Annotated in this window: 201 protein-coding genes, 2 tRNA genes, 2 rRNA genes, 3 pseudogenes and 1 riboswitch (2 of these 209 running past the window's edge); of the genes and pseudogenes, 110 read left to right on the top strand and 98 right to left on the bottom strand. The window is 71.3% G+C overall.

The window, feature by feature from the left end:
• From GR130_RS36755 to GR130_RS36745, 3 genes are all read left to right on the top strand, one after another.
• Positions 1–993 (top strand): 23S ribosomal RNA (locus GR130_RS36755); it begins 2,130 nt to the left of the window's first position.
• 77 nt (positions 994–1,070) lie between these two features.
• Positions 1,071–1,187, top strand: a 5S ribosomal RNA gene (rrf, locus tag GR130_RS36750).
• Positions 1,188–1,359: 172 nt separating this feature from the next.
• Positions 1,360–1,887 carry a GNAT family N-acetyltransferase gene (locus GR130_RS36745; protein ID WP_159508699.1) on the top strand — a complete coding sequence of 176 codons (528 nt, stop codon included), beginning with the start codon at positions 1,360–1,362 and terminating at the stop codon, positions 1,885–1,887.
• A 28-nt stretch (positions 1,888–1,915) separates the two neighbouring features.
• On the opposite strand, the gene GR130_RS36740 is transcribed toward GR130_RS36745, so the two are convergent.
• Positions 1,916–2,584, bottom strand: coding sequence for a 4'-phosphopantetheinyl transferase family protein (locus GR130_RS36740; protein WP_159508698.1), 669 nt, complete (start codon positions 2,582–2,584; stop codon positions 1,916–1,918).
• Positions 2,585–2,740: 156 nt separating this feature from the next.
• Between GR130_RS36740 and GR130_RS36735 the strand changes: the two genes are divergently transcribed.
• From GR130_RS36735 to GR130_RS36670, 14 genes are all read left to right on the top strand, one after another.
• A complete protein-coding gene (locus GR130_RS36735) occupies positions 2,741–3,766 on the top strand; it encodes a saccharopine dehydrogenase (protein ID WP_159510463.1) in 1,026 nt (341 codons plus the stop codon).
• Entirely contained in the window at positions 3,763–4,431 is a 669-nt protein-coding gene (locus GR130_RS36730; RefSeq protein WP_159508697.1) for a TetR/AcrR family transcriptional regulator, read from the top strand. Before GR130_RS36735 ends, GR130_RS36730 begins: the two co-directional genes overlap by 4 nt.
• A 146-nt stretch (positions 4,432–4,577) precedes the next feature.
• The gene (locus GR130_RS36725) at positions 4,578–5,765 is read left to right on the top strand and encodes a cytochrome P450 family protein (RefSeq protein ID WP_159508696.1); all 1,188 of its coding nucleotides are present in this window, start codon (positions 4,578–4,580) and stop codon (positions 5,763–5,765) included.
• A gap of 88 nt (positions 5,766–5,853) precedes the next feature.
• Positions 5,854–6,045 (top strand): ferredoxin, encoded by a 192-nt coding sequence (locus GR130_RS36720; RefSeq protein WP_159508695.1) that lies wholly within the window; start codon positions 5,854–5,856, stop codon positions 6,043–6,045.
• A gap of 3 nt (positions 6,046–6,048) precedes the next feature.
• A complete protein-coding gene (locus GR130_RS36715; RefSeq protein WP_159508694.1) occupies positions 6,049–7,278 on the top strand; it encodes an NAD(P)/FAD-dependent oxidoreductase in 1,230 nt (409 codons plus the stop codon).
• A 719-nt stretch (positions 7,279–7,997) separates the two neighbouring features.
• On the top strand, positions 7,998–8,576 hold the full coding sequence (locus GR130_RS36710) for an acyl carrier protein (protein ID WP_159508693.1): 579 nt from the start codon (positions 7,998–8,000) through the stop codon (positions 8,574–8,576).
• A gap of 53 nt (positions 8,577–8,629) precedes the next feature.
• Complete coding sequence (locus tag GR130_RS36705) at positions 8,630–9,937, top strand: beta-ketoacyl-[acyl-carrier-protein] synthase family protein (protein ID WP_159508692.1); 1,308 nt, start codon at positions 8,630–8,632, stop codon at positions 9,935–9,937.
• A gap of 8 nt (positions 9,938–9,945) precedes the next feature.
• Entirely contained in the window at positions 9,946–11,118 is a 1,173-nt protein-coding gene (locus GR130_RS36700; RefSeq protein ID WP_159508691.1) for a beta-ketoacyl synthase N-terminal-like domain-containing protein, read from the top strand.
• The gene (locus tag GR130_RS36695) at positions 11,115–12,389 is read left to right on the top strand and encodes a beta-ketoacyl-[acyl-carrier-protein] synthase family protein (RefSeq protein ID WP_159508690.1); all 1,275 of its coding nucleotides are present in this window, start codon (positions 11,115–11,117) and stop codon (positions 12,387–12,389) included. Before GR130_RS36700 ends, GR130_RS36695 begins: the two co-directional genes overlap by 4 nt.
• Complete coding sequence (locus GR130_RS36690) at positions 12,379–13,752, top strand: beta-ketoacyl synthase N-terminal-like domain-containing protein (RefSeq protein ID WP_159508689.1); 1,374 nt, start codon at positions 12,379–12,381, stop codon at positions 13,750–13,752. Before GR130_RS36695 ends, GR130_RS36690 begins: the two co-directional genes overlap by 11 nt.
• Positions 13,753–13,766: 14 nt before the next feature.
• Positions 13,767–16,679 carry an aminotransferase class III-fold pyridoxal phosphate-dependent enzyme gene (locus tag GR130_RS36685; protein WP_236573824.1) on the top strand — a complete coding sequence of 971 codons (2,913 nt, stop codon included), beginning with the start codon at positions 13,767–13,769 and terminating at the stop codon, positions 16,677–16,679.
• Between the two features lie 125 nt (positions 16,680–16,804).
• Positions 16,805–17,551 (top strand): 3-oxoacyl-ACP reductase family protein, encoded by a 747-nt coding sequence (locus GR130_RS36680; RefSeq protein WP_159508688.1) that lies wholly within the window; start codon positions 16,805–16,807, stop codon positions 17,549–17,551.
• A 10-nt stretch (positions 17,552–17,561) separates the two neighbouring features.
• Entirely contained in the window at positions 17,562–18,389 is an 828-nt protein-coding gene (locus GR130_RS36675) for an SDR family NAD(P)-dependent oxidoreductase (protein WP_159508687.1), read from the top strand.
• Entirely contained in the window at positions 18,379–19,206 is an 828-nt protein-coding gene (locus tag GR130_RS36670) for a thioesterase II family protein (RefSeq protein WP_159508686.1), read from the top strand. The genes GR130_RS36675 and GR130_RS36670 overlap by 11 nt, the downstream gene beginning before the upstream one ends.
• Positions 19,207–19,213: 7 nt before the next feature.
• Here the strand turns inward: GR130_RS36670 and GR130_RS36665 are convergent, their stop codons facing one another.
• The 7 genes from GR130_RS36665 to GR130_RS41475 all read right to left on the bottom strand — a co-directional run bounded on the left by GR130_RS36665 (position 19,214) and on the right by GR130_RS41475 (position 27,404).
• On the bottom strand, positions 19,214–20,881 hold the full coding sequence (locus GR130_RS36665; protein WP_443043738.1) for a TraM recognition domain-containing protein: 1,668 nt from the start codon (positions 20,879–20,881) through the stop codon (positions 19,214–19,216).
• Complete coding sequence (locus GR130_RS36660; RefSeq protein ID WP_159510460.1) at positions 20,878–22,347, bottom strand: ATP-binding protein; 1,470 nt, start codon at positions 22,345–22,347, stop codon at positions 20,878–20,880. The genes GR130_RS36665 and GR130_RS36660 overlap by 4 nt, the downstream gene beginning before the upstream one ends.
• A gap of 39 nt (positions 22,348–22,386) precedes the next feature.
• Positions 22,387–23,949, bottom strand: coding sequence for an SCO6880 family protein (locus tag GR130_RS36655; RefSeq protein ID WP_159508685.1), 1,563 nt, complete (start codon positions 23,947–23,949; stop codon positions 22,387–22,389).
• A complete protein-coding gene (locus tag GR130_RS36650) occupies positions 23,946–25,253 on the bottom strand; it encodes a hypothetical protein (RefSeq protein ID WP_159508684.1) in 1,308 nt (435 codons plus the stop codon). Before GR130_RS36650 ends, GR130_RS36655 begins: the two co-directional genes overlap by 4 nt.
• Entirely contained in the window at positions 25,243–26,094 is an 852-nt protein-coding gene (locus GR130_RS36645) for a hypothetical protein (RefSeq protein WP_159508683.1), read from the bottom strand. Before GR130_RS36645 ends, GR130_RS36650 begins: the two co-directional genes overlap by 11 nt.
• Positions 26,095–26,741: 647 nt before the next feature.
• Positions 26,742–27,050 (bottom strand): hypothetical protein, encoded by a 309-nt coding sequence (locus GR130_RS36640; RefSeq protein ID WP_043265539.1) that lies wholly within the window; start codon positions 27,048–27,050, stop codon positions 26,742–26,744.
• A 231-nt stretch (positions 27,051–27,281) separates the two neighbouring features.
• Positions 27,282–27,404 carry a hypothetical protein gene (locus GR130_RS41475; RefSeq protein WP_268249826.1) on the bottom strand — a complete coding sequence of 41 codons (123 nt, stop codon included), beginning with the start codon at positions 27,402–27,404 and terminating at the stop codon, positions 27,282–27,284.
• A 216-nt stretch (positions 27,405–27,620) separates the two neighbouring features.
• On the opposite strand from GR130_RS41475, the gene GR130_RS36635 reads away from it, so the two are divergent.
• Together GR130_RS36635 and GR130_RS36630 are read left to right on the top strand one after the other, a co-directional pair.
• The gene (locus GR130_RS36635) at positions 27,621–28,610 is read left to right on the top strand and encodes a C40 family peptidase (RefSeq protein ID WP_328707583.1); all 990 of its coding nucleotides are present in this window, start codon (positions 27,621–27,623) and stop codon (positions 28,608–28,610) included.
• 227 nt (positions 28,611–28,837) lie between these two features.
• Positions 28,838–29,566: a phosphatase PAP2 family protein gene (locus tag GR130_RS36630; protein WP_159508681.1), complete on the top strand. Its 729-nt coding sequence runs from the start codon at positions 28,838–28,840 to the stop codon at positions 29,564–29,566.
• A 108-nt stretch (positions 29,567–29,674) separates the two neighbouring features.
• Here the strand turns inward: GR130_RS36630 and GR130_RS36625 are convergent, their stop codons facing one another.
• Both GR130_RS36625 and GR130_RS36620 read right to left on the bottom strand, forming a co-directional pair.
• Positions 29,675–31,252 (bottom strand): FAD-binding oxidoreductase, encoded by a 1,578-nt coding sequence (locus tag GR130_RS36625; RefSeq protein ID WP_159508680.1) that lies wholly within the window; start codon positions 31,250–31,252, stop codon positions 29,675–29,677.
• Between the two features lie 242 nt (positions 31,253–31,494).
• Positions 31,495–31,680 carry a hypothetical protein gene (locus tag GR130_RS36620; protein WP_159508679.1) on the bottom strand — a complete coding sequence of 62 codons (186 nt, stop codon included), beginning with the start codon at positions 31,678–31,680 and terminating at the stop codon, positions 31,495–31,497.
• A gap of 171 nt (positions 31,681–31,851) precedes the next feature.
• Between GR130_RS36620 and GR130_RS36615 the strand changes: the two genes are divergently transcribed.
• Complete coding sequence (locus GR130_RS36615) at positions 31,852–32,712, top strand: hypothetical protein (protein ID WP_159508678.1); 861 nt, start codon at positions 31,852–31,854, stop codon at positions 32,710–32,712.
• A 161-nt stretch (positions 32,713–32,873) separates the two neighbouring features.
• The gene (locus GR130_RS36610; protein ID WP_201305102.1) at positions 32,874–33,059 is read left to right on the top strand and encodes a hypothetical protein; all 186 of its coding nucleotides are present in this window, start codon (positions 32,874–32,876) and stop codon (positions 33,057–33,059) included.
• Between the two features lie 44 nt (positions 33,060–33,103).
• Here the strand turns inward: GR130_RS36610 and GR130_RS36605 are convergent, their stop codons facing one another.
• Complete coding sequence (locus GR130_RS36605; RefSeq protein WP_159508677.1) at positions 33,104–33,544, bottom strand: metal-sensitive transcriptional regulator; 441 nt, start codon at positions 33,542–33,544, stop codon at positions 33,104–33,106.
• Between the two features lie 194 nt (positions 33,545–33,738).
• On the opposite strand from GR130_RS36605, the gene GR130_RS36600 reads away from it, so the two are divergent.
• Both GR130_RS36600 and GR130_RS36595 read left to right on the top strand, forming a co-directional pair.
• Positions 33,739–34,359: a DUF47 domain-containing protein gene (locus tag GR130_RS36600; protein WP_159508676.1), complete on the top strand. Its 621-nt coding sequence runs from the start codon at positions 33,739–33,741 to the stop codon at positions 34,357–34,359.
• Positions 34,360–34,368: 9 nt separating this feature from the next.
• The gene (locus tag GR130_RS36595; protein WP_159508675.1) at positions 34,369–35,367 is read left to right on the top strand and encodes an inorganic phosphate transporter; all 999 of its coding nucleotides are present in this window, start codon (positions 34,369–34,371) and stop codon (positions 35,365–35,367) included.
• A 184-nt stretch (positions 35,368–35,551) separates the two neighbouring features.
• On the opposite strand, the gene pstB is transcribed toward GR130_RS36595, so the two are convergent.
• From pstB to pstS, 4 genes are all read right to left on the bottom strand, one after another.
• Positions 35,552–36,328, bottom strand: a complete 777-nt coding sequence (gene pstB / locus GR130_RS36590; protein ID WP_159508674.1) for a phosphate ABC transporter ATP-binding protein PstB — start codon at positions 36,326–36,328, stop codon at positions 35,552–35,554.
• A gap of 38 nt (positions 36,329–36,366) precedes the next feature.
• Positions 36,367–37,440: a phosphate ABC transporter permease PstA gene (gene pstA, locus GR130_RS36585; protein ID WP_159508673.1), complete on the bottom strand. Its 1,074-nt coding sequence runs from the start codon at positions 37,438–37,440 to the stop codon at positions 36,367–36,369.
• A complete protein-coding gene (gene pstC, locus GR130_RS36580; protein ID WP_159508672.1) occupies positions 37,437–38,426 on the bottom strand; it encodes a phosphate ABC transporter permease subunit PstC in 990 nt (329 codons plus the stop codon). Before pstC ends, pstA begins: the two co-directional genes overlap by 4 nt.
• 170 nt (positions 38,427–38,596) lie before the next feature.
• Positions 38,597–39,724: a phosphate ABC transporter substrate-binding protein PstS gene (gene pstS, locus GR130_RS36575; protein ID WP_159508671.1), complete on the bottom strand. Its 1,128-nt coding sequence runs from the start codon at positions 39,722–39,724 to the stop codon at positions 38,597–38,599.
• A 343-nt stretch (positions 39,725–40,067) separates the two neighbouring features.
• Between pstS and GR130_RS36570 the strand changes: the two genes are divergently transcribed.
• Together GR130_RS36570 and GR130_RS36565 are read left to right on the top strand one after the other, a co-directional pair.
• A complete protein-coding gene (locus tag GR130_RS36570) occupies positions 40,068–41,207 on the top strand; it encodes an NlpC/P60 family protein (RefSeq protein ID WP_443043735.1) in 1,140 nt (379 codons plus the stop codon).
• Between the two features lie 377 nt (positions 41,208–41,584).
• Positions 41,585–43,183, top strand: coding sequence for a PP2C family protein-serine/threonine phosphatase (locus GR130_RS36565; RefSeq protein ID WP_159508669.1), 1,599 nt, complete (start codon positions 41,585–41,587; stop codon positions 43,181–43,183).
• 108 nt (positions 43,184–43,291) lie between these two features.
• Here GR130_RS36565 and GR130_RS36560 read toward each other — a convergent pair whose 3' ends face one another.
• The 6 genes from GR130_RS36560 to GR130_RS36535 all read right to left on the bottom strand — a co-directional run bounded on the left by GR130_RS36560 (position 43,292) and on the right by GR130_RS36535 (position 47,778).
• On the bottom strand, positions 43,292–43,639 hold the full coding sequence (locus tag GR130_RS36560) for a DUF2516 family protein (protein WP_201305101.1): 348 nt from the start codon (positions 43,637–43,639) through the stop codon (positions 43,292–43,294).
• 247 nt (positions 43,640–43,886) lie between these two features.
• Positions 43,887–44,528 (bottom strand): hypothetical protein, encoded by a 642-nt coding sequence (locus GR130_RS36555; RefSeq protein ID WP_159508668.1) that lies wholly within the window; start codon positions 44,526–44,528, stop codon positions 43,887–43,889.
• Positions 44,529–44,561: 33 nt separating this feature from the next.
• Entirely contained in the window at positions 44,562–45,017 is a 456-nt protein-coding gene (locus tag GR130_RS36550; protein WP_159508667.1) for a helix-turn-helix domain-containing protein, read from the bottom strand.
• Between the two features lie 314 nt (positions 45,018–45,331).
• Positions 45,332–46,069: a MerR family transcriptional regulator gene (locus GR130_RS36545; protein WP_159508666.1), complete on the bottom strand. Its 738-nt coding sequence runs from the start codon at positions 46,067–46,069 to the stop codon at positions 45,332–45,334.
• A gap of 44 nt (positions 46,070–46,113) precedes the next feature.
• Positions 46,114–47,025: an alpha/beta fold hydrolase gene (locus tag GR130_RS36540; RefSeq protein ID WP_159508665.1), complete on the bottom strand. Its 912-nt coding sequence runs from the start codon at positions 47,023–47,025 to the stop codon at positions 46,114–46,116.
• Between the two features lie 156 nt (positions 47,026–47,181).
• Entirely contained in the window at positions 47,182–47,778 is a 597-nt protein-coding gene (locus GR130_RS36535; RefSeq protein WP_159508664.1) for a dihydrofolate reductase family protein, read from the bottom strand.
• 197 nt (positions 47,779–47,975) lie between these two features.
• Here GR130_RS36535 and GR130_RS36530 point away from each other — a divergent pair, with 197 nt between their 5' ends.
• On the top strand, positions 47,976–48,341 hold the full coding sequence (locus GR130_RS36530) for a hypothetical protein (RefSeq protein WP_159508663.1): 366 nt from the start codon (positions 47,976–47,978) through the stop codon (positions 48,339–48,341).
• Here the strand turns inward: GR130_RS36530 and GR130_RS41720 are convergent.
• Both GR130_RS41720 and GR130_RS36525 read right to left on the bottom strand, forming a co-directional pair.
• Positions 48,315–48,584: pseudogene (locus tag GR130_RS41720) on the bottom strand (maleylpyruvate isomerase N-terminal domain-containing protein); the annotation flags it as partial. The gene GR130_RS36530 and the pseudogene GR130_RS41720 sit on opposite strands and share 27 nt — an antisense overlap.
• Before the next feature lie 32 nt (positions 48,585–48,616).
• Positions 48,617–49,555, bottom strand: a complete 939-nt coding sequence (locus tag GR130_RS36525; protein WP_159508662.1) for a putative protein N(5)-glutamine methyltransferase — start codon at positions 49,553–49,555, stop codon at positions 48,617–48,619.
• A 616-nt stretch (positions 49,556–50,171) separates the two neighbouring features.
• Here GR130_RS36525 and GR130_RS36520 point away from each other — a divergent pair.
• From GR130_RS36520 to GR130_RS36510, 3 genes are all read left to right on the top strand, one after another.
• Positions 50,172–50,591: a hypothetical protein gene (locus GR130_RS36520; RefSeq protein ID WP_159508661.1), complete on the top strand. Its 420-nt coding sequence runs from the start codon at positions 50,172–50,174 to the stop codon at positions 50,589–50,591.
• Positions 50,588–50,974 carry a winged helix-turn-helix domain-containing protein gene (locus GR130_RS36515; RefSeq protein ID WP_443043734.1) on the top strand — a complete coding sequence of 129 codons (387 nt, stop codon included), beginning with the start codon at positions 50,588–50,590 and terminating at the stop codon, positions 50,972–50,974. The genes GR130_RS36520 and GR130_RS36515 overlap by 4 nt, the downstream gene beginning before the upstream one ends.
• 167 nt (positions 50,975–51,141) lie before the next feature.
• The gene (locus tag GR130_RS36510; protein WP_159508660.1) at positions 51,142–52,128 is read left to right on the top strand and encodes an aldo/keto reductase; all 987 of its coding nucleotides are present in this window, start codon (positions 51,142–51,144) and stop codon (positions 52,126–52,128) included.
• Positions 52,129–52,286: 158 nt separating this feature from the next.
• Here the strand turns inward: GR130_RS36510 and GR130_RS36505 are convergent, their stop codons facing one another.
• Both GR130_RS36505 and GR130_RS36500 read right to left on the bottom strand, forming a co-directional pair.
• Complete coding sequence (locus GR130_RS36505; RefSeq protein WP_159508659.1) at positions 52,287–52,661, bottom strand: VOC family protein; 375 nt, start codon at positions 52,659–52,661, stop codon at positions 52,287–52,289.
• The gene (locus tag GR130_RS36500) at positions 52,661–53,242 is read right to left on the bottom strand and encodes a TetR/AcrR family transcriptional regulator (RefSeq protein WP_159510456.1); all 582 of its coding nucleotides are present in this window, start codon (positions 53,240–53,242) and stop codon (positions 52,661–52,663) included. Before GR130_RS36500 ends, GR130_RS36505 begins: the two co-directional genes overlap by 1 nt.
• 378 nt (positions 53,243–53,620) lie before the next feature.
• Here GR130_RS36500 and GR130_RS36495 point away from each other — a divergent pair, with 378 nt between their 5' ends.
• Positions 53,621–54,037 carry a VOC family protein gene (locus tag GR130_RS36495; RefSeq protein WP_159508658.1) on the top strand — a complete coding sequence of 139 codons (417 nt, stop codon included), beginning with the start codon at positions 53,621–53,623 and terminating at the stop codon, positions 54,035–54,037.
• 50 nt (positions 54,038–54,087) lie between these two features.
• On the opposite strand, the gene GR130_RS36490 is transcribed toward GR130_RS36495, so the two are convergent.
• The gene (locus tag GR130_RS36490; RefSeq protein ID WP_159508657.1) at positions 54,088–54,501 is read right to left on the bottom strand and encodes a VOC family protein; all 414 of its coding nucleotides are present in this window, start codon (positions 54,499–54,501) and stop codon (positions 54,088–54,090) included.
• A 122-nt stretch (positions 54,502–54,623) separates the two neighbouring features.
• Here GR130_RS36490 and GR130_RS36485 point away from each other — a divergent pair, with 122 nt between their 5' ends.
• Positions 54,624–55,199 carry a TetR/AcrR family transcriptional regulator gene (locus tag GR130_RS36485; protein ID WP_159508656.1) on the top strand — a complete coding sequence of 192 codons (576 nt, stop codon included), beginning with the start codon at positions 54,624–54,626 and terminating at the stop codon, positions 55,197–55,199.
• Positions 55,200–55,636: 437 nt separating this feature from the next.
• Positions 55,637–55,936: a hypothetical protein gene (locus GR130_RS36480; protein ID WP_159508655.1), complete on the top strand. Its 300-nt coding sequence runs from the start codon at positions 55,637–55,639 to the stop codon at positions 55,934–55,936.
• Between the two features lie 281 nt (positions 55,937–56,217).
• On the opposite strand, the gene GR130_RS36475 is transcribed toward GR130_RS36480, so the two are convergent.
• From GR130_RS36475 to GR130_RS36460, 4 genes are all read right to left on the bottom strand, one after another.
• Entirely contained in the window at positions 56,218–56,784 is a 567-nt protein-coding gene (locus GR130_RS36475; RefSeq protein WP_159508654.1) for an NADPH-dependent FMN reductase, read from the bottom strand.
• Positions 56,785–56,905: 121 nt separating this feature from the next.
• Positions 56,906–57,337: an ankyrin repeat domain-containing protein gene (locus tag GR130_RS36470; RefSeq protein WP_159508653.1), complete on the bottom strand. Its 432-nt coding sequence runs from the start codon at positions 57,335–57,337 to the stop codon at positions 56,906–56,908.
• 249 nt (positions 57,338–57,586) lie between these two features.
• Positions 57,587–58,609 carry an asparaginase gene (locus tag GR130_RS36465; RefSeq protein WP_159508652.1) on the bottom strand — a complete coding sequence of 341 codons (1,023 nt, stop codon included), beginning with the start codon at positions 58,607–58,609 and terminating at the stop codon, positions 57,587–57,589.
• 49 nt (positions 58,610–58,658) lie between these two features.
• Entirely contained in the window at positions 58,659–59,423 is a 765-nt protein-coding gene (locus tag GR130_RS36460; RefSeq protein WP_236573823.1) for an RsiG family protein, read from the bottom strand.
• Positions 59,424–59,597: 174 nt separating this feature from the next.
• On the opposite strand from GR130_RS36460, the gene dtd reads away from it, so the two are divergent.
• Positions 59,598–60,023, top strand: a complete 426-nt coding sequence (gene dtd, locus GR130_RS36455; RefSeq protein ID WP_159508651.1) for a D-aminoacyl-tRNA deacylase — start codon at positions 59,598–59,600, stop codon at positions 60,021–60,023.
• A 130-nt stretch (positions 60,024–60,153) separates the two neighbouring features.
• On the opposite strand, the gene ygfZ is transcribed toward dtd, so the two are convergent.
• From ygfZ to GR130_RS36425, 6 genes are all read right to left on the bottom strand, one after another.
• A complete protein-coding gene (gene ygfZ, locus GR130_RS36450; protein ID WP_159508650.1) occupies positions 60,154–61,134 on the bottom strand; it encodes a CAF17-like 4Fe-4S cluster assembly/insertion protein YgfZ in 981 nt (326 codons plus the stop codon).
• Positions 61,135–61,165: 31 nt separating this feature from the next.
• A complete protein-coding gene (locus tag GR130_RS36445; RefSeq protein ID WP_159508649.1) occupies positions 61,166–61,612 on the bottom strand; it encodes a Fur family transcriptional regulator in 447 nt (148 codons plus the stop codon).
• 21 nt (positions 61,613–61,633) lie between these two features.
• Positions 61,634–62,653 carry an ABC transporter substrate-binding protein gene (locus GR130_RS36440; protein WP_159508648.1) on the bottom strand — a complete coding sequence of 340 codons (1,020 nt, stop codon included), beginning with the start codon at positions 62,651–62,653 and terminating at the stop codon, positions 61,634–61,636.
• Positions 62,654–62,661: 8 nt separating this feature from the next.
• Positions 62,662–63,480: an ABC transporter ATP-binding protein gene (locus GR130_RS36435; protein ID WP_159508647.1), complete on the bottom strand. Its 819-nt coding sequence runs from the start codon at positions 63,478–63,480 to the stop codon at positions 62,662–62,664.
• Positions 63,480–64,523: a FecCD family ABC transporter permease gene (locus GR130_RS36430; protein ID WP_159508646.1), complete on the bottom strand. Its 1,044-nt coding sequence runs from the start codon at positions 64,521–64,523 to the stop codon at positions 63,480–63,482. Before GR130_RS36430 ends, GR130_RS36435 begins: the two co-directional genes overlap by 1 nt.
• Before the next feature lie 232 nt (positions 64,524–64,755).
• Positions 64,756–65,343, bottom strand: a complete 588-nt coding sequence (locus GR130_RS36425; RefSeq protein WP_159508645.1) for an FABP family protein — start codon at positions 65,341–65,343, stop codon at positions 64,756–64,758.
• 308 nt (positions 65,344–65,651) lie between these two features.
• Here GR130_RS36425 and GR130_RS36420 point away from each other — a divergent pair, with 308 nt between their 5' ends.
• Positions 65,652–66,017 (top strand): DsrE family protein, encoded by a 366-nt coding sequence (locus GR130_RS36420; protein ID WP_159508644.1) that lies wholly within the window; start codon positions 65,652–65,654, stop codon positions 66,015–66,017.
• A gap of 57 nt (positions 66,018–66,074) precedes the next feature.
• Here GR130_RS36420 and GR130_RS36415 read toward each other — a convergent pair whose 3' ends face one another.
• The 7 genes from GR130_RS36415 to GR130_RS36390 all read right to left on the bottom strand — a co-directional run bounded on the left by GR130_RS36415 (position 66,075) and on the right by GR130_RS36390 (position 70,725).
• Positions 66,075–66,374: a DUF3099 domain-containing protein gene (locus tag GR130_RS36415; protein ID WP_159508643.1), complete on the bottom strand. Its 300-nt coding sequence runs from the start codon at positions 66,372–66,374 to the stop codon at positions 66,075–66,077.
• A 194-nt stretch (positions 66,375–66,568) separates the two neighbouring features.
• Positions 66,569–66,871 carry a DUF1416 domain-containing protein gene (locus tag GR130_RS36410; RefSeq protein WP_159508642.1) on the bottom strand — a complete coding sequence of 101 codons (303 nt, stop codon included), beginning with the start codon at positions 66,869–66,871 and terminating at the stop codon, positions 66,569–66,571.
• Between the two features lie 41 nt (positions 66,872–66,912).
• On the bottom strand, positions 66,913–67,758 hold the full coding sequence (locus tag GR130_RS36405; RefSeq protein WP_159508641.1) for a sulfurtransferase: 846 nt from the start codon (positions 67,756–67,758) through the stop codon (positions 66,913–66,915).
• 166 nt (positions 67,759–67,924) lie between these two features.
• Positions 67,925–68,032, bottom strand: coding sequence for an Ms5788A family Cys-rich leader peptide (locus tag GR130_RS42145; RefSeq protein WP_363152786.1), 108 nt, complete (start codon positions 68,030–68,032; stop codon positions 67,925–67,927).
• A gap of 217 nt (positions 68,033–68,249) precedes the next feature.
• Positions 68,250–68,951, bottom strand: coding sequence for an LmeA family phospholipid-binding protein (locus GR130_RS36400; RefSeq protein WP_159508640.1), 702 nt, complete (start codon positions 68,949–68,951; stop codon positions 68,250–68,252).
• A gap of 252 nt (positions 68,952–69,203) precedes the next feature.
• On the bottom strand, positions 69,204–70,469 hold the full coding sequence (locus GR130_RS36395; RefSeq protein ID WP_159508639.1) for a hypothetical protein: 1,266 nt from the start codon (positions 70,467–70,469) through the stop codon (positions 69,204–69,206).
• Between the two features lie 10 nt (positions 70,470–70,479).
• A complete protein-coding gene (locus tag GR130_RS36390) occupies positions 70,480–70,725 on the bottom strand; it encodes a MoaD/ThiS family protein (protein ID WP_159510454.1) in 246 nt (81 codons plus the stop codon).
• A gap of 186 nt (positions 70,726–70,911) precedes the next feature.
• Here GR130_RS36390 and GR130_RS36385 point away from each other — a divergent pair, with 186 nt between their 5' ends.
• Together GR130_RS36385 and GR130_RS36380 are read left to right on the top strand one after the other, a co-directional pair.
• Positions 70,912–72,645, top strand: a complete 1,734-nt coding sequence (locus GR130_RS36385; protein ID WP_159508638.1) for an ABC transporter ATP-binding protein — start codon at positions 70,912–70,914, stop codon at positions 72,643–72,645.
• Positions 72,642–74,672: an ABC transporter ATP-binding protein gene (locus tag GR130_RS36380; RefSeq protein ID WP_443043732.1), complete on the top strand. Its 2,031-nt coding sequence runs from the start codon at positions 72,642–72,644 to the stop codon at positions 74,670–74,672. Before GR130_RS36385 ends, GR130_RS36380 begins: the two co-directional genes overlap by 4 nt.
• Before the next feature lie 110 nt (positions 74,673–74,782).
• On the opposite strand, the gene GR130_RS41470 is transcribed toward GR130_RS36380, so the two are convergent.
• Complete coding sequence (locus tag GR130_RS41470; protein WP_268977950.1) at positions 74,783–74,905, bottom strand: hypothetical protein; 123 nt, start codon at positions 74,903–74,905, stop codon at positions 74,783–74,785.
• A 130-nt stretch (positions 74,906–75,035) separates the two neighbouring features.
• The gene (locus tag GR130_RS42140; protein ID WP_443043730.1) at positions 75,036–75,176 is read right to left on the bottom strand and encodes a hypothetical protein; all 141 of its coding nucleotides are present in this window, start codon (positions 75,174–75,176) and stop codon (positions 75,036–75,038) included.
• 526 nt (positions 75,177–75,702) lie between these two features.
• Between GR130_RS42140 and GR130_RS36370 the strand changes: the two genes are divergently transcribed.
• From GR130_RS36370 to GR130_RS36350, 5 genes are all read left to right on the top strand, one after another.
• Positions 75,703–76,536, top strand: a complete 834-nt coding sequence (locus GR130_RS36370; RefSeq protein ID WP_159508637.1) for a response regulator transcription factor — start codon at positions 75,703–75,705, stop codon at positions 76,534–76,536.
• Positions 76,537–76,560: 24 nt separating this feature from the next.
• Complete coding sequence (locus GR130_RS36365) at positions 76,561–77,586, top strand: LacI family DNA-binding transcriptional regulator (RefSeq protein ID WP_159508636.1); 1,026 nt, start codon at positions 76,561–76,563, stop codon at positions 77,584–77,586.
• A gap of 131 nt (positions 77,587–77,717) precedes the next feature.
• Positions 77,718–78,845 (top strand): S1C family serine protease, encoded by a 1,128-nt coding sequence (locus tag GR130_RS36360; protein ID WP_159508635.1) that lies wholly within the window; start codon positions 77,718–77,720, stop codon positions 78,843–78,845.
• Between the two features lie 119 nt (positions 78,846–78,964).
• A complete protein-coding gene (locus GR130_RS36355) occupies positions 78,965–79,705 on the top strand; it encodes a response regulator transcription factor (protein WP_159508634.1) in 741 nt (246 codons plus the stop codon).
• Positions 79,702–81,201 carry a HAMP domain-containing sensor histidine kinase gene (locus GR130_RS36350; RefSeq protein ID WP_159508633.1) on the top strand — a complete coding sequence of 500 codons (1,500 nt, stop codon included), beginning with the start codon at positions 79,702–79,704 and terminating at the stop codon, positions 81,199–81,201. Before GR130_RS36355 ends, GR130_RS36350 begins: the two co-directional genes overlap by 4 nt.
• Before the next feature lie 69 nt (positions 81,202–81,270).
• Here GR130_RS36350 and GR130_RS36345 read toward each other — a convergent pair whose 3' ends face one another.
• On the bottom strand, positions 81,271–82,650 hold the full coding sequence (locus tag GR130_RS36345; RefSeq protein ID WP_159508632.1) for an LmeA family phospholipid-binding protein: 1,380 nt from the start codon (positions 82,648–82,650) through the stop codon (positions 81,271–81,273).
• A gap of 209 nt (positions 82,651–82,859) precedes the next feature.
• Between GR130_RS36345 and GR130_RS36340 the strand changes: the two genes are divergently transcribed.
• The 6 genes from GR130_RS36340 (at position 82,860) to mshD (ending at position 87,188) form a co-directional block, all read left to right on the top strand.
• A complete protein-coding gene (locus GR130_RS36340) occupies positions 82,860–83,717 on the top strand; it encodes an NAD(P)H-binding protein (RefSeq protein ID WP_159508631.1) in 858 nt (285 codons plus the stop codon).
• Between the two features lie 421 nt (positions 83,718–84,138).
• Entirely contained in the window at positions 84,139–84,468 is a 330-nt protein-coding gene (locus tag GR130_RS36335; protein ID WP_159508630.1) for a type VII secretion target, read from the top strand.
• Between the two features lies 1 nt (position 84,469).
• On the top strand, positions 84,470–85,654 hold the full coding sequence (locus tag GR130_RS36330; protein WP_159508629.1) for a WXG100 family type VII secretion target: 1,185 nt from the start codon (positions 84,470–84,472) through the stop codon (positions 85,652–85,654).
• Between the two features lie 31 nt (positions 85,655–85,685).
• Complete coding sequence (locus tag GR130_RS36325) at positions 85,686–85,871, top strand: hypothetical protein (RefSeq protein ID WP_159508628.1); 186 nt, start codon at positions 85,686–85,688, stop codon at positions 85,869–85,871.
• Positions 85,871–86,128 (top strand): hypothetical protein, encoded by a 258-nt coding sequence (locus tag GR130_RS36320; RefSeq protein ID WP_159508627.1) that lies wholly within the window; start codon positions 85,871–85,873, stop codon positions 86,126–86,128. The genes GR130_RS36325 and GR130_RS36320 overlap by 1 nt, the downstream gene beginning before the upstream one ends.
• A 142-nt stretch (positions 86,129–86,270) precedes the next feature.
• Positions 86,271–87,188: a mycothiol synthase gene (gene mshD, locus GR130_RS36315; protein ID WP_159510452.1), complete on the top strand. Its 918-nt coding sequence runs from the start codon at positions 86,271–86,273 to the stop codon at positions 87,186–87,188.
• A gap of 25 nt (positions 87,189–87,213) precedes the next feature.
• Here mshD and GR130_RS36310 read toward each other — a convergent pair whose 3' ends face one another.
• The gene (locus GR130_RS36310) at positions 87,214–88,470 is read right to left on the bottom strand and encodes an RNA-guided endonuclease InsQ/TnpB family protein (protein WP_159508626.1); all 1,257 of its coding nucleotides are present in this window, start codon (positions 88,468–88,470) and stop codon (positions 87,214–87,216) included.
• 26 nt (positions 88,471–88,496) lie between these two features.
• On the opposite strand from GR130_RS36310, the pseudogene tnpA reads away from it, so the two are divergent.
• Positions 88,497–88,907 (top strand): annotated as a pseudogene (gene tnpA / locus GR130_RS36305) (IS200/IS605 family transposase); the annotation flags it as partial.
• Positions 88,908–89,200: 293 nt separating this feature from the next.
• Here tnpA and GR130_RS36300 read toward each other — a convergent pair.
• The gene (locus tag GR130_RS36300; RefSeq protein ID WP_159508625.1) at positions 89,201–89,818 is read right to left on the bottom strand and encodes a GNAT family N-acetyltransferase; all 618 of its coding nucleotides are present in this window, start codon (positions 89,816–89,818) and stop codon (positions 89,201–89,203) included.
• A 271-nt stretch (positions 89,819–90,089) separates the two neighbouring features.
• Here GR130_RS36300 and GR130_RS36295 point away from each other — a divergent pair, with 271 nt between their 5' ends.
• The 3 genes from GR130_RS36295 (at position 90,090) to GR130_RS36285 (ending at position 94,155) form a co-directional block, all read left to right on the top strand.
• A complete protein-coding gene (locus GR130_RS36295; RefSeq protein ID WP_159508624.1) occupies positions 90,090–92,372 on the top strand; it encodes an RNA degradosome polyphosphate kinase in 2,283 nt (760 codons plus the stop codon).
• The gene (locus tag GR130_RS36290) at positions 92,335–93,648 is read left to right on the top strand and encodes a CHAD domain-containing protein (protein WP_443043728.1); all 1,314 of its coding nucleotides are present in this window, start codon (positions 92,335–92,337) and stop codon (positions 93,646–93,648) included. Before GR130_RS36295 ends, GR130_RS36290 begins: the two co-directional genes overlap by 38 nt.
• Positions 93,649–93,726: 78 nt before the next feature.
• Positions 93,727–94,155, top strand: coding sequence for an NUDIX hydrolase (locus tag GR130_RS36285; RefSeq protein ID WP_159508623.1), 429 nt, complete (start codon positions 93,727–93,729; stop codon positions 94,153–94,155).
• A 65-nt stretch (positions 94,156–94,220) separates the two neighbouring features.
• Here GR130_RS36285 and GR130_RS36280 read toward each other — a convergent pair whose 3' ends face one another.
• Complete coding sequence (locus GR130_RS36280; RefSeq protein ID WP_159508622.1) at positions 94,221–95,228, bottom strand: aldo/keto reductase; 1,008 nt, start codon at positions 95,226–95,228, stop codon at positions 94,221–94,223.
• 166 nt (positions 95,229–95,394) lie between these two features.
• Here GR130_RS36280 and GR130_RS36275 point away from each other — a divergent pair, with 166 nt between their 5' ends.
• Entirely contained in the window at positions 95,395–96,279 is an 885-nt protein-coding gene (locus GR130_RS36275; protein ID WP_159508621.1) for a helix-turn-helix transcriptional regulator, read from the top strand.
• Positions 96,280–96,288: 9 nt separating this feature from the next.
• Here GR130_RS36275 and GR130_RS36270 read toward each other — a convergent pair whose 3' ends face one another.
• Positions 96,289–97,128, bottom strand: a complete 840-nt coding sequence (locus GR130_RS36270; RefSeq protein WP_159508620.1) for a class I SAM-dependent methyltransferase — start codon at positions 97,126–97,128, stop codon at positions 96,289–96,291.
• 154 nt (positions 97,129–97,282) lie between these two features.
• On the opposite strand from GR130_RS36270, the gene mshA reads away from it, so the two are divergent.
• On the top strand, positions 97,283–98,665 hold the full coding sequence (gene mshA, locus GR130_RS36265; protein WP_159508619.1) for a D-inositol-3-phosphate glycosyltransferase: 1,383 nt from the start codon (positions 97,283–97,285) through the stop codon (positions 98,663–98,665).
• Entirely contained in the window at positions 98,658–99,191 is a 534-nt protein-coding gene (locus GR130_RS36260; protein ID WP_236573821.1) for a YbjN domain-containing protein, read from the top strand. Before mshA ends, GR130_RS36260 begins: the two co-directional genes overlap by 8 nt.
• Positions 99,192–99,247: 56 nt before the next feature.
• Here the strand turns inward: GR130_RS36260 and GR130_RS36255 are convergent, their stop codons facing one another.
• Both GR130_RS36255 and GR130_RS36250 read right to left on the bottom strand, forming a co-directional pair.
• Entirely contained in the window at positions 99,248–100,573 is a 1,326-nt protein-coding gene (locus GR130_RS36255; protein ID WP_159508618.1) for an alpha/beta hydrolase family protein, read from the bottom strand.
• Between the two features lie 191 nt (positions 100,574–100,764).
• Positions 100,765–102,138, bottom strand: coding sequence for an MDR family MFS transporter (locus tag GR130_RS36250; RefSeq protein ID WP_159508617.1), 1,374 nt, complete (start codon positions 102,136–102,138; stop codon positions 100,765–100,767).
• Between the two features lie 216 nt (positions 102,139–102,354).
• Between GR130_RS36250 and GR130_RS36245 the strand changes: the two genes are divergently transcribed.
• Positions 102,355–103,116 carry a phosphoglyceromutase gene (locus GR130_RS36245; protein ID WP_159508616.1) on the top strand — a complete coding sequence of 254 codons (762 nt, stop codon included), beginning with the start codon at positions 102,355–102,357 and terminating at the stop codon, positions 103,114–103,116.
• A gap of 461 nt (positions 103,117–103,577) precedes the next feature.
• On the opposite strand, the gene phoU is transcribed toward GR130_RS36245, so the two are convergent.
• Complete coding sequence (gene phoU / locus GR130_RS36235; RefSeq protein ID WP_159508614.1) at positions 103,578–104,255, bottom strand: phosphate signaling complex protein PhoU; 678 nt, start codon at positions 104,253–104,255, stop codon at positions 103,578–103,580.
• A 349-nt stretch (positions 104,256–104,604) separates the two neighbouring features.
• Between phoU and GR130_RS36230 the strand changes: the two genes are divergently transcribed.
• Together GR130_RS36230 and GR130_RS36225 are read left to right on the top strand one after the other, a co-directional pair.
• Positions 104,605–105,927: a sensor histidine kinase gene (locus GR130_RS36230; RefSeq protein WP_159508613.1), complete on the top strand. Its 1,323-nt coding sequence runs from the start codon at positions 104,605–104,607 to the stop codon at positions 105,925–105,927.
• A complete protein-coding gene (locus GR130_RS36225) occupies positions 105,924–106,604 on the top strand; it encodes a response regulator transcription factor (RefSeq protein WP_016572018.1) in 681 nt (226 codons plus the stop codon). Before GR130_RS36230 ends, GR130_RS36225 begins: the two co-directional genes overlap by 4 nt.
• Positions 106,605–106,835: 231 nt before the next feature.
• Here GR130_RS36225 and GR130_RS36220 read toward each other — a convergent pair whose 3' ends face one another.
• Positions 106,836–107,429: a DUF461 domain-containing protein gene (locus GR130_RS36220; protein ID WP_159508612.1), complete on the bottom strand. Its 594-nt coding sequence runs from the start codon at positions 107,427–107,429 to the stop codon at positions 106,836–106,838.
• A gap of 724 nt (positions 107,430–108,153) precedes the next feature.
• On the opposite strand from GR130_RS36220, the gene GR130_RS36210 reads away from it, so the two are divergent.
• The 7 genes from GR130_RS36210 to GR130_RS36180 all read left to right on the top strand — a co-directional run bounded on the left by GR130_RS36210 (position 108,154) and on the right by GR130_RS36180 (position 115,091).
• Entirely contained in the window at positions 108,154–108,636 is a 483-nt protein-coding gene (locus tag GR130_RS36210) for a CarD family transcriptional regulator (protein WP_003953493.1), read from the top strand.
• Positions 108,637–108,927: 291 nt separating this feature from the next.
• On the top strand, positions 108,928–109,689 hold the full coding sequence (gene ispD / locus GR130_RS36205; protein WP_159508611.1) for a 2-C-methyl-D-erythritol 4-phosphate cytidylyltransferase: 762 nt from the start codon (positions 108,928–108,930) through the stop codon (positions 109,687–109,689).
• Positions 109,676–110,188 (top strand): 2-C-methyl-D-erythritol 2,4-cyclodiphosphate synthase, encoded by a 513-nt coding sequence (ispF, locus tag GR130_RS36200; protein WP_443043727.1) that lies wholly within the window; start codon positions 109,676–109,678, stop codon positions 110,186–110,188. Before ispD ends, ispF begins: the two co-directional genes overlap by 14 nt.
• A 128-nt stretch (positions 110,189–110,316) precedes the next feature.
• Positions 110,317–110,721, top strand: a complete 405-nt coding sequence (locus GR130_RS36195) for a PPOX class F420-dependent oxidoreductase (RefSeq protein ID WP_159508610.1) — start codon at positions 110,317–110,319, stop codon at positions 110,719–110,721.
• A 141-nt stretch (positions 110,722–110,862) separates the two neighbouring features.
• Positions 110,863–112,257, top strand: coding sequence for a cysteine--tRNA ligase (cysS, locus tag GR130_RS36190; protein ID WP_159508609.1), 1,395 nt, complete (start codon positions 110,863–110,865; stop codon positions 112,255–112,257).
• 152 nt (positions 112,258–112,409) lie between these two features.
• Positions 112,410–113,363, top strand: coding sequence for a 23S rRNA (guanosine(2251)-2'-O)-methyltransferase RlmB (rlmB, locus tag GR130_RS36185; RefSeq protein WP_159508608.1), 954 nt, complete (start codon positions 112,410–112,412; stop codon positions 113,361–113,363).
• Positions 113,364–113,513: 150 nt separating this feature from the next.
• Complete coding sequence (locus GR130_RS36180; RefSeq protein WP_201305099.1) at positions 113,514–115,091, top strand: DoxX family protein; 1,578 nt, start codon at positions 113,514–113,516, stop codon at positions 115,089–115,091.
• A gap of 213 nt (positions 115,092–115,304) precedes the next feature.
• Here the strand turns inward: GR130_RS36180 and GR130_RS36175 are convergent, their stop codons facing one another.
• The 3 genes from GR130_RS36175 to GR130_RS36165 form a co-directional block, all read right to left on the bottom strand.
• A complete protein-coding gene (locus GR130_RS36175; RefSeq protein WP_159508607.1) occupies positions 115,305–116,033 on the bottom strand; it encodes a nucleotidyltransferase family protein in 729 nt (242 codons plus the stop codon).
• 30 nt (positions 116,034–116,063) lie between these two features.
• Positions 116,064–116,480, bottom strand: coding sequence for a hypothetical protein (locus GR130_RS36170; protein WP_159508606.1), 417 nt, complete (start codon positions 116,478–116,480; stop codon positions 116,064–116,066).
• 477 nt (positions 116,481–116,957) lie between these two features.
• Complete coding sequence (locus GR130_RS36165; RefSeq protein WP_159508605.1) at positions 116,958–118,094, bottom strand: ABC transporter ATP-binding protein; 1,137 nt, start codon at positions 118,092–118,094, stop codon at positions 116,958–116,960.
• 213 nt (positions 118,095–118,307) lie between these two features.
• Between GR130_RS36165 and GR130_RS36160 the strand changes: the two genes are divergently transcribed.
• A tRNA-Thr gene (locus GR130_RS36160) sits at positions 118,308–118,381 on the top strand.
• Between the two features lie 211 nt (positions 118,382–118,592).
• Here the strand turns inward: GR130_RS36160 and GR130_RS36155 are convergent.
• A pseudogene (locus tag GR130_RS36155) lies at positions 118,593–119,694 on the bottom strand (site-specific integrase); the annotation flags it as partial.
• 169 nt (positions 119,695–119,863) lie between these two features.
• Here GR130_RS36155 and GR130_RS36150 point away from each other — a divergent pair.
• The 3 genes from GR130_RS36150 to GR130_RS36140 are packed head-to-tail and all read left to right on the top strand — an operon-like array spanning position 119,864 to position 124,636.
• On the top strand, positions 119,864–121,948 hold the full coding sequence (locus GR130_RS36150) for an HD domain-containing protein (RefSeq protein ID WP_443043726.1): 2,085 nt from the start codon (positions 119,864–119,866) through the stop codon (positions 121,946–121,948).
• A gap of 55 nt (positions 121,949–122,003) precedes the next feature.
• On the top strand, positions 122,004–122,822 hold the full coding sequence (locus GR130_RS36145; protein WP_159504155.1) for an IS5 family transposase: 819 nt from the start codon (positions 122,004–122,006) through the stop codon (positions 122,820–122,822).
• Positions 122,823–122,848: 26 nt separating this feature from the next.
• Positions 122,849–124,636, top strand: coding sequence for a wHTH domain-containing protein (locus GR130_RS36140; RefSeq protein WP_159508603.1), 1,788 nt, complete (start codon positions 122,849–122,851; stop codon positions 124,634–124,636).
• 475 nt (positions 124,637–125,111) lie between these two features.
• Here GR130_RS36140 and GR130_RS36135 read toward each other — a convergent pair whose 3' ends face one another.
• Complete coding sequence (locus tag GR130_RS36135; RefSeq protein WP_159508602.1) at positions 125,112–125,633, bottom strand: tyrosine-type recombinase/integrase; 522 nt, start codon at positions 125,631–125,633, stop codon at positions 125,112–125,114.
• A gap of 1,347 nt (positions 125,634–126,980) precedes the next feature.
• Positions 126,981–128,309, bottom strand: coding sequence for a M20 metallopeptidase family protein (locus tag GR130_RS36130; RefSeq protein ID WP_159508601.1), 1,329 nt, complete (start codon positions 128,307–128,309; stop codon positions 126,981–126,983).
• 678 nt (positions 128,310–128,987) lie between these two features.
• On the opposite strand from GR130_RS36130, the gene GR130_RS40100 reads away from it, so the two are divergent.
• From GR130_RS40100 to GR130_RS36115, 3 genes are all read left to right on the top strand, one after another.
• Positions 128,988–130,574 carry a pentapeptide repeat-containing protein gene (locus GR130_RS40100; RefSeq protein ID WP_236573820.1) on the top strand — a complete coding sequence of 529 codons (1,587 nt, stop codon included), beginning with the start codon at positions 128,988–128,990 and terminating at the stop codon, positions 130,572–130,574.
• Between the two features lie 370 nt (positions 130,575–130,944).
• Positions 130,945–131,130, top strand: coding sequence for a hypothetical protein (locus GR130_RS36120; RefSeq protein ID WP_159508600.1), 186 nt, complete (start codon positions 130,945–130,947; stop codon positions 131,128–131,130).
• A gap of 758 nt (positions 131,131–131,888) precedes the next feature.
• Positions 131,889–132,347: a DUF7144 family membrane protein gene (locus tag GR130_RS36115; RefSeq protein ID WP_236573819.1), complete on the top strand. Its 459-nt coding sequence runs from the start codon at positions 131,889–131,891 to the stop codon at positions 132,345–132,347.
• Between the two features lie 1,018 nt (positions 132,348–133,365).
• Here GR130_RS36115 and GR130_RS36110 read toward each other — a convergent pair.
• Positions 133,366–133,776: an MmyB family transcriptional regulator gene (locus GR130_RS36110; RefSeq protein WP_236573818.1), complete on the bottom strand. Its 411-nt coding sequence runs from the start codon at positions 133,774–133,776 to the stop codon at positions 133,366–133,368.
• Between the two features lie 51 nt (positions 133,777–133,827).
• On the opposite strand from GR130_RS36110, the gene GR130_RS36105 reads away from it, so the two are divergent.
• Positions 133,828–134,124 carry a putative quinol monooxygenase gene (locus tag GR130_RS36105; protein ID WP_159508599.1) on the top strand — a complete coding sequence of 99 codons (297 nt, stop codon included), beginning with the start codon at positions 133,828–133,830 and terminating at the stop codon, positions 134,122–134,124.
• Between the two features lie 147 nt (positions 134,125–134,271).
• Here GR130_RS36105 and rox read toward each other — a convergent pair whose 3' ends face one another.
• Entirely contained in the window at positions 134,272–135,744 is a 1,473-nt protein-coding gene (gene rox / locus GR130_RS36100; RefSeq protein ID WP_159510446.1) for a rifampin monooxygenase, read from the bottom strand.
• Between the two features lie 220 nt (positions 135,745–135,964).
• Positions 135,965–136,438 (bottom strand): hypothetical protein, encoded by a 474-nt coding sequence (locus tag GR130_RS36095; RefSeq protein ID WP_159508598.1) that lies wholly within the window; start codon positions 136,436–136,438, stop codon positions 135,965–135,967.
• Between the two features lie 386 nt (positions 136,439–136,824).
• Here GR130_RS36095 and GR130_RS36090 point away from each other — a divergent pair, with 386 nt between their 5' ends.
• Entirely contained in the window at positions 136,825–137,928 is a 1,104-nt protein-coding gene (locus GR130_RS36090) for an aminopeptidase P family protein (protein ID WP_159510445.1), read from the top strand.
• Positions 137,929–137,997: 69 nt separating this feature from the next.
• Here GR130_RS36090 and GR130_RS36085 read toward each other — a convergent pair whose 3' ends face one another.
• The gene (locus GR130_RS36085; RefSeq protein ID WP_159508597.1) at positions 137,998–139,275 is read right to left on the bottom strand and encodes an NAD(P)-binding protein; all 1,278 of its coding nucleotides are present in this window, start codon (positions 139,273–139,275) and stop codon (positions 137,998–138,000) included.
• 412 nt (positions 139,276–139,687) lie between these two features.
• On the opposite strand from GR130_RS36085, the gene GR130_RS36080 reads away from it, so the two are divergent.
• Positions 139,688–140,332 (top strand): pentapeptide repeat-containing protein, encoded by a 645-nt coding sequence (locus GR130_RS36080; RefSeq protein WP_159510444.1) that lies wholly within the window; start codon positions 139,688–139,690, stop codon positions 140,330–140,332.
• A gap of 183 nt (positions 140,333–140,515) precedes the next feature.
• Here the strand turns inward: GR130_RS36080 and GR130_RS36075 are convergent, their stop codons facing one another.
• The gene (locus tag GR130_RS36075; RefSeq protein WP_159508596.1) at positions 140,516–141,013 is read right to left on the bottom strand and encodes a hypothetical protein; all 498 of its coding nucleotides are present in this window, start codon (positions 141,011–141,013) and stop codon (positions 140,516–140,518) included.
• Positions 141,010–141,381, bottom strand: a complete 372-nt coding sequence (locus GR130_RS36070) for a hypothetical protein (RefSeq protein ID WP_159508595.1) — start codon at positions 141,379–141,381, stop codon at positions 141,010–141,012. The genes GR130_RS36075 and GR130_RS36070 overlap by 4 nt, the downstream gene beginning before the upstream one ends.
• Here GR130_RS36070 and GR130_RS36065 point away from each other — a divergent pair.
• Positions 141,374–142,717: an SGNH/GDSL hydrolase family protein gene (locus GR130_RS36065; RefSeq protein ID WP_159508594.1), complete on the top strand. Its 1,344-nt coding sequence runs from the start codon at positions 141,374–141,376 to the stop codon at positions 142,715–142,717. The genes GR130_RS36070 and GR130_RS36065 overlap by 8 nt on opposite strands.
• A gap of 170 nt (positions 142,718–142,887) precedes the next feature.
• On the opposite strand, the gene map is transcribed toward GR130_RS36065, so the two are convergent.
• Positions 142,888–143,655: a type I methionyl aminopeptidase gene (map, locus tag GR130_RS36060; protein ID WP_159508593.1), complete on the bottom strand. Its 768-nt coding sequence runs from the start codon at positions 143,653–143,655 to the stop codon at positions 142,888–142,890.
• Between the two features lie 117 nt (positions 143,656–143,772).
• Between map and GR130_RS36055 the strand changes: the two genes are divergently transcribed.
• Positions 143,773–144,060, top strand: coding sequence for a helix-turn-helix domain-containing protein (locus GR130_RS36055; protein WP_159508592.1), 288 nt, complete (start codon positions 143,773–143,775; stop codon positions 144,058–144,060).
• A gap of 407 nt (positions 144,061–144,467) precedes the next feature.
• Here GR130_RS36055 and GR130_RS36050 read toward each other — a convergent pair whose 3' ends face one another.
• Complete coding sequence (locus tag GR130_RS36050) at positions 144,468–145,043, bottom strand: TerD family protein (RefSeq protein ID WP_159508591.1); 576 nt, start codon at positions 145,041–145,043, stop codon at positions 144,468–144,470.
• 274 nt (positions 145,044–145,317) lie between these two features.
• On the opposite strand from GR130_RS36050, the gene arfB reads away from it, so the two are divergent.
• Positions 145,318–145,746, top strand: coding sequence for an alternative ribosome rescue aminoacyl-tRNA hydrolase ArfB (gene arfB / locus GR130_RS36045; protein ID WP_159508590.1), 429 nt, complete (start codon positions 145,318–145,320; stop codon positions 145,744–145,746).
• Between the two features lie 131 nt (positions 145,747–145,877).
• Here the strand turns inward: arfB and GR130_RS36040 are convergent, their stop codons facing one another.
• Positions 145,878–146,501: a flavin reductase family protein gene (locus GR130_RS36040; RefSeq protein ID WP_201305097.1), complete on the bottom strand. Its 624-nt coding sequence runs from the start codon at positions 146,499–146,501 to the stop codon at positions 145,878–145,880.
• Positions 146,502–146,904: 403 nt separating this feature from the next.
• Here GR130_RS36040 and cdgB point away from each other — a divergent pair, with 403 nt between their 5' ends.
• From cdgB to GR130_RS36025, 3 genes are all read left to right on the top strand, one after another.
• The gene (gene cdgB / locus GR130_RS36035) at positions 146,905–148,587 is read left to right on the top strand and encodes a diguanylate cyclase CdgB (RefSeq protein ID WP_159508589.1); all 1,683 of its coding nucleotides are present in this window, start codon (positions 146,905–146,907) and stop codon (positions 148,585–148,587) included.
• A 258-nt stretch (positions 148,588–148,845) separates the two neighbouring features.
• Positions 148,846–149,757 carry a CBM35 domain-containing protein gene (locus GR130_RS36030; RefSeq protein WP_159508588.1) on the top strand — a complete coding sequence of 304 codons (912 nt, stop codon included), beginning with the start codon at positions 148,846–148,848 and terminating at the stop codon, positions 149,755–149,757.
• 125 nt (positions 149,758–149,882) lie between these two features.
• Complete coding sequence (locus GR130_RS36025) at positions 149,883–150,218, top strand: peptidase inhibitor family I36 protein (protein WP_159508587.1); 336 nt, start codon at positions 149,883–149,885, stop codon at positions 150,216–150,218.
• 52 nt (positions 150,219–150,270) lie between these two features.
• Here the strand turns inward: GR130_RS36025 and GR130_RS36020 are convergent, their stop codons facing one another.
• The 3 genes from GR130_RS36020 to GR130_RS36010 all read right to left on the bottom strand — a co-directional run bounded on the left by GR130_RS36020 (position 150,271) and on the right by GR130_RS36010 (position 153,544).
• On the bottom strand, positions 150,271–151,200 hold the full coding sequence (locus tag GR130_RS36020) for a 1-phosphofructokinase family hexose kinase (protein ID WP_159508586.1): 930 nt from the start codon (positions 151,198–151,200) through the stop codon (positions 150,271–150,273).
• Positions 151,201–151,382: 182 nt separating this feature from the next.
• Positions 151,383–152,612, bottom strand: a complete 1,230-nt coding sequence (gene nagA, locus GR130_RS36015; protein ID WP_159508585.1) for an N-acetylglucosamine-6-phosphate deacetylase — start codon at positions 152,610–152,612, stop codon at positions 151,383–151,385.
• A complete protein-coding gene (locus GR130_RS36010) occupies positions 152,612–153,544 on the bottom strand; it encodes an ROK family protein (protein ID WP_159508584.1) in 933 nt (310 codons plus the stop codon). The genes nagA and GR130_RS36010 overlap by 1 nt, the downstream gene beginning before the upstream one ends.
• Before the next feature lie 298 nt (positions 153,545–153,842).
• Here GR130_RS36010 and GR130_RS36005 point away from each other — a divergent pair, with 298 nt between their 5' ends.
• The 3 genes from GR130_RS36005 to otsB all read left to right on the top strand — a co-directional run bounded on the left by GR130_RS36005 (position 153,843) and on the right by otsB (position 156,574).
• Positions 153,843–155,111 (top strand): extracellular solute-binding protein, encoded by a 1,269-nt coding sequence (locus GR130_RS36005; RefSeq protein WP_159508583.1) that lies wholly within the window; start codon positions 153,843–153,845, stop codon positions 155,109–155,111.
• A 160-nt stretch (positions 155,112–155,271) separates the two neighbouring features.
• Positions 155,272–155,562, top strand: coding sequence for a DUF3263 domain-containing protein (locus GR130_RS41465; RefSeq protein ID WP_159510442.1), 291 nt, complete (start codon positions 155,272–155,274; stop codon positions 155,560–155,562).
• Between the two features lie 94 nt (positions 155,563–155,656).
• Entirely contained in the window at positions 155,657–156,574 is a 918-nt protein-coding gene (gene otsB / locus GR130_RS35995; RefSeq protein ID WP_159508582.1) for a trehalose-phosphatase, read from the top strand.
• Positions 156,575–156,662: 88 nt separating this feature from the next.
• Here the strand turns inward: otsB and GR130_RS35990 are convergent, their stop codons facing one another.
• The 4 genes from GR130_RS35990 to GR130_RS35975 form a co-directional block, all read right to left on the bottom strand.
• A complete protein-coding gene (locus GR130_RS35990) occupies positions 156,663–157,337 on the bottom strand; it encodes a hypothetical protein (RefSeq protein ID WP_159508581.1) in 675 nt (224 codons plus the stop codon).
• Positions 157,338–157,423: 86 nt separating this feature from the next.
• Positions 157,424–158,548, bottom strand: coding sequence for a cytochrome c oxidase assembly protein (locus GR130_RS35985; protein ID WP_201305096.1), 1,125 nt, complete (start codon positions 158,546–158,548; stop codon positions 157,424–157,426).
• Positions 158,549–158,666: 118 nt separating this feature from the next.
• Positions 158,667–160,160, bottom strand: coding sequence for an alpha,alpha-trehalose-phosphate synthase (UDP-forming) (locus GR130_RS35980; RefSeq protein ID WP_159508580.1), 1,494 nt, complete (start codon positions 160,158–160,160; stop codon positions 158,667–158,669).
• 49 nt (positions 160,161–160,209) lie between these two features.
• Positions 160,210–161,184, bottom strand: a complete 975-nt coding sequence (locus GR130_RS35975; RefSeq protein ID WP_159508579.1) for a glucosyl-3-phosphoglycerate synthase — start codon at positions 161,182–161,184, stop codon at positions 160,210–160,212.
• 173 nt (positions 161,185–161,357) lie between these two features.
• A riboswitch (SAM riboswitch) is annotated at positions 161,358–161,510 on the top strand.
• Positions 161,511–161,527: 17 nt separating this feature from the next.
• On the opposite strand from GR130_RS35975, the gene thrC reads away from it, so the two are divergent.
• The 4 genes from thrC (at position 161,528) to groL (ending at position 165,834) form a co-directional block, all read left to right on the top strand.
• Positions 161,528–162,805, top strand: coding sequence for a threonine synthase (gene thrC / locus GR130_RS35970; RefSeq protein WP_201305095.1), 1,278 nt, complete (start codon positions 161,528–161,530; stop codon positions 162,803–162,805).
• Positions 162,806–162,878: 73 nt separating this feature from the next.
• Positions 162,879–163,157: a MoaD/ThiS family protein gene (locus GR130_RS35965; RefSeq protein ID WP_159508577.1), complete on the top strand. Its 279-nt coding sequence runs from the start codon at positions 162,879–162,881 to the stop codon at positions 163,155–163,157.
• 441 nt (positions 163,158–163,598) lie between these two features.
• Complete coding sequence (locus GR130_RS35960) at positions 163,599–163,802, top strand: cold-shock protein (RefSeq protein WP_010035953.1); 204 nt, start codon at positions 163,599–163,601, stop codon at positions 163,800–163,802.
• A 409-nt stretch (positions 163,803–164,211) separates the two neighbouring features.
• The gene (gene groL / locus GR130_RS35955; protein ID WP_159508576.1) at positions 164,212–165,834 is read left to right on the top strand and encodes a chaperonin GroEL; all 1,623 of its coding nucleotides are present in this window, start codon (positions 164,212–164,214) and stop codon (positions 165,832–165,834) included.
• A gap of 565 nt (positions 165,835–166,399) precedes the next feature.
• Here the strand turns inward: groL and GR130_RS35950 are convergent.
• Positions 166,400–167,515: a PP2C family protein-serine/threonine phosphatase gene (locus GR130_RS35950; protein WP_159510440.1), complete on the bottom strand. Its 1,116-nt coding sequence runs from the start codon at positions 167,513–167,515 to the stop codon at positions 166,400–166,402.
• 560 nt (positions 167,516–168,075) lie between these two features.
• Between GR130_RS35950 and GR130_RS35945 the strand changes: the two genes are divergently transcribed.
• A complete protein-coding gene (locus GR130_RS35945; RefSeq protein ID WP_236573817.1) occupies positions 168,076–168,816 on the top strand; it encodes a DUF998 domain-containing protein in 741 nt (246 codons plus the stop codon).
• Positions 168,817–168,917: 101 nt separating this feature from the next.
• Here GR130_RS35945 and GR130_RS35940 read toward each other — a convergent pair whose 3' ends face one another.
• Entirely contained in the window at positions 168,918–170,009 is a 1,092-nt protein-coding gene (locus GR130_RS35940; protein ID WP_201305094.1) for a hypothetical protein, read from the bottom strand.
• Between the two features lie 302 nt (positions 170,010–170,311).
• Between GR130_RS35940 and GR130_RS41165 the strand changes: the two genes are divergently transcribed.
• Together GR130_RS41165 and GR130_RS41460 are read left to right on the top strand one after the other, a co-directional pair.
• Positions 170,312–170,764, top strand: a complete 453-nt coding sequence (locus tag GR130_RS41165) for a hypothetical protein (protein ID WP_236573816.1) — start codon at positions 170,312–170,314, stop codon at positions 170,762–170,764.
• 20 nt (positions 170,765–170,784) lie between these two features.
• Positions 170,785–170,919 (top strand): hypothetical protein, encoded by a 135-nt coding sequence (locus tag GR130_RS41460; protein WP_268249828.1) that lies wholly within the window; start codon positions 170,785–170,787, stop codon positions 170,917–170,919.
• A 120-nt stretch (positions 170,920–171,039) separates the two neighbouring features.
• Here the strand turns inward: GR130_RS41460 and GR130_RS35930 are convergent, their stop codons facing one another.
• Together GR130_RS35930 and GR130_RS35925 are read right to left on the bottom strand one after the other, a co-directional pair.
• On the bottom strand, positions 171,040–171,264 hold the full coding sequence (locus GR130_RS35930; RefSeq protein WP_159508575.1) for a DUF397 domain-containing protein: 225 nt from the start codon (positions 171,262–171,264) through the stop codon (positions 171,040–171,042).
• Positions 171,248–172,087 (bottom strand): helix-turn-helix domain-containing protein, encoded by an 840-nt coding sequence (locus GR130_RS35925; RefSeq protein WP_159508574.1) that lies wholly within the window; start codon positions 172,085–172,087, stop codon positions 171,248–171,250. Before GR130_RS35925 ends, GR130_RS35930 begins: the two co-directional genes overlap by 17 nt.
• Positions 172,088–172,199: 112 nt before the next feature.
• Here GR130_RS35925 and GR130_RS35920 point away from each other — a divergent pair, with 112 nt between their 5' ends.
• Both GR130_RS35920 and GR130_RS35915 read left to right on the top strand, forming a co-directional pair.
• The gene (locus GR130_RS35920; protein ID WP_159508573.1) at positions 172,200–172,478 is read left to right on the top strand and encodes a hypothetical protein; all 279 of its coding nucleotides are present in this window, start codon (positions 172,200–172,202) and stop codon (positions 172,476–172,478) included.
• Positions 172,479–172,501: 23 nt separating this feature from the next.
• Positions 172,502–172,687 (top strand): hypothetical protein, encoded by a 186-nt coding sequence (locus tag GR130_RS35915; RefSeq protein WP_201305249.1) that lies wholly within the window; start codon positions 172,502–172,504, stop codon positions 172,685–172,687.
• Positions 172,688–172,742: 55 nt separating this feature from the next.
• Here GR130_RS35915 and GR130_RS35910 read toward each other — a convergent pair whose 3' ends face one another.
• From GR130_RS35910 to GR130_RS35900, 3 genes are all read right to left on the bottom strand, one after another.
• Positions 172,743–174,365 carry a PTS transporter subunit EIIC gene (locus tag GR130_RS35910; RefSeq protein ID WP_159508572.1) on the bottom strand — a complete coding sequence of 541 codons (1,623 nt, stop codon included), beginning with the start codon at positions 174,363–174,365 and terminating at the stop codon, positions 172,743–172,745.
• Positions 174,366–174,416: 51 nt separating this feature from the next.
• Complete coding sequence (gene murQ / locus GR130_RS35905) at positions 174,417–175,370, bottom strand: N-acetylmuramic acid 6-phosphate etherase (protein ID WP_159508571.1); 954 nt, start codon at positions 175,368–175,370, stop codon at positions 174,417–174,419.
• A 65-nt stretch (positions 175,371–175,435) separates the two neighbouring features.
• Positions 175,436–176,440: a MurR/RpiR family transcriptional regulator gene (locus GR130_RS35900; RefSeq protein ID WP_236573815.1), complete on the bottom strand. Its 1,005-nt coding sequence runs from the start codon at positions 176,438–176,440 to the stop codon at positions 175,436–175,438.
• 129 nt (positions 176,441–176,569) lie between these two features.
• Here GR130_RS35900 and GR130_RS35895 point away from each other — a divergent pair, with 129 nt between their 5' ends.
• Together GR130_RS35895 and GR130_RS35890 are read left to right on the top strand one after the other, a co-directional pair.
• Positions 176,570–176,932, top strand: a complete 363-nt coding sequence (locus GR130_RS35895; RefSeq protein WP_159508570.1) for a hypothetical protein — start codon at positions 176,570–176,572, stop codon at positions 176,930–176,932.
• A gap of 1 nt (position 176,933) precedes the next feature.
• Positions 176,934–177,203 (top strand): DUF4031 domain-containing protein, encoded by a 270-nt coding sequence (locus GR130_RS35890; RefSeq protein ID WP_159508569.1) that lies wholly within the window; start codon positions 176,934–176,936, stop codon positions 177,201–177,203.
• A gap of 79 nt (positions 177,204–177,282) precedes the next feature.
• Here GR130_RS35890 and GR130_RS35885 read toward each other — a convergent pair whose 3' ends face one another.
• The 5 genes from GR130_RS35885 to GR130_RS35865 all read right to left on the bottom strand — a co-directional run bounded on the left by GR130_RS35885 (position 177,283) and on the right by GR130_RS35865 (position 181,411).
• Complete coding sequence (locus GR130_RS35885; RefSeq protein WP_159508568.1) at positions 177,283–178,566, bottom strand: Cmx/CmrA family chloramphenicol efflux MFS transporter; 1,284 nt, start codon at positions 178,564–178,566, stop codon at positions 177,283–177,285.
• Between the two features lie 97 nt (positions 178,567–178,663).
• Positions 178,664–179,305: an HD domain-containing protein gene (locus GR130_RS35880; protein ID WP_236573814.1), complete on the bottom strand. Its 642-nt coding sequence runs from the start codon at positions 179,303–179,305 to the stop codon at positions 178,664–178,666.
• Positions 179,306–179,325: 20 nt separating this feature from the next.
• Entirely contained in the window at positions 179,326–180,189 is an 864-nt protein-coding gene (locus tag GR130_RS35875; RefSeq protein WP_159508566.1) for a transporter substrate-binding domain-containing protein, read from the bottom strand.
• 50 nt (positions 180,190–180,239) lie between these two features.
• Positions 180,240–180,977: a hypothetical protein gene (locus GR130_RS35870; RefSeq protein WP_159508565.1), complete on the bottom strand. Its 738-nt coding sequence runs from the start codon at positions 180,975–180,977 to the stop codon at positions 180,240–180,242.
• Positions 180,974–181,411, bottom strand: a complete 438-nt coding sequence (locus GR130_RS35865; protein ID WP_159508564.1) for a hypothetical protein — start codon at positions 181,409–181,411, stop codon at positions 180,974–180,976. Before GR130_RS35865 ends, GR130_RS35870 begins: the two co-directional genes overlap by 4 nt.
• A 396-nt stretch (positions 181,412–181,807) precedes the next feature.
• Here GR130_RS35865 and GR130_RS35860 point away from each other — a divergent pair, with 396 nt between their 5' ends.
• A complete protein-coding gene (locus tag GR130_RS35860; protein WP_159508563.1) occupies positions 181,808–182,530 on the top strand; it encodes a copper homeostasis protein CutC in 723 nt (240 codons plus the stop codon).
• A gap of 264 nt (positions 182,531–182,794) precedes the next feature.
• Here the strand turns inward: GR130_RS35860 and GR130_RS35855 are convergent, their stop codons facing one another.
• A complete protein-coding gene (locus GR130_RS35855) occupies positions 182,795–185,005 on the bottom strand; it encodes a HelD family protein (RefSeq protein WP_236573813.1) in 2,211 nt (736 codons plus the stop codon).
• A 305-nt stretch (positions 185,006–185,310) separates the two neighbouring features.
• Here GR130_RS35855 and GR130_RS35850 point away from each other — a divergent pair, with 305 nt between their 5' ends.
• Positions 185,311–185,562: a hypothetical protein gene (locus GR130_RS35850; RefSeq protein ID WP_159508562.1), complete on the top strand. Its 252-nt coding sequence runs from the start codon at positions 185,311–185,313 to the stop codon at positions 185,560–185,562.
• A 375-nt stretch (positions 185,563–185,937) separates the two neighbouring features.
• The gene (locus GR130_RS35845; RefSeq protein ID WP_201305093.1) at positions 185,938–187,269 is read left to right on the top strand and encodes a glycosyltransferase 87 family protein; all 1,332 of its coding nucleotides are present in this window, start codon (positions 185,938–185,940) and stop codon (positions 187,267–187,269) included.
• A gap of 284 nt (positions 187,270–187,553) precedes the next feature.
• On the opposite strand, the gene GR130_RS35840 is transcribed toward GR130_RS35845, so the two are convergent.
• The gene (locus GR130_RS35840) at positions 187,554–189,251 is read right to left on the bottom strand and encodes a DNA repair helicase XPB (protein WP_159508561.1); all 1,698 of its coding nucleotides are present in this window, start codon (positions 189,249–189,251) and stop codon (positions 187,554–187,556) included.
• Between GR130_RS35840 and GR130_RS35835 the strand changes: the two genes are divergently transcribed.
• From GR130_RS35835 to GR130_RS35815, 5 genes are all read left to right on the top strand, one after another.
• A complete protein-coding gene (locus GR130_RS35835; RefSeq protein ID WP_159508560.1) occupies positions 189,223–190,917 on the top strand; it encodes a recombinase family protein in 1,695 nt (564 codons plus the stop codon). The genes GR130_RS35840 and GR130_RS35835 overlap by 29 nt on opposite strands.
• A gap of 264 nt (positions 190,918–191,181) precedes the next feature.
• Positions 191,182–191,433 (top strand): hypothetical protein, encoded by a 252-nt coding sequence (locus tag GR130_RS35830; RefSeq protein ID WP_159508559.1) that lies wholly within the window; start codon positions 191,182–191,184, stop codon positions 191,431–191,433.
• Entirely contained in the window at positions 191,426–191,869 is a 444-nt protein-coding gene (locus GR130_RS35825; RefSeq protein WP_159508558.1) for a hypothetical protein, read from the top strand. Before GR130_RS35830 ends, GR130_RS35825 begins: the two co-directional genes overlap by 8 nt.
• Before the next feature lie 25 nt (positions 191,870–191,894).
• Entirely contained in the window at positions 191,895–192,737 is an 843-nt protein-coding gene (locus GR130_RS35820) for a phage major capsid protein (protein WP_159508557.1), read from the top strand.
• A gap of 700 nt (positions 192,738–193,437) precedes the next feature.
• Positions 193,438–193,510, top strand: a tRNA-Asn gene (locus GR130_RS35815).
• An 8-nt stretch (positions 193,511–193,518) separates the two neighbouring features.
• Here GR130_RS35815 and GR130_RS35810 read toward each other — a convergent pair.
• Positions 193,519–194,088 carry a hypothetical protein gene (locus GR130_RS35810; protein WP_159508556.1) on the bottom strand — a complete coding sequence of 190 codons (570 nt, stop codon included), beginning with the start codon at positions 194,086–194,088 and terminating at the stop codon, positions 193,519–193,521.
• A gap of 1,259 nt (positions 194,089–195,347) precedes the next feature.
• On the opposite strand from GR130_RS35810, the gene GR130_RS42135 reads away from it, so the two are divergent.
• The 5 genes from GR130_RS42135 (at position 195,348) to GR130_RS35790 (ending at position 198,142) form a co-directional block, all read left to right on the top strand.
• On the top strand, positions 195,348–195,665 hold the full coding sequence (locus GR130_RS42135) for a phage terminase small subunit (RefSeq protein WP_443043724.1): 318 nt from the start codon (positions 195,348–195,350) through the stop codon (positions 195,663–195,665).
• 64 nt (positions 195,666–195,729) lie between these two features.
• Positions 195,730–195,909 (top strand): hypothetical protein, encoded by a 180-nt coding sequence (locus tag GR130_RS35805; protein ID WP_443043788.1) that lies wholly within the window; start codon positions 195,730–195,732, stop codon positions 195,907–195,909.
• On the top strand, positions 195,893–196,417 hold the full coding sequence (locus tag GR130_RS35800; RefSeq protein ID WP_159508554.1) for a DUF6879 family protein: 525 nt from the start codon (positions 195,893–195,895) through the stop codon (positions 196,415–196,417). Before GR130_RS35805 ends, GR130_RS35800 begins: the two co-directional genes overlap by 17 nt.
• Positions 196,414–197,247: a helix-turn-helix domain-containing protein gene (locus tag GR130_RS35795; RefSeq protein ID WP_159508553.1), complete on the top strand. Its 834-nt coding sequence runs from the start codon at positions 196,414–196,416 to the stop codon at positions 197,245–197,247. Before GR130_RS35800 ends, GR130_RS35795 begins: the two co-directional genes overlap by 4 nt.
• A gap of 706 nt (positions 197,248–197,953) precedes the next feature.
• Complete coding sequence (locus GR130_RS35790; protein ID WP_159508552.1) at positions 197,954–198,142, top strand: hypothetical protein; 189 nt, start codon at positions 197,954–197,956, stop codon at positions 198,140–198,142.
• 634 nt (positions 198,143–198,776) lie between these two features.
• On the opposite strand, the gene GR130_RS35785 is transcribed toward GR130_RS35790, so the two are convergent.
• Complete coding sequence (locus GR130_RS35785; protein ID WP_159508551.1) at positions 198,777–201,296, bottom strand: helicase C-terminal domain-containing protein; 2,520 nt, start codon at positions 201,294–201,296, stop codon at positions 198,777–198,779.
• A 384-nt stretch (positions 201,297–201,680) separates the two neighbouring features.
• Here GR130_RS35785 and GR130_RS35780 point away from each other — a divergent pair, with 384 nt between their 5' ends.
• Positions 201,681–202,847: a hypothetical protein gene (locus GR130_RS35780; protein ID WP_159508550.1), complete on the top strand. Its 1,167-nt coding sequence runs from the start codon at positions 201,681–201,683 to the stop codon at positions 202,845–202,847.
• A gap of 153 nt (positions 202,848–203,000) precedes the next feature.
• On the opposite strand, the gene GR130_RS35775 is transcribed toward GR130_RS35780, so the two are convergent.
• The 4 genes from GR130_RS35775 to GR130_RS35760 form a co-directional block, all read right to left on the bottom strand.
• The gene (locus tag GR130_RS35775) at positions 203,001–204,068 is read right to left on the bottom strand and encodes an ABC transporter substrate-binding protein (RefSeq protein ID WP_159508549.1); all 1,068 of its coding nucleotides are present in this window, start codon (positions 204,066–204,068) and stop codon (positions 203,001–203,003) included.
• Between the two features lie 166 nt (positions 204,069–204,234).
• Positions 204,235–205,011, bottom strand: a complete 777-nt coding sequence (locus tag GR130_RS35770) for an ABC transporter ATP-binding protein (protein ID WP_159510435.1) — start codon at positions 205,009–205,011, stop codon at positions 204,235–204,237.
• 131 nt (positions 205,012–205,142) lie between these two features.
• Entirely contained in the window at positions 205,143–206,240 is a 1,098-nt protein-coding gene (locus GR130_RS35765; RefSeq protein WP_159508548.1) for a FecCD family ABC transporter permease, read from the bottom strand.
• On the bottom strand, positions 206,237–207,253 hold the full coding sequence (locus GR130_RS35760) for a FecCD family ABC transporter permease (protein ID WP_159508547.1): 1,017 nt from the start codon (positions 207,251–207,253) through the stop codon (positions 206,237–206,239). The genes GR130_RS35765 and GR130_RS35760 overlap by 4 nt, the downstream gene beginning before the upstream one ends.
• 145 nt (positions 207,254–207,398) lie before the next feature.
• Between GR130_RS35760 and GR130_RS35755 the strand changes: the two genes are divergently transcribed.
• On the top strand, positions 207,399–208,052 hold the full coding sequence (locus tag GR130_RS35755) for an HAD family hydrolase (RefSeq protein WP_159508546.1): 654 nt from the start codon (positions 207,399–207,401) through the stop codon (positions 208,050–208,052).
• Here the strand turns inward: GR130_RS35755 and GR130_RS35750 are convergent.
• Positions 208,001–208,267 (bottom strand): hypothetical protein, encoded by a 267-nt coding sequence (locus GR130_RS35750; protein ID WP_159508545.1) that lies wholly within the window; start codon positions 208,265–208,267, stop codon positions 208,001–208,003. The two genes, GR130_RS35755 and GR130_RS35750, sit on opposite strands and share 52 nt — an antisense overlap.
• A 206-nt stretch (positions 208,268–208,473) precedes the next feature.
• Here GR130_RS35750 and GR130_RS41715 point away from each other — a divergent pair, with 206 nt between their 5' ends.
• Positions 208,474–208,857, top strand: coding sequence for a cold-shock protein (locus tag GR130_RS41715; RefSeq protein WP_159508544.1), 384 nt, complete (start codon positions 208,474–208,476; stop codon positions 208,855–208,857).
• A gap of 23 nt (positions 208,858–208,880) precedes the next feature.
• On the opposite strand, the gene GR130_RS35740 is transcribed toward GR130_RS41715, so the two are convergent.
• Positions 208,881–208,896, bottom strand: partial view of a 1,4-dihydroxy-6-naphthoate synthase gene (locus tag GR130_RS35740; protein ID WP_159508543.1) — the 3' portion only. 836 nt of this gene lie beyond the right edge of the window; the window shows 16 of its 852 coding nt (coding positions 837–852); its start codon lies beyond the right edge, outside the window; it ends in the stop codon at positions 208,881–208,883.

Below are 208,896 nucleotides of genomic sequence, written 5' to 3'. Positions count from 1 at the left end.
GTGGTAACTATAACCATCCTAAGGTAGCGAAATTCCTTGTCGGGTAAGTTCCGACCTGCACGAATGGCGTAACGACTTCTCGACTGTCTCAACCATAGGCCCGGTGAAATTGCATTACGAGTAAAGATGCTCGTTTCGCGCAGCAGGACGGAAAGACCCCGGGACCTTTACTATAGCTTGATATTGGTGTTCGGTTCGGCTTGTGTAGGATAGGTGGGAGACTTTGAAGCGCCAACGCCAGTTGGTGTGGAGTCGTTGTTGAAATACCACTCTGGTCGTGCTGGATGTCTAACCTGGGTCCGTGATCCGGATCAGGGACAGTGTCTGGTGGGTAGTTTAACTGGGGCGGTTGCCTCCTAAAGGGTAACGGAGGCGCCCAAAGGTTCCCTCAGCCTGGTTGGCAATCAGGTGTTGAGTGTAAGTGCACAAGGGAGCTTGACTGTGAGACTGACGGGTCGAGCAGGTACGAAAGTAGGGACTAGTGATCCGGCGGTGGCTTGTGGAAGCGCCGTCGCTCAACGGATAAAAGGTACCCCGGGGATAACAGGCTGATCTTCCCCAAGAGTCCATATCGACGGGATGGTTTGGCACCTCGATGTCGGCTCGTCGCATCCTGGGGCTGGAGTCGGTCCCAAGGGTTGGGCTGTTCGCCCATTAAAGCGGTACGCGAGCTGGGTTTAGAACGTCGTGAGACAGTTCGGTCCCTATCCGCTGTGCGCGTAGGAGTCTTGAGAAGGGCTGTCCCTAGTACGAGAGGACCGGGACGGACGAACCTCTGGTGTGCCAGTTGTCCTGCCAAGGGCATGGCTGGTTGGCTACGTTCGGAAAGGATAACCGCTGAAAGCATCTAAGCGGGAAGCCTGCTTCGAGATGAGGGCTCCCTCCCACTTGATGGGGTAAGGCTCCCAGTAGACGACTGGGTTGATAGGCCAGATATGGAAGCATCGTAAGGTGTGGAGTTGACTGGTACTAATAGGCCGAGGGCTTGTCCTCAGTTGCTCGCGTCCACTGTGTAGGTTCTGAAGTAACGAACTCGCCTTGTCGGCTGGAGTTTGTTTTCTTCATAGTGTTTCGGTGGTTATTGCGTTAGGGAAACGCCCGGTTACATTTCGAACCCGGAAGCTAAGCCTTTCAGCGCCGATGGTACTGCAGGGGGGACCCTGTGGGAGAGTAGGACGCCGCCGAACAATCTTTGTGGGGAGGCCCCGCACCGTATGGTGCGGGGCCTTTCTGCGTTTGTGGGCAAGTCCAGTTGGTGGGAAAGCCCTGTGTGGCGAGCCCCGTTGGGAACTTCGGTTTCCGGCGGGGCTTTTCTGCGTTGTGCCGCCGGCCGGGTGCGGGCGCTGGGAGGGTGTGGTGATGGATTACCTGATCAGGGCGGTGCGGGCGGACGAGTGGCGGCGGCTCAAGGAGTTGCGGCTGGCGGCGTTGGCGGATCCGGTGGCGGACGTTGCGTTCAACCAGACCTTGGAGAAGGCGTCGGCGCTGCCGGATGAGGAGTGGCGGGAGCGGGCGCGGCGGAGTGCGGAGGGGCGGGAGATCGTCACGTTCGTCGGGGAGGACGGGGGCGGCCGCTGGGGTGGGATGGTGACGGCGTTCGTCGAGGGGGGCGGGGCCGGGCCGGCGGTGGACATCGTGGGGGTGTACGTGCGGCCGGAGTGTCGGGGGACGGGGCTGGCGCGGGGGTTGTTCGAGGCCGCGATGGAGTGGGCGTGGGGGTTGTCGGAGCCGGTTGTGGAGTGCGTACGGCTGTGGGTGCATGAGGAGAACGGGCGGGCCGCGGGGGTGTACCGGGGGCTGGGGTTCGTGGCGAGCGGGCGGACGATGGCGGATCCGAAGAACGCGGCGGCGCGGGAGGTGGAGATGGTGGTGCGGAGGGCGGCGTAGGAGCGCGAGTAAGGCGTGAGGGGGTGTGTCAGGTGGGGCGGGGGAGGGTGGTGGCGGTGAGGGCGATGCCGTGGGAGGTGTGCCAGCGGCCGGTGAGGAGGGGGGCGGGGACGTCGGCGGGCCAGGGCAGGAGGAGTCGGGCGGTGAAGGTGTGGGTGTCGGGGGCGAAGGTGATTTCGGCGTCGTGGAACTGGAGGGGGCGGGGGGCGAGGCGGGAGCAGGTTTTGTAGACGGACTCCTTGGCGCTGAAGAGGAGGCGGTCCCAGTGGATGTCCGGGTGGGCGCCGTGGAGTTGGCGGAGGTGGGTGCGTTCGGCGGGGGTGGTGATGCCCTCGCGGACGGTGGGCGGTAGGGGGGCGTGCGGCTCGGCGTCGATGCCGAGGTGGGGGATGTCGGTGGTGTGGGCCACGGCGGCGGCGCGGTAGCCGTCGCAGTGGGTGATGCTGCCGGTGATGCCGGGGGGCCAGGCGGGGGCGCCGGTGGGGTCCGGGGGCAGGGGTGTGGGCGGGAGGCCCAGGCGGGTCAGGGCGCGGTGGGCGCACTGGCGGGCGGTGGTGAATTCGCGGCGGCGTTTGTCGCCGGCGTGGGCGATCTGCTGTTCCTCGACGGGGAAGAGGGGTGGGGACGTGGCCGGGAGCGGGTCGCCGAGGGCGTCCTCGCCGATGGCGGTCGGGGGGAGGACGTTCTCGATGAGCATCGGGCCCAACTCCTTTGGTGTGGCTCCCGGTCGGCGGGGTGGTGGGCTTGCGACTTTATGTGACGTGGCCGACAGAGTCGGGCGTTGAGATTCTAGGTCGCGTGACCTAGTGTCTGCGGTGTGGACGATGACATCCAGCTTGATGTGACAGGTCCGGTGCTCGTGGTCGGCGGATACGGGACCGTGGGCGGCGATCTGGCCCGGCTCGCCGCTCCCTCTTGGCCGTTGCTGCTCACGGGGCGTACGCCCGAGAAGGGGCGGGCGCTGGCCGATGAGGTCGGGGCGGAGGTGCGGCGCTGGGATCTCGGTGATCCGGAGCCGTTCTCGGCGCGGGTGCGGGCCGTGATCAGTACGGTGAACGACCCGGAGGACCGGGTGCTGCGGGCGGCGATCCGCGGGGGTGTGCCGTATGTGGACATCACCCGGTGGACGGCGCGGTTGCAGCGGGCCACGGCGGTGGCGGCGGTGCACCCGCCGAAGGCGCCGGTGCTGCTGTCGTCGAGCTGGATGGGCGGGGTGACCGCGCTGGTCACCGCGGCGCTGGCGGCCGAGCTGGGTGGGGCGTCGGCGGTGGAGATCGCCATCCGGTACGACCTCAAGGACCGGGCGGGGACCGACTCGGTGGAGTTCATGGACCGGCTGGGGCTGGACTACGAGGTGACCGAGGGCGGCCGACGGCGGATGATCATGCCGTTGACCGGGGCCGGTTACGTGGCGATCGGTGAGCACCGGACGAAGGTGGCGCGGATCGACACACCGGAGCAGTTCACGCTGCCGCTGGCGCTGGGGGTCGACACGGCGGTCACCCGGATCGGGTTCAGCGCCAACTCGTCGACGTCGTCGCTGCTCGCGCTGAAGAAGACCGGGTTCTTCCGGTGGGGGCGGGGCGACAGGTTCGAGAAGACCCGGCGATCGATGCTGTACTCGCCGGGCGAGGGCGGCAGTGCGCTGCTGCGGATCGATGTCCGGGGGCGGGGCGGCGAGCGCCGTACCGCCGTGCTGAAGGACACCGCGGGGCAGGCTCATCTGACCGCGCTGGGCGGGCTGTTGGGGCTGCGCCGGGTGCTGGGCGAGGACGGTGCCGCGGCGCCGGACGGGGTGGTTTTCCCCGAGATGACGCCGGTGCCGCAGGATGTCGTCTCCGCGCTGGAGAAGGCGGGGGTCGAGGTCGCGGTGTCATGAGCGAGGAGAACGAGGAGAACGAGGAGAGCGAGAAGCGCGCCGGCGGGAAGCCGCAGTTGACGCGGCAGGGGAGTATCCGGCGGACGAGTCTGCTGGACGCCGCGGAGACCGTGCTGGTCGCCAAGGGGAACGCGGATGCGTCGCTGCGGGCCATCGCCGGTGAGGCGGGGGTGCGGGTCGGGCATCTGCAGCATTACTTCCCGACCCGGGCGGACTTGATAAAGGCCGTACTGGAGCGGGCGCTGGACCGGTCGCTGGAGCGGCTGGCGGAGACGACCGGGCTGCGGCTGACGCGGGATGATCCGTCGGTCATCGAGATCCCGGAGGGCCGGGCGAACCCCGCCGACGTGGTGGCGGTGGTGCTGGCCGAGCAGGAGGATCCGCAGCTGGTCCGGCTGTATGTCGAGGTGTGGGCGCTGGCGGCGCGGGATGACGAGATCGCCGCGGTGGTCCGGGAGTTCTACCGGAAGTACGTGGCCCATGTGGAGGCCTATGTGCAGCAGGGGCGGCCGGACTGGTCGGCCGAGCTGTGCCGGGCGCGCGCCGAGACGTTTGTGGCGTTGGTCGAGGGGGCGGCCCTGATGAGGTCGGGGATCGCCGGGAGCCGGTCGGGCGCGATGGACGAACAACTCGCGCAGCAGGCTGTGCAGTTGCTCCGCGACTGAGGTGCCGGGGCGGCGGCGGTGTGGCCGCCGTCCGGTGGTGTCGGGGGCGGGGGTTTTCCGGGGCGGGCCGGCCCGGGCCGTCTGTGGGCGGCGGGTCGGCGCTCCGTCAGGTGAGGAACATCCAGGGGGATAGGGGGAGTTTCGTCATGTCCGAGGTGATCGATCTTGCCGAGCTCGCGGCGTCGGCCGGTCTGGAGCAGGAGCTGGCGCGGCTGGCCGGGAGCCACGGCATCATCCGTACGCGTCAGCTGAACCAGCAGGAGACCTGGACGGTGCTGGGCGCGGCGCTGACCCGGGAGCTGCTGAGCGATCCGCGGCTGTCCAACGATGTGCACACGCACGCGCCGCACGGGGCACTGGTTCCGGGGCTCCAGGTGATGCTCCTGGAGCAGGACGACCCGGGGCACGCCCGGTACCGGCGGCTGGTGACCGCGGCGTTCGCGTCGAAGGCGGTGCGTCGGCTGGAGCCGCGTATCGAGGAGATCACCCGGCAGCTGCTGGACAAACTGGGGGACGGCGGGACCGCGGACTTCATCGACGCGTTCACCTATCCGATGCCGCTGGAGGTGATCTGCGATCTGCTGGGGGTGCCGGGCGAGGACCGGGATCCGTTCCGGAAGTGGGCGATGGACATCTCCGCGGCGCCGTCGCTGGAGGTGATGCAGGCGTCGGCGGCCGAGCTGTTCGGGTACTGCATCGGGCTGATCGGGGCGAAGCGGGAGCGGCCGACCGAGGATCTGCTCGGCGAGCTGATCGCGGCGCGGTTCGAGGACGGGAGTGCGCTGACGGACGAGGAGCTGTCGTCGTTCGCCGCGGTGCTGCTGATCGCGGGCCATGACACGGTGACGAACCTGCTGGCCAACGCCCTGTACGAGCTGCTGACGCATCCGGAGCAACTGGCCGCGCTGCGGCGGGATCCGTCGCTGGTCGCCAGTGCGGTGGAGGAGGCGCTGCGGTTCCGGGGGTCGGCGATGACGACGGTCAACCGGGTGGCGCTGGAGGACATCGAGGCCGGCGGGGTCACCATCCGCAGGGGCGAGCTGGTGCGGTTCCTGCTGAACGCGGCGAACCGGGACGCGGCGGTGCGGGAGGACGGGCACGTCTTCGACATCGGGCGGGCGACCGCGCGGCATGTCGCGTTCGGGATGGGGCCGCACTTCTGCCTGGGGCAGCGGCTGGCCCGCCAGGAGGCGACGATCGCGCTGACGGAGATCCTGGCGCGGTTCCCGACGCTGGAGCTGGCGGTTCCGGAGGGGGAGGTGCGGTGGCTGGCCTCGGACGCGATCCGCGGGCTGGAGGAGCTGCCGCTGCGGTATGCGCGGGGGTCGGTGTAGGGCCTGCCCGTCAGGCAGGAGCTGGTGCCGGTCCGCGGTGACCGGTGCGTACGGGATGTCATGCGTAAGGGAGTTGGGGGAGGTCGGTATGCGGATCACGGTGGACCACGACCTGTGTGACGGGCTGGGGCAGTGTGCTCTGGTCGCGCCCGAGGTCTTCTCGCTGGACGACGACGAGCGGCTGGTGGTGGCGCCGGATCCGGCGCCGGAGCTGGCCGGGAGGGTGGCTGCCGCGGCGCGGGCCTGCCCGGTGCGCGCGATCGCGGTCGAGGGGGCCTGAGCCTTGCACGAGGTCGTCGTGGTGGGCGCGGGCCTGGCGGGTGTCCGGGCCGGTGGCTCGCTGCGGGCGCGGGGGTTCTCCGGGGCGCTGACCGTGGTGTCGGACGAGCGGGAACTGCCGTATGACCGGCCGCCGTTGACGAAGCAGCTGATCACCGGGGCCGTTGCGGAGGCCGATATCCGGCTGGCGGGCGCCGAGGACTTCGGCGCCCGCTGGGTGCGGGGTGCCGCGGCGGTCGGGTTGGACCGGGAGCGGCGGCGGGTGCGGCTCGCGGACGGGTCGGAGCTTTCGTACGACGGGCTGGTGCTGGCGACCGGTGCGCGGGCGCGGGCCTGGCCCGGGGAGGTGCCGGCGGCCGGGGTGCTGACGGTGCGCGGGCTGGACGACGTGCGCGGGCTGCGGGCGGCGGTGGACGGCGGGGCCCGTGAGGTGGTTGTCGTCGGGGCGGGGTTCGTCGGTGTGGAGCTGGCGTCGTCGCTGACCGAGCTGGGGCTCGGGGTGCGGGTGACGCTGGTGGAGCCGTTCGCGCGGCCGTTGCGGGCGCTGGGCGGAGCGGTGTCCGGTCTGGTGGCGGGGGCGGCGCGGCGGGCGGGCGTCGAGCTGCGGCTCGGGGTCGGGGTGCGGGGCTTCCGGTCGGTGGGGGAGCGGGTCGGCGGGGTCGAGCTGGCCGACGGGCAGGTGCTGCCGGCGGAGCTGGTGGTGGTGGCGATCGGGATGGCGCCGGCGACCGGGTGGCTGGTGGGTGCCGGGCTGGCGCTGCCGTCCGGGCGGGTCCACTGCGACGAGCGGCTGTTCGCGCGGACGGCGGGGGTGGCCGGGGTGACGGATCCGCGGATCGTGGTGGCCGGGGATGTCGCGTGGTGCGACGCGGTGCGTGCGGCGGACGGGCCGGTGCCGCTGGAGCACTGGAGCAACGCGGCTGCGCAGGGGGAGTTGGCGGCCGGGAATCTGCTGGCGGGGCCGGCGGCCGCGGAGCCGTATGTGCATGTGCCGTCGTTCTGGACGTCGGCGTTCGGGCTGCGGATCAGGTCGGTGGGGCTGCCGGGGACCGGGGACCGGGTGGTCGTCGAGGAGGGGGATCCGGACTCGGGGAAGCTGGTGGAGGCGCACTACCGGGAGGGCCGGCTGGTCGGTGCGGTGAGTGTGAATCTGGGGCGGCGGCTGGCGGCGTATGCGGGGCGGCTCCAGGAGGAGCGGGCCGGCGAGCCGGTGCCGGGCGGGTCGGTCGCGTGAGGCGGTGTGTGCCGGGGCGGCCGAAAAGGGCGTGCCCGTCGTGAGATTACTCGGGGTAACAAGCGAAATCCTGCCGGAGGGGAATCAGACTCTCCGGAATGTGAATGCCGCGTTAAGTTTTGCGATACCACAGAACATTTATTGCGGGCCCCTCTAGTACCCGACTCGGTCGCGTGACCTATCGCACAAATGAGTGACGGTCCTGGGTGGCGGTGGTAACGTTTTTATCGCGCCTCCAGTTGAGGCGGGACGGGCTTCGTGAGTGCGTCACGACGGTGTGACTGCCGACCGGAAATGGCCTGTTCTTGAGCATGCAGGTGTCGGGGGATCCTTTTTGCTACGGGGGATGGCATGTGTAGCGCCTTTTAAGGTGTCTGAAGTGGGGACTTCCTGGTGTCCGGAAGTGTGCCCCTGTCTACTGCCCCAGGGCTGACCTCGCCGTTGTGACGGTGTCATGTCATCTCGCCCGAGGGCTTCCCATCAACTCATCGCCGACCGCCGGTCGCTGCGGCAGTCGTGACGTGAATTCCTGAACGGCTTTCCTGGCGTCTGCGAAAGCGGGCGCTCGTAACCTCGAATTCACTGTGCCGTCAGGCTTTCCGGGCGTTGGCGAGCGGCTACCCAACGCACGTTGCCGGGTAATTTCTGCTGCCGTTTTCCGGGTTTCGAATGGCCGGTAAACGGTGGTGCTCGGAGTACTAGGAAACGAGGAGACAACCATGCAGAACCCCTACGAGGCGGCGCAGATCCACGAGATTGTCCGAGAAGGGCTGGCCCAGGTACTGGGCACCGGCGCCGACGAGATCACGCCGGACGCCACCCTTGTCGCGGACCTGGGTGCGGAATCCCTCGACCTGGTCGAATTCCGCTTCGAGATGGAGACCAAGCTCGGCGTGGCACTGCCCAAGTCGAACGTCCTGGACCTGCTCGCGACCGCGCTCGGCGGCTCCGAGCAGCTCTACGACGAGCGCGGCGGAATCTCCGAGCTGGCCGCCGAGGTGCTGCGCCGCAGCGCGTTCGGCTACTCCGAGGAGCAGGTGCACGCCGGGATGCGGCCGTACGAGGTCGCCGCGGCGGCCACCAGCGCCCACTGGGCCTCCTTCACCCACGCGATCTTCGACCACCTGCCCGCGACCTGCACCGAGTGCGGCGCCGACAAGGCCGAACTCGCGGTGTCCGGCAAGGCCGTCTGCGCCGGCTGCGGCGCGGCGCTGGAGGCGGCCACCGGTGACGAGGTGATGGCCGACGGCGTCCGCGCGGCGCTGGAGGCGATCGGGCACGCCCAGCCGGTCGGCTGACGGCGCGGCGGCCTGTGCGGAAGGCGTCGCTACGTCGTGCGAAAGGAAGGCAATTGAACCCCCTCATACCCAACGGGGCCGAACACGAGGTCGTGGTGACCGGGATCGGCCTGGTCGCCGGGCAACTGACCGACCCCGAGGCGCTGTTCGACCACATCGCGCAAGGGCGCACTCTCATCACCGAGCACCCCCGCCACAAGGAGTGGGGCGTCCCCTGCGCCGTCTCGGCGCACATCGACCCGCAGGTCCGGCAGGCCCTGGAGGACGCGGCGCCGGAGGAGGCCGGGCCCCTGGGGCCGGCCGGCGTCCTCGCCTGGCACGCCGCCGCCCAGGCGTGGGAGCGCAGCGGACTGCCGCGGCGGCTGGACAGCGAGCGCGGCGGCGTCTTCCTGGCCTGCAACCGCATGGTCATGGAGCCGGCCGAACTCACCGGCCTGGCCGCCCATGTGGACTACGGGGCCGGGGCGTTCGACCTGGACGGCTACCTCGACGCGGACGCCGGGCCCGACCCGCGGCGCCATGCGCGGATCCAGCCGGACACCGCCACCGGCAGCCTCGCCGACTACTTCGGCGCGGCCGGCGTCCTGGAGACCCATGCGGACGCCTGTGCCGCGGGCGGGATGGCGATCGGCAGCGCGTACCGCTACATCCGCAGCGGCGCGCTCGACGTGGCGCTGGCCGGGGGCGCCGAGAGCCTGACCACGCTGACCTCCGTCGCCGCCTTCTACGGGGTGGGCGCGCTCGCCCCGTCGGCCGGCAAGGAGCCGGCGGAGATCAGCCGCCCGTTCGACAAGGACCGCTCGGGCTTCGTCATCGGGGACGGCGCGGCCTTCCTCGTCCTGGAGTCGCGGGCGCACGCCGAGGCGCGCGGGGCCCGCATCCTGGCCAGGGTCGCCGGGTACGCCGGGGTGACCGAGGCGGTGAAGATGACGTCCAGTTCGCGGGACGGTTCGGACTACGCCGACTGCATCCGGGCGGCGCTGGCGGACGCCGGGCTCGCCCCGGACGACATCGACCACATCAACGCGCACGCCACCTCGACCCAGGCCAACGACACCTGTGAGGCGGCGGCCCTGCACACCGTCTTCGGGGAGCGGGCCGCCGGCGTCCCGATCACCGGCAACAAGTCCGCCATGGGGCACTCGCTGGCCAACAGCGGTGCGGCGGAGGCGGTGCTCTCGGTGCTCAGCCTGCAGCGGCAGACCGTGCTGCCGACCCTCAACTTCGCCGAACCGGACGAGGTCACCGCCGGCCTGGACGTGGTCACCGAGCGGCGTGCCGCGCGGGTGACCGCGGTGCTGTCGAACTCCTTCGGCTTCGGCGGCCAGAACTGTTCCCTGATCCTGGCCCAGGCGGGGTGAGCGCGACCATGACGACGCGTGACACGGTGCGGCTGACCGCACCGGGCTTATACACCGCGGCCGGTACGGACCCGGGCGCCCTGTGGGAGGCCCTGGTCGCCGGCAAGGACACCGGCCGGCCGTCCGAGTTCCTGGCAGGGCCCTGGCCGGAGACGGACACCGCCTTCCTGGTGGACGACCCGGACGCCGCCACGCTGGGCGTGCACCGCCGGGTGCTGCGCACCTCGGAGAAGCAGGCGCGGATGGCGCTGTACGGGGCGCGGCTCGCACTGGCCGGGCCGGGCGCGCGGGGTCCGGTGGGCGGGCCCGGCTGGGGGCTGTACCTCGGACTGCCCACGGTGGACGAGGAGTTGCTGCGGTTCGGCGCGCTGGACCGGCTGCACCGGGCCGCCGACTCGCCCCAGGAGGTGGCCGCCCTCTTCGCGCGGGAGGTCCCGCCGTTCAGCGGGCTCTCGCACCTCAACAGCACGGCCGCGGCGCACATCTCGGCGGTCTTCGGGCTGACCGGCGCGATGGCGGCGTACTCGCCGTTCTCGGACGCCGGCCTCGAAGCACTGATCGACGGGGCGCTGTCGGTCGCCGAGGGGGAGAACGCGGCGGCGGTGGTCGGCGCGGTCAGCCCCAAGGTGCATCCGCTGCTCTTCGCGCAGTACGAGGAACTGGACTGGAACGGGGCGGTCCCCGGCGAGGGGGCGGCCTTCCTGCTCGCCGAGCGGGCCGGGGACGGCACCGGGGACGGTGTACCGGCGGCCCGACTGGCCGGCTACGGGCGGGCGTTCGGCGCCACCGAGGGCGACCGTGCGGAGGCGATCGCGGAGGCCGTGCACGCGGCACTGGAGACGGCCCGTACGGACGCCGCGGGGATCGGCTGGGTGCTGCCGGACGCCGTGTGGTCGGCGGCCGGGGCGCGGGCGCAGCGCGCCGCGCTCGACCGGGTCTTCGGGGCGCTCGCGCACCGGCCCGCGGAGTTCACCAGCGAGCGGGCCACCGGTGTGCTCGGCCCCGCCCATCCGCTGGCCCATGTGCTGCTGGCGCTGCACGGGCTGGCCGGCGGCCGGCGGCTGGCGGACGGCGGTGACGGGGTGCGCGAGGAGGCGCTGCCGGAGCCCCGGGCGCTGGTGCTGGCCTGCGGTGCGCGCGGCCAGGTGTGCGCCGTCGTACTGGAAGGAGTCGGGAAATGAGCCGCCGCGTCGTGGTGACCGGGCTGGGCGCCGTCTGCGGACTGGGGCTCGACTGGCAGACCATGTGGGAGGGCCTGACCGCGGGCCGTTCGGCGATCCGCCGGTGGCGGCTGCCCGGCGTCGAGGACTTCCCGGTGCGCTATGCGGCACCGGTCGACGACGCGGCGTTCGCCGGGCGGTACGGCGCCGACGAGGGGCCGGCCCCCATGGAGCGGCGGGCCCGCTTCGGGCTGGCCGCCGCCGGGCAGGCGCTGGCGGACGCCGGGATCGAGGAGCCGGGGGCGCTGGGCCGGGTCGGTACGGCCGTCGGCTCGGGCGTACCGGAACGGGACCCGTACGAGCTGCTGCACGCGGTCGGCGAGGACGGGCGGCCCAGCTGGCAGACGCTCTTCGCGCGGCGCTCGCAACTGGACCGGGCCAGCGGCCTGTTCTGCACCAACGACGCGCTGGCCGCCGGGATCGCCGCCCGGCACCGGCTGCGCGGGCCCGCGCTGAACTTCTCCACCGCCTGTGCCGGGGCCACCCACGCCATCGGCCACGGCTTCCGGATGATCCGGCGCGGCGAGGTGGACGCGATGCTGGTGGGCGGTGCCGACTCGGTGCTGAACCTGCCCACCATGACCGGGCTGCACCTGCTCGGTGCGCCCTCCACCTCCGAGCTGTTCGGGGACCGGCTGTGCCGGGCCTTCGACCGGGACCGCAGCGGGCTGGTCGCCGCGGAGGGCGCGGCCATGCTGGTGCTGGAGAGCGAGGAGAGCGCCCGGCGGCGCGGTGCGGCCGTCTACGCCGAGGTGGCCGGGTTCGGCAGCTCGCTGGACGCGTACCAGGTCACCGCGCCGCATCCCGAGGGGCACGGCGCGGCACTCGCCATGAGCCGGGCGCTGGCGGACGGGGAGGTGGCGCCGGGCGAGGTGGACTCGGTCAACGCGCACGGCACCTCCACTCCGCTCAACGACCCGATCGAGACCCGGGCGATCAAGGACGTCTTCGCGGCGGACGAGCACTACCGGAAGCTGGCGGTCACCGCCAACAAGACCATGCTCGGCCATCTGATCGCCGCCGCCGGAGCGCCCGAACTGATTGCCACCGTGCTGTCCGTACGCGACGGCATCGTGCCCCCGACGCTGAATCTGGAGAACCCGGATCCGGCCTGCGACCTGGACTACGTGCCGGAGAAGGCGCGGCACCAGGAGGTGTCGGTGGCAGTGAGCAATTCCTTCGGCTTCGGCGGACTCAACGCCAGTCTGGTGGTGCGTGGTTATGAGCACTGACATCGATTCGAGCACGGGCGTCACTTCTGGCGCCGACAGCGCCGACGGCGGCTCCGCGCAGCGGTCGTACGGCTCCGACGCCGTCGTCGTCACCGGCATCGGCGCGGTGCTGCCCACCGGGCGCGGCGCCGAGGCCCTGTGGACGGCCTGGCGCGAGGCGCGGCCCGCGCTGGCGCCCTACCGGGACCCGTACGTACGGACCCGGAAGATCACCCACTTCGGGCACGTCCCGGACGAGCTCCAGCGGGCGAGCCGGGACAGCGTGCCCCACAAACTGCGCAAGTTCGGCGCCTCGTTCACCTTCAACGCGGTGCTCGCCGCCCAGGACGCCATGGCCCAGGCGGGGGAGGGCTGGCAGGCGATCCCCGAGGAGCGGCGCGGGCTGTACGTGGCCCAGGACGACTCGACGGAGCTGAGCGTGGCGGCCTTCCACAAGGCCCTCGACCAGGCCCGGACGGACACCTCGGGGCAGGTGGGCGCGGACCTTACGCGGGTGGTGGCGGAGGCGTTCGGCAACGCGGCGACCTTCAACCCGTTCACCGTCATCCGGGCGCTGAACAACAACACCCTGGCGCTGATCAGCATCGCCCAGCGGTTCCGCGGCGACTGCGCGGCGTTCGTGCAGGACGCGGGCGCGGCGCTGAGTGCCCTGCAGCGGGCCGCGTTCAGCCTGCGCCGGGGCGACTGCGACACCGCCATGGTGGTCGGCGCGGGCAGCTACAACGAGCCGCTGAAGCTGGCCGCGCAGTACCGCGCCGGGCATCTGAGCGCGGGCGGCCGCGGCGGTGACTCGCTGCGCAGCTTCGACGCCGGGCGGGACGGCACGGTCCTCGGCGAGGGCGCGGTGGCGCTCGTACTGGAGCGGGCCGGGGACGCCGTGGCGCGCGGCGCCGTCCCGCTGGTGGAGGTGCTGGGCGCGACGCTGCGGCCCGCCGCGGACGGCGGGGTCGGCCCGGCCGGGCCGGCGGAGAGCGCCCGCGGGCTGATCGCCGCGCACGGGCTGGCGCCGGAGTCGCTGGGCGCCGTGCTGGCCGACGGCAAGGGCACCGTCCACCACGACGCCGCCGAGGCCGAGCTGCTGCGGGCGCTGCTGAAGGACAGCGGCGTCCCGGTCAGCTCCGTACGGCCGATCCTGGGCACGCTGGGGGCCGCCGGACCGCTGGCCGAACTGGCCCTGGCGCCCAGCCTGTTCGCGGCCGGTGAGCTGCCGCCCGTCGCGCATCTGGAGTCGCCGCCGGACGACGGCACCGACTTCGTCACCGGTACCGCCAGGAAGCGGCGGATCGACTCCGTGCTCAGTCTGCACAGCACCTTCAACGGGTTCGCGGGAGCTCTGCTCGCCCGACGGCCGCATCTCTCCTGAGGGGACCACCAGTCATGTCAGCGATGTCAGCCACAACGGCAATGTCGGCGTTCACCGAATTCGTGCAGCCACAGATGGGGCGGGTGCTCACCGCCCTGGGGCTGGACGTCGAGTACGAGCGGGCCGAGGGCAACACCCTCCACCACCGCGACGACCGGGGCGAGCTGGTGCCCGTCCTGGACCTGATGGGCGGCTACGGCTCGCTGATCTTCGGGCACAACCACCCCGAGATCGTGGCGCACGCCAAGGAGCTGCTGGACCACAACCGCGCGGTGCACGCGCAGTTCTCGCTGCGCGGCGAGGCCGGCCGGCTCGGCGCCGCGCTCAGCGACGCGGTGCGCCGCGAGACCTCCGTCAAGGAGCCGTACCTGGCCACCTTCGGGAACAGCGGCGCGGAGGCGGTCGAGGCGGCCGTCAAACATGCCGAGCTGGTGCGGGTGCGCCAGGCGGCGGCGCTGGCGGACGAGACCGCCGCACACGCCGAGGCCGCCCGGGAGGCGGTCCGCCGCGGCGCGGCCGCGGTGGACCCGGAAGCCTTCCAACTGCCCGCCGTCCAGGGCCAGGCGGCGCCGGCCGACGGGATCGAGGGGCTGCTGGCGGCGGTCGGCGCGCACAACGCCGCGGCGCTGGCCACCCGGCCGCTGTTCCTGGCCCTGGAGCGGTCCTTCCACGGCAAGCTCGTCGGCAGCGTCCAGCTGACCTACAACTCCGGCTTCCGCGCGCCGTTCCAGAACCTCGGGACGCGGGTCCGCTTCGTCCCGATGGACCGGCTGGAGCTGCTGGACCGGATCGCCGAGGACGAGCGGGTGGTGCTGCTCGACACCGAGGTCGCCGACGGCCGGGTGCGGGTCGTGGAGCGGGACCTCCCGGTCATCACCGCCTTCCTCGTCGAGCCGGTGCAGGGCGAGGGCGGCATCCACGCGCTGACCACCGAAGCGGGCCGGGCCATCCGGCTGTTCTGCAACAAGGTCGGCACCGCGCTGATCATCGACGAGGTGCAGAGCGGTATGGGCCGCTGCGGCGCCTTCCTGGCCAGCTCGCTGATCGGGCTGCGCGGCGACTACTACACGCTGTCCAAGTCGCTGGGCGGCGGCCTCGCCAAGATCTCCGCGATGCTGGTCCGCCGATCGCTCTACCAGGGCGAGTTCGACCTGATCCACAGCTCGACGTTCGCCATGGACGACTTCTCCTCGTCCGTCGCGCGCAAGGTCGTCGAGATGCTGGAGGCCGACGGCGGCGCGGCGTACCGGCAGGTCACCGAGCGCGGCGAGCGGCTGGTGGAGATGCTGGCCGACCTCAGGTCGGCGTACCCGGACGTCATCGAGGACATCCGCGGCAAGGGCCTGTTCCTCGGCGTCCAGCTGCGCGACCAGGGCCAGGCCCGCTCCATGGTGCTGCGCGGCGGCGCGTACACCGGTTCGCTGGGCTATCTGCTCTCCGGCTACCTGCTGCGCCAGGAGCGCATCCGGATCGCGCCGACCGGCAGCGCCGGCAACGTCCTGCGCATCCAGCCGTCCGCGTACATCACGGACGAGGAGATCGAGCGGCTGCGCGGCGCGCTGGACCGGCTCTGCCGCATCCTGCGCTACGAGGACACCCTCCACCTGGTCCACCCGGCCAGCGACCGGACGATCCCCAAGCCGCGTGCGGAGATCCGGGACTTCCGGGGCGCCGTCGAGGGCTACGAGCAGGGCGCGGCGCGGCCGGTGAGCGGGCCGGTCCGCAAGGTGGCGTTCGTCAACCACCTGATCACCCCGGCCCATCTGCGGCAGGTGGACCCGGCGCTGGCCGACCTGAGCGACGCCGGGCTGCGCTCCTTCGTGCTGGGCATGGACCCGGTGAAGAAGGCGGCGCCGTACCCGGGCGTGCGGATCACCTCGCCGTTGGGCAGCGCGGTGGAGTTCGCGCTCTACCCGCTGATGGTCGGCTCCGAGCAGATGGGCCGCTATCTCGCCTCCGGGGACGTCACCGGGATCCGGGCGGACATCGAGGAGCGGGTGCAGGCGGCCCGGGACGACGGCTGCGAGGTCGCCGGGCTCGGTATGTACACCTCGATCGTCACGAACAACTGCACCTCGCTGAAGGTGCCGGGCATCGCGCTGACCTCCGGGAACGCGCTGACCGTCGCGATGGGCGTACAGGCCATGGAGCGCGGGGCCCGCGACCGCGGCTGCACCGTCGCCGACTCGACGCTGGCGGTGGTCGGCGCGGCCGGCAACATCGCCTCCGTCTACAGCCAGCTGTTCGCCGAGAAGCTGACCCGGATCCTGCTGGTCGGCAGCCGCCGGGACGGTTCGGCGCGGCGGCTGCGGAACACCGTGCACGGCATCTACCAGGAGTGCTGGGCCCGCATCGCGGCCGGCGGCGAACTGACCGGCATCCCGGCCAGGCTGGCCGAGGAGCCGCTGATCACCAAGTGGCTGGCCGAGGACCCGTCCGCGGACGACGCCGACCGCGGCCGGGCCATCGCCGCGTACCTGGACGAACGGTACGGCCGGGACCCGTTCCTGACCGTCACCCAGGACGGCGACGCGCTCCGCGAGGCGCAGCTGGTGCTGTGCGCCTCCAACAGCCCCGAACCGTTCCTGACCGGCGAGCACTTCGCCCGGGACGCGGTGGTCTGCGACATCGCGGTGCCCAACAACGCGGTGCCGGACCTGGCCGAGCGGCGGCCCGACCTGGCGTACATGCTCGGCGGCATCGTCGCCACGCCCCACGGCGAGAGCCTGCACCCCTCGGCACGCGCCTTCCTGGAGGCCGGCCAGCTCTTCGCCTGCATGGCGGAGACCGCGCTGATGGGCCTGGCCGGACTCGACCGGCACTACTCCTACGGGAACATCAGCCGCCGCCAGGTCACCGAGATCGCCGCGCTGGCCGACGCGCACGGGCTGCGGCTGGCCGACTACAAGAGCGCGCACTCGGTGTGAGCCCCGGGCGCCGCGCGCATCCCGTCGCCCGCACCACCGCGCGCGGCGCCCGGTCCCCATGTCCCTGACACCAGCAAGTCCCATATCCCTTGAAACCGGCACGAGTTGGAGAGGATCCCAGCCCCATGGAATTCGCAGGACAGGTGGCCCTGGTGACCGGCGGCAGCCGGGGCATCGGCCGCGCCATCGCCGTCCGGCTCGCGGAGGAAGGGTGCGACATCGCGCTCACCTACCGCAGCGCGACGGCGGAAGCGGAACAGGTCGCCGAGCAGATCGCCAAGCTGGGCCGCAGGGTCGAGCTGTTCCAGGGCGACATCTCCGACCCCGAGGTGCCGCAGAAGACCGTGTCCGGCGTCCGCGCCTCCTTCGGCCGGATCGACGTGCTGGTCAACAACGCCGGCATCACCCGCGACGAACTGCTGGTCAACCAGAGCCTCAAGGACATCCAGGACGTCCTCGGCACCAACCTCGTCGCCCCGATGCTCACCGTGCAGGCCGTGGCCCCCGCCATGCTGCGCCAGCGGTACGGGCGGATCGTCAACATCTCGTCGTCCGCGGCCTCCAAGCCCGGCCGCGGGCAGTCCAACTACGCGGCGGCCAAGGGCGGTCTGGAGGCGTTCACCAAGGCGATGGCGGTGGAACTCGCCTCCCGCGGGATCCTCGTCAACGCCGTCGCCCCGGGCGTCATCAACACCGACATGACGGACACCATCCGCAGCCACGGCGAGGACGAGATCATGAGCCGGCTGCTGCTGAAGACCTACGCCGAACCCGAGACGATCGCCGACGCCGTGGCGTACCTCGCCAGCCCCCGCAACACGTACACGACGGGCGAGGTACTGCACATCGACGGCGGCCTGAAGATGGCGTGAGAGGCCGGCCATGAACGACATCGACACCTCCGTACCGTCCGGCGCGCCCGGCGGGCGTCCGTCACCCGGCGAACTGGCCGGCCGGACCGCGGTCGTCACCGGCGCCGCCCAGGGCATCGGCCGCGAAGTGGCCCTCCTGCTGGCCGAGTCGGGCGCCGCGCACCTCATCCTGCTCGACCGGGACGCAGGCCGACTGGAGACCGTGGTCAAGGACGTCGGCGACCTGGGCGCACGTGTCACCGCGCTCCCTCTGGACCTGCGCGAACGGGACCGGGTACGCACCGAACTGCGGGCCGCGCTCCGTTCCGCCGGCAAGCTGGACATCCTGGTGAACAACGCCGGGGTCGCCGACGAGAACGCCCCCGACGACGAGTCCACCTGGCTGCGGGTCCTGGACGTCAACCTGCACGGCACCTTCGCGGTCACCGCCGCCTGCCTGGAACACCTGGTCGACAAGGGCCGGATCGTCAACGTGTCCTCGATCCTCGGCAAGGCCGGCAAGATGCGGAACACCGCGTACTGCGCCTCCAAGCACGGACTGATCGGCTACACCAAGGGCCTGGCGCTGGACCTCGCCTCCCGGGGGATCACGGTCAACGCCGTACTGCCGGGCTGGATCGACACCCCGATGCTGCGCCGGGAACTCGCCGCGTCCGCGGACGAGATCGGCGCCGACCCGGCACGGATGCTGCGCCAGGCCCGCAAGTCCATCCCGCTGCGGCGGCTGGTGGAGGCACGGGAGGCCGCTGACCTCATCGGGTTCCTGGTGTCCGACCGGGCCGCCGCCATCACGGCGCAGAGCCTGACCGTCGACGGGGGCTACACCCGTGGCATGTAGCGCCCGAACGGCCACCGCCATCCGGCCCCGCCGGGCCGTGGCGCCCGCCCCGGACCCGTGGCTGCGCCGGCTGCGTCCCGGGCCCGCGCACCGCACGGCGGCACTCGCCCGCGTGGTCTGCTTCCCGCACGCGGGCGGCGGCGCCGGCGCCTTCCGGCCGCTGGCCACCGCCGTCGCCGCCCGCACCGCGGACGGCAGCCCGTACGAGACGCTGGCCGTCCAGTACCCGGGACGCAACGACCGGATCCGCGAGGCCCGGATCGAGGACCTGGCGGAGCTGGCGGCCCGCGCGTACCGGGCGCTGGCGCCGCTCGCCGGCCGCCCGCTGACCCTGCTGGGGCACAGCATGGGCGCCCTGGTGGCGTACGAGGTGGCGCGCCTCCTGGAGCGCGCCGGAGCGGGCCCGGACCGGCTGATCGTCTCCAGCGCCTGGGCCCCGAGCCGGGTACCCGGCGGCACCGTCCACCTGCGGGACGACGACGGCCTCGTCGACGAGATCCGGCGGACCCAGGGCACCGACCCCCGGCTGCTGGACAACCGGGACGTCCTCGCCATGGCCCTGCCCGTCGTACGCAGCGACTACAAGGCCGTGGAGACCTACCGCCACCGCCCGGGGCCGCCCCTGACCACGCCGGTCACCGCGCTGATCGGCGACAGCGACCCGCTGGTCGCCGTCGACGAGGCGGCTGCCTGGCACGCGCACACCAGCGGCGGCTTCCGGTTGCGGGTCTTCCCCGGCGGCGACCACTTCGCCATCACCCGGCACTGGGCGGACCTGGCCGACCACATCACCGGGGTTGGCGGAGAAGCGCTGTGACGGCCCCTCAGGCCGGCAGGGGGTCCTGCGGCCAGCGGGCGCGGGCCTGTTCCCGTGAGCGCATGGTGGCCAGGGTCAGCAGACCGTGCGAGCGGCCCGTCGCGAGCAGCCCGGGAAGGGCGGGCAGCGGGGCGAGCGCCGCGATGTCGTCCAGGACGAGGGTGAGTGGTGGGTCGAGCCGACCGTCAGATGACCGTTCGGCCATGCGGCGGCCGTGCTCGACCACGTGCGAGAGGAGTGCGGTGATCAGCGGCATCGCACCCGGGTCGGTGCGCGGATCCTCGATGGACTCGCCCACCAGGTAGAGCGTTCCCCCCTCGTCGATGAATGAATCAAGAACGAGCGCATCCGATCGCAGCGGATTGCTGGAGTCGCGGATATGAATCGAGGAGAGCGCGGTCAGCGCCCGGCCGACCAACTCCTTCGCCATTTCCCGGCGTTCGGCATGCGCGGTGAGCGCCGACTCCAGCTCGCCCGCCTGGCCGGCGGACGCCTTGGGGTGGGTGCGCAGGATCTTCACCGGCTCCTGCGCGGCCCCGGCGGCGTGCGCCCAGCGGTGCAGCTGGCGGAACGGGCGGCCGTCCAGCGCGGCGGCGTGCAGCCAGCACCGCAGCAGCGTCTGCGCGGCGTCCGCGACCGCCGAGTCCAGGGTGCTCGCCGGGCGTACGGGGGCCAGCAGCGCGGTGGCGCGGGCGGTGGCGGTGGCGATGTCCTCGCACCCGGAGGTGGGCGACCAGCGCAGCCGGGCCGGGGTGTCCAGGCGGTGCGTGGGGTCGTAGGCCAGCACCGGGCCCAGCTTGGCGCGGGCGTCCTTGGTCCCGGACCACAGGGCGGGGTCGGTGGTGGCGACGATCAGCGGCCCGGGGGCAGCGGTGGCGGCGGCCAGCGCCGCGGCCCGGGCGACCGCGCGGTCGCTGCCGAACTGCACACGGGGCAGGGCGGGTTCCGCGGCGGGGGCGGGCTCCGGGGCATCGGCGGTGGTGGCGGTCGCGCGCTGCTCGGGGGCGGCGGCGGGGACCGGTTCCGCCACCGCCGGGGGCACCGGAACCGCCGGGGACACCGGCTCCGCGGGCGGGGCCTCCCGGGCGGCGGCGGGCGTCGCGGCCGGTGCCGCTGCCGGTGGCGCCTCACGTACGGCCTCCCGCGCCGCCGGCTCCGCGGTGCCCGGTGCCCCGCCCCGCTCCCGGCACCGCTTCGCCCGCCGCGCCGCCCGTACGGCCCGGTAGCGGGCGATGGTGCCCAGTGTGAAGATCGACAGCACCAGCAGCACCATCAGCTCACCGATGAAGATGCCCCAGAACAGGCCGTATCCCGGGAGTTGGTCCTTCGGGGTGCCGGGCCAGGCCGCCGTGATGTCGTGCGGCGCCGAGACCAGATGCTGCAGCGCGATCGGCGTACCGGGATACGACACGCCGTCCGGCCAGGCACCGTGCGCGAACAGCCCGGCGAGTCCGGTCGCCGTCCACACCACCAGGGTCAGCCCCAGCAGGAAGGCCAGCAGCCCGACCAGCAGGGAGTCGGGGATGCCCCGTCCCCTGGGCCGGTCGCCGCCGGGGCCGTCGCGGTAGCCGCCGCCGTAGCCTCTGCCGTCGTAGTCCCGGCCGTCGTAGCCCCGGCCCCGGCCGCCGTCGTACCGCGGGCGGCCGTATCCGTCCTCGTCGTATCCGGGCGTCACGCCACCGTCTCGCTCGACTCGTCCCTCAACTGCCGTTCCATCGCGATGGCTTCGGCGCGCGCCTCGGCCTCCGCGTCCGCCGCCAGCGAGATCGCCCGCGCCTCGTCCGTCGGCAGGGCGGAGGACTCGGTCATCGCCCGGTCGGTGTAGACCAGCGGGCGCTCGGCCTCGGTGATGAGGTGCTTGACGACCTGGACATTGCCGTTGACGTCCCAGACGGCGATACCGGGGGTCAGCGTCGGGATGATCTCCACGGCCCAGCGGGGCAGGCCGAGCACCCGCCCCGTGGCCCGCGCCTCGTCCGCCTTCTGGGCGTAGATGGTGCGGGTGGACGCCATCTTCAGGATCGCCGCGGCCTCCTTCGCCGCCGCCCCGTCGACCACGTCGCTGAGGTGGTGGACCACCGCCACGAACGACAGCCCCAGCCGCCGGCCGAACTTCAGCAGCCGCTGGAAGAGCTGCGCCACGAAGGGGGAGTTGATGATGTGCCAGGCTTCCTCGACCAGGAAGATGCGCTTCTTGCGGTCCGGGCGGATCCAGGTGTGCTCCAGCCAGACGCCGACGATCGCCATCAGGATCGGCATCGCGATGGAGTTGCGGTCGATGTGGGACAGGTCGAAGACGATGAGCGGCGCGTCCAGGTCGATGCCCGCCGTCGTCGGGCCGTCGAACATCCCGCGCAGGTCGCCGTCGACCAGCCGGTCCAGCACCAGCGCCACGTCCAGGCCCCAGGCGCGGACGTCGTCTATGTCGACGTTCATCGCCTCCGCGGAGGCCGGCTCGGGGTGCCTCAGCTGCTCGACGATGTCCGTGAGCACCGGCTGCCGCCGCGGCCGGGCTCGCGCGGCCTCGTCGTCGTCCCCGCCCTCCGTGTCCTCGTGCTCGCTGAGCACCGCGGCATGCGCGACCTTCAGCGCGAAGCCGGAGCGCTCGTCCAGGCCGTGCCCCATCGCGACCTCGATGATCGTCCGGAGCAGGGCCAGCTGGCCGGTGGTGGTGATGGACGGGTCGAGCGGGTTCAGCCGGATCCCGCCGTTCAGGGCGGCCGTCGGGTCCAGCCGGATGGGCGTTATCCCCAGCTCCTGGGCGATCAGGTTCCACTCGCCGACGCCGTCCTCGCCCTGGGCGTCCAGCACGACCACCTGCCGGTCGCGGAACCGCAACTGCCGCAGGACATAGGTCTTCTCCAGCGCGGACTTGCCGTTGCCGGACTCGCCGAGCACCAGCCAGTGCGGGGCCGGCAGCTGCTGCCCGTACAGCTGGAAGGGGTCGTAGATATAGCCCTTGCCGCTGTAGACCTCGCGGCCGATGATCACGCCGGAGTCGCCGAGGCCGGGGGCGGCGGTGGGCAGATAGACCGCCTGCGCCTGGCCGGTGGAGGTGCGTACGGGCAGCCGTGTCGTCTCCACCTTCCCGAACAGGAAGCTGGTGAAAGCCTCGGTGAGGGCACCGAGCGGATCGAACATGGCCATGACGTACGCGCCTCCCAGGGCTTCAGCGGCGTTTCAGCGGCGGATACCGGTCGCGAACGGAAGGGTGTTCACAAAGGCCCGGTGGTGCTCACGGTCGCACCACTCCAGCTTGAGGTAGGACTTGCCGGCCGAGGCCCGGATGGTCCGCTTGTCGCGGCCCAGCGCCTCGGGCGAACGGGACGAGACGGTGATGTAGCCGACGAGGTTGACCCCGGCCGCGCCGGACGCCAGGTCCTCGCCGCGCTGGTCGACCCGCCCGTGGTGCGCGACGTCCCGCGGGTCCACCACCCGGTTCATCTTCGCCGCACGGCTGGCCTCCGCGTCGTCGTTGGTCTTCTCCGTCAGCATCCGCTCGATGGCGACCTCGGTGGGCTCCAGGTCCATGCAGACCGCGACCGTACGGATCACGTCCGGGGTGTGCACCAGCAGCGGGGCCAGGAAGTTGACGCCCACCGGGGTCAGCGGCCACTCCTTGACCCAGGCGGTGGCGTGGCACCACGGCGCCCGCGTCGACGACTCCCGGGTCTTCGCCTGGAGGTAGGTCGGCTCCATCGCGTCCAGCTCGGCCGGCCAGGCGTTGCGCCGGCTCATCGCCTGGATGTGGTCGATCGGGTGGTCCGGGTCGTACATCGAGTGCACCAGCGACGCCAGCCGGGCCTGCCCCAGCGGCTGGCGCACCCGGATGTCCGCCTCCGCCAGCCGGGCGCAGATATCGGTCAACTCACGGGCCATCACCACCGCGAGACCCGCGTCCCGGTCCAGCTTCGGGCGCAGCAGCCCGCCGCGGGTCGCCCGCGCGGCCCGCGCCATGGCGTGCGCCTCGGCCGCCAGCTCGCGCGTGTAGTGCATACAGGCCACCAGATAGGCCCGGTGCTGCTCGGAGGACGTGGAGACCATCGACTGCAACTGGTCGTACGACTCCTGCAACCAGTGCGGGGACTGGGCATCCCCGCGCTGGGCGACGTCCTTGGCATGCGCGTCCGGGTCGGCGGGCAGCGTCCGCGCCAGCATCTGCAACCGGGTCACGAACCCGTCCCCGTTGGCCACATGCTTGAGCAGCGTCCCGAACCGGTCGACCAGGGCCTCCTGGTCCTCGCTGTCCCGCAGCCCGACGCCCGGCCCCTCGATCTCGATGGCGGCCGTCACCGTCCGCCGGTCGGCATGCAGCAGCACCGCGATCTCGTCCGGCCCGAACGGCGCCGCCAGCCAGTTGATCCGCCCGATACCGGGCGGTGGCCCGATCTCCACTTCCCGTCCGTCCAGCCGCACGCCCGCCTCCGCAGCACCGGAGCGGTAAACCGCCCCATTACGCACCGTACGCCGAAAACTCCGGCGAATCTCAAACCACTTGTAGAACGTCCGCCCCTTGTACGGCACATACACCGCGGCGAGCCCCACCATCGGAAAGCCCGTCAGCGACGCGATCCGCAACGGCAGCGCGGGCACCAGCAACCCGCACATCATGCCCAGGAACGCCCCCGCGATGATCAGCGCGATCTCGCCGGTCTCGCGGTTCTTGCCCACGATGGCATTGGGCCGGGCGCGCCCGATCAGATAGGTGCGCCGCGGCGCGATCGGATGGGACGGCGTGCTCAACGCCCTTCACCTCCTGCTGTCTTGCCGGTGCGGGCGCCGCTCGGACCGGGGTTCGTACGGGGCACCGGAACGGGTGTGGACGAGCCGCCGCCGGTACGCGAACCGTGCGCGGACACCCCGCCGGCCACCGCATCGGCCGGCCGGGACTGCCCGCCCTGCGGCTGGCCGCCGCCGTCCCCGCCGGAGCGGCGGGAACTGTGCGTCTTGATCCCCTGCGACACCAGCGCCGCCGGCGAGGAGATCATCGCAGCCGCCTGACTGCCGTCCGTGGCCCGGCCCTTGTTCGTCCGCGCCGACACCATCTCGTCCCCGAACCCGGGCACGAAACGGTAGATCACCGCACTGGCGAAGATCGCCAGCACAATGATCGCCAGCCCGGACACCACGGCCGAGAACGCGTTCGGACCCTTGTCACCCGACAGCGCCCCGGCGACTCCGAGCACGATCACGATCACCGGTTTGACCAGGATCACCGCGATCATGATGCCCGCCCAGCGCCGGACATGCCCCCACATGTTCTTGTCGACCAGCCCGGCGTACACCACGGTCCCCAGCAACGCCCCCACGTACAGCAGCGCGGCCCGGATCACCAGCTCCAGCCAGAGCACCCCCGCGGCCAGCACGGACACCAGCGCGACCACGATCAGCATGATCGGCCCGCCGCCGATGTCCGTCCCCTTGGTCAGCGCCTGCGAGAACGCGCCGAAGAACGTATTGGTCTGGGCCCCCGTCGCCTTCGCGATGATGTCGGTGACCCCGTCGGTCGCCGAGACCACCGTGTAGAGAATCAACGGCGTGAACGCGGACGCCAGCACCGTCAGCCAGAGAAACCCGACGGCTTCACTGATCGCCTCCGTGAGCCGCACCCCGCGCACCGCCCGCTTGGCCACGGCGAGCAGCCAGAGCACGAGCGTGAGCACGGTGGACGCGGCGAAGACGACCGCGTACTGCCGCAGGAACGCGGCATTCGTGAAATCCACCTGAGAAGTGGCATTCACCGCCTCCGACAGCTTGTTGACAATCCACGCGGCGGCTTTCGCACACCCCCTGGCCAACGAGTCGAGGGGATCGAGGGGGTTGTTGTCGAGCGGATTGTTCGGCGGCAACTTCGGCGCCCCGGAACCGGCTTTGTCGCCGGATTGGCAGTAGTCCTTGGCGGGGCCGACGATCAGGTCGCAATTGTCCTTGGGGGACGGGCTGGGCGTCGGTGCGGCCAAAGCCCGGGTGGCGAGCATGAAGAGTGTGGTTTGTACGGACACCGCAATGCCGGTGATGGTGAGGGCGCGCCTCGGGTTACCGCGCATAAGTGAACCCTCCGTACTGCTGAACTGCCTTGGCGATCTGGTCTGCACCGGACGTCTTGACGTCCCCGTTGACCGGGGCGGGACCGTCCTGCTGGGAGAAACCGTCGACCTTCCAGTCCCCGTTCGCCCACTGAAGTTGGAGGCGCATGGTGAACCAACTGCTGGTCACCGGATTGGTCGACTGGGCACCGGCCGTGCCGAACAGGCCCGTGCACCACACTTCGAGGTTCGCGGTGTCGCCCGAGAGCTTCACGAGCTTGGTGCCGACGGGGACCGTGCGCGAGACGTAGGTCATCCCCTGGGCGGCGTTGCCGTTCGCATCCAGGCCGAGCTTCTTGAGGAAGTCGACGGAGTAGGCGGCGTTGAGCTTGGTCTGCATCTCGTCGACTTTGGCGGGGACGAACACCTGCTGGACGATCGCCTGACGTTCCTTCGGCTTGAGGATGTTGGCGGAGACCAGCGCCACCGCATAATTGGCCGCCGCCGACTCCGCCCCCTGCTGGGTCTTGGCGAAGCCCGAGGCGATGCCGCCGTTCTTGCCGGTGACCGGCTTCGTGCCGGTGGGGGCCGTCGGTTGGGCGGCGGCCGGGCCCTTGGCGGAGTCGCCGGAGCCGGCGGCGGTCTCGCTGTTGCCGCTGCCGCCGCGGTTGGCGAAGGCGATGGCCGCGATCAGCAGTACGACCACGCCGACGATCGTGACGAGGTTGCGGCTGGAGAGGCCGGACCGGGAGCGACGGGCCGCGCTGTAGGGGTCGCCCTCGCCGTCGGGGAGTCTGGTTCGTGTCTGGCCCGTGCCGGGGCCACGGTCGTCGCCGTAGCCGCCGTCTTCGCCGATGCTCATCGCGTCTGTGCCCCCTCTGCCGCCGTCGCCGTCGCCGCTGCCGCCGTCGCCGTCCGTGCTGTTGTTGTGCCGCCTTCATATGACCGTAGCCGCGTGGGCGGCGGCTCGGGCGAAGTGGTACGAGTACATCTCACGGTGACGGTTCCTCAGATGCTGGGCGGCAGCGGCGAATGGGGGACTCTGGGCTGTTTGTGCCCATCGTCCCCCCGGTGTCCGCCACGGCCTGCTGGTGTCCGCACTTGACTCCGGTCGCGGTTCCGGACCCGCCTGCGGACCTGTTTCCGGACTGGCCCCCCGGATGCACCTGTCCCCGCGGCGCGGGCAGCCCAATCGGCCCGCTGGTGGCGGGGGTGGCACAACCGTGGCACGGGGCCCGTCGGACCGGGGTGAGTGGGCGTCAGCATGGGGCCTCGGGCGGTGAGGGGGGACCTGTGGGGGTACGAGTGGGCACGGGGCGGCGGAGAGATGGCGGGCGGGGGCGCAGGGGTGGCGGCGCCGGGACGGGCGCGTGCCTGGATGCGCGGTGTGGTGACCGGTGGCGAGGGGCAGGGCGCAGGGGTGGGGGCCCGGCCCCGTCTGAGGGGCGCCGGAGACGTCCGGCGGCCGAGGTGTCCGGCCGCCGTGCTGTGGGGGGGCTGGGTGGAGGGCTAGACCGCCATGCCGTAGACGATGGTGAACAGCGTGCCCAGGGACCCGATGATGAAGACGCCGGTGAGGCCGGCCACGATGAGGCCCTTGCCCTGTTCGGCGCTGAAGGTGTCACGGAGCGCGGTGGCGCCGATGCGCTGCTTGGCGGCGCCCCAGATGGCGATGCCGAGGCAGAGCAGGATCGCGACCGCCATGATCACTTCGACCATGACGCGCGCCTCGTTGCCCAGGCTGCCGAACGGCCCCCAGTCCGGGGCGATTCCGCCGATGATGGTGGTGATGTCGCCTTTTGAGGCCGCCATGAACATGTGTGAACTCACCGCCCTATTATGGGTAGTTGTGTGCCCGCGCCGCACGGCGCGGACCGGGGTCTCTATCTTCGCTGACAAAGTCGCCATCAGACGGCGACTCGACGGCTTTCTTTGACGGATCCCGTGGGAGTGGGGTGTGCGGGGAGGCGTGTACCGCCCGTGGGGCCGCATTGTCTCACCGTGTGTATCACGGTGGATAACGCTGGGCAATGATCGCCGGGTGTCGGCCTACTTGGGGGCGTGCGACATCGCGAAGATCATGAGGAGCGCCACCAGGTGGATGGCGAAGAGGAAATAGCCCACCCGGAACCAGAGGTGCCGGCTCTGCTGCTTCGGATTGTTGGGGTCCACTGCTCCCGCCCTGTCTTGCGTCGTCCGTGCAGTGTCGCTCATCCGGTGGCGGTGGTGTGCGGGATGTGTGGAATCGCACCTTCTGGGCAGCGCCCCTCGGGCCGCCCCCTGCGCCGTCGGGTGCGCCGCGGTGCGGCGGCATCTCGCGCGGAGCGCGTCGAAACCGCTGTGAACCGGGCCTGAATGGGGGAGGGTTGGGGGGTGCGGAAATTCTGGATGGCGAGCGGGATCGGGGTGGGGCTGCTGCTCTGCCTGGTCGGGCTGCTCGTGATCGGTACGTACGGTGCGGCGGCGGGGCTGGCGGGGGCGACCGGCCGGGCGGTCGGGCTGGCGAAGGGGGCGGTACCGGCCGCGTACCAGCCGATGGTTCAGAAGTGGGGCAATCTCTGCCCGGCGATCAACCCGGCGCTGCTGGCCGCGCAGCTCTATCAGGAGAGCGGCTGGAATCCGCGGGCGCAGAGCCCGGCGGGTGCGCAGGGGCTCGCCCAGTTCATCCCGGAGACCTGGGCGGCGCACGCCGTCGACGGGGACGGCGACGGCAAGAAGGACATATGGGACCCCGCCGACGCGATCGCGTCGGCGGCCTCGTACGACTGCGAGCTGGCGCGCTATGTGAAGGACGCGCCGGGCGACGCGACGGAGAACATGCTCGCGGCGTACAACGCGGGCGCGTACCGCGTCATCCAGTACAACGGCGTGCCGCCGTACGGCGAGACGCAGGGCTACGTGAAGTCGATCACGACGCTGGCCAAGAGCTTCGAGGCGCCGATCGGGCCGGTGGCGTCCTCCCACCAGGCCGCGGCGGCCATCTACTTCGCGCAGGAGCAGCTGGGCAAGCGCTATCTGTGGGGCGGCGACGGGACGGCGGACCAGGGTGGGCGGTTCGACTGCTCCGGGCTGACGAAGGCTGCGTACCACTCGGTGGGCATCGAGCTGCCGCGGGTGGCGAACGACCAGTGGAACGCCGGGCCGCACCCGAACCGGAACGAACTGCTCCCGGGGGACCTGGTGTTCTTCGCGAACGACCTGAACGATCCGCGGTCCATCCACCACGTCGGGATCTACGTGGGCGGCGGGTACATGATCAACGCGCCGTACACCGGGGCGGTGATCCGCTTCGACAAGATCGACACGCCGGACTACATCGGCGCCACCCGCGTCACGTCCGATGGCGCAAAAGCGCTCCCCGCCGGAAACGCTGCGTGAACATAAGGCCCTGAACTGCGAGGACGAATCAAGCTTCGATAACGTCCTGGTGATCATCCGGTGGAGAGTGGAACGCCGGGGGTGGGCGACGCGTTTTCCTGGCGTGGGGACACAGCGCCACAGCAGGGCTCGTAGGCCGCACACGCTCGACGACCACACGACGGGGCAACGGGGGTTGGCAGCACACCACGGCGCTCGCGCGCGCGAAAGATAAGGGGCCACGTCAGATGGCTGGACTCGCACTGGAGGGGCCGAACCCTGACGTCGACGTGCTCGACGGCATCAACGGCCTCGCGAAGGCTGCCCCGCACTGGGTCAACCGCGCGATGGAGTTTCTCGGCGAGTACGGCATCGTCGCCGCCCTCGGAGTGCTGTGTCTGATCGCCTGGTGGGCCGCCCGGCGCAGGCCGGACGGGCCGGCCGCCATCGCCGGGCTGCTGTGGGCGCCGCTCGCCGCCGGACTGGCGCTGCTGGCCAACATCCCGATCCGGGGCTTCGTCGGGCGCCCGCGGCCGTTCAAGGAGCATGCCGGACTCGACGTGCTGATCCCCGGCAAGACCGACTTCTCGTTCGTCAGCGACCATGCGACGCTCACGATGGCGGTCGGTGTCGGCCTGTTCGTCGCGCACCGCAAGTACGGCCTGATCGGTATCGGGTTGGCGCTGCTGGAGGGCTTCAGCCGGGTCTACCTGGGCGTCCACTACCCGACCGACGTCATCGGCGGCTTCGCCCTCGGCACGGCCGTCGCGCTGCTGCTGGCGCCGCTCGCGCAGGCGCTGCTGGTGCCGCTGGCGAGCGCGGCCGGCCGGTCGCGGCTGGCCTGGCTGGTGCGGGCCCCGGGCGTACCGGCGGCGGAGGCGGCACCGGCCGGCCGCGGCGGTGAGAGCGGCCCGGTGGTGGCCACGGAGCCGGCGGTGCGGCGGCACGACGAGCGGGACAAGGACCTGGCGGCCTGACGGCCGTTCAGTTCGGCGGACGGCGCGGCGAAGACCTGGCGGGCGCGGATGGCCCGGCCCCTCCTGGAGGAGCCGGGGCATCCGTGTGCGCGGGACCCCGCGGGATCCTCAGAGCGCCTGGGCGAAGGTGCTGAACAGCCGCTGCGGGTCGTAGGTCTGCTTGACCTGGGCGAGGCGGGTGGCGGCGTTGCCGTAGTAGGCGGCCTTCCAGTCGGACAGGCCGGGGTCGGTGTAGTTCTGGTACGCGGCGCCGGAGGAGTGGCGCTGCATCGCGCCATGGAAGGCATCCAGCCAGGCGGTCCGCGCGCCGGGGGTGCCGTCGGCCGGCCAGGACGTCAAGTACTGGGCCAGGAACCGCGATCCGCGGTGGACGAAGGCGGTCTCCGAGGCGCCCACGCGGTTGACCGCCCCGCCCAGCGCGGTCAGCGCGACATTGCCGGTGACGCCCTTGCGCCCGCCGCTCTCTATCTGGGCCAGCAGGGTGTGGATGCCGTCCGCGGACAGCGAGCGGTCGAAGAAGTGCGAGCGGGCGGCGTAGGTCTCCCGGCCCAGCCGGCCGTCCCCGGTGTGGCCGGGCAGCGAACCCGGCATGTGGCACTGCGCGTTCGACTTGGAGGAGCAGCCCGCGTACGCCTCCATCGCGTCGAGGTAGCCGATCGGGGTGAGGTGCACGCTGGTGGCCGGGCCGGGGCCGCCGGGCTGGTCGGCGAGCTTGTCGACGGCGTTCTGGAGGTCGTCGTGGCTGCCGAGGGAGAAGGCCGCGACGGAGACGGCCGGGGTGCCGCCGGGGCGGGCGTCGAAGTGGGCGGTGGACCATATCTCGTCGGCCTGCGCCGGGCCCCACTTCTGCCAGGAGCCCAGCACCGCCGCGGCCTTGGCCCACGGCCAGGTCATGTACCCCATCACCGCGCGGGGCGCCGGGTGCGTACGGAAGCGGAGTTCGGTGACCACGCCGAAGTTGCCGTTGCCGGCGCCGCGCAGTGCCCAGAAGAGGTCGGAGTGGTGGTCCTTGTCGCAGTCGACGGTCTTCCCGTCGGCCGTCACGACGGTGGCGCCGACCAGGCTGTCGCAGGTCAGGCCGTACGCCCGGGAGACCACGCCGTGGCCGCCGCCGAGGGTGAGGCCGGATATGCCGACGGTGGGGCAGGAGCCGCCGGGGACCGTCACCCCGTGCGCGGCCAGGCCCTCGTAGACGTCGATGAGCTTGGCGCCGGCGCCGATCCGGGTGACGCCGCCGGAGGGCGCGCCGACCTTGGCGAGCGAGGAGACGTCGATGATGAGCTTGCCGTTGCCGCTGGAGTAGCCCGCGTAGGAGTGGCCGCCGCTGCGTATGGCTATCGGGGCGTTGTAGCGGCGGGCGAAGGAGAGGCATTCGGCGATGTCGCCGGGGTGCTTCACATAGGCGATGGCGGACGGCTTGAGGCCGTCGTAGCGGGTGTTGTAGAGGCGCCGGGCGGTGGCGTACGCCGCGTCCGAGCCGCGTATCAGCCGGCCGTCGAGGCTTTTGCCCAGCGCGCTCCAGGATGCCTGGGTGGCGGGGGTCTTGGCGGAGGCCGCGGTGTTCATGGTGCCTGCGGTGGTGCCGGAGGCGGCGTCGGCCCCGCCGGACGGGCCGTCGCAGCCGGTGGCCAGGGCGAGGGAGGTGGCCGTCAGGCCGCCGGCCGTGAGGAGTGTGCGCCGCTTCACTGGGATGAATCCCCCTTGATTGTCGTACGGTCCGGCCCCTGCCGGCCGGCGGGCCGGCCGTGGTCGTGGGGCGTGTGCCGGGACACCGCACCCGGCGGGGCCGCGTTTCCCCTGTGGCCGCAATCCGCCGGGGCACCCCGCCGTCCGGTGTCGTGAGTGAAATCCGTTACCGCGCGGTGCTCTTGTGTCCCCCACTCCTCAGATGCGGCGCGGGGGGTAACGGGTTCCCGGAACGGACGGGCTCATTCCACGGGGCGGCCGGCGGCCGGCTCCGGGCCGCCCCCGGCCTCGGCGAGATGGCGCTCGGCATCCGTACGCGCCTGGGAGCGGGCGCGGCGGGCCATGCCGGTCCAGCCGCAGTCGCAGCGGGCCAGGCAGAAGGATCCGCGTTCGACGGTGACGAGGCGGTGCGGGGGGCGGTCGGGCACCCCGCCACGCTACGCGCCCCAGGTGCCGTTGCGTGACGAGCCCCCGGAACAGTCGTTGAAAGGATCGGTCGACGCACCGTCAGTCGAGCGGGCGGCGGAACGTCCGACCGTCCCGAGCGGACCGGCCGGCCCAGGCGGTCCCGGACACAGCGGCCGAGGGGGCTCGTACGCATGGTGGTGCAGGACAGGCGCGGCGGCGGTGCGGTGGCCACGGCCGTGGTGTGCGGGACGGGACTGATGGCGGGACTGCTGGCGACGGGCTGCTCACCGAGCGGCGCCGCCGCGGACGACCAGGCGGCGCCGCCCCGGGCGGCAGCCGCCGAGGTGGTGCGGCACAGCCCCGACACCCTCGCCAGGGCCGGCTCCGCCAAGGTCCGGACGGAGATGGAGACGGTCAGCGGCGGGACCCGGGTGGCCATCCGGGGCGCCGGGAGCTATGACTTCGCGGCCGGTAGCGGGCAGCTGCGGGTGGTGCTGCCGGATCTGAAGGGCAAGCCGAGCGGCGGCCATCAGCCGATCACGGAAATCCTGGCGCCCGGTGCGCTGTTCATGAAGAACCGCGGTGCGGGGGTGCCGGCCGACAAGTGGGTGCGGGTGGACACCGCCTCGCTGGCCGACGGGAACCTGGTCACCGGCGGGGCGACCGATCCGCTGGCCGCCGCCGAACTGCTGCGCGGGGCGCGGAAGGTGACCTACCAGGGCCCGGAGCGGCTCGGCGGGGTCGAGGTGCGGCACTACCGCGGGACGACCGACCTGACCGCGGCGGCGGGCGCGGCGTCGGCGCGGACCAGGCCGGCGCTGGTCGCGGCGGAAAAAGGGTTCACCACGGGTGTGGTGCCGTTCGACGCGTATCTGGACGAGGCCGGGCGGCTGCGCAGGGTGCGGGAGCGGTTCCGGTTCGCCAACGGCTCGCCGCAGGGGGCGTTGGTGACCGCCACGACCGAGTTGTACGGATTCGGTGCGAAGTCGGCGGTGCGGCTGCCGGACCGGCGGGACATCTACTCCGGGAAGATCGCGGAGGCGAAGCCCTAGGGGCGGCCGCCGCTTTCGGGGCCGTGGGTATGCCCGTGGCAGGCGCCGGAGGTCTCTGCCTGGTGGCGGAAATGGTCCTTCCGTGCCATGTGCGGGGCGTGCGGCCGTCCCTACGCTGGCGGGTAACCACCACAGGCGTGGGAAGGCGCTCGAAAGAGGAGGTGTTGGACGTGCCCGCCCATCGCCATCCGACGGTTCAGGACCATGTGGCCCTCGCCGAGATCGACCTCACCGGTGAGTTGATGATCGCGGCGGCCGCGGCGAACGAGGACCGGCTCAGTGCGGACCGGATCGACGAGGTGCTGCACGTGGACGGGGTCGACCGCGAGGCGGCCGAGACCTCCTGACCCGGCCTGACTCGATCCGACGTGACCGGACCGGTCGCCGGACGTCAGGTGCGCAGCATCCGCTCGATGGCCCTGGTCGCCTCCCGGACCTTGGCGTCGATGGCCTCGGGGCCCTTCACGGCGCCCGGAGCGGAGCTCTCGATGACCGCGGCGGCGACGCAGTGCCGGAGGTGCTCCTCCAGCAGCTGGAGGCCGAAGGACTGCAGGCCCTTCGTGCTCGCCGAGACCTGGGTGAGGATGTCGATGCAGTAGACGTCCTCTTCGAGCATGCGCTGGAGCCCGCGGATCTGGCCCTCGATACGGCGCAGTCGCTTGATGTGCGCGTCCTTTTGCTTGGCGTAGCCGTGCGGGGCGTGCGGGGAGGTCTGTGCAGCGTCGTCGGTCACAGCGCCGGGGCCGTCGAGGGGGGCGGATTCGGGGTCGGGGCCGTGGCAGGCCGCGGCGGCTGCGGTGCTGCCGTTGGTGTCGGCGTCCGTCGTCGTCATGGCCATCTCCCGTGGTATTGAGGCGATCCGTATACCCCTGGTGGGTATATCGTAGCGAAGTTTGCGGGCACCCGAGGTACCCCGTGCAGAGCATGCTGCCCGATGGGCGACACTGAAGGAATGCCGGTTAGCTGTGGCTGGATGATGCGCCTAGCATCAACTCGACCGAATCCGATGCACCCCGAGGATTTCACGTGCGCTTTCGTCTGACCCCCAGGGAGACGAGCTTCTACGACATGTTCGCCGCATCCGCGGACAACATCGTCACGGGCTCCAAGCTCCTGATGGAACTGCTCGGGGCGGACGCCTCCGCACGGGCAGAGATCTCCGAGCGGATGCGGGCGGCTGAGCACGCGGGAGACGACGCGACGCACGCGATCTTCCACCAGCTGAACTCCTCGTTCATCACGCCGTTCGACCGCGAGGACATCTACAACCTCGCCTCGTCCCTCGACGACATCATGGACTTCATGGAAGAGGCGGTCGACCTGGTCGTCCTCTACAAGGTCGAGGAACTGCCGAAGGGCATCGAGCAGCAGATCGAGGTGCTGGCGCGGGCGGCCGAGCTGACCGCCGAGGCGATGCCGAACCTGCGCACGATGTCGAACCTCACCGAGTACTGGATCGAGGTCAACCGCCTGGAGAACCAGGCCGACCAGATCCACCGCAAGCTGCTGGCCCACCTCTTCAACGGCAAGTACGACGCCATCGAGGTGCTCAAGCTCAAGCAGATCGTGGACATCCTGGAGGAGGCGGCGGACGCGTTCGAGCACGTCGCCAACACGGTCGAGACCATCGCGGTCAAGGAGTCCTGAGCCCCGGCCATGGACACCTTCGCGCTCGTCGTGACCATTGCGGTCGCGCTCGGTTTCACCTACACCAACGGCTTCCACGACTCCGCGAACGCCATCGCGACCTCGGTGTCGACGAGGGCGCTGACCCCGCGGGCCGCGCTGGCGATGGCGGCCGTGATGAACCTCGCCGGTGCCTTCCTGGGCAGCGGCGTCGCCAAGACGGTCAGCGAAGGGCTGATCGAGTCCCCCCACGGCAGCAAGGGGATGGGCATCCTCTTCGCCGCGCTGCTCGGCGCGGTCGTCTGGAACCTCGTCACCTGGTACTTCGGGCTGCCGTCGTCGTCCTCGCACGCGCTGTTCGGCGGCATGGTCGGTGCGGCGCTCGCCGGCGGCACGACGGTGATCTGGTCCGGGGTGATCTCGAAGGTCGTCCTGCCGATGTTCATCTCGCCGGTGATAGGGCTGATCCTCGGCTACCTCGTGATGGTGCTGATCCTGTGGCTGTTCCGTAAGGCCAATCCGCACAAGGCCAAGCGCGGTTTCCGCATAGCGCAGACCGTCTCGGCGGCGGGCATGGCCCTCGGCCACGGCCTCCAGGACGCGCAGAAGACCATGGGCGTCGTGGTGATGGCCCTGGTCATCGCCGACATCGAGAAGCCGAACGACGCCATTCCGCTGTGGGTCAAGCTGGCCTGCGCGATCACCATGTCGCTCGGTACGTACGCGGGCGGCTGGCGGATCATGCGGACGCTGGGCCGGCGGATCATCGAGCTGGACCCGCCGCAGGGCTTCGCCGCGGAGACCACGTCCGCCTCGGTGATGTACGTCGCGTCGTTCATGTTCCACGCGCCGATCTCCACCACGCACGTCATCACCGCCTCGATCATGGGCGTCGGCTCGACCAAGGGCCCGCGCGCGGTGCGCTGGGGCGTGGCCAAGAACATCGTGATGGGCTGGTTCATCACCATGCCGGCGGCGGCGCTGGTCGCCGGGCTGGCGTACTGGCTGATCCGGCTGGCCTTCGGCTGACGCGACGTCACCGCAGGCCGCCGGCCGCGGCGAGCAGACGGCCGCGGCAAGAAGGGCAAGAGGAAAGGGCCCGCCCCCCGGGAAGGAGGGGCGGGCCCTTCGTCATGCGGTGGCACCGCCATGCAGCACCGCAGGACGCGGAGGGGGCCGGGCGGGACCTGGCGGCCGGGCCCGGCGGTGCGCCCTAGCCGAAGCGGCCGGAGATGTAGTCCTCCGTGGCCTGGACCGAGGGGTTGGAGAAGATCCGCTCGGTCTCGTCGATCTCGATCAGCTTGCCGGGCTTGCCGACGGCCGCCAGGTTGAAGAACGCGGTGCGGTCCGAGACCCGCGCGGCCTGCTGCATGTTGTGCGTCACGATGACGATCGTGAAGCGCTCCTTCAGCTCGCCGATCAGGTCCTCGATGGCGAGGGTGGAGATCGGGTCGAGCGCCGAGCAGGGCTCGTCCATCAGCAGCACCTGCGGCTCGACCGCGATGGCGCGGGCGATGCACAGCCGCTGCTGCTGGCCGCCGGAGAGGCCGGAGCCGGGCTTGTGGAGACGGTCCTTGACCTCGTTCCACAGGTTGGCGCCGATGAGGGACTTCTCGACGATGTCCTTGAGCCGGCTCTTCTTGTACGAGCCGTTCAGCCGCAGCCCGGCCGCGACGTTGTCGAAGATCGACATCGTCGGGAACGGGTTGGGGCGCTGGAAGACCATGCCGACGGTGCGGCGGACCGCGACCGGGTCGACGCCGGAGCCGTAGAGGTTCTCGTCGTCCAGCATCACCTTGCCCTCGACCCGGCCGCCGGGGGTGACCTCGTGCATCCGGTTCAGGGTGCGCAGGAAGGTCGACTTGCCGCAGCCGGAGGGGCCGATGAAGGCGGTCACCGAGCGCGGCTCGATGGTCATGGAGATGTCGTCGATGGCCTTGTGGGTGCCGTAGTACGCGTTCAGGCCGCTGACGTCGATTCGCTTGGCCATGTAGATCACTGCTTCTTTCTCAGGCGGGGCGCCGCGGGTCAGTGCTTCGGGGCTTTCCAGCGGGCGATGCCGCGGGCCACCAGGTTGAGGATCATGACGAAGGCGATGAGCACGAGCGCCGCGGACCAGGCGCGGTCGTACGAGGCGTCGGAGCCCTGCTGCCACTGCTGGAACACGTAGAGCGGCAGCGACTGCTGGGCGCCTTCGAAGGGGTTGTTGTTGATCGTCTTCGCGCCCCACACCAGGAGCAGCACCGGGGCGGTCTCACCGGTGATCCGGGCGATGGCGAGCATGACACCGGTGGTGATGCCGCCGATCGAGGTGGGGAGGACGACCTTCAGGATCGTGCGCCACTTGGGGACGCCGAGGGCGAGGGACGCTTCGCGCAGCTCGTTCGGGACGAGCTTGAGCATCTCCTCGGTGGAGCGGACCACGACCGGCATCATCAGGATCGCCAGGGCCATCGAGCCGGCGAAGCCGGACGGGCCGAAGCCGAGGATCAGGATCCACACGGAGAGGATGAAGAGTCCCGCCACGATGGAGGGGATGCCGGTCATCACGTCCACGAAGAAGGTGACGACCCGGGCGAGTCTGCCGCGGCCGTACTCGACCAGGTAGATCGCCGTCAGCAGACCGATCGGCGCGGCGATCAGGGTCGCCAGCCCGACCTGCTCCAGGGTGCCGATGATCGCGTGGTAGATACCGCCGCCGGGCATCGCGTCCGGGAGGGTGCCCATCGAGTGGGACAGGAAGTAGCCGTTGAGGACCTTGCTGCCGCGGGCGACCGTCTCCCACAGGAGGGAGGCGAGCGGCACGACGGCGAGCAGGAAGGCGATCCAGACCATGCTGGTGGCCAGCCGGTCCTTTGCCTGGCGGGCGCCCTCGACGGCGGCGGTCAGCACGTACGTCCCGAGGATGAAGACCAGTGCGGCGATCAGGCCCCACTGGACGGTGCTGTCCAGGCCGGCGCCCAGTCCGATGCCGCAGCCGGCGCCGACCGCGACCAGCGCGAGGACCGGCGGGGTCCAGCGGGGGAGCCGGGCCTGCTTGAGGGAGAGGGTGCTGCGGGGTTCGGCGACCCGGCGGCGACGGTGGCTGGTGGTGACAGTCATGCTGCGGCCCCCGAGTACTCCTTGCGGCGGGCGATGATCAGGCGTGCCGCGCCGTTGACGAGCAGCGTGATCACGAAGAGAACGAGGCCGGAGGCGATCAGCGCGTTCTGCCCGAAGGTGTCGGCCTCGCTGAACTTGCTGGCGATGTTCTGGGCGAAGGTGCCGCCGCCCGGGTCCAGCAGGCTGGCGTTGATCAGGAAGCTCGGGGAGAGGACCGTGGCGACGGCCATCGTCTCGCCCAGCGCCCGGCCCAGGCCCAGCATCGAGGCGCTGATGACGCCGGAGCGGCCGAAGGGGAGCACCGACATCCGGATGACTTCCCAGCGGGTGGCGCCGAGGGCCAGCGCGGCCTCCTCGTGCATCTTGGGGACCTGGAGGAAGACCTCGCGGCTGACGCTGGTCACGATCGGCAGGATCATGATCGCGAGCAGGATGCCGACGGTGAACAGCGAGCGGGCGGCCCCGTTGCTGTAGCTGAAGATCCCGGTCCAGCCGAGGTAGTCGTTCAGCCAGCTGTAGAGGCCGCCGAGGTGCGGTACGAGGAAGAGCGCGCCCCACAGGCCGTAGACGATGCTGGGGACGGCCGCGAGCAGGTCGATGACGTAGCCGAGCGGCGAGGCCAGCTTGCGCGGCGCGTAGTGCGAGATGAAGAGGGCGATGCCGACCGCGACCGGGACCGCGATGAGCATCGCGACGACCGAGCTGACCACGGTGCCGAAGGCGAGCACCGCGATGCCGAACTTGGGCTCCAGGCCGGCGGCGTTCCAGTCGAGGGTGGTGAAGAAGTTGCTCTTGTCGCCGGATATGGCGAGCACGGAGCGGTAGGTGAGGAAGGCCCCGATGGCGGCCATGATCACCAGGAGGGCGATCCCGGAGCCGCGGGAGAGCCCGAGGAAGATCCGGTCACCGGGGCGGACCGCCTTGCCGGAGACCGAACTGGTCGCCGGTGGAGGCGTGTTGGTTATTGGGGGCGCTGAGTAGTCCATGGTTTCTCCGGTCTGCGGAGCCCGCGGGGGCTCCTGGCGCGGCGGTGCACCGGACGGGCGGCGGCCCCGTGGCCGTACGGACCGGAGGGCTCCGGTCCGTACGGGGGTGAGGGGCCCTGGAGCGGGCCCCTCACCCCCTACGGCGGGAACTGGGGCCGCCGCCCGGAATGTCAGGAGAGCGAGGCGACGGTCTTGCGGACCTTGTCGATCGTCTCGTTGGGGATGGGGGCGTAGCCGAGCGCCTTGAGGGCGTTCTGGCCGTCCTGGCTGGAGACGTAGGTCAGGAAGGACTTGGTCGCGGCGAGGGTGTCGGCCTTGTTGCCCTTGTCGCAGGCGATCTCGTACGTCACGAGGGTGAGCGGGTAGGCGCCCTCGGCCTTGGTGGCGTAGTTGAGCTTCAGCGCCAGGTCGTTGCCCTGCCCGGCCGGCTTGGCCTCGGCGATCGCCTTGGAGGCGTTGTCGACGGTGGCCTCGACCGGGGCCTTGGCGCCGGTGTTGATCTTGACCGTCGGGATCTTGCCGGACGTCGCGTAGGACAGCTCGAAGTAGGAGATCGCGCCGCTGGTCTGCTTGACCTGCGAGGAGACGCCGGCCGAGCCGGACGCCGCCTGGCCGCCGGTGCCCTCCCACTTCTTGCCCGGCTCGTGCTTCCAGGCGTCGGGGGCGGCGCCCTTGAGGTACTTGGTGAAGTTGTCGGTGGTGCCCGAGTCGTCGGAGCGGTGGAACGCCTGGATCTTGAGGTCCGGGAGCTTGGCGCCCGGGTTCAGCTTCTTGATCGCGGGGTCGTTCCAGTTGGTGATCTGCGAGTCGAAGATCTTCGCCAGGGTCGGCGCGTCCAGGACGAGGCTGTCGACGCCGGGGACGTTGTAGCCGACCGCGATCGGGCCGCCGACCATCGGCAGGTCGATGGCCTGGCCGCCCTTGCAGACGGCCTTCGACTTGGCGATCTCGTCCGGCTTGAGGGCCGAGTCGGAGCCGGCGAAGGCGGTCTGGCCCTGGAGGAAGGTGGTGACACCGGCACCCGAGCCCGTGCCCTGGTAGTTGATCTCGGTGCCCGAGCAGGCGCCCGAGTAGCTCTGCACCCAGACGTCCATGGCGTTCTTCTGCGCCGTCGAGCCGGACGCGAGGAGCTTGCCCTTGCCGTCGCACTTGATGTTGGCCGCCTTGGCGGAGCTGCCGCTGCCGCCGCTGGAGCCGCTGGTGTTGTCGGAGCCGCACGCGGTCAGGGCCAGGGCACCGGAGACGGCGAGAGCGCCAACGGCGAGGGCGCGAACCCGGTTCTTGCGCTGAAGCTTCACTGTCGAGAGTTCCTTCCTGGTGCGCGCCGTTTCCTCGGCGTGCGGGTGGTGACGGGATAGGGCGGCATCACGTTGCCTTCCGGCGTGACGCGCACTCGGTACGGCCGAAATTAGGTAGATCAGGTGAAGCGGCCGATGGAGCAGAGTGAACGCACGGTGAACCTCGGCCGTCAGCTGGGTGCGAGGCGAGAAGCACTCCGTATCCCGTACAAAACGGCTCGTCGCTCTGTTGAAGTACCGGTCGGTATGGCAGCATCCGCGCCGAAGGAGCGCGCACGAATCGGTGCGGAACGACCGGAGGTGACTGGTGGGGAGCCAGGGGGCACGACAGGGCGTTCGGGGCGTGGGTGAGGATCGGGGCGTACGGGGTGTACGGGGCGTAACGGCGACGCAGGCCGCGCGGGCGGTCAGAGGCGGCCGGCTGGCGGTCTGCACCACGGTCGTCCTCTGTGCGACGGGGCTGCTCGGCGGCACGGCGACCGCGGCGCAGCGCAGTCCGGACCCGACCGGCGAGGCCCGGCACCTGGAGGACGTCCGCAAGGAGATCGAGGGCCTCTACCGCAAGGCGGAGCAGGCCACCGACGCCTATGACGCCGCGGAGGAACAGGTACGGCTCCAGGAAAAGGAGATCGTCGACCTCGCCCGCACCATCGACGGCGCGCAGCGCAAACTCGCCGCCCTCAAACGCCAGGCCGGCGCGCTGGCCAGTGCCCAGTACCGCGGCGGCGGGATCCCCACCGAGGCGAAGCTGATCCTCAGCGCCGACCCGGAAGCCTTTCTCGACAATGCCGACCTGGCCCGCAAGGGGCAGCAGGCGGCCAAGGGCGTGATCAACCAACTCACGCATCTGAAAAGCGACTTGGAGGGCTATGCGCGGTCCGCCAGCGACCGGTGGGAGCAGCTGGAGGCCAACCGCAAGAAGAAGGACGCGGCCCGCAAGGAGATCAATAGCAAGATCGACGCGGCGAAAGCGCTGGAATCCCGGCTGGCCGCCAAGGAAAAGGACCGGCTGCGGAAACTGGAGGACGACCAGGCGCTGCTGGCCCAGCAGAAATGGCTCGACTCCGGCGTACTGAAAGAGATCACCAACAAAGCATCCGATCAGGGCAAGAAGGCGATTTCGTACGCGACCACGCAGATCGGCAAGGATTACGTCTGGGGGGCGGTGGGTCCGGACACGTTCGACTGCTCCGGGCTGACCCTGCGGTCCTGGCAGGCCGCCGGCCGGACGATTCCGCGGACCTCGCAGGAGCAGTGGCGGCAGCTCCCGAGGGTGGCGCTCAGGGAAATGCGGCCCGGCGACTTGATCATTTATTTTTCCGACGCCAGCCATGTCGGCATGTATCTCGGCGACGGCGCGATCGTGCACGCGCCGCGGCCCGGGCGGCAGGTGACGATCACCGGTGCCGGCTCGATGCCGATCCTCGGTGTCGTACGCCCCGACGGGGATTCCGGCGGCGGTGTCAATAGCGGGGTGGAGTGATCCCGGACATTTTCGGCCGGCCAGTATTTGCCGAATGGCGGTGCGAAGGGCCGGATTGTTTAATTTCGGAGGAGTGGCCGAGGGGTGCGAACAGGTGCCCATCCGTAGTGGACTCGTAGCTGAATGCGGTCGTCCGGGGTGATGTTCGTCATTCCGATTTCCACCCGCCCCAGGTGAAATCGCTTATGAGCCGCGGCATATGACGTTGGCGGATTGCCTTGGCCCATTCCATGCCGGGCCGTACTGGCGCTATGGTCGCCATTCGACGCCCGGCAGAACCCCACTCATTCGACCAACGAGCGCGGCCGAGCCGGACGTGGTGATGTGCCGGTCGGCGCACCACCGCACCCCTCGGGGGGAGGGAAGGAAGCAGACCCATGCCCGTACCCGCACCGCACCGGCGGTCGGTCGTGCTGCCGCACCAGGCGGCACCGGTGGACGACGGCTGCGCGGAGAACGCCCGCGCGGCGGCCGTCGGCGTACCGGCGCACGGGGGCTGCCTCGGGACTGCGCGCACGCCGGAGGCGGTCGGTACGCCCCTGGCGGCGTCTCCTGCGGCCACCGGCTCCGCCCCGCTGCCCAAGGGCCTCCCGGAGTCCCGGCTTCCGCACCAGGCCACCGAGCGTCGACTTTCGGCCGAAGAGGCTGCTGCCCACCTGGCCGACGACCATGCCGCCGACCCCGCGACCGGTGTGGTGACCCCCGCCACGTCCGACGGGTCCTCGGCCAAGGGCGCCGCCGGCGGGGAGTCCACCCGCGAGGAATCGGCCACCCCGGACTCCCGTCCCCAGGTGTCCACACCCCAGGGCCTGACCCTGCTCCTCATAGGCGAGGACCCGAACAACCACGTCCCGGAGATGTGGGACTGGGCCGGCCGCAAGGTCCGGCTGCGCACCGCCCGCAACCTCACCGAGGCCGAGCGGCTGCTCACCGACGACGTGCACTGCATCCTGCTCGACCTCACCCCGGCCGACGGCGAGGAGCGGGCCGCCGACGCCGCCCGGGGCGACGAGCTGGGCGCGCTCCACGACGTGCTGCGGATGGCTCCCGCACACGCCGTCCTCGTCCTCACCTGCGAGACGGACGCCGAGCGGGCCGCGGACGCGGTGCGCGTCGGCGCCCAGGACTACCTCTTCCGCGACGAGCTGGACGGCGCGGTGCTCAGCCGCGCGGTGCGCTACGCCGTGGAACGCAAACGCGCCGATCTGGCCCAGCGCCAGCTCACCGAGTCCCGGATGCTCGCCCAGGAGAACGCCCGCCTGGAGCGCGGCCTGCTGCCGACACCCCTGCTGGACGGCTCCGACCTGCGGTTCGCCGCCTGCTACCGCCCCGGGCGCAGCCGCGCCCTTTTGGGCGGCGACTTCTACGACACGGTCCGCACTCCGGACGGCACCGTCCACGCCATGATCGGCGACGTCTGCGGCCACGGCCCCGACGAGGCCGCGCTCGGCGTGGAACTCCGCATCGCCTGGCGGGCGTTGACCTTCGCCGGGCTGTACGGCGACGAGCTGCTGGCCACCCTCCAGAAGGTGCTGGAGAACGAGCGTGCCGACGACGAGATCTTCGCGACGCTGTGCACCGTCGACATCTCCGAGGACGGCCGTCGGGCCGGCCTGTGCCTGGCGGGCCACCCCGCGCCCCTGCTGGCCCGCGCCGGGGAGCAGCCGCAGCTGCTGCCGTACGAGTTCGGCGGCCCGGCGCTGGGGCTGCTGCCCGACGCCCGCTGGCCGCGCCGCCAGGTCGAACTGGGCAGCGCCTGGAGCCTGATGATGTACACCGACGGTCTCATCGAGGGCCGCATCGGCGAGGGCAACCAGCGCCTCGGCCAGGAGGGCATGGCCGAACTCGTCACCCGCCAGCTGGCCGCCGGCCTCCAGGGCGAGGAACTGCTGGACGCCTCGGTCCGCGAGGTGCGCGATCTGAACGGCGGGGAACTCACCGACGACGTGGCCGTGCTGCTGCTCGACCGCCGTTAGGCACGGGCCGGCGGGGCGCCGGACGCACTACCGCGGCACCGACGAAACCGGGCAGGTCCCTCGGGGGGACCTGCCCGGTCTGTCGTCAGTCGCCGCGCTCGGGTGTGCTCACCGGCGGCCGTTGTACGGCCCGTAGGGACCGTCCGAGCTGGAGCCGCCGCCGCGCCGCGGTCCGCGCCCGCCGCCGGTGACCTCGCGCAGCGCGGGGCGGACGTCCACGGTGTAGACGATCACCGCGATCACGCCGATGATCGGCAGGAACGACATCAGCGGCAGCAGGAACAGCAGCGCCGTGGCGAGCCCCAGGAAGATCAGCCACATGCCCTTGTTCTGCTTGCTCGCCGCGCGATAGGCGTCCTCGCGGCGCACCGCCGCGTCGACGAGCATCACCGCGGCGAACACGCCGAGGGCGAGCTGCACCCAGCTCAGAATGCTCTGGAACCCGTAAATCAGCACGCCATCCACCGCCCGTTGGCCGTTCGCCAGCAATCTCGGTCTGTCACTCGGTCTCTAGTGGCCGCTAGAACTTCCGCCGGACCTTCTGCCCGAACCTCTGCGCCCACCGTACCCGCACAACGGGCCGGACACGTGGGGAGTGCCCGGCCCGTTCGGATCCGCGGGAATCCGCTGCGATCCGGGGTGCCGCCGATCGGTCAGCCGCGCACGGCAGGCCGGCTGCCGCCGTGCCGTCCTGTGCTCCGGCTCACTTCGAGGTCGGCGGGGTGTTCTTCCGCGCCGGGCCCGACGCCGGCTTGCGCGGCGCGGCGGGCTTCTTGGCCTCGGCGGGCCGGGGCTGCGTCGACGCGGTGGCCTTGGCCTCGGTACGGGCCCCGTTGGCGGGCACGGTCTTCGGGCGGCCGGCGGCGTCCGAGCTGTTCTTCGCGTCGCTCTTGCCCGCCTGCTCCGGCTCGATCGCCACCGCCAGCTCCTCGACCTGCTCGGCGGCTCCGCCGCGCCAGGTCTGCACGGCGCCCCGGCCGCGCTCGGCCAGCTCGTCGTACGTCTCGCGGGCCTGCACCGCGACCTCGGCGGCCCGGCCGACGCCGCGCAGCGCCAGCTCCTGGGCCTGGTCGCGGAACTTCTTCAGGTCGCCGTCCAGCGAGCCCAGCAGCTCGACGAGCTTGTCCTGGGCCTCCTTGGCCTGCTTGGCGACCAGCGCCTGGACGTCCTTGGGGTCGGTGCTGCGGACGGACTCGAAGCGCTTGGGCGCCTCGGCCCGGATCCGCTCGACCAACTGCGGCACCTCGCCCAGCTTCTCGGCGGCGAGATCGGCGGTGCCGGCCAGCGCGTACAGCGGGGTCGCGTCGGTCAGGGCCTTGCGGAGGTCATCGGTGTTGATGGCCATGACGTGGTTCCTCCTGGAAACGAATGCGGTTGCTCAGGTGGCGTGCGGGCCGCCGTCGGCCTCTGCCTCATGGGGGTGCGTCGCGCCGGGGCCTTCTTCTTCTCCGCCGCTCGCGCCGCTGTCGTCCGCGCCGTCGCCGGCGATCCCGTTCTCCTTGCGGAAGGACTCGTAGATCTGGAGCAGCACCTGCTTCTGCCGCTCGTTCAGCGACGGGTCGGTGAGTATCGCGGTCTGCACCTCGACCCCGTCCAGACCGCGCCGCTCGTCGAGGATCCCGGCCTGGACGTACAGCGTCTCCGCGGATATCCGCAGCGCCTTGGCCAGCTGCTGCAGGATCTCCGCACTCGGCTTGCGCAGGCCGCGCTCGATCTGGCTGAGGTACGGGTTGGACACCCCCGCGGCATCGGCCAGCTGCCGCAGGCTCAGCTGCGCGGTGCGCCGCTGCTCCCGCAGGAACTCGCCGAGATTGCCGACATTGAGTGATGCCATGTCTCGATGGTGCACGCTGGTGCTAACTTTTGCAAGCAAGCGCTAGCTGGAGTGTGTGTTGTTGCGTGGTGTTCCAGCCGTGTGTTCCCGCCGCATGTGGTCGAGCGCGCGAGTAGTCGGTCGCTGGGAGACCGCCCGCCGCCGCGACGCCTGACGGCTGGAGCACTCGCCTGCGCGCAGCCATCGGGCGGGCCGCACCGGGCCGTTCGTCGGGCCGGCCGGCCGCGACGCTCGGAGTGGCCGGCCGGCGTGCTCGGTCCGGTGCCGGGGCAGCGGCTACCGCGGCACTCCGGCACGTGGCCGGGGTGCCGGCTTCAGCTGTCGTGCCCGGCGGTTCGGCGCCGCTCGGCGCGGTGTGCGAGCGCATCGACGATGCGTTGCCATGCCGGTGACGCATCGGAGATCCGGGAGGAGACCAGCTTCCGGTACCCCGCCCGGCTGCCGTCCCGTTCGTGTGCGATCTCCCAGGTGTCCAGCTCGTCGATGAGCCGGTCCAGGCGTGGATCGTGCGGATCCCAGTCGACTGATCGGTCACAGGCGAGATACAGGCGCGTCGTCTCGGGGTCGTCGAAGCCGGCGTTCTTCTCCCGTATCCGCTGCGGCACGGCGTGCGGCTCCAGCGCCTGCATCAGGATCCACGCGTCGCGCTCGACCCGTACCCTCAGTTCGCCGATCCCGAGACCGCGCATCCGGTCCAGGAGCGCGACCACCTCGGGGGGCAGCACAAGCCTTTCGCCGCCGGCCAGTTCGGCGATCCGGCGGCGGTATGCGGTGAGCTGGTCGATCTTGCGCTGCAATGCGGCGTCGAGGTCGGTGACGGCCGCGGCGAATTCGGCCGGCTGCGCATGCAGCATCGCGTCGATACGGGCCAGCGGCACCCCCGCATCGGCGAGGGTCCTGATCCGGATGAGATCCACCGCCGCCTGCGCGCCGTAGCGGCGGTAGCCGGAGGCATCGCGCTCGGGCTCGGGCAACAGCCCGACGTGGTGGTAGTGGCGAACGGTGCGCACGGTCACGCCGGCGGTTGCCGCGAGCTGGCTGATCGTGAGCACCGTCCCCCTCGGGTCTTCGTCAAACGTGGTCGCGCCGAGTCTAGTTAGGGGCGAACTCGGTCGAGGGCGTCGCGAATCGCCTGGACCACGGCATCGGGCCGGTCGAAGCAGAGCCGGTGGTGGACGGTGTCGGAGAGGATGCGTTGTTCCCCGTCCGAGACCGCGCTCACCAGGGCCGCGTCCATCCTCGTGTGGCCGTCATGCATCTCTCGCAGCGTCCGCTCCGACGTCAGCGCCTGCTGGGCGGGGTCGCTGCCGACCACGGTGAGAGCGACCAACGGGACGTCGGGAAGGTCCGGCCCGGCCCGCAGTTCGGTGGCGAGTTCGGCCAACTTGGTGCGCTCGGCGATGCCGGACCGGGTCCATTCGTCACTCGCCTTGGCATCGATCAGCGCCTGCCGTATGTGCTCCGGGTAGTCCGCGAGCAACTCGGCGCCCATCTCGCGCAGGGCCGGGCGCATCCGTTCCAACTGCTCCCGATCAGGTGCCATCTGCTCGACCGCGGCCAGACCCGCCGCGGGCGGCATGAAGTCGTCCCAGTCGCGGTGCAGGGCATCCAACCAGACCAGCCCGGCCACGTCCTGCGGGTACAGCTGCGCGAACCGGTGCGCGTAGAAGCCGCCGAGGGAGTGCGGCACCAGAACGTAGGGGGCGGCGATGTCCTGGGCGCGCAGCACCTCGCGCAGTTCCGTGGCGACCGCGGTGGCGGTGCGCGGCAGCGGGAGGGGATCGCTGTAGCCCGTGCCGCCGCGGTCGTACACCACGGCGGTGGTGAACCGCGAAACCTGTTGCTGGACACCGAAGTAGTCCAGGCCGACCGCGCTGGCGCCCGGCAGGAACACCACGGCCGGTCCGCCGCCGCCCGACCGATGCACGAAGACGCGACGGCCGTCGATCTCCTGGAACCCTCCGATCGGCGGCGCGAGCCGCGTCGGGGAAGTGCTGTTGTTCGTCATGCGACCAGGCTCCAACCCTGACGCAGGGGCAGGGTCAACCCCTTCCGCCGCCGCACCCGAAACGTGCGCGGTACGCGCCCGCAGCCGCCGCGACGTACGCGGACGCCGAGCCGTTTCGCCGCCGGGGGCGGGCCCGTAGGGCCCGCCGCGCCTGCCCTAACCCTTCGCGGTCGGCCGGTATGTGCACACGTGGACGCCGGTGCCGCTGGTGACCGTGGAGACCAGCTCCAGCGGGCGCTGCACACCGTCGTCGGGGAAGATCGTCTTTCCGCCGCCCAGCAGCACCGGCATGATCACGAGCCGGAGTTCGTCGACCAGGCCCTCGCGCAGCAGGGTGCGGACGAGGGTGGGGCTCCCCATGACCAGCAGGTCGCCGCCCTCGGTGCCGCGCAGCTCCCGGATACGGGCGACGGCCTCGTCACCGGGGATGCGGGTGGTGTGATCCCACGTCAACTCGTTGTCGCCGAGCGTGTGGGACACCACGTACTTCGGGATGGCGTTCATCCGGTCGGCGAACGGGTCGCCGGCCCGCTCGGGCCACGCCGCAGCCATCGTCTGCCACGTACGGCGCCCGAACAGCAGCGCCTCGGCCTTGGTCAGCGCGTCGGCGAAGGCGCCGCCCACGACCTCCGGGTCGAAGAACGGGTGCGACCAGCCGCCGTGGGCGAAGTCGCCGTCGGTGTCCTCCTCGGGGCCGCCCGGCGCCTGTACGACGCCGTCCAGGCTGATGAACTCGCTGATCACGATGCGCATGGGACTCGCTCCTGGGGTCTTCGTTCTTCAAGGGTGACGGCAGGGAGACTGCCGTGTCGCGCCGAAATCATCGCGCCCACGGAAACCCACGGGCGTGATGTGGCACACCCGCGCCCGACAGTGTTGGCACACCCGCGCCCACCGGTGTCCTGACACCGCCGCGCGTGCGCCACCGCCCCCGGCCTACCGTGGGGCGGGTGAGAAAGGACCACCAGCTCCGGCGGCTGACCGTCGGCGAGGAGTGCTGGCTGTGGTCGGTGCGCCACCGGCACGACGGGCAGACGCCCTGCCGCGAGGTCCTCTCGCTGCGCCGCGACGGCACCCGGGCGGTGCTCCGCATCGTCTTCCGGGCCGGCCCGGGGCGCCGGGTGCCCGACGGGCTGCTGCACTCCGGAGCGGTGATGGACGATCGGCGCCGGGTGCTCAACCTGCACGAGCCGGGCGTCGTACGCCGTTTCCTCGACGAGGCGCGATCGCGCGGCCGGCTGCCGTCGGCCCCCGGCGTGACGGAACTCGACGGCTGGCCGCTGTTCGACGCGATCGCCGGGGACAGCAGCAACTGACCGGTGGGCGAAGGGGGTTGCACGAGCCGGCCGCCGCCCCTCACTGCCGGACGTCGCCCTGGTCCGTACGATCCGGTCCGCCCGGCGGTGGGCGCCGCCGATGTGCCGTATCAGCTCGCGGAGTGTCCGGCCAGGGCAGCCGGGGACGGGCGCCGCGAAGTCCGCGCCGTCGGCATGGGACGTCAACAGCGCGGTCTGTGCGGTGGTTTCGACCCAGTGGCGGTCAAAGCTCAGCGAACCCATGCCCCCACCGTAAATCGCGCCACTGACAGCGCTCAGCCTCCTGTCGCCGCCTCCCGGCCGTCCGCCCCTCTGCCATCCGCCCCTCTGCCATCCGCCCCTCTGTTGTCCGCCCCTCTGCCGTCCGGCCGGGTGCCGATGACGACCGTGGCGTAGAGCTCGTCGCAGGTGGCCACCCGAGGGGCCAGACCGTTGCGGGCGAAGGTCTCCACGGCCCGCGGCGCCTGGAGTTCGCTCGTCTCGACCAGCAGATGGCCGCCGGGCGCCAGCCACCGCGGCGCCTCGGCGGTCACCCGCCGCAGCACATCGAGCCCGTCCGCGCCGCCGTCGAGCGCCACCAGAGGTTCGTACTCGCGCGCCTCCGGGGGCAGCAGCCCGACCTCTTCGGTGGGGACGTACGGCACATTGGCCACCAGGACGTCGATACGGCCCCGGAGGCGGGCGGGGAGCGGAGCGAAGAGATCGCCCTCGTAGACCTGGCCGCCGGCCGCGGCTACGTTGCGGCGGGCGCAGCGTACCGCCGCCGGCTCGATGTCGGCGGCGTACAGCTCGACCCCGTCCACGGCCGCGGCCAGCGCGGTACCCACCGCGCCGGAGCCGCAGCACAGGTCGACGGCCACCGTGCCGCGCCCGGTCCGCCCGGTCCGCCCGGCGGCCCGGCGGCCCAGGTCCACGGCCTGGCCGAGAAGGAACTCGGTGCGCCGCCGCGGTACGAAGACCCCGGGGTCCACGGAGATCCGCAGCCCCGCGAACTCGGCCCAGCCGAGGACGTGTTCCAGGGGGCGCCCGGCCGTCCGCCGCACCACCATGGCGGCGAGGTCGGCCGGCGTGGCCGCGGCGGAGATCAGCAGTTCGGCCTCGTCCTCGGCGAAGACACAGCCGGCGCTGCGGAGCGCGGTGACGACGGCGGAGCGGGAGAGCCCGGCCGAGAGGGGCGACGGAGAAACAGGGTGTGATGACGAGAGTGACGACATGGGGAACCTTTCGGGACGCCGATGGGCGCTTCCCGGGTCATGTCTGTCGGTCGGTCACCTGAATCGGGTGGACGCACGGACATGAGACGGGAGCACCTGCCTGGTCTGGCGGGGAATCGGTCTCACCTCCTCGGTTAGTGCGCTGACGACCTGCGCACACCGGTGCGTGGATGCGCCGGTGGCCGGGGCAACAGTACCTGACCTGGGCCGTGTCCCCGTGAACTCCCTTCCCTGCCGCCGCGAAACGGTCGCCGGCGCCGTGGTCCGCGGTTTCCGGCGTGGCTGCAGTTCAGCCACTCCCGCCTTGTTGTCGCCCGTGTCCATCGGGGCGGGCCTGCCATGCCACCGTCCTTCCGGCGCGCCGGTCTTCCCCCACTCTCCACCTCCACGAGCGGATGGCTGGAAAGTACTTGTGATATTGGAAAGTACTTGTCAGCATGATGAGTGCCGGAGGCGGGAGACCGCGACGCAGCAGGCGGGGGAACGTGACGACGGCGTAGGCGAGATGGCATCCGCGAGGCGCAGCGGATGAACATGACGACGAGGAAGACGACGACGTCGAGGAAAGCAACGACGTCGACGAAACGGTCGGACGAAGCAGTCAGGGGGAAGTGGCATGGGGGAGTACGCCTCAAGCGACGCGGCAGCCGCGCTGGCCCGCGCACAGGCGCTGGGTTCAACGGTCCGCGAGGGCGGCAAGTGGTATGTGCGCTACCAGGTGATCTACGGTCTCGCCGCCGGTCTGATGGTGCTGTCCATCGGTCTGTTGAAGCATCCATACGGTGTCGCAGTCGGCGGCGGGATCTGGTGCGCCGCCATCGCCGGGCTTTCGGTCTACGCGGTGCGGCAACCCGTCGCCCGGCTGGGGCTCGGGCGGCGGCAAACGGTGATGATCGTCCTATGGGGGCTGCTCCACAACGCGGTGCTGACGCCCGGCATGATCTGGTTCCGGGGAGTCGCGGCCTGGTGGATGGTGGGAGCGGCGGTGGTTGCCCTCCCCGGCCTGATAGGCGGATATCTGGAGGCCCGGCGGTGACGGATCCGCACAGTGCGACCACCCCGCCGCCTCAGGCCGCGGCGGCCCCGCGCGCGGGAAGTGCGGGAGGTGCGGGAGGTGCGGGCAGCCATCCGCGCCATGGGCTCGACGAGGTCATCCACGCCCCGGTGCGCTTCTCCATCGTGGCGACCCTGGCGGCCGCCGACAAAGCCGAGTTCGCCTTCGTCCGCGACACGGTCGAGGTGAGTGATTCGGTCCTGTCGCGGCAGGTGGCCGTTCTGGAGAAGGCCGGCTATGTGGCGGTCACCAAGGGATATGTGGGCAAGCGCCCGCGCACCTGGCTCTCCCTCACGGGGGACGGCCGGACCGTGTTCGCGGCACACTGCCAGGCGCTGCGGGCGATAGCCGGCGGTGGCGGCTGACGGCGGCTGACGGCGGCCGAGTCGGCGGTTCCGGGCCGCGGTTGACTTCGAGCGCTCTCCAACTCATACCGTCTACAACGGAATGCGGAACACCCGCAGCAACATCACCGCCGCAGTCGCCGTGGCCCTCGCCACCGCAGGCGCAGCACGTGCCAGGAGGAAGCAGCATGTCGGAGATTTCCACCCGTCACCTTGGTGAACTGGCGGTTTCCGCCCAGGGACTCGGCTGCATGGGAATGAGCCACGGGTACGGGTCCTCGGACGACGACCAGTCCATCGCGACCATCAACCACGCGCTCGACCTCGGTGTCAGCCTGCTGGACACCTCCGACTTCTACGGGGCCGGACACAACGAAGAGCTGATCGGCCGGGCCATCGCCGGGCGGCGGGACGAGGTCGTGCTGGCGACCAAGTTCGGCTTCGCCAACCGGCTCGGTGAGCCGACCCGGATCCGCGGCGACGCCGCCTTTGTACGCGAGGCGTGCGACGCGTCGCTGCGCCGGCTCGGCGTCGACCACATCGACCTCTACTACCAGCACCGCGTCGACCCCGACGTTCCGATCGAGGAGACCGTGGGGGCGATGGCCGAACTCGTCACGGCGGGCAAGGTGCGGCACCTCGGGCTCTCCGAGGCGGGCCCGGAGACCCTCCGGCGGGCGCACGCGGTGCATCCGATCGCCGCGCTGCAGAGCGAGTGGTCGCTGTGGTCCCGGGATCTGGAGCGGGAGATCGCGCCGGTGTGCCGCGAACTCGGCATCGGCCTGGTCCCGTTCTCGCCGCTCGGCCGCGGCTTCCTGACGGGGCGTTACACCTCGGTCGAGGGGCTGGCGGAGACCGATGTGCGCCGCACCCAGCCGCGCTTCGCCGACGGCAACCTGGAGCAGAACCTCGCCATCGTGGAGAAGCTCAACGAACTCGCCGCGGAGAAGGGCGTCACCGCCGGGCAGCTGGCGCTGGCCTGGGTCCAGCACCGGGGCGACGACGTCGTCCCGATTCCGGGCACCCGCCGCCAGAAGTACCTGGAGGAGAACCTGGGAGCGCTGGAGGTGACGCTGTCCGCCGAGGAGCTGGACACCATCGACGCCGCGGCTCCGCTCGACCGGATAGCCGGCACGCGCTACGACGAGGTGAACATGACGTTCGTCGGCCGGTGACGCGTCGCGAGGCGTGAGCCGCGCGGGCGGCGGCCCGGGAGGCGGTGTCCCTCGCCCCCGGACCGCCGGGCGTCGTCTCTCGCCCCGCAGGCCCACTTCCCGAGGCCGGTGGCCCCTGCATTCGCCCCTCTGACAGGCGCCACCAGCCCCTTCTACCGTCAGGCCGGGGACATCACTTCATAGAGATTGCGGTCGGCGTCGACGAAGAACAGGCCGCGGGGGCACAGGGGGTGGTCGATGCGGTGGTTGTCCGGGTGGGCGGGGTCGTTGCCGTAGGGGACGCCCGCGGACCGGAGGCGGGCCAGGACCGCGTCGAAGGTTTCCGGGTCGACGTCGAAGGCCAGGTGGTGCCCTTCGGGGTCCGGGACGGTCATGAAGTCGAGGGTGAGCGTCTCGTTCACCCGCACCGGGGCGAAGTGGCCGTTGCGGCCGGCCGGCGGGAGTTCCGGGAGGCCCATGACCGAGGCGAAGAAGCGGGCCGCCGCGCGGTGGTCGGTGGCCGGGACGATGGTGTGGTTCAGGGTGACGGCCATCAGTTGCCCCCGGGGGTCTTCAGGGTGCCGTGGAGGAGTACGGAGAGGAGTTCCTGGGGGGCGAGCGGAGCGTCGCCCTCGTTCACCGGCGTGGTCATGCGGGTGAAGAGCAGGCCCAGAAACGCGGAGGCGACGCGCTCGGGGCTGAGGCGCAGCGCGTCCCGGTCGGGTTCGATCAGCTCGGCCACGGCCTCGCGCAGCGCGGCGAGGGACTGTGCCCGGCTGTCCTGCGGGGGGCGTTCACCGGGCCCGGCGTCGGGCGTACGGTCGCGGCCGCGGCGGTGTCCGGAGGCGTAGAGACTGCCGACGACGGCGCCCATCCGCTCCGTGTGGGCGCAGAGCGCCTCGGCGGCTTCGGTGAGCCGTGCGTCCAGCGGTTCGTCGAGGGGGATGGAGGCCAGCTCGCGCAGCACGTGTTCCGTGCCGACGGCCTCTGCCACGCAGGCGTCCAACACTTCGTCCTTGTCCTTGAACGCGCGGAAGATGGTCGCCTCGCCGATACCGGCGGCGCGGGCGATCTGGCTGGTGGTGACCGCCGCACCGAACTCCGCGACGAGGGGCAGCGTCGCCGCGACGATCATGGCCCGGCGCTGCTCGACGTTCATGCCCGGGGCACGGCGTCGGGGCGCAGGGGACTCCTGGGGAGCTGTGGGTGGTGTCATGCGCCCCACGGTACGGAGTGAGTGCTCACTCCGTCAAGGGTTCGCGCAACAGGCGTACGCCCGCAGGCATCCCTAAACTCTTTGCAACAGCTCTCTGCGGCGACTCCTGGCAGCGACTCTCCGCAGCGACTCCTTGTGGCAACTCTTTGCAGCGGGCTCCCCCGCAGTGCGGAAAGACCGCCGGCCGCCATCCGCGACCCACCATCCGCGACCCACCACCCCCTGGCCGCTCACCCCGGCCGCCGGTCCCACCCCAACCCCCTGCGAGCCCCCGACCGAACGGGAGGACGGCACACCATGGACTGGAAGCTGGAGCTGGTACCGATTCCGGTGAGCGATGTGGAACGGGCGAAGCGCTTCTACAGCGAGCAGGTGGGGTTCGTCGTCGACCACGACATCTCGCTCGGCGACGGCGTACGCATCGTGCAGCTGACCCCGCCGGGTTCCGGGTGCTCGATCGTCCTCGGTGCCGGCAGCGGTGTGGCCGGGGCGAGCCCCGGGTCGGTGCAGGGCGTGCAGCTGGTGGTGTCCGATGTGGCCGCGGCCCGGGGTGAGTTGATCGCGCGCGGGGTGGCGGTCGGGCCCGTGCAGCACGTGGAGAACGGGGAGATGGCCGACGGGCCCGGCGGGGCGTGGAATTCGTTCGTCTACTTCCGCGACCCCGACGGGAACGGTTGGGCGGTACAGCAGCGGCCCGCCGAAGGGGGCGCGTGAGGGGCCGCTCGCCTACGGCCCCTGCGCTTCCCTACGGCCCCTGCGCGCCCCTACAGTCCCTGCGCGGCCATCCAGTCCGGGTCGGCGTCGATGGTCTGGAGTACCTCGATCAGGGTTCCTTCCGGGGCCCACACGTTGAAGCGGCGCTGACCCCAGGGTTCGTCCCGCAGGGGTTCGGCGATGGGGACGTCCTTGGCGCGCAGTGCGGCCTCCTCGGCGGCGGCATCCGCCACCAGGAACCCCAGCAGTACGCCGCCGGTCTCCTGCGCGCGGAACCGCTCGGGCATGGACTCGTGGCCGCGCACCATGAAGTCCAGTGCGAAGTCGGGGTGTTGGGGGTGCTGAAGGCTGGCGTACCAGCCGAGGTCGACCAGCGGCTCGAAGCCGAAGTGGTCGACGTAGAAGCGGACGCTGGCGGCGAGGTCGTCGGTGAGCAGGGCGGTGCCGAGTTTGGTGAAACGCATGGGGGTCCCCTCCGAAATGGAAGCCGCACGATTGCGACCACTCCAGTTGTAGTACTCTGACTGTAGTGGTTGCAAGTCCTTTGGCGTGGCAAAGTTCCCGGAAGGGGAAAGAGGAGGTCCGCATGGTGCGAAACCCGCAGCGGCGTACGGCGCTGCTGGACGCCGCGATCGAGGTGCTGGCACGGGACGGGGCGCGGGGGCTGACCTTCCGTGCCGTCGACGCGGAAGCGGCGGTGCCGGTGGGCACCGCCTCCAACTACTTCGCCAGCAGGGACGATCTGCTGGCCCAGGTCACCGGGCAGATCCACCAGCGCATCGCGCCCGATCCGGCCGAGGTGACCGCGGTGATGCAGGCGCCGCCGACCCGGGCGCTGGTCGCCGAGCTGATGCGCTGGATCAACCGCCGGGTCGCCGAGAACCGCACCGGATACCTGGCGATGCTGGAACTGCGGCTGGAGGCGACGCGGCGGCCGGAACTGCGGACGGCGCTGACCCAGGTCATCCGCGAGACGCTGGACGACGACATCCGCTTCCACCTGGAGGGCGGACTGCCGGGCGACCGTACGGCCGTGGTCCTGATCTATCTCGCGATGACCGGACTGATGCTGGAGCAGCTCACGCTGCCCGGGGTGGTGCCGGAAGGGGAGACCGACGGGCTGATCGCGGCGCTGGTCGACCGCACTGTCGGGCCCGACTAGGGCCCCGTCGGGCGACGTTCGCCTCCTTGGGCTCCAAGTGCCACGTCGATCGACAGGTTGATGTGTGATCGACGCCGGCAGAGCGCGCGCAGCCGAGGCTGCCGGCGCTGTAGCTGTTGCGCGTCAGACGCCTCGTGCGTCTCTCGCGCGTGACCGCAGGGCCCGCGCGCACCGCCGCGGACGAGTCGCACCCGCGGCCGGGGATCGCGGTGGTCCAGTCCACGTGCGGTCGCCGTCGCGGCTCCGTGAGGGTTTCGCACCGCGGCATGCGGCCGGGAGCGTCGGCTGAGCATGCCCCGCGCCGGGCGGTGCAGAGAGAGTCTGGGTCGGAACCGGCACCGGGCGACGTCACCGCGATGGCCCGCGCCGACCGGCAGAACCGTCCGACCGCGGTGAGGATGGGCGGGACACAAGGGGGGAAGCGAAAGGATCTGATCATGTTCCGCTCGACTGCCACGGTACTGGCCGCTACCGCCCTCACCGGCCTCCTGGGCGCCGGTATAGCCAACGCCGCGCCCGACCAGCCCCAGGCCCCTGCGGTCACCCAGCAAGTGCAAGGCGGCCACGGTGGCCACGGCTGCGGCCACGGCCACGGCGGCGGCGTCGGTGTAGGCGGTGTCGGCGACGGCGCCCGTGACGTCGGTGTCGGTGTCGGCGGCGTCGACGCCTGCGCCACCGTCGGTGTCGGCGGCCTCGGCCGCAACGGCAACGAAGGTGTCGGCGTCGGCGGCCTGTGAGGTTCTCGCAGCTGTTCCCTCCCGGCACCCGCCTCGTGCGGGGGCCGGGAGACTGCGGCCGACGGCAGGCACGAGAACCCCGCCCGGCTGTACCGAAGAACGGTCTTCGACTCCGCTCCTGCCCGGCCTGTGAAGCCGAAGCAGTCTGAAGCAGTGATCCTTCCGCCGGATCGCCAGTCGGCCGGTCCGGGATGACCCACCCCGATCGGCTGCCACGCCGACGGGACGGCAGAACGCGTGCGGGGGATCGACGGCGACGAGGGCAGACGGCTACCGCGGCACTAGGCGGCGTACGGGCGCACCGTACGCGCTTCCCTGAGGGCCACCGCCCACCAGGTCAGCTGGCGGAGCAGGGCGTCGGCGGCCTGGCCCGCGGGCGCCGGGTCGCGCAGCTGCCCCGCCTCGTCGAAGGGCTTGGCGGTGAGCACGAAACTGACCGTCTCGCGGACCGTTGTGGCATGCAACTCGGCGAATACCAGGCGCAGTTGCTCGACCGCGCGCAGGCCACCGGAGATCCCGCCGTACGAGACGAAGCCGACCGGCTTGGCCCGCCACTGCGCGTACAGCAGGTCGATGGCGTGCTTGAGCGGCGCCGGGAAGGAGTGGTTGTACTCCGGGGTGATCACCACGTAGGCGTCCGCCTGCTCGACGCGCTTCGCGAAGCTCTCGAACTCCTCGCTGCCGGGCCGGAGTTCGTACGGGCGGACGACGTCCAGGTCGATGACGTCGAGGTCGATCTCCGGGTGGGCCGAAGCGTGCCGGGTGAACCAGTTCGCAATGACCGGGGCGAACCGGCCTTCCCGGGTGCTGCTGACGATGACGGCGAGGGTGTAGCGGGGCGCGGACATGCGGGGTCCTTCGTCATGGAGGGATGGAGACACACGGCGCTGTCGCCGCGTCACGCCCAGACGCTAAGACCCCAACTGGACTTGAGGTCAAGGGCGGGGGTGCGGCACCCCCGCCCCGCCCTCACTCCGCGCCGAACAGCTCCAGCAACTCCGCCTTCTGGAACATCCGGGCCGTCTCGATCGCCGACGGCGTCCCGGCAGCCGGGTCCGCACCGTGCGCCAGCAGGACCTTGACGACCTCGTCCTCCCCCTTGAACACCGCACCGGCGATGGGGGTCTGCCCCCGGTCGTTGACCCGGTTGGCATCGCCGCCGCGCTGCAACAGGGCCTCCACGGTGGCGGCGTGGCCGTGGTACGCGGCGAGCATCACGAGGGAGTCGCCCTTGTCGTTCGTGAGGTTGGCGGGCACGCCCGCGTCCACGTACGCGGCGACGGTATCGGTGTCGCCGTGCCGCACCAGGTCGAACACCTTGGCCGCGAGCTGCAGCACCTCGGGGTCATGCGCGTGCTCGATCGCCTCGGGCCCCTGCGGCTCGGTATTCGCGTCGCTCATGGTCGCCGGCCTCCTGCTGTGGTGGATGGTGCGCTGTCTCATCGCCACTTTATGCAGGTCACCATTGCTGCGGCAGCGGTGACGCAACGCCGTTTGCGCACAGCACACGGACGCCGTCCGGCACCGTGGGTCGGCGCCACCGTCCGCCGGCCGGCGACGGCGCAGGGCCGGAGGGATGTAGCGAGGCCCACCCCCACCCACAGGGCAACGAGGCCCGCCCCACCCACAGAGCGAGCCCCACCGCGAACCTCAGAACGCCGCGCGAATCTCCCCCACGCGGACGCCGCCGCCATGCAGCGGCACGTCCTCGATGCGCGACAGCACCGGATCGTCGATCCCCAGGTGGCGCAGCACGCGGGCCAGAACCGGCCCCAGCGTGCGCGTGGCACCATCGTCGATCTTGAACGCGAGGGCCCGCCCATCGGGCAGCGCCAGCGCCTGGACGGCCTCGGCGCCCATCTTGGAGAGGGTGCCCGGCAGCGCCCGCATCAGCCAGGTGTCCGGCCGCCGCGTCCCCGCGACGTACTCGGGGTGGGCCCGCATCGCGTCGGCGACCCGGCGCTCCGGCGTCCCCGGCTCCGCGCACACGAAGTACCGGTACGAGCGCGCCAGACCGGTGAGCGACAGCGACATCAGGGGCGCCCCGCACCCGTCGGTGCCGATGTGCGCGACATCCTCGCCGCCGGCCGTGCGCACCACGTCGAGGATCAGCTGCTGGAGCGGGTGACCCTGCTCCAGGTACGTGTCCAGCGGCCAGCCGTTCAGCGCGCACGCGGCGAGCATCGCGGTGTGCTTGCCGGAGCAGTTCATCGTGAGGCGGTCGCGGACGTTGCCGGCCGCGAGGTAGTGTTCCGCCTCCTCCGGATCCAGCGGCAGGTCCGGCGGTGTCTGGAGGTGCTCGGCGGTGAGGTCGTACTCGGCGAGCATGCTGCGCACAAGATCGAGATGGAACGTTTCGCCGGAGTGGCTCGCGGCGGCCAGCGCGAGCCGCTCACCGGAGAGGTCGAGCCCCGCGCGCAGGATGGCCGCGGCCTGCATGGGCTTGTTCGTGGAGCGCGGGAAGACGGGCGCGGTGACATCGCCGAGGGCCCAGTCCACGCTGCCGTCGGCCGCCAGCACCACCAGCGAGCCGCGGTGCCGCCCCTCGACGAAGCCGGAGCGGAACACCTCGGCGAGCACGGGAGACGGCACCGACGGAGCGGACGGCACGGACGGCACCGCCTCCGGCGAGGCCGACGGCTCGGGTATCGGGGTGGGCGAGGACGAGGTCATCGGCGGCCTTCCGGGGACATGACCCGCGCCCCGGAGGCTTCTGGCCCGGTCAGGACAGCAGGTCGTCGACTTGCGCTTCTCCTTCACGGTACCTGCGGGCGATTTCGGCACTGCAATCGTCGGTCGTGCGCTGCAGGGACTGACGGCGCTGCGAGATCTGCCGCTCGTAGCGGATCAGCCGCCCCATGGCGTCGTGCAGCTCGTCGTCCGTACGGGCCGTGAGGTCCGACAGCTCGACCTCGCCGAGCATCTCGTCCGCCAGCCGTCGGTACTCCTCGCTGTGCGGGGTGCCGAGCGTCACATGCCGGGCGGACGAGCGCTGCCGCGACGGGACGTCCGTGAGGATCTCCGGGAGCCGGTCGAGGACCGGCGAGTGCGGCGCCGTACGGCGGGCGATCTCCGCCCGGAGGATGTCGATCCGGCCCTGGAGCAGCCGCCGCAGATAGCTGAGGTCGGCCTCCTCCTGCTGGGAGTCGCGGCGCACGACGCGGAGTTCGGGCAGGCCCAGGCCGGACAGCTCCGGGGTGTCGGCCGGCCGGAGGCGGTCGCGCTGCTGCGGAGGGCGGGGGGTCTTCGCCTGGCCTGCCTGGAGCATGGGGCCATCCTTGGTGCGGGCGGGCTCGCCGCGAGCGGGCGCCGGGGTCGTGGTGGTGGTCGGGGCGGCCGGGGTCTCCGGGGCGGTCGGTCTCGAACGGCCGGACGGCGGGGTGGCGTCGCCGGGCGCCGTACGGCCGGAGGATGGCGTGGCGCCGCCGGGAGTCGTACGGGCAGGTGGTACGGGGCCGGGTGTCTGTCCGGCGCCGATGGTGCTCATGAATCGTTCCGTCCCCTCGTCCGGTGCCGCATCCAGGGCATGTTGTCCGTGAAACGCACCGCGTGCACGCATCGTGCCACTCTGCGAGGTCCATGTGCAGGGCCATGGCACCCGAACGGCCCTTGTGGGGGTACCAGTCCCGCAGGCCCCGGGCCGCCCGGCATGATGGCGGGTATGCGAGCTGTGGTGCAGAGAGTGGATGGCGCGCGCGTCGTGGTGGCGGGCGAGACGGTCGGGGAGATCGTCGGAGAAGGGCTGTGCGTGCTGGTGGGGGTCACTCATGACGACACCCCGGAGAAGGCCGCGCAGCTCGCCCGGAAGCTGTGGTCGGTGCGGATTCTCCAGGGGGAGAAGTCCTGTTCGGACAATGGGGCGCCGCTGCTGGTGATCAGCCAGTTCACTCTCTACGGTGACGCCCGCAAGGGCCGTCGCCCCACCTGGAACGCCGCCGCTCCCGGGCCGGTCGCCGAACCGCTGGTCGACGAGGTCGTGGCGCGGCTGCGGGCGCTCGGGGCGCAGGTGGAGACCGGGCGGTTCGGCGCGGACATGAAGGTGTCGCTGACCAACGACGGGCCGTTCACGGTGCTGTTGGAGGTCTAGGGTCTGTCCGACCCCGCCCCATCGGGCCGACCCCGGTGCCTGTCCAATGGGGCGGAACCCAGTGCCCGCCCCGCCCCATTGGACAGGCACCGGACGGACAGGCACCGGACCCGCCCGCGCGCGCCGACCGCTACGGCTCGACGACGACCTCCTGGGCCGCCGCGGTGTCGCCCGCCATCAGCCGGGCGTCGGTCGGTACGTTGCGCTTGACCAGCGCCAGCGCGATCGGGCCGAGTTCGTGGTGGCGGGCCGAGGTGGTGATGAAGCCGAGCTGGCGGCCCTCCTCGCCGTCCGCGGCCAGCCGTACCGGCGTGCCGTGCGGCGGGAGATGGACCTCGCTGCCGTCCAGGTGGAGGAAGACCAGCCGGCGCGGCGGCTTGCCGAGGTTCTGGACGCGGGCGACGGTCTCCTGGCCGCGGTAGCAGCCCTTCTGGAGGTGCACGGCGACGCCGATCCAGCCCAGCTCGTGCGGGATGGTGCGATGGTCGGTCTCCAGCCCCAGCCGCGGGCGGTGGGCCTCGACGCGCAGCGCCTCCATGGCCAGGATGCCGATCGCCGGGCCGTTGGCGGCGGCGAACGACTCCAGCTGCTCGCGGGGCAGGAAGAGGTCGCGGCCGTGCGGGGTCTCGCGGACGACGGTGCCTTCGGGGGCGTCGGTGATGGAGCCGGCCGGCAGGTGCACCACGGCGATCTCGCCGGTGCGGTCGGCGATCTCGACGCGGTAGAAGAACTTCATGCTCTCCAGGTAGGCGAGCAGCGCCTCCTGGTCGCCGGGCTCGGTGTGCATCCAGGTCGTCTCGCCGTCGTCGACCAGGTAGAGCGCGTGCTCGATGTGGCCGTGCGCGGAGAGGATCAGCGCCTCGGTGGCCTGGCCGGGCGGCAGGTCGCTGACGTGCTGGGTGAGCAGCAGGTGCAGCCAGCTCAGCCGCTCGGGGCCGGAGACGGTGACCACGCCGCGGTGCGAGAGGTCCACGAAGCCGGAGCCGTCGGCGAGCGCACGTTGCTCCCGGAAGAGGTCGCCGTAGTGCGCGGCGACGCCTTCGTCGGGGGCCTCGGCGGGGACGGCGCCGGGCAGCGACAGCAGCGGGCTGGCGGATGAATGTCGCAGCATGGGGCCAGCCTACGACCAGGGGGTGCGGGCGCTAGCTGGCGCCCTGGTCGGGCCGGGCCGCCTTGGCCGCGCAGCCCTTGCACCGTCCGAAGATCGCGAAGTGCTTCATGTCCGTCTCGAAGCCGAACTGCTTGCGGAGCGTGGCGGCGAACGGCTCGGCGACCGAGAGGTCGGCCTCGATGACGTCGGTGCAGTCCCGGCACACCAGGTGGATGTGGTGGTGCCGGTCGGCGAGGTGGTACGTCGGTGCGCCGTGCCCGAGGTGGGCGTGGCTGACCAGGTCCAGCTCCTCCAGCAGCTCCAGGGTGCGGTAGACGGTGGAGATGTTGATGCCGCCCGCGGTCTTGCGCACCTCGTTGAGGATGTCGTCGGGGGTGGCGTGCTCCAGTCTGTCCACCGCCTCCAGCACCAATTGCCGCTGCGGGGTCAGGCGGTATCCGCGCCTGCGGAGGTCGCTCTGCCAGTCGGTGGTCACCACACGGCCAGTGTAGGAGGGCGGTCAGTCCGTGTGCACGCCCCGGAGATAGCGGGCGAGGTCGCTGATGGCGGTGGGGTTGCGGGGGCTCTCGACGAGGTCGGCGTAGTCCATGACGTAGATCCGGTGGTGCCTGATCGCGGAGACGTTCGCGAGCGGGGCGTAGGACTCCAGGAACGCCTTCTTCTGCGCGGCGGAGGTCTCGCCGTAGTTGTTGACGACGATGACGTCGGGGTCGCGGGCGACGACGGTCTCCCAGCCGACGGTGGTCCAGGAGTCCTTGAGGTCCTTCATGACGTGGTCGCCGCCGGCCTTGGTGATGATGTCGTGCGGCCCGGCGTACCTGCCGGCGGTCAGCGGCTTGTCGCGGCCGTCGTCGTAGAGGAAGACGGAGGGGCGGTCGGCGGGGGCGGGGGCCTTCGCGGCGGCCTCGGCGACCTGCGCCTTGTACCGCGCGATCAGGGCGTCGGCGCGGTCCTCCACGTGGAAGAGCCTTCCGAGCGCCGCCAGGTCGGTGTAGAGCGCCTCCAGGGGCGGCATCACCCCGCGGGCGCTTGCGGCGGGGCCCTTGCGGCAGGACTCGGTCAGGACGTAGCTGTCGATGCCGACCTTCTTGAGGGCGGCGGGGGTGAGGCCGTTGCCCTCGCCGAAGCCGTAGTTCCAGCCGGCGAAGACCAGGTCGGCCCTGGCGTCCAGGGCCATCTCCTTGGTGATGGCCTTCTTGGACAGCCAGGGGACCTTGTCGTACGCGGCCTTCCACGGGACGGTGCTGAGATCGCCCTTGTCGTCGGGCATGACGTAGCCGGCCATCCGGTCCTCCAGGCCGAGCGCGAACATGATCTCGGTGATGCCGACGTCGTTGGTGACGACCCGGCGCGGCGCGCGGGAATAGGTCGTCCGCGTACCGCAGTTGGTGAGGGTGACGGGGCGGTCGTCCGAGGGGCGGTGGGCTGCGGTGCCGGTGTCGGGGGCGATGTGCGCGCCGCAGCCGGTGAGCGCGAGGGCGAGGACGGCGAGCAGGGCGTCGGGGCGGCGGATGCGCATGGCGCTCCTCATGACGGGGGCGGGGACGGGGGCGTGTCCAGGCGGTCGAACAGCAGCTGGAGCGCGCCCGATTCGGGATGGCGTACGCGATGGGCGCGCACGCCGAACACGTCGGCCAGCAGCTCCGGCGTGAGGACGTCGTGCGGCGTTCCGGAGGCGGCGATCCGCCCGCCGGCGATGACGTGGAGCTCGTCGCAGTGCACGGCGGCCAGGTTGAGGTCGTGCAGCGCGGTCAGCACGGTCGGCCGTTCCCCGGGCTCGGTCGGGGAGCTGCCGCCGCCGCGGACGAGCGCCAGGATCTCCAACTGCTGGGCGATGTCCAGGTGGTTGGTGGGCTCGTCGAGGACGAGCACCCGCGGTTCCTGGGCGAGCGCACGGGCGATCAGCACACGCTGCTTCTCGCCGCCGGAGAGGCTGAGGAAGCCGCGGTCCGCCAGGTGGGCCGCGCCGACCCGGGACAGCGCACGTGCGCAGATCCGGGTGTCCGCGGCGCTCGCCCGGCCCGAGCCGCGCTGGTGCGGCAGCCGTCCCATCGCGACGACCTCGGCCGCGGTGAAGTCGAAGTCGGTACCCGCCTCTTGGGGGAGCGCGGCCAGCAGCCGGGCGCCCTCGCGGGCGGTCATGGCGTGCAGATCACGGCCGTCCAGCCGTACGGTCCCGGCTGCCGGACGCAGCGCCCGGTAGACGCAGCGCAACAGGGTTGACTTCCCGCTGCCGTTGGGACCGACGAGCCCGACGAGCCGGCCGCTGCCGGCGCTGAGCGTGATGTCGTGGACCAGGCGCCGCCCGGCCACCTCCACGGACAGGCCGGTGATGTCGATCCGCATCAGGCGCCGCCTCCGAAGGAGTAGCCGCGCCGCCGCATCAGCAGCACGAAGCAGGGCACGCCGATGACGGCGGTGATGACCCCGACCGGCAGTTCCACGGGCGCCAGCAGCACCCGCGAGAGCAGGTCCACCCACACCAGCAGCACCGCGCCGAGCAGCGGGGCGACGGCAAGCACCCGGCGGTGGTCGGCGCCGACCAGCATCCGGGCCACATGCGGCACCATCAGCCCGACGAAGCCGATCGCGCCGCTGACCGCGACCACCGCGCCGGTGACCGCGGCGGCCACCACGAACAGTTCGCGGCGCAGCCGCCCGGCGTCCACACCCAGGGCGGCGGCGGTCTCGTCACCCATGGCCAGCGCGTTCAGCCGGCCCGCGGAGAGCGAGAGGTGGGCCAGTGCCGCGGCGACCGCGACCGCGGCGATCGGCACCGAGCCCCAGCCGGCCCCGCTCAGGCTGCCGAGCAGCCACATCATCGCCGAGCGGGCCGCCTCGCCGCGGTCGGCGGTGAACACCATCAGCGTGGTGATCGCGGAGAAGCCGTAGTACATCGCGGTGCCGGTGAGCACCAGCCGCAGCGGGGTCAGCCCATGGGCCGTACGGGCGGCGGCGTAGACCAGGGCCATGGCGACCAGCGCGGAGACGAAGGCCGACACGGACAGCGCCCAGACGCCGAGCGCGGCCAGCGCCCCGAAGAGCAGGACGGCGTTGGCGCCGACCGCCGCGCCGGAGGAGATGCCGAGGACGAAGGGGTCGGCGAGGGCGTTGCGGACCAGTGCCTGGACGGCGACGCCGATGGCGGCGAGGCCGGCGCCGACGACCGCGGCGAGCACGGCACGGGGGAAGCGCAGCTCCCAGACGATGGTGTACGCGGCGACCTCGTCGGCCCGGATGGTGCCGCCGGTCAGCCCGGCGCCCAGGTAGCGCAGGACCTGCGGCCAGCCGACGCCGGCCGCGCCGAGGCCGACCCCGCAGAGGACGGAGCCGAGGAGGACGACGGCGAGGGCGGCCACCAGAGGGGTGGTACGGGCGGGTGGTGCCAAGGGGCGCACGCTTCCGGCTCGGGCCGTGCGTACGGAGACCCGTACGGGAAGGAGCGGCGGCCCGGAGCGCGAGGCGGGGCGGCGTCCCCTCGCAGTCCACGGCGAGTTGTCAGGATCCTGCGCCGCCGCGGGCGATCGGGCTTACGGAAGGGGCTTCCGTTTACCGTTGCGGGTCAGCGCCGGACTCTCACCGGACTTCCCCCGCGGGGCGCGTCAAACAGGGTGGTGCCGGTCAGCCCTCGTAGGGCGTGCCGTCGGGGCGGAAGAAGGAGACCCCGTCCGGCAGGTCGTCGGGCAGGCTCTCGGCCCACTCCTGGAGGCCGGTGACCTTCTTGAGGTGCGCGGACATGTACGGGCGCAGCGGCACGTCCGGGGTGGCCTTCTCACCGACCCACATCAGGTCGCTGTTGACGTAGCCGTAGAGCCGCTTGCCGCCGCTGTACGGGCCGGCGGCGGCGGTGCGCGCGACGGCGTCGGTGGCCAGGTCGATCTGCGGCTTCTTGTCGGCGAGCTCGCCGTACCAGACCTCGGCCACGCCCTGGTCGCGGATCATCACGACCTCGACCTTGCGGTCCGCGTCGATGCGCCAGAAGCCGGTCTCGCTCTCCAGGGGGCGGACCTTCTTGCCCTCGCTGTCGAGCACCCAGCTGTGCGAGGTGTATTCGAGGAAGTCGCGGCCGTCGTGGGTGAAGATGACCTCCTGGCCGAAGTTGCACTTCTCGGCGCCGGGGAAGTCGGAGACGCCTGCGCCCTCCCAGCGGCCGAGGAGGAAGACCAGCGGCACGAGGGACGGGTTCAGGTCGGACGGGATCTCGATCATCAGCTCAGGCGATCTAGTAGGGGATCGGCAGGAGCGCGCGGGGCGCTCCCATGAAGGGCGGGGTGGCCGGTCGGTCAGCGCTGGCCCTGGTACAGCTTCTTCCAGGTCAGGCCGGCGAAGGCGATCACGCCGACGGCGACCAGGACGAGCAGGGTGGTGAAGACTGCCTCAAGCACGAGCGCGCTCCTTGGGCGGAGTGACGTAATACGGACCGCCTGCGAGTCTAGTCGGCGCCGCTGACGGCGGCGCTGTGAGGTCCACCGCGCCGCGGTGCGGCCCGGCGACCGGCCCGCCCCTACTCTTTCCCCATGGCGAAGAAGCTCGTGATCAAGGTGACGGCGGGTGCGGACGCGCCCGAGCGGTGCTCGCAGGCGTTCACGGTGGCGGCGGTGGCGGTGGCCAGCGGTGTCGAGGTGTCGCTGTGGCTGACCGGGGAGTCGGTGTGGTTCGCGCTGCCGGGGAGGGCGGCGGAGTTCGAGCTGCCGCACGCCGCGCCGCTGCCGGAGCTGATCGACGGGATCCGGGCGGGCGGCGGGGCGATCACCGTCTGCACGCAGTGCGCGGCCCGGCGCGGCATCGAGCAGAAGGACCTGATCGAGGGGGCGGGAATCTCGGGCGCCCAGGTCTTCGTCAGCGAGATCATGCCGGAGGGCGTCCAGGCGCTGGTCTACTGAGCCGGGCGCCGGTCTGCCGGGCGTGTGCCAGGCCCGGCGTCCTGCGCGCTCACCCCTCTACTGCTGTCGGCGCTGCTGGTCGTCCCGGTCGTCCAGCTCGCGCCACCAGCGGTCGGACTCCGCGTCGCCGCACTCGTCCCACCAGCGCTCGCCGGGCTCCCGGCGGTTGCCGACGACCGCGGCGACGGGCGGGATGACCATGGCGACCAGGCACATCGCCACCGCGGCCGGCACCGACCACAGCCGTACCACGCTCCAGGCCAGCACGAACAGCACCAGGCAGACGCCCATCATCACGAAGTACCTGCGATGGCGGCGCTGCGGTGCGGTCAGCGGGTGGTGCGCATGCGCGTACATACGTCCACGGTAAGTCCGCGGCGGCCCGGAATGAAGCCCGGCAAGCCCGGGAAGCCCGGCAAGCCGGGGAAGCCGTCCGGGAACCGGTCCCGGGACGGCGCGGAGGGCCGCACCCCCAGCCAAGGCGTCCAAACCCCTGGGGTGCGGCCCTCCGGCCGTGCGGATCCGTGGACCGGATCCGCACTAGCGTGCCGTCAGACGGCGGTGGCGATGGCGATGGCGACCTCCGCCAGTCCGCCCTTCTGGGCGACGACCGTACGGTCCGCGGTGGCGCCGCCCGGGACGAGCGCCCGCACGGTCCACGTGCCCTCGGCCGCGTAGAAGCGGAACTGTCCGGTCGCGGAGGTGGGGACCTCGGCGGTGAACTCGCCGGTGCTGTCCAGGAGTCGGACGTAACCGGTGACGGGCTGGCCGTCGCGGGTCACGCTGCCCTGGATCGTGGTCTCACCGGGCTTGATCGTCGAGGCGTCGGGGCCGCCGGCCTGTGCTCCACACATAGGGGTACTTCCTTGAGGGGTGAGGGGGAGAGCTCTCTCGGTTACTTGTTGGCGCCGAGCTCGATCGGGACGCCGACCAGCGAGCCGTACTCGGTCCAGGAGCCGTCGTAGTTCTTGACGTTGCTCTGGCCGAGCAGCTCGTGCAGGACGAACCAGGTGAGCGCGGACCGCTCACCGATGCGGCAGTAGGCGATGGTGTCCTTCGCGAGGTCGACGGACTCCTCCTCGTAGAGGGCCTTCAGCTCCTCGTCGGACTTGAAGGTGCCGTCGTCGTTGGCGTTCTTCGACCACGGGATGTTGCGGGCGCTGGGCACGTGGCCGGGGCGCTGCGACTGCTCCTGCGGGAGGTGGGCGGGGGCGAGCAGCTTGCCGCTGAACTCGTCGGGCGAGCGGACGTCGACCAGGTTCTTGGCGCCGATCGCGGCGACCACGTCGTCACGGAAGGCGCGGATCGAGGTGTCCTGGGCCTTGGCCTGGTACTCGGTGGCGGGGCGCTTGGGCACCTGCGCGCCGTCGACCAGGTCGCGGGAGTCCAGCTCCCACTTCTTGCGTCCGCCGTCGAGCAGCTTGACGCTGTCGTGGCCGTAGAGCTTGAAGTACCAGTAGGCGTAGGACGCGAACCAGTTGTTGTTGCCGCCGTAGAGGATGACGGTGTCGTCGTTGGCGATGCCCTTCGCGGACAGCAGCTTCTCGAAGCCCGCCTGGTCCACGAAGTCGCGGCGCACCGGGTCCTGGAGGTCCTGCTTCCAGTCGATCCGGACGGCGTTCTTGATGTGGTTCTTCTCGTAGGCCGAGGTGTCCTCGTCGACCTCGACGATGACGACCTTGGGGTCGTCGATGTGGGCCTCGACCCAGTCGGCGTCTACGAGGACGTCGCTGCGGCTCATGTTCTTCTCCTCCGGGGCAGTTGCGGGGGGCGGGTTTGAGGGGTGCGCACGGGTACTCCGAGTGAGCGCGGCGTGGCCGAAGGCACGCGGCACTGCGCGGGGAACTCGTGAGGGGGACGGCCTCAGGGGGCGGGCCGGCCGGCTGACGACGGGAGCGGACGGCCCGTCAGACAGGGCGACAGAGCATGGCGGCGACGCGGCACAGGTCGACTGCCCGCCGCTTCGTGAGTACCGCCTGTCCCCGTGGACGGAGACCGCTCAATGCGCTCTGCATGCCACCGATCGTAGGGACGGAGAGCGGGGCATGTCACCGGTGTGTCAAATGGCGAGACGTGATTGTCCGCGATATGGGATACGTGTGCCCCGGGCGCGGGCGCGCACCGCCGCGCGGGGCGTCGGTGCAGGTGGGGGGTCTGGCCTGCGGACCGGGGTGTCTCAGGGTGTGGACGGGTGGCGGTCCGGTGGGGCGGTCCGCCACCCGTACGGGCAGGTCAGCCGGTGAGCTTGACGTTGCTGCCGGACGCGGTGACCGTGATGCCCTGCGCGGTCGTGGTCACCTTGTCCAGCTTCAGGTTGCCGGGCAGCTGGTCCAGCTTCCAGGCGTGGTCGGTCTGCGCGCGGACCGACCTCTCGCAGCCGGGGATGGCCCGGCACATCGCCGGGATCCCGTCGGCGCGCACCTGGACGGAATCGCCGTGGACGATGTCGATCGAGCCGGTGACGTCCAGCGAGCTGAGGATCGGGACGTTGGGGGAGATCTTGACCTGGGCGCGGCCGTTCTTCTCGCCGCCATAACTGATCTTGACGCCGCCGCCCGCCGCGTTGGTCAGGTCCGCGAAGCTGATCTCGGCGGTGGCGGTGGCCGAGCCGGCGCTCTCGATGGAGGAGTAGTCGCTGGTCAGCGTGACGTCGCGGAACTGTGCCGACAGGTGCTTGAGGGTCAGCGTGCGGCCCTCGGACTTGGCAGCGAGGTGGTCGAGGTCGGCGTCGACCTCCTGGAGGTTGCGGCTCGCGACCTGGGTCAGGAACGGGAAGCCCTTGATGGAGACGTCGGGGGTCGAGGTGATCCCCTGCATGCTGCGGAGCTTGTCCGCGGCCTTGCCCTCGGCGAAGTTGACCGCGAGGCGGTCGGCGGCCACGAACAGCCCCCCGAATATGACGACCAGGACCAGCAGCACCTTCAGTGCGCGCATCGAACCACTACCCCACATATGACAGTTGGGCCGGGTGTCGCCCCCGGCCGTTGCGTCTACTCCTTATACGCAGACCCCCCGGCCCGCGTTCCCGGGAACCCTAGGGTCTGCCCGGTGGGTCCGGGCAGACCCTAGACGACCCGTCCAGGGCAACGGGAGCGGCGGCCGTGCCGAGCGCGGAATCATGCGCTCGGCACGGCCGCCGGGGTGTGCGCGGGGCACGGGGCCCACGGGTCGCCGTACGGCCGGGGGTCACCCCAGGGCGCGCCCCAGGACGTACACCGCGGGTGCCGCGAGGGCCAGCGGCAGGGCGACGCCGGCCGTCATGTGGACGAAGCGGGACGGGTAGTCGTAGCTGGCCACCCGCAGGCCGATCAGGGCGCAGCCGCCGGCCGCCAGGCCCAGCACGGCGCCGGACGGCCCCAACCCGGTCAGCTGCCCGGCCGCGATACCGGCGCCGGCCGCGGCCAGCAGGGCGATGACGAGGGACAGCACGGAGGGCAGCGGCACCGCCCGGGCGAGGGTCGCCAGCGCGACCGCGGCGGCGCCGACCACCACCGCGTCCGCATCGGCGGCCAGCTGGCCGGAGGCGAGCACCGCCAGCGCGGACGAGGTCAGGCCCGCGGTGAGCGCGTACATCCGCTCGTCCGCGCTGCTGCGGTTGCGCAGCTGGAGGACGAGCACCAACAGGCACCACACGCCGAGCGTGCCGAGAGCCACCAGCGGTGCGTCCTCATGGGGCGTCGCCAGCAGCGCGACATCGGTGGTCACACCGCCGAGGAAGGCCAGCGCGATGCCCTGGCGGGCGGGCCACATGCCGTTCAGTCGGAACCAGCCGGCGGCGGTGACGGCCTGGAGCAGCACCACGGGCACGCAGAGCACCGGGCGGGCGACCGGCGCGGCCACCGCGATCAGCAGCGCGAGCAGGGCGGTCAGCGCGGCCGGCTGGATGCCGGGCGGGATGATCGGCGAGCGGCCCTCGGCGCGGGCGATCTGGTTGGGCTTGAGCGGCGCGGTGGTGACCGGCGCCGAATCGCGGGCGGTGGTGGCGGCCGGTGCGGGCCCGGCCGGTGGCATGGCGGCGGTGGCCGTGGTCTGGTGCTGGGCCGGGACCTGCGCGGCGTAGGCGTCCTGCCCGTAGGCGGCGTGGTGCGGCTGCGCGTACGGGGCGGGGCTGCCGTATCCGTAGGGCTGCTGCGGCTGATGTTGCGGCGGCTGTTGCGGCTGTGGCTGTGGCTGTTGCTGCGGCGGCTGCTGGCCGTAGGCGTCGTACGGCTGCTGCCCGTACGGGTCGCCGTAGATCCGCTGCGGGTTGTACCCGGGGTGCGGGTGCGGGGGAGCGTAGCGGGAGGTGTCGCCGTGCAACGGCGGCGTTGAGGGGTGGTGGTCGGGTGACGGGGGAGCGTAGCGGGAGGTGTCGCCGTGCAACGGCGGCGTTGAGGGGTGGTGGTCGGGTGACGGGTGGGCATGCGGGTCGTACGGGTACTGGTCGGGGTGCTGCGGCTGGTTGTCGCTCATGATCGGTTGCTCATCCTCCGGCGAACGGCGGCAGGACCTCGACGGTGCCGCCCTGGGCCAGCGGCACGTCCGCGTGGTCGCGGGTGCCGACCTGAACGCCGTCCACCAGGAAGGAGCAGCGCAGCAGTACGCGCGCGAACTCCGGGTTCGCGGCATGCGCGGTCCGTGCCGCGTCCAGCGCCTCGGCGAGCGTCGCCGCCGCGTACGGCTCCTCGGCCGTGCCGGCGGCGGCCTTGGCCGCGGCCCAGTAGCGCACGGTGCCAGTTGTTGTCACGGCGGCCTCTTCGTGTCGGGGGCTCTTGCCGCCTCCATGATGGCCTACGCGGCGGCCGGTCCGGATTCGGGCGAGTTGCGATGACGACTGTTCGCACATCGCGGCGTTTCCGTCCCGGATTGGCGAAATTCGGTTGCCGGGGGCGAGTGTTCGCATAGGCTCCCGGATGTGTTGGTCCGACTCGCGCGGGCGCATCTGCGGCCCTATAGGCGCTCGATATCCCTCATCGTTCTGCTCCAGCTGATCCAGACGCTGGCGACCCTCTATTTGCCCACCCTCAATGCCGACATCATCGACAACGGTGTCGTCAAGAACGACACGGGCTACATCCTCCGCGTCGGCGTGTTCATGATCGTCGTGACGGCGCTGCAGGTCGTGTGCGCCATCGCCGCGGTCTACTTCGGTGCCCGTACGGCCATGGGGCTCGGCCGGGACATCCGGGCCGCGATCTTCGACCAGGTGCAGTCCTTCTCCGCGCGGGAGGTGGGCACGTTCGGCGCGCCGTCGCTGATCACCCGCACCACCAACGACGTCCAGCAGGTGCAGATGCTGGTGCTGATGACCTTCACGATGATGGTCTCGGCGCCGATCATGTGCGTCGGCGGCATCCTCATGGCGCTCGACCAGGACGTGCCGCTGTCGGCCCTCCTCCTGGTCATCATCCCGTTCCTCGGGATCCTCCTCGGGCTGATCGTGCGCCGGATGCGTCCGCTGTTCCGCGGCGTGCAGACCCGCATCGACACCGTCAACCGCGTGCTGCGCGAGCAGATCACGGGCATCCGCGTCATCCGGGCCTTCGTCCGCGACCGGTACGAGCGCGAGCGGTTCGCCGCCGCCAACACCGATCTGTACGACGTGTCGCTGCGCGCCGGCCGGCTGATGTCGACGCTGATCCCGTTGGTCATGCTGATCGTGAACCTCTCCAGCGTGGCCGTGGTGTGGTTCGGCGGACTGCGCATCGACGGCGGCGAGATGCAGATCGGCGCGCTGACCGCGTTCCTCAGCTACCTGATGTACATCCTGATGTCGATCATGATGGCGACGTTCATGGTGATGATGCTGCCGCGCGCGGAGGTCTGCGCCGAGCGCATCCAGGAGGTGCTGGCCACCGACTCCAGCGTCACCCCGCCCGCGAACCCGGTCACCGCGCTGCGCCGGCACGGCGAACTGGAGCTGCGCAACGTCGAGTTCCGCTTCCCCGGCGCCGAGCAGCCGGTGCTCAAGGACGTCTCCCTGGTCGCCCGCCCCGGCGAGACCACCGCCGTCATCGGCTCGACCGGCTCCGGCAAGTCGACCCTCCTCGGGCTCGTACCGCGACTGTTCGACGCGACCGGCGGCACGGTCCTGGTGGACGGCGAGGACGTCCGCACCCTGGACCAGGAGACGCTGGCCGACCTCATCGGCCTGGTCCCGCAGAAGCCGTACCTCTTCTCCGGGACGGTCGCGAGCAATCTGCGGTACGGCAATCCGGAGGCCACCGACGACGAGCTGTGGCACGCGCTGGAGATCGCCCAGGCGCGCGACTTCGTCGAGCGGATGGACGGCGGGCTGGACGCGGCCATCGCACAGGGCGGCTCCAACGTCTCCGGCGGCCAGCGGCAGCGACTGGCCATCGCGCGGGCACTGGTCCGCAAGCCGGAGATCTACCTCTTCGACGACTCCTTCTCCGCGCTGGACTACGCCACGGACGCCGCCCTGCGCGCCGCGCTGTCCCGTGAGACGGACCGGGCCACCGTGGTGATCGTCGCCCAGCGCGTCGCGACGATCCGCGGCGCCGACCGGATCGTGGTCCTCGACGAGGGCCGGATCGTCGGCACCGGTACCCACGCCGAGCTGATGGCCGGCAACGAGACCTACCGGGAGATCGTGCTCTCCCAGCTCACCGAGCAGGAGGCGGCGTGACCACCGCGGACAAGAGAGCGGCCGGTACGGAGACGGCCGCCGAGGGGGCTCCCGCAGCGGCGCCCGACGAGGCCGCGAAGCCGGCCCCGCGGCCCGGCCCGGCCGGCCGCGGCCCGATGGCCCGCATGATGAGCGGCCCGATCGACAAGTCGCTCGACTTCAAGAACTCCGGCCGGCGGCTGCTGGCCCAGATGCGGCCGGAGCGCGGCCTCATCACCGTCGCGCTGCTGCTGGGCGTCCTGAGCGTGGCGCTGACGGTCGTCGGGCCCAAGGTCCTCGGCCGGGCCACCGACCTGATCATGGCGGGCATCGTGGGCCGCCAGCTGCCGGCCGGCATCACCAAGGCGCAGGCCGTCGACCAGTTGCGGGCGCACGGCCAGGGCGGGCTCGCCGACATGCTCGGCACGATGCCGGTGGTCCCCGGCCACGGCATCGACTTCGGCGCCGTCGGCACGGTCCTGCTCTGGGTCACGCTGATCTACGTCGGCTCGTCCGTCTTCGGCTTCGTCCAGGCCCGGATCGCCACCCTGCTCGCGCAGCGCACGGTCTTCCGGCTGCGCGAGCAGGTCGAGGAGAAGCTGGCCCGGCTGCCGCTGAGCTACTTCGACAAGCAGCAGCGCGGCGAGGTGCTGTCCCGCGCGACCAACGACATCGACAACGTCCAGCAGACGCTCCAGCAGACCCTCAGCCAGATCGTGGTGTCGGTGCTGACGATCCTGGGCGTGCTGGTCATGATGTTCTGGATCTCGCCGCTGTTGGCGCTCGTCGCGCTGGTGACCGTGCCGGTCTCGGTCGTGGTCGCCGCCAAGATCGGCAAGCGGGCGCAGCCGCAGTTCGTCCAGCAGTGGATGACGACCGGCAAGCTGAACGCACACATCGAGGAGATGTACACCGGCCACTCGCTGGTCAAGGTCTTCGGCCGCCAGCGGGAGTCCGCCGCGCTGTTCCGCGAGCAGAACGAGGCGCTCTACGCCGCCGGGTTCAAGGCCCAGTTCATCTCCGGGATCATCCAGCCCGCGATGATGTTCATCGGGAACCTCAACTACGTCCTGGTGGCGGTGGTCGGCGGCCTCCGCGTCGCCTCCGGCGCGCTGTCCATCGGTGACGTGCAGGCGTTCATCCAGTACTCCCGCCAGTTCAGCCAGCCGCTGACCCAGGTCGCCTCGATGGCCAACCTCGTCCAGTCCTGTGTCGCCTCCGCCGAGCGGGTCTTCGAACTCCTCGACGCCCCGGAGCAGGCCCCGGACCCCGAGCGGCCGGTCCGCCCCGACGAGGTCAGGGGCCGGGTCGCCTTCGAGGACGTGTCCTTCCGCTACGACGAGAACAAGCCGCTCATCGACGGCCTCTCGCTGGCCGTCCACCCCGGCCAGACCGTCGCGATCGTCGGCCCGACCGGCGCGGGCAAGACCACCCTGGTCAACCTGCTGATGCGGTTCTACGAGGTCAGCGGCGGCCGGATCACCCTGGACGGCGTCGACATCGCCGGGATGTCCCGCGAGGAGCTGCGCGGCAACATCGGCATGGTCCTCCAGGACACCTGGCTGTTCGGCGGCACCATCGCCGAGAACATCGCCTACGGCGCCCCCGAGGGCACCTCCCGCGACAAGGTCGTCGAGGCCGCCCGGGCCACCCACGTCGACCGGTTCGTCCGCACCCTGCCCGACGGCTACGACACCGTCATCGACGAGGAGGGCGGCAACGTCTCGGCCGGCGAGAAGCAGCTGATCACCATCGCGCGAGCGTTCCTCGCCGAGCCGGCCATCCTCGTCCTGGACGAGGCCACCAGCTCGGTCGACACCCGCACCGAGGTCCTCATCCAGCACGCGATGGCCCAACTCCGCACCGGCCGCACCAGCTTCGTCATCGCGCACCGGCTCTCCACCATCCGCGACGCGGACGTCATCCTGGTGATGGAGAACGGCGCGATCGTCGAACAGGGCTCGCACGACGCCCTGCTGGCGGCCGACGGCGCCTACGCCCGGCTGTACGCGGCGCAGTTCGCGGAGGCGGTGGCGGAGACCGAGTGACCCGCGGCAGCGTGCGCGCTGCCGCCCGCCGTGCGCGCGATCGCCGCCGACCCCCGCCGGGTCGGCGGCGATCGCCGTATCCGGCGGCCCGTCCTGGTCCGCGGGCCGGCTCAGCCGGTGTGCGCCGCCACCCAGGCGCCGATCCTGCCCAGCAGCGCCGCGTCCGCCGCGTCCGCCGCGTGCCCGAAGCCGGGCGGGGGCGCTGACGGCGACGAATGCATCGGGGCGCGCAACCGTGCGCTCCCTGTGCTCCCGCTGGCCGAAAACCGTTCCCTGCCGTCCGTAGAGCGCGGCCTGCCGCAGGACGACCGAGCCGCCCGATCACCGCCCCTCGTGGAGGGGTCCTCGCCCCGCCCGCTGTATTCAAGAGCCGACGGTGGCGACCCGGCGGTGGCCTGGGGAGCGGGCCCAGCGGAGGGCGGCGGCCGGGTCCGGCACCTCTCGGTCGCCGACGGTGGGGCGTCCGCCGGAGCCGCCGTGGCCCCGGAAGGAGAACGTGATCACGTCCGCATGCTGGGAAAGAGCGGCCGAGGCGCGACGCGGTGCGGGTTTTTCCAGGCGGGTTTCTCCAGGGAGCCGGTGAAGCCGTGCGCCGGGACGATCGTCAGGTCGCCGGCGGGCGCCGCGGCGGGCTCACGGGGCGCTTCCGCAGGGGCCGTTCGGGGGTGTGGACGGCCCCGATCCGTACGCCGTCGTCCGTCAACAATGCCGCGGGGTGACCACTCGAAGTGATCGACGGAACACAAGAACGCGCAAAATCGGCCTCGGGTCCGCAAGTCATGTGAGCTATTCTGCTGGGCAAGAAGGATCCGGGCAGCGTCGCCCCCGGGTCCTTTTGTGCTTTCACACACGCAGTCCGTGTGACCGGAAGCACCCCGTACGAAGCAGAGCCGCAGACTCCCCCGGCCAGGCCGGGTGGTGCCCCCGTCGCAGGGACCGAGGAGGAACCAGACGTCATGGGCAAGCGAAGCGCGCAGGACAGTGAGCCGCACAGGATGAAGCTCGCCGGAAACCGGGTAGGTGGTCGGAAGTGAGTTCGCTTCTGCTGCTGACCAACGCACTCCAGCCGTCGACGGAGGTGCTTCCGGCGCTCGGCCTGCTGCTGCACAGCGTCCGGGTCGCCCCCGCCGAGGGCCCGGCCCTGATCGACACCCCCGGGGCCGACGTCATACTGATCGACGGCCGCCGCGATCTTCCGCATGTGCGGTCCCTGTGCCAGCTGCTGCGGTCCACGGGCCCGGGCTGTCCGCTGGTGCTGGTGGTGACGGAGGGCGGGCTGGCCGCCGTGACCGCCGACTGGGGCGTCGACGACGTGATGCTCGACACGGCGGGCCCCGCCGAAGTGGAGGCGCGGCTGCGGCTGGCGATGGGCCGCCAGCAGATCACCACCGACAACGGCCCCATGGAGATCCGCAACGGTGATCTCTCGGTGGACGAGGCCACCTACAGCGCCAAGCTGAAGGGCCGCGTGCTGGACCTGACCTTCAAGGAGTTCGAGCTGCTGAAGTACCTGGCGCAGCACCCGGGCCGGGTCTTCACCCGCGCCCAGCTCCTCCAGGAGGTCTGGGGCTACGACTACTTCGGCGGCACCCGCACGGTCGACGTGCACGTCCGGCGGCTGCGCGCCAAGCTCGGTCCCGAGCACGAGTCGCTGATCGGCACGGTCCGCAACGTCGGCTACCGCTTCGTCACGCCGGAGAAGGGGGAGCGGGCGGCGGCCGAGGCCAAGGCCAAGGACGGCGCCGCGAGGGCGGCCGAGGACGGCGGCGGGGACACCGCCGCTGGTGACGGCGCTCGCAAGGCGCCCGCGAGCGCGTCCCGGCCGGGTGCCGAATCCGGGTCCGCACAGCCTGCCCGCCGGTAGGACCACCCGCGTAGACTGCCGCGCGTGGCCAAGGTGACGAGGGATGACGTAGCAAAACTGGCGGGGACATCCACCGCCGTTGTCAGTTACGTCATCAACAACGGACCAAGGCCGGTCGCCCCGGCCACGCGCGAGCGGGTGCTCGCCGCCATCAAGGAGCTCGGCTACCGGCCCGACCGGGTCGCGCAGGCGATGGCGTCCCGGCGTACGGACCTCATAGGTCTGATCGTGCCGGACACCCGGCAGCCGTTCTTCGCGGAGATGGCGCACGCCGTCGAGCAGGCCGCCTCCGAGCGCGGAAAGATGGTGCTGGTCGGCAACGCCAACTACATCGACGAGCGCGAGGTGCACTATCTGCGCGCGTTCCTCGGGATGCGGGTCTCCGGCCTGATCCTGATCAGCCAGGGGCCCAGTGAGCACGCCGCCGCCGAGATCGACGCCTGGGACGCCCGGGTGGTGCTCCTGCACCGGCGGCCGGACGCCATCGACGACGTCGCGGTGATGACGGACGACATCTGGGGCGCGCAGCTGGCGACCCGGCATCTGCTGGAGCACGGCCATCCGTACGTGGCCTTCCTGGGCGGTACGGAGGAGACGCCGAAGTCCGGCGACCCGGTCACCGACCACGTGGAGGGCTGGCGGCGGGCCATGCTGGAGTCCGGGAAGTCGCCGGAGGGCCGCTACTTCGAGGCCCCGTACAACCGCTATGACGCCTACGAGGTCGCGCTGCGGGTGCTGGCCGGGCCGGACCGGCCGCCGGCCATCATGTGCGCCACCGACGACCAGGCGATCGGCGTGCTGCGGGCCGCCCGCGAGCTGCGGATCGACGTACCGGGTGAGCTGGCGGTCGCGGGCTTCGACGATGTGAAGGAGGCCGCGCTCACCGATCCGCCGCTGACCACGGTCGCCTCGGACCGGCAGGCGATGGCGCGGGCGGCGGTCGACCTGGTGCTGGACGACGGGCTGCGGGTGGTCGGCTCGCGCCGGGAGCGGCTGCGGCAGTTTCCCTCGCGGCTGGTCGTGCGGCGCTCCTGCGGCTGCGGGAGCTGAGCGGGCCGGGCGCCGCCGAGCGCGGACGACCGGCCGCACCGGGGCGCCCTTATACCGGGCATACCGACTTCTGTTGGGTCTCTCAGGGCGTTCTCAGACGGTTCTCATGCAGCGCCCGCAGAGTCGTGGCCATGACCGAGAGCTACCGCCGCAGCGGCGATGAGATGCCCCAGGACCGGCCGTACGCATACGGCACCGAGTACGGCAGCACGCCCGGCGGCACCCAGGGCGCCGACCAGGGCCGGATGTACGCCGGCGCCGGCGAGCCGGGCGCCGTACCGCCGCCCCCGCCGTACACCCCGGGGTACTCGGACGCGGGCGACGCCGGGGCGGCCGAGCCGCGGCGCCGGGCCCGCCGGCCGATCGCGCTGATCGCGGCGGTGGCGCTGGCCTCCGGTCTCATCGGCGGCGGCAGCGCGGCGCTGATAGCCGGCGCCACGCAGAACGGTGCCCAGTCCAGCGGCGCCTCCACCCCGCTCGTCAACGCCGGGCAGAACTCCGGCGGCGGCGTCGCCGGGGTCGCCAAGGCGGTCAGCCCGGCCATCGTGGAGATCAAGGCGAGGTCGGCGGGCGGCGAGTCCACCGGCTCGGGCGTGGTCATCACCGGCAGCGGCGAGATCATCACCAACAACCACGTGGTGTCCGGCGTCCCCAAGGTGACCGTCACCTTCAGCGACGGCAGCCGGAAGACCGCGACGGTCGTCGGCACCGACCCCGCCAAGGACCTGGCGCTGATCAAGGTCCAGGGCGCGAGCGGCCTGACCCACGCCACGCTCGGAGACTCCGGCAAGCTCGCGGTCGGCGACCCGGTGGTGGCGATCGGCTCGCCCGAGGGCCTGACCGGCTCGGTGACCAGCGGCATCGTCTCCGCGCTCAACCGCGATGTGACCGTCCCCAAGGAGAGCGGCCAGGGCCAGGACCAGGGACAGGGGCAGGGCGGCGGCTTCGGCGGCGGCCGGGGCGGCTGGCCGTTCGAGTTCGGCGGCAACCAGTACAACGGCGACACCGGCTCGTCCAAGACCTCGTACAAGGCGATACAGACCGACGCCGCGCTCAACCCCGGCAACTCCGGCGGTGCCCTGATCAACCTCCAGGGGCAGATCATCGGCATCAACTCGGCGATGTACTCCCCGAGTTCGTCGGACAGCAGCCAGGCGGGCAGCGTCGGCCTCGGCTTCGCCATACCGATCAACACGGTCAAGGCCGACCTGGCCTCCCTGCGCGGCGGCGGCAGCGGCGGCGGCAACAGCGGGGTCTGACCGGCGCCCGCCGCGGACGCCGGTTGTCCACAGGCGCCTCCGCCGGTGCGGCATCCGTGCCAGGCTGAAGGTGAGGAAGGTCCAGCCGGTCCGCGACGCACCCCGAGGTAGCCACGCACATGAGCCCCGCCGAGCACGGTGATCACCCCGCCCGCATCCTGATCGTCGACGACGAGCCCGCGGTCCGCGAGGCCCTGCAGCGCTCGCTCGCCTTCGAGGGGTACGGCACGGAGCAGGCGGTCGACGGCCTGGACGCGGTGGAGAAGGTCGCCGCGTACGACCCCGAACTGATCGTGCTGGACGTGCTCATGCCCCGGATGGACGGGCTCACGGCCGCCCGCCGGCTGCGGGCGAACGGGGTGACCGTACCGATCCTGATGCTGACCGCCCGGGACACCGTCGGCGACCGGGTCACCGGTCTGGACGCCGGCGCCGACGACTACCTCGTCAAGCCCTTCGAGCTGGACGAGCTGCTGGCCCGGATCCGCGCGCTGCTCCGCCGCAGCTCGTACGCGGCGGCGGCCGGCGCCACCCCGCCCGACGAGAGCGAGCTGCTGACCTTCGCCGACCTGCGGATGAACCTGGGCACCCGCGAGGTCGTCCGCGGCAGCCGGCCCGTCGAGCTGACCCGCACCGAATTCACCCTGCTGGAGATGTTCCTGGCCCATCCGCGCCAGGTCCTCACCCGCGAACAGATCCTGAAAGCCGTATGGGGCTTCGACTTCGAACCGACCTCCAACTCCCTCGACGTGTACGTGATGTATCTGCGCCGCAAGACCGAAGCGGGCGGCGAGCCGCGGCTCGTCCACACCGTCCGTGGAGTCGGCTACGTTCTTCGCTTGGACGGCGGCGCGGAATGAGCGCCACCGGCGAGCCGAACGGGCCGGACGGCACCCGCCGTTCCTGGGTCGGCCTGACCCGCTACCACCAACTGCCGCTGCGCTCCCGCCTGGCGCTGCTCACCGCGGTCGCGGTCGCCTTCGCGGTGGCCCTGTCGGCCGCCGCCTGCTGGCTGATCACCCGCGACCGGCTCACCGAACAGCTCGACACGACGCTGAGCACCGTCGACGTGAACTCCGACTACGTCCAGGCGCTCAGCGCCCGCTGCGTCACCGGAACGCTGCCCAACGTCCGCTTCCAGCCCACCCCGTACACCATCCAGTTGGTGACCCCGTCCGGCTATGTCTGCACCTCGCCGGACAAGTGGCAGATCCCCGCCCAGCACAAGGACGAGGCGGTCGCCGACGGGCGGCTGGCCAGCGCCGTGCACACCACCAGGGACGTGAACGGCACCGAGATGCGGGTCTCGACCGTCCCCTACCGCGGGCCGGGCACCGACATCCAGGGCAACCACCTGGCGATCTCCGTGGCCGCGCCGATGGATCAGGTCACCGATCCGCTCTACCAGCTCGCGCTGGTGCTGCTGGTCGTCGCCGGGGTCGGGGTGCTGGGCGCCGCCACCGCCGGCCTGTGGGTGGCCCGCGCGGGCCTCAAGCCGGTGGACCGGCTGACCGACGCCGTCGAGCACGTCGCCCGCACGCAGGACCTGACCATCCGTATCCCCACGGACGGCGAGGACGAGATCGCCCGCCTCTCCCGGTCCTTCAACGCCATGACCGCCGCACTGGCCGCCTCCCGCGAACTCCAGCAGCAGCTGATCGCCGACGCCGGTCACGAACTCCGTACGCCGCTGACCTCCCTCCGCACCAACATCGACCTCCTGGAGCGCAGCGAACGCTCCGGCCGGCAGATCCCGGCGGCCGACAAGGCGGCCCTGCTGACGTCGGTCAAGGCCCAGATGGGCGAGCTGGCCGCCCTCATCGGCGACCTCCAGGTGCTCTCCCGCCCGCCCGAGAACGGTTTCGGCGCCCCCTCGGCGGCCGTCCGCGTCGTGGCGCTCCACGACGTCGTCGGCTCCGCCCTCGAACGCGCCCGGCTGCGCGGCCCGTCGCTGGCCATCACCGCCGACCTCGACCCCTGGTTCGTACGCGCCGAACCGGCCGCACTGGAGCGCGCGGTGGTCAACCTCCTCGACAACGCGGTCAAGTTCAGCCCGTCCGGCGGCACGGTCGAGGTCCGGCTGAAGAGCGGCGCGCTGACGGTGCGGGACCACGGCCCCGGCATCCCCGAGGACGAGCTCCCGCACGTCTTCGAGCGCTTCTGGCGCTCCCCCTCCGCCCGCAGCCTCCCCGGCAGCGGTCTGGGCCTGTCCATCGTGGCCCGCACGGCGGAACAGGCGGGCGGCGGCGTGCGCCTGCGCAACGCACCGGGCGGCGGTACGGAGGCCCTGCTGACCATGCCGGGAGCGGCCACTCCGCCACCGGCGACACCGGGGGAGGAGCCGGGGGAGGCGTAGCGGATCCGGGACGTGCACCGACGCGTCGTCCGACGAGCCGGAACTCCTTCCGCGTTCCTTCTCCTTCGCCTAATCGGCCTTCTTCGGCTTCTTCGCCGCATCGCCGAACGGCAGGTCCGACCCCGTCAGATCGACGTGGATGCCGTCGCGTTCCACGGAGATGTTCCGCAGCCGGACGTCGCCCGGTGTCTTCGGGAGCTGGAAGGAGAGCGACAGCCGGTCGGCGATCTGCGGCTTGGTCAGACCGGTCAGCGCGCCGAGCACCTTCGGGTCGATGCCGACCTTCTGCAGCAGCCAGGGGTGGTCCGTCACCACGTCGACGAGGTTGACCTGCATCAGCTGGTGGACGAAGCGTGGCGACCCGATCAGCTCGTGCAGCTTGTCGTCGCTGCGCAGCGCCGCGTCGATGTAGTCCTTCGGGATCCCGATGCGTTCCGCGATGGCCGGAATGCTCAGCATCGCCTTCACCTTGGCGGCCTGCCGGCTGACCTCGGCGGCGGCCTTGGGGGTCAGCCGCAGCCCCTCGTCCTTTCCGGTGCCCGGCCGGTAGACGGCGACATCGCCGATGTCGAGCTGCATCTGGCTGATGTCCGTGGAGACTCCCCGGTCACCGTTGCGCTCAATACGTGCCTCGGCATGAACGCGCAAGGTGCGGCCCGCGATGGGCAGTTCGCCGACCGCCCGGACGCCGTTCGTCCCCATTCCGCTGAACTTCACCTGGGAGGCGCCGAGTTCGCGGTTCATGTCATCGAAGGCCAGCAGCACACTGCCGTGCATGGCACCGATGGTGGCGCCCTTGATGTCGGTCGGCAGATCCCCGTCCAGCCGGATGTCCTTCGCGCTCGCCTCGACCTTCGCCAGCGAGACGCGGTCCGCGGCGACGTTCGGGATGATGACGTCCACCTGGTCCAGCCGCTTGTCCCACACCTGGGTGAGGAAGGGGAACCCCTTGATGTCGACTTCCGGCCTGGCCTGGAGGTGCAGCGCCTTCTTCACCTCCTCCTCGGCCTTGTTCTGTGCGTAGAGGACGGCGAACCGGTCGCCGAGGGTGAGGATTCCGGCGCACACCAGCAGCGCGACCAGCAGCTTGACGGTGCGCGGTACGGCCGCGAACCGGCTGATCCCGCGCTTCGTCCGGCGGTGGTTGGGCGGCGCCCACTCCTCGTCCTCGTCATCCGCGCGCAGCCCCAGACCCAGCGGGTCGTCGCTCTCGTCACGCTCGTTGAGATACGACCGCCGGCGGGGCGCCGCCGCGTACTCCGCGGCGTATTCCGGCTCCGGCTCCGGCTCCGGATCCGCGAGGGCGGCCAGATCCGCGTACGGATTGACCTTTTCCAGCTCTCTCGTGTCGCCCTGCGGGTCGTCCTGGCCGCCCGGCATACGGGAATTGAGGGACTGCTGACCGGCGGGTATCGGCGAGGGTGAAGCTATGCGTATGGGGGTTCGCATCAGCACATCCCACCATGAGCGGGACCCCGGAACGCAAGTCTGACCCGCGGAATGTGAGATACGCGAAAGTTGTCCGGACGGCCTTGGCGAAAATTTACCGCGCTCCGGCACGCACCTGAACTAGCGTCAGCCCTCTGGGCGGCGTGCCACGCCACGCCCCGCGCATCCTCGACCCTTCTGATTCATCTGCTTCCTTCGAAGGAGTGCCCATGATCGTGGTAACCGGAGCAACCGGCAACATCGGCCGCAGCCTTGTCGCCCGCCTCCTTGAGGAAGGCGCCGCCGTCCGCGCGCTGACCCGTGACCCGGCGCGGGCCGGACTCCCGGAGAGAGCCGAGGTGGTCCGCGCCGACCTCGGCGAGGAGACCGAACTCACTCCGCTCCTCACCGACGCCGACGCCCTCTTCCTCAACCTCGCGGCCGGTGGCGGCGAGGCCGCGACCCGGCTGATCGACGCCGCGGCCAAGGCCGGCGTCCGCCGTATCGTCCTCAACTCCTCCCTCTCGGTGACCGATACGCCCGCCGACGAGACCAACTTCATCGCCCGCAACCACGCCGCGCTGGAGCGCGCGGTACGCGACTCCGGCCTGGAGTGGACCTTCCTCCGCGGTGGCAACTACGCCACCAACGCACTCAATTGGGCCTCGGCCATCCGCGAGTCGGGCGTGGTCCGCGACCCGCACCCGGGCGCCCAGGGCGTCCCCGTCCACGAGGCCGACCTCGCGGACGTCGCCGCCGTCGCCCTCCTGGACCGCACCGGCGCCCACCGGAACCAGACCTACCTGCTGACCGGACCGGAGTCGCTCACCAACGCCCAGCAGGTCGCCGCCATCGGCGAGGCGATCGGCCGCCCGACCCGCGTGGAGCAGATCTCGGAGGATGAAGCCGCCGAGGCCATGTCCGGCCCCCACTTCCCGGTCGAAGCCGCCCGCGAACTCGTCCGCCTCTTCGGCCAGTCGGTCGACGCCCCCCTCTTCCCCGTCTCCGACGCCGTCGAGCGCCTCACCGGCCACCCGGCCCGCCCCTTCGCCCAGTGGGCCCGGGACCACGCGGGGGACTTTTCCTGAGGGGACCTTTCCTGATCGCCGCACAGGCTGTTGTCTGCTGGCCGCCGGGGCGGAGGCACCCGGCGGCCAGCTGACAGGGAGATGGCGGCTACGTCAGCCGACTGCAGTCCGCTCGCGTCCCGGCCCCGCAACGACGGCACCGCCACGGCGGGTAGGTCAGGCTGAGAAGAGCTGTGGGCGGGGGCAGCGACGACCTGACATCGGCACCTCCGGACGTGCCGAGAGCAGCGAGCAGCAGTCAGGGCTGGTCGCGACGCCGCAGCGATCGTCTCCCAGTCGGGACATGTCCAGGCCCGGGCATGCCCATGGGTGTCATGTGCCCGTCAATCCCGTATCCGGAACCCGTTAAAGATCCTTACTGGGCGCGCCGCTCCCCGGCGTACTGCTGAAGGCTTGTACGCGATCGACGAGCGGGAGTTGGATGACTGGGCAATACGGTGTCGAGCCGACGGCGTTAACGGATCTGGCAGGCAAGTTCGACCTGCAAGCGGAGGATCTGGCCGACCCGATACATGCGTTCGCGGGGACGTCGGCCGAGGTGGGAGAGGCGTTCGGCGCTCTCGGCGCCTGCGATGGCGCGATGGAGAAGTACCAGAAGTTGCTGGCCGGCACGCTGGAGGCGCTGAGTCACCTTCCCGAGGTGTTCACCGGCGACGCCGCCCGGCTGCGGATCAACGCGTCGAACTACCAGGACGCGGACCAGGTCGCCATCGGCCACCTCCAGTCCGCGGCCCGGGTCCAGTGGGCGTGACGTGAACATCAACGGCTGGATCGACGGCAAGGTCCTGGAGACCCTCCAGGCGTTCGGTGTGGAACTCCCCGGCGGCAACGGCGACACGCTCCGCTCGATCGCCCGTGCCTGGGACACCATGGGCACCGAACTGGCCCATCGCGTAAAGGCCATCGACACCGCCATCGACGCTGTCGACAAGCAGGGTTGGCACGGCGCGGCCCGCGACGCCTTCGAGAAGCACTGGCGGGACCAGAAGAAGACCATCACCGACATCGCGAACAACTTCCACCATGTCGCCGACGGGTTGCGGGAGTTCGCGGACGAGATCGACAAGATCAACGAAGAGATCATCGACATCTGCGTCCAGATCGCGGAGATGGAGTTGCTCGGCGTCGCGCTGTCCGCCTTCACTGGTTTCGTCTCCGACCTCGTCGCCAATACGGCCGTGGCCGCGAAGGTCGCCAAGATCGTGGACCTGGTCAAGCTGTTCACCTCGGCGGCGGAGAAGGTGGCGGCTCTGTTGGAGCGCTTCGGCATGATGAGCGCCAAGGGCGCAGAAGCGCTTTCCGCGTTGGCCCGATTCGGCGCCAAGTTCCTCGCGAAGGGAGCGGAGAGCTTCGCCACGAACTTCGTCGCCGACTCGGGCAGCCTGATGCTCAACCAGGCGCTCACCGGTCAGCCGGTGACGGTGGGCGAAGATTTCCGCACCGCCGGTAAGGAAGCCGCGGGCACGGCCGTGTTCACTGCGGGCGGGGCATCGCTGGCGGAGGGCGCCAATCTGACGGGCCGCTTCGGAAGGGTGCTCAGCGGCGAGGGCCGGGCCGGCAACGCCGCCAATGGTGCGGTCGGCAACATCGCGGGTGGTCTCACTGCTGACGTATGGGACGGTAAGGACATCGAGACCATAGCGTGGGATGCGGGAACGAACGCCTCTACCGGCGCCCTCGGAAATGCCGCCGGTGATGTCCACTTCGGGAACCAGGAGGGACACAGCCTCGGAGGCCGGGAAGTGGCTCAACACCACCAGTACAAGGACACGCTGTACCGAGACGGCTTCGGCACCGGCCTCAACACGGGGATTTACGAGGGGGGTTCCGGGATCGAGTCGGACATGCAGGACCTGCCAAAGAAGCCGAGAAGGGGGAGAGTGACCCGTGCCCGGTGGGCCTCACGGCGTGACCTTGGCGGCGGTCGTACACATTGACCCGAATCACCCTGATCCAGGCTGGGCGCCCTTGCTTTTGGCGCTCCTCGGGCTCGCCGGGTGCCTGATCGCCGGTTCCGGTGTCTACATGACCCTTGCCCTCCGTCGTGCCTACGACGGGAAGAAGTGGGGGGACTACGTGGTCGGGCCGGTCATGCTCGTCATCGGCCTCGCCGTCGCCACCGTCGGTTTCGGCTTCGGTTTCGGGTTGTTGTGATGGACGCCGCGAGCACGGTGATCCTGGCAGGGGTCGCGCACATCCCGAAGCACGACCCCGGCTGGGCTCCCTCCTTCGAGCTGCTCCTCGGGATCTTCGGTTGCCTGGTCGTCTGTGCCGGTGTCGTCTTGACCAACGGGCTCTGGCGGATCAAGGACGGGAAGAGCTGCTTCACCTACCTGTTCGGGCCGGTGGTCCTCGCCATCGGCCTGGCCATGACCATCGCCGGTCTCGGCCTCGCCTTCCACCTGCTGTAGCGCGGTGCGCCCCGCAGCGGCCCCGGCCGTCCGCCTCTGCCCCGGGCGGGCGGCCGGGGGCAGTACGCGGCGGCGCCCGCGACTCCCCCGCGGCCCGGCGGCCTCGTCGTACGCTTCACACATGACTGACGCTGCACAGGAGATGGGCCGGACCGGCCGCAGGATCCAGGTGGTCGACGAGGTCGCGCCGGATGAGGCCGCGACCGTCCTCGATCTGATCGAACGGGCCGCGCGGACGGACGGGCAGCCGGCCGTGTCCGAGCAGGGCCGGCTCCAGTTGCGGGGCGGCAAGCGGGCGGGCGTCCGGCATGTGCTGGTGTACGTGCCCGGGGACGACGGCGGCCAGCTGGTCGCGTACGGGCAGCTGGAGGACACCGATCCGGTGGAGGCGCCGGCCGCCGAGCTGGTGGTCCATCCGGGGCACCGCGGCCGGGGGCACGGCCGGGCGCTGGGCGGTGAGCTGATGGAGCAGTCCGGGCGCCGGCTGCGGGTGTGGGCGCACGGCGGGCACCCGGCCGCCCGGCACCTCGCGCAGACCCTGGGGCTGACGATGTTCCGGGAGCTGCGGCAGATGCGGCGCTCGCTGGCGGACCTGGACCTGCCGGAGCCGGTGCTGCCTGAGGGCGTGACCGTCCGTACCTTCCAGCCGGAGACCGATGACGCGGCGTGGCTGGAGGCGAATGCCGAGGCGTTCGCGCACCACCCCGAGCAGGGCTCGCTGACCCAGCGGGATCTGGACGACCGCAAGGCCGAGCCGTGGTTCGACCCGAAGGGCTTCTTCCTGGCGGAGAAGGACGGCCGGCTGGTCGGCTTCCACTGGACCAAGGTGCACGCCGAGGAGGGCCTCGGCGAGGTCTACGTCCTCGGCGTGCGGCCGAGCGCGCAGGGCGGCGGGCTGGGCAAGGCGCTGACCACGGTCGGGCTGCGGCACCTGGCGGGGCAGGGGCTGGCGACGGTGATGCTGTACGTGGACGCGGACAACCTGGCGGCGGTGAGCGTGTACGAGCGGCTGGGGTTCGTCACGCACGAGACGGATCTGATGTACCGGTCGGAGACCTGATCCGGTTTGACTTCCGCTCCTCGCCCTAAAGGGCGGGGATTCCTACCACGGTCGGCTGACCGTCTCGGTGGGTTCCTGCTTCACCGCGCTGCGCGGGCACGAATGCCCGTCTTACCTGCGCTCCACAGGCTGATACCGCCAGTCCGGCGGCCTTGGCGACGTTGACCGCCGCATTGATGTCCCGGTCCAGGACGGCCCCGCAAGCTCCACACGTCCACTCACGGACGTTCAACGGCTTGGGGCCGTCCTTGACGCCGCAGGTCGAGCAGACCTGGGAGGTGGGCTCGAAGCGTCCGATGCGGTGGAAGCCGCGCCCGTATCGCACGGCCTTGTACTCCAGGAACGCTACGAACTGGGACCAGCCCGCATCGTGCACGGACGTGGCCAGGCGCGTTCGGGCGAGTCCCTTGACCGTCAGGTCCTCAACGGCAACCGCTTGGTTCTCGCGGATGATCTTCGTTGAGAGCTGGATTGGGGTCTCCCCTGCTCGAACGCAGTTGAGAGCTTGGGGAAGGAACTCGCGCCGCGCATCGGCCACCCGTCCATGGGCGCGCGCGACCTTGATACGGGCCTTGGTCCGGTTGTTGCCGCCCTTGGCCTTCCGACCCAGGTTCTGCTGCGCCTTCTTCAGCTTCTTCTCGGCCCGGCGCAGGAAACGCGGGGCTTCGATCTTCGTGCCGTCCGAGAGGATCACAAAGTGGGACAGGCCCAGGTCGATGCCGACCACGGCGCCCGTCTCGGGCAGTTCCTCGATGTCGGTCTCGACCACGAAGGAGGCGAAATACCGGCCGCCCGCGTCCTTGACCACGGTCACCGTGGACGGCACCGAAGGCAGTGCGCGGGACCACTTCACCCGCACATCGCCGATCTTCGGCAATGCCAGGTCGCCGCCGGTCGTGATCTTCCAGCGGGCGTTGGCGGTGAACCGGACAGTCTGCCGGTTGTCCTTGCGGCTCTTGAACCGGGGTGCGCCCATGAGCGGGCGCTTGCCCTTCAAACCGTCGAAGAAGTTCTTGTATGCCGTGTCCAGGTCCCGAAGGGACTGTTGCAGGACGACGGCCGAGACCTCGCCGAGCCAGGCCCGTTCTTCGGTCTTCTTCGCCTCGGTGATCAGCAGCTTCGACAGGTCCCCGGTCTTCGGGAACGCCTCACCGCCTGCGCGGGCGGTCTCACGGGCCCGAAGGGCGTCGTTGTAGACCACCCGCGCACACCCGAACGCACGGGCCAGCGCAAAACGCTGGGGCCCGTTCGGGTAGAGGCGGAAGGAGTACCGAAGCTGCATGTAGGTCACCGTAGTGCAGTTGGTTTATGGCTGACATGCAGAACATCCGTGCAGGCCAACACTGCACGTTCGCGCTCCACGCCCACTTGGTTTTCGTGACGAAGTACCGTCACAAGGTCTTCAACGATGCGCACCTCAAGCGGACAGAGGAGATCATGCGCGCCGTCTGCGCCGACTTCGCGTACGAGCTGATCGAGTTCAACGGCGAGAACAACCACGTCCACCTGTCGGCGAAGTTCCCGCCGAAGGTCGCCCTGTCCAAGTAGGTCAACAGCCTCAAAGGCGTCAGCTCCCGCAGGCTCCGCCAGGAGTACCCGGAACTGGTCCGGCACCACTCGCGGGCACAGCGGCTGTGGTCCGGCTCGTACTTCGCCGGATCGGTCGGCGGGGCTCCGCAGTCGATCGTCCGTCAGTACATCGAGCAGCCGAATCATCCGCTCCAGCCTGCGGTTCAGAGCACTTCTCAGAACCGCTTCACCACCGAGCCAAAGCCCGGTGCACTGCGATGATCCCGGTAGCGGGATCAGATGCGGCGTATCGGGATCCGGCGTGGCGCGCGAAGGGCCGGGGTGGACCGTGGGCGGTCCGCCCCGGCCCTTCGCATGCCGTCCGGCCGCGGTCGCGGCCACCACGGCTGCGGCCATGAGGCACCGGACGGAGCCTCAAGGACCCGGAGGTCAGGACCTCAAGACCCGCCGGACGGGGCCTCGAAGACCCGTCGGACAGGGGCTCAGGGCCGCGGCTGCCGCTGCTCCTGCTGGGCGCGCCACTCGCGCGCCAGCATCGCGTAGACCACCTCGTCGCTCCATTCGCCGTCGAGGAACTCGTTCTCCCGGAGGTGGCCCTCGCGGCGCATGCCCAGCCGCTCCAGCAGCTTGGCGGAGGCGGTGTTGCGACCGTCCAACTCCGCCTGGATGCGGTGCAGTCGCAGGTCCTCGAAGCCCAGCTTCAGCAGGGCCCGGGACGCCTCGGTGGCGTAGCCGCGGCCCGCGTGGTCGGGGTGGAAGACATAGCCGATGCCGCCCTGGCGGTGCTCGCGGCTGGTGTAGACGAAGGTGAGGTCGCCGACCAGGGCGCCGGTCTCGCGCAGGACGACGGCGATCTGGAGGACGTCGCCGGACTCCCGGAGCGTCGAACGGGCCGCCTTCGCGGCGACGGAGGCGCGGGAGCCGGCCTCGTCGAGGGGGCCCCAGTAGAGGTAACGGCAGACCTCGGGGAGGCGCTGATAGGCGTAGATCGCGGCGAAGTCGTCGTGGCGCACGGGGCGGAGGTCGAGGCGCTCGGTGCGGAGCGGGTAGTCGGGGGTGAACGGGAGTGGCGGGGCGGGTGGGGCGGAAGGTGTGGGCACGCGATCAGGGTAGGGAGCGGGTGCCGGGGGTGCAGCCGGGTTTTCCGGGTTGGCCGTAGCGAAGATCGGCGACGCCGTCCCGGCGCGGAAAATACCCGGGAGTAGCTCCCCGCTTGCCTTGCCGCCACGTCCGCGTTACCGGCGATTCAACATCACTTGCGAGCATCACTGAATGCAGCCCGCTGTGCCGAACGTGCCGAAACCGCGGCTCTCCGTCGCTCCGCCGCCTCCTGACGCGCCTGGAACCGCCATGGCGCGGAAGAATGAGGACATGAAGCAGCAGCGCAGCGCTCAGGCCCCGGCCCAGCCCGAGATGCCGTCCCAGGAGACGCCGAGGGCGGCGGGCCCCTCGGTGCAGCCCTCGGTGGGCTCGATCGCCGCGCACCGCCCGCACGCGGTGAGCGGCACGCTGTCTGGTCTGGAGCCCGACCTGGACGCCGATCCGGACGCGTACGAGGACCGGGGCGTTCCGGGTGCGAACGGCGAGGAGCTGCCCAGCGGGCGCTTCCTGGACCGCGAGCGCAGCTGGCTGGCGTTCAACGAGCGGGTGCTGGAGCTGGCCGAGGACCCGGCCACCCCGCTGCTCGAACGGGCAAACTTCCTGGCGATCTTCGCCAGCAACCTGGACGAGTTCTTCATGGTCCGGGTGGCCGGCCTCAAGCGCCGGATCGCCACCGGGGTCGCCACCCGCTCCGCGTCCGGCCTCCAGCCCCGCGAGGTGCTGGACCTGATCTGGACGCGGTCCCGCGAACTCATGGCCCGGCACGCCGCCTGCTACCAGCAGGACATCGCCCCCGAGCTGGCCGAGCAGGGCATTCACCTGATCCGCTGGCCCGATCTGACCGACAAGGAGCAGGCCCGGCTGTTCACGCTGTTCCGGCAGCAGATCTTCCCGGTCCTCACCCCGCTGGCAGTGGACCCGGCGCACCCGTTCCCGTACATCTCCGGGCTGTCGCTGAATCTGGCCGTGGTGGTCAGGAACCCGGTCAGCGGCCATGATCACTTTGCCCGCGTGAAGGTTCCGCCGCTGCTCTCCCGCTTCCTGGAGGCGTCCCCGCAGCGCTATGTCCCCATCGAGGACGTGATCGCCGCGCACCTGGAGGAGCTGTTCCCGGGGATGGAGGTGCGGGCGCACCACATGTTCCGGGTGACCCGCAACGAAGACCTGGAAGTGGAGGAGGACGACGCGGAGAACCTGCTCCAGGCGCTGGAGAAGGAGCTGATGCGGCGGCGCTTCGGACCGCCCGTCCGGCTGGAGGTCGAGGAGTCCATCGACCCGGGCGTGCTCGACCTTCTCGTCCAGGAGCTGAAGGTCTCCGAGGCCGAGGTCTATCCGCTGCCGGGGCCGCTCGACCTGACCGGGCTGTTCGGGATCGGGGCGCTGGACCGGCCGGAGCTGAAGTACCCCAAGTTCGTGGCCGGTACGCACCGCGACCTGGCGGAGGTGGAGTCCGCCTCCGCGCCCGACATCTTCGCCGCGCTGCGCGCCCGCGACGTGCTGCTGCACCACCCGTACGACTCCTTCTCCACGTCCGTCCAGGCGTTCCTGGAGCAGGCCGCGGCCGACCCGAACGTGCTCGCCATCAAGCAGACGCTCTACCGCACCTCCGACCACTCGCCGATCGTGGACGCCCTGATAGACGCCGCGGAATCCGGCAAGCAGGTCCTGGTCCTGGTGGAGATCAAGGCGCGCTTCGACGAGCAGGCCAACATCAAGTGGGCCCGCAAGCTGGAGGAGTCCGGCTGCCATGTCGTCTACGGCCTGGTCGGGCTCAAGACGCACTGCAAGCTGTCGCTCGTCGTCCGGCAGGAGGGCGAGATACTGCGCCGGTACTCCCATGTGGGGACCGGCAACTACCACCCCAAGACGGCCCGGCTGTACGAGGACCTGGGGCTGCTGACCGCGGACCCGCAGGTGGGAGCCGACCTCTCCGACCTCTTCAACCGGCTGAGCGGCTACTCCCGCCGGGAGACCTACCGCCGGCTGCTGGTCGCGCCCAAGTCGCTGCGCGACGGGCTGATACAGCGCATCGCCAAGGAAGCCGCGCACCACCGGGCCGGGCGTCCCGCCTACGTCCGGATCAAGGTCAACTCGATGGTCGACGAGGCCGTCATCGACGCGCTCTACCGGGCCTCGCAGGCCGGTGTGCCGGTCGACATCTGGGTGCGCGGCATCTGCGCGCTGCGCCCCGGGGTCCCCGGCCTGAGCGAGAACATCCGCGTCCGCAGCATCCTCGGCCGCTTCCTGGAGCACTCCCGGATCTTCGCCTTCGGCAACGGCGGCGAGCCCGAGGTGTGGCTGGGCAGCGCCGACATGATGCACCGCAATCTCGACCGGCGGATCGAGACGCTGGTCCGGGTCTCCGACCCGGCCCACCGCGCGGCCCTCAACAGGATGCTGGAGACCGGCACTTCGGACTCCACCTCGTCCTGGCACCTGGGCCCGGACGGCAGCTGGACCCGGCGGTCGGTGGACGCGGACGGCACCCCGCTGCGGAACGTACAGGAAATGCTCATTGACGCCCGGAGGCGCCGGCGTGGCCCAGCGACATGACCAGCCGGCCGGGGGGCCGTCGCCCGGTCTCATCGGCATCGGCAGGGGAATCGGAATCGGATACGGGCCCGGCGGAGCGCCGGGAGCCCGCGCGGCGGTGGTGGATGGGCCGGGGGATGCGGTGTTCGGGGAGATTTCGGCGTACGGGGAGGCCCGTTACGGGCCGGGGACCGAGGGACAGGGGGCGGCGGCGCCGTACGGGCCGGACGGCGGCGGCGTGGGCGCCGGGCTCGCCGGCCGGACCGCCGGGGACGTGCTCGCCGGCTATCTGCACCGGCAGGCCGCCGACTTCCTGCGCAGTCTGCGGCTGCACCGGGAGAGCGGCGCGGACGCGGCGGGCGCGGGCGAGGCGGCCCGGCAGCTGCGCCGCGCGGCGCGCCGGATCAGCGCGACGCTGCACACCTTCCGGCCGCTGACCGAGGAGGTCTGGGCCGACCAACTCCGTTCCGAGCTGGGCTGGTTGAGCGGCACCCTGGCGCGCGAGCAGGCGTGCGAGGCGCGCCGGGAGCGGCTGATGGGGGCGTTGCAGCGGCTGACCGGCCGGGCGGAGCGGGCCGAGCGCCCGGCGGAGCGCGGCGGCCGGGGCGCCCGAGGGGGCCGTACGGCCACCGCTTCCGCCCCCGCGGCGCCGGCCGCCGGTACGGCCGCCGAGCCGGACCACGAGAGCGCCCTGTCCGCCGGTGCGGCGCGGGCCGGGGCGCTGCTCGACCGCCAGCTCACCCTCGCCCGGACCCGCGCGCACTCCGCCGCCCTCCAGGCGCTGGGCTCCTCCCGCTTCCACGCCGTCGCCGACTCGGTCGCGGTGCTCGCCTCCGAGGCGCCGCTGGCCCGTACGGCGGCGGAGGTGCCCGCCGCCGAGGAGCTGCCGCCGCTCGCCGAGCAGGCGCACCGGCTGCTCGCCGACGCGGTCGCCCTGCTGCCGCTGGCCCGCGCCGGCCACCCGTACAACGCCGCCGCGCTGGCCGCCGACCACCGACAGGACGCCCCCTGGCACCAGGTCCGGCTGCTGGTCCGGCTGAGCCACTACGCCCAGGAAGTGGTCGCCCCGGAGCGCCCCGACGCCCGGCTGGCCGAGTCCGGCCGGGCGCTGGAGCTGCACCGGGACGCCGCCGAGGCGGCCGCCGCAGCCGCCACCGCGGCCCGCACGCCGCGGATCGCCCCGGCCACCGCGTACGCTCTCGGGGTTCTGCATGCCGATCAGCGCCACGAGGTCGAGGCGGCCCGTTTCGCCTTCGGCCGGGTCTGGCTGCCGAGGGCGGCCGAGCACACGGGCTGAGGCGAAGCGAGGGGAAACCGAGGGGGAGAAGTGGGAAAGACAACGAGCCGGAAGGGACGGGCGGGAGGCGAGGGACGGATGACCGACACCGCACCGATCCGCGCCGCGGGGTGTGTGCTGTGGCGCCGCTCGCCCTCCCACGGCGGGATCGAACTCGCCCTGGTCCACCGGCCCAAGTGGGACGACTGGTCCTATCCCAAGGGCAAGCTGAAGCCGCGGGAGGACCCGCGGCAGGGCGCGCTGCGCGAGGTCCTGGAGGAGACCGGTATGACCTGCGAGTTGGGCCCCGAACTCCCCACCGTCCGCTACCTGGTCGGCACCCGCCCCAAGGTGGTCCACTACTGGTCCGCCGAGGCCACCGGCGGCGGTTTCCTCCCCAACAAGGAGGTGGACCGCCTGCTGTGGACGACCCCCGAGGCGGCCCGGGACGTCCTCACCCAGCCCCGGGACAAGGAGCTGGTCGGGGTGCTGCTCAGCGTGCTCCGGGTCAGCGGACGGGGGCTGTGAGCGCACGAGGGCGGTGAGCGGACGGACGGCGTGGACAACGTGGCCGCGCCGTCCGCCGTCCGCGCTCAGCGCCGGCGCAGCGAGGCGTCCAGGATGGCCGGTGCGGCGTAGTAGTTGTCGGCGCGGTTGAGGTCGGTGCCGGGCGGGACGATGGCGTCGATGCGGTCGAGGACGTCGGCGGAGAGGGTGATGCCGGTGCCGTCCAGGAGGGTGTCGAGCTGGTCCATGGTGCGGGGGCCGATGATGACGGAGGTGACCGCCGGGTGGGCGCGGACGAAGGCGGTCGCCAGGTGGGGGAGGGTGAGACCGGCCTCGGCGGCGAGTTCGGTGAGCGCGCTGACCGCCTCCGCCTTGCGGGCGTTCTCCGGGACGGTGAGGTCGAACTTCCGGTTTTCGAGGGCGGCCCGGGAGCTGGCCGAGAGGTCGCGGCCGGAGAGCCAGCCGGCGCTGAGCGGTCCCCAGGTCAGCACGCCGATGCCGTAGCGCTGGGCGGTCGGCAGCACGGCGTTCTCGACGCCGCGGGCCAGGATCGAGTACGGCGGCTGCTCGCTGCGGAAGCGGATGTGGCCGCGGCGGTCGGCGACCCACTGGGCCTCGACGAGCTGCTCGGCGGGGAAGGTGGAGGTGCCGATCGCCCGCACCTTGCCGGACCGGACGAGGTCGGAGAGCGCGGAGAGGGTCTCGTCGATGTCGGTGTCCGGGTCGGGGCGGTGGACCTGGTAGAGGTCGATGTGGTCGGTGCCGAGCCGGCGGAGGCTGCCCTCCACCGCGCGGACCAGCCAACGGCGGGAGTTTCCGCGGTGGTTGGCGTCCGGGCCCATCGGGTTGTGGAACTTGGTGGCCAGCACCACGTCGTCGCGGCGCCCCTTGAGAGCCTTCCCGACGATCTCCTCGTTCTCGCCGTCGGAGTAGATGTCCGCGGTGTCGATGAAGTTGATACCGGCGTCCAGCGCGCGGTGCACGATCCGGATGCCGTCCTCGTGGTCGGGGTTGCCCCAGGCGCCGAGCATCATCGCGCCGAGCGCGTACTCGCTGACCGAGATACCGGTACCGCCGAGGATCCTGCGCTGCATCAGTCGCTCCCTGTGGAATCCGGTGATTCCTGTCGTCGCGGTGCCTCCCGGGGCGGATCCCCGGGTACGGGCGAAAGCCTCCCCGCCATGTGAGGAGCGGACCAGGCCCGTCCCAGCCGGGGTCCGGCAGAACCACCCAGCCGGTGGAGCGACGCATACTGGACGAATGCTGTACGCGGAAATCGAGATCAGCTCGTTCCTCAAGGCGCGCCGTGCCGCGCTCGACCCGGCCGAGCTGGGTCTGCCCGGCGGGCACAACCGCCGCCGGGTCCGCGGGCTGCGGCGCGAGGAGGTCGCCCAGCTCGCCGGGATCAGCGTCGACTACTACACCCGCATCGAGCAGGGCCGGGCGCCCGCCATCTCCGACTCCGTCCTGGACGCCATCGCCCGCGCGCTGCGGCTGTCGGGCGGCGAGGTGACGTATCTGCGGAACGTCGCGGCGCCCCGGCGGCGCGGCGCGGAGGCGGTGTGCGCCCCCTTCCCGGGCGGGCCGCGGCAGACCGTACGGCCCGAGATCCAGCAGCTGCTGGACGCGATGGACACCGTGGTACCGGCGCTGGTCATGGGCCGCGGCCTGGACATCCTGGCCTGGAACGCGCTCGGCGGCCGGGTCGCCTTCGACCTCGCACCGCTCACCCCGGACCGGCGGAACGCCGCACTGCTGGTCTTCCTCGACCCGGCAGCGCGGCGGCTGCACCCGGAGTGGGAGAAGAAGGCCGAGGAGGTCGTCGGCAACCTGCGCGCCGACAGCGGGCGGTACCCGGACGATCCGCGGATCTGCGAGGTGGTGGGCGAACTCCTCGACCGCAGCCCGGAGTTCCGGCGGCTGTGGGACGCGCAGGGGGTGCGCGAGTGCCTGCGCGGCACCAAGCGGATCGTGCACCCGGAGGTCGGGGAGCTGACCGTCACGTTCGAGAGCATGCGGCTGGGCACGGATCCGGATCAGGTGATGGTGACGTACACGGCCCCCCGGGGGTCGGTGACCGAGCGGCGGCTGCGGGAGCTGGCGGACCGGGTGGGCGGCGCCGCGCTCGCCGCGGGGGCCGTCTGAGACCGCGGGTCAGGCGCCCCGCGGAGCCAGTGCCTCCCAGCGCACCGTGACCTCGCCCTGGCGGCGCCGCCGCGGGTCGCCGGCCAGCGGCCAGTCCGCGGACAGGGACTGGACGGCGGCCCGCCACCGCTGCCGGGCGCCCAGCGCGCCCAAGGGGGCGGCGGTGGCCCAGGCGCGGTCGAAGTCGCGCAGGAAGGCGTGCACCGGCTCGCCCGGCACATTGCGGTGGATCAGCGCCTTGGGGAGCCGTTCGGCCAGGTCGGAGGGGGTGCCGAGGGAGCCGAGCCGGGCCGCGAAGGTGACCGTGCGGGGCCCCTCGGGGCCCAGCGCGACCCAGACGTGCCGCCGCCCGATCTCGTCGCAGGTGCCCTCGACCAGCAGCCCGCCGGGCGCCAGCCGGGCGCACAGCCGCCGCCAGACGGCGGCGACCTCGTCCTCGTCGTACTGGCGCAGCACGTTCGCGGCCCGTATGAGGACCGGGGCGCGCCCCCGCTCGCCCGGGAGCGGCACCTCGAAGCCGCCGTGGACGAAGTCCAGCCCGGCGCACGCGTACGGGCGGGCGGCGGCGACCCGCGCCGGGTCGATCTCGATGCCGACGACCTGAGCGTCCGGCCGCACCGTACGCAGCCTGCCCAGCAGCTCCAGCGCGGTCCAGGGGGCGGCGCCGTATCCGAGGTCGACGGCGACCGGGTCGGCGGTGCGGCGCAGCACGGCGCCGTGCTCGGCGGCGATCCAGCGGTCCATGCGGCGCAGCCGGTTGGGGTTGGTGGTGCCGCGGGTGGCGTTCCCGACCGGCCGGGACGGCGCGGGCGCCGGGGCGGCGGTGGAGACGGGGGAGCGGCGGGCCATGCATCGAGGGTATGGGGTGCCGGGGCGCGGGCGGTCCCAGGTCACGCTTTGGCAAAGTAGGGAGTCGGCGGGCCGGACGGAAATGGATGGCCGACCGGCGTTGTTGCAGGGGGTCGGAGGCGTGCCGCCCGCCACGCCAAGGAGGTAGCTCGCAGTGAGCCAATACGTGTCCCGGCTCCGCAGCCGACCCCACGGCCCGTTTCCCGGCCCGGCGCGGTTGCGGCTGCCCGGGGGATCGCGCCGCCCCCGCCGGGTCGCGATGCTGAGCGTCCACACCTCCCCGCTCCACCAGCCCGGCACCGGCGACGCCGGCGGGATGAACGTCTACATCGTCGAGCTGGCCAAGAAGCTCGCCTCGATCAACATCGAGGTGGAGATCTTCACCCGCGCCACGACGGCCTCCCTTCCGCCCGCCGTCGAGCTGGCTCCCGGCGTGCTGGTCCGGCACGTCGACGCGGGCCCGTACGAGGGCCTGGCCAAGGAGGAGCTGCCGGCCCAGCTGTGCGCCTTCACCCACGGCGTGATGCAGGCATGGGCGGGCCACCGCCCCGGCTACTACGACCTGGTGCACTCCCACTACTGGCTCTCCGGCCATGTCGGCTGGCTGGCCGCCGACCGCTGGCGGGTGCCGCTGGTCCACGCCATGCACACCATGGCCAAGGTCAAGAACGCCGCGCTGGCCGTCGGCGACACCCCCGAGCCGCCGGCCCGCGTGATCGGCGAGACGCAGGTGGTCGACGCCGCCGACCGCCTGATAGCCAACACCGCCGAGGAGGCCGACGAGCTCATCCGGCACTACGACGCCGACCCCGGCAAGGTCGCGGTCGTCCACCCCGGCGTCAACCTCGACCGCTTCCGGCCGACCGGCGGCCTCGGCTCCGCCGTGGTCGCGGAGAGCCGGGCCGCCGCCCGGGCCCGCCTCGGGCTGCCGCGGGACGCGGTCATCCCGCTCTTCGCCGGCCGCATACAGCCGCTGAAGGCCCCGGACATCCTGCTGCGCGCCGCCGCCGCACTCGTCGCCGAGGACCCCTCGCTGCGGTCCCGGCTGGTCGTCCCGGTGGTGGGCGGGCCCAGCGGCAGCGGGCTGGCCAAGCCGGAGGGGCTCCAGAAGCTGGCCGCCCGGCTCGGGATCGCCGATCTGGTGCAGTTCCGCCCGCCGGTCGGCCAGGAGCAGCTCGCCGACTGGTACCGCGCCGCGTCCGTCCTGGTCATGCCGTCGTACAGCGAGTCGTTCGGACTGGTCGCCATCGAGGCCCAGGCGTGCGGCACCCCGGTCGTCGCGGCGGCCGTCGGCGGGCTGCCGGTCGCCGTCCGGGACGGCGTCAGCGGCTTCCTGGTCGCCGGCCACGACCCGGCCGACTACGCCCGTGCGCTGCGCCGCTTCGTGGACGACCCGTCGCTGGCCGCCCGGATGGGCAGCGACGCGGCCCGGCACGCCCAGTCCTTCGGCTGGGACACCGCCGCCGCGGCGACCGGCGACGTGTACACCGCCGCGATGCAGGAACGCCGCCGTCACCTACGATCCCTCCATGGGTGAGGACATGGGTGCGGGCATGGGTGAGGAACGACAGACGGCCGCCGGTGCCGTGATCGAGCGCACCCTCAAGGACGCCGGCCTCGAATGGGAGTCCCCCGCCGACGGCAACTACGTCGTCAAGCTCCCCGGCACCCGCAAGCTCTCCACGACCTGCTCGCTGATCGTCGGCCGCCACTCGCTGTCCATCAACGCCTTCGTCGTCCGGCATCCGGACGAGAACCACGACGCGGTCCACCGCTGGCTCCTGGAGCGCAACACCCGCCTCTACGGCGTCAGTTACGCCATCGACCAGCTCGGCGACATCTACCTGGTCGGCAAGCTCCCGCTCGCCGCCGTCACCCCCGACGAACTCGACCGGATCCTCGGCACGGTCCTGGAGAACGCCGACGGCAGCTTCAACACCCTGCTGGAGATGGGCTTCGCCACGGCCATCCGCAAGGAGTACGCCTGGCGGGTGTCGCGCGGCGAGTCCACCCGCAACCTGGAGGCGTTCGCCCATCTCACGAAGCGGAGCACGGAGGCGTGACCCGGGGGGCGGCCCACGGCAGCCCCCCGCCGTCACGGCGCGCCCCGTGCCTCCGGTCACGGCACGAACCGCACCTCCGGATAGCGCCCCGACGGCCTGTCCAGCAGCCCGTTGTCCCGCCCGCGCAGCCACCGGTCGAAGAACGCCGTGACATACGCCCGCTCGGCGGCGATCGCGCGCCGCGGATCGACCGTCCCGACCATCGCCGTGACCGCCTTCCGGGACAGCCCCAACTGCCGTGCGAGCTGCGGCACCATCGCCTCCGCGTCCGTGTAGCTCGCATGCCGGCCGCCGGTCAGCGTCAGGTCCCGCAGCCAGGCCCCCGGCCGCGTGCTGTGCCGCCACACCGCGTCCCAGGACGCCACCGTGTGATGGGTGTCCCCGGCCATCCCCATCAGCAGCAGCGGCCGGTCCACCCCGTCCCGCCCGACCGTCGACGGATGTGACGGGTCGTCATCGCGCTGGGTGTAGCCCAGCACCCCGTCGAGGTCCGCCGCCGACCTGATCCGCGGGTCGTCGTGCATCGTCTGCGCCGCCGTGAACCCGCCCGCCGACTGCCCGAACATCCCCACGGCGCCGGTGTCCAGCGCCCCGCGCAGCCCCTCGGGCAGCACGGAGCCGGACCCGGTCCGCGCCAGCTCGTCGAGGACGAACCGGGTGTCGGCCACCCGCACCCCGCTGACCTTCTCCAGCAGCTCCGTGATCCGGCCGGTGCGCTGCGCCTTCGCCATCTCCGCCGGCATCACGCCGTGCGCCACCCGGCCGTCGGGGAACGCCACCGCGGGCGCCTCGTAGGTGTGGTCGACGGTCACCACCGCATAGCCGCGGGAGGCCAGTTCGTCGCAGAGCGTGCTGCCGAGCGAGCGGGGATCGCCGGCGCCGGGGGAGTAGAGGACCACCGGCAGCCGCCTCCCGGGCCGCCGGGCCACCGGGGCGCCGGTGTGCGCGTGGGTGAGGGTGGCGCCCCATGCCACCTTCCCCTTCGGTACGTATGCGGAGAAGTTGTTCAGCGCGTCGAACCCGGCCGCCTCGGCGGGCGTCAGCTGCGGCGCCCGCGGAAACCGCCCGGCGTCCTTGGTGGCCGGGTAGCGGACGCTCACCATCAGCTCCCGGTGCGCCTGCCCCGCGACCCAGGGGTCGCGCCGCCCGCGGTCCGTCAAGTGAAGGGAAACGGTGCCGACTTGATAGCGACCGGTGGGCGCGGGCAGCGTCAGGCGGGCGCCGGCGCGCTCCCCGGCGGCGGCCGCCCGGTGCGGCGGTACGGGCGCGGGCGCCCCGCTCGCCGCAGATCCCGCCGCGCCCGCCGCCAGCACCCCGGCGACCACCAGCGCCCCGATCCCCGCGGCCCTTCGCCGGGACGTCCGTCGCACCCTGCTGTCCATCACGATCTCCCCGTAGGCTCGAAGGATTCCCGCACATCGGTCCGTGCGATGCGGACGGTTGGTACGCATCCGTCCGTACGGACCAGAATCCCCGGGCCCGGCTCCCCGATCGATCGTGTGGCCACCCGTCTTCGGGGTGTGGCCACCACGAAGACGGATGCGCCCGGCCCGCCCCTACGGGCTCGTGGACGTCACGCCGTGGGAGACGCGGTGCCGGAAGAGGACGGAGACGTGGACGGGGACGGGGACGCGGGTTCGGTCGCGGTCTCCGACGCGGCGTCCGGACGGGCCGCCGCGACCACGTCCGTCGGGCGGGCCCGCTCCGGCAGGCGCCGCAGCAGCAGCCCGTAGCCGACCGCCGCCACCGTGCCGACCACCGCGCAGCCGGCCCAGAGCGCATCGGCGCCGTAGTGGTCGATGACCGTACCGCCGAGCAGCGGTGCCGCCAGGGAGGCGATGGACCAGGACAGGGAGTACATGCCCTGGTAGCGCCCGCGGCCGTGGACGGGGGACAGCCGGACCACCAGCCCCATCTGGGTGGGGGAGTTGATGATCTCGCCGAGGGTCCACACGGCGACCGCGACCGCGTACATCGCGACCGAGCCGGCCAGCGCGGTCAGCCCGAAGCCGTAGCCCGCGAGCAGCGCCGAGCCGATCAGCAGCGCCGTCGGGCTGCGGTGCTCGATGAGGCGGGTGACCGGGATCTGGAGCAGGACGATCAGTACGCCGTTGACCGCGATGACGCTCCCGAAGTCCGCGCTGGAGAAGCCGTCCTGACCCATCGACACCGGCATGGAGACGTACGCCTGCTGGTAGAGCAGCGCCAGCAGCAGGTTCAGCCCGACGACGGTCATGAACCGGCCGTCGCGCAGCACGGTCAGCATGGAGACCGGTGCGGCGGCCGGCCCGGCGTCCGCGGCCCCGTCCGCCCCGGTCGCGGCGCCGGGCGCCTCCGGGCGGGACTCCGGCAGCTTCCGGAACACCACCAGCGCACAGGCGAGGACGAGCGTGGCCTCGCCCAGGAAGAGCGTCAAGTAGCCGTGCTCGGCGATGAGTCCGGCGGCGGTGGAGGAGACCGCGAAGCCGAGGTTGATCGCCCAGTAGTTGAGGGAGTACGCGCGCACGCGGTCCTCGGGGGCGACGATGTCGGCCATCATCGCCTGGACGGCGGGCCGCGAGGCGTTGGACGCGGTACCGACCAGGAACGCCACGGCCGCGATGGCGACCGGATCCGTCATGAACCCGAGCAGCGCCACGGACACCGCCGTCGCCAGCTGCGCGATCAGCATCGTGGGCCGCCGCCCCAGCCGGTCGGCGAGCACCCCGCCCGCCACGGAGGACACCACTCCGCCGAGCCCGTACAGCGCGCCCACCAGCCCCGCGTACGAGGCGGAGTAGCCGCGGTCGACGGTGAGGTAGAGGGCGAGGAAGGTGGCGACGAACGAGCCCAGCCGGTTGATCAGGGTGCTGGTCCACAGCCACCAGAACTGCCGGGGGAGTCCGGAGACGCTCGCCGCGGCGGCGTTCCGGAGCCGGGAGAGCGCGGGCGGCTTCGATGCGGACATGACAGTTCCCCCGGGGTGGCGACGAGCGGTGAAGGGTGCGTGCGGGCGGCCGTCGGGTAAGTGGTGCCGACGCCGATCGCAACCTACTCAGCGGTCACCTCCACCCGCCACCCAATTGATCGGAAACGTCAAAGGCCACCGCCGGGCCCGCCGTCGCCTCCCGCCCGCCACCCTCCCCGGCAAGGCCCCACCCGGGCTTCGATTACGCTCGACGGCATGGCCGACGCACCGTACAAGCTGATCCTCCTCCGCCACGGCGAGAGCGAGTGGAACGCGAAGAACCTGTTCACCGGCTGGGTGGACGTCAACCTCAACGAGAAGGGCGAGAAGGAGGCGGTCCGCGGCGGAGAGCTGCTCAAGGATGCCGGCCTGCTCCCCGACGTACTGCACACCTCCCTCCAGAAGCGCGCCATCCGCACCGCGCAGCTGGCCCTGGAGGCCGCCGACCGCCACTGGATCCCGGTCCACCGCAGCTGGCGCCTGAACGAGCGCCACTACGGCGCGCTCCAGGGCAAGGACAAGGCCCAGACCCTGGCCGAGTTCGGCGAGGAGCAGTTCATGCTCTGGCGCCGCTCGTACGACACCCCGCCGCCCGCGCTGGAGGACGGCAGCGAGTTCTCGCAGAGCGACGACCCGCGCTACGCCGCCATCCCGCCGGAGCTGCGCCCGCGCACCGAGTGCCTCAAGGACGTCGTGGTCCGCATGCTGCCGTACTGGTACGACGGCATCGTCCCCGACCTGGTCGCCGGCCGCACGGTGCTGGTCGCCGCCCACGGCAACAGCCTCCGCGCCCTGGTCAAGCACCTCGACAAGATCTCCGACGCGGACATCGCCGGCCTGAACATCCCCACCGGCATCCCGCTCGTCTACGAGCTCGACGCCGACTTCCGCCCGGTCAACCCGGGCGGCACCTACCTCGACCCGGAGGCCGCCAAGGCCGCCATCGAGGCCGTGAAGAACCAGGGCAAGAAGAAGTAGGCCCGTACGCACAAGCCCCCTGCCTGCGGCTCTGTCGCCGGGTGGGGGGCTTGTCGCTGTGCCGGGGCCGTCGTCGGGCCCACCGCGTACGCGATGCGCGAGGGGCCCGCGGTACGGCGACGGCCCCGGCCGGAACGGGAACCGGTCGGGGCCGCGTCGCGCTGTGCCGTCGTCGTGCCGTTGGCGTCGTCAGGCCGTCGGGCCGGCGCGCCGTGCCGAGAGGTGGCTCACCCGCAGCCGCCACCGCACTGGCACGGTCCGCCGCTCTGGCAGCCGCAGCTGCACCCGGGGCCGCATTGGCACCCGCTCAGCAGAGGGAGCTCCGGCCGGCCGGCGGCCGGGTTCTGGGGAGCGGGAGTCGGGGAGTCCGCCATGAGTGCCATGTATGTGCCTCCTAGGGGTCACCTGGTGCCCATTGCAAACCCCGGTGCACAGGCGCGTCAACGGCGCGCGGAGGCACGTTACGCGCCCTCCACCGCCGTCGGCGGCGCGATCTCGTCGGCGTGCTCGCCGGTCACGAGGTAGACGACGCGCTTGGCGACGGAGACCGCGTGGTCCGCGAAGCGCTCGTAGTAGCGGCCGAGCAGGGTGACGTCCACCGCCGTCTCGATGCCGTGCTTCCAGCGGTCGTCCATCAGGTGCTGGAAGAGGGTGCGGTGCAGCATGTCCATCGCGTCGTCGTCCTGCTCCAGTTGGAGCGCGAGGTCGACGTCCTTGGTGATGATGACCTCGCCGGCCTTGGCCATCAGGCGCTGCGCCAGCTGCCCCATCTCCAGGATGGTGGCGTGCAGGTCGCGCGGCACGGCGGTCTGCGGGAAGCGCAGCCGGGACAGCTTGGCGACGTGCTGGGCGAGGTCGCCGGAGCGCTCCAGGTCGGCGCTCATCCGCAGCGAGGTGACGACGATCCGCAGGTCGGTGGCGACCGGCTGCTGCCGGGCCAGCAGGGCGATCGCCCGGGCCTCCAGGTCGCGCTGGAGATCGTCGACCTTCTCGTCGGCGGCGATGACGTTCTCGGCCAGCTTGAGGTCCGCGTCGAGAATCGCCGTGGTGGCGCGCCCGATCGCGGAGCCCACGAGCCGGGCCATCTCGACCAGGCCCTCGCCGATCGAATCCAGCTCCTCGTGGTACGCGTCCCGCATCAGTGACCTTCTCTCGCTTCGGGGGAATCCGTGTGCTCGGGGGTTCCGAGCGATGGTGCCTGTGGTGCGTGGGGCCGTGCGCCTACGCTCCCACGGACCGGCCGCCGGCGGTCCCCCGCACCCTCAATGTGCGGGGGCATCGCGACCTGCGGGACCACCGGGGGTGAATCGGCCCTGACGCGAAGGTGAACTCTGGGAGTCGCCGCCGCGGCCGTGAGGGCGGCCGCCCGGCCGCTCCGGCGGCCGGGGTGAACCACCCCCGACGCCTCGGTGAACTCTGGGCGACGGCTGTTCGAGCAGCGGCTCCCAGCGCTGGGGAAGTGTCGGACCCGGCACATACTCTGGATTCATGAACGTGGACGCGGCCGTCGCCGCAATGGCTGCGATCGCCGGGTTGTGCACCGGCGTCTTCGCCATGCTGGCGTTCCGCTGGAGTGAGCGGGATCAGGCCAAGCCCACCCGCACGTCACTGCACACCGACGCCGTGCTCCCGCCCGGCGTCGACACCGTCCTGTCCGTTCTCCGCTCCTCCGCGGTCGTCCTCGACGAGGCCGACGCGGTCGTGAAGGCCAGCTCCGCCGCGTACGCCCTCGGGCTGGTCCGCGGCGGCAAGCTCGCCGTCGAGCCGATGCTCCAGATGGCCCGCGACACCCGCCGCGACGGCGAGATACGCCAGGTCGAGCTGGACCTGCCGCGCCGCGGCACCGGCCGCGGGGACGCCCTCGCGGTCTCCGCCCGGGTCGCCCCGCTCGGCTCCCGGCTGGTGCTGCTGCTGGTCGAGGACCTGACGGAGGCCCGCCGCATAGAGGCGGTCCGGCGCGACTTCGTGGCGAACGTCAGCCATGAGCTCAAGACCCCGGTCGGCGCGCTGTCGCTGCTCTCCGAGGCGGTGATGGACGCCAGCGACGACCCCGAGGCGGTCACCCGCTTCGCCGGCCGCATGCAGAACGAGGCCACCCGCCTGACCAACCTGGTCCAGGAGCTGATCGACCTCTCCCGGGTGCAGAACGACGACCCGCTGGAGGACGCCGAGCCGGTGCCGGTCGACGAACTGGTCGCCGAGGCGGTGGACCGCTGCCGCCAGCAGGCCGGAACGAAGCAGATCACGATGGCCAGTTCCATCGGCGGCCCCGGGGGCCCCGCCACCCGGACCGGAGGCGGGCGCCGGCCGGGCGGCAGCGGCGACCTGCACGTCTGGGGCAACCGCGGCCAGCTCGCGGCGGCCCTCGGCAACCTCGTCGAGAACGCCGTCAACTACTCCCCGGCGCGCACCCGCGTCGGGATCTCCGGCCGCCGGGTGTCCGCGCCCGGTGGCGACCTGATCGAGATCGCGGTGACCGACCAGGGCATCGGGATATCCGAAAAGGACCGGGACCGCATCTTCGAGCGGTTCTACCGCGTGGACCCGGCGCGCTCGCGCGCCACCGGCGGGACCGGCCTCGGCCTCGCCATCGTCAAGCACGTGGCCGCCTCGCACGGCGGGGAGGTCACGGTGTGGAGCGCTGAGGGACAGGGCTCCACCTTCACCCTGCGTCTCCCGGAAGCCGGGGCCGTCCGCGACCGCGAACGGCCTTCGGACCTCACCGCGGAGGGCCTCGACGACGAGGACCGCCCGTACGAGACCTTCAACGAACCGCTCCCTGCTCACCCAGCCCCGGAGGTCCTTCCGTGACCCGAGTGCTTGTCGTCGAGGACGAGGAATCGTTCAGCGACGCACTGTCGTACATGCTCCGCAAGGAGGGTTTCGAGGTCGCCGTGGCGGCTACGGGCCCTGACGGACTGGACGAGTTCGAGCGCAACGGCGCCGATCTCGTCCTTCTGGACCTGATGCTGCCGGGTCTGCCCGGCACCGAGGTCTGCCGCCAGCTGCGCGGTCGCTCCAACGTCCCGGTCATCATGGTGACCGCCAAGGACAGCGAGATCGACAAGGTCGTCGGTCTCGAAATAGGGGCCGATGACTACGTCACCAAGCCCTTCTCCTCCCGGGAACTGGTCGCCCGGATCCGCGCCGTGCTGCGCCGCCGCGGCGAACCGGAGGAGGTCGCCCCGCAGGCCCTGGAGGCCGGCCCGGTCCGGATGGACGTGGACCGCCATGTCGTCACGGTCTCCGGCGGCAAGGTCGACCTGCCCCTCAAGGAGTTCGACCTCCTGGAGATGCTGCTGCGCAACGCCGGCCGGGTCCTGACCCGTATGCAGCTCATCGACCGCGTCTGGGGCGCCGACTACGTGGGCGACACCAAGACCCTCGACGTCCACGTGAAGCGGCTGCGCGCCAAGATCGAGCCGGACCCGGGCGCGCCGCGCTATCTGGTCACGGTCCGCGGCCTGGGCTACAAATTCGAACCCTAAGTGACCCTGTGGATACGCTGAGCCTTCCTCGCCATCGGGTGGACGGAGAGGCTGAACGCCTGTGGAGCGCTGGTAAGGCCGGGTCTGACTCGGCGCGGTGCTGGGAAGCGGGAACCCGTCGGGGGCATGAGAAGTTCGAGCCGTAGGCGGAAACGCGAAGGGCGGGAACCGATAACCAAGGTTCCCGCCCTTAGACGTGGATGGGGTTCAGCGACCGGCGTGCGCCGACTCCTACGGCTTGGCGGTGCTCGACGGCGAGGCCGTACCGGACGGGGAGGCCGACTCCGAGGGCTTGCCGCTCGCGGAGGTGGACGGCTGCGGCGACACCGACGTGCCGTAGCTCTCGAAGTAGTTCTTCGCCGGGGTGACGAACGCCTTGATGGTCACCTGGCCGGTGGCGCTGAAGTCGAAGGTCAGCGGCTGGAGGTTGCCGTCCTGAACGGCCTCCCGGCCGCTCTCCAGGACGGCGCTGGGGTTGCCCTGGCCGCCGAGCACCACGGAGCCGCCGGCTGGCACGGTGATCTTGGCCGACGACAGCTTGGCCGACTGGCCGCTGCCGTTGACGGAGATCCCGGTCAGCTGCTGGTCCTTGGTGCCGGTGTTGAACACCGTCGCGGCGATCGCGGCCGGGCCCTTGGCGTTGACGTCGGGCTGGGTGATCACGTTCGCGTTCTGGATCTTGATGTCGCCGACGCTGGTCGCGGCGTTGTCCGGCTTGACCTCCAGCGTCTGGGCGTCGTTCCCGGCGCCGCACGCGGACAGCGTGGCGATCGAGAGCGAGAGGACGGTGGCGGCGAGGACGCCGCGTCGAAGGCTGCGGCTCACGGCGGCGGCATCTCCTTGACGAGCTACGGCGGCCGAACGTTCGTGCCCGGTCGCGGATGGACGGCTGGGGCGGCGCTGCGCAGCCGTCATGACGACGGACGCGTAAAGCCGCCCTAAGGGTGGGTCAGCGCCGCTAGGTTACCGAGCCGTCCTCGCGCCGATGCACCCGACCCGCCCCCTGCGCGATCACGCGCCCGCCGCCTGCTTCGATATCCCCTCGGCGGGGGCTCCGGGAGGGCGGCCGGAACGCCACCCGGAAGGGATTTCCGGACCCCGATCTCGGAAGATCCGGCCGGCATATTCGGCAAGCGGCTGTTCGAGTGGCGGCAGCCATGTTTCCCCCGGTGAAAAGTGGTATTCACAAGGAATGCACATGGCGCACAGAATTGATCACACCCGCCGCCGGGGCGCCGTTGATCAATTTCGGGAATCGCGCCGGATCGGCCACCAAGCAGCCGAACGGAGTAGCGGAACTCGCTCATGCGGATCGGTGCAAATCGGGACGTTCGCCTCGTTGATCTCGGTCTTTCCGGTGTGTGGCGGCCGGGTTTCCGCTCACCTGTGAAGCCCCTCCCACCTGCGAATTCCTGCGTCCCGCGGCCCCTCGAAGCACGTTCCGACCGCTGTTGTCAAGCCCCGAGATATGCCCTGACCTGCGAAAACGCCATTCAGAACGGCCCGTTCCCGTGTTAGCATGGATAGCCACGGAAGGGGTACCTGTCACATGACGTTCAAGGTTGGCGACACCGTGGTCTATCCCCATCACGGGGCCGCGCTGATCGAGGCCATCGAAACTCGCCAGATCAAAGGCGTGGACAAGACCTACTTGGTGCTGAAGGTCGCCCAGGGCGACTTGACTGTTCGTGTGCCAGCGGACAATGCGGAGTTCGTCGGCGTACGCGACGTGGTTGGTCAGGACGGGCTGGACCGGGTCTTCGAGGTGCTGCGCGCACCGTATGCCGAGGAGCCGACGAACTGGTCCCGTCGCTACAAGGCAAATCTTGAGAAGCTCGCTTCTGGCGACGTGATCAAGGTCGCCGAGGTCGTTCGCGACCTGTGGCGGCGTGAGCGCGAGCGCGGACTCTCCGCCGGTGAGAAGAGGATGCTCGCCAAGGCGCGCCAGATTCTGGTGAGCGAGCTGGCCCTCGCGGAGAACACCAACGAAGACAAGGCCGAGGCTCTGCTCGACGAGGTCCTCGCGTCCTGACGACGCCCGCGTTGCGCGTCGGCGCGTGTGTGGGTGCCCACGCAGAGTGACGGCGCGAGACAACGTAGCAATGCCGCGGTGCCCGAGCGACGACCGCCTCCCGAGCGGAGGGTCTGTTGCCGGGCGCTGCGGCATATCTGTGCCGGGCCCGGAATCTGCCCCGACCGCTGTCACGGAAGGGTTCCGGTCAAGGCGTCGCGCCCGGCACTCCTCCTGGCCATACCCACACCGCCGGAGGAAACAAACCTGTCTGCCCCAATTCCGGGCTCGGCCCGGACTCCGGAGCCATCGATGTCAGATCCTTCCCCTCCCGGCCGCACCACTCCGGTCCGCACCGCCGCGGTGATCCCCGCCGCCGGCCGCGGCGTCCGGCTCGGCCCCGGCACCCCCAAGGCGCTGCGCACCCTGGGCGGCACCCCGATGCTGGTGCACGCCGTCCGTGCGATGGCCGCCTCGCGCGCCGTCTCGCACATCGTCGTGGTCGCCCCGCCCGACGGCCCCGAGGAGGTCCGCCGGCTCCTCGACGCCCATCCGCTGACCGACCGCACCGAGCTGGTCGTGGTCCGCGGCGGCGCGACCCGCCAGGAGTCCGTACGGCTCGGGCTGGCGGCGCTGCCGGACGGCATCGACGTCGTCCTGGTCCACGACGCGGCGCGCCCGCTGGTCCCGGTCGACACCGTCGACGCGGTGATCGCGGCGGTCCGCGCCGGCGCCCCGGCGGTGGTCCCCGCGCTGCCGCTCGCCGACACCGTCAAGCAGGTCGAGCCGCGGCCCCAGGGCACCCCGGAGCCGGTGGTGGGCACGCCGGAGCGGGCGCTGCTGCGCGCCGTGCAGACCCCGCAGGGCTTCGACCCGGCGACGCTGCTCAAGGCGCACGACACCGTCGTGGAGGGCGAGGGCGCCACCGACGACGCCGGGCTGGTGGAGCGGCTCGGGGTACCGGTGGTGCTCGTCCCGGGCCACGAGGAGGCGTTCAAGGTGACCCGGCCGCTGGACCTCGTCCTGGCCGAGGCCGTACTCGCCCGGAGGAGGGCCACCGATGGCTATGTCTGAGCACCCCCTGCCCGGTATCCCGCTGGTCGGCATCGGGACCGACGTGCACGCCTTCGAGGAGGGCCGCGAGCTGTGGTGCGCCGGGCTGCTCTGGGACGCGGCCGAGAGCGGCGGCTACGGGCTGGCCGGGCACAGCGACGGCGACGTGGCCGCGCACGCCGCCTGCGACGCGCTGTTCTCCGCGGCCGGCGTCGGCGACCTCGGCGCGCACTTCGGCACCTCCCGCCCGGAGTGGTCCGGCGCCTCCGGCGTGACGCTGCTGGCCGAGGCCGCGCGGATCGTACGGGCCGAGGGGTTCGCCATCGGCAATGTCGCGGTGCAGGTCATCGGCGTACGGCCGAAGGTCGGCAAGCGCCGGGACGAGGCGCAGAAGGCGCTGTCCGAGGCGGTCGGGGCGCCGGTCTCGGTGTCCGGCACGACCACGGACGGGCTGGGGCTGACCGGCCGCGCCGAGGGGCTGGCCGCGATCGCGACCGCCCTGGTGGCGCGGACCGGCTGAGGCGGGCGGCCGAGCCGGGCGTTCCGCCGGACGCGGCGTGCGGTGCGGGAATGCCCGGCGGGGCAAGGGTGTTGGGGAAGAATCCGGGTACTCGTGTCCATCGGAACGGCCTGCGGGAAGGATCCCTCGTGACGGCAACCCTGTCCGACGCGCTCAAGAATCTCCTCGACTCCCCGGTCTTCGTGACCGTGGGGACCGTCCAGCCGGACGGCAGCCCCCAGCTCTCCCCGGTCTGGGTGAAGCGGGACGGCGACGACCTGCTGTTCTCGACGACCGTCGGCCGCCGCAAGGAGCGGAACCTCCGGCGCGACCCGCGGGTCTCGGTCGTCCTCCAGCCGTTCGACGCCCCGTATACGTACGCCGAGATCCGCGGCGAGGCCACGCTCACGACCGAGGGCGGTCAGGAGCTGATCGACGAGCTGTCGCGGAAGTACACGGGCAAGTCGTACACCGAGTTCAACCCGGCGGGAGCCGACGACGACGAGCGGGTGGTCGTCCGGATCACCCCGCGCAAGGTGATCGGCGGCATCTGAGCGCCGCGGCACCGGCCCGGTAGGCGGACGCGGTCCGGGCCCCGCGCGGAACAACCGGGCGAACCGGACGCCTTCGACGCTTCTGCGCCCCCGTGCTCAATAGGGCACGGGGCATTGCCGCGTTCCGACTACCCTGGTCCCGTGACGATTCGCCTGTACGACACCAGCGCCCGGCAGATTCGCGACTTCACCCCGCTCACGCCGGGCTGTGTCTCGATCTACCTCTGTGGTGCGACCGTGCAGGCCGCTCCGCACATCGGGCACATCCGGTCCGGACTCAACTTCGACATCATGCGCCGCTGGTTCGCCCACCGCGGCTACGACGTGACCTTCGTCCGCAACGTCACGGACATCGACGACAAGATCATCCAGAAGTCGGCCGAGCAGGGCCGCCCGTGGTGGGCGATCGGCTACGAGAACGAGGTCGCCTTCAACACGGCCTACGACACCCTCGGCTGCCTGCGCCCCACGTACGAGCCGCGCGCCACCGGCCACGTCCCCGAGATGATCGAGATGATGCGCGGCCTGATCGAGCGCGGCCACGCCTACGCCGCCGACGGCAACGTCTACTTCGACGTGCGCTCCTTCCCGGGCTACCTCCAGCTCTCCAACCAGGACCTGGACAACCTCCTCCAGCCGTCCGGCGAGGGCGAGACCGGCAAGCGCGACCCGCGCGACTTCGCCATGTGGAAGGCCGCCAAGGACGGCGAGCCCAGCTGGGAGACCCCCTGGGGCCGCGGCCGGCCGGGCTGGCACCTGGAGTGCTCGGCGATGGCCCACAAGTACCTCGGCTCCGCCTTCGACATCCACGGCGGCGGCGTCGACCTGGTCTTCCCGCACCACGAGAACGAGATCGCCCAGGCCAAGGCGTTCGGCGACGACTTCGCCGCGTACTGGTCGCACAACGCCTGGGTGACCATGAGCGGCGAGAAGATGTCCAAGTCGCTGGGCAACTCCGTGCTCGTCTCGGAGATGGTCAAGCGCTGGCGGCCGATCGTGCTGCGGTACTACCTGGGCACCCCGCACTACCGCTCGATGATCGAGTACAGCGAGGAGGCGCTGCGCGAGGCCGAGTCGGCGTTCGCGCGGATCGAGGGGTTCGTCCAGCGGGTCGTCGAGAAGGCCGGGGTCGTCGAGCCCGCGCCCGAGGTGCCGCCGGCGTTCGCCGAGGCGATGGACGACGACCTGGGCGTCCCGCAGGCGCTGGCGATCGTGCACACCACCGTCCGGCAGGGCAATTCCGCGCTGACCGCCGATGACAAGGAAGCGGCGGTGGCGCGGCTGGCCGAACTGCGGGCGATGCTCGGGGTGCTCGGCCTGGACCCGCTCGACGAGCGCTGGTCGGGCGGTGCCGCGGAACGCGGCGCGGACCTCCACGGGGTCGTGGACTCGCTGGTCCGCCTCGTGCTGGAGCAGCGCCAGGGCGCCCGGGCGCGCAAGGACTACGCCACCGCCGACGCCATCCGCGACCAGCTGCAGCAGGCCGGTCTCGCCATCGAGGACACCCCGTCCGGGCCGCGCTGGTCGCTGTCGTGAAACCGGGTCCCGGGCGCCGCGCCGGGACCCGGCACACCCCCGGCCACCAGCCGGATTCGCCCTTCTCGGTGGCCTCGGGCGACACTCAATCCATACGTACGTACCCACTCCACGTCGCGAGACGTCGAGAGCAGTGAAGAAACAGGTGACCCATGGCCGGCAACAGCCAGCGCAGGAACCGCCGCACGTCGAACAAGAAGGGCGCTCAGGTCGGCAGTGGCGGTAAGCGGCGCCGGTCCCTGGAGGGCAAGGGCCCGACCCCGCCCGCCTCCGCCCGCAAGGGGCACGTCAAGAACCGCATCGCCAACGCCCAGGCGAAGCAGGCCGCGAGCCGCCGGCCGGCGCCGCGGCGCGGCGGCGCCAAGGGCACCGCGGAGCTGGTCGTCGGCCGCAACCCGGTCGTCGAGGCGCTGCGCGAGGGCGTGCCCGCCACGACGCTGTACGTGCAGCAGTTCATCGACAGCGACGAGCGGGTGCGCGAGGCGATCCAGCTGGCCACCGAGCGCGGGCTGAACCTCCTGGAGGCGCCGCGCCCCGAGCTGGACCGGATGACCAACGGCCTCAACCACCAGGGCCTGGTCGCCCAGATCCCCCCGTACGACTACGCGCACCCCGAGGACCTGTCGGCCGCCGCCTTCGACGCGGGCGAGGACCCGCTGATCGTCGCGCTGGACGGCGTCACCGACCCGCGCAACCTGGGCGCGGTGGTCCGGTCCGTTTCGGCGTTCGGCGGCCACGGCGTGGTCGTGCCGGAGCGCCGGGCGGCCGGGATGACGGCCGGCGCCTGGAAGACCTCGGCGGGCACCGCGGCCCGTACGCCGGTCGCCCGCGCCACCAACCTGACCCGGGCCCTGGAGACGTACCAGAAGGCGGGCCTGACGGTCGTCGGTCTGGCCGCCGACGGCGAGATGGAGCTGCAGGACGTCGAGTTGCTGGACGGCCCGGTCGTCATCGTGGTCGGCAGCGAGGGCAAGGGCCTGTCGCGGCTGGTCGGCGAGACCTGCGACGTACGGGTGCGGATCCCGATGCCGGGCGGCGCGGAGTCGCTGAACGCCGGTGTCGCGGCCGGTGTCGTCCTCTGGGAGGCGGCGCGCCGCCGCGGCTGACGACCGTGCCCCGGGCGGGGAACCCCTCCGCCCGCCCGGGGCAAAGCCTGACGCTCTGTGTGTCTTCCCGCGTATCCCTGATCGTTTTGACGGGTCTCGGACAGATCGGCCCGGTCAAAGCAGTGTCTTAACCGCGGGTCACTCGGTTAGATGAGCGTGGACACCAGAACACCCCGCACACCTACGGGGGGACGCTCGCCGGGCTTCGATGACGAGCCGGTCCTGAGCTCGGTCAAGGTGCCGTGCGATCCCGCGCAGGTCATCGTCAACCACGCCAGCTTCCGCGTACAGCTCGCCGCTCCCGTGGCGACCGGAAGGCTGCCCGAGCCCGCGCGCATCCCCGCTCTCCGCGCACCGTCCGCCAGACGCCGGGCGCCCGTGGTCTGGAGCGGCCGCACCGAACCGGGCGGCTCGGCCGGCGCCACCACCCAGCTCCTGCACGCGGTACGCGACGCGGGCGTCGGGCTGGACGGCGACCGGACCGAGGACGTCGGCACGACCCAGGTCCTGCCGCGGGTCCGCCTCGGTGACCCCCCGACCCCCACCGTCATCGGCCAGCGCGGCCCCGCCGACTCCGACGGCACCCTGCTGCGCGGCGCGCGCCCCGTGGGCGCGATGCGCGGCGAGCGGGCGTACGGCGGGCCGGCGTACGGCGGCGGCGACGGCGGCCAGGACGACGAGCGGTTCGAGGCGCGCGAGCTCTACGACGCCGGCGGCAGACGGCGCGGCGGCGACAGCGTCCGGCATGCGTACTACCCCGGCCGCCGGATGAACCTCGGCGTCGTCCTGCTGCCGCTGCGCATCTTCCTCGGCCTGATCTCCGTCTACGCCGGCATGGGCAAGCTCTGCGACCCCGTCTACTTCGACGGCGGCGCGCGGGGCTCGATGGTCACCTGGCTGCTGTCGCTGAACCCCTGGGAAATGGCCGTGCCGCTGCGGGACTTCGCGGTCGCGCACCCGGTCGGCGCCGGGCTCACCGTCGCCTTCCTCCAGGTCGTGGTCGGCGTACTGACCATCTGCGGCCTGTGGCAGCGGGTCGCCGCCACGTTCGGCGCGCTGCTCTCCGCGACGCTGCTGATGACCGTGAGCTGGCGCACCGTCCCCGCCTACGACGCCCCCGACATCATCTACCTCGCCGCCTGGAGCCCGCTGATCATCGCGGGCGCCCCGGTCTACTCCATGGACGCCCGGCTCGCCGGCGAGGCGTGGCGGCGGCTCGGTCCGCGCGTCGAGGTCGGCGCGCTGCGCCGCCGGGTGCTGCGCCGCGGCGCCGTGCTGACCGCGGTGGTGGCCGGACTGACCCTGCTCATCGGTTCGCTGCTCGGCGGCGCCGTACGGTCCGCGAGGGTCGCGCCCGTACCGAAGCCCGGCGAGCCCGCCATCAACAACCTCCCCGGATCCCCCCTGCCGCACCCCGGCCACACCGCCTCACGGCCCGGCCGCACCCCCGACCATCGCGGCGCGCCCTCCGCCGGCGCCTCGCACAAGCCCCACAAGTCCGGCAGGCCGTCCGCTTCCGGCTCCCCGTCGAGCGGCAGCAGCGGCAGCTCCCGCCAGTCCGGCGCGACCAGCAGCGCCACGCAGCAGTCGGCACCGACCCACTCCCCGGCCCGCACCCAGTCGCCGGGCTCGGGCGGCACCGGCGGCGGTACGACCGGCACCTCCAACAGCGGCTCTTCCGGCGGCGAATCAGGCCGCGGCAGCACCCTGGGCGGCCTGCTGGGCTGACGCCGTCCTTCACCGCGCACATCCGTCCCCGACCCCTCCGACCGACCCCCAACGGGCCACCCGGCCCCACGGGGCGGCGGAGCGGCCGGGGACAGTCGTCTGTACGGGCCCACACGGCCCTGTAGGCGCCGCCCGCCCGCCCGTACCGCACAGACCCGCCCGCCCGCACCGTACGGGGCTCGTACCGCCCCGCGAGGCGCGCCACCGCACGGCTCAACGGCCGTGCGCGGTCAGCTCCTCGGCGGCCTCGGTGAGGTCCTTGGCGGTGTCGATGGCGCGCCAGTAGGCCCCGTGGGGGAGCGGATAGCCGGCCAGCCGGCGTTCGCGGGCGAGGCGCGGGAAGGTGGTGCGCTCGTGGTCACCCCGGTCGGGCAGCAGCTCCGTGAAGGCGGGGGAGAAGACGTAGACGCCCGCGTTGATCAGATACGGCGAGGGCGGCGCCTCGACGAAGTCGATTACGTGCCCGAACGCGTCCGTCTCGACGGCGCCCCAGGGGATGCGCGGGCGGGCCAGCGCGAGGGTGGCCGCGGCGTCGCGCTCGTGGTGGAAGGCGGCCATCTCGCGGAGCGGGAAGCGGGTCCAGATGTCGCCGTTGGTGGCGTACCAGTGCTCGTCCGGGCGGGGGAGGAAGCCGGCGGCGTACTTCAGGCCGCCGCCGCGGCCCAGCGGCTCGGTCTCGACAACGGTCGTGACGCGCAGGGGGAGTTGGGTCCGGTCCAGCCACTCCTGGAGGACCTCGGAGAGATGCCCGCAGGAGATGACGGCGTCGGTGACGCCTTCCTCGGCGAGCCAGTTCAACTGGTGGCCGATGATCGGGGTCCCGGTGCCGGGAATCTCGACCATCGGCTTGGGTCGGTCATCGGTATACGGGCGGAGACGTGAGCCCTGGCCGCCGGCCAGGACCACGGCCTGCGTGGGGTACGAATGCGCGGCGCCTGTCATGGTTCGCACCTTATGCGGTGCGAGGGAAGGTCACTGGGCGGCGGCGACGCCGGAGGCGAAGGAGGTGTCGCAGACCGGGCGGGAGAACGCCTGGGCGCGGTGCGCGGCACCGTACTTGGCGACCGCGGCGCGGCCGAGGGCACGGGCGATGGAGGCGCAGTGCTTGGCCAGCGAGGGCCGCGCGGTGGTGGCCTCCTGGAGGTCGGTCAGGGCGACGCCCGGATCCTTCTCCTGGAGTTCGATGAGGAGGCGGTCGCGGAGCACGTCCTGGGCGGCGCGGGGGCCGGCCTGAGTGGAGACCTTCCCGGAGGACGCGGTCAGCATCTGCGATCCGGTGGTCGTCGACGCCCAGGGGACGCGGGTGACCGCGAGAGTCCCGGAGAGGACGAGGACGACGGGGAGGACAAGGGCGAGAGTTCGGCCGATACGGCGGGCTGCGGAGTTCACGGAGGTGATGGTAGCGAGGAGTGATGATTTGGCGACATTTGGTCACCTTATCGGGGGACGGAATGGCTCGTCGGTGCGGTTGTTGGGTTGACGCACTGGTACGAAAAGCGTTTTCCGGGGCGCCTGTTGCACCTCCGCGACGGCGTGCCGGGACCCCGCTCCAGGGCCGCGGATCCGGGCCGGGCAAGGCCCCGGAGGCACCGCGCCGGCGGTGCGGGGTGCGCATTACCCCACACCGCCGGCGCGGTAAACCCCGGCACTGGTCCTGATGGACCCACCGCAGTCACCGCCCCGGTCCGACCGCCGCCGCGGGGGAACCACAGCGGTCGGCCACCACGGCAGTCCGGAACCACCGCAGTGATCAACCACAGCAGTGATCAACCACCTCAGGGGAACCACCGCAGTGATCAACCACAGAAGTCAGTCAGGCAACACAGCAGTAAACCGGTCCCTGCCCCGCCCTGTCCGCCCGTCCGCTCATTCGCTCAGCCGCTCGCCCGACGACGTGGAGAAGACATGCGTCTCGCCCGGCTGCGGCACGACGTGCAACTGGGCGCCCTTCTGCGGGACTTGGCGGCCGTTGACCCGTACGACAAGGTCCTTCACCGACCCGCCGACCTCGGTCGTCCCGTACACATATCCGTCGGCGCCCAGCTCCTCGACGACATTGACCGTCACCGCCAGTCCGGCCGGCGCGTCCGCGGCCTCCTTGGACAGCGACTGCGCGGCGGCGCCGTTCTGCTCGACGATCTCGAAGTGCTCCGGCCGTACGCCGACCGTCACCGTCGTGTCGCCCTTCGCCGACGCCGCGGCCAGCGCGTCACGGCTGACCGGGACGACGCTGTTGCCGAACTTCACGCCGCCGTCGGTGATCGGCACCTCGACGAGGTTCATGGCCGGCGAGCCGATGAAGCCCGCCACGAAGAGGTTCGCGGGGCGGTCGTACATGTTCCGGGGCGAGTCGACCTGCTGGAGCAGCCCGTCCTTGAGGACGGCGACCCGGTCGCCCATGGTCATGGCCTCGACCTGGTCGTGGGTGACGTAGACGGTCGTGATGCCCAGCCGCCGTTGGAGCCCGGCGATCTGGGTGCGGGTCTGCACCCGCAGCTTGGCGTCCAGGTTGGACAGCGGCTCGTCCATCAGGAACACCTGCGGCTCACGGACGATCGCCCGGCCCATCGCCACCCGCTGCCGCTGACCGCCGGACAGCGCCTTCGGCTTGCGCCCCAGGTACTCCGTCAGGTCCAGGATCTTGGCCGCGTCCTCGACCTTCTGCCGGATCTCGGCCTTCGGCACACCGGCGATCTTGAGCGCGAAGCCCATGTTGTCGGCGACCGTCATGTGCGGGTAGAGCGCGTAGTTCTGGAACACCATGGCGATGTCCCGGTCCTTCGGAGGCAGATGCGTGACATCCCGGTCTCCGATGCGGATGGCCCCCTCGTCGACGTCCTCCAGCCCCGCGAGCATCCGCAGCGAGGTGGACTTGCCGCATCCGGAGGGCCCTACGAGAACGAGGAACTCGCCGTCCTCGATGGCGATGTCGAGCTTGTCGACGGCGGGCTTGTCGGAACCCGGGTAGATCCGGGTCGCCTGGTCGTACGTGACCGTAGCCATGATGTGTGTCCCTTCACCGGCAGGAACGTGCCGGACGATCCGAGTAAAGGAGTGTTGTCGCCCATCACCGGGACGCACACCGGAGAGTGGTGTAGTCCACAGCACTGAGACTGCACGCGACGCTACCCGGGCCGGTGCCCGGTGTCAGTAGCCCCGCACTCACGAAATAAGGCAACCGGCATCCGGTCGGCCTGGGTACACTTCTCCCGGTACGCCTCCTTAGCTCAGCTGGCCAGAGCACCGCTCTTGTAAAGCGAAGGTCGTCGGTTCGAATCCGACAGGGGGCTCTGTGCATCAAGCCGCTGACCTGGGGTTTCTCCCCCGGGGAGGCGTCTTACTCGGCCCCGGACTCCTCGTCCGGGGCCGTTTGCGTGCGCGGTGCGTGAGCGGATGGGGCACCAGGGCCGGGCTCGGCTGCGGATTTCCCGGCACTGTCCGTCATGGCCTTGGCCCCGGATTCCTCGTCCGCTTCGAGGTTGTTCTAGGTCTCGGTGGCCTGTTCCGTTAGGCGTGCGCGAGGGATGAGGCGGGCGGCGGCCTCGGCGATCGCCCGGTCGGTCTCCGGCAGCAGGCTCGTGTACGTGTCCGCCGTGATGGCGATCGAGGAGTGGCCGAGCATCTCCTGGATGTCCTTCAGGTCGGCGCCGGCCGCGTGGGCGAGGGTCGCCGCCCCGTGGCGCAGGTCGTGGAGCCGGATCGGCGGGAGGCCGATCTCCTCGCACAGCTCGATGAAGCGGCGGGTGACGTTGGCGGGGTGGAGCATCTCGCCGTTCTCCCTGGTGAAGACGCGTCCGGTCTCCACCCACGCGCTGCCCCACTCCTCGCGGTCCTTGTCCTGCTGGACGCGGTGCCGCCTGAGGGCTCGGCCTGTGTCCGAGTCGAGCGCGATGGTTCGCGCGCCCGCGTCGGTCTTGGGATCGTCCTCGTACACCTCCCAGCCGCTCACCACGAGTTGCTTGGCGACGGTGAGGCGGCCGTCGGCGAGGTGCGTGTCGGTCCACCTCTGCCCGCACGCCTCGCCTCGCCGTAGCCCGCGGAAGGTGATCAGGTGCCACAGCGCGTAGAGGCGGTCCTCCGCGACGTGGTCGAGGAAGAGACCGGTGTGCTCCGGCGTCCAGACCATCACCGGTGAGGGCTTCTCGCCGGTGCGCTTCCAGTGGAGGATCCGCTCTTCGGTCCACACCAGCGCCTTGGGGCGCTTGCCCGCCTCCAACTCGACGTGGGCAGCCGGATTGAAGGTGATCAACTGCTGGGCAATCGCGGCATTCAGCGCGGCCCGCAGTGTGGAGCGGATGCGCTGGCGCGTGGCCGGAGTGACGATGCGGCGGAAAGGCTCCATCTCGGCGATGGCGGCCTTCAACACCTTGCGGCGGGCGCGGTGTTCGCGCCCCTTCCAGGGAATCCCGGCAAGATCCTCAATCGCCCTGTGGCGGGCGGCGTTTCCCTCGGTGATCTCGACGTTGGCCTCGGCGATGGCCTCGAACATCTCCGAAAGGTGGCTGACGCGGAGACGGTCAAGCCGGATGTGCCCGATCCTCGGTTTGAGGTGGAGCCGGATGTTGCCCTCGTCGCGACTGATTGCGCTCTGCCGCCCCTTCTGAGAGTCCGCTGCTAGATCCTGAACGCTGCGGCGCTACTCCGAGATTCTGCCCGACCCCTGAGCGGGCAGCCGGTCGGCCGGATATTGGCGGACCTTGGTCGCGGATATCCGGAGGGTCGCGTATCGGTCTCCTAAGCTGTTTCCACGTCGCGACCGGGGAGGGCAGCGGATGGATCGGCACGGGCTCACGAACACCATCAGTGGCGGGTCAATAGAGGGGCCGGTGATCCAGGCGGCCTCGGTAACGGTGCAGGCCCCTGCCGAGCCAGCCGCTGCGCCTAGGGAGCCGTGGGTCCGCGCCGTGTTGGAGTCGGGCGTCTGGGCATACGCGGCCCCGCGCGACGTCGAAGCCCACCGGCAGCACGCGGCACGGCTAGCGGGACGGCTGGCCACGTTCCGACACACCGCCGAGCAGCGGATGGCTGGTGACCCGTGGGCCGACCCTGGGTTTGTGGCGCGGTTCGCGGACCGGGTGGAGTGGCTGCTCGGTGAGCCCGACGGGGCGCTCGACCTCTATCCGGCAGAGGTCGGGGTGCTCGTCCTGCTGCCGTACCTGTACCAGGCCCACCAACTCCTGCTGCTGGCCTCCCGCCTGGAGGTTGACCCAACCGACCTGCGACCGCGGCCGGGAGCTGTCGGGAGGCGTGCTGGGTACCAGTCCTTCCTGGCCAGCCACGACCTGCTGGTGAACCGGGCCGAACTGCGGCCGGAGGCCGCGCCAGTGATCGGATGGTGGCTGTACCGCCGCTGGGTTGCTCAGGAGGAGAAGGGGACAGACCGGCTCGCCGACTTGACGGCCGAGCTCGCCGCGGAGAGTGGCCCACTGACCGAGGTGTTGAGCCCACGACGGTTGGCCAGGATCCTCGCCGGTCTGCGGCTCGGCTCCGACGTCTGCAACTCCGAGTACTTGGGCCAGGTGGAGGCGGACGAGCTCCTGCCCGGGCCCGGCCGACAGCGGATCCGGGAGCAGCGGGCGAGCCTGCTGCTGGCAGTCGCGTACGGCGCCGCGATCGAACTCGCAGTTCTGCCGGACACGGTGGTCGAGCACACAGGAGTCCCGAACGCCGTCGAGCTGGGCGGGGTACGGCGTACCTTGGCCGGGATGGCATGGGGCGGCTCGCCGGAGCTACCGGTCCTCAAAGCGGTCTGCGAGCACGAGGCCGTGGTGGAGGCACTGCGCGAGCACACCGAGCGGCTGGACGGGCTGCTCCTCGCGGTCGGGCGCACCGTGCCCGACCGGATCACTCAGCCGATGCCGCCGCTGCCAACGCGCATCTCCGCAGACGGCGTGGTCCCGGCGGAGGGAACGTTCACCAGTGGTGCGCGGTTCCGGCTGGACGACCGCCGGGTGCGCGGCCTGCTGACCGGCACCCAGCTCTACAAGGACCGCGGCCTGGCCGTGCGCGAGCTGTACCAGAACGCCCTCGACGCGTGCCGCTACCGGCGTGCCAGGACGCAGTTCCTGCAGCGGTCAGGTCGCCCCTTCCATCCGTACGAGGGCCAGATCGACTTCGTGCAGGGGGTGGACGAGGACGGCCGCGAGTACCTGGAGTGCGTGGACAACGGGATCGGTATGGGCGAGGCGGAGCTGCGCGGTGTGTTCTCGCACGCCGGCGCCCGCTTCGCCGAGCAGCCCGATTTCCTGCTGGAGCAGGCGGAGTGGGAGCGGGTAGAGCCCCCGGTGCGGCTCCACCCCAACAGCCGGTTCGGGATCGGGGTCCTGTCCTACTTCATGCTCGCGGACGAGATCCGGGTGACGTCCTGCAGGATGGGGTTGGACGGTGTGCCCGGTCCTCTGGTGGAGGCGCACATCCTCGGGCCGAACCACCTGTTCCGGATCGTCGAGAAGCCGGAACGGGGCAGCCTGCCCGGCACTCGGGTACGGCTCTACCTGCGGGAGAGGCGCCGCTCCTGGTCGGGCCTAGACGCTCTGGCCGGGGTGCTGAGCATCGCCGAGTTCCGCACGACCGTGGAGCATGGTGGGCGGCGAAAGGTGTGGGCCGCGGGGGGTTTCCAGCCATTGGACGGCCGGGCCAGCGGTGACCTGGTGGAATGGAAGGACAGCCCGGCGGGCACGAAGGTGATCTGGTGCGAGCACGGAGGCATGCTGTTGGTGGACGGTCTCCAGATCGAGCCACAGCGGCGGGTCGGAGTGCTGTCGGGTCCCCGGGGTGTCGTGGTGAACCTGAGCGGAGACCACGCCCCGCGGCAGCTAAGGACTCCTAGCAAAATGAGCTGTACTGCCTTGGAATGACAGGCCGTCAGCCGGTGTTGTGCCTCTGTCTGGTGTTGTGGTGGGGGCGTTGGGCATGGTGCAGCGGAGGCCGTGGGAAGTCGAGGACGGGTTGTGGGAGCGGATTGCCGGGCTGCTGCCGGTGATTGAGCGCCGCGTGAGGTATCCGGGTCGCAAACGGCTCGATGACCGGCGGGTGCTGAGCGGGATCCTGTTCGTGCTGTACACCGGCATCCCTTGGGAGTTCCTGCCCCAGGAGCTGGGATACGGCTCGGGCAGCACGTGCTGGCGCAGGCTGCGCGACTGGCATCAGGCCGGGGTGTGGCAGGCTCTTCATGAGCTGCTGCTGGCCGAGCTACGTGCGGCCGGGCTGCTGGACTTCTCCCGGGCCGCGGTCGACGGCTCCCATCTGCGGGCGATGAAGGGCGGCGCGAAGACCGGGCCCTCACCGGTGGATCGGGGAAAGGCAGGCAGCAAGCACCACGTGATCACCGAAGCGCACGGCATCCCGCTGGCGGCCACGCTCACAGGCGGAAACCGCCACGACGTCACCCAGCTCATGCCGCTGGTCCACGCCATACCGGCCGTCAAAGGCAAGCGGGGGCGCCCCCGAAAGCGCCCCGGCGCTCTGTTCGCCGACCGCGCCTACGACTCCGACACCTACCGCCGCGAACTGCGCGAGGTGGGCATCCGCCCCCTCATCGCCCGCCGCGGCACCCAGCACGGCTCCGGTCTGGGCATCCACCGATGGGTCGCCGAAGCAGCCTTCGCCCTCCTGCACTGGTTCCGGCGCCTGCGCATCCGCTGGGAGATCAGGGAAGACCTCCACGAAGCTTTCCTCATCCTCGGCTGCAGCATCATCTGCTGGCGACGCCTGAAAACCTCATTTTGCTAGGAATCCTAAGTACCGACCGCCTCACGGTGCTGACTGACGTGTCGGACCGGGTCGAGGGGCTACTGACGGCAGCGGCGCCCGCCCTGGTGGCGAGTGGGGCGAAGTTCCTCACTCTGGAGTGGATGCAGGAGGTCGCCGACAGCAGCCCACGAACCGCGGACCTAGTCGCGGAGGCGGCGTTCGAAGCAGGGGGCGGGTTCGGTGCCCGCGGGCTGCCGACGGTTCCCGCCAAGGCTGGCTGCTTCCCGCTCGACCGGATGCTTCTCAACAATCTGCTGACGTCGAAGCGCCGCTCGGAACAATCAACGGACTCGACATTCTCGATCCCGGACCACATCCTGCTCTGGCGGATGCTCGCCCACGAAGACACCGATTTGGCGCGTGAGCTGGCGGAGCTTGTACCGGAGCTGGCCGAGCCGCGCCAGGTGGTCAGGGCCCGGCCGTCAGATCTGGAGTTGCTCACCGGGAAACGCGGCGGATTCGGGCACACCAGGCCAGCGGACGTCTTCGGCGTCGCCCGGCGGCTCGGCTGCGATCCGGCCGGCCCAGCGGAGCGACGACGGCTCTTCGGGGTCGCCGACGTGACCGTCCCCGGCTCCTCCCGTTCTGCTGAGTGGGATGTGTCCAACATGACCTGGCTCAACAAACCGTACGAACGTCACCGCTCATGCGCGACGATCCATGATCTGCTGGAGATTGGCGAGGCGCTCGGGGTGAACGCGGCCCAGGCGGCGGCCCGGCTGCGGTCTTACGGCATCGCGGTCGTGCCGGATGAGCTCCCGGACGGCGGACCTGACGAGGTGGATCTGCAGCTTCTCCATCGGGACGGCGAGATCGCCGAACACAAGGGAAAATGGTGCGACGAGCCCGTGCCGCCCGGCCACGTGGCTCAGGCCGCCCTTCGGACAGGGCTGAGCCCGGAGAAAGTGCGGCGTCGCCTCGAACGCTACGGCCTCAAAGTGGAACCGTTCGATTTCCCGGAGCGCCCGGACCAGGCGTATGTCAATTGGCTTAGCCGGGACCACAACGGGAAGTGGCCGTGGGTGAGTGCCGACGGACCACTTCCTCCCTGGCAACTAGTTGCCACCCAGGGCTGGTTGGATCTGCCCGCTGAGGACGTACGGGCTGAGTACGAGCACCTCGGCTTCACGCTGCCGCCGCGGGCGGCATGCCGGGAGTCGCCCGACGACTTCGAGCTGCTCGCTGGCAACTGGGATGTCGACTGGTCGCCCTTCCGGACGGACCGTGTGCCGGACTTCCACCAACTCATCGAGGTGGCAGAGAACCTGGGGCTCAGTCTGCGTGCGCTGACTAACCGACTTGCCGCCTACCGCGTGAGAACGGGCATGGTCCTGCCGCAGCGCGCGACCGAGCTCGACCGTGAGCTGTTCCGATACGACGACCTGTTGCGGATCGGCTCGGATGAATTTGACGAACGGGAATGCCCCTGGTGGTTTTGGCTCAGTCCGGACGACGAGATCCCATTCTTCGTCCTTGTCCTGGCTGCCCGGGACCTGGGCCGGCGCCCGAGGGAACTGGCGGCCCGGCTGCGCTCCTACGGTCTGCGCGTATCCCGCGAAGACCTTCCACCGAATCTCACCCACCGCGACGCGCTGCGCCTGTTGACCGCCAGTGAGGATCCGATACCGAAGCCGGTGGACCCGCCGATGCCGCTCGCCCAACTCGTCCGAATCGCCCGTCGCGTCGATCTGCCGGTGCCGGATATTGCCAGGCACCTCCGTGACCTCAGTGTCCACGTCGGCGACCTGGCAGACACCGTGCGGGCGGCCCTGGCGCGGGTGCCGTCTGGGTGACCGCAGAAGTCGCGAGAGATCCCCGTACGACCCCGATGGCAAGCGAATCGACTTCGCTCGTTCGACGCCACACTCCGGCGGGCTGAGCCGCGACGAACGACACTCGCCCACGCCTCCTGGGAGGGCTCTGGGAGAATATTTTCTCCCAGAGCCCTGTGGAACCGTCCCAGAGCAACCGAGGCCAACGCCCTGACCAGTGGAAAATCCCGCTGCGTCGAAACCCTTTCCTGCGTGAGCGATGCGTGAGCGGACGGCGGAACACGAGGCGCTGAAAGCCGAACCCAGCATCAGGCCGGATGGCGCTGACCTGCAAGAACAGCACCACCCGGCAGGACCGAGCACCCTCGATCATGGATTCGACCCCACTTGTAAAGCGAAGGTCGTCGGTTCGAATCCGACAGGGGGCTCTGGGTTTGACCAGGGGAAAAGCCCCGGGCCAGTCGTGGCCTGGGGCTTTTGACATCCGTGGCTGACATCAACGGGGGCGGTCAGTTCCCGTCCCGTCCTCGTCGCGGTGGACCCGCCGTTTCAGCAACCGGTCCATGTGGCTGATCGCCTCCCGTTGGGTCTCCTGAGCCACGTGCGTGCACACGTCCATGGTCATGCTGATCTGGCTGTGGCCGAGGATCTCCATCAGGACGTGAGGAGGCACGCCGGCCGCCGTGAGCAGGGTGGCGCAGCCGTGCCGGGCGTCGTGCAGACGGATGGGGCGAAGGCCGGCTGCGGCCGTGAGCCGGGAGAAGGAGCGGTTCGGGTTCCGCGGCTCGACCGGGCGGCCGGAGCGGGTGGTGAAGACGAGCCCGGCCGGGTCGAGCTTGGTGCTCCGCTTCTCTGCCTCGTGGGTCTGGCGGAGGCGGTGCCGGCGGAGCGCGGCCAGGCAGATCAGGGGCAGCAAGACGGGGCGGATCTTCCCGGTCCTGGTCGTGTCCTGGTACAGCTCACCGCCGATGCGCTTGCGCTGCACCTCACCACGCCCTACGCCATCGACATCAGCCATCGAGACACCCGCATCGAGTGGACCGCCCGACCCGTGCTCTTCCTCGGCCTGGCCCACCGCAAGGCGGTTGAACTCCCTGCCTGCGCCGAGAAGTTCACGCCACGGCCGAAAGCCCCCACGCCTTACTGAGTAACAACCTTCCCTACGGGTTCAAGCCGCTCGCTGCGCTCGCGGTGACCAGCCTCCCGAGGACTGCAAGCAGTCTGAACCTAGGGGTCAGGGTGCCGCGCACAGCGCGGCGGCGCCGGCCGTCGTCCGGCGCGCGCCTTGCCTCCTGTCTTCGCCCCGGCCGGCCCGCGCCGGACGCCGCCCGCGCCCACAAGGGGGCGAGGACCAGGCCGGGCCGACGACGCCGACGACAGATGGAGATGAAGCCTCCGGCGGGGGCGCTCCGGCTCCGGGATGGCGATCTTGTCGGCGAGTGCCGGCCGTGAGTGGCCGAGGCGAAGGGCTGCCATGGGTGCCTGTCGGCAGCCGGGGTCGGACAGGGTGGGGCTGACATCAACAAGGACGCGCAGCAATGACGGCGAGAATGCGCAGGTCGGTCCACGCGGGGGCCAATGGTTTGGCGACCAGGACAGCCCATCAAGTACGGGTAAAATAAGGGCAAATCGGGTGTTTTGTGACATGGTCGGCGCGCTAGCCTGATGAAGGTAGACGATCTCAACCCTCGGGGAGGGCATCATGGCCGTCTTCGCCATATTCGGATTCCGCAGGCCCAGCAGGGTCTGTCACACCTACTACCGAAACCACCGCCGGTATACCCGTTGCTACGGGTAACTGACCGAACACCTTGCTAGGGGCCAGCGCCAGACGCTGGTCCCTGCGGCTGCAGCAACGACCGCGAGCGGGAACCTCCGTGCCACAAGCGAGCCGGATCGGGCAGGGAACCACGGGGAACAGCGTCCGGGTGCGGTACGGCCATCAACCAGGCACGGCCTATTTGCGGCCAAGCGAGGCGAGACCGACCGCGATTGGCCGTGTGACCTGGACAAATGCCCTACGGGGCCGCGCTCTCCGGAGTCGTTTGCACTACAGCGGCGGAGTACCTGCGCGGGGTCATCGACCCTTTGGGCCGATACCGGCAGTGCCGCGCCTGGCCGGGACCCGCGCCATGACACCACCATCCTCCGGTGCACCGCCGTACCCGCGCTGTGACGCCGCCGTTTGGCGCTCCGCACTCGGCCTGTGAACTGGGGAAACACCCCAAGGTGACTCCGTCGGGAGAGACCCGACCGGGGCGCTCGCAATTCCTGCCGGGCTGGCGTGACGCCCGGAGGCAGTTACGACAAGTGCGGCAAGAGAGCGTACGTCGTCCAGGGCGCGGTCACCCGCGCCGCGATCCGGCTATGGCTCCGGTGAGGACCTGCCGGAGAGCCCCTGGTCGCCGGACCCTGCGGGCAGGTCCTGCGTCCTGTCGGTCCGCCCCGCGATCCAGCCTGCCATTGCCCGTATGCCGACGCCGATGGCGCGCTCGTCCGGGGCGAAGTCGGGGTAGTGCGGATAGCTGGCTGTGATGGGTGCACCGGGGGCACGGACGCCGAGGAAGGTGAACGTGCCGGGGACTTGGTCCAGGTAAAGGGCGAAGTCCTCGCCGCTGAAGGGAGGGAAGGCTGCACGGAGTTCAGTAACCGCGCCCCGACCGAGTGTGCGGCGCAGGTGGTGGGCGAGCACGCGGGCGTCTCGCTCCGGGCAGACCATGGCGGGGAACGGCTCGGAGGGAAAGCCGACCTTGGCCCCCGCGTATGACGTGGCCAGTCGGCGGACGTCCGCACGTACCTCCACGTACCGCTCCTGCGGCCAACAGCGGTAGGAAACGCTCACCTTGGCCTCCTGCGGTCTGGCCCGGACAGCCACGAAGCGGGCCAGCGGCCCGTTGGGCGTTCGGGCCTCGGCGACCAACCGCTCCAGGTCCGCGGGCGTCTGTGGCAGTGGCACCGTGGCGAGCGCGCCGATCTCGACGGCCAGTCGCCGGGCGGCATCGGGCGCGTCCGGCCCTGAGAGAGTCACCTCTGCCTTGTTCTGGCCCGGCAACCCGTAGCCCCCGGTGACGGCGAACCGGCCGACGGGGAACGGCCCGCAGTGCAGCGCGTGGATCTCCTCCACGCAGGTGCGCTCCAGCACGCCCGCGTCGATGATCGCCCGGGCGCCGGACAGGGTCTCCTCGGCAGGCTGAAAGAGGAACACCACTGTTCCGCTCAGTTGCTGCCGCAGCCGCGCCAGGACCTGCGCGATGCCTAGAGCCACCGCGGTGTGGATGTCATGCCCGCAGACGTGGGCTGCCGCCGGGCCCCCTCCGACGATGTCTTTGGGCGGCACCGCGTCCATGTCCGCCCGGTACGCGACGGTGCGGCCTGGACGCGAGCCCCGCAGGACGCCGACGACGCCGTGGCCGCCCACCCCTGTGGTGACGGTCAGCCCGGCCGCCCGCAGCTCTCGGGCCACCACACCGGCAGTACGCTGCTCCTGCCCCGGCGCCTCGGGGTGCCGATGAATGTCCCGCCGCAGCTCGATCAGCCCACGCTCCAGGCGTGCCACCTCGGCGTCCACCGCTCTTTGCTCCACTGGCCGTCCCCACCCGCTGGCGACGGCCTTGTCCGCAGCTCCCCACGTGATTCCCGCGCCGACTGCCGCCGCTCCGCCCAGCAGCGTGCGGCGCGCGAGTGCCTGCTCCATGGGACTCTCCACCGCTCCCCCTCCGTGATCGTTCAAGTGGCCTTCCGGAACGTCTGACAGGGCAGCCGGCTCGGCACCGCACGTTCTGTTCGGTCGCTGCCCGGTGAGCGGAAAACCCGTTACGACACGATGGCTGCACGCGGATGCCGTTGCCCATCCGGCGAGCCACCGCTCAGGAGTGGGGGTAACCCCATCGTGGAGCCCCGCCGGCGCTTTACTTCCAGACGTCCGCGATGTGCGACAGGAGCGCCACCGCGCCGGCCCAGAGTCCGAGGATGACGAGGAGGGCAAGGGCCGCTGCCATGACCAGGCTGATGGATGGCGACTGCGCCTCTCGTCGCTCGTTCTCGCGGCCCTGTACGGCCTGTTCGTGATCCGCTGAGTCGCAGCCTGGGCAGCCCGTTGTCTTGTGTTCCACAGGGCTTTCGCTGTACCGGTTCGGGCTGCTCATGGCCCTCCGCGGTTGGTTGCACGTCGTCTCGGTGTTCAGTCAACGACCGTCGGTCACCGGCCCTCAACGAACTTGCTGTTTCGCGCGCTGCTGCTCGGTGGCGAGCTGCTGCGTCAGCGCGGCCGGGTCCGGCGGGGTGTCGTCCTGGACCAGCCCCAGAGTCCGCCCGACCACGGACTCAACGAACTCGCCGCAAGGCCAAGGCTGTTTGGTCCATGCTCGACACCATGCACAACTCCTCTGAGCGCCCGCAGCCACGAGGACGCCACACACCACACCTGAGGTCTGTGTGGATCGTCGCCCCCATCGCCCTCACCGTCGTGGGAGCGCTCGCCTTCGGCCTCTACCAAGGCATGGACACGCTGCTCACCGCGGAGAATCGGACGGGGAAGCCGGTCGACGTCAACAACGTCATCAAGGCCACCGTCACGGTTCTCACTCTCATCGGCGCCGTCCTCACCGGCGTCTACGCCTACCGCAAACAACTCCTCGCGGAGGGCGACTCACACCGGGCGGACGCGAGCCAACTCGCCGACCGATACTCCACCGCAGCGGAGCAGATGGGGCACGAGCAGGCCGCCGTTCGGCTCGCCGGCGTGTATGCGATGGCGAGGCTGGCGGATGACTGGCCGGAGCAGCGGCAGGTGTGCATCGACGTGCTGTGCGCCTACCTGCGCATGCCCTACAAGACCAAACCCACTGCAACCGGCTACAAGCCAGGCGAGCAGGAAGTTCGGCTCACCATCATCCGGATCATCCGAGACCACCTCCAGAACCCCATGGCACCGACGACGTGGTGCGGGCTCAGCCTGGACTTCAGCGGAGCCACCTTCGACGGCGGAGACTTCTACGGGGCGCGGTTCACCGGAGGCACGGTCTCCTTCGCGGGTGCACGGTTCTACGGCACCTTCGTCTCGTTCCGCGCCGTGGGGTTCGCCGGCGGCACGGTCTCGTTCTCTGGTGCGTGGTTCGGAGGCGGCACGGTCTCGTTCGGCGGCGCGGAGTTCGCCGGTGGCATGGTCTCGTTCTCTGGTGCGTGGTTCGGAGGCGGCACGGTCGCCTTTGGCGACGCAAAGTTCACGGGCGGCACGGTCTCTTTCCGCACCACGCAGTTCGCCGGCGGCGAGGTCACCTTCCATGGCGCGGGCTTCGTCGGCGGCTTGGTCACCTTCCATGGCGCGGAGTTCACCCACGGCGAGGTCTCCTTCCTTGGGGCGGAGTTCACCCACGGCGAGGTCTCCTTCCTTGGGGCGGGGGTCAAAGGCGGTGTGGTCTCTTTCCGTGGCGTGGGGTTCACCGGCGGTGTGGTCTCCTTCGACGGCGTGGGGTTCGCTGGCGAGGTCTCCTTCGCGGATGCACGGTTCGCCGGTGGCGAGGTCACCTTCCATGGCGCGGGGTTCACCAGAGGCGAGGTCTCCTTCCGTGGCGCGGAGTTCACCGCTGGCACGGTGTCGTTCCGCCGCGCAGGGTTTGGCGGTGACGTGGTCTTCTTCGACCGCGCGGGGTTTGCCGGCGGCGAGGTCACCTTCGACAACGCGGGGTTCACCAGAGGCGAGGTGTCCTTCCGTGGTGCGGAGTTCACCGCCGGCACGGTCTCGTTCCGCGGCGCGGGGTTTGGCGGTGGCGTGGTCTTCTTCGACCGCGCGGGGTTTGCCGGCGGCGAGGTCACCTTCGACGGCGCGGGGGTAACCGGCGGTGTGGTCTTCTTCGACGGCGTGCGGGTCGAGAGTGCGGCCGACATCGATTGGGGCCCGTTCCACGCGATTCCGCCGAGACCGGAAGATCGGCAACACCAGGTGTATCTCGGCCCCTGATCCGGTCCGGTGTGCAGGGTGAGTTCACTCCCGCACCAGGGGCACGGACGGTCGGGTATCGGGGTGTTGCGCCGGTCGAGGCCGAGGGTGCGCAGCAGGCGGGCCTCGGCGGCCCGGACGGTGCGCCGTGCCTCGTGCAGTAGGTGCGGGCGGGGCGAACAGATCGCGACGAGCAGCTCGCCCCACAGGCGCCGGATGGCTTCCAGCGCGGAGACGGCTTCGCGAACGGCGGTGGGCGTGCCCCCGGAGAGAGTCCGGGGGCATCTTCGTATGGGGGCGGTGCTGTCGCCCCGTTGCGGGTTCAACGTGCGGGCCGACTTGGCCTCCAGCAACCTGGGACCACGAGCGCATACGAGAAGGGATCCCGCCCATGGGTGCCAGGGACCAGTTCAAGGACAAGGCCCAGAATCTCGCGGACCAGGAAAAAGCGAAGCGCGGGGGCGCCCAGGACGAGGCTTCCGAGCGGGCCTCACAAGCCAAGGACGCCGCCCAGGATCAGGCTGAGCGCGAGGCCCAAGAGGCGCGGGACAGGTTTGACCAGGATTACGACGTCTAGCCGGCCACGTGTACACGCAACCAGAAGGGCCGCGCGGCCTTTGCCGCGCGGCCCTTCGGCGTCCTGCGGGCACGCATCACCCGGGAAGGTTCGTATCCTCCCGGGTCCTCAAAATCGCAGGTCAGCGGGGGTGGATACATGCCCATTGCGTGCCCATCGCGTGCCCGGAGGGCGCCGGATGGGGTGACGGAGGGCGGTGGTCAAGATGCCGCCGCAAGCCGCTGACGTGCACCTATTGACTTGAGGCGGCAGGTGGTGAACCCCCTTGCCATGATCGCTCCCGGGCTTGTGAAGCGAAGGTCGTCGGTTCGCATCCGACCGGGGGCTCTGTGTTTGAGCAGGTAAGAAGCCCCGGGCCGGTCGTGGCCTGGGGCTTCTGGCATCTGTGGCGCACCATCAACGCGGGCGGTGAGCCCGGGGCACGCGGCATCCGCCGCTTCCGGAACCGGTCACGGCCTTGGAGGCCCTGGGGTCCAGGTCGTTCATACAGTGGCGTGCTCCACCTGGGCACCGGGGGCCAGTCCCACTCCACTGGCGTATGGGGCGACGGCGGACGGGATGGCAGCGGGGACGTCGTGGTTCCTGTCCGAGACGGGATTCAGGGAGCCTGTGAAGAGCGTGCTCCAGCCACGACCCGGGGGCGAGCAGCGGGGTAGGCGTCCGCGGTGTCCGGGTGGCGGGTTGCAGTCGCGGCACCGAAGAATTGAGGTGACGCTGTCAGGGGAGCGTGGCTCGCCTCGCACGAGCTGTGTGCGTCGGTGGCCGCGCTGGACAGAAAGGCGGCGGCCATGGCAACGGTGCCCAATAAGGGGCGGCAGGGGAGTCCCTACAGCAGCGAATTGATCTCCGGCGAGTCCCTGTTCGCGGGAACGACGCTGATGCTGAGCGGGCCGCTCAGCATTCTTCAGGGCGTAACCGGCATCACCCGCGACACCGTGTTCTCCTCGCCTCGGTACGACTACCGGTTCGATCTCACCGCTTGGGGTTGGATTCACCTTGTGGTCGGAGTGGCGCTCGTCGTGGCAGGCGTGGGGATTTTGCTCGAAAAGAGCTGGGCGCGCGCGGCCGGTATACCGGTGGCGGCAATCAGCCTGGTCACCCAGTTCATGTTCGTTCCGTACTACCCCGTGTGGTCGATCATCGTGATGACGCTCGACCTCCTGATCATCTGGGCGCTGAGCAGATCGTTCCATCCCGGAACCAGCGGCGGTCGGTGAATCCGGACCGGGCCTTTGCCGGTGGGAACCGGGTAGGGGCTCACAGCGCACCGTCCAGGTTCCTTTATATGCGCGACAATTGGGTCGCCGACGCCCTCCAGCAACCTTCCCGACCGCAGGCGGCACCGGGCGGCGCACCGGGGATCGGTGGCGGCAGTGGCCTCGGCGGCCGGCTGGTGTTGACGGATCGCACCCGGCCGTCGGCCCCCGGGGCGCCCTGCTCGTCATGCGCCCCCTGGGGCACGGCTCGCCCTGAAGCCCGGCCGGACCGCGCTTGCCCTTGAGGCCGCCGGTTCCGACCAGGGACGTGTGTCAGTCGGCCCCGTGTCCTCAAACCGTCCGGCGACGGTCACCTCTTACGCGCTTGTTGTAGGGGGGTGAGGAATCGCCCGGTGACGGAGACGGAGACGGAGACGGTGACGGTAACGGTAATGGTGACGGTGATGGTAATGGTGGGGATGCTGGCGGGCGGTGCAGAGGCGCTTCACGTTTTACGTTTCTCATTGTGTGGTGGGTCGTTGAACGGGCTGAGGTATACCGAGGCAGCCGTGCCTCGGTAGGAAGAAGGGAACACAACTGTGCGTCGAATGAGTTCCGGTATGGCCGTGGCCACAGGCATTGCCATGAGTGGCGTGTTCACGGTCGTGGCTGCCCACACGGCCTCTGCGACCGTTACCAGCGGGCCCCTCCCATATGCCGACTGCATGAAGGACCTGAAGGTGCAGCACGGGACGGAGAAGTCGCCTGCGATCGTATGCGATGCGATGGCGAAGCAGGGGTGGATTCAGCAGCCGACGGGCTGACTCTTTTCGCCTGCTGCCAAGTCGCCTCGTTGGGGGCGATGGTGTTGTCGCCCCCGTGCCTTGACACCACGTAATTTACTTTCTGCGATGGCAGGGCTGGCAGTGCTGGCAGCGATGGCAGTGCGGTGAGCGTGCACGGTCATGTCGGCGACCTCGCCGTGCGAAGGGACGTGGACGCTCGCGGTTTCGGGTCGGCGGCGCTCGGGGGTGGCCCGTCAGCCGACCGGTGCGCCTTCCTCGGACCAGGCGGTCAGCAGCCGCAGTGCGGTGTGTGAGGGGGAGTCTTCCTCCACGGTGTGGGCGATCAGGGCCTGGTCCGGGTCGTCCGGCAGGCGGAGGGTCTCGAAGCTGAGGTCCGGTTCGCCCACCACGGGGTGGCGGTAGACGTAGCGCCCATGGGTCTTGTCCTTGAGGCGGTGCTCCGCCCAGACCTCCTGGAACACCGGGCTGGCGGCGGCGAGTTCGTCGACCAGCTCAGCGGTGTGCGGATCGCCCGGGTGGCGTGCGGCGTCGAGGCGTAGGTAGGCGGCCACGTCACCGGCCTTGCCGCGCCAGTCGGCGTAGAGGTTGCGCATCCCCTCGTCCAGGAAGACCAGCCCCCGTACGCCACAACTGCCGTATGCCACAACCGTCGTACGGCACAAGGACCGCCGTACTCGACAAGGAGATCGCCGCCCATGTCCGTCGTCGTCATTGCCGAATGCCTGGCCGCTCCGGGCCGGGAGGACCGGCTCCGTACCGCCCTGGAGGCGATGATCGAACCCTCTCTGGAAGAACCCGGCTGTCTCGCGTACAGCCCTTACGCCGACCCCAACCGCCCGGCCCGCATGGTGGTTGTCGAGGAATGGACTGACCTGGAGGCTCTGGAGGAGCACTTCGCCACCGCCCATTTCCTGCATGCCGGGCAGGTCCTGGACCGTGTCCCGGCCGAGCCCATGACCGTGCGGACGCTGGTGGCCGCCCCTGCCGGGTGACGACGACGCCGGGTACCTCGGTCCGGTCGAGGCCGATGTACCCGGCGGGGCGCGATGGGGCAGGGCGGGAGGCCGCATCTGCTGGGCGCTCCGGTCCGCCCCGGCGGGCAGAGCCGGGGCAACGGTTCGCTGCGGGCGCGGCCGCGGTCAGCCGACCCGCGCGCCGAACCACCTCGGTATCCGGCTGAGCAGATCCGCCTGGTCTTCGCCGGCCCAGGCCACGTGCCCGTCGGGCCGCAACAGCACCGCGGGTACGTCCAGTTGCTCGCTGACGTCGTTGACGTGGTCGATCCGGTCTTCCCAGCCCGCCACCGAGAGCCGGCCGGTCTGGTCGAGCAGGAGTCCGCGGCCGCCGTGCATCAGCTCGTAGAGGCGGCCCTGCTTCAGGCTCACGTCCCGCATGCGCCGGCCGAGCAGTTCATGCCCCTCGCCGAAGTCGTAGCGGACCGCGAGTGCCGTGATCTTCTCGGTCAGGTACCGGTTCACCTCGTCGAAGTCCATCAGTTCCGACAGCAGTTGGCGCACTGCCCGAGGGCCCGGCTCGGTGGACATCAGCTCGATCTGCGCGCGGGTGTTGACCAGCACGTCGGCGGCCACCGGGTGCCGTTCGGTGTGGTAGCTGTCGAGCAGTCCGTCCGGTGCCCAGCCGGCCACCTCGGCGGCCAGTTTCCAACCGAGGTTGAACGCGTCCTGGACGCCGAGGTTGAGCCCCTGCCCGCCGGTCGGCGGGTGGATGTGTGCCGCGTCGCCGGCCAGCAGCACCCGGTCGACCCGGTAGCGCTCGGCCTGCCGGGTGGCGTCGCCGAAGCGGGAGAGCCAGCGCGGTGCGTGCGCGCCGAAGTCGGTGCCGGCGGTCGCCCGCAGCTGCCGGGTGAACTCCTCGAAGGTCGGCGGGACCGAGCGGTCAGCGGCCAGCCCCTCGGCGGGCACGACGACGCGGTACACGCCGTCCCCCAACGGCATGGCGCCGAACCGCTTCTGGGTCTTGCGGACTTCGGCCATCACGGCGGTCAGCGTCTCCGGCGGCGCGGTCAGCTCCATCTCGCCCAGCAGCGTCTCGACCCTGCTGGGCTCGCCGGGGAAGCCGACGCCGAGCAGCTTGCGCACCGCGCTGCGTCCGCCGTCGCAGCCGACGAGATAGCGCGAGCGCAGCTGCGTGCCTTCCCCTCCCGCGGCGGCCGCGCCCCCATCGGCGGGGGTACCCCCAGGAGCCAGTTCGACGGTCACCCCGTGCTCGTCCTGGCTCAGCCCGACCAGCTCGCAGCCGCGCCGGATCTCGGCGCCGAGTTCGACGGCGCGCTCGGCCAGCAGGCGATCGGTGGTGGTCTGCGGGATGCCGAGGACGTAGGGATGGGTGGTGTTCAGCCCGTCGGGCGCCGGCTTGTCGATGGCGGCGAAGAAACCGCCGACGGGGTACTGCCGGCCGTGTGCGAGGAACCGCTCCAGCAGACCGCGCTGGTCCATCACCTCGATGCTGCGTACGTGCATGCCGAGCGCACGGACATACGGGAGCGGCTCCGGCTCCCTCTCCAGCACGACCACGTGCACGCCGTGCAGCCGCAACTCGCAGGCCAGCATCAGACCGGTCGGTCCGCCGCCGGCCACGATGACGTCGATCACCACTACCCCCATGTGCGCAGGTTCTCTTGCTTCGGCCGGTGATTCTGCGGCACGACCGGGGCCTTGCCGCAAGGCCCCCCATGCGCTATATGTTGAGAGTGGCAAGGAGTGGGTAACCTCCTTGCCTTTGTTTTTGCCCCGTTGTCCCGTCGGCTGTCTCGCCCGTGTGCAGCGACGGGTCGGGGTGGGGTGTCGGGGTGGGGTGCGGGCGGGCCCTCGGTCAGTGGGGCCACTTCTCCGGGGTGCTGCTGGTGATCACGTGGCAGACGGCGGGCTTGCCGGGGCCGGGGGACTTCCCTGAGGCGACGACCCGGATGCCGTCCAGCAGGATGCGGCAGGTGGCGGTCCCGTTCCCGCTCGGGGTGACCTCCACGCGGGCCTCTTGGCCGGTGTTGACGACGACGTTCGTGCTCCAGGGCAGCTTGGTGGAGCCCAGCCGCTCGTCCCTGTGGCCGGGCTTGGACCTGTCGGGGTTGTGCCGGAAGCTGAGGGCGGCGGCCTGCGGTTCGCCGCCGGACGACGCGGCCTCGTACTTGAGGTACCAGGCGCTATCGCCGCTCCACTTCTTCAGCTCGGTCATGTGGTCCTTCGCCCACAGCATCCCGCCGAGGATGAGGGCTCCGATCGCCACGAAGGAGATCACGAAGAAGAGGTCACCCCGGCTGCGGCGCGACGACTGGTGTGGGGGTGCCATGGTGACCTCGGCCTGTTTCCGTGCCTGTTCCGTGTCTGTCCGTGCCGGTCGGCGCGGCGTGGTGCTGTCTGCGGTGCCGCACGCGGCGGCTCGGCTTTCCACGCCACCGTACCCACGGCGGGCATGGCCCGTAGTCGACCCGCTGGCCGATCTCCGCATCAGCCTCCGGTCGCATGCGCCCCGTGCGCGGGACGGCCTAAAGGATGACCGGCGGAGGGTGATCACGGCCCGGACGCGGTGGCCCCGGGCCGGGACGGTTCGGGGCTTTCAGGGGTGCGCGGGGGCGCGGTGGGTGGCGCTGGAGGGGTGAACGGGGCTTTGGGGGACTGGTTTTGACGGCGCGGGTGGGGGCTGGGCGGCGTAGGTTCGGTGGCATGGTGAGTGCGATGGCGCGGGACGACTATGCGCGGCGGATGGAGCGGGCCGGGCTGGCGGCGGTGGAGGCCGGGCTGGCCGGGCTGATCGTGACGCCGGGGCCGGATCTGGTGTGGCTGTGCGGGTACCGGCCGCCGGCGGTGACCGAGCGGCTGACCGCGCTGGTGATCGAGCCGGGGCGGGCGGCGCGGCTGCTGGTGCCCGTGCTGGAGCAGCCGGATGCGGAGCGTGCGCCGGGGGCCGGGGCGCTGGAGGTGGCGGGCTGGTCCGACGGGGCGGATCCGTATGCGGAGCTGGGCAAGTGGCTTGCGCCGCACCGGCGTTACGGGGTGGCGGACGGGATGTGGGCGCTGCATCTGCTGGGGCTGCAGCGGGCGGTGCCGGGGAGCGGGTATGCCGCGCTGACCGAGGCGGTGCCGATGCTGCGGGCCGTCAAGGACGCGTACGAGGTGGAGCGGTTGGCGGCGGCCGGGGCGGCGGCAGATGCGACATATGAGGACATTCTGGGCGTGCGCTTCGGTGGGCGGCGGGAGTCCGATGTGGCGGCGGATCTGGCGCGGCTGCTGATGGAGCACGGGCACAGCCAGGTGGACTTCACGGTCGTGGGGTCGGGCCCCAACGGTGCCAACCCGCACCATGAGGCGGGGGATCGGATCATCGAGGACGGCGACATGGTCGTACTCGACTTCGGGGGGCTGAAGGACGGGTACGGGTCGGACACGACGCGGACCGTGCATGTCGGGGAGCCGGGTTCCGAGGAGCGCAAGGTGCACGGGATCGTGCGGGAGGCGCAGCAGGCGGCGTTCGAGGCGGTGCGGCCCGGTGTCGCCTGCCAGGAGATCGACCGGGTGGCCAGGCGGGTCATCAAGGCGGCGGGGTACGGGGAGTACTTCATCCACCGGACCGGGCACGGGATCGGGGTGACCACGCACGAGCCGCCCTACATGGTGGAGGGCGAGCACCTCCCGCTGGTGCCGGGGATGTGCTTCTCGATCGAGCCGGGGATCTATTTGCCGGGGCGGTTCGGGGTGCGGATCGAGGACATCGTGGTGTGCACGGAGTCGGGCGGGCGGCGGCTGAACGAGACGGAGCGGGGGCTGGCGGTGGTGGCGTAGGGGAGTTCGGGTGTCCGGGTGTCCGGGTGTCCGGACACCCGGGTGCCCGGTGTCCGGGCGCCCGGCTGTCTAGAGGGCCGATGTCCGATCCGGGGATCGGGTCTCGGAGGGGGCGGGTGTCTGCTCCGTGGGACGGGCGTCTGAGGGGGCGGGTGCCTTGTCCGTGCGACGGGTGCTTGACCTGGGGGTGTCGGGGTGCGGGCGCGGGCCGCCGGAGAGGGCGAGCGTGACGGCCTCCAGGGCGCTGGTGAACGAGACCTCGGAGAGCACGCCGGGTGCCGCGACCTGGTCGCCCGCCAGGTAGACGCCGTGACCGCGGTCGATCGCCGGGCGGTCGCGCCAGGTGGTGCCGGGGAGGTCCACCGCTCCCGTACGGCCGGTGGCCAGCGACTCGCGGCGCCAGGTGATGCGGTCGCGCCAGTTGGGGAAACCGGCGTCGAGGAGGCGTTCCGCGCGGGCGATCCCGGCGGCGCGGGCCTCGTCCGGGGCGATGCCGACATGGCCCTGGATCAGCTGTTCGCCCTCCGGTGCAAGGTCGGGATCGGGGCCGGTGAACCGTTCGATCCAGCCGGGGAAGTCGAGCCCGGACACCACGAACGGGTCGCCGCGCCGGGTCCGTACGGCGAGGTCGAGCAGCACGGCGCGGGCGCTGCTCCAGCGGAGCCGGTCGTCCTTGAGGAGGGCGCGGGCGGAGTCGAGCTGGGTGGCGACGACGACCGGGGTGTCCTCCGGCAGCGTCTCGACGCGGGCCTCGGTCTCGATGCGTACGCCCAGTTCACGGGCGTACCGTGCCATCCGGTCGATGAGTGTGACCCAGCCCCCGGCGATGTAGTGGGCCTCGGGCGGGAGGCTGGTGTTGCGGCGCAGCCGCTCCTGCACGAAGGCGGCGGAGAGCGAGCCGGGGTCGTGGTGGAAGGTGGAGACGCCCACGTAATGGGCAGCGGCGCGGGCGGTCGGCTCGCCGACCCGGCTGCTCGCCCAGCTGAGGAAGTCCTGGTCGACCGGGGCGGTGCGGCGGCGGCGCAGCGTCGTCACCAAGCCGAGCGGGGGCAGCCGGTGCAGCCTGCCGTGGTGCAGGAAACGCAGCCGGGTCGCCTCCAGGGGGCGCAGCGGGGCCAGCGGCGGCAGCAGGCCGCGCTTCTTGAGCCAGGGCCAGTGCGGGCCGCGGTTGTAGAGGGCGTGCGCGCCCTCGTTGGTGCGGTACGGGGCGTCGGAGGTGCGGGCGCGGCCGCCGAGGGTGCGGTGGGCCTCGTAGAGCGTGACGGCGGCGCCGGACTCGGCGGCGGAGATGGCCGCGGTGAGGCCTGCGAAGCCGCCGCCGATGACGGTGAGGCGGTGGTGGGCCATGTGAGGCTCCTCCTTTGGTGGCTGTGGCTGTGGCCGTGGCCGTGGTTGCGGTGAGGCGTGTTCGGTCGTGCGGGGGTGCTCTTGGGCTTGGACGGATGAGGGTGCGGCGGATGTGACATGGGGCTGGCGAATCGGGTGTTTGTGCAGGCCAGGGCGATTGTCAGTGGTGTGGGTCACTATGGGTCGAGTAGCCGCGGACCGGTCGCGGGCTGGTCGCCAACCGCTCGCGAACCGCTCGCGGAGGGATCGCTGAGGGTTCAGGGAGGGGCAGGGAGGGTTCAGGGAAGGTCCGTGAGGGGGCGAGGGCGGAACCGCGAGTGGGCCACTGAACGGGATCGCGGTTCGGGACAGTGGAATCGGTTCGTGCGGGACGGAAGGCGGTGATCGCGTGGCAGGGCGCGGCAAGGAGACGGTGCGCGCGGTGCGGCGGCCGGAGGTGCGGTTGCCGGAACTCCAGCCGTACGACGGCGCGGAGCTGGAGCCCGAAGGGGACTACGACGGGCTGGAGTTCGCGGGGACGGACTGTTCTCGGCAGTCGGCGCGGGGTGCGAGATTCATGGACTGCGCGCTGCGGCGGTGTGTGCTGGACGAGGCGGTGCTGAGCCGGGCGCGGATCATCGACAGCGTGCTGAGCGGGGTGCGCGGGGTCGGTACGGACCTGTCGCAGGCGATGCTGCGCGATGTGGAGGTGTCGGACGCCCGGCTCGGCGGGATACAGCTCCACGGTTCGGCGCTGGAGCGGGTCGTGGTGCGCGGCGGGAAGATCGACTTCCTGAATCTGCGCAAGGCGAAGTTGCGGGATGTCGCCTTCGAGGGGTGCGTGCTGGTCGAGGCGGACTTCGGCGGCGCGCAGCTGGAGCGGGTGACGTTCGACGACTGCACCCTGGCGCGGGTGGATTTCAGCGCGGCCCGGATGAAGGACGTCGATCTGCGTGGTGCCGCTGCGGTGGATATCGCGCGGGGGATCGACTGCCTGGCGGGCGCGGTGATCAGTCCGGCCCAACTGATGGATCTGGCACCGGCGTTCGCGGCACAGGTGGGCGTACGGGTGGAGTGAGCGGGTGGGGTGAGTGGATGAAGCGAGCGGGTGGGGGGTGGATGGGGTGAGGCGGCGGTGCAGGGGGAGCGAAGCGGTGGAGCAGGGTGGGTGGAGCGACGTGGGAGGGCGTGCGGGGCGTCAGAGGCGTGCGGCGAGGAGGGGCGGCGTGTCGGGGGAGGGCGCGCCCGTCGGCCGTACGGGTCAGACGCGGGGGAAGCGGGCCTGGAGTTCCCAGATGGCTGGGTTGTCGGCCAGACCGTCGTGCATATCGGTGAGGTCGGCGATCAGGTCGTGCAGGAAGTCACGGGCCTCGCGGCGGAGCGCGGCGTGGTTGAAGGTGAGCGGGGCCTCGTCGGCGGGCATCCAGTCGGCGTCGATGTCGACCCAGCCGAAGCGGCGCTCGAAGAGCATCCGGTCCGCGGATTCGGTGAAGTCGAGTTCGGCGTGGATCGGCCGGGCGGAACGGCTGCCGCGCGGGTCGGTGTCGAGTTGCTCGACGATGTCGCAGAGAGCCCAGGCGAAGTCCAGTACCGGCACCCAGCCCCAGGCCGTGGACAGCTCGTGGTCGGACTTGGTGTCGGCGATATAGACGTCGCCGCAGAAGAGGTCGTGGCGCAGGGTGTGTACATCCGCGGTCCGGTAGTCCGTCTGCGGCGGATCCGGAAAGCGGCGGGAGAGGGAATAGCCGAGGTCGATCACGTCTTGATGGTGTCACGCCGGTGCGGCGGGCGGTCCGGATGGTCGGCCGCCGTCCCTCCGCCCCGGCCGGCCCGGGGCCCGTGTGACCTCGGGTCGATCACGGCAAGGGCCTCGTCGACGGCGGGACGACGTACGGCGTGATCGCCGATGGCGAGGTCGCGGACGGTGTGATCACGCACGGCGAGACGGCGCACGGCGAGATCGCGCACGACGAGATCGCGTACGACGAGATCGCGCACTACGAAGTGACGCACTACGAAGTGACGCACGGCGAAGTGACGCACGACGAGGTATCGCACGACGAAGTGACGCACGACGAGACCGTGTACGGCGGGATCGTCATGGCCAGAGGGTGGGGTAATGATCATGTCTGGTTCGCTGGTGAGACGTTCGGCCGTTGCGCTGGTGTCGGCGGCGGCGCTGGTGGCGCTGCCTGTGCTGCCCGTGGTGCCGGGCGGTGCGGGTGGGCAGGGCGCGGCGGCATACGCGGCGGGTTCGGGCGTCGGCGGTGGACAGGCCGGTGTCACCGCGCTGTATGCGCAGGGGCATTGGCGCGGTGGCTGGGCGGCGGCGCCGCAGCGGTCGACCGGGGTGTTCGGCAAGAACTGGTCCGAGGACGGCTTCGCCCGGCAGACGGTGCGTCAGGTCGTCCGGGTCAGTGCCGGCGGTGCGCAGGCCCGTATCAAGCTGTCGAACCGCTACGGCGCGGCGCCGCTCAAGGTGGCCGGTGCGACCATCGCGCGGACCGCGCAGGGGGCTTCGGTGCAGGCCGGGTCGGTGCGGCAGCTGACTTTCGGGCACGGTCGGTCGGCGACCATACCGGCGGGCGGTGAACTGCTCAGCGACGGTGTGGGGTTGCGGGTGCGGGCCCTGGAGTCGGTGACCGTCACTCTGTATCTGGACGCGCCGACCGGCCCGGCCACCTTCCATGCGATGGCGATGGCCACCAGCTATCGCGCGGCCGGTGACCACCGCTCCGATGTGGGAGCCGCGGCGTTCACCGAGACCTCGCAGTCCTGGTACTACCTCTCCGGTGTCGAGGTCGCGGGCGGTGGGCCGGTCGCGCGGCGCGACGGCGTGGTGGCCTTCGGGGACTCCATCACCGACGGGTACGGCTCCACGGTCGACACCGATCGCCGCTATCCAGACCGGCTGGCCGAGCGGTTCGCCGCCGCGGGCCGCCCGCGCAGTGTCCTGAACGAGGGGATCAGCGGCAACCAACTGACCAACAGCACCAGCGGGTTCGGCGAGAAGGCCGTGGTCCGCTTCCGGAAGGACGCGCTCAACACGCCGAACGTGGGCACCGTCATCCTTCTGGAAGGCATCAACGACATCGGTATGAGCGAGTGGAGCGGCGCGCCGGGCGGGCCGACCCCCGCGGTGTCCGTGCGGCAACTCATAGCCGCCCAGCGGGAGTTGATACGTCAGGCGCACGGCAGGGGCATCCGGGTGATAGGTGCGACGCTGACACCGTTCAAGGGGGCCGCGTATTACACCGAGCGGGGCGAGACCAAGCGCGAGGCGCTGAACGACTGGATACGCACCTCCGGTGAGTTCGACGGGATCGTGGACCTGGACCACGCGTTGGCCGATCCCGCCGACCGGGGCCGGATAGCGCCCGCCTATGACGAGGGCGACCATCTGCACCCGAACGACGCCGGCTATCGCGCGATGGCCGAGGCGGTCGACGTCGACGCGTTCTGAGGGTGCCGGTGCCCGTCGTAGGCCCTGGCGGCGGCTCGCCGCCCCGTGACGGCGGCGAGTCAGCGCTGGTGCTCACGGCGGCGCTGGTTCCTACGGCGGAGCCGGTGCCTACGGCGGCGCCGGCGCCTACCGCCGCAGTGCTCGCGCCTACGTCGACGGAGCGCTCGCGCCTACGGCAGGGTCAGTACGCGCGGCCCGTCGTCCGTCACCGCGACGGTGTGCTCGAAGTGGGCGGCGCGGCTGCCGTCGGTGGTGCGCAGGGTCCAGCCGTCGGGGGCGGCGTAGTAGCTGTCACCGCCGCCCGACAGGAACATCGGCTCGATGGCGATGACCAGGCCGTGGCGGAGGACGAGGCCGCGGCCCGGCCGGCCTTCGTTGGGGACCGCCGGGTCCTCGTGCATCGCGCGGCCGATGCCGTGGCCGCCGAAGTCCTCGGCGATGCCGTAGCCGGCGGCGCGTCCGACGCTGCCGATGGCGTGCGAGACATCGCCGATACGGGCGCCCACGACGGCCGCCGCGATGCCCGCTTCCAGGGCGCGCCGGGTGGTCTCCATCAGTCGGCGGTCCTCGGGCCGCGTGGCGCCGACGGTGAAGCTGGTGGCCGCGTCGCCGGCCCAGCCGTCGACGACCGCACCGCAGTCGATGCTCACCAGGTCGCCGTCGCGGAGCCGGTAGCCGTCCGGGACGCCGTGCACGATCGCGTCGTTGACGGAGGCGCAGATCACGGCCGGGAAGGGGGTCGGCGCGAAGTTGGGGCGGTAGCCGAGGAAGGGGGAGGTGGCGCCGGCCTCGCGCAGGACCGCACGGGCCACCTCGTCCAGATCCAGCAGCCGTACGCCGGGGGCGGCCGCGGCGCGGACCGCGGACAGGGCGTCCGCGACCACCCGGCCGGCCACGCGCATCGCGTCCAGCGACGCATCCGTCTTGATCTCCACCATCGGAACGACCTCCCGTTCGGGCCGCCCGTACGCACCTCGGTGTCGGGCGGCGACCACAGCTTCGTGCGGCCGGTATTTGTTTACCGGTATTTGTTTACCGGTATTAGTATCACGGGCATGGTGCGCACTCCACTGACCCCCTGGGAACGCGAACGCGGCGAGCGGCTGGGTACGCTGCTGCGCGCGGCGCGCGGCGAGCGGAGCATGGTCGAGGTCGCCGCGGCGGCCGGGCTGTCCGCGGAGACGCTGCGCAAGATCGAGACCGGGCGGGCGCCGACCCCGGCGTTCTTCACGGTCGCCGCGCTGGCCGGCACGCTCGGGCTGTCGCTGGACGAGGTGGCGGTGCTGGCCACGCCGCCGGACGCCGCGCCGGAAGCGGCCGCCCACGGTGGCGCGGCGGCCTAGGGGTCGTCCGACGGGTGCAGGGTCGGTCCCTCGATGCACGGACGGCCCCGTACGGGGCCGGCTCCTCACGCGAAGGGTCGGCGCCCCTCCGGGAACCGGCACCCGGCGTGGCAGGCAGGGCCCCAACACGGAAGGGCCGGCCCCCTAAAATCCGGGAACCGGCCCTCTGGCGGGGCGTCACATACTGCCGGCGCCTCACCTGCCGCCGGACCCCGCCTGCCGCCGGACCCCGCCTGCCGCCGGACCCCGCCTGCCGTCGGACCCCGCCTGCCGTCGGACCCCGCCTGCCGTCGGTGCCTCACCTACCGTCGGCGCTCCGTCTACCGCCGTTGCCGCACCTGCTGTCGGTGCCCCACCGGGTCGCCCGGGCGTGCACTCCGAGTGCCCCGGGCGCGGCTCCGCATGCCTCAGACGTTGACGCCGAAGTCCTGGGCGATGCCGACCAGGCCGGATGCGTAACCCTGGCCCACGGCGCGGAACTTCCACTCCGCGCCGTTGCGGTACAGCTCGCCGAAGACCATGGCGGTCTCGGTGGCGGCGTCCTCGCTGAGGTCGTAGCGCGCGATCTCGGCGCCGCCGGCCTGGTTGACGATGCGGATGAAGGCGTTCCGCACCTGGCCGAAGTTCTGGCTGCGGCTCTCGGCGTCGTAGATGGAGACCGGGAAGACGATCTTGTCGATGTCGACGGGCAGCGCGGCGAGGTCGACGTTGATCGACTCGTCGTCGCCGTCGCCCTGGCCGGTGGTGTTGTCGCCGGTGTGGACGATGGACCGGTCCGGCGTCGCCTGGTTGTTGAAGAAGACGAAGTGCTGGTCGGAGTAGACCTTGCCGGTGGCGTTGACCGCGATGGCGCTGGCATCGAGGTCGAAGTCCGAGCCCGTGGTCGTGCGGACGTCCCAGCCGAGGCCGACCGTGACGGCGGTCAGGCCCGGCGCCTCCTTGGTGAGCGAGACGTTGCCGCCCTTGGACAGGCTTACAGCCATGGGAAGTCCCTTTCCTCGTCGAGGTCGCAGGCGTGCGGTCGCAGGGGTGCGGTCACACGCTTCGGGCTCCGCCTCGGGCGGAGCCGCCGTTACCCACCTCAACGCGGCCGGGCGACCGGGTGGTTCCAGGATTCTTTACTTTCTCCACTCGATTTCTTGCCTGACCCTTTGCCTGTTCCTGGGGTCGGACTGTGCCCGGTCCTGATGCCGGTGCCGGGGTCCGCCCGGGAAAAGTGAGGTGACGGGCGCCCGTGGGCGCGGGATCATGGGAGGCATGTCCGGGCCCTATGTCATCCGAGGTTCGGTCGCCCTGCCGGAGGCCGAGCTGGTCTGGCGTTTCTCGCGCTCCTCCGGGCCGGGCGGCCAGCATGTCAACACCAGCGACAGCCAGGTCGAGTTGCGCTTCGACCTGGCCGGTACGAAGGCGCTGCCCCCGGTGTGGCGGGAGCGCGCCCTGGAGCGGCTGGCCGGCCGGCTGGTCGACGGAGTGCTGTCCGTACGGGCCTCCGACCACCGCTCCCAGTGGCGCAACCGCGAGACCGCGGCCGTACGGCTCGCCGCGCTGCTCGCCGAGGCCACCGCGCCGCCGCCCAAGCCGCGCAGGAAGTCGCGGATCCCGCGCGGCATCAACGAGCGGCGGCTGCGCGAGAAGAAGCAGCGCGGCGAGACCAAGCGGGGCCGCTCGGGCCGCGATTGGGGCTGAGGGGACTGCCGCCTCCCAGGGCCTTTCCGCCCCTGACCCGTCGGACGCACCCCGGGGCCTTTCCGCCCGTGACCCGTCGGACAGACCCCGGGGCCCTTCCGCCCGTGACCCATCGGACAGGTCCCAGGCCCTCAGCCCAGCTGGCGGTACTTCCCCCGGAAGTACATGAGCGGCCCGTCGTCATCGTCGGACGTGGTGGTCGCCAGGACGCGCCCGATGACGAGCGTGTGGTCGCCGGCCACCACCCGCTGCTCGGTACGGCACTCCAGCGTCGCCAGCGCACCGCCGATGAGCGGGGCGCCGGACGCTTCGCCGCGTACGGACGGAAGGTCCTCGAAGAGCAGCCGGTCGCTGATGCGGCCCTTCATGGCGAATCGTCCCGCCACCTGGCGCTGATGGCCCGAGAGCACCGAGACGGCCCACAGCGGCTGTTGCGCCAGCAGGTCGTCCATCCGGGAGTCGTTGCGAACGCTCACCATGACCAGCGGCGGCTCCAGGGACACGGACAGGAACGCCGTCGCGGTCATGCCGACGTCCTCGCCGCGCGGGCCGGCGTCCGGGTCGTGGGCGGTGATCAGCACCACGCCTGCGGCGAGGCGGGACAGGGCGGCACGGAACTCGTCGTCACTCACCCCAACAGAATGCGCGATCGGTGCGTCGCCCGGCACGGAGGCGAGGGAGACGGCGGGTGCGGCGGGTGCGGCGGGTGCGGCGGAGCCGGCCGCCGGGGTGGCGGCGGGAGTTTTCGTGAACACGCCATGAACGCTAACTTCGACCCGCCCCGGTCCGCATCGGGCCCCGGGACCACTCGCGTCCTAGGTCCCGCGGCGGAGGCGACCGCCACTGCGGAGCGTGCCGCGGCGGCGGCCGGGGACGGGGTGCGCAGAAGTGCTCGGAGGTGGCTGGAATTTGCGTTCCGGAAGATTTCAGGGCGTGGGCGAGCGGTGTTCGGGCAGCCTGGTGAGCTGCGAACGCGGACCGGTAATGGGCCGTCACGGCTTGTGACTTGAGTCACAGCGGGCGCTAATTGTTGACCCTGTGTACCGAGTGAACAGCTCACTGTGATTCAGTGAGCGTGGAATCGGACGACGAAGACGACGAAGAAGAAGACGACAACGAACCGGTGGAGTGCTGTCGAGGTCTCAGGGAGAGCGAGCGATGGAGACCGAGTCGGAGCCCTATGTCCGTCTTGCGACCCTGCGGCAGCTGCACCAAGTGGTCGCCGAGCTGAATACCGCACGCAGCCTTGCGGACACCTTGCAGTCCGTTGCCGACGGGGCGATCGTCGGGCTGGGCTTCGAGCTCGCCGCGGTCAACCTCGTGCGGCCGGACGGCGACCTGGTGGTCGCCGCGGTGGCCGGCAGCGCGGGCGCCGAGGCGCTGATGGCCGGGCGGGTGGGCTCGCGCTCCTCATGGGAGCGGCGGCTGTCCATGGGGGAGCGCTGGGGCGATCTGTGCTTCATCCCGTACACCGAGGGCTGGGTGCTGGACGACGACGACGTGCCCCAGTGGCACACCGCCGGACCCGCGCCCCGCTTCCCCGACGAGTGGCACCCGATGGACCGCCTCTTCGCGCCGATGTACACGGCTGCCAACGGCAACGGCGAGCTGCTCGGGGTGCTCTCCGTGGACCGGCCGCGCAACGGCCGGCGCCCCGGCCCCTGGGGCCAGGAGGCGCTCCAGATGTACGCTTTCCAGTCGGCCATCGCGATCAGCAACGCCCGGCTGCGGGCCAACATGCAGCGCGCCCTGGTCCGGCTGGAGCGCGAGCAGCAGGCGCTGCGCGCCAGCGAGGAGAGCTTCCGGCAGGCTTTCGAGTACGCGCCGAGCGGGATGGCCGTCGCCGAAATGGGCGGTGACCAGCACGGACGGCTGCTGCGCACCAACGACGCGCTGTGCCGGCTGCTGGGCCGCCCGGCGTCCACGATGCGCCGGCTGTCCTTCTCCGACCTCGTGCACCCCGAGGACATCGGCACCCTGCTCCGCACCTCCGCCGAGGGCGGCCGGGCCGAGCTGCGGCTGGCCCGCCGGGACGGCACGTACGTCTGGGTGTCGCTGCGCAACTCGGTCGTCGCGGACACCGCCGACGGGCCCCGCTTCCTGCTCACCCACGTCGAGGACATCGAGGAGCGCAAGCGCCATGAACTCCAGCTCGCGCACCGCGCCAGCCACGACTCGCTGACCGGACTGCCCAACAGCGCCGAACTGCGCGCCCGGCTCGGCGCGAAGCTGTGCTCCCGCCGGCCGGGCTCGCTCGCCGACGCCTACGCCTCCTCGGGGGCGGACGGTTCCGATCCGCGCGCCCCGCACGGCTTCGGGGTGGACGGCCCGGAGCCGTTCGAGGGGCTCGACGGCTTCGAGGGCAAGACCGGCAGCCCGGTCCCGTACGACCACCACATCCATCTCGTCGCGCCTCCCGACGGGCCCGAGGACGACGGCTCCAAGGGGCTCGCGGTCCTCTTCTGCGACCTGGACGGCTTCAAGTCGATCAACGACCGCTTCGGGCACAACACCGGTGACGCGGTACTGATCGAGGTCGCCCGGCGGCTGACCAGCGGTGTCCGGGACGGCGACACGGTCGCCCGGCTCGGCGGCGACGAGTTCGTGGTGCTGGCCGACGGGCTGGGCACGGCCGATGCCCAGGACCTCGCGGTCCGGCTGCGGAACGCGATCATCCCGCCCATCCGGGTCGAGGGTCGGGCCGTACGCGTCGGCGCGAGCTTCGGCATCGGCTGGGCGAGCTGCGGCATGACGGCCGAGGAGGTGCTGGAGTCGGCCGACCAGCGGATGTACGTGGAGAAGCGCTCCCGGTCGAAGGGGAACCGGCGGGCGGCGGGCTGAGCGCGGGCGGCGGGCCGGGAACCGCGGCCCCGGTGCCGCGCATCTCACACCCGCGGCATCGTGCCTGGCGTACCGCCCGTTCACCGATCGTTGGTGATCTTGTGATGGGGCGGGATCGGCGTGGTACGGCCCTGACGGGGTAGGCTGCGCCGATGCGGCGCGGCGTCGCCGGGGCCCGGAAGGACAGTTCGCGCGGATGCCCGCGAACGCGTACAACACGCGTACCGACGCGTACGGATCGCTTGGGAGTGACAGGGGATGACGGCCGGTAACAACGGCGCGGACACGCCGGAGAACGACGACCCGTTCGGCTACCTCTACCGCTCGGAAGGCGGCGAGGGCGGCGCGGGCCCGTCGGGCGACGGCGGTGCGGCGCGGCAGCCGGGCGTTCCGCGGACCTCCTACAACCAGGTCCGCGCGGTCGGCCAGCGGCAGTACGGCGGCCAGCAGGCCCCGCAGCAGTCGTACGGCCAGCAGAACGCCCACTACGCCGCGCCCGAGACGCTGCCCGGCGGCGGCGAGCGCACCCGCCAGGCCCCCGCGTACGGCGGCCAGGAGCCCCGACGCGGCCGGAACGGCCTCCTCATAGGCGCGGTCGCGGTCGTCGCGGTGGTCTGCATAGGCATCGGCGTGGCGATGCTGACCAACAGCGGCGACACCAAGAACGACACCGCGCAGAAGCCCGGCCCGACCGCCGGCGACTCGGTCGAGCCCAGCGCCCAGCCCTCCACCAAGCCCAGCCCCGGCGCACTCCCGAAGGACGACGCGGGCGCGTTGCGGCTCAGCGGCGGCGCGACGACCGCCAAGGACATCAAGGGCGCCCAATCCGCCAGCGGTTCGTACGTCACCGGCTTCAACCAGGTCGGGGCGAAGGTGCAGTGGACGCTGGATGTGCCGGCCGCCGGCGACTTCCGGCTGAATGTGCACTACAGCATCCCGGGAGAAGACGCCAACGCCACGCTCTCGGTCAACGGCAAGCCCAACGCCGCGCCGCTGGGCCTGAAGAACTTCACACACCACCCGAAGGGCGACTGGGTGCAGGGCTGGCAGACGACCTGGGCCCCGGTGACCCTGAACAAGGGCACCAACACCATCGAGATCGCCTGCGCACAGGGCAATCAGTGCAACGCCATCCTGGATCAGGTATGGCTGACGGGGGCCAATCAGTAGCCGGCGACTGCTACTTCTACAGCTCAAGTGGGCAAGTCCGTTGACCTGTATACCGCCTTGACAAGATCACTTTGTCTCTGTGGAGGATGGGACGGTAACAGCCACTTGATCTGAGGAGATCACGCATGAAGTTACGTGCTGTAGCCCTGTCCGGTGTTGCCTTGCTGGCCGTGCTGCCGCTCACTGCGGGAACAGCCAGCGCCGCCGCCAAATGCGATGCTGCCAAGATCTGCGGCTGGGCGCAGCCGAATTTCGGAGGCCAAGTGTCGTACTCGAGTGACGTGTCGCCGGGGTGCGACTCAGTGGGCGAAGCCGCACGGTCGGTGTCCAACCAGAGCGAGTACCGGGTGACCTTCTACAGCGATAGCGGGTGCTACGGCGAGCACTTCGATCTGACCCCTGACCATTACTCGGCCAAGACCCCGTGGCCGGTCAGGAGCATCGCCATCTGGGGAGGTTGATGTCGCGGCGGCCGGGCATCCGCGCTGGAACGGCCAGGCCGCCGCACCCCCCTCACGCCGCCGTAGGACGGTCCGTCACCACCACGTGCGACAGCAGCTCCTCGTACGTCGCCGGGTCGAACTCGCCCGCAGCCGGGGCCCGTACGGTGGCCGCCGACAGGGCTACCGCGCGGGTGAGGCGGTCCGGCCAGGGGAGTTCCTCGACGAGGCCGGAGAGCAGGCCGGCCACGGCGGAGTCGCCGGCCCCGGTGGGGTTTCCGGCGAATCGGCGGGGTGGGGTGGCCTGCCAGGCGCCGTCCGCGGTGACCGCGAGCATGCCGTCCGCGCCCAGGGAGGCGGCCACCGCATGGGCGCCGCGGCGGCGGGCGTCGCGGGCCGCGCGCAGCGGTTCGGTGCTGCCGGTGAGGGCGGCCAGCTCGTCGGCGTTGGGCTTGGCGAGGTCGGGGCGGGCGGCCAGGCCGCGGCGCAGCGGTTCGCCGCTGGTGTCGAGGAGGACGGGCACGCCGGCGGTGTGCGCGGCGCGGGTGAGGCGGGCGTAGACGTCCACCGGGACGCCCGGCGGGAGGCTGCCGCAGAGCGCCACCGCCCTTGCCTCGCCCAGCAGTTCGCGGTAGGTGCCGAGGAACGCGGCCCATTCGGCGGGGGAGACCGTCGGGCCCGGTTCGTTGAGCTGGGTGGTGTCGCCGGTGGCGGCGTCGACGACCGCGATGGTGCGGCGGCTGGTGCCGCCCACCGGGACCAGTGCGTCGGTGACGTCGGTCTCCTGGGTGAGCAGGGCGCGCAGCGCCTCGCCGGTGCCGCCGCCCGCGAAGCCGGTGGCGACCGTGCGGTGGCCGAGCGCGGCCAGTACACGGGCGACGTTCAGGCCCTTGCCGCCGGGGCGTTCGGCGACCTCGGTGACGCGGTTGGTGGCGTGCGGGTGGAGCCGGGGGACGCGGTAGGTGATGTCCAGGGCGGCGTTCAGCGTGACCGTGAGGATCATGGTCTCCCCTCCGGGAGGCCGGCCGGACGGCCGTGGGTCTGGCACCGCGTGCGGCGGTGGCATACGGACAAGTGCGCGAGCGATCATGCCATCGCGGATGCCGGTACGCCCAGACCCGGTACGGTCACCCGGTGTTGCCCGGCCACCGGGCCGGCGGCCGGGCGCACCGGGTGCCCGTCGGTTCAGGCGCCCTGCGGGCGCACCAGCCACTCGCCCCGGCGCATGACGCCGACCAGCTCGTAGGCCGCGTCCAGCACCACCAGGTCGGCGTCCTTGCCGGTCTGGAGGGAGCCGGTCCGGCCGTCGATGCCCAGCAGCCGGGCGGGGGTGGCGGAGAGCGCCCGCACGGCCTGATCGATCGTCAGGCCGTCGACGGTGACGGCCCGTTGGAAGGCCCGGTCCAGGGTGAGCGTGGAGCCGGCGATGGAGCCGGCCGTGGGGCCCTCGCTGATCCGGGCGACCCCGTCCTTGACCTCGACCCGCATCGGGCCGAGCGGATACATCCCGTCGGTCATGCCGGCCGCCCCCATCGCGTCCGTGATGAACGCGACCCGTTCGGCGCCCGCCTCGCGGAACGCCATCTGGAGGACCGCGGGGTGCAGATGGGTGCCGTCGTTGATCAGCTCGACGGTGATCCGCTCGTCCTCCAGGAGGGCGGCGACCGGGCCGGGCGCCCGGTGGCCCAGTGCGGGCATCGCGTTGAAGAGGTGGGTGGCGACGGTGGCGCCGGCGTCGATGGCCCGGCGGGTGGCGTCGTAGCCGGAGTCGGTGTGGCCGATGGCGGCGATCACCCCGGCGTCGACGAGGAGCCGTACGGAGTCCAGTCCGCCGTCGAGTTCGGGGGCGACGGTCATCATCCTCGCGGTCCCGTGCGCGGCGTCGACGAGCTTGCGGACGTCGGCCGGGTCCGGGTCGCGCAGCAACTCGGGCTGGTGCGCGCCGCAGCGGTGCGGGGAGATGAACGGGCCCTCGAAGTGGATGCCCGTCAGGTCGCCCTGCTGGACCAGCTCGGCCAGCACCGCGGCCTGCCGGGCGAGGTCGCCCAGTTCGCCGGTGACGGTGGAGGCGAGCATCGAGGTGGTGCCGTGCCGGCGGTGGGTGCCGATGACCTTCAGGCATTCCTCGGGGTCGGCGGACGAGAAGGAGCCGCCGCCTCCGCCGTGGACGTGCAGGTCGACGAAGCCGGGGACGATCAGGTGCCCGGTCAGCTCGACGACCGTCTCCGCCCCGGCACCCGCGTCGCCGGACGCCGGCACCCGGTCCAGGTCGCGGCTGTGGACCCCGGCGATACGGGTGCCCTCGACGGTGAGCCGGCCGCCGTCGACGACGCCGGACGGCCGGGCGATGCGGGCGCCGGCCAGGACGGTGCGCCGGGGGGCCGAGGTCCGTCCCGCGGACTGTTGCTGTGCCATCAGGCGGTTACCTCCGTGGAGAGAAGATCCCAGGCGAGCAGTCCTGCGCCCAGGCAGCCGGCGGCGTCCCCGAGGGCCGCCGGAACGATCGAGGGGAGCCGCTGGAACGTAACGCGCCGTCGGACCGCTTCCCGCAGAGGCGCGAACAGCGTGTCACCCGCCTCGGCGAGCCCGCCGCCGATGATCAGCGTCCGCGGGTCGAGCAGGGTGAGCGCGATGACCAGGCCGTCGGCGAGGGCGTCCACCGCGTGCTGCCAGACCTCCCGGGCGCGCCGGTCGCCGGACTCCACGGCCTTGGCGCAGTCGGCGGCGCCGGCCGCCGGATCGCCGCAGACCGCCGCCCAGTCGCGGCCCACCGCCGCGGCCGAGGCCACCGTCTCCAGGCAGCCGCGCTGCCCGCAGCCGCACGCGCGCCCGCCGGGCCGCACGACGATGTGGCCGATCTCGCCGGCGCTCCCGTGGGCGCCCGCCTCGATTCCGCCGCCGATCCCGATGGCACCGGCGATCCCGGTGCCCAGGGGGACGAACAGGAACCGGTCGGTGTCCCGGCCCGCTCCTATCCGGCCCTCGGCCAGGCCCCCGGTGCGGACGTCGTGGCCGAGGGCGACCGGCACCCCGCCGAGCCGCCGGGACAGCAGGTCGCGCATCGGCACGTCCCGCCAGCCGAGGTTGGCGGCGTAGACGGCGATGCCCGCGGCCTCGTCGACGATGCCGGGGACGGCGACGCCGGCGGCCAGGGCGGTGCTGCCGAAGCGCGCCCGGCCGAGGTCGCGCAGCTCGGCGGCGAAGCCGAGGATCGTCTCGACGACGTCGGCGGGGCCGCGTTCGCGCCCGGTGGGACGTCGCGCCTCGTGGAGCAGGGTGCCGTCCGCCCCGGCGAGGGCGGCCTTCATTCCGGTGCCGCCCACATCAAGGGCGATGACGTGTCTCACGGGAACAGTTTCGCGCGATCCGCCATGAAAGGTCTAGTCCACTCGCCGGTCCGGTCGCGCCGGCGTCCGAATTCGGATCTGTCGTACGCGCGGGTAGCATTTCTCCTTCGCCATCCCACACGGCGCCTGACCTGCGCAAGAGGCAGGGCGATAAGGAAACGGAATGGGGAGTGGTGTAGACCTTGTGAGGGACAGTGGGGAGACTCGCTGTTCTGCGTCGATCTTGGGCGACCCCCGAGGCGGCGGTGGGAATGGCCCGGCAGACACGGAATTTCGGGACAAAGGGACGGTAACAGCGGTGCAGCGGCGGTACTTGAGCCTGGCGGCGGCGGGACTGGCCGCCACCATGGCACTGACTCTTACCGGCTGCGGAAGCGGCTCGGGCGGCAACGATGTCACCCTCAAGCTGATCGCGGCGGACTACGGCGACAGCAAGGCCAACAGCTCCCAGCACTACTGGGACGGGCTCGTCCGGGAATTCGAGGAGAAGAACCCCGGCATCAAGGTCGACGTCAGCGTCTACAGCTGGACCGACGTCGACAAGAAGGTCGAGGACCTGGTCCATTCCGGCAAGGCCCCCGACATGGCCCAGATCGGCGCGTACGCCGACTACGCCGCCCACGGCAAGCTCTACACCGCCGACGACCTTCTCTCCATCCCCGTCCAGGCCGACTTCGCGCCCTCCCTCGCGGAGGCCGGCGAGTACCAGCGGCTCCAGTACGGCATGCCCTTCGGGGCCAGCACCCGGCGGCTCTTCTACAACAAGAAGCTCTTCGCCCAGGCCGGCATCACCAACCCGCCGCAGAACTGGGACGACATCGTCAGCGACGCCCAGGCGCTCAAGGCGCACGGCGTGAAAATACCCTTCGCGCTGCCCCTCGGCCCCGAGGAGACCCAGGCGGAGACGCTGGAGTGGATGCTCGCCGGAGGCGGTGGCTACACCGACAACATCGGCAAATACACCGTCAATTCGGCCGAGAACGTCAAGACCTTCGAGTGGCTCCAGAAGAACCTCGTCGGCAAGGGCCTCACCGGCACCGACCCCGCCAAGCTCAACCGCGGGGACGCCTTCGCGGGCTTCGCCGCCGGCCAGGTCGGCATGCTCAACGGCCACCCCACCCTCATGAAGCAGGCCGAGGCCAACGGCATCGACTACGGCACCGTCGAACTCCCCGGAACCAACGGCAAGGCCAAGGCCACCATGGGCGTCGCCGACTGGATGATGGCGTTCAAGCAGAACGGCCACCGCGCGCAGATCGGGAAGTTCCTCGACTTCGTCTACAGCGAGAAGAACGTCCTGAAGTTCTCCGCGGACTACAACCTGCTGCCGGTCACCACCACCGCCTCCCAGGCGATGCTCGCCGACGACCGCTTCAGCAAGCTGCACGGCTTCCTCACCCAGCTCCCCACCGCCCAGTTCTACCCGTCCAACAAGACCTCCTGGCCGCTGGTCTCCAAGACCGTCAAGGCCCGGATGGGCGCCGCCGTCGGCCCGCAGGGCAACCCTTCCGCGGTGCTCACCGACATCCAGAACACCGCCGACACCGCCGACAACGCCACCGAGTGAGGCCGGCGGATCCGAGGCCACGGGCCGGGCAATGAGGCCATGGGCCGGGCAATGGAGCCGCGGTCCGGGCGCGGGGACCCGGGCCGGGCACCGCGACCCCGGACCGGCGCCCGAGGGCGTCCGGCGGTGGGCTTATCGTGGGAATGTGAGGGCGGAGCACGTGGAAGGCGCGGACGGCGCAGAGGGCACAGCAGGCGCGGACGGCACGGTCGGTGCGGGCGCGGAGCGCGGGCTCTCCTCCCGCGACGAGGCGGTGCTCGCCCTGGAACGCCGTTCCTGGCCCGGCCCCGGCGCCAAGGAGCGCGCCATCCGCGAACAGCTCGGCATCTCCCCGACCCGCTACTACCAGCTCCTCAACGCGCTGCTCGACGACCCCCGGGCGCTCGCGCACGACCCGGTGACCGTCAACCGGCTGCGCCGCGTACGGGACGCCCGCCGCGCCCGCCGCTGACCCCTCCCGGCGCCGCCCCTCGGCGCCCCGGCCCGCCGCCCCGATGCGCCCGTACACCCGGCGTGCGCCCGTGCCCCGCCGGTAGGGTCGCCCCATGGGCAGCACCCCGAACGCCGCGCCGCACCCCGAACCGACGCCGGACCCGGCCCCGACGCCCCCCGCCGTCCCCACGCCGCACTCCGCCGCCGGCCGTGAGGGCCTCGCCGCGCTGCTGGCGCATCCCGAACGTGCCGTCGTCGCCCTCGACTTCGACGGCACGCTCGCCGACATCGTCCCCGACCCGGCGAAGGCCCGCGCCCACCCCGGCGCCACCGCAGCCCTCGCCCGGCTCGCCCCGCACCTGCGCGCGGTCGCCGTCATCACCGGCCGCCCGGCCGCCGTGGCGGTCCGTCTCGGCGGCTTCGAGGCCCTGCCGGGCCTGGACCACCTCGTCGTGCTCGGCCACTACGGTGCCGAGCGCTGGGACGCCGCGACCGGCACGCTGCACGCCCCCGCCCCGCACCCCGGCATCGCCGCCGTACAGGCCGAACTCCCCGGCGTACTGGACCGTTCCGGCGTCTGGCGCGGCACCTGGGTCGAGACCGCCGTCGAGCGCAAGGGCGGCCGGGCCGTCGCCGTCCACACCCGCCGCGCCGCCGACCCGCAGCACGCCTTCGAGACGCTGCGCGGACCGCTCACCGAGCTGGCCGAGCGCCACGGCCTGATCGTCGAACCGGGCCGGCTGGTGCTGGAGTTGCGCCCGCCGGGCATGGACAAGGGCGTGGCGCTCGCCGACTGGGTCCGGGAGACCGACGCCGCCGCCGTCCTCTACGCGGGCGACGACCTCGGCGACCTCGCCGCCTTCGCCGCCATCGAGAAGCTGCGCTCCGACGGGCCGGGCGGCGTCCTGGTGTGCAGCGGCAGCAACGAGGTCACCGAGCTGGCCGAGCGCGCCGACCTCGTCGTCGACGGCCCCCGGGGCGTGGTGGCGCTGCTCGGCGCCCTCGCGGACCACATCGAGAGCCGGCGCTGAGCCCGCCCGGGCCGGAACACCCGGCCCGGGCCGCTGCCGGGGCGCCGCTCTCTCCTTGCGGCCCGGGGCCGTTCCCCGGGACCCGGGACTACTCCTTGATGCCCAGGGAGGACAGCGCCGTCGTCCAGTCGTGCGCGATGGCCTGCTGCGCCTTGGCCAGGTCGGTCTTGCCGGAGCAGATGGCGGTCTTGAGCTTGTTCTCCACCCCGTCCTTGGGGTTGTTCGGCCCGGCGCCCGGCTTGTGCCCCGGGGACGGCGGCTCCACCCACAGGTTGCGCGGGTCGTTGGGGTCGCCGCCCAACTGGAGGCTGATGAGGTGGTCGTACTCGGCGTCGTGCATCGGGCCGGTGTAGCCGTACGACTTGGCGTTGGCGGCCTTCTCCCGGTTGGTGATGCTGACCGGCGGCCGGATGCCCTTGGTGTAGCCGCTGGAGCAGATGGTGGCCTTCAGCGTCTGCTGCGTGACCTTCGGGTTGGTCGCCCCGGGGGTGCACTTGGGGTCGGGCAGCGGCTGCTTGTCGGCGGTGTAGCGGACGTGGCAGGTGCCGGGGTCGGGCTGCTTCTGGACCGTGTACGCGGACTGCGGCCCGGGGCCGACGGGTATCGGCCCGGACGGGGCGGAGGCGGAGGAGCCCGGCGCCCCGGACTTCGAGGAGCTGCCGCCCTTCGGGTCGGACCCGCTCTTGCCGGACGTGCAGCCGGCGAGCGTGGTCGCCAGGACGGTGACGGCCGCAACCGCGGCCCATCGTGCGGAGATTGACATGGAACAAGAACTACCCCACTCCGGCCCCGCACAGCCGCGTGACGGGAGTGCGGGGGAGCATCCGCGGCGCGCCGGGCCCGGCTGGGCTAGCGCCCCCGGCGGAAGCGCTCGCCCACCGCGCCCTGATCGGTCTCCCACCAGGGCCGGGTCAACTCCGGTTGCGGAACAGTGGGTTCCGACCGCCGTACGGCCGGTTCGCCCGCTGTGTCGGTGCTGCCGGTGTTGTCAGTCTTGCCGGTGTTGCCGGTGTTGCCGGTGTCTTCGGACGCCCGCCCGGCCGGGGTCGGGGCCGCCGCGGGGGCGACCACCGCCAGCTCCCGGTCCAGCTGCGCGTCCAGCGCCGCTGTCCGGCCGCGCTCCGCCCGCACCCACTCCGCGAACACCGCGATCATGAACGGCAGTCCGACCAGCTCCGCGATCGACAGCATCAGCCCGCCGCCGAGCATCTGGTCCTGCTCCGGACTCGGGCCCCACGGCCGGTGCTGGGACGTGTACCAGCCGCCCGCGATCAGCGTCCCGCTGGTCATCACCACAATCCCGGGCACCGCGTCGACCAGCCCGTCCACCAGCACCAGCAGCGCCCGCACCGGATGGCTGCACCACGAGGGCAGCAGCTCCTCGCGGGTGAGCATCGGCAGCACGAACAGGCTGCCGGTGACGATCAGTTGCAGATACATCAGCTCGTGCAGCGGACCGTGCCGCAGCGCCGTCGAAAAATACGGCGTGAAGTAGATCGCCAGCTCGGAGGAGAGCACCAGAACGGTACTCACCAGCGGAAACGTCAGCAGCCGCAGCACCCGCCCGGAGAGCGCCGCGCGCAGCCGGCGCGCCGTACGGCCGTCCTCGGGCAGCGCCCGCAGCGCCAGCGAGAGCGGATCGCCGAGCGCCAGCCCGAGCGGCGCGATCAGATCGAGCACGATGTTCTGCACCGCGGCCGGCCAGAACAGCTCGTGGTCGTAGACCGCCAGCCCGGACATGGTCGCCACCACGACCGCCCCGAGCCCCAGGCCCGCGAACGCCACCGTCCGCGCCACCGGCCACCGCTCCCCGCGCCGCGCCAGCCGGACCACTCCCCAGGCGTACAGGCCGCCCAGCACGAGCACCAGCACGAGCGCGTACGGGTCGAGCTGCCAGCTGCCGGCCAGCCGCCCCGCGGTCGGCTCCGGCAGACCGGCCGCGAGCGTCGTGGTCGCAAGCGTTGTCACTGTCACGGACCACCACGCTAGCCGGGCCCGCGGACGATCTACCGGCGGGGCACCTCGGTGCGCCCCCGCCCGAGTCCTCAAGGAGCAGCGGGACCGGCCGCCGACGCGCCCGCGCGGGCGCCGGTCACTCCGCCAGCGCCCGCAACTGCTCCAGGAACCACCGTGCCGGCGGCAGTGCGGTGGCCGCCGCGGCCAGCCGCGCACTGCGCTCCGCCCGTTCCCCGGCGGGCATCGACAGCGCCGTGTGCAGCGCCTCCGCGGTCGCCCCGACGTCGTACGGATTGACGCCCAGCGCGTCCTCGCCCAGTTCCTCCCAGGCGCCCGCCTCCCGCGACAGCACCAGCGCACAGCCCGCGTCGGACACCACCGGCACCTCCTTCGCGACCAGGTTCATCCCGTCCCGGATCGGATTGACCAGCGCCACGTCCGCGAGCCGGTACGCCGCCAGCGACCGCGCGAAGTCGTCCTTCACATGCAGCACGACCGGCTGCCAGCCGGCCGTCCCGAATTCGGCGTTGATCTCGTCCGCGAGCCGGCCGACCTGGGCGGTGTAGTCGCGGTAGACGGGGAGGTCCTGCCGCGAGGGGTAGGCGAACGCGAGGTGCACCACCCGCTCCCGCCACTCCGGCCGGTCGGCCAGCAGCCGCCGGTACGCGAGCAGTCCGCGCACGATGTTCTTGGACAGCTCCGTCCGGTCGACCCGGACGATCGTCTTCCGGTCCGCCCCGCCGATCTGCTCCCGCAGCGCCGCCATCCGCTCCTCGACGTCGGCCCGCCGCGACCGCTCCCGCAGGAACTCCGCATCGGCGCCCAGGCCGTACACCCCGATCCTGGTCCGGTGCGCCTTGCGGTCCGGTGGCATCGCGATGACGCTGGGCGCCTCGTGGCGCGGCCAGTGCGCCGTGCAGTCCCCGCCCAGCGCCTGCTCGCAGCAGGCCGTGAACGCCCGCGCCCACCGCCCGGTCAGGAAGTTCGCCCGGTCCGCGCCGAGGATCCCCAGCACCAGCTGCCGCTGGATGTCGTCGGGCAGCATCGCGAAGTACTCCGGCGGCGCCCAGGGCGTGTGCGAGAAGTGCGCGATGTGGACGTCCGGCCGCACCTCGCGCAGCATCCCCGGCACCAGCGCCAGGTGGTAGTCCTGCACCAGCACCGCCGCCCCCGGGCTCGCGCAGTCCGCGAGCGCGGTCGCGAACGCCGCGTTGTACGCCTCGTACGCCGCCCACTGGCCGCGGAAGTCCGCGTCGAACACCGGCTCCAGGGGCGTCTGGTACAGCATGTGGTGCACGAACCACAGCACGGAGTTGGCGATGCCGTTGTACGCGGCGGCGTGCACATCGGCCGCGATGTCCAGCATCCGGACGCGCTGTCCACCGGTGTCCGCGGTATCCAGCAGCCCCCCGGTCCGCCGCACGGCCTCCCGGTCACCGTCCCCCAGCGCCGAGCACACCCACACCGCGTCTGTCTCCGGGCCGATCACCGACAGCCCCGACACCAGCCCCCCGCCGCCCCGCCTCGCGGTCAGCTCCCCGTCCTCTCCCAGGGCGTACGACACCGGCCCACGGTTGGACGCGACGAGAACCTCGGCACCTGGCTGGACCGCACTGCGCTCGGAGACCATGTCGCGACATTAACCACTGACCGATCCGCGCAAACGTACGGATCGCCGCTCAGGCTGCCCGCCGTTCCGCGTATTCGGGGATTTCGGCCATCGGCGGACGCTCCTCGGTGTCCACATCCGTCGTCCGCGGCACGAAGCCGTGCTCGCCGCGGTCGAACTGGGTGAGCCGGGGGCGCACCAAGTGACCCCGGGCCAACCGGAGTTGGGCGGTCCGGTAGATCGCCGCGGCCATCCGCCCGAGGGCCTGCCCGCCCTGGTGGCGGTGCTTGCGAACCCCCACGTCCACCTGCGCCAGCGCGTCCAGCCCGACGGTGTGCAGCGCGTCCACCAGCAGCCCCAGCTCGACCCCGTACCCGACGGGGAAGGGCAGCCGCTCCAGCAGCGAACGGCGGGCCGCGTACTCGCCGCCCAGCGGCTGCACGAAGCCGGCCAGCTGCGGCCAGTGCAGATTCAGCAGCGGCCGGGCCACCAGCTCGGTCACCCGCCCGCCCTGCTCCACCCCGGCGGCAGACCGGACCTGCCCGGCCCCGGTCTCCAGCGGCCGGTCGTACATCGCCTTGACGAACTGGATCTCCGGATCGGTCAGCAGCGGGCCGACGATCCCGGACACGAAGCCGGCGGAGAACTCCCGCAGGTCGGCGTCCACGAAGCAGACGATGTCGCCGGTGGTGACCAGAAGGGAGCGCCACAGGACCTCGCCCTTGCCGGGCACCGCCGGGATCCGGGGCAGCACGCTGTCCCGGTGGACGACCCGGGCGCCGGCCGCGGCGGCGACCTCTGCGGTGCGGTCGGTGGAGCCCGAGTCCAACACCACCAGCTCGTCGACCAGCGGGACGTCGGCGGTCATCAGCTCGGCCCGGATCGTGGCGACGATGGCGCCGACCGTGGCCTCCTCATCGAGCGCGGGCAGCACCACGCTGACCGTCCGGCCCGTCTGCCGCTTCGCCTCCAACAGCTGCTCCAGCGGCCGGTCCGCGGCGGACCAGGAGCGGCTGCCGAGCCAGCGCTCCACCTCTTCCAGCACGTCTACGACACTCCTCGATCGGCGCCCCGGGGGGCGACCGCTGTGATCCATCTCGCGGTTCGGACGACTATCTCAACCGTCAGCGCCTTCGGTTACAGTCTTGAACAACGCGGATCGCCCTCGCATGTCGGGGTCTCCGCGCCACAAACGCCTGGGTCCGCCCAGCGCCATACCGCTCATCCAGAGGGGCAGAGGGATACGGCCCGTTGAAGCCCCGGCAACCCTCCAGTCGGTCTCCGCCGCAGCACGCACTGCGCGCGAGGCTCCCGGCTAGGGAAGGTGCCAAATCCGTCTCACGGCGAGATGCGTCGTGAGGAAGATGAGGAGAAAGGGCCTCGCCTCCATGGCTGTGCACGTCACCGAATCCACTCCCTCTGTCGCTCTCGGCCCCGCCGTCGCGCTCTCCTGCCGCGAGTGCGGACAGCGCTTCGATCTCGGCCCGATCTTCGCGTGCCAGGAATGTTTCGGCCCCCTCGAAGTCGCCTACGAGCTGCCGACCGGCGACCCCGAGGGGTTGAAGAAGCGGATCGAGGCCGGCCCCGACAACATCTGGCGCTACGCCCCGCTGCTCCCCGTCCCCGCGGACGTGGCCGACAAGCCGAACCTCAACCCCGGCTTCACCAAGCTCGTCAAGGCCGACCGGCTCGCCGCCGAACTGGGCGTCACCGGCGGCCTGTACGTGAAGGACGACTCCGGCAACCCGACCCACTCCTTCAAGGACCGGGTCGTCGCGATCGCCGTCGAGGCCGCCCGCGCCTTCGGCTTCACCACCCTCTCCTGCTCCTCGACCGGCAACCTGGCCGGTGCGGTCGGCGCCGCGGCGCGCCGCGCGGGCCTCAAGTCCTGCGTCTTCATCCCGCACGACCTGGAGGCCGGCAAGGTCGTGATGGCCGCGGTCTACGGCGGCGACCTGGTCGGCATCGAGGGCAACTACGACGACGTCAACCGCTTCTGCTCGGAACTCATCGGCGACCCGCTGGGCGAGGGCTGGGGCTTCGTCAACGTCAACCTCCGCCCGTACTACGGCGAGGGCTCCAAGACGCTGGCGTACGAGATCTGCGAGCAGCTGGGCTGGCGGCTGCCGGACCAGATCGTCATCCCGATCGCCTCCGGCTCCCAGCTCACCAAGATCGACAAGGGGCTCAAGGAGCTGATCGCCCTCGGCCTCGTCGAGGACCGGCCGTACAAGATCTTCGGTGCGCAGGCCGAGGGCTGCTCGCCGGTGTCGGCCGCCTTCAAGGCCGGGCACGACGTCGTACGGCCGCAGAAGCCGAACACCATCGCCAAGTCGCTGGCGATCGGCAACCCGGCCGACGGTCCGTACGTGCTCGACATCGCACGCCGTACGGGCGGTGCGGTCGAGGACGTCGACGACGAGCAGATCGTGGACGCGATCAGGCTGCTGGCCCGTACGGAGGGGATCTTCGCGGAGACCGCGGGCGGGGTGACCGTCGGCGTGACCAGGAAGCTGATCGAGGACGGTGTGCTCGACCCGTCGCTGACCACGGTCGTGCTGAACACCGGTGACGGCCTGAAGACCCTCGACGCCGTCGCCGCCGGTCCCACGGCCACCATCCGCCCCGACCTGGACGCGTTCCGCACGGCCGGCCTGGCCGGCTGAGCCCGCTTTCGCCCCTACGCTGCCGCCGGGCAGCTCCCCCAGTCCTACCCCGCACCCGCTGGAAGGCAGAACCATGAGCGTCAAGGTCCGCATCCCCACCATCCTCCGTACGTACACCGGCGGCGCGGCCGAGGTGGCCGCCGAGGGCGCGACCCTCTCCGAGGTGATCTCCGACCTGGAGAAGAACCACCAGGGCATCGCGGCCCGTGTGCTGGACGACGCGGGCAAGCTCCGCCGGTTCGTGAACGTCTACGTCAATGACGACGACGTCCGCTTCGAGCAGGGCCTTCAGACCCCCACCCCGGACGGTGCGGGCGTTTCGATCATTCCCGCGGTCGCCGGAGGCTGCTGAGCGATCTGCCGCATTTGGCGCCTAATTTGCGCCAACTCTTGCGTTGCTTGACCGAAATTGCCCCGTCCGGCATAAACGGACGGGGCAATTCCGCGTTGTGAAAGGGGATACCATTGGGGCGATCCCTCTCGGCCTATCTCCGCGCGCGTGCCGAACGCATATGAGACCGCGGTGAGTTGTGCCCAAACCGTGTGCAGCTTTTGTCGCCTACGCGGCTTATTCCCGGCCCGAATTGCACCGGAAAATTGCGACTTCCGGTCATATTGCCGATTCCCTGCCGCCAGAATTCTCGTCCGATTGACCTGTTGCGCTGGGCATCGGTCCAGATACATTCAGCGGCGGTCGACGCGTTCCGGCGCACACCCCCATTCGCGGGGTGAGGTCTGACCCGGGTCCGCGGAGTGCGGTCCTGCGCAAGGGCCAGTAATAGGGGAGTTAGGCATGGCTCAGGGCACCGTCAAGTGGTTCAACGCGGAGAAGGGGTACGGCTTCATCGCGGTCGACGGTGGTGCGGATGTATTCGTCCACTACAGCGCGATCCAGATGGACGGTTACCGCACCCTTGAGGAGGGTCAGCGGGTCGAATTCGAGATCTCGCAGGGCCAGAAGGGGCCGCAGGCGGACATGGTTCGGGTCAGCGCCTGAGGCGGCGACCGACTGCGCGTCGGGAAGGCCCGCACCCTACCCATGGGGTGCGGGCCTTCCTGCTGCCCTTCTGCTGCCTGCCGCTGCCCGCCGGGGTGCGGATGTACCGACGGGCGCGCGGCGGGCCCCCGGCGCGCGGGTCCGAGGCGGCGCACGGCGCGCGGCCGGGGCGGGGCGGGCGCACGGGGCGGGCTCGGGAGTGTGGACGGGTCGGTGGGCGCTTGCACTCGACAGGGTCGAGTGCTAATCATTGCGTTAGCACTCTCCCCGTGAGAGTGCTGAATATGGACCGGGTCGGTGAGGCCCGCAGGCCGGGTGGGGCAAGGAACCACAAGGCATGCAGGCCGTCCGTCGCGGGCGCCAGCGCGGTCCGAGCTTTCTCCACCCCAGTCCGGGAGGACCACTTCACATGGCCAAGATCATCGCGTTCGACGAGGAGGCGCGGCGCGGCCTTGAGCGCGGTATGAACCAGCTCGCCGACGCCGTCAAGGTCACCCTCGGCCCCAAGGGCCGCAACGTCGTCCTTGAGAAGAAGTGGGGCGCCCCCACGATCACCAACGATGGTGTCTCCATCGCCAAGGAGATCGAGCTGGAGGACCCGTACGAGAAGATCGGCGCCGAGCTGGTCAAGGAGGTCGCGAAGAAGACGGACGACGTCGCCGGTGACGGCACGACGACCGCGACCGTCCTCGCCCAGGCGCTGGTTCGCGAGGGCCTGCGCAACGTCGCCGCCGGCGCCAACCCGATGGCCCTGAAGCGCGGCATCGAGAAGGCCGTCGAGGCCGTCTCCGGTGCGCTGCTCGACCAGGCCAAGGAGATCGAGACCAAGGAGCAGATCGCCTCCACCGCGTCCATCTCCGCCGCCGACCCGCAGATCGGCGAGCTGATCGCCGAGGCGATGGACAAGGTCGGCAAGGAAGGCGTCATCACCGTCGAGGAGTCCCAGACCTTCGGTCTGGAGCTGGAGCTCACCGAGGGTATGCGCTTCGACAAGGGCTACATCTCGGCGTACTTCGCGACCGACATGGAGCGCATGGAGGCGGCCCTCGAGGACCCCTACATCCTCATCGTCAACTCCAAGATCGGCAGCGTGAAGGACCTGCTGCCGCTCCTGGAGAAGGTCATGCAGTCCGGCAAGCCGCTGCTGATCATCGCCGAGGACGTCGAGGGCGAGGCCCTGTCGACCCTGGTCGTCAACAAGATCCGTGGCACCTTCAAGTCCGTCGCCGTCAAGGCCCCGGGCTTCGGTGACCGCCGCAAGGCCATGCTCGGCGACATCGCCATCCTCACCGGTGGCACCGTCATCTCCGAGGAGGTCGGCCTCAAGCTGGAGAACGCCGGTCTCGACCTGCTCGGCCGCGCCCGCAAGGTCGTCATCACCAAGGACGAGACCACCATCGTCGACGGTGCCGGCGACAGCGAGCAGGTTCAGGGCCGGGTCAACCAGATCCGCGCCGAGATCGAGAACAGCGACTCGGACTACGACCGCGAGAAGCTCCAGGAGCGCCTCGCGAAGCTGGCCGGCGGCGTGGCCGTCATCAAGGCCGGTGCCGCGACCGAGGTCGAGCTCAAGGAGCGCAAGCACCGCATCGAGGACGCCGTTCGCAACGCGAAGGCGGCCGTCGAGGAGGGCATCGTCGCCGGCGGTGGCGTGGCCCTGCTGCAGGCTTCCTCGGTCTTCGAGAAGCTGGAGCTGGACGGCGACGAGGCCACCGGTGCCGCCGCCGTCAAGCTGGCCCTGGAGGCCCCGCTCAAGCAGATCTCCGTGAACGCCGGCCTTGAGGGCGGCGTCATCGTGGAGAAGGTGCGCAACCTGACCCCGGGCCACGGCCTGAACGCCGCGACCGGCGAGTACGTCGACATGATCGCCGAGGGCATCATCGACCCGGCCAAGGTGACGCGCTCCGCGCTGCAGAACGCCGCGTCGATCGCCGCGCTGTTCCTCACCACCGAGGCCGTCATCGCCGACAAGCCGGAGAAGGCCGCTGCGGCCGCTCCGGGCGGCATGCCGGGCGGTGACATGGACTTCTGATCGACTTCGGTTGATCTCCGTCCGCTCGTTCGCCGGGGCGGTACCTCCTCTCCCAGGGGGTACCGCCCCGGCGGCGTTTCCCCCTCCCCGCATTCCGCCGTTCCGTTCCCGCGTGCGTTCCGTTCCCGCGTGCCTCGCGTCCGTGTGTTCCGCCTGTGTGTTCGTCCGCCGTGCCCGCCCGGAACTCCCGGGCGGGCACGGCGACATGGGCACGGCGGCATGGCGGCCGGCGGCTCGGGGTCACGGCAGCGCGGCGGTGTTGCGGCAGGCGGTCGAGGAGCCAGGTGCCGTGGCGCCGGCCGGCGATCCGGTGACGACCCGGCGATCCGGAGACGGCCGCGCAGACGACCGCCGCGCCGACGCACACTCCGGGTTCCTTTCCGACCCACCGACCACCGTTGACTCCACCCGGACGCTGTGCTGTCCAGGGCACGCCCAACACACGCCCCCGAGGCGTGACTTCTGCCATCTTGGGAAGCCGATCAGCGCTCCAGGAGGCCCATCCCGTGCTCAGGCGCCGATGTGGTCCGCACGGAGCGCGCTGCCGCGGAGGTGGCAGGCCGGGTCATAGGCGCTCGATGACCAGGGCGGTGTCGTCGGTGACTCCGCCGGGCGGGAGCAGGTCGGCCAGCAGGGCGTCGGCGAGGGTTTCGGGGGCGGCCGCCTGGTGGCGAGCCAGGGAATCGGCGAGCCGCGCGAGGCCGGTGTCGATGTCTTCGCGGCGGCGTTCGATCAGGCCGTCGGTGTACAGCGCGAGGACGTCGCCCTCGGCGAAGGGCACGGTGGCCTGGGGCCGGGGGGCGTGTTCAGGGCGAGCGCCGAGTGGTGGGTCGGTGGCCTGGTCCAGGAACTCCACCGTGCCGTCCCGCTGCAGGAGGGCGGGTGGCGGGTGGCCGGCGCTGCTGTAGGTGACGGTGTGGGTGTCCCAGTCGATGAACGTCGTGGCCACCGTGGTGTTCTCGGCGCCGGCGACGGAGCGGGCGTACAGCCCGAGGACCTCCAGGGCCCTGTCGGGACCGTCGACGGCGCGGCAGGCGGCGCTGAGCGCGCTGCGCAGTTGTCCCATGACTTTCGCCGCAGGCAGGCCGTGGCCGACAACGTCGCCGACGGCGATCGCGATGCAGTCGCCGGGCAGGTCGACCAGGTCGTACCAGTCGCCGCACACGTGCAGCGTGTCGACGGCGGGCCGGTAGCGTACGGCCGCCTGGTGGCGCCCGACCGGGCGGGAAGCGGGCAGCATGGCCTCTTGCAGGCTCAGCGCGACTTCGCGGGCGCGGATGAGTTCGGTGACCTCCTCCACCCGGTGCAGCAGCAGCGCCACCCGCCCGTCCGGACCGAAGACGGGAGTGTTGATCCAGGTCCAGTACCGCTCGTCCCGTACCCCGGGCCGTTCGGGATCCTCCAGGTCGGCGCGCTGCACCGCCATGATGTCGCGCTCACCGGTTTCCGCCACCCGGAGCAGTGATGCCTGAACGTTGGGTGTGACGGCCGCGGCAGGGGCGTCCGGGTTGTCGCGGAAGTCGTCGGGCAGGTAGCTGCCGATGACCTGCTCGCGGGTGCGGCCCAAGGTGCGCAGGAACCCCTCGTTGGCGTCCGCGTAGATCAGCTGCGGGGTCAGCAGTGCCACCGCGCCGGGAAGGGCCTGGAACACGGCCGCGTAGTCGATCTCCGGTTCCGCCACGTCCTTTCCCGCCTTGTGACGTCGCCACTGGTGTATCTCCACGATAGGACTCTCGCGGCGGAGCCGGGCAGGTCGCAGGGGGCGGCCGGCACGAAGGGCTGAAGGGCTGACGGGCTGAGGGAGTCAGTCCGGACGGCGCGCTCGGCAAGGCATGCCGAGCCGTGGCCCCAGCCGGTGCGGTTCCGTTCCGGCAGAGCAACGACAGCGTGGCGGTCGCTCTCCGCGCCAGATCGGATGTGGACAGTTACGATCGCGGCTATACGGAAGCGGGACCACCGGTCGAGAAGCGGCACCACCGGTCGATCGGAGAAGGAGGGTTGCACCCGTGAATGGGTGTTCATGCGGTCGGGATCGGGCTCGTTGCGGTCGGCGGACGATCGCCGATCTCGCCGACGGACACACGAACGCGGTGCCGGAATTGGCTGGATCGCGCGATCAGGGGACGGGTTCGGCCTGTCGAGTGATGGCAGGGCGCGCAACGACCGGCCCGCCGACGTAGCGGGCATTGCGGGAGGGAACCTCGCCTTGTCAGCCCGCCCCCACCGGAACAGGACCCGCACGTGCCGAACGCCACGAGGACCGGTGCCCGCGCACCGTACGAGCCGCACCTGGACCAGCTCGCCCCCCTGGCCGGCCGGGAGGCATGCGCGGCGGTCATGTTCGCCGTCGCCGCGCTGCTCTACAACTGGTGGCTGCTGGAGTTCCTGCTGCCCACCGGCCTCGATCCACGGCACTCCTATGTCAGCGAGCTCTATGCCGCCGACCAGCCGTTCCGCTGGCTCTTCGGTGGCCTGGAGAGCTTCTGCGCCGTGCTGGTCGTCACCGGCTCACTGCTCGCCCTCCGCGCGGTACCCGGCCGCTGGGCACGCCTCGGCTGGCTGGCCATGGTCGGCCAGGGCATGTCCTCCCTGGCGGACGTCCTCCTCCCCATGGCCTGCGCACCCTCCGCGGAGCCCGGCTGCGAGGCCGTCCACCCCTGGCACACCGCCACCAGCGCCTTCGCCCACTTCTTCCTGTTCGCCTCGATGGTGCTGCTCAGCCGCGCCGCCAGCCGCGACCGCCGCCGCCTGCCGCTGATCCGCCGCTGGGGCACCCGCGTCCTCGCGCTCGCGCTGCCCGCCGCCGTCCTGACGGTCGGCCCGCTCCTCGGCCACCCCGGCTGGCACGGCGTCCCCCAGCGCACGCACCTGACCCTGGTGGGGGTGTGGTTCGTGCTGCTGTCGGCCGAACTGGCCAGGGCGGCCCGGAGAAGCGGCCGAACGCTCCTCGCACCCACGCGCGGAACGGTGCGACGGCACTGACCGGTCCGGCCGGTCCGGCCACACTGGCTGCACCGGCCGCACAGATCGGACTGCGTCCTGGCCCGGGTTGTGTCCTGGCCCGGGTTGTGTCCCGGCCAGGGCTATGCCCTGGTCCGCGTGCCGGCCTGCGGCCCGGAGGGCGCCGACACGCGGCCGATGGCGCGCAAATGCTGGACGTGGGCGCGGACTTGGGCGGGCGGGATACGGGCCGGGCCGCGGTCCGGCGGCGCCTCGCCCCGGCAGGCGCCGCAGATCCCTCCGGGGAGCGCGGCCGGGCGTCCTGGAACCCCGCAGACCGTGCACTCCATCATCCGGAGGGGCGTGAGCGGATCGAGAGCACCGGGCGGACCGAGGCGGCTGAGACCGCCGCCGGGACCTGGGTCGCCGCCGGGACCGTTGCCGGGATCGAGGGGCCGCTCCCGGGCGGCTTCGGCCGTCACCGGCGGCAACTTGTCGACGAGCCTGCGGTGCGCGAGCCGCCCCGGGTGGTGGATCGGCTGCGGCAACCCTGTCGTCAGCGCGGCCAGCACCTGTTCCCGCGACGCGCCCCGCGCCAGCCACTCCTCGGCGTACGCCTCCAGGGCTGAGCAGTCCGCCGCCGAGAGTGTCATCCGTGGTTCCGCCCGGCCGAGCGCGGCCAGCAGCGTGTACGCCCGGCTGTGGGGGCGCGGTGGACGCGCCGCGTCCGGGGGCGCGTCCTCGGGGGCGCCCGAGGGCTCCTCGCGGGGCCGGGGCTCCTCGTGGGGCCGGGGCTCCTCGTGGGGCCGCTCGTCCGACGGCGCCGCGGCAGTCGGAACGTTCCCGGCGCGTAACGCCGCCCACCAGGCGTCATCCCGCGGCGTCCGCGAGAAGTACGTCCGCGTCACCCATTGCTGACTGCCGTCGTCACTCGTCAGGTGCTCGGTGAACTGCCGCAGATGCCCCGCCTCGGACAGCCGCCGCCGTACGGTCCGCAGCGCGCACTGGCCGTAGTCCGCCAGCACCTTGGCCAGCGTCTTCACGGAGATGTCCGCCCCTTCGGGCAGCCGGTCGAGGTACGCGGCGACCGACGCCTCACGTCGCGGCAGATGCGCGAAGTCGCAGGAGCGGGCCGGGCGTTGGCCGGGTGCGCTGCGTTTGCCGAAACCCGGCTTCGCGAGGGGGTGCGGGAGTGCGGAGAGGTGCCGAGGAGAGCTAAAGTCTTCGTACGCCATGGGATCGCTCTATTCGATCTTGTTGGTGCGCCGCAGGATCGTTGAGTCCGATCCTGTTGCTGAGACCCCGGCCGGTGTTGCTAGCACCTGCCGGGGTTGATTTCTTGCTGCGCACGCTAAACCGACGATACGTCGCGTGGCAAACCCGCTACGGAACGTCATCCTTCCTGGTATGCCCGGGAGTTGCCGCGCGGGGGGCGGGTGGGTGGGTTTCCAGCCGTCCGCCCGTTCCTTGGAAAGAGGGCTCGGATCGCGAGGCTTGAGCCCCGGCGCATGGGCGATTCGCGTACGCTGCTGCGGCGATGACCGAGTTTGTCGAAGAGGTTCGCTCCCGTACCGTCCGCCTGCTGCGCATGGCCAACACGACGGACGACCGGCTGCGCAAGCAGATCGTGGACTACGCCGACGCAACGCCGGAGCCGCCCATCATGGGCCCGCTGGGCATCGGCACGACCGGCTGCCCGCGCTGCCGCCGGACCATGTGGCAGCAGCGGGACAGCGAGGGGCCCGTCTGGGTCTGCGCGTTCTGCGGTCACGTCGAGGGAGTGACGATGCTCTGCCCGCACTGCAAGGTGGCGATGAAGTCCCCCTCTCCCGGCTGGGTGGACCGCTGGTCCTGCCCTCGATGCCCGAGGGTCGCCGCCACCGGCGACAGCGCGGCAGAGATAGAGGCCCGCGAAGCGGCACGCCTCAAGGCGGTCGAAATGCTTGACCATGCCATCGCTCTGCGTGAAACCGAGGTCGACTCCGGGTAGAACGCATCCGGGAGGTCGGTATGGGGCAAATGATCGAGACGCGCGGATGCGGCAAGTGCCACAGCACGATGTACAAGACCGTGGAAACCGACGAGAACGGCAATCCCACCGACGAGTCGCAGTGGGTGTGCAGCAACTGCGGACACGTGGAGTGAGTGCCGAACATCGCAGTCACGACGTGAACTACGGCGTGACTACGACGTGACAGGGGCTCGTGACGCGCCCGAGCGGCGCAGCACGAGCCCCTTTACCGCATGCGGAACGGACGGCTACGGCTAGCGGTCGCCGCCCGCTTCCCTCTCCTTGACGCCCGCGAGGAACGCCGTCCACGCCGCCGCCCGGAACACGAGCCCCGGGCCCTGCGGAACCTTGGAGTCGCGAACCGGAACGATGCCGGGGTGGTCGTCGGAGACTTCGAGGCAGTTGCCGCCCTCACCGCCGCTGTAGCTGGACTTGTGCCACGTGGCGGTGCTCAGGTCGTACTCAGGGATGCTCTTCATGGGCGTAATCCTCCGCCGCTGATTCGACCAGGGCCAGGGATTCTTGAGGGGAGAGTGCGCTGGCCCCAACCAAATCGTAGGTCAGTTGGTAGCGAGCGACAGCTGGTGGAAAGTCCTCCAACTTGCCTGAGCCCAGCACTTCGAGGTAGGCGAGCGGAGGTGCGTCCTCGAAGGACATCAGCCTCAACGCGCCGTTCGACGAGGCGTGGGCGCCAGCCGAGAACGGCAGCACCTGCACGATGATCCGGTGCCGCCAGGCCAAGCTCGCGATATGGCGCAGCTGTGCCGCCATCACGCTGGAGCTGCCCACCTTCCGGCGCACCACAGCCTCGTCGAGGATTGCCCAGAACAGCGGCGTTGTTGGATCGTCGAGCAGCCGTGTCCGCTCCATTCGAGTAGTCACCAGCTCGTCGATGGCGTCATCACGCGCGGTTGGCTGGTACGCGCGAAAAACAGCCCGCGCGTACGACGGCGTTTGCAGCAGCCCTGGGATCAACTGGGGTGCGTACTCCCTGATCTCCGCCGCAATCGCCTCCGCCTCCGCAGCCTCCGCGAAGTGGTCCGGGTACTTCGACTTCGTCGCCGCTGCGCAGTTGCGCTCGAAGTACCCGTCCGTGCCCAGGATCTGGTCTATCTGCTGGGCGATGTCGACGTGCATGCGCCGCGTGCCCGCCTCCAGCTGGCCGATGAAGGAGCCGCTGACGAAGAGGCGGTTGCCCAGCTCCTCCTGCGTGAGTTCGGCCTTCTCGCGCTGGTGGCGCAATTCGGCGCCGAGCATTGCGCGGGGTGACGAGGAGGGGTCGAGGGGTTTCGGTCCGGGCATCGCAGCAACTCCCTGGTGGAACGGAACGGTTGTTGGGTCTGCGCCACTGTCCAGGCTAGACCGGTTACCGCCACGCTGTGTGCATAACAGAGAACGCACAGTGCGGAAGGTGATGGTGGAAGTGCTCACGGCGAGCGAGCGGGAGCAGGCGGCCGAGCAGGCCACGGCGGAACTGGACAGCGCGCTGCGGGCGGTGGGGGTGGCCCTGCCCTCGCTGTGTGTGGATCAGGTCTCGGCGGCCAGTACGTTCATGGCGCCGTTGGTGGAACTGGGACGGTGCAACGTGGAGACCGCACGGCGGTTGGCCGAGGTCCTCGCGGAGTACGCGAAGGGTGCCGCCTACGGGCACGACGCGCGCGACGGGCAGGGCCCGGAGGGGCGGCGGCGGTGATTCCGGCGGTCGGCAGCTATGCGATGGACGGGCGTGACGGGCGGATCGGGCGGGTGAGCGGCCACCGGGGGCCGTTCGTGCAGCTCCGGCCGCCCGGCGGCGGCGCGGAGTGGAACTGCCCGCCCGGTCTGCTGCGGGCAGCTCCGCGGTGCGCCGCACTCGCGGCCAGGCTGCGGGACCTGAACTGGCAGAGCAGCCGGATTCCGTGACGTGGAGAGTGCGTAACTCCCCTCATTCGGTGGATGGTCGGGCGTTGGGGCGGCGCTATCCGGCGTCCTGGAGTGGCGCGTGGGCCGCGTCCAGACTCCCTCGATGGGGGACGGTCGGCGCCGCGGTGCCGGCTTCCCTGGCGCCCGATGCCGCCGGGTCCGTGGGCTGCGGGTCGGCGTTCAGGTCCGTACGCATCTGTCTGCTGAAGCCGAAGAGATACGTGGCGACGAAGCCGACCGCATAGCCGATGGCGAGGCCGAGGGCGTAGACGGCGACCGTGGTGCCGAGCGGGTGGTTGCCCTTGACCAGGGGGAACAGGGCCCAGCCGGACGGGCCGATGGCGGTGGAGCCGACCGCGTCGCCGAGTTGGTTGAAGAGGCCGACGGTGCCGCCGCCGAACGCGCCGCCGATGCAGGCGGTGATGAACGGGCGGCCCAGCGGCAGCGAGACACCGTAGATCAGGGGCTCGCCGACACCCAGGAAGCCGGCGGGGAGGGCGGACTTGATGGTCGTACGGATCGAGCCGTTGCGGGGGAGGCGGACGTAGACCGCGAGGGCGGCGCCGACCTGGCCCGCGCCGGCCATGGCGAGGATCGGCAGCAGGACCGTATAGCCCTGTTGTTGGATGAGGGTGGTGTGGATGGGGATGAGGGCCTGATGCAGGCCCAGCATGACCAGGGGGAGGAAGAGGCCGCCGAGGAGGAAACCGGCGACGGCGCCGCCGTGGGCGAGCAGCCAGGTGGCGAACGCCCCGATGGCCGTGGCCACTTCGCCCGCGGCGTACATCAGGCCGAAGACGGTGATCAGGCCGGTGAGGAGGACGGTGAGGGTGGGGGTGAGGAGGACGTCCAGGGCCTCCGGGATGCGTCTGCGGAGCTGCTTCTCCAACTGGGCGGCGAGGAGGGCGGCAGCGAGGGCGCCGAGGACACCCCCCTGGCCGGGGGAGAGCTTCTGGCCGAACGCGGTGATGTTGGCGACGCCCGGGAAGACGATGACCGCGGTGACCGCGCCACCCAGGACCGGCGTACCGCCGAACTCCTTCGCGGTGTTGTAGCCGACGAAGACCGCGATCAGCGACATGAAGCCGGAGGCGATGGCGGTGAGGGCCGGGACGAGGGCGGGGAGCCAACCGGCGTTCGTCAGGAGGCCGTTGACCCCCGCGATGATGCCGCAGCCGATCAGGGCGGGGATGAGCGGGACGAAGATGTCGGCGATACGGCGGAGGAAGAGCTTGACGGGCGTGGCGTTGCGCGCCTTCTGGCGGGCCTTGAGTACGGCCCCTTGCGCGGCCAGATCGGCGGCGGTGGGGGCGGGGGCGGTCGGGGCGGGGCCGGGCGCGGGTTGCGGGGTGTCCTCGGGGCCGATGTGCGCTCCGGGGTGTGGTGCGGTCGGCGCGTCCGGTTGCGGGGTGGGGGTGCTGTCGTTGGCCGCGAGGCGTTCCAGTTCCGGGGTGACCCGGGCGACCGTGCCGGGACCCAGCACGATCTGGTAGGTGTCGTCCTCCACCACGCCCAGTACGGCCGGGAGCGCCTTCAGAGCCTCGTCCTGGACCAGGGAACGGTCCCGGATGCCCAGGCGGAGGCGGGTCATGCAGTGGGCGATGGAGGTGATGTTCCGGGCGCCGCCGACGAGGGGGAGGATCGCGGCGGCGGTGGCGCGGTTCTTGTCTTCGGTCATGTGCGGCGCCTTGCTGTGGATGACGAAGCGTCAGCGGTTCTGTGGAGGGCTTCAGTTGGCCGGGTGGGCGGACTGGAGGGCGGCGCGTAGGTGGCCGCGGGAGGAGCGCAGGAGGCCGGCGGCCCGGCGGCCGTCGACACCGCCGAGAAGAACGAGGATGGCGTTCTTCACCTCACCGTCCGTCTCCGCGAGAGCGGCCTCGATCTCCAGGTCGGTGGCGCCCGTGGCGAGCGCGACGATGCGGCGCGAACGGGCCCGCAGCTTCTCGTTGGAGGCGCGGACGTCGACCATCAGATTCCCGTAGGTCTTGCCCAGCCGGATCATGGTGATGGTCGAGAGCATGTTGAGGACGAGCTTCTGGGCCGTGCCCGCCTTGAGGCGGGTGGAGCCCGTCAGCAGCTCGGGTCCCACGACGATCTCGATGCCGTGCTCCGCCGCTGCGGCGAGAGCGGAATCGGCATTGCAGGAAAGGCCGATGGTCAGCGCCCCGATGGCGCGGGCGTGCTCGACGGCACCGATGGCGTACGGCGTACGGCCGGACGCGGAGATGCCGACGACGGTGTCGCGGTCGGCGACGGCGATCGCGGTCAGGTCCTCGACCGCCAGCTCCTTGCTGTCCTCGGCACCCTCGACGGCCGAGACCATCGCGGTGGGGCCGCCCGCGATGAGGCCGAGGACCTCGGAGGGGTCGGTGTTGAACGTGGGCGGGCATTCGCTCGCGTCCAGCACACCGAGGCGGCCCGCCGTACCGGCACCGGCGTAGATCAGCCGTCCCCCGCGGGCCATACGGGCCGCGATGGCATCGACGGCGGCGGCGATCTCGGGCAGGCGGGCGGCGACCGCGGCGGGGACGGTGGCGTCCTCGCCGTTCATCGTCCGGGCGATCTCCAGGGTGGAGCGCCGGTCGATCTCCGCGAGGTCGGGCCGGAAGGCTTCCGTGGTGAGGGCGTCCAACTGGGCACGGAGAGTTGCATAGCTGGGGTCGTGGGCGGCGGGGCTGGTCATGGCTGGCGGCTCTCTTCGGGCGGGCGAGGGTGGCGGAGGGGCGGTGGCCGGTGCCCGCGGCGCGGTCAGTGGCCGGTACGAGGGGAGTGGCGGTGGGCCAGCGCCTCGTAGGAGGCGGAGAGCGCCGGGGCGGCGGTCTCGTACGTGCGCTGCGCCACGCCTATGAAGAGGCAGTCGACCACCAGGAGTTGACTGGTCCGGGAGGACATCGCGGCGGGGCGCAGCTCGCTCTCGCGAGCCGTGGACGTCGTCAGGATGTGGTCGGCGTACGCGGCGATCTCGCCGTCCGGGCGGCCGGTGATGGCGATGGTCGTCGCGCCGTGGTCGAAGGCCACCCGCAGCGGCTCTATGACGTCGGTGGTCCGGCCGGAGTGGGTGATCGCGATGGCGACGTCGCGGGCCCGCATCTGCACGGCGTTGGTCACGGCGAGGTGCGGGTCCGAGTGGGCATGCGCGATCAGGCCGATACGCAGCAGCTTCTGCACCAGATCCTGGGCGACGAGGTTGGAGGCCCCTATTCCGTACACGTCGATCCGGCGGGCCGCGGCGAGGGCGGCGACGGCCGCTTCGAGCTGGGTGACGTCCAGCGCGGCTGCGGTGTCGGCCAGGCACTGCCGCTCTTCCTGCGCGAGCTTGGCGACGACGTCGATGAGGGAGTCGTCGACCGCTATGTCCGCGGTCACCGCGGGCGCGCTGCCGGCCGCCTGCTGCGCGGCGAGCGCGGCCAGCGCCAGGCGCAGATCGCGATAGCCCGGATAGCCGAGCAGCCGGGAGGTGCGGACGACGGTGGCTTCGCTGGTGCCGGTGCGCTCGGCGAGGCCGGTGACGGTGAGGGCGGCGCAGCCGGCGGGGTCGCTCGCGACAGCCTCCGCGACGCGCTGCATGGAGCGGGTCATCGTCGGGGCGAGGGTGCGTACCTTGGCGGCCAGCGCTGCGGGCGCGGGGGATGCCGGAGCCGATCTGCTCGCAGGGCGGATGCCGGGCCGGATACCGGATCGGGGCTCGGGCCGGGTCTCGGGGTGAGGCTTGGTGGTCTCGTCCTTGAAAGTTTCCTTCACTCCGCTGTTCATGACTGAAAAGTAATTTCAGCGTGGTGGCGCGTCAATACCCTCCGTGAGGCCTGTGGACAGCTGCGTGGCCGCTCGGCGGCGCCTGTGGATAACTTCGACCGGTCGCGCGGACCGCGAGAGAATGTGTGCATGGAGCTGGAGCAGGCATTGCATACCGCGCGAGCGCTGGTGCTCGCCGATCTGATCGCGGACGAGGTCGCGGACGCCGACATCGTCTCGCTCGTCGAGGACGCGGTCTCCCACCGCCGGTGGTGGGTGGAGCAGTGGCCTGACGGCGCGGCGTTCCTCGCCGGGCTGATAGCGCAGGACGTACAGGACGCGCTGTTGGAACGGTACGGACGCTGGCCGCTGTGTCCGGTGTGCATCGAGTCCGGCGATCCCCATGCGCTGGACGTGGAGCCGGAGTTGGGGCCGGATCCGCACTGGGTGTGCCCGAAGACGGCGGTGGCGGTGGCCCCCGTCGGCCGGCTCCGCGCGCCGGCGGAGGGATGAGGTGGCGATCTATATAGATCCGCCCATGTGGCCTGGACACGGAAGGATGTGGTCACACCTGGTGAGTGATCGCTCGTTCGACGAGCTGCATCGCTTCGCGGCTGAAATCGGCGCGCCGCCGCGGGCGTTCGAGCGCGACCACTACGACCTGCCGGCAGAGCGCTATGGGGACGCGGTGCGGGCGGGAGCCGTGGAGGTCGGGTCCAAGGAACTGGTCCGCCGACTGACGGAAGCGGGGCTGCGACGTCCCAAGGGTCGCCCTGGAGCGTAGCGGGCTGCCACGCAACGCAGGGCGCCGAGGGGAGTGTGCGCGGGGGAGCGCGCTAAGGGGGATGCGCCGAGGGGGTGCGTCAGTACCGGTTGGCGGTCTGCGGGGTGGGGGTGGTGGGTGCGGGTGTGGGGGACGGGGTGGGGGAGGGGGAGGGGGAGGAGGAAGCGATCAGCCGGGACTGGGCGGTCGCGCGGTGGAGGCGGAAGGCGACGGCCGTGGTGGCGACGGCTACGGCTGCCAGGGCCGCGCCGGTCCAGGCGACGGACGGGTAGCCCCAGCCCGCGCTGATGGCCAGGCCGCCCAGCCAGGGGCCGAGGGTGTTGCCGACGTTGAAGGCGGCGGTGGTGGTGGCGCCGGCGAGGGTCGGTGCGGCGTTCGCGACGTTGAACATCCGGGCGTTGAGGGCCGGTGCGGTGGTGAACGCGGTGACGCCGAGCATGAGGGAGAGGCCCACGGCGGCGACCGGGCTGTGCGCGGTCAGCGCGAGGAGGGCCAGTACGGCGGTGGAGGCCGAGATTCCGGCGAAGAGCGTGCCGAAGAGGTGGGCATCGGCGATGCGCCCGCCGATGAACGTACCGATCAGCGCGCCGACGCCGAAGAGCGCGAGCACCGTCGGGACCCAGCTCTCGGCGAGGCCGGCGGTTTCGGTGAGGAGCGGGGAGAGGTACGAGAAGAGGGCGAAGACCGCGGCGCCGTTCATGGCCGTGGCGATCAGCGCCAGCCAGACCTGCTTGTCCTTGTAGATGCTCAGCTCGCGGCGGAGCTGCGGGCGGTCCTCGCCGGTCGGGACCGCCGTGTACGGGACGAGGGCGATGACGCCGACGAGGCCGACCACGGAGAGGGCGGCCACCGCCCAGAAGGCGGAGCGCCAGCCGGCGTGCTGGCCGAGCAGGGCGCCGGCGGGGACACCGGCGATGTTGGCGATGCTCAGGCCGCCGACCATGACGGCCATGGCGCGGGCGCGCGCGGTGACCGGTACGAGCGATACCGCCACCGCCGCGCCGACTGCCCAGAAGCCCGCGCAGGCCAGTGCGCTGATGACGCGGGAGGCGAAGAGGACGGCGTAGGACGGGGCCAGGGCGCCTGCCGCCTGGCCCAGCCCGAAGACGGCGAGCAGGGCGATGAGGGTGGTGCGGCGGGGGAGGCGGAGGGTCGCCGCGGCGAGTACGGGGGCGCCGACCACCATGCCGATGGCGAAGGCGGAGACCAGCAGTCCGGCTTGCGGGATGGAGACCTGCAGGTCCCGGGCGAGGGGCTGGAGGATGCCGGAGAGCATGAACTCGGACGTGCCCAGGGCGAAGACCGAGAGCCCCAGGACGTAGACGGATATGGGCAGGCGGGAGCGGTCGGCTGGTGCTGGCATGTCAGGTACTAACCACGTTTGGGCGGCTTACATTCCCGATTCCCGGAGGCTTCCGGAAATCTCTCCCGAGGGGTTCGGGGGAGGGCGCTCCCGGGGCTCAGGTGCCGGTGGTCAGGAGGGAGAGTTCGGTGGTGAGGTTGTGGCGGGCCGGCTGCTCCCAGTGGTCCTGGCCGTGGGGCGTCGTGAACAGGCGGGGGAGGGCGAGGAGTTGGCGGAGGACGGCGGCGCGGCCGGTCCGGAAGGCGGGTTCGGGGACGAAGGCGTACTCGGCGCGGACGGCGGCGGCGTAGGCGGCGTAGCGGTCGGGGGAGCCGGCCAGTACGGCGAGGTCGGCGTCGCAGAGGACTTCGCCGTTGCGGTCACCGTCGGCCGGGTCGTGGGTGACGGTGAGGCGTACGAGGCGGGCGACCTCGGCGGTGCGGGGGGCGCCGATACCGAGTTCGGGGAGGGCGCGTTCGGCGAGGGCGGCGCTGCGCTCCTCGTTCTCCGAGCGGTCGGGGCGGTAGACGGCGTCGTGGAACCACGCCGCGAGCTGGACGGCCGGCAAGTCCTCGGCGTGGTCGGCGAGTTCGTCGATGCGGTCGAGGACCGCGGCGAGGTGGTCGGTGGTGTGGTAGTGGCGCTGGGGCTCGTCCCATCGGGCGAGGAGGTTCGTCGCGTACGGGGCGGGGTCGGGGCCCGCCTGGGGAGCGCGGGCGTTGGCCACGGTGGTGGCCCAGCGGCTGGCCAGGGTGGTCATGGGCGCCATTGTGCCCCGGTTCAGGTGCGGGGGGTGTCGCGGCAGGAGAGGGAGTCGATGGTTTCCACGCGGGGTTTGAAGTCGGTTTCCCAGGTGGGGTCGGCGGCGGGGATGGAGGGGAGGGACGTGGTGAAGTCGTGGCTCCAGTCGTTGTTGGTGACGTATTCGCGCAGTGCGTCGCGGAGTTTGAGGCAGTCGTTGCGGTGGCCCTTGGCCATGGCGATGCCGTAATGGTTCGCGGAGCCGAAGGTGATATCGGGGACGACCTTGAGGTCCGGGTTTTCCTGGGTGAATCCGTAGAGGATCATCTGGTCCGTGGAGACCGCGTCGGCCACCTTTTTCGTCTTGAGGTCGGTGATGCAGCTGGAGGCGTCGGGGGCTTCGTAGACCGCGATGTGGTTGCCGTCCGGGCCCTTGAGGGTGGTGGCGGAGGTGGTGCCGGGCCAGGTGCAGACGCGTTTTCCGGCGAGGTCGGACGGCTTGCGGATGCGGTTGTCGTTCTTGCGGACCATGAGGCCCTGGTAGGTGGAGGCGTACGGTCCGGCGAAGTCCAGTTCCTTCATGCGGTCGACGGTGATCGAGAAGGTGGCGATGACCAGGTCCTTCTTTTTGTCGGCGAGTACCGCGGCGCGGTCCTCCGACGGCACGATGCCGAAGTCCGGTTCGGCGCCCACGGATTTGAGGATCTGCTGGGCGACGGTGATGTCGAATCCGGAGAATTTGTAGTTGTGGACGACTCCGGTGCCCGGCTGGTCGTTCTTCGCGCCGACCGAGACCTTTCCGGAGGCGAAGAGGGAGGGCGGTTCGGAGGAGCCGCAGGCGGCGGCGGTGAGGGCGGTCACGGCGAGTAGGGCCGCCAGTTTCGTGGTGCGGGTGGTGATCATGCGGGTCCCCGTTCTTCTTGCCTTGCGCGTTCTTCGTGCCTTCCGTGCCCCTACCTGTCGTGGAGCGTCGCTTCGGTGGTGTGGATGTCCATGCGGCAGCCGCGGGCGGTGCTGAGTGTGACGTCGATCCGTACGGTGCTGGCCTGCGCGCCCAGGGAGAAGTCGGCAGTGCCTCCGGGGCGGACGGTCTGCTGCTGGGCGGCGACGCCGGAGGTCATCAGGGAGACGGTGGCGGACGAGTCCGGGAGGCAGGTGGGGCCGGCCGGGTCGTGGTCGGCGATGGCGAGGGTCAACCGCAGGGCGTTGCGGGGTTCCTTCAGGGCGGAGGCGTCGAGGTCGAGGGTGAGGGTGCGGTGGGCGGCGGCGTCCAGGGGCTGGGCGCCCTGCGAGGTCACCTTTCCCGTGACGTCGATCTCGCCGTGGAGGACGACGCTCCGGAACGCCAGCCAGCCGCCCACGGTGGCGAGGACGGAGACGAGGGAGAGGGCGGCGACGACGCGGGCACCGCGGGGGCGCCGGATGAGGACGCGGGCGGCGGCGGTGGCGAGGGAGAGGGCGGCGAGGACGCCCCACAGGACGTACTGGCGGGCCGGGCCGTCCGGCCAGGTGGTGCCGGCGATGACCAGGGCGGCGCAGGCCAGGAGGAGCGGCAGCCAGCGGGCGCTGGGGTGCAGGACCCAGCGGATGAAGACGTTCCGGATGGTGCCGGCGGCGATGGAGTGGTCGCCGTGGGCGGTGGGGCTCTGGTGGGTGTCGCCGCCGTCCCGCGGGGCTTTCGGTGGGGTCATGCGTCGTCCTCGTCCTGCGGGCGGGGGCTGCCTCCCATGGTGATGTTGCCGTGGATCTCGACGGCGGCGATGGAGCCCTGGCCGGTCGCGGTGGGGGTGTAGTGGACGGTCTGCGGGCCGGTGACGGAGGCGAGCCGGGTGACCTGGTCGCGGAACTCCTCGGCGTCGCGTTGCCCGGCGGGGGAGCGCAGCCAGGCGGCGACGGCGGTGGCGAGCAGCCGGCGGTCGTGGTCGTCGAGGGTGGCGAGCAGGGCGTCGAGGGCGTCCGCGCGGCGGGTGTCGAGGAGGGGCCCGGCGGTGTCGTCGCCGAGGTCGGTGTCGTCGCGGCGGTGCAGCAGGCGGCGGAAGAAGCCCTCGCCGGCGGTCACGGTGCGTTCGGCGATCAGGTCCTGGGCGGCGGTGAGGACGGAGGCGCCGAGGCTGTTCGCCGCCACGGCGAGATAAGGAGCTATTTCTGCGGATACGGTCGCTAAGTCCGACATGAGATCCCCCGGTGTGTGTGGGTCGGGTGGCGCGATAGCGCAACACCCTTACGGGAAAGGCGTGTTACCCATGTGTGCGCTGATCCACACTCGTGCCATTGGGTGGTTTCGGGATGGCGGGAGGGGTGGGGTGCGGGTGGATTTCGGCCGTGTCCTGGAGGCGGGTGGCCCCGGTGGGGCCGGGGAGCGCTTAGGCTGGATATTGGACTAGACCTGTTGTGTCGGTGTGTCGCCACAGGGCTCGGCGTCGTGCTTGCCATCGTGCTTGTCGTCGCGTGCGTGCGGTGCCCCGGCCTCCTGTCTCGTCACGTTGTCGCTCGCCATGTCGTCGTCGAAGGGTTGGGTCGTATGAATCAGCGCGCGCTCCTGGAGGTGATCGCGCTCGGTCCGCAGGACGCGGTCGCCGCCCGGGCCGGCGGTGCCGACCGGCTTGAACTGGTCACGGACATGGCGGCGGACGGGCTGACGCCGCCGCGCGCCACGTTCGCGGCGATCCGCGCGGCCGTCGACCTTCCGCTGCGGGTGATGCTGCGGGCCGCCGACGGGTTCGCGGCGGGCGATGTGGACGCACTGTGCGCGGAGGCGGCGGCGCTGCGGGCGGAGGGGGCCGAGGAGTTCGTCCTCGGGTTCCTGACCCCGGACGGGCGGGTGGACCTGGCGGCCGTGGGGGCGCTGGCCGAGGTGATCGACGGGTGCCGCTGGACCTTCCACCGGGCCATCGACCGGGCCGCCGACCGGGACGCGCTGCGCGCGGAACTGGCGGGCTGCGGCCGGTCCGCCGGGCTCGACACGTATCTGACGGCGGGATCGGCGCAGGGCGTCGACGAGGGGCTGGCGACGCTGGTGGCCGAGCAGGCGCGCACGGACGCGGGCGAGGCGGGATACGCGCCGCGGATTCTCGTGGGCGGCGGGCTGCGGCTGGAGCATCTGCCGGAACTGCGGGCGGCCGGGCTGAACGCGTTCCACATCGGCGGCGCCGCCCGGCCCGGGGGCTGGGCGGCACCGGTGGAGGCGGCGGCCGTGCGGGAGTGGCGGGCGGCGCTGGACCTGCCGGTGGTGCAGCAGGTGTGAGGTGCCGGCCGCGCCCGCCGGCCGGGGCGGGCGCGGCCGGCGGGGGAGACCCCGGGGCCGGTGCGGCATCGGTGGGCTGGTGCGGCATGGGCGGGTGGCCGCCGGCCCGGTCGAACGTCCCCCGAGGCGGCGATGGCCGGTTTCCAGCTATGGCTGCCGACGGCTCGTTGCCCCTATGACCGTCGACCGTCGACTGCCCCTAGGGCCGTCGACCGCCGGTTGCCCCCTACAGCCGTCGTCGTCCGCCCGCCGCGGCGGGTGCCCTCAGCCGTCCGCCCCCGCGGTCGTCGTCAACTGCCCTGGCAGATCGGCCGCGTGGACGACGGTCAGGCCGGACACCGGCCGGGTCAGGCAGACGTACAGGCGACGCAGCCCGGTCCGTTCGTCCGGTTCGCCGTCGACGATCGCGGCCGGCTCGTCCAGCACCACGTAGTCGTACTCCAGGCCCTTGGCCAGAGTGGCGGGCACCAGGGTCAGCCGGGCGGCGGCGGAGGTCTCCGCTCCGGGGGCGAGGCAGGTGATACCGGCCTCCTCAAGTGCCGTGCGCAGCACCGGAATCCGGGCGTCCGCCGCGATCAGGCCGATCGACCCCTCCTTCGCGAGCGCATCGCGGCAGGCCCCGAGGACCGCGGAGTCCAGGTCCGCGAGCCGCACCGCGCGGATCGCGAAGTCGCCCGCCGACTCGCGGATCGAGGTGGCCTCCGTCAGATCGGGGGCGATGGCGGGCAGCAACCGGGACGCGTACGCGATGACCTCGCGCGGTACGCGGAAGCCCTGGGTCAGCTCCTCGACGGCCGAACCGGGCTTGCCCAGGTGGGCCAGCGCCTCCTGCCAGGTATCGGTCGCCCACGGGGTCGTGCCCTGGGCGATGTCGCCCAGGATGGTCGCCGAACCGGTCGTACACCGGCGGCCCACCGCCCGGTACTGCATGGGGGAGAGGTCCTGCGCCTCGTCCAGGACCACATGGCCGAGCGAGTGCGTACGGGTCACCAGGTCCGTCGTCTCGTCGATCAGCACCGCGTCCGCGGGCGACCACTTGGCGCTGCGTACGCTGCGCGCCGGTTTGGTCCACAGGATCGTCTTCTGCTCCTCGGGCGTGAGGATCCCGTCCGCCTGCTCGGCGAGGAAGTCGGCGTCGCCCAGCAGCCGCAGGACCAGCTTCGCCGGATCGACCGGCGGCCAGACCGCCTTGACCACCGCCTTCACCGCGGCATTACGGGCCACCGCGTCCTGCACCCGGTCGTCGGGCGCCTCGCCCGCCTGCTCCATACGGACCAGGACGGCATGCGCGATCCGCTGTGGCAGCGCCTCGCGGGCCGCCCCGTAGCGGATGTCGCGGTCCATCAACTCCCGTACGATCTCTTCGAGTTCATACGCCGGTACGCGCCAGCGGCGGGAGCCGCGGACCACCACGCACGGCTCCTGAGGCAGGGCGATGTGCGAGCGGACGGCCCGCCGCAGCACCTCGGCCATCCGCGCGTCGCCCTTGACCATCGCCGCGGCGGCCTCGTCCGCCCCGCGCACCTCCACATGGGCGACCAGGTCGTCCACCGTGGCCTGCTTGACCTCCAACTCGCCCAGGGCGGGCAGCACCTGCTCGATGTACTGGAGGAAGGAGCGGTTGGGGCCGATGACCAGGGTGCCGGAACGGGCCAGCCGCTCCCGGTGGGCGTAGAGGAGGTAGGCGACACGGTGCAGGCCGACGGCCGTCTTTCCGGTGCCGGGCGCACCCTGGACGCAGACCGAACCCCCGATGCCGGCCCGGACGATCTCGTCCTGCTCCGGCTGGATGGTGGCGACGATGTCCCGCATGGGGCCGACGCGCGGGCGCTCGATCTCCGCCTGGAGGAGGGCGCTGGTGGTCTCGGCCTCGGCAGGGTCGGTGAGGTGCTCGTCCTCGTAGGCGGTCAGCTCGCCGGCGGTGTAGCCGAAGCGGCGGCGCAGCCTGAGGTCCAGCGGGTCCTTCTTGGAGGCCCGGTAGAACGGCTGGGAGACGGGGGCGCGCCAGTCGATGACCATGGGGTCGCCGTCGGCGTCGTGGACATGGCGGCGCCCGATGTAGAAGTTCTCGCCTTCGGCGCCCTCGGCGAGGTCGAGGCCCGGGGCGTGCAGGTAGTCGAGGCGGCCGAAGAAGAGCGGGGTGTGCGCGAGGTCGGCGAGGGCCTTGATACGGGCGTCGATCTCGCCCTGGAGGACCTCGGCGTTGACCCAATTCGCGGTGACGTCGGCGATGTTGAGGGCCTGGGCGTCCTCGCGCATCGCGCGGAGGGCGGCACGGGAAGCGGCGAGGTGCGCACGCTCGCGCTGGAGGGGGTCGAGGTCGGGCGACGGGTGTTCCGAGGCGAGGGTGCCGGCGCCTGGTGCCGTCGGTGAGGGGCGGTGGTCGGGCGACGGGTGTTCCGAAGCGAGGGTGCCGGCGCCTGGCGCCGTCGATGAGGGGCGGTGGTCGGGCGACGGGTGGGCGTGCGAGGGCACGGTCTTGCCTCCGGTGGCGGGTCGGCATCGGTGTGAAGCGAAGGACCGGCCGGTTTCCGTCCGGTCGGTGGCACTCCCGACGGGAGGCAGGCAGACGCGCGATTGTAGTCAGCACCTATCAGGGGCGCCAATGGATTTTCCGGGCCTGCGGAGCCGGCGCCGGGCTGCCGTACCGGGGAGGGATACGGCCTGGTCCCGTAGGTCTCCCGTAGGGGACGGCGTGGACCCATAGGCTGACGCGGGGCCGCGGAGAGATGGGCCCTCGGGCCGATGTGCTGCAATCGCGTGAATTCGATGATGGAGCCATGAGCAGCGCAACGATTTCCTCAGCCTCTGTCGCCTCCATCTCCTCGATCTCCTCCACCGCTTCCTCCTCTGCCCACCCTGTCTCCCGGCACCCGGTCAAGGGCGCCACGGCCCTCGGCCCCGACCCCAGCGGCGGCATGACCGCCGCCCATGGGCACCGCCATCTCGCCGGTAACGCACTCCGCGCGGTCAAGGTCTTCGCGGCGGCGGCGTTCAGCGTCGTGGTGATGGGGGAGTATGCCGAGGGCTGACCGCCCGCCCGCGAGACCACCGCGAAACCCATCGCGAGATCACCAGCAAGCCGCACGGCCACAGGCTGCGCAGCGAACCGCACGGCCACAGGCTGCGCGGCGAACCACACAGCCGCCTGCACAGCCGACCGCGCGGCCGGCTGCGAGAGCGCAGGCCGGCACCCAGCACACCGGCCAACGACGGGAAGACCGGCCGGCGACGAGAACGCCGGCCACCAACGACGAGAACGCCAGCCAATACGCGCCAGTACGTGTAAGAAGCAGCCGAGTCGGCATGGACATCCGGTTGACCGGAAAGCGTTACGGACGGTCGGTCTCGATCCACTAGCGTCGCCGCAGAGAGCGCGCGCTCAGGGCGACGAGGAGGGGTACACGGTGTCTGCCGCCGACGGGACGGGGACGTGGACGTGGAGACGCACCTGGGCGCAGAGCGTTGCCAGGCCCGGCCGACTGGCGCTGGGAGTGGCGCTGCTGGTGCTGTCCTTCGCCGGGCTGTGGGCGCTGTACAAGACCGTGCCACTCCCGATGTCCGACATAGTGGTCTACCGCGCCGAAGGCCATGCCGCCGCGACCGGCGGTGATCTCTACGGCTTCACGGTCACCAAGTGGGCCCTGCCGGCCACGTACCCGCCCTTCGCCGCCCTGCTCTTCATCCCCACGACCTGGATCTCGCTCACCACTCTCAAAGTCGCCTGCATCCTGGTCAACGCCGCCCTCCTGGCGCTGCTGATCCATCTCTCCTGCAAGGCTGCCGGCCTGCGCAAGGCCGCGTACACCGCGCCCGTCATCCTCGCCGCCACCGCGTTCGGCCTCTGGCTCGAACCGGTCTTCCAGACCTTCGTCTTCGGGCAGGTCAACCTCGCTCTGACCTGCCTGGTCCTGTGGGACCTCTCCCGCCCGGACGGTGCCCGGTTCAAGGGCTTCGCCACCGGCATCGCGGCCGGCATAAAGCTCACCCCAGCGATCTTCGCGGTCTATCTCCTGATCACCGGCCGGGTGAAGGCCGCCTTCACCGCCCTCGCCGGGTTCGTGGTCTCCGTGCTGCTGGGCGCGTTGGTGCTGCCCGGCGCCAGCGTCGAGTTCTGGACGCGGCGGATGTTCGAGACACAGCGGGTCGGCAAGGTGTGGATCGTCGACAACCAGTCCCTCCAGGGCCTGGTCGCCCGGCTCCTGCACACCACCGAGCCGGGGATCTGGTGGATGGCGGCGGCCGGGATCACCGCCGTCTTCGGCCTCTGGGCCGCCCGCCGGGTCTACATACGGCGTGGCCAGGACAACTGGGGCGTCCTGGCCACGGCTGTCACCGCCCTGCTGGTCTCGCCGATCAGCTGGTCGCACCACTGGGTCTGGTGCGTACCGCTGCTGGTCGCGCTGGCCGCGCACACCCGGCGCGTGCCCTGGCGCCGGGCGCTGACGGCCGCCGTCGCCGTCGCCTTCACCGCACGCTCGATGTGGGCACTCCACCACCGCGGCGAGCGCGCCCTGCACTTCGACTGGTGGCAGCAGCTGCTCGCCGCGCCGTACCCCCTCATCGGCCTCGCGCTGCTGGTGGCACTGGCCTGGTGGACGCGGCGGGCGCCTGATGCCCCCGCCCGCCCCCGCAGCGGCATCCGTGAGGGCACCCGCGGGAGCGGCCGCGGCCGGAGCGGGATACCGCAGCCGCGGGTGGACCAGCGGCTCCGTACGCGGTCCCGGGCGGCGGGTTAGGAACGCGGGCCGCGGAGCCGCGGAGCCACGCGGACGCCGCACGCCGGCGACCGGTCACGGCACCCGCTATCCGGAACCCGCTCGCCAGCACCTGGTGACCAGCGCCCGCTCCCCAGTGCCCGCTCCCCAGCGCCCGGTCACCGGTGCCCGGTCACCGGTGCCCGGGCACCAATGCCTGGCCACCGGCGTCCGGCCGGGAACGGGGCGCGGGAGCAGGGCGCGGAAGCGGGGGGCTGGGTCACGCCGACGCGTGCCGGTGGACGCCGGTGGGTTACGCGAGTGGCTCACGCCGGTGCCGGGTCGTCCTCTCCCGCCGGTTCGTCCTCACCTGCCGGGTCGGCCCCTCCCGCTGCCAGCAGCTCGTCCGCGTCCACGATCCGGTACGCATAGCCCTGTTCGGCCAGGAAGCGCTGGCGGTGGGCGGCGAAGTCCTGGTCGATGGTGTCGCGGGCGACGACCGAGTAGAAGCGGGCCTCGTGGCCGTCCGCCTTGGGACGCAGCACCCGGCCCAGGCGCTGGGCCTCCTCCTGGCGGGAGCCGAAGGTGCCGGACACCTGGATCGCGACGGTGGCCTCCGGAAGGTCGATGGAGAAGTTGGCGACCTTGGAGACGACCAGCACCGAGATCTCGCCCTCCCGGAAGGCGTTGAAGAGCTTCTCGCGCTGGGCGTTGGTGGTCTCGCCCTTGATCACCGGCGCTTCCAGGTGCTCGCCCAGCTCGTCCAGCTGGTCGATGTACTGCCCGATGACCAGCGTCTGTTCGCCGTGGTGCCGGCGCACCAGCGCCTCGGTCACCCGCTGCTTGCTGTCCGTGGTCGCACAGAAGCGGTACTTCTCCTCGGTCTCGGCCGTGGCGTACGCCAGCCGCTCCGAGTCGGTCAGGTTGACCCGCACCTCGACGCAGTCCGCCGGGGCGATATAGCCCTGCGCCTCGATCTCCTTCCACGGCGCGTCGAAGCGCTTGGGGCCGATCAGCGAGAAGACGTCCGACTCGCGGCCGTCCTCCCGCACCAGGGTGGCGGTCAGCCCGAGCCGTCGCCGGGCCTGGAGGTCGGCGGTGAACTTGAAGACCGGCGCGGGCAGCAGATGCACCTCGTCGTAGACGATCAGGCCCCAGTCCCGGGAGTCGAACAGCTCCAGATGCGGGTAGACGCCCTTCCGCTTGGTCGTCAGCACCTGGTACGTGGCGATCGTGACCGGCCGGATCTCCTTCTTCGTACCGCTGTACTCGCCGATCTCGTCCTCGGTCAGCGACGTCCGCTTCACCAGCTCGTGCTTCCACTGCCGGGCCGAGACCGTGTTGGTGACGAGGATGAGCGTGGTGGCCTTGGCCTGCGCCATCGCGCCCGCGCCCACCAGCGTCTTTCCCGCACCGCACGGGAGGACGACGACACCCGAACCGCCGTGCCAGAACCCCTCCACGGCCTGCTGCTGATACGGCCGGAGCGCCCAGCCGTTCTCCTCCAGGTGGATCGGATGCGCCTCGCCGTCCACGTAGCCTGCGAGGTCCTCGGCCGGCCAGCCCAGCTTGAGCAGCGTCTGCTTGATCTGCCCGCGCTCGGACGGATGCACCGCGACCGTGTCCGGGTCGATCCGCGCCCCGACGAGCGGCTGCACCTTCTTCGACCGGAGGATCTCCTCCAGTACGGGGCGGTCGGTGGTGGACAGCACCAGCCCGTGCGCGGGGTGCTTGGTGAGCGTCAGCCGCCCGTAGCGCGACATCGTCTCGGCGACGTCGACGAGCAGCGCGTGCGGCACCGGATACCGCGAGAACTGCACCAGCGCGTCCACGACCTGCTCGGCGTCGTGCCCGGCCGCCCGCGCGTTCCACAGCCCGAGCGGCGTCACCCGGTACGTGTGGATGTGCTCCGGCGCCCGCTCCAGCTCGGCGAAGGGCGCGATGGCCCGCCGGCAGTCGTCCGCCAGCTCGTGGTCCACCTCCAGCAGCAGCGTCTTGTCGCTCTGGACGATCAAGCAGGACACACATACCTCCGTGGATAGGATCGCTCAGGTGACAGACACCGTTCCTGCTCAGGTGCGGGCCATGCCCCGTGCCCGACGCCGCAAGGGCGTCTCGGCCGACGCGCCGGGAATGCGCGCCGCTCTCTATGTTCGCCTATCGCGCGAAACCGAGGAAAGCACTTCTCCAGAGCGCCAGCGCGCGGCTTGCGAGGCATTGTGTGAAGCGCGCGGCTGGAAGATCGTGGCGATAGAGGAGGACATCGACGTCTCGGGCTACTCGCGCGGACTGGACCGCCCGGGGCTCCAGCGTATCCTGGCGCGCCTCGCCGAGTTCGACGTGATCGTCTTCTTCAAGATCGACCGTCTCGCCCGATCAACGGTCGACTTCGCCGAGATCATGAAGATCACGCAGAACGAGGGTGTGGCGCTCGCGTCGGCCAGCGAGCCGCTGGACCTCACGTCCTCCATGGGCCGCGCCATGGCGAAGGTGATCGCCGTCTTCGCCGAGCTGGAGTCTGACACCATCGGCATGCGCGTCTCCAACGCCCACGAGCACCTGCGCCGCGAAGGCCGCTGGACCGGCGGACGCGTGCCCTACGGCTACCAGGTCGCCCCGAACCCCGACGGCCCGGGACGCGTCTTGGTGATCAACCCGGAAGAGGCGAAGACCGTCCGCGAGATCGTGGAGCGGGTCCTGGCCAAGGATTCGCTCATGAAGATCGCGACGGACCTGAGCAAGGCCGACATCCCGTCGCCGGGGCACTCCTCACGCCGGTCCACCGGCAAGAACAGCAACTCCAAGCAGTGGTACACGACCACGCTCAAGAGCCTGCTCACCAACCCGCAGCTCCTGGGCCAGGTGATCGAGGACGGCAAGCCGATCCTCCGCACGGACGGTCTCCCGCTCGTCTCACGCCCGCCGGTCCTGGACATGGACACGTGGCACGCGTTGCAGGACGAACTGAAGCGGCGCGCTGGGGCGGGCGACCAGCGCCGTCACGGTACGTCCTTGCTCCGCACGGTCCTGTACTGCGGCGTGTGCCACTCCCGCATGTACACGTTCACGTCCAGGGGGAAGCTCCGCTACCGCTGTATCGGGCGCCTGAAGCAACGGCAGCGCACCGGCGAACAAGGCACGTGTTACGGCCCGTCCGTCCCCGCGGAGCACACTGAGGCGCACGTGACGGAGTTGTTCCTTGAGAAGCTCGGCGGCGCGGAAGTCGTGCGCATGGTGGAGCACGCGGGCGAGGACTTCCGCCCGCAGATCCGACAGGCCGAGGAAGCGCTCAGCGACCTTGAGAAGGACCGTTACGAGCGCGGTCTGTTCAAGGGGGACGACGGGGCGAAGCGTTACGCCGACCAGTACGCGAAGCTGGAGGACCGGCTCGCGTCGCTCAAGAACATGCAACGCAACGCCAAGCCCGCCGGGGTGGAAGCAGTGCCCACCGGCCAGACGTACGGGGACCTGTGGGAGGCCGCGAGCGTGGAGGGGAAGCGGGACCTTCTCCTGGACGCCGGGGCGTACGTGGAAGTGGCTCCGGCGAAGCGGGGAGCGCGCAGGCTGGACACTTCACGGCTCGCGGTCTTCTTCGGGGACGAGGGCAGAATCCGCCGCGCCGCCGCGGACGGCAAGGACGTGGAGGAGATAGTCCGGGGTGTCGTCGCCACGGAACTTGAGATGGTGTAAGTCCGCCTGAGTGCTGGAACGGCCCGCTACCCCCTGTGGTGGCGGGCCGTACTTCGTCTTCGGGCGCGCCCGCCGGGTGCGCTGTCTTCGACCAATGTCACGGTCCCCAGCTCATGGAGTTGAGGAAGGGCCAGCCTCCATGGCGCCTTCCACCCGGCGGCGACCGGGAGCGCTCTGCGCGAACCAAACGGCCACCGAACCTCGCGCGCCGGATATCCCCGGTGGCGGGGTTTTCACGTGTCACGAACCACTCTGGGAGTCCCTTTGATCCTTGACCGCATCAACCTGTCCCGGCGGCTCATCGCCGCGCTGAGTGACGCCATCTGGTTGGCGGCCGAGACCGGCATGCACGACCGCACCCCCAGTTTCTCCGAGCTGCGGGAGAGGGCCGCCAAGGAGCTTGGCGAAGTGGTCCGCAACGCCTACAACAACGGCGGAATCACGGAGGCCCAGGCCAAGGCAGCCATGCGCCCGATCTACTCCACTGCCAACGAGGTGCACCGTGGCGGTGCCTGAGCAGGCCGAGACGGCCATGGACCCTGCTCTCACAGCTCCGGAGATGGAGGTGGCGCCGGAGGCGTCGGAAGACGTCACGGACCCGGCAGGCAGCGACACGGCATCGGGCGTGGACGCCCTCCAGGCGCGCGTCCGGGAGTTGGAGACGGAGCGGGACCGGCTAGCGGTGGAGAAAGCCGGGCGGGACCACGCGGACGCCGTGGCGACCATCGTGAATCGATTCACCTACGTGACAGAGGAGATCGTCCAAGCCCTCCCTGATGGCCTCCCGGTGGAGCGCCTGGAAGCCATGGCGGAATCCCTCAACAAGGCCATCCCCACGGCCATGAACAGGGCGTGGAACGAGCGAGCCTCAGACGGCATGGGCAAGGGCGGACTGGACCCGACCCAGCCCCCGGGCGCGACGTGGGACCGACTGTTCCGCACCAAACTCTGAGCAACTCCCGAGCAAAGGAAGCCCTTTGGCACTCTTTACCAACATCGCCGGCGTCTCCGGCATCACCCCGGACGACTACGGCCCGCTGATCATTGAACCTGTGGAGCGCCAGAGCGTTGCGCTTCAGGTGGCCAGCACGCTGAAGACGAGCAGTACGAAGGTTCACATCCCCATCGTCCACACCGACGCGGGCGCCTCATTCGTGGCGGAGGGCGAAGAGATCGCTCCCACGGACGCCACCCTGGGAGAGTTGGAAGTCATGCCCGCCAAGTGCGCGGGCCTGTCCATCATCTCTTCCGAACTGGCGGAGGACAGCGACCCGGACGCCCAGAAGCTCGTAGGCGACGGTCTGGCCCGGTCGATCGCACGCATCTTGGACCAGTCGTTCTTCGGCAGCCTGCCCATTCCTGCTCCGCAGGGGTTGGAGGCTGTGGACGGCGTGGGCACCGTGGACGCCGGAAGCAAGTTCGCCAACCTGGACGCCTTCCAGGAGGCCATCAACCGCGCGGAAGACGTGGGCGCCACCATCACCGCGTTCGCGGCGAACCCGGCGGACGCTCTGACACTCGCCAAGCTCAAGCAGGCCAAGGACAGCAACGTCCCGCTGCTGGGCTCCGACCCGACCACGCCAACGCGCCGCACCGTTTTGGGTGTTCCGCTGTACGTGTCCAACGCCGTGACTGCCGGAACTGTGTGGGGCATTCCGCGCGACCGCGTGATGGTCGTCATGCGGCGGAACGTGACCCTGGACGTGTCCAAGCACGCCCGATTCACCAGTGACCAGGTCGCCATCAAGGCCACACTGCGTGCGGCGCACGCGTTCCCGCACCCAGCGGCGATCCAGCGAGTCAGCCTCAGCAAGGCTTGATCCACTGGGCACGAGTGTGACGTGGTCGCCTCTGCATAACCGTTAAGAGAGGGAGTCGAAGCCACCACGGCTTCGACTCCCTCTCTCTGCGTAACGGCACATTCGCGGGTGGCGGCGGGAGGGGCGGGTTAGGGGCGTGAGAGGCAGCCTGACCGGCGAGCGAGGCTGTCGCAGAACGCCGCGCGATGCTGATAGAAGCGGGCGCGACGGTTTGGCACCAAGGGCACGTCTGGCGGAGATAAGCGAAACCCGGCTTTGGATGAGTCGCGCTTGCGGTTCGTCATTGAGCGGGACGACCCGGCGGCGGACGTGATCCTGTACGACGCACAGGACTGAGACGCACGTCACAGCATGAGGGAGTCGCCCCGCCAAGGGTGCGGCTCCCTCTCACGTTGAGCTAGCTCTACAGACGGAGGGTGATCAAGAGGCGGATTCTGGGGCCGAAAAACGGCCCTAGCGTCCTTCTTTTCTATATCCGCGCGTAAGAAAGTAGGTACGCAGGGCCGTTTTTCGGCCCTGAGGCCAGAGCGCGGGACCGGGGCCTCCCGGCGACCTGTCACGGTCCCCATCTAATTCAGATGAAGGCGGGCCCCGCGCCCCGGACTCCAGCGTTCGACGTGGAGGCGCGAGCGCCGCGCCCGCCCGGCTCCTCCCGCGCGCCCCGGTGTCTTCCGGGATGACGCGCAGGAGTTGAGCCCCAGGCCCCCGTAGCTCAGTGGGAGAGCGCCCGATCGTTGATCGGGAGGTCGGCGGTTCGATTCCGGCCGGGGTCACTTAGGCGTCAAGCGGCCCGACAGCACCCTGCGTATGCACTTGTCCCGCCATACCAATGTGCACCGGGCGGGGGGCCGTCCGGGGTGCCCCCGATAATCCGCTCCCCGGATGCCCCGCCACTGTCCGTTACGTTTTCGCCACAGTTCGGGCAGACAGGAACTTCGGACGGATTAACTCGGATGAGAGACGTGTTCTCCATTCCCAAGACCGCTTCCAGTCCTGCCCTTCCGTGCTCACGAATCCCCTGTTGAAGGAATTCGAACGCTCCGTAGACGTGGCCGCACTTTTCGCAAGGGATGCGATTGGAAAAGGCGATTACGTCTTTCAGGCCAAGCTCTTCTTCGATCTTGTGTAGTTCCTCGGGCGATACGTCTTCGACGCCAAGTTGCTTTCTTCGTTCGGGAGTCCAGTACCATGCGTTGATCGCTTTGGCCTGACTCCGGGAAACGTAGAAAGTGGCCGATGCGCCGCTCTGCACTGCTTTCGCCACAATTTCAAGTATGGCTCCGTCGCTCGCGGAGACGACGCAAGTCGCGTTGTCAACCATGGCATCGATGGCCGCGATCCTGTTCTCCATGGGTGATACCTCCGAGGTGATCGGATGCAGGCGACCTGGAGCGAGTGGGGGCACGCAACTACTGGCCAGCATGAATGGCACTCGCTAACACCCCGGTTGGGCCGGTCAGGCCTGCTGGCATATTCCGTACCACCCACCGTATGGCGAGGCGGTGAGGTACGCGACCGGGGCGAGTTGGCGCCTCCAGTCCTTCTAACGGCTGTTGACCCGCCACCGGCGCGGGGACGGCTACGAAACATGCTCTGTCTAAGCAACTCAGATCAGGAGGTGCCGTTTGGCCTGGCATAGCAGCAACCGACGCTCCCGCCTCCCCGCGGACTGGTCGGTCCGTCGCCTGTCCGTGCTGAAACGGGACAGCTTCCAGTGCGTGGCCGTCCTACGGGACACCGGGGCGCGCTGTACGGCGCCGGCCACGGACGTGGACCACATTGTCCCCAGTGACGATCACGACCCGGCGAACCTTCAGGCCTGTGCCGTTGGCATCACGCGCGGAAGTCCAGCGCGGAGGGTGCGGCGGCTCGGCGGAGGCAGGTGCCCAGGCGGAGGCCGGCGGATCGGCATCCGGGCGACCTGGGCTGACGCGTCACGGCCCCCAGTTAATGAAGACGTGGGACGGCATGGGGCTGACTAGCCCCCTGGGTAGGGCCCCCTTTCGTCCTGGGTGGAAGACCGAAGCGTGATAGCGGCTCAGAATGTGTACGGGTTCCAAGGTCGTTCGACGGGGGCGCCGACTGGCTATTCCCCCGTCGAACGGAATCGCCCGCATTAGTCGTGGGGACAGTTGCGGATCTCATCCCTGACAGCCCGGATCGACCTGATCGCTTTGCGGGCCTTGCGGCAAACGCGTGGGACCTGGTCAAGTGCGTGGCTGGAGACCCATACGATGCCGGTGACGGTGCTTACGGCGGTCGCAGCCCACCCGACGTACTCCATGTGCCCGACGAATCCTTCCCTTTGAGGGCGGTCGGGCAAAGCAAAAAAGGCGTGCTCGGCCCGACCACACAACTGTGGTCGTAACCGAGAGACGCCCTCGACGGCCCGAATGCGGCTCGGTTCAAGCGGCCGCATACGGAGTACGAATCTCGAAACGTGATACTGGGAGAAACGTGTATCGCTGATCCCCCGCGCTCGCCCGTCGCGCGTTCGCAGGGTCGAATACCAGACCAGTACAGGCTAGAGGCGAGCCATTACGAGGTCAAACCCCCTGGTGGCAGGCCAAGTTGTGATACCCCTCAACCGATGACCCCGGAGGCGACACCATGCCGGGCCCAGTCCCGAAACGTTCAGACCAGCGACGGAGGCGCAACGAGCCGGACGGGCCGGCTCTGGTGAAGGCGGAGGCAGGAAAGGCCCCGACCGTTCCCCGGGCGGACGGCTCCTGGCACCCCATTGCGAAGCAGTGGTTCCAGTCGCTGAAGGACTCCGGCCAGGCCCAGTTCTACGAGCAGTCGGACTGGCTTGCGGCGGGGCTATCGACGTCCGTTGTTGGCGTTCGCCCCGTCGATGCTCCCTTCCCGAGCAGGCGCGCTCAGCCCCGGTTTCCCGTTCCTGCAACTCTGCCCCCTTGCCACACATGAGGCCCCGCCGGAACGATCGAACAGGAACCGGGACTACGAGAAAGGGACGGCCGTGGAAGTCACCATGCTCGCGACGTCATGCGACAAGAAGGACTGCCCCACGATCTACAAGACGGACCGGGGCACCCTCCTGGTACAGGGCGAGACTCCGGCCGATCACGGGCTCCGGATTCCCGCTCACGAAACCTTGGTCGAGATTCCGCTCGAACTGATCCAGAAGGCCATCCGTGACAACCTCATCTAGGACTCTGGGTAGTCTCTTCGACGCCTTCGAGCGCGAAGCGTTTCGGCTGGAGACCCTGGACGACTACAGCCAGTCGGGCAACGTCGATGCGTACCAAGCCTTCTTGGCCGGCCAGGACCGACCCGACGGCTACAACGCCGACTGGCTGGACGAGATCAAGGAACATGTGGACGCCGGACGACGGATGTACCGCGTCCACATCCTGATGCGTCCCCTTACCCCATACCTGCGGTTCGAACTTGGGTGGGGTTACTTTACGAACGCGACGGCGGGGGAAGAGTTCTTCATCCTCGACGTCACAGATCACCTCAACCCGCTACCTGCCGTGGGAGATTTCTGGCTGTTCGACTCGGTCACGGCCGCACCGATGGCCTACAGCCCGGAGGGAAAGTTCCTCGGAGCTGACGTACTGCCCGATGACCGAGGCGCTGAGTACGCCGCCTACCGGGACGCGGCGCTTGCGCATGCGGTGCCATTCGCGGACTGGTGGGCAGAACACGGCACGTGAACCGCTCGGAGTTGGGTGTAGCGCTGCGGGTACTGCGGCAAGCCTCTGGCAAGGAGGCCAAGGCGGTAGCCCGCAGCGCCGTCATGTCCGCCAGCAAACTCAGCAAGATCGAAACTGGCAAGCTCGCCCCGAGCGCCGACGACGTGGATCGCATCCTGACTGCAATCGGCGTCTCGGACGGGGTGAAGACGGAGTATATGGAGGCCGCGCGAGCGGTAGCCACCGAAGCCACCGCGTGGCGTCTGATCCAGCGTGCAGGGCTGCACAAGGCGCAGAAGCAACTGCACGCCATCGAAGGCCGCATGACCCTCCTGCGTCTCTTCCAGCCTGCCCTTGTGCCCGGCTTGCTCCAGACCCCGGAGTACATGCGAGCCGTCCTGGCCCGGCATGAAGACCTGGGTGAGGAGACGGTGCGGCGGACGATCAGCGCCCGGCTAGAACGGCAGGAAGTCCTGTACGACATGGACAAAACCCTCCGTTTCGTAGTCACAGAACCAGTGCTCCGGTGGCTGATCACCCCGCCTCTGGTTATGGCTGGGCAGATAGACCGGCTCATCACCCTGTCCCGGCTGCCCAATATCGACATTCGGGTGGTACCTCTCGCCGGCCCCAAGCACGACATCCCCAACCACGCCTTCGTGATCAGGGACGACCGGGCCGTGTCGGTGGAGACGGTGCATGCCGACGTGACGGTGACCGATCCCAGAGACGTTGCCTTGTACGTAGCCAAGTTCGATGGATTCGCGGAACGAGCTGTTTCCGGCGAGGCCATGAGGGCCATGGCTGAGGGCATCCGGGACGAACTCTTGAGGGAACAGGAAACAGGCTAGGTAAATCCAACTCCCCGAAGAACCATGGATGTCTCCTGAATCCAGCCGGGGAGGAAGAGTGCCTGCGAGAGCCGAATCCGATACGTGGGAGTACTTCACATACGTGCCTGCCGGTTCGCGGTGTGCGGCATGTCTGAAGGAGATCAAACCCCTTGAGGTGGCGCGCCGAGGAAGCCTGGAACGTGCCTCCGGGCCGCCGATCGTGCTCTACCGGCACGCCAGCGACTGCCTGAAGTAGCGGTCATGCGAAGCCAGACCGGACAGGACCGTCATAGCCGAGGTCAGGCAATGCGACCGGGGGTGCCGGTGACCAGGACGGTCACCGAAGCGACGGAGTCGCCGAATCGTGACTCTCCGGAACGGCGGACGGAACGTGGCGGGCGGCTGGGTACGGACTCTGGGGTCGTCTTCCTGCCTATGGGGGTGAAGGTGCCACCGTGCCCCTTCCCCTGCTCGATCTGCCGGTCCAAGGAGCGTCAGTAGGTGCTGTGCCGACACGGACCTGCGATGACGGAGGAACCGCATGGGATGTGAGTCCGCCACGCGTGCGCCCAGATGACCGGCGCATGAGACTCCCACCCCGGCGGCGGAACCTGGACAGTCGAGCAGCCGGGGCGGGTGACCCAACCGCAGGAACCTGCGGACCTTCGGGCCGTGCCATCGACGGTACGGCGGCACGGCCCCTCATGAAAGAGGAGGTTGATAGATGAGCGCTGTAGTAGTCGAGACGTACAAGACGCGCACGCCCGACGCCGATGGCTGGCGCGGCATCCCGTTCCGGCACCCCCGGGACCTGGCGGTCGTCGCCGCAGCGGACGGCGGGAAGCATGATGGCGGGCCCATGCCCCCAGAGGCGCCCCGCGATCCCGCCCCGCAGGGAGGCGACGGCAAGTAGGCCCCTGATAGCAGCTGTTGGGGGCTGAACCGGCCCCGTTCGTGCGTTGTCCCATGGCGTGCGGGCGGGGCTTCTGCCGCTCGTCCGCAGGAAGGGCTGCTACTGGCGAAGCTCAGGGATAGTATGTGCAACACACTTGTTCGCATGGACGATGAGAGGTCCGTTCACGCGCCTCGCCTTTCGCTTTCCGGTGTCGCTTGCCGGCGGTCGGCCGCCGGTGCCGGCTCCGGGAACCGCGGAGCCGGGGGAGCCGTGGGTACGGCCAAACGTCCAGTGTGCCGCATCGCACCGATACGGCGGGCCGGTGCGGCGAGAGCAGTGAGCGCCTTCGGGATCCGTGCGGGCGCCGCCTTCAGGGTGCCTTCAGGGTTCCTGGCCGGGCCCCTCCTCCTCCAGGCTCCCTCTCCAGACTCCCTCTCCAGACTCCCTCGTGGACCCGGCTCCGGGAATCGGCTCTCGGAATCGGTTCGGGGAATCGGTTCGGGGAATCGGCTCCGCCCAGGAGACCGCGAAGATCGAAGAGACAGCGGAGATCGGGGAGATCGACGAGGTCCAGGAGATTGAGGAGATTGAGGAGACCGACGAGGGCGAGGAGATCGACGAGGGCGAGGAGGGCGGCACCTCCCCCCGGCGATCAGACCGAGTCGTCGGCCAGTTCCGAGACGCCGGTGATGCGGTGGAGGGCGTAGGTGCGGACCTCGTCGGAGGTGTGGTCGTAGGCGGTGACGAAACCGCCTTCGACGCGTACGGGGGCGATGACGCGCTGGCTGGCGGCGCCGTCGGCGTTGACGTAGCCGATCCAGACGGGGGAGCTGGTGAGGACCGCGGCCTGCATGGTGGCGAGGGTTTCGGCGGAGGTGGTGCGCGGCAGGGCGCCCGGGGCCGATGGGGCGGCGGGTACCGGTCTGCGTTCGGCGGTGGCGGCGAGGTCGCCCGCGCGGATGGCGCGTACCGCCGCTTCGAGGAGGGTGCGGTCGGGGGACGGCGGGCCCTCGGGGACCGGGGCGGGGGCCGTGCGGGGCGGGGTGCGGTACGAGTCGGCGCGGGCGATCAGGACGTCGCCGGCGGCGGACTCGGCGGCCGGGGCGTAGCCCATCGCCCGCAGGCCGTCGAGGAGTTGGTCGGGGGAGGTCTGGGCGGCGAGCACGGTCGGGGCGAGGCGGCGCAGGCGCAGGGCGGCGGCGCGGCGGTCGGCGAGGATCTCGGCGAGCAGCGCGTCGTCGTCGCAGCGGACGTAGGCGGTGGCCGCGCCGATCCGCAACCGGCCGTGTTTGCGGGCCACGTCGTCGACGAGGTACGCGAGCGGCTGGGGTACGGGGGTGCGGGAGTGGGTGGTGAGGAATTCCTGGAGGTCGGCGGCGGAGCGGCCGGCGTCCAGGGCGCGGCGTACGGAGGCGGGGGTGAAGCGGTACACCGTGGCGCCGCCCTTGGACTCGACGTCGGCGAGCACCCCGAGCGCCTCGGCGAGCGGGCGGCGCAGCGGGCCGGGGGCGACGGCGGTCAGGTCGGCCTGGAGGAGGACGTGGTCGAGGGGTTCGGGGAGGAGGGGGAAGAGGAGGGCGGCGGCGCGGGCGGTGGCATGGGCCGCGTGCGGGACGGTTCCGGTGTCCGGGTCGGTCTCGGCGTCCGGGCCGGTGCCGAGGAGGGTGCGGCCGTGGGCGGAGAGTGCGCCGCGTCCGGTGATGCCCAGCAACTCGGCCTCGGTGAGCGTCCATTGGGCGAGGCGGGAGCGCAGGTCCTCGACGGGTGCGGGGGCGGTCGCGGCCTCTGGGGCGGCGGGTCCTCCGGCGCCCGGTGCCGCCGCGGCGCCGCGCAGCGGCCGCTCCCAGCGGAGCCGGGAGAGGATCGCCGCCGGCGGTACGGAGGCGCCGGGCGGGAGCGCGGCCAGCAGGGTCAGCGCGCGGCGCCGGACCTCCGGGGCCGGGGAGCGGTCCAGGTGCGGGCCGAGGGCGGCCAGCGCGCGGCCCTTCGGGTCGGCGGTGCCGACCACGCCCGGCGTACGGGTCGCGGGCAGCCAGGCGGCGGCCAGCACCGCCCAGCGCTCGTGGTCGGGCAGCTGGAGCCAGTCCTCGGCGGCCGGGGTGGCGGCGTAGCGCTCGTCGGCCTCGCCGTCGGAGGCGATCAGCCCGGCCGCGTAGGCGAGTTCGAGCCAGAAGGCGGCGAGCCGCTCGGTGGTGTCGAGGGCGACGGCGGTCCGCTTGAGGTCGCGGACGCTCATGCCGCCGGCGCGTAGTACGGGCGGGCCGCCGAGGTCCCATTCCTTCAGCAGCTCCTCGACGGTCGCCAGCGCCGTGAACGCCTGGCTCGCCGCCGCGTTGTCCACAAGCTGTGGATCGCGTTCGGTGACCGGGGCGAGGACCGGCGGCTGCGGTTCGGGGACGCGGTGCGCGCGCCCGGCGCGCAGGTGGAGAGCGGCCTCCCGGGGCAGCACCACGTTGCGGGCGCCCGCCGGAAGGAGCAGGCCGCGGTCCAGCAGCCATCGCAGATGGGCGGCCGGCCGGTCGGTGACCGCCCCGTACGGCGGGCCCCACAGCAGCTTGTCCAGGACGGCGACGGACTCGGCGGGCGCGGTGTCCAGCAGCGCGGTCATCCGGGCGCGGTCGGCGAAGAGGGCGGTGAGCGCGGCCACCGCGGAGACCGGGTCGTGGGTGGCGGGCAGCCCGGCCGCGACGATGATTTCCTGGATCCGGCCCGGTGACATCCCGGCCGTGGCCTCCGCGACGGTCGGCCCCAGACCGGTCGGCGAGGGGTGCGCGGCGCTCGGCGTCAGCAGCTCGCGCGCCGTACGCACCAGCCGCAGCCGGTCGTCCGGACCCCACACCAGCGCCTGCGCACGCAGCGCCGCCACCGCCCGCGGCAGCTCGGCGGCCACCGCCGCATCCCCGGCGTCGCCCGCCATCAGCGCCGCGAGTGCCGCGTACGGGCACGGGTCGGGCGCCACCGCCAGGGCCTCCGCGGTCTGCAGCGCGAAGGTGTCCAGCCGTTCCACGGCCCGCACCACCGAGGCCCGCGTCCCGGCCCGGGTCGCCAGCTGCGTCAGGTCGCCGGGCACCGGATTCAGCAGGTCGGGCCGGGACCGCAGCAGACCGGCGAGCCCGCTGTCGGAGCGGTTCCGCAGCTCCTCGGCGAGGGTGCGGGGGGATGGGGTGGTCATTCGTCTTACGTTAGCCGGGCGGGCGGAGGTGGGGGGAGCATGCTGCGGGTGCGGTCTCGGTGGCCGGGGGCCGGGGCGGCGGCGCGCCCGGTCCGTGCCGCGCCGCCCGGCTCGCTTCCGCGGGCGGTGCCGGGCCGTGTCCGTACGCGGTTGCGGGCCGTCTCGGTACGCGGTGCGGGAACGCTTCCGTAGGCGGTGCCGGAACGCTTCCGTAGGCGGTGTCGGACCACGCCCGCGGCGCGTCCAGGTTCGCTTCGGCACCCGCGGCACGCTTCGGTACGCCGCGGTACGTCGCCGCGCGCGTGAGCCGCGGTGCCGGTGCGGGCCGAGGGAGTACCGTCGGGGCAGCCGGGGCAGCAACCAGCGCACGTCGCAGGGGATTTCGTGGGGATCGAGAGCGATCAGCTCGTCTTTGACTATCTGAGCCGGGTGGGCGACCTGGCCCAGCAGCGCGGGCTGCCGTCCGGCGACCGGATGCGGCTGGTGGCCGCGCTGCGGGCCGAGATCGACGCGCAGAAGGTCGACTCGGTGCCCGGGGTGAAGCGGGTGCTGGCGCGGCTGGGGACGCCGGAGGCGGTGGTGAAGGCCGCCGGGAGCCGGGACCGGGACGCGCCGCCTGGTGGTGGGACGTCGGCGGCCCGGGATTCCGGCTCGCCCCTCGTACCGCATCTGGCCCCCGAGCCGCGGCCCGGGGCGCGGCAGCGGATCGGCGAGCTGCTCGGGAAGTCGCCCGAGCCGCGGGACGGAGACGGGGACGGGGAGAGGGCGGAGCCGGGGCGGCGGCCGGGGTTTCTGAAGAAGCGGGGTGCGCAGCCGGCCGTCCCGGAGGCGGCGCCGGCCGCCTCGCCGCCGCATCTGGCGGGGGCGGACGAGTTGGGGGACGAGGAGGACCCGCCGGACTGGTGGCGGGTGGAACCGGAGCCGTACGGGGCGGGCGACGCCGTGCCCGGGTTCGTCGGCGGCATCGAGGTTCCGGAGGTCTGGGAGCGGCCGGAGAACGAGCAGGCCGAAGAGGGCGGCGGCGAGGGCGCGGCGGCGTCGGGGGAGCCGGGCGGTGACGGGGCGGACGGCGGCGCGGGGCGCGGGCGGATGCTGCCGGCGCTGCTGCGGCGGACGCTGGGGCGCCGGCGCACCGCGGCGGCGGGGGCGTCGGACGGGGACGCCGGGGAGGCCGAGGAGGCGGGGGAGGCCGCGGGCCCGGTACCGCTGCGGGCCTGGCTCAGCCCGGTACCGACGCTGGCCGTGCTGCTGCTGGTGGCCGGGGCGGTGACGGGATCGTGGCTGGCGCTGGCCGGCGGCTGGGGGCTGGCGTATGTGTCGCGGAGGTTGAGCCGGACCGAGACGAAGTTCGCGGCGCTGGGCGTGCCGGGAATCGTCGTAGGCGGGCTGGTGGTGTGGACGTGGGGCCGCTTCGAGGGGCGGTGGGGCGATCCGATCGCCCCCGGGCGGCTGGGGCCGGAGCTGTTCGCCGAGCTGCCGGGCGTGGTCCGGGTGGCGGCGGTCGCCTCCGCGCTGTTCCTGCTGTGGCGGATGCGGCGGACGGCGGGGTGAACGGGCGGGCCGCCCGCCTCGGCCGAGCCGTCGGCCTCGGCCGGCCGTCCGCCTCGGCCGGGCGGCCGACCGAGGCGGACGGCCACGGGGTGGTGCCGCCGCTCGCCGCGTCTCAGGCCATCGCCCGCACGTCCCTCACGTCCCCCACATCCCTCACTTCTTCGTCAGCTTCTGCTGCACCTCGTCCAGGATCGTGCCGGCCGCCGTGTAGCCGATGCCCTGGATCCAGAGCTGGTCGTCGACGCGCTGTGCCCTCCCGTTCCTGACGGCCCGGAGGTTCTTCCAGAGGGGGCCGGCGGTGATCTGGGCCTCCTTGGACTTCTCCGGGCTGCCGTAGGCGGCGTAGAAGAGGGCGTTGGCGTCGGCCCTGTTGATCTCCTCGGGACTGATCTCGACCATCAGGCCGTCCTTGGAGCCGTTGACGACGGAGGTGGGGCCGGTGCCGATGTCGGCGAGGACCGTGCCGATGTAGCTTCGGCAGCCGTAGATGCGGGTGTCGGCGCCCTCGACGAAGCGGACGACGTTGGTCCGCAGCCGCTTCGCCGCGGCCGGGCCGCCGAGGGCCGCGGTGACCCTCCCGGCGTGCGCGGCGTACGCGGCGACCGCCCGCCTGGCCTCCGGGATCCTGCCGAGGGCGGCGGCGTGCACGGCGAAGTTCTGCTTCCAGGGATAGCCGGTGGACTCGGTCATCACGGTGGGTGCGATCTTGCTGAGCTGGTCGTAACGCCCGCCGTCGCGAACCTTGTTGGTGAGGATCAGATCGGGCTTGAGGGCGGCGATCGCCTCCAGGTCGGGGGCGCCGATCTTGCCGACGTTCCTTGTCCCGGTGAGCTTGTCCTTGGGGAGGTAGTCGAGGAAGCCGGAGGCGACGTCGGAGCGGGTGGCGCCGACGGGGGTGACGCCGAGGGTGATCGCCGAGTCGAGTTCGGCGGTGTCGAGGACGACGACGCGGTGTGGGGCGGCGGGGACCGACACCTCACCCATGGCCGTCGCGATCTTGTGGGGGCCGCTGCCGGTGGCGGGGGCGGGCCAGGTGGCGGCGGGCCAGGTGGCGGCGGGCTGTGCCGGGCAGTCGGCCGGAGCGAAGGAGCCGTCGGGCCCGGCGGCGGAGCCCTGGCCGTCGCCGGCGCCGCACGCCGTGAGCAGCAGCGCGGTGGCGGCGAGTGCGGTGGCGGCGGCCGTGGTGGTGTGGTGCCTGGTGGCGGCTGCGGAGCGGGACATGGCATGTCCTTTCGGCTCGTACGGCGGCGGAAGGCGGGGTGGAGCGGTATCGGGATGGAGCGGTGTCAGGCGGGGACCGGTACCGGACGGGGAAGCGATGCCCGACGGGGAGACGTACCCGGGAAGGGGTGCCCGGCAGGCAGGCAGGCAGGCGGGAGCGGGGCGGTCAGTCGTCCGACGGGCGTTCCCACGGGCGGCCCGGGACCACCAGCGGGGAACCCGTCACCGGGTCCGGTACGACCACCGAGTCCAGGCCGAAGACCTCGCGGACCAGGTCGGCGGTGACGACCTTCCCGGGGTGCCCCTGGGCGACGATCCGGCCCGCCTTCATCGCCACCAGGTGGTCGGCGTAGCGGGCGGCCTGGTTGAGGTCGTGGAGGACGGCGACGACGGTGCGGTCGCGGTCGTGGTTGAGCTGGCGGACCAGGTCGAGGACCTCGACCTGGTGGGAGATGTCGAGGTAGGTGGTCGGCTCGTCGAGGAGGAGGAGATCGGTTTCCTGGGCGAGAGCCATGGCGATCCACACGCGTTGGCGCTGGCCCCCGGAGAGTTCGTCGACCGGCCGGTCGGCCAGCATCGCTATGTCCGTACGCGCCATCGCCTCGGCCACGGCGCGCTCGTCCGCCTCCGACCACTGCTGCCACCAGCGCTGGTGCGGCTGGCGGCCACGGGCGACCAGATCGGCGACGGTGATCGCCTCAGGCGCGACCGGCGTCTGCGGGAGCAGGCCGAGCGACCGGGCGAGCTTCCTGGTGGGGATGCGGGCGAGGTCCGTGCCGTCCAGGAGGACGGCGCCGCCGCGGGGCCGCAGCAGCCGCCCCAGGGCGCGCAGCAGCGTCGACTTGCCGCAGGCGTTGGGGCCGACGACGACGGTGACCGCGCCGTGCGGGACGTCCAGGTCCAGACCGTCGACGACGACGCGGTCCTCGTAGGCGAGGGTCAGTTCGCGGGCCGTGAGGCGGGCGCCGCCCGGCCCTGCCCGGACGCCGTCCCGTCCGCCGTCCGCCGCCTCGTCCGCGTCGGCGGGGACGCTCCCGCCCTCGGCGGCACGCTCCCCGGCACCCACTCGCTCGGTCACGCTCTTCCTCCTGCGGCACGGCCACGGACCCGATGGCCCCTGACGATCAGCCAGATCAGATACGGGGCGCCGACGGCGGCGGTCAGCACACCCACCGGGAGTTCGGTCGGCGCGAGCAGCTTGCGGGCGAGCAGATCGCCCATTACGACGATGACGGAGCCCAGCAGCGCCGAGCAGAGCAGCGGGATCTGCGCGGTCCTTGTCAGCCGGCGGGCGATCTGCGGCGCCAGCAGCGCCACGAAGTCGACCGGGCCCGCCGCGCCCGTCGCCATCGACGCCAGGACCACGCCGACCGCGACCAGCCCGAGCCGGGTGCGGCCCAGCCGGATGCCCAGCGCGGTCGCGGTGTCGTCGTCCAGGGAGACGGTCCGCTGGGCGCGCGCCGCCCACAGGACCGCCGGCAGCAGGGCCAGCAGCGCCCACCCCAGGGGCGCCGCCTCCGGCCAGCCGCGCCCGTTCAGCGAGCCGGTCATCCACACCTGGGCCTGCTGTGCCACCAGGTAGTCGCCCTTGGTGAGGAAGAGCTGGGTGACCGAGCGGAGCGCGACCGCGAAGCCGATGCCGATGAGGACGAAGCGGGTGGCGTGCAGTCCGCCCCGCCAGGCGAAGACGTAGACCAGGACGGCCGCCAGCACGCCGCCCGCCACGGACAGGTACGGCAGCACGGAGTACGTGGTGATGCCGAAGGTCATCGAGCCGACCGTCAGCGCGCCGGCGCCCTGGGTGACGCCGATGATGTCCGGGCTGGCGAGTGGATTGCGGGCCACGGTCTGGATCAGCGCGCCGGCCACGCCGAACGCCGCCCCGGCGAGCAGGCCGACGGCCATCCGCGGCAGCCGCAGCGTGCCGACGACCAGGTCGTGGGAGGAGCGCTCGCCCAGCAGGACCTTGAGCACCTCGGAGGGGGCGACGAAGCTCTCGCCGACGCAGAGGTAGGCGACGCAGACCGCCCCCAGGAGCACGGCCAGCCCACCGGCCACCAGGGCCGCGCGGCGGTGCACCAGGAAGGAGGCGCGGCCGGCCCGGACCACGACGTGGCCGGCGGGGCGGACCGCGGACGTCGGCGGGGGCGTGGTGGCTGCCGGGGCCGTCATGCCGCCACCGCCCTGCGCCGTACGAGGGTGACCAGGAACGGCACCCCGATCAGCGCGGTCATCACACCCGCCGGGACCTCCGACGGCGGGAAGACGATCCGCCCGACGGTGTCCGCGACCAGCACGATGACCGGCCCGAGCAGCGCCGCCATCGGGAGCATCCAGCGGTGGTCGCCGCCCACGACCGCGCGGGCGAGATGCGGTACGGCGAGGCCGACGAAGGCGATCGGGCCGGCCGCCGCGACCCCCGCGCCGGTCAGCACCGTCGCGCCGAGCCCGCCCACGATCCGTACGGTCGCGACGTTCTGGCCCAGCCCCCGGGCAACGTCCTCGCCGAGCGCCAGCGCGTCCAGACCGCGTGCCACGGACAGCACCAGCACCGCGCCGACCAGCAGGAACGGCCAGATCTGCGCGGCCACCGCGGCGTCCCGCCCGGTGAGCGAACCGACCTGCCAGAACCGGAACTCGTCGAGCGCCGCGGCCTTGGTGGTGAGGATCGCCATCGACACCGACACCAGCAGCGCGTTGATCGCGGCACCGGAGAGGGCGAGCTTGACCGGGGTGGCGCCGCCGCGGCCGCGGGTGGCGATGCCGTAGACGACGACGGAGGCGATGCCCGCGCCGGCGAACGCGAACCAGACGTAGCCGGTCAGGGTGTGCACCCCGGCGAAGGCGATGGCGGCCACCACCGCGGCCGAGGCGCCCTGGCTGATGCCCAGGATGCCGGGGTCGGCGATCGGGTTGCGGGTCAGGCCCTGCATCACCGTGCCGGCCAGGGCGAGCGCGGCGCCGACCATCAGGCCGATCAGGGTGCGCGGCAGCCGCAGGAACCGCACGACCTGCACGGCATCGCCGCCGCCGCCGTGGAACAGCGCCGCGACGACCTCGGACGGCGCGAACGCGCGGCTGCCGACCGCCAGCGAGAAGAGCACCGCCAGCAGCAGCGCCAGCACCGCCAGCGCGGTCAGGACCAGCCGTCGGCTCCGCATCCGGGGCTTCGGCTTCACCGGCATGGCTTCACTGGCTCGGGGTCCCTTTCGCACGGGGGCGGGCGGTGCCGCCCGGCGGCGTCGGTCGGCCGGCCGGCGGCCGGAGGTCAGGTAAGGCAAGGCTAACCCTACGTCCCGGTGGGTGACGGCTGCGGGCACAATGGCCGGCATGGCTGCGCACCCCCTCACGGTCGGCTTCGACCTCGACATGACGCTGATCGACTCCCGGCCCGGCATCAAGGCCGCCTACCAGGCGCTGTCCGCCCGGACCGGCACCTACGTCGACGCCGACGCCGCGGTGACCCGGCTCGGGCCGCCCCTGGAGGAGGAGATCCGCCGGTGGTTCCCCGAGGAGCGGGTGGCGGAGATCAGCGGGATCTACCGGGAGCTGTACCCGGAGCACGCCATCACGGGGACGCTCGCGATGCCCGGCGCCCGGGAGGCGGTCGACGCGGTGCACGCGGCCGGCGGCCGGGCCGTCGTCGTCACCGCCAAGTACGAGCCGAACGCCAAGCTGCATCTCGCCCACCTGGGTATCGCCGCGGACGCGGTGATCGGCTCGCTGTGGGCGGAGGCCAAGGCCGAGGCGCTGCGCGAGCACGGTGCGCGGGTGTACGTCGGCGACCACACCGGGGACGTGCGCGGGGCGCGCACCGCGGGCGCGCTGTCCGTCGCGGTCGCCACCGGGCCGTGCGGCATCGACGAGTTGCGGGCGGCCGGCGCCGAGGTGCTGCTCGCCGACCTGACGGACTTCCCGTCGTGGCTGGATCGTTACGTGGCGGGTGGCGCGGCGGGCGCGGACGGGGCCGCCGCCTCCGCCTGACGCCGCTGCGCGGCGACGGAGCGGACCACTCCGGCACCGGCGATCAGGAAACCGGCGCCCATCAGCATGGACACCCAGTAGAAGACCCACGGCAGCGGGTGCGTACCGAGGAACAGCGGCATCACGGTGGCGAGAGTGGCCACTGCGCCAACTAGGAACACGATCGCGCCGATTCGGACCAGCAGATCCCCGGCCTGGGGAGTTTCGTCAGACACCTGACCAGGGTAAGTCCGGGCCAGAAGCGCTGCGGATCCCCCTGGCGACGTCTTGTCACCGGCCAGCGGACCATTAGCCTTGTGGTGGCGGGTCCTGTGGCCCGCTGCAGTGCTATCCAGACCAATTTTCGCTTGCGCATTTTTCCGCAGTGACGCAAGTGAGCCCAGCCCAGAATTTTCCGACGAGTACGAGGACGAGGACAGACGTGCCTACCGGCAAGGTCAAGTGGTTCAACAGTGAGAAGGGCTTCGGCTTTCTCTCCCGCGATGACGGCGGTGACGTCTTCGTACATTCGTCGGTGCTGCCCGACGGCGTGGCCGCACTCAAGCCCGGGCAACGTGTCGAATTCGGTGTCGTCGCAGGCCAGCGGGGCGACCAGGCGCTCAGCGTGACCCTCCTCGACCCCGCTCCCTCGGTCGCCGCGGCGCAGCGCCGCAAGCCCGACGAACTCGCCTCGATCGTCCAGGACCTCACCACTCTCCTGGAGAACGTCACCCAGCAGCTGGAGCGCGGGCGCTACCCCGACAAGGCGCACGGCGGCAAGATCGCCGGCATGCTGCGGGCGGTCGCCGACCAGCTCGACGTCTGACGTCCGGGCCGGCGCCCGCCGGCTCACACGAAGTTCAGC

Source organism: Streptomyces sp. GS7 (assembly GCF_009834125.1).
Taxonomy (GTDB): domain Bacteria; phylum Actinomycetota; class Actinomycetes; order Streptomycetales; family Streptomycetaceae; genus Streptomyces.
Note: the sequence above shows the minus strand (reverse complement) of the source record. Positions and strands in the feature narration are given on the sequence as shown.

Excerpts from the sequence above, each read along its gene's own strand:
- GR130_RS36745 (WP_159508699.1), top strand. The coding sequence starts at position 1,360 with ATGGATTACCTGATCAGGGCGGTGCGGGCGGACGAGTGGCGGCGGCTC.
- GR130_RS36740 (WP_159508698.1), bottom strand. The coding sequence starts at position 2,584 with ATGCTCATCGAGAACGTCCTCCCCCCGACCGCCATCGGCGAGGACGCC.
- GR130_RS36730 (WP_159508697.1), top strand. The coding sequence starts at position 3,763 with ATGAGCGAGGAGAACGAGGAGAACGAGGAGAGCGAGAAGCGCGCCGGC.
- GR130_RS36725 (WP_159508696.1), top strand. The coding sequence starts at position 4,578 with ATGTCCGAGGTGATCGATCTTGCCGAGCTCGCGGCGTCGGCCGGTCTG.
- GR130_RS36720 (WP_159508695.1), top strand. The coding sequence starts at position 5,854 with ATGCGGATCACGGTGGACCACGACCTGTGTGACGGGCTGGGGCAGTGT.
- GR130_RS36710 (WP_159508693.1), top strand. The coding sequence starts at position 7,998 with ATGCAGAACCCCTACGAGGCGGCGCAGATCCACGAGATTGTCCGAGAA.
- GR130_RS36700 (WP_159508691.1), top strand. The coding sequence starts at position 9,946 with ATGACGACGCGTGACACGGTGCGGCTGACCGCACCGGGCTTATACACC.
- GR130_RS36695 (WP_159508690.1), top strand. The coding sequence starts at position 11,115 with ATGAGCCGCCGCGTCGTGGTGACCGGGCTGGGCGCCGTCTGCGGACTG.
- GR130_RS36690 (WP_159508689.1), top strand. The coding sequence starts at position 12,379 with ATGAGCACTGACATCGATTCGAGCACGGGCGTCACTTCTGGCGCCGAC.
- GR130_RS36685 (WP_236573824.1), top strand. The coding sequence starts at position 13,767 with ATGTCAGCGATGTCAGCCACAACGGCAATGTCGGCGTTCACCGAATTC.
- GR130_RS36680 (WP_159508688.1), top strand. The coding sequence starts at position 16,805 with ATGGAATTCGCAGGACAGGTGGCCCTGGTGACCGGCGGCAGCCGGGGC.
- GR130_RS36675 (WP_159508687.1), top strand. The coding sequence starts at position 17,562 with ATGAACGACATCGACACCTCCGTACCGTCCGGCGCGCCCGGCGGGCGT.
- GR130_RS36660 (WP_159510460.1), bottom strand. The coding sequence starts at position 22,347 with ATGTTCGATCCGCTCGGTGCCCTCACCGAGGCTTTCACCAGCTTCCTG.
- GR130_RS36650 (WP_159508684.1), bottom strand. The coding sequence starts at position 25,253 with ATGCGCGGTAACCCGAGGCGCGCCCTCACCATCACCGGCATTGCGGTG.
- GR130_RS36645 (WP_159508683.1), bottom strand. The coding sequence starts at position 26,094 with ATGAGCATCGGCGAAGACGGCGGCTACGGCGACGACCGTGGCCCCGGC.
- GR130_RS36640 (WP_043265539.1), bottom strand. The coding sequence starts at position 27,050 with ATGTTCATGGCGGCCTCAAAAGGCGACATCACCACCATCATCGGCGGA.
- GR130_RS36635 (WP_328707583.1), top strand. The coding sequence starts at position 27,621 with ATGGCGAGCGGGATCGGGGTGGGGCTGCTGCTCTGCCTGGTCGGGCTG.
- GR130_RS36630 (WP_159508681.1), top strand. The coding sequence starts at position 28,838 with ATGGCTGGACTCGCACTGGAGGGGCCGAACCCTGACGTCGACGTGCTC.
- GR130_RS36615 (WP_159508678.1), top strand. The coding sequence starts at position 31,852 with ATGGTGGTGCAGGACAGGCGCGGCGGCGGTGCGGTGGCCACGGCCGTG.
- GR130_RS36605 (WP_159508677.1), bottom strand. The coding sequence starts at position 33,544 with ATGACGACGACGGACGCCGACACCAACGGCAGCACCGCAGCCGCCGCG.
- GR130_RS36595 (WP_159508675.1), top strand. The coding sequence starts at position 34,369 with ATGGACACCTTCGCGCTCGTCGTGACCATTGCGGTCGCGCTCGGTTTC.
- pstB (WP_159508674.1), bottom strand. The coding sequence starts at position 36,328 with ATGGCCAAGCGAATCGACGTCAGCGGCCTGAACGCGTACTACGGCACC.
- pstA (WP_159508673.1), bottom strand. The coding sequence starts at position 37,440 with ATGACTGTCACCACCAGCCACCGTCGCCGCCGGGTCGCCGAACCCCGC.
- pstC (WP_159508672.1), bottom strand. The coding sequence starts at position 38,426 with ATGGACTACTCAGCGCCCCCAATAACCAACACGCCTCCACCGGCGACC.
- GR130_RS36565 (WP_159508669.1), top strand. The coding sequence starts at position 41,585 with ATGCCCGTACCCGCACCGCACCGGCGGTCGGTCGTGCTGCCGCACCAG.
- GR130_RS36555 (WP_159508668.1), bottom strand. The coding sequence starts at position 44,528 with ATGGCCATCAACACCGATGACCTCCGCAAGGCCCTGACCGACGCGACC.
- GR130_RS36550 (WP_159508667.1), bottom strand. The coding sequence starts at position 45,017 with ATGGCATCACTCAATGTCGGCAATCTCGGCGAGTTCCTGCGGGAGCAG.
- GR130_RS36540 (WP_159508665.1), bottom strand. The coding sequence starts at position 47,025 with ATGACGAACAACAGCACTTCCCCGACGCGGCTCGCGCCGCCGATCGGA.
- GR130_RS36535 (WP_159508664.1), bottom strand. The coding sequence starts at position 47,778 with ATGCGCATCGTGATCAGCGAGTTCATCAGCCTGGACGGCGTCGTACAG.
- GR130_RS36525 (WP_159508662.1), bottom strand. The coding sequence starts at position 49,555 with ATGTCGTCACTCTCGTCATCACACCCTGTTTCTCCGTCGCCCCTCTCG.
- GR130_RS36520 (WP_159508661.1), top strand. The coding sequence starts at position 50,172 with ATGGGGGAGTACGCCTCAAGCGACGCGGCAGCCGCGCTGGCCCGCGCA.
- GR130_RS36510 (WP_159508660.1), top strand. The coding sequence starts at position 51,142 with ATGTCGGAGATTTCCACCCGTCACCTTGGTGAACTGGCGGTTTCCGCC.
- GR130_RS36505 (WP_159508659.1), bottom strand. The coding sequence starts at position 52,661 with ATGGCCGTCACCCTGAACCACACCATCGTCCCGGCCACCGACCACCGC.
- GR130_RS36500 (WP_159510456.1), bottom strand. The coding sequence starts at position 53,242 with ATGATCGTCGCGGCGACGCTGCCCCTCGTCGCGGAGTTCGGTGCGGCG.
- GR130_RS36495 (WP_159508658.1), top strand. The coding sequence starts at position 53,621 with ATGGACTGGAAGCTGGAGCTGGTACCGATTCCGGTGAGCGATGTGGAA.
- GR130_RS36490 (WP_159508657.1), bottom strand. The coding sequence starts at position 54,501 with ATGCGTTTCACCAAACTCGGCACCGCCCTGCTCACCGACGACCTCGCC.
- GR130_RS36485 (WP_159508656.1), top strand. The coding sequence starts at position 54,624 with ATGGTGCGAAACCCGCAGCGGCGTACGGCGCTGCTGGACGCCGCGATC.
- GR130_RS36480 (WP_159508655.1), top strand. The coding sequence starts at position 55,637 with ATGTTCCGCTCGACTGCCACGGTACTGGCCGCTACCGCCCTCACCGGC.
- GR130_RS36475 (WP_159508654.1), bottom strand. The coding sequence starts at position 56,784 with ATGTCCGCGCCCCGCTACACCCTCGCCGTCATCGTCAGCAGCACCCGG.
- GR130_RS36470 (WP_159508653.1), bottom strand. The coding sequence starts at position 57,337 with ATGAGCGACGCGAATACCGAGCCGCAGGGGCCCGAGGCGATCGAGCAC.
- GR130_RS36465 (WP_159508652.1), bottom strand. The coding sequence starts at position 58,609 with ATGACCTCGTCCTCGCCCACCCCGATACCCGAGCCGTCGGCCTCGCCG.
- GR130_RS36460 (WP_236573823.1), bottom strand. The coding sequence starts at position 59,423 with ATGAGCACCATCGGCGCCGGACAGACACCCGGCCCCGTACCACCTGCC.
- dtd (WP_159508651.1), top strand. The coding sequence starts at position 59,598 with ATGCGAGCTGTGGTGCAGAGAGTGGATGGCGCGCGCGTCGTGGTGGCG.
- ygfZ (WP_159508650.1), bottom strand. The coding sequence starts at position 61,134 with ATGCTGCGACATTCATCCGCCAGCCCGCTGCTGTCGCTGCCCGGCGCC.
- GR130_RS36440 (WP_159508648.1), bottom strand. The coding sequence starts at position 62,653 with ATGCGCATCCGCCGCCCCGACGCCCTGCTCGCCGTCCTCGCCCTCGCG.
- GR130_RS36435 (WP_159508647.1), bottom strand. The coding sequence starts at position 63,480 with ATGCGGATCGACATCACCGGCCTGTCCGTGGAGGTGGCCGGGCGGCGC.
- GR130_RS36425 (WP_159508645.1), bottom strand. The coding sequence starts at position 65,343 with ATGATCGAGATCCCGTCCGACCTGAACCCGTCCCTCGTGCCGCTGGTC.
- GR130_RS36420 (WP_159508644.1), top strand. The coding sequence starts at position 65,652 with ATGGCGAAGAAGCTCGTGATCAAGGTGACGGCGGGTGCGGACGCGCCC.
- GR130_RS36415 (WP_159508643.1), bottom strand. The coding sequence starts at position 66,374 with ATGTACGCGCATGCGCACCACCCGCTGACCGCACCGCAGCGCCGCCAT.
- GR130_RS36410 (WP_159508642.1), bottom strand. The coding sequence starts at position 66,871 with ATGTGTGGAGCACAGGCCGGCGGCCCCGACGCCTCGACGATCAAGCCC.
- GR130_RS36405 (WP_159508641.1), bottom strand. The coding sequence starts at position 67,758 with ATGAGCCGCAGCGACGTCCTCGTAGACGCCGACTGGGTCGAGGCCCAC.
- GR130_RS42145 (WP_363152786.1), bottom strand. The coding sequence starts at position 68,032 with ATGCAGAGCGCATTGAGCGGTCTCCGTCCACGGGGACAGGCGGTACTC.
- GR130_RS36400 (WP_159508640.1), bottom strand. The coding sequence starts at position 68,951 with ATGCGCGCACTGAAGGTGCTGCTGGTCCTGGTCGTCATATTCGGGGGG.
- GR130_RS36395 (WP_159508639.1), bottom strand. The coding sequence starts at position 70,469 with ATGAGCGACAACCAGCCGCAGCACCCCGACCAGTACCCGTACGACCCG.
- GR130_RS36360 (WP_159508635.1), top strand. The coding sequence starts at position 77,718 with ATGACCGAGAGCTACCGCCGCAGCGGCGATGAGATGCCCCAGGACCGG.
- GR130_RS36355 (WP_159508634.1), top strand. The coding sequence starts at position 78,965 with ATGAGCCCCGCCGAGCACGGTGATCACCCCGCCCGCATCCTGATCGTC.
- GR130_RS36350 (WP_159508633.1), top strand. The coding sequence starts at position 79,702 with ATGAGCGCCACCGGCGAGCCGAACGGGCCGGACGGCACCCGCCGTTCC.
- GR130_RS36345 (WP_159508632.1), bottom strand. The coding sequence starts at position 82,650 with ATGCGAACCCCCATACGCATAGCTTCACCCTCGCCGATACCCGCCGGT.
- GR130_RS36340 (WP_159508631.1), top strand. The coding sequence starts at position 82,860 with ATGATCGTGGTAACCGGAGCAACCGGCAACATCGGCCGCAGCCTTGTC.
- GR130_RS36335 (WP_159508630.1), top strand. The coding sequence starts at position 84,139 with ATGACTGGGCAATACGGTGTCGAGCCGACGGCGTTAACGGATCTGGCA.
- GR130_RS36320 (WP_159508627.1), top strand. The coding sequence starts at position 85,871 with ATGGACGCCGCGAGCACGGTGATCCTGGCAGGGGTCGCGCACATCCCG.
- mshD (WP_159510452.1), top strand. The coding sequence starts at position 86,271 with ATGGGCCGGACCGGCCGCAGGATCCAGGTGGTCGACGAGGTCGCGCCG.
- GR130_RS36310 (WP_159508626.1), bottom strand. The coding sequence starts at position 88,470 with ATGCAGCTTCGGTACTCCTTCCGCCTCTACCCGAACGGGCCCCAGCGT.
- GR130_RS36295 (WP_159508624.1), top strand. The coding sequence starts at position 90,090 with ATGAAGCAGCAGCGCAGCGCTCAGGCCCCGGCCCAGCCCGAGATGCCG.
- GR130_RS36285 (WP_159508623.1), top strand. The coding sequence starts at position 93,727 with ATGACCGACACCGCACCGATCCGCGCCGCGGGGTGTGTGCTGTGGCGC.
- GR130_RS36280 (WP_159508622.1), bottom strand. The coding sequence starts at position 95,228 with ATGCAGCGCAGGATCCTCGGCGGTACCGGTATCTCGGTCAGCGAGTAC.
- GR130_RS36275 (WP_159508621.1), top strand. The coding sequence starts at position 95,395 with ATGCTGTACGCGGAAATCGAGATCAGCTCGTTCCTCAAGGCGCGCCGT.
- GR130_RS36270 (WP_159508620.1), bottom strand. The coding sequence starts at position 97,128 with ATGGCCCGCCGCTCCCCCGTCTCCACCGCCGCCCCGGCGCCCGCGCCG.
- GR130_RS36260 (WP_236573821.1), top strand. The coding sequence starts at position 98,658 with ATGGGTGAGGACATGGGTGCGGGCATGGGTGAGGAACGACAGACGGCC.
- GR130_RS36255 (WP_159508618.1), bottom strand. The coding sequence starts at position 100,573 with ATGGACAGCAGGGTGCGACGGACGTCCCGGCGAAGGGCCGCGGGGATC.
- GR130_RS36250 (WP_159508617.1), bottom strand. The coding sequence starts at position 102,138 with ATGTCCGCATCGAAGCCGCCCGCGCTCTCCCGGCTCCGGAACGCCGCC.
- GR130_RS36245 (WP_159508616.1), top strand. The coding sequence starts at position 102,355 with ATGGCCGACGCACCGTACAAGCTGATCCTCCTCCGCCACGGCGAGAGC.
- phoU (WP_159508614.1), bottom strand. The coding sequence starts at position 104,255 with ATGCGGGACGCGTACCACGAGGAGCTGGATTCGATCGGCGAGGGCCTG.
- GR130_RS36230 (WP_159508613.1), top strand. The coding sequence starts at position 104,605 with ATGAACGTGGACGCGGCCGTCGCCGCAATGGCTGCGATCGCCGGGTTG.
- GR130_RS36210 (WP_003953493.1), top strand. The coding sequence starts at position 108,154 with ATGACGTTCAAGGTTGGCGACACCGTGGTCTATCCCCATCACGGGGCC.
- ispD (WP_159508611.1), top strand. The coding sequence starts at position 108,928 with ATGTCAGATCCTTCCCCTCCCGGCCGCACCACTCCGGTCCGCACCGCC.
- ispF (WP_443043727.1), top strand. The coding sequence starts at position 109,676 with ATGGCTATGTCTGAGCACCCCCTGCCCGGTATCCCGCTGGTCGGCATC.
- rlmB (WP_159508608.1), top strand. The coding sequence starts at position 112,410 with ATGGCCGGCAACAGCCAGCGCAGGAACCGCCGCACGTCGAACAAGAAG.
- GR130_RS36180 (WP_201305099.1), top strand. The coding sequence starts at position 113,514 with ATGAGCGTGGACACCAGAACACCCCGCACACCTACGGGGGGACGCTCG.
- GR130_RS36175 (WP_159508607.1), bottom strand. The coding sequence starts at position 116,033 with ATGACAGGCGCCGCGCATTCGTACCCCACGCAGGCCGTGGTCCTGGCC.
- GR130_RS36165 (WP_159508605.1), bottom strand. The coding sequence starts at position 118,094 with ATGGCTACGGTCACGTACGACCAGGCGACCCGGATCTACCCGGGTTCC.
- GR130_RS36150 (WP_443043726.1), top strand. The coding sequence starts at position 119,864 with ATGGATCGGCACGGGCTCACGAACACCATCAGTGGCGGGTCAATAGAG.
- GR130_RS36145 (WP_159504155.1), top strand. The coding sequence starts at position 122,004 with ATGGTGCAGCGGAGGCCGTGGGAAGTCGAGGACGGGTTGTGGGAGCGG.
- GR130_RS36135 (WP_159508602.1), bottom strand. The coding sequence starts at position 125,633 with ATGGCTGATGTCGATGGCGTAGGGCGTGGTGAGGTGCAGCGCAAGCGC.
- GR130_RS36130 (WP_159508601.1), bottom strand. The coding sequence starts at position 128,309 with ATGGAGCAGGCACTCGCGCGCCGCACGCTGCTGGGCGGAGCGGCGGCA.
- GR130_RS40100 (WP_236573820.1), top strand. The coding sequence starts at position 128,988 with ATGCACAACTCCTCTGAGCGCCCGCAGCCACGAGGACGCCACACACCA.
- GR130_RS36120 (WP_159508600.1), top strand. The coding sequence starts at position 130,945 with ATGGGTGCCAGGGACCAGTTCAAGGACAAGGCCCAGAATCTCGCGGAC.
- GR130_RS36105 (WP_159508599.1), top strand. The coding sequence starts at position 133,828 with ATGTCCGTCGTCGTCATTGCCGAATGCCTGGCCGCTCCGGGCCGGGAG.
- GR130_RS36095 (WP_159508598.1), bottom strand. The coding sequence starts at position 136,438 with ATGGCACCCCCACACCAGTCGTCGCGCCGCAGCCGGGGTGACCTCTTC.
- GR130_RS36090 (WP_159510445.1), top strand. The coding sequence starts at position 136,825 with ATGGCGCGGGACGACTATGCGCGGCGGATGGAGCGGGCCGGGCTGGCG.
- GR130_RS36085 (WP_159508597.1), bottom strand. The coding sequence starts at position 139,275 with ATGGCCCACCACCGCCTCACCGTCATCGGCGGCGGCTTCGCAGGCCTC.
- GR130_RS36065 (WP_159508594.1), top strand. The coding sequence starts at position 141,374 with ATGATCATGTCTGGTTCGCTGGTGAGACGTTCGGCCGTTGCGCTGGTG.
- GR130_RS36070 (WP_159508595.1), bottom strand. The coding sequence starts at position 141,381 with ATGATCATTACCCCACCCTCTGGCCATGACGATCCCGCCGTACACGGT.
- map (WP_159508593.1), bottom strand. The coding sequence starts at position 143,655 with ATGGTGGAGATCAAGACGGATGCGTCGCTGGACGCGATGCGCGTGGCC.
- GR130_RS36055 (WP_159508592.1), top strand. The coding sequence starts at position 143,773 with ATGGTGCGCACTCCACTGACCCCCTGGGAACGCGAACGCGGCGAGCGG.
- GR130_RS36050 (WP_159508591.1), bottom strand. The coding sequence starts at position 145,043 with ATGGCTGTAAGCCTGTCCAAGGGCGGCAACGTCTCGCTCACCAAGGAG.
- arfB (WP_159508590.1), top strand. The coding sequence starts at position 145,318 with ATGTCCGGGCCCTATGTCATCCGAGGTTCGGTCGCCCTGCCGGAGGCC.
- cdgB (WP_159508589.1), top strand. The coding sequence starts at position 146,905 with ATGGAGACCGAGTCGGAGCCCTATGTCCGTCTTGCGACCCTGCGGCAG.
- GR130_RS36030 (WP_159508588.1), top strand. The coding sequence starts at position 148,846 with ATGACGGCCGGTAACAACGGCGCGGACACGCCGGAGAACGACGACCCG.
- GR130_RS36025 (WP_159508587.1), top strand. The coding sequence starts at position 149,883 with ATGAAGTTACGTGCTGTAGCCCTGTCCGGTGTTGCCTTGCTGGCCGTG.
- GR130_RS36020 (WP_159508586.1), bottom strand. The coding sequence starts at position 151,200 with ATGATCCTCACGGTCACGCTGAACGCCGCCCTGGACATCACCTACCGC.
- nagA (WP_159508585.1), bottom strand. The coding sequence starts at position 152,612 with ATGGCACAGCAACAGTCCGCGGGACGGACCTCGGCCCCCCGGCGCACC.
- otsB (WP_159508582.1), top strand. The coding sequence starts at position 155,657 with ATGGGCAGCACCCCGAACGCCGCGCCGCACCCCGAACCGACGCCGGAC.
- GR130_RS35990 (WP_159508581.1), bottom strand. The coding sequence starts at position 157,337 with ATGTCAATCTCCGCACGATGGGCCGCGGTTGCGGCCGTCACCGTCCTG.
- GR130_RS35980 (WP_159508580.1), bottom strand. The coding sequence starts at position 160,160 with ATGGTCTCCGAGCGCAGTGCGGTCCAGCCAGGTGCCGAGGTTCTCGTC.
- thrC (WP_201305095.1), top strand. The coding sequence starts at position 161,528 with ATGGCTGTGCACGTCACCGAATCCACTCCCTCTGTCGCTCTCGGCCCC.
- GR130_RS35965 (WP_159508577.1), top strand. The coding sequence starts at position 162,879 with ATGAGCGTCAAGGTCCGCATCCCCACCATCCTCCGTACGTACACCGGC.
- GR130_RS35960 (WP_010035953.1), top strand. The coding sequence starts at position 163,599 with ATGGCTCAGGGCACCGTCAAGTGGTTCAACGCGGAGAAGGGGTACGGC.
- groL (WP_159508576.1), top strand. The coding sequence starts at position 164,212 with ATGGCCAAGATCATCGCGTTCGACGAGGAGGCGCGGCGCGGCCTTGAG.
- GR130_RS35940 (WP_201305094.1), bottom strand. The coding sequence starts at position 170,009 with ATGGCGTACGAAGACTTTAGCTCTCCTCGGCACCTCTCCGCACTCCCG.
- GR130_RS41165 (WP_236573816.1), top strand. The coding sequence starts at position 170,312 with ATGACCGAGTTTGTCGAAGAGGTTCGCTCCCGTACCGTCCGCCTGCTG.
- GR130_RS41460 (WP_268249828.1), top strand. The coding sequence starts at position 170,785 with ATGGGGCAAATGATCGAGACGCGCGGATGCGGCAAGTGCCACAGCACG.
- GR130_RS35930 (WP_159508575.1), bottom strand. The coding sequence starts at position 171,264 with ATGAAGAGCATCCCTGAGTACGACCTGAGCACCGCCACGTGGCACAAG.
- GR130_RS35925 (WP_159508574.1), bottom strand. The coding sequence starts at position 172,087 with ATGCCCGGACCGAAACCCCTCGACCCCTCCTCGTCACCCCGCGCAATG.
- GR130_RS35920 (WP_159508573.1), top strand. The coding sequence starts at position 172,200 with ATGGTGGAAGTGCTCACGGCGAGCGAGCGGGAGCAGGCGGCCGAGCAG.
- GR130_RS35915 (WP_201305249.1), top strand. The coding sequence starts at position 172,502 with ATGGACGGGCGTGACGGGCGGATCGGGCGGGTGAGCGGCCACCGGGGG.
- GR130_RS35910 (WP_159508572.1), bottom strand. The coding sequence starts at position 174,365 with ATGACCGAAGACAAGAACCGCGCCACCGCCGCCGCGATCCTCCCCCTC.
- murQ (WP_159508571.1), bottom strand. The coding sequence starts at position 175,370 with ATGACCAGCCCCGCCGCCCACGACCCCAGCTATGCAACTCTCCGTGCC.
- GR130_RS35900 (WP_236573815.1), bottom strand. The coding sequence starts at position 176,440 with ATGAACAGCGGAGTGAAGGAAACTTTCAAGGACGAGACCACCAAGCCT.
- GR130_RS35895 (WP_159508570.1), top strand. The coding sequence starts at position 176,570 with ATGGAGCTGGAGCAGGCATTGCATACCGCGCGAGCGCTGGTGCTCGCC.
- GR130_RS35885 (WP_159508568.1), bottom strand. The coding sequence starts at position 178,566 with ATGCCAGCACCAGCCGACCGCTCCCGCCTGCCCATATCCGTCTACGTC.
- GR130_RS35880 (WP_236573814.1), bottom strand. The coding sequence starts at position 179,305 with ATGACCACCCTGGCCAGCCGCTGGGCCACCACCGTGGCCAACGCCCGC.
- GR130_RS35875 (WP_159508566.1), bottom strand. The coding sequence starts at position 180,189 with ATGATCACCACCCGCACCACGAAACTGGCGGCCCTACTCGCCGTGACC.
- GR130_RS35870 (WP_159508565.1), bottom strand. The coding sequence starts at position 180,977 with ATGACCCCACCGAAAGCCCCGCGGGACGGCGGCGACACCCACCAGAGC.
- GR130_RS35860 (WP_159508563.1), top strand. The coding sequence starts at position 181,808 with ATGAATCAGCGCGCGCTCCTGGAGGTGATCGCGCTCGGTCCGCAGGAC.
- GR130_RS35850 (WP_159508562.1), top strand. The coding sequence starts at position 185,311 with ATGAGCAGCGCAACGATTTCCTCAGCCTCTGTCGCCTCCATCTCCTCG.
- GR130_RS35810 (WP_159508556.1), bottom strand. The coding sequence starts at position 194,088 with ATGGAGAACAGGATCGCGGCCATCGATGCCATGGTTGACAACGCGACT.
- GR130_RS42135 (WP_443043724.1), top strand. The coding sequence starts at position 195,348 with ATGCCGGGCCCAGTCCCGAAACGTTCAGACCAGCGACGGAGGCGCAAC.
- GR130_RS35805 (WP_443043788.1), top strand. The coding sequence starts at position 195,730 with ATGCTCGCGACGTCATGCGACAAGAAGGACTGCCCCACGATCTACAAG.
- GR130_RS35790 (WP_159508552.1), top strand. The coding sequence starts at position 197,954 with ATGAGCGCTGTAGTAGTCGAGACGTACAAGACGCGCACGCCCGACGCC.
- GR130_RS35785 (WP_159508551.1), bottom strand. The coding sequence starts at position 201,296 with ATGACCACCCCATCCCCCCGCACCCTCGCCGAGGAGCTGCGGAACCGC.
- GR130_RS35775 (WP_159508549.1), bottom strand. The coding sequence starts at position 204,068 with ATGTCCCGCTCCGCAGCCGCCACCAGGCACCACACCACCACGGCCGCC.
- GR130_RS35765 (WP_159508548.1), bottom strand. The coding sequence starts at position 206,240 with ATGACGGCCCCGGCAGCCACCACGCCCCCGCCGACGTCCGCGGTCCGC.
- GR130_RS35760 (WP_159508547.1), bottom strand. The coding sequence starts at position 207,253 with ATGCCGGTGAAGCCGAAGCCCCGGATGCGGAGCCGACGGCTGGTCCTG.
- GR130_RS35755 (WP_159508546.1), top strand. The coding sequence starts at position 207,399 with ATGGCTGCGCACCCCCTCACGGTCGGCTTCGACCTCGACATGACGCTG.